209 protein-coding genes, 1 tRNA gene and 7 pseudogenes (2 of these 217 running past the window's edge) are annotated in these 227225 nt (G+C 59.9%); 104 read left to right on the top strand and 113 right to left on the bottom strand.

The window, feature by feature from the left end; genetic code table 11:
- The 3 genes in view from gspL to gspG are tightly spaced (at most 8 nt apart) and all read right to left on the bottom strand, a layout consistent with a single transcriptional unit that may run on beyond the window.
- A protein-coding gene (gspL, locus tag LRO94_RS11435; RefSeq protein ID WP_179179198.1) for a type II secretion system protein GspL crosses the window boundary here: on the bottom strand, nt 1-841 show its 5' portion. 230 nt of this gene lie to the left of the window's left edge; the window shows 841 of its 1071 coding nt (coding positions 1-841); it begins with the start codon at nt 839-841; its stop codon lies off the left edge, out of view.
- Nucleotides 838-1716 (bottom strand): type II secretion system minor pseudopilin GspK, encoded by an 879-nt coding sequence (gene gspK / locus LRO94_RS11430; protein ID WP_179179199.1) that lies wholly within the window; start codon nt 1714-1716, stop codon nt 838-840. The genes gspL and gspK overlap by 4 nt, the downstream gene beginning before the upstream one ends.
- Before the next feature lie 8 nt (nt 1717-1724).
- The gene (gene gspG, locus LRO94_RS11425) at nt 1725-2174 is read right to left on the bottom strand and encodes a type II secretion system major pseudopilin GspG (protein WP_032885405.1); all 450 of its coding nucleotides are present in this window, start codon (nt 2172-2174) and stop codon (nt 1725-1727) included.
- Nucleotides 2175-2322: 148 nt separating this feature from the next.
- Between gspG and gspI the strand changes: the two genes are divergently transcribed.
- Nucleotides 2323-2688 carry a type II secretion system minor pseudopilin GspI gene (gene gspI / locus LRO94_RS11420; RefSeq protein WP_032885406.1) on the top strand — a complete coding sequence of 122 codons (366 nt, stop codon included), beginning with the start codon at nt 2323-2325 and terminating at the stop codon, nt 2686-2688.
- On the opposite strand, the gene LRO94_RS11415 is transcribed toward gspI, so the two are convergent.
- Entirely contained in the window at nt 2675-3106 is a 432-nt protein-coding gene (locus LRO94_RS11415) for a type II secretion system protein N (RefSeq protein WP_032885407.1), read from the bottom strand. The genes gspI and LRO94_RS11415 overlap by 14 nt on opposite strands.
- A 93-nt stretch (nt 3107-3199) precedes the next feature.
- On the opposite strand from LRO94_RS11415, the gene gspH reads away from it, so the two are divergent.
- Both gspH and LRO94_RS11405 read left to right on the top strand, forming a co-directional pair.
- A complete protein-coding gene (gspH, locus tag LRO94_RS11410) occupies nt 3200-3652 on the top strand; it encodes a type II secretion system minor pseudopilin GspH (RefSeq protein ID WP_032885408.1) in 453 nt (150 codons plus the stop codon).
- A complete protein-coding gene (locus LRO94_RS11405) occupies nt 3649-4251 on the top strand; it encodes a type II secretion system protein GspJ (protein ID WP_032885409.1) in 603 nt (200 codons plus the stop codon). The genes gspH and LRO94_RS11405 overlap by 4 nt, the downstream gene beginning before the upstream one ends.
- 1019 nt (nt 4252-5270) lie before the next feature.
- Here the strand turns inward: LRO94_RS11405 and LRO94_RS11400 are convergent.
- Genes LRO94_RS11400 through LRO94_RS11390 form a run of 3 tightly spaced genes read right to left on the bottom strand, consistent with a single transcriptional unit; the run spans nt 5271 to nt 7421 of the window.
- Nucleotides 5271-6197: a FecR family protein gene (locus LRO94_RS11400; RefSeq protein WP_179179200.1), complete on the bottom strand. Its 927-nt coding sequence runs from the start codon at nt 6195-6197 to the stop codon at nt 5271-5273.
- A gap of 37 nt (nt 6198-6234) precedes the next feature.
- Entirely contained in the window at nt 6235-6780 is a 546-nt protein-coding gene (locus LRO94_RS11395) for an RNA polymerase sigma factor (RefSeq protein ID WP_032888437.1), read from the bottom strand.
- Nucleotides 6777-7421 (bottom strand): secretin and TonB N-terminal domain-containing protein, encoded by a 645-nt coding sequence (locus tag LRO94_RS11390; protein ID WP_179179201.1) that lies wholly within the window; start codon nt 7419-7421, stop codon nt 6777-6779. Before LRO94_RS11390 ends, LRO94_RS11395 begins: the two co-directional genes overlap by 4 nt.
- A 217-nt stretch (nt 7422-7638) precedes the next feature.
- Here LRO94_RS11390 and LRO94_RS11385 point away from each other — a divergent pair, with 217 nt between their 5' ends.
- A complete protein-coding gene (locus tag LRO94_RS11385) occupies nt 7639-7950 on the top strand; it encodes a hypothetical protein (protein WP_032888433.1) in 312 nt (103 codons plus the stop codon).
- A 221-nt stretch (nt 7951-8171) separates the two neighbouring features.
- A complete protein-coding gene (gene mntP / locus LRO94_RS11380) occupies nt 8172-8735 on the top strand; it encodes a manganese efflux pump MntP (RefSeq protein ID WP_032888431.1) in 564 nt (187 codons plus the stop codon).
- 137 nt (nt 8736-8872) lie between these two features.
- Here mntP and LRO94_RS11375 read toward each other — a convergent pair whose 3' ends face one another.
- On the bottom strand, nt 8873-9940 hold the full coding sequence (locus tag LRO94_RS11375; protein WP_032888429.1) for an NAD(P)-dependent alcohol dehydrogenase: 1068 nt from the start codon (nt 9938-9940) through the stop codon (nt 8873-8875).
- Between the two features lie 148 nt (nt 9941-10088).
- Here LRO94_RS11375 and LRO94_RS11370 point away from each other — a divergent pair, with 148 nt between their 5' ends.
- Complete coding sequence (locus LRO94_RS11370) at nt 10089-10907, top strand: alpha/beta fold hydrolase (protein WP_032888427.1); 819 nt, start codon at nt 10089-10091, stop codon at nt 10905-10907.
- Nucleotides 10908-10950: 43 nt separating this feature from the next.
- On the opposite strand, the gene LRO94_RS11365 is transcribed toward LRO94_RS11370, so the two are convergent.
- Nucleotides 10951-11337, bottom strand: a complete 387-nt coding sequence (locus LRO94_RS11365) for a DoxX family protein (protein ID WP_095186008.1) — start codon at nt 11335-11337, stop codon at nt 10951-10953.
- Between the two features lie 74 nt (nt 11338-11411).
- The gene (locus LRO94_RS11360) at nt 11412-12287 is read right to left on the bottom strand and encodes a LysR family transcriptional regulator (protein ID WP_032888423.1); all 876 of its coding nucleotides are present in this window, start codon (nt 12285-12287) and stop codon (nt 11412-11414) included.
- Nucleotides 12288-12399: 112 nt separating this feature from the next.
- Between LRO94_RS11360 and LRO94_RS11355 the strand changes: the two genes are divergently transcribed.
- On the top strand, nt 12400-13626 hold the full coding sequence (locus tag LRO94_RS11355; protein WP_179179202.1) for a YbfB/YjiJ family MFS transporter: 1227 nt from the start codon (nt 12400-12402) through the stop codon (nt 13624-13626).
- Nucleotides 13623-14621: an NAD(P)H-quinone oxidoreductase gene (locus LRO94_RS11350; RefSeq protein ID WP_179179203.1), complete on the top strand. Its 999-nt coding sequence runs from the start codon at nt 13623-13625 to the stop codon at nt 14619-14621. The genes LRO94_RS11355 and LRO94_RS11350 overlap by 4 nt, the downstream gene beginning before the upstream one ends.
- A gap of 123 nt (nt 14622-14744) precedes the next feature.
- On the opposite strand, the gene LRO94_RS11345 is transcribed toward LRO94_RS11350, so the two are convergent.
- The 3 genes and pseudogenes from LRO94_RS11345 to LRO94_RS11335 form a co-directional block, all read right to left on the bottom strand.
- The gene (locus LRO94_RS11345) at nt 14745-15869 is read right to left on the bottom strand and encodes an alkene reductase (protein ID WP_179179204.1); all 1125 of its coding nucleotides are present in this window, start codon (nt 15867-15869) and stop codon (nt 14745-14747) included.
- A gap of 77 nt (nt 15870-15946) precedes the next feature.
- Entirely contained in the window at nt 15947-16624 is a 678-nt protein-coding gene (locus LRO94_RS11340; protein ID WP_095186012.1) for a type 1 glutamine amidotransferase domain-containing protein, read from the bottom strand.
- A pseudogene (locus LRO94_RS11335) lies at nt 16621-17248 on the bottom strand (TetR/AcrR family transcriptional regulator). The gene LRO94_RS11340 and the pseudogene LRO94_RS11335 overlap by 4 nt, the downstream one beginning before the upstream one ends.
- 173 nt (nt 17249-17421) lie before the next feature.
- Here LRO94_RS11335 and LRO94_RS11330 point away from each other — a divergent pair.
- Entirely contained in the window at nt 17422-18366 is a 945-nt protein-coding gene (locus tag LRO94_RS11330) for a GlxA family transcriptional regulator (protein WP_032888410.1), read from the top strand.
- On the opposite strand, the gene LRO94_RS11325 is transcribed toward LRO94_RS11330, so the two are convergent.
- Nucleotides 18344-18850, bottom strand: coding sequence for a GNAT family N-acetyltransferase (locus LRO94_RS11325; protein ID WP_032888441.1), 507 nt, complete (start codon nt 18848-18850; stop codon nt 18344-18346). The two genes, LRO94_RS11330 and LRO94_RS11325, sit on opposite strands and share 23 nt — an antisense overlap.
- 178 nt (nt 18851-19028) lie before the next feature.
- Between LRO94_RS11325 and LRO94_RS11320 the strand changes: the two genes are divergently transcribed.
- Nucleotides 19029-19904: an undecaprenyl-diphosphate phosphatase gene (locus tag LRO94_RS11320; RefSeq protein ID WP_122763606.1), complete on the top strand. Its 876-nt coding sequence runs from the start codon at nt 19029-19031 to the stop codon at nt 19902-19904.
- A 677-nt stretch (nt 19905-20581) separates the two neighbouring features.
- Here the strand turns inward: LRO94_RS11320 and LRO94_RS11315 are convergent.
- The 4 genes from LRO94_RS11315 to LRO94_RS11300 are packed head-to-tail and all read right to left on the bottom strand — an operon-like array spanning nt 20582 to nt 24052.
- Nucleotides 20582-21406: a sugar phosphate isomerase/epimerase family protein gene (locus tag LRO94_RS11315; RefSeq protein WP_179179205.1), complete on the bottom strand. Its 825-nt coding sequence runs from the start codon at nt 21404-21406 to the stop codon at nt 20582-20584.
- Between the two features lies 1 nt (nt 21407).
- Entirely contained in the window at nt 21408-22607 is a 1200-nt protein-coding gene (locus LRO94_RS11310; protein WP_179179206.1) for an NAD(P)/FAD-dependent oxidoreductase, read from the bottom strand.
- A gap of 2 nt (nt 22608-22609) precedes the next feature.
- A complete protein-coding gene (locus tag LRO94_RS11305) occupies nt 22610-22930 on the bottom strand; it encodes a MocE family 2Fe-2S type ferredoxin (RefSeq protein ID WP_032888397.1) in 321 nt (106 codons plus the stop codon).
- 27 nt (nt 22931-22957) lie between these two features.
- On the bottom strand, nt 22958-24052 hold the full coding sequence (locus LRO94_RS11300; RefSeq protein ID WP_179179207.1) for a fatty acid desaturase family protein: 1095 nt from the start codon (nt 24050-24052) through the stop codon (nt 22958-22960).
- A 161-nt stretch (nt 24053-24213) separates the two neighbouring features.
- Here LRO94_RS11300 and LRO94_RS11295 point away from each other — a divergent pair, with 161 nt between their 5' ends.
- Nucleotides 24214-25263 (top strand): LacI family DNA-binding transcriptional regulator, encoded by a 1050-nt coding sequence (locus tag LRO94_RS11295; protein ID WP_179179208.1) that lies wholly within the window; start codon nt 24214-24216, stop codon nt 25261-25263.
- 707 nt (nt 25264-25970) lie between these two features.
- Here the strand turns inward: LRO94_RS11295 and LRO94_RS11290 are convergent.
- Entirely contained in the window at nt 25971-27932 is a 1962-nt protein-coding gene (locus LRO94_RS11290; protein ID WP_032888392.1) for a sigma-54 interaction domain-containing protein, read from the bottom strand.
- A 185-nt stretch (nt 27933-28117) separates the two neighbouring features.
- Here LRO94_RS11290 and LRO94_RS11285 point away from each other — a divergent pair, with 185 nt between their 5' ends.
- The 3 genes from LRO94_RS11285 to LRO94_RS11275 are packed head-to-tail and all read left to right on the top strand — an operon-like array spanning nt 28118 to nt 30844.
- The gene (locus LRO94_RS11285; protein ID WP_179179209.1) at nt 28118-29122 is read left to right on the top strand and encodes a Gfo/Idh/MocA family oxidoreductase; all 1005 of its coding nucleotides are present in this window, start codon (nt 28118-28120) and stop codon (nt 29120-29122) included.
- Nucleotides 29119-29898 (top strand): TIM barrel protein, encoded by a 780-nt coding sequence (locus LRO94_RS11280; RefSeq protein ID WP_095186020.1) that lies wholly within the window; start codon nt 29119-29121, stop codon nt 29896-29898. Before LRO94_RS11285 ends, LRO94_RS11280 begins: the two co-directional genes overlap by 4 nt.
- A gap of 19 nt (nt 29899-29917) precedes the next feature.
- Complete coding sequence (locus LRO94_RS11275) at nt 29918-30844, top strand: sugar ABC transporter substrate-binding protein (protein WP_032888387.1); 927 nt, start codon at nt 29918-29920, stop codon at nt 30842-30844.
- A gap of 124 nt (nt 30845-30968) precedes the next feature.
- Here LRO94_RS11275 and yghU read toward each other — a convergent pair whose 3' ends face one another.
- Nucleotides 30969-31802, bottom strand: coding sequence for a glutathione-dependent disulfide-bond oxidoreductase (yghU, locus tag LRO94_RS11270; RefSeq protein WP_179179210.1), 834 nt, complete (start codon nt 31800-31802; stop codon nt 30969-30971).
- 44 nt (nt 31803-31846) lie between these two features.
- Entirely contained in the window at nt 31847-33082 is a 1236-nt protein-coding gene (locus tag LRO94_RS11265) for an MFS transporter (RefSeq protein ID WP_095186022.1), read from the bottom strand.
- A 100-nt stretch (nt 33083-33182) separates the two neighbouring features.
- Between LRO94_RS11265 and LRO94_RS11260 the strand changes: the two genes are divergently transcribed.
- From LRO94_RS11260 to LRO94_RS11250, 3 genes are read left to right on the top strand one after another with little or no spacing between them, the layout of a single operon-like run.
- Complete coding sequence (locus tag LRO94_RS11260) at nt 33183-34145, top strand: AraC family transcriptional regulator (RefSeq protein WP_179180080.1); 963 nt, start codon at nt 33183-33185, stop codon at nt 34143-34145.
- Nucleotides 34142-34648: a G/U mismatch-specific DNA glycosylase gene (gene mug, locus LRO94_RS11255; RefSeq protein WP_099601896.1), complete on the top strand. Its 507-nt coding sequence runs from the start codon at nt 34142-34144 to the stop codon at nt 34646-34648. The genes LRO94_RS11260 and mug overlap by 4 nt, the downstream gene beginning before the upstream one ends.
- A gap of 44 nt (nt 34649-34692) precedes the next feature.
- The gene (locus LRO94_RS11250; RefSeq protein ID WP_095186024.1) at nt 34693-35289 is read left to right on the top strand and encodes a glutathione S-transferase; all 597 of its coding nucleotides are present in this window, start codon (nt 34693-34695) and stop codon (nt 35287-35289) included.
- A gap of 137 nt (nt 35290-35426) precedes the next feature.
- Here the strand turns inward: LRO94_RS11250 and LRO94_RS11245 are convergent, their stop codons facing one another.
- Complete coding sequence (locus LRO94_RS11245) at nt 35427-36194, bottom strand: SDR family NAD(P)-dependent oxidoreductase (protein WP_032888373.1); 768 nt, start codon at nt 36192-36194, stop codon at nt 35427-35429.
- Between the two features lie 137 nt (nt 36195-36331).
- Between LRO94_RS11245 and LRO94_RS11240 the strand changes: the two genes are divergently transcribed.
- Nucleotides 36332-37480, top strand: coding sequence for an aldose epimerase family protein (locus LRO94_RS11240; protein ID WP_179179211.1), 1149 nt, complete (start codon nt 36332-36334; stop codon nt 37478-37480).
- 829 nt (nt 37481-38309) lie between these two features.
- Here the strand turns inward: LRO94_RS11240 and araH are convergent.
- From araH to LRO94_RS11200, 7 genes are read right to left on the bottom strand one after another with little or no spacing between them, the layout of a single operon-like run.
- The gene (araH, locus tag LRO94_RS11230) at nt 38310-39278 is read right to left on the bottom strand and encodes an L-arabinose ABC transporter permease AraH (protein WP_122681215.1); all 969 of its coding nucleotides are present in this window, start codon (nt 39276-39278) and stop codon (nt 38310-38312) included.
- Between the two features lie 9 nt (nt 39279-39287).
- Nucleotides 39288-40790: an L-arabinose ABC transporter ATP-binding protein AraG gene (gene araG, locus LRO94_RS11225; RefSeq protein WP_179179212.1), complete on the bottom strand. Its 1503-nt coding sequence runs from the start codon at nt 40788-40790 to the stop codon at nt 39288-39290.
- On the bottom strand, nt 40787-41773 hold the full coding sequence (locus LRO94_RS11220; protein ID WP_095186531.1) for a substrate-binding domain-containing protein: 987 nt from the start codon (nt 41771-41773) through the stop codon (nt 40787-40789). The genes araG and LRO94_RS11220 overlap by 4 nt, the downstream gene beginning before the upstream one ends.
- 38 nt (nt 41774-41811) lie before the next feature.
- Nucleotides 41812-42675 (bottom strand): SMP-30/gluconolactonase/LRE family protein, encoded by an 864-nt coding sequence (locus LRO94_RS11215; protein WP_122753803.1) that lies wholly within the window; start codon nt 42673-42675, stop codon nt 41812-41814.
- Between the two features lie 16 nt (nt 42676-42691).
- Nucleotides 42692-44272, bottom strand: coding sequence for an aldehyde dehydrogenase (NADP(+)) (locus LRO94_RS11210; protein WP_179179213.1), 1581 nt, complete (start codon nt 44270-44272; stop codon nt 42692-42694).
- A gap of 10 nt (nt 44273-44282) precedes the next feature.
- On the bottom strand, nt 44283-45272 hold the full coding sequence (araD1, locus tag LRO94_RS11205) for an AraD1 family protein (RefSeq protein ID WP_032885422.1): 990 nt from the start codon (nt 45270-45272) through the stop codon (nt 44283-44285).
- Between the two features lie 15 nt (nt 45273-45287).
- Nucleotides 45288-46610, bottom strand: a complete 1323-nt coding sequence (locus LRO94_RS11200) for an MFS transporter (RefSeq protein ID WP_032885423.1) — start codon at nt 46608-46610, stop codon at nt 45288-45290.
- A 191-nt stretch (nt 46611-46801) separates the two neighbouring features.
- Between LRO94_RS11200 and LRO94_RS11195 the strand changes: the two genes are divergently transcribed.
- On the top strand, nt 46802-48538 hold the full coding sequence (locus LRO94_RS11195; protein WP_032885424.1) for an IlvD/Edd family dehydratase: 1737 nt from the start codon (nt 46802-46804) through the stop codon (nt 48536-48538).
- Nucleotides 48539-48586: 48 nt separating this feature from the next.
- On the top strand, nt 48587-49309 hold the full coding sequence (locus LRO94_RS11190) for a FadR/GntR family transcriptional regulator (RefSeq protein WP_032885425.1): 723 nt from the start codon (nt 48587-48589) through the stop codon (nt 49307-49309).
- A 123-nt stretch (nt 49310-49432) separates the two neighbouring features.
- On the opposite strand, the gene LRO94_RS11185 is transcribed toward LRO94_RS11190, so the two are convergent.
- Together LRO94_RS11185 and LRO94_RS11180 are read right to left on the bottom strand one after the other, a co-directional pair.
- Nucleotides 49433-51559, bottom strand: a complete 2127-nt coding sequence (locus LRO94_RS11185; RefSeq protein ID WP_179179214.1) for a TonB-dependent siderophore receptor — start codon at nt 51557-51559, stop codon at nt 49433-49435.
- Nucleotides 51560-51749: 190 nt separating this feature from the next.
- Nucleotides 51750-52841 (bottom strand): NADH:flavin oxidoreductase/NADH oxidase, encoded by a 1092-nt coding sequence (locus LRO94_RS11180; RefSeq protein WP_179179215.1) that lies wholly within the window; start codon nt 52839-52841, stop codon nt 51750-51752.
- A gap of 89 nt (nt 52842-52930) precedes the next feature.
- On the opposite strand from LRO94_RS11180, the gene LRO94_RS11175 reads away from it, so the two are divergent.
- Nucleotides 52931-53230 (top strand): ArsR/SmtB family transcription factor, encoded by a 300-nt coding sequence (locus LRO94_RS11175; RefSeq protein WP_099603348.1) that lies wholly within the window; start codon nt 52931-52933, stop codon nt 53228-53230.
- Nucleotides 53231-53237: 7 nt separating this feature from the next.
- Here the strand turns inward: LRO94_RS11175 and LRO94_RS11170 are convergent, their stop codons facing one another.
- The 3 genes from LRO94_RS11170 to LRO94_RS11160 are packed head-to-tail and all read right to left on the bottom strand — an operon-like array spanning nt 53238 to nt 55602.
- Complete coding sequence (locus LRO94_RS11170; protein ID WP_099603347.1) at nt 53238-53696, bottom strand: metallophosphoesterase family protein; 459 nt, start codon at nt 53694-53696, stop codon at nt 53238-53240.
- The gene (locus LRO94_RS11165; protein ID WP_179179216.1) at nt 53693-54739 is read right to left on the bottom strand and encodes a GGDEF domain-containing protein; all 1047 of its coding nucleotides are present in this window, start codon (nt 54737-54739) and stop codon (nt 53693-53695) included. The genes LRO94_RS11170 and LRO94_RS11165 overlap by 4 nt, the downstream gene beginning before the upstream one ends.
- Nucleotides 54740-54750: 11 nt before the next feature.
- On the bottom strand, nt 54751-55602 hold the full coding sequence (locus tag LRO94_RS11160; RefSeq protein ID WP_233897064.1) for a hypothetical protein: 852 nt from the start codon (nt 55600-55602) through the stop codon (nt 54751-54753).
- A gap of 262 nt (nt 55603-55864) precedes the next feature.
- On the opposite strand from LRO94_RS11160, the gene LRO94_RS11155 reads away from it, so the two are divergent.
- The 5 genes and pseudogenes from LRO94_RS11155 (at nt 55865) to LRO94_RS11140 (ending at nt 63022) form a co-directional block, all read left to right on the top strand.
- On the top strand, nt 55865-56755 hold the full coding sequence (locus LRO94_RS11155) for a bestrophin family protein (RefSeq protein WP_095186438.1): 891 nt from the start codon (nt 55865-55867) through the stop codon (nt 56753-56755).
- 143 nt (nt 56756-56898) lie between these two features.
- A pseudogene (locus tag LRO94_RS28070) lies at nt 56899-57978 on the top strand (HAMP domain-containing protein); the annotation flags it as partial.
- Nucleotides 57979-58326: 348 nt separating this feature from the next.
- Nucleotides 58327-58842 (top strand): annotated as a pseudogene (locus tag LRO94_RS28065) (methyl-accepting chemotaxis protein); the annotation flags it as partial.
- A 450-nt stretch (nt 58843-59292) separates the two neighbouring features.
- On the top strand, nt 59293-61701 hold the full coding sequence (locus tag LRO94_RS11145; protein ID WP_179179218.1) for a glucose/quinate/shikimate family membrane-bound PQQ-dependent dehydrogenase: 2409 nt from the start codon (nt 59293-59295) through the stop codon (nt 61699-61701).
- Between the two features lie 55 nt (nt 61702-61756).
- Nucleotides 61757-63022, top strand: a complete 1266-nt coding sequence (locus LRO94_RS11140; protein WP_179179219.1) for a carbohydrate porin — start codon at nt 61757-61759, stop codon at nt 63020-63022.
- 138 nt (nt 63023-63160) lie between these two features.
- On the opposite strand, the gene LRO94_RS11135 is transcribed toward LRO94_RS11140, so the two are convergent.
- Nucleotides 63161-64357, bottom strand: a complete 1197-nt coding sequence (locus tag LRO94_RS11135) for a XylR family transcriptional regulator (protein ID WP_032885437.1) — start codon at nt 64355-64357, stop codon at nt 63161-63163.
- A 139-nt stretch (nt 64358-64496) separates the two neighbouring features.
- Between LRO94_RS11135 and xylA the strand changes: the two genes are divergently transcribed.
- The 4 genes from xylA to LRO94_RS11115 all read left to right on the top strand — a co-directional run bounded on the left by xylA (nt 64497) and on the right by LRO94_RS11115 (nt 69606).
- Nucleotides 64497-65813, top strand: a complete 1317-nt coding sequence (xylA, locus tag LRO94_RS11130) for a xylose isomerase (protein ID WP_179179220.1) — start codon at nt 64497-64499, stop codon at nt 65811-65813.
- Nucleotides 65814-65914: 101 nt separating this feature from the next.
- Nucleotides 65915-66916, top strand: a complete 1002-nt coding sequence (gene xylF / locus LRO94_RS11125) for a D-xylose ABC transporter substrate-binding protein (protein WP_179179221.1) — start codon at nt 65915-65917, stop codon at nt 66914-66916.
- 5 nt (nt 66917-66921) lie between these two features.
- Nucleotides 66922-68469, top strand: coding sequence for a D-xylose ABC transporter ATP-binding protein (gene xylG, locus LRO94_RS11120; RefSeq protein WP_177326417.1), 1548 nt, complete (start codon nt 66922-66924; stop codon nt 68467-68469).
- Nucleotides 68470-69606 (top strand): sugar ABC transporter permease, encoded by a 1137-nt coding sequence (locus tag LRO94_RS11115; protein ID WP_179179222.1) that lies wholly within the window; start codon nt 68470-68472, stop codon nt 69604-69606.
- A gap of 51 nt (nt 69607-69657) precedes the next feature.
- On the opposite strand, the gene soxR is transcribed toward LRO94_RS11115, so the two are convergent.
- The gene (gene soxR, locus LRO94_RS11110) at nt 69658-70110 is read right to left on the bottom strand and encodes a redox-sensitive transcriptional activator SoxR (protein ID WP_095186433.1); all 453 of its coding nucleotides are present in this window, start codon (nt 70108-70110) and stop codon (nt 69658-69660) included.
- Nucleotides 70111-70198: 88 nt separating this feature from the next.
- Here soxR and LRO94_RS11105 point away from each other — a divergent pair, with 88 nt between their 5' ends.
- On the top strand, nt 70199-71614 hold the full coding sequence (locus tag LRO94_RS11105) for an MFS transporter (protein ID WP_099603340.1): 1416 nt from the start codon (nt 70199-70201) through the stop codon (nt 71612-71614).
- Between the two features lie 1610 nt (nt 71615-73224).
- Here the strand turns inward: LRO94_RS11105 and LRO94_RS11100 are convergent.
- From LRO94_RS11100 to LRO94_RS11090, 3 genes are all read right to left on the bottom strand, one after another.
- A complete protein-coding gene (locus LRO94_RS11100) occupies nt 73225-74475 on the bottom strand; it encodes a glycoside hydrolase family 68 protein (RefSeq protein WP_032885445.1) in 1251 nt (416 codons plus the stop codon).
- A 251-nt stretch (nt 74476-74726) separates the two neighbouring features.
- Nucleotides 74727-75665 (bottom strand): pectate lyase family protein, encoded by a 939-nt coding sequence (locus tag LRO94_RS11095; protein WP_032885448.1) that lies wholly within the window; start codon nt 75663-75665, stop codon nt 74727-74729.
- A gap of 306 nt (nt 75666-75971) precedes the next feature.
- Complete coding sequence (locus LRO94_RS11090; RefSeq protein WP_179179223.1) at nt 75972-77471, bottom strand: CoA-acylating methylmalonate-semialdehyde dehydrogenase; 1500 nt, start codon at nt 77469-77471, stop codon at nt 75972-75974.
- 108 nt (nt 77472-77579) lie between these two features.
- On the opposite strand from LRO94_RS11090, the gene LRO94_RS11085 reads away from it, so the two are divergent.
- The 4 genes from LRO94_RS11085 (at nt 77580) to LRO94_RS11070 (ending at nt 81275) form a co-directional block, all read left to right on the top strand.
- Nucleotides 77580-78518 carry a LysR family transcriptional regulator gene (locus LRO94_RS11085; protein ID WP_032885451.1) on the top strand — a complete coding sequence of 313 codons (939 nt, stop codon included), beginning with the start codon at nt 77580-77582 and terminating at the stop codon, nt 78516-78518.
- Between the two features lie 68 nt (nt 78519-78586).
- Entirely contained in the window at nt 78587-79519 is a 933-nt protein-coding gene (locus tag LRO94_RS11080; protein ID WP_179179224.1) for an ornithine cyclodeaminase family protein, read from the top strand.
- Complete coding sequence (locus tag LRO94_RS11075) at nt 79516-80649, top strand: NAD(P)/FAD-dependent oxidoreductase (RefSeq protein WP_179179225.1); 1134 nt, start codon at nt 79516-79518, stop codon at nt 80647-80649. Before LRO94_RS11080 ends, LRO94_RS11075 begins: the two co-directional genes overlap by 4 nt.
- A complete protein-coding gene (locus LRO94_RS11070) occupies nt 80649-81275 on the top strand; it encodes a helix-turn-helix transcriptional regulator (RefSeq protein ID WP_032885454.1) in 627 nt (208 codons plus the stop codon). The genes LRO94_RS11075 and LRO94_RS11070 overlap by 1 nt, the downstream gene beginning before the upstream one ends.
- Nucleotides 81276-81625: 350 nt before the next feature.
- On the opposite strand, the gene LRO94_RS11065 is transcribed toward LRO94_RS11070, so the two are convergent.
- Nucleotides 81626-82396 (bottom strand): ABC transporter substrate-binding protein, encoded by a 771-nt coding sequence (locus tag LRO94_RS11065; protein WP_179179226.1) that lies wholly within the window; start codon nt 82394-82396, stop codon nt 81626-81628.
- A gap of 266 nt (nt 82397-82662) precedes the next feature.
- Between LRO94_RS11065 and LRO94_RS11060 the strand changes: the two genes are divergently transcribed.
- A complete protein-coding gene (locus tag LRO94_RS11060) occupies nt 82663-84345 on the top strand; it encodes an AMP-binding protein (protein WP_032885456.1) in 1683 nt (560 codons plus the stop codon).
- Nucleotides 84346-84390: 45 nt separating this feature from the next.
- Here LRO94_RS11060 and LRO94_RS11055 read toward each other — a convergent pair whose 3' ends face one another.
- The 3 genes from LRO94_RS11055 to LRO94_RS11045 all read right to left on the bottom strand — a co-directional run bounded on the left by LRO94_RS11055 (nt 84391) and on the right by LRO94_RS11045 (nt 89316).
- The gene (locus LRO94_RS11055; protein WP_032885458.1) at nt 84391-86445 is read right to left on the bottom strand and encodes a TonB-dependent receptor; all 2055 of its coding nucleotides are present in this window, start codon (nt 86443-86445) and stop codon (nt 84391-84393) included.
- Between the two features lie 232 nt (nt 86446-86677).
- Nucleotides 86678-87952, bottom strand: a complete 1275-nt coding sequence (locus LRO94_RS11050) for a glucarate dehydratase family protein (protein ID WP_179179227.1) — start codon at nt 87950-87952, stop codon at nt 86678-86680.
- Nucleotides 87949-89316 (bottom strand): MFS transporter, encoded by a 1368-nt coding sequence (locus LRO94_RS11045; RefSeq protein ID WP_179179228.1) that lies wholly within the window; start codon nt 89314-89316, stop codon nt 87949-87951. Before LRO94_RS11045 ends, LRO94_RS11050 begins: the two co-directional genes overlap by 4 nt.
- Before the next feature lie 106 nt (nt 89317-89422).
- On the opposite strand from LRO94_RS11045, the gene LRO94_RS11040 reads away from it, so the two are divergent.
- The 4 genes from LRO94_RS11040 to LRO94_RS11025 all read left to right on the top strand — a co-directional run bounded on the left by LRO94_RS11040 (nt 89423) and on the right by LRO94_RS11025 (nt 94936).
- Nucleotides 89423-90322, top strand: coding sequence for a LysR family transcriptional regulator (locus tag LRO94_RS11040; RefSeq protein WP_032885460.1), 900 nt, complete (start codon nt 89423-89425; stop codon nt 90320-90322).
- Between the two features lie 561 nt (nt 90323-90883).
- Nucleotides 90884-91342 carry a (2Fe-2S)-binding protein gene (locus tag LRO94_RS11035; RefSeq protein ID WP_032885461.1) on the top strand — a complete coding sequence of 153 codons (459 nt, stop codon included), beginning with the start codon at nt 90884-90886 and terminating at the stop codon, nt 91340-91342.
- Nucleotides 91342-93579 (top strand): xanthine dehydrogenase family protein molybdopterin-binding subunit, encoded by a 2238-nt coding sequence (locus tag LRO94_RS11030; protein WP_179179229.1) that lies wholly within the window; start codon nt 91342-91344, stop codon nt 93577-93579. Before LRO94_RS11035 ends, LRO94_RS11030 begins: the two co-directional genes overlap by 1 nt.
- Nucleotides 93580-93595: 16 nt before the next feature.
- The gene (locus tag LRO94_RS11025; protein ID WP_095186422.1) at nt 93596-94936 is read left to right on the top strand and encodes a cytochrome c; all 1341 of its coding nucleotides are present in this window, start codon (nt 93596-93598) and stop codon (nt 94934-94936) included.
- 21 nt (nt 94937-94957) lie between these two features.
- Here LRO94_RS11025 and LRO94_RS11020 read toward each other — a convergent pair whose 3' ends face one another.
- From LRO94_RS11020 to LRO94_RS10940, 17 genes are all read right to left on the bottom strand, one after another.
- On the bottom strand, nt 94958-95581 hold the full coding sequence (locus tag LRO94_RS11020; RefSeq protein ID WP_032885465.1) for a hypothetical protein: 624 nt from the start codon (nt 95579-95581) through the stop codon (nt 94958-94960).
- Nucleotides 95581-96279 (bottom strand): hypothetical protein, encoded by a 699-nt coding sequence (locus LRO94_RS11015; protein ID WP_032885466.1) that lies wholly within the window; start codon nt 96277-96279, stop codon nt 95581-95583. The genes LRO94_RS11020 and LRO94_RS11015 overlap by 1 nt, the downstream gene beginning before the upstream one ends.
- Before the next feature lie 53 nt (nt 96280-96332).
- Nucleotides 96333-97094, bottom strand: coding sequence for a phosphate ABC transporter ATP-binding protein PstB (gene pstB, locus LRO94_RS11010; RefSeq protein ID WP_050442813.1), 762 nt, complete (start codon nt 97092-97094; stop codon nt 96333-96335).
- Nucleotides 97095-97170: 76 nt separating this feature from the next.
- Nucleotides 97171-98082, bottom strand: a complete 912-nt coding sequence (gene pstA, locus LRO94_RS11005) for a phosphate ABC transporter permease PstA (RefSeq protein ID WP_032885467.1) — start codon at nt 98080-98082, stop codon at nt 97171-97173.
- Entirely contained in the window at nt 98082-99047 is a 966-nt protein-coding gene (gene pstC / locus LRO94_RS11000; protein ID WP_032885468.1) for a phosphate ABC transporter permease subunit PstC, read from the bottom strand. The genes pstA and pstC overlap by 1 nt, the downstream gene beginning before the upstream one ends.
- 74 nt (nt 99048-99121) lie before the next feature.
- Nucleotides 99122-100150, bottom strand: a complete 1029-nt coding sequence (pstS, locus tag LRO94_RS10995; RefSeq protein WP_032885469.1) for a phosphate ABC transporter substrate-binding protein PstS — start codon at nt 100148-100150, stop codon at nt 99122-99124.
- A 128-nt stretch (nt 100151-100278) separates the two neighbouring features.
- Nucleotides 100279-100566, bottom strand: coding sequence for a YdcA family protein (locus LRO94_RS10990; protein ID WP_407692697.1), 288 nt, complete (start codon nt 100564-100566; stop codon nt 100279-100281).
- Between the two features lie 392 nt (nt 100567-100958).
- The gene (locus LRO94_RS10985; RefSeq protein WP_179179230.1) at nt 100959-102758 is read right to left on the bottom strand and encodes a glycosyl hydrolase family 28 protein; all 1800 of its coding nucleotides are present in this window, start codon (nt 102756-102758) and stop codon (nt 100959-100961) included.
- A 38-nt stretch (nt 102759-102796) separates the two neighbouring features.
- Entirely contained in the window at nt 102797-103165 is a 369-nt protein-coding gene (locus LRO94_RS10980; RefSeq protein WP_179179231.1) for a 5-carboxymethyl-2-hydroxymuconate Delta-isomerase, read from the bottom strand.
- 60 nt (nt 103166-103225) lie between these two features.
- On the bottom strand, nt 103226-104137 hold the full coding sequence (kdgD, locus tag LRO94_RS10975; protein WP_032885472.1) for a 5-dehydro-4-deoxyglucarate dehydratase: 912 nt from the start codon (nt 104135-104137) through the stop codon (nt 103226-103228).
- Nucleotides 104138-104326: 189 nt separating this feature from the next.
- Nucleotides 104327-105103: an ABC transporter ATP-binding protein gene (locus LRO94_RS10970; RefSeq protein ID WP_032885473.1), complete on the bottom strand. Its 777-nt coding sequence runs from the start codon at nt 105101-105103 to the stop codon at nt 104327-104329.
- Between the two features lie 11 nt (nt 105104-105114).
- The gene (locus LRO94_RS10965; protein WP_179179232.1) at nt 105115-105954 is read right to left on the bottom strand and encodes an ABC transporter ATP-binding protein; all 840 of its coding nucleotides are present in this window, start codon (nt 105952-105954) and stop codon (nt 105115-105117) included.
- A 15-nt stretch (nt 105955-105969) separates the two neighbouring features.
- Nucleotides 105970-106887, bottom strand: coding sequence for an ABC transporter permease (locus LRO94_RS10960; protein ID WP_122764069.1), 918 nt, complete (start codon nt 106885-106887; stop codon nt 105970-105972).
- A gap of 32 nt (nt 106888-106919) precedes the next feature.
- Complete coding sequence (locus tag LRO94_RS10955) at nt 106920-108524, bottom strand: ABC transporter substrate-binding protein (protein ID WP_122756383.1); 1605 nt, start codon at nt 108522-108524, stop codon at nt 106920-106922.
- A gap of 45 nt (nt 108525-108569) precedes the next feature.
- The gene (locus LRO94_RS10950; RefSeq protein WP_371260689.1) at nt 108570-109583 is read right to left on the bottom strand and encodes an ABC transporter permease; all 1014 of its coding nucleotides are present in this window, start codon (nt 109581-109583) and stop codon (nt 108570-108572) included.
- A gap of 45 nt (nt 109584-109628) precedes the next feature.
- Nucleotides 109629-111239: an ABC transporter substrate-binding protein gene (locus LRO94_RS10945; RefSeq protein ID WP_032885480.1), complete on the bottom strand. Its 1611-nt coding sequence runs from the start codon at nt 111237-111239 to the stop codon at nt 109629-109631.
- A gap of 72 nt (nt 111240-111311) precedes the next feature.
- A complete protein-coding gene (locus LRO94_RS10940) occupies nt 111312-112466 on the bottom strand; it encodes a mandelate racemase family protein (RefSeq protein WP_095186416.1) in 1155 nt (384 codons plus the stop codon).
- Nucleotides 112467-112825: 359 nt separating this feature from the next.
- On the opposite strand from LRO94_RS10940, the gene LRO94_RS10935 reads away from it, so the two are divergent.
- Both LRO94_RS10935 and LRO94_RS10930 read left to right on the top strand, forming a co-directional pair.
- Nucleotides 112826-113551 carry an oligogalacturonate-specific porin KdgM family protein gene (locus LRO94_RS10935; protein WP_032885482.1) on the top strand — a complete coding sequence of 242 codons (726 nt, stop codon included), beginning with the start codon at nt 112826-112828 and terminating at the stop codon, nt 113549-113551.
- Between the two features lie 86 nt (nt 113552-113637).
- A complete protein-coding gene (locus tag LRO94_RS10930; RefSeq protein ID WP_179179233.1) occupies nt 113638-114471 on the top strand; it encodes an NAD-dependent epimerase/dehydratase family protein in 834 nt (277 codons plus the stop codon).
- Here the strand turns inward: LRO94_RS10930 and LRO94_RS10925 are convergent.
- Together LRO94_RS10925 and LRO94_RS10920 are read right to left on the bottom strand one after the other, a co-directional pair.
- Complete coding sequence (locus LRO94_RS10925) at nt 114411-115190, bottom strand: FadR/GntR family transcriptional regulator (RefSeq protein ID WP_032885483.1); 780 nt, start codon at nt 115188-115190, stop codon at nt 114411-114413. The genes LRO94_RS10930 and LRO94_RS10925 overlap by 61 nt on opposite strands.
- 130 nt (nt 115191-115320) lie before the next feature.
- Nucleotides 115321-116106 (bottom strand): SDR family NAD(P)-dependent oxidoreductase, encoded by a 786-nt coding sequence (locus LRO94_RS10920; RefSeq protein ID WP_179179234.1) that lies wholly within the window; start codon nt 116104-116106, stop codon nt 115321-115323.
- Nucleotides 116107-116250: 144 nt separating this feature from the next.
- Here LRO94_RS10920 and LRO94_RS10915 point away from each other — a divergent pair, with 144 nt between their 5' ends.
- From LRO94_RS10915 to LRO94_RS10885, 7 genes are all read left to right on the top strand, one after another.
- On the top strand, nt 116251-116796 hold the full coding sequence (locus LRO94_RS10915; RefSeq protein ID WP_095186414.1) for a TetR/AcrR family transcriptional regulator: 546 nt from the start codon (nt 116251-116253) through the stop codon (nt 116794-116796).
- A 103-nt stretch (nt 116797-116899) separates the two neighbouring features.
- Entirely contained in the window at nt 116900-117763 is an 864-nt protein-coding gene (locus tag LRO94_RS10910) for a sensor domain-containing diguanylate cyclase (protein ID WP_179179235.1), read from the top strand.
- Between the two features lie 819 nt (nt 117764-118582).
- Nucleotides 118583-119221 (top strand): TVP38/TMEM64 family protein, encoded by a 639-nt coding sequence (locus tag LRO94_RS10905; RefSeq protein ID WP_122764082.1) that lies wholly within the window; start codon nt 118583-118585, stop codon nt 119219-119221.
- A 10-nt stretch (nt 119222-119231) separates the two neighbouring features.
- On the top strand, nt 119232-119615 hold the full coding sequence (locus tag LRO94_RS10900) for a nuclear transport factor 2 family protein (protein WP_010656555.1): 384 nt from the start codon (nt 119232-119234) through the stop codon (nt 119613-119615).
- A 56-nt stretch (nt 119616-119671) separates the two neighbouring features.
- The gene (locus tag LRO94_RS10895) at nt 119672-120058 is read left to right on the top strand and encodes a nuclear transport factor 2 family protein (RefSeq protein WP_032885487.1); all 387 of its coding nucleotides are present in this window, start codon (nt 119672-119674) and stop codon (nt 120056-120058) included.
- 44 nt (nt 120059-120102) lie between these two features.
- Nucleotides 120103-120552: an SRPBCC family protein gene (locus tag LRO94_RS10890; protein WP_122764066.1), complete on the top strand. Its 450-nt coding sequence runs from the start codon at nt 120103-120105 to the stop codon at nt 120550-120552.
- A 56-nt stretch (nt 120553-120608) separates the two neighbouring features.
- Nucleotides 120609-121187 (top strand): flavin reductase family protein, encoded by a 579-nt coding sequence (locus tag LRO94_RS10885; protein WP_179179236.1) that lies wholly within the window; start codon nt 120609-120611, stop codon nt 121185-121187.
- Here LRO94_RS10885 and LRO94_RS10880 read toward each other — a convergent pair.
- The 4 genes and pseudogenes from LRO94_RS10880 to LRO94_RS10865 all read right to left on the bottom strand — a co-directional run.
- Nucleotides 121184-121468, bottom strand: a pseudogene (locus tag LRO94_RS10880) (FAD-dependent oxidoreductase); the annotation flags it as partial. The gene LRO94_RS10885 and the pseudogene LRO94_RS10880 overlap by 4 nt on opposite strands.
- Nucleotides 121469-121607: 139 nt before the next feature.
- Nucleotides 121608-122351, bottom strand: a complete 744-nt coding sequence (locus LRO94_RS10875; protein WP_179179237.1) for an SDR family oxidoreductase — start codon at nt 122349-122351, stop codon at nt 121608-121610.
- Between the two features lie 70 nt (nt 122352-122421).
- Nucleotides 122422-123525 carry an alkene reductase gene (locus LRO94_RS10870; RefSeq protein WP_179179238.1) on the bottom strand — a complete coding sequence of 368 codons (1104 nt, stop codon included), beginning with the start codon at nt 123523-123525 and terminating at the stop codon, nt 122422-122424.
- Nucleotides 123526-123576: 51 nt separating this feature from the next.
- Nucleotides 123577-124158: a TetR/AcrR family transcriptional regulator gene (locus tag LRO94_RS10865; protein ID WP_032885493.1), complete on the bottom strand. Its 582-nt coding sequence runs from the start codon at nt 124156-124158 to the stop codon at nt 123577-123579.
- 106 nt (nt 124159-124264) lie between these two features.
- Here LRO94_RS10865 and LRO94_RS10860 point away from each other — a divergent pair, with 106 nt between their 5' ends.
- Complete coding sequence (locus LRO94_RS10860; RefSeq protein WP_179179239.1) at nt 124265-124600, top strand: LysR family transcriptional regulator; 336 nt, start codon at nt 124265-124267, stop codon at nt 124598-124600.
- A 109-nt stretch (nt 124601-124709) separates the two neighbouring features.
- A complete protein-coding gene (locus LRO94_RS10855; RefSeq protein WP_179179240.1) occupies nt 124710-125342 on the top strand; it encodes a TetR/AcrR family transcriptional regulator in 633 nt (210 codons plus the stop codon).
- 33 nt (nt 125343-125375) lie between these two features.
- Here the strand turns inward: LRO94_RS10855 and LRO94_RS10850 are convergent, their stop codons facing one another.
- A complete protein-coding gene (locus tag LRO94_RS10850) occupies nt 125376-126578 on the bottom strand; it encodes a pyridoxal phosphate-dependent aminotransferase (RefSeq protein ID WP_179179241.1) in 1203 nt (400 codons plus the stop codon).
- A gap of 295 nt (nt 126579-126873) precedes the next feature.
- On the opposite strand from LRO94_RS10850, the gene LRO94_RS10845 reads away from it, so the two are divergent.
- Nucleotides 126874-127545: an NAD(P)-binding oxidoreductase gene (locus LRO94_RS10845; protein WP_122764061.1), complete on the top strand. Its 672-nt coding sequence runs from the start codon at nt 126874-126876 to the stop codon at nt 127543-127545.
- Nucleotides 127542-128207, top strand: a complete 666-nt coding sequence (locus tag LRO94_RS10840; RefSeq protein ID WP_179179242.1) for an NAD-dependent epimerase/dehydratase family protein — start codon at nt 127542-127544, stop codon at nt 128205-128207. The genes LRO94_RS10845 and LRO94_RS10840 overlap by 4 nt, the downstream gene beginning before the upstream one ends.
- On the opposite strand, the gene LRO94_RS10835 is transcribed toward LRO94_RS10840, so the two are convergent.
- Nucleotides 128204-128785: a TetR/AcrR family transcriptional regulator gene (locus LRO94_RS10835; RefSeq protein ID WP_032885500.1), complete on the bottom strand. Its 582-nt coding sequence runs from the start codon at nt 128783-128785 to the stop codon at nt 128204-128206. The genes LRO94_RS10840 and LRO94_RS10835 overlap by 4 nt on opposite strands.
- Nucleotides 128786-128939: 154 nt before the next feature.
- Between LRO94_RS10835 and LRO94_RS10830 the strand changes: the two genes are divergently transcribed.
- Entirely contained in the window at nt 128940-129815 is an 876-nt protein-coding gene (locus LRO94_RS10830; protein WP_032885502.1) for a LysR family transcriptional regulator, read from the top strand.
- A 72-nt stretch (nt 129816-129887) separates the two neighbouring features.
- On the opposite strand, the pseudogene LRO94_RS10825 reads toward LRO94_RS10830, so the two are convergent.
- The 4 genes and pseudogenes from LRO94_RS10825 to namA all read right to left on the bottom strand — a co-directional run bounded on the left by LRO94_RS10825 (nt 129888) and on the right by namA (nt 133144).
- A pseudogene (locus LRO94_RS10825) lies at nt 129888-130325 on the bottom strand (nuclear transport factor 2 family protein).
- 232 nt (nt 130326-130557) lie between these two features.
- A complete protein-coding gene (locus tag LRO94_RS10820; RefSeq protein WP_032885505.1) occupies nt 130558-131577 on the bottom strand; it encodes an alpha/beta hydrolase in 1020 nt (339 codons plus the stop codon).
- Nucleotides 131578-131645: 68 nt separating this feature from the next.
- On the bottom strand, nt 131646-132029 hold the full coding sequence (locus tag LRO94_RS10815; RefSeq protein WP_032885506.1) for a nuclear transport factor 2 family protein: 384 nt from the start codon (nt 132027-132029) through the stop codon (nt 131646-131648).
- Nucleotides 132030-132103: 74 nt separating this feature from the next.
- Nucleotides 132104-133144: an NADPH dehydrogenase NamA gene (gene namA / locus LRO94_RS10810; protein ID WP_179179243.1), complete on the bottom strand. Its 1041-nt coding sequence runs from the start codon at nt 133142-133144 to the stop codon at nt 132104-132106.
- Nucleotides 133145-133257: 113 nt separating this feature from the next.
- Here namA and LRO94_RS10805 point away from each other — a divergent pair, with 113 nt between their 5' ends.
- On the top strand, nt 133258-133647 hold the full coding sequence (locus LRO94_RS10805; RefSeq protein WP_032885508.1) for a winged helix-turn-helix transcriptional regulator: 390 nt from the start codon (nt 133258-133260) through the stop codon (nt 133645-133647).
- A 154-nt stretch (nt 133648-133801) separates the two neighbouring features.
- Here the strand turns inward: LRO94_RS10805 and ggt are convergent, their stop codons facing one another.
- The 4 genes from ggt to LRO94_RS10785 form a co-directional block, all read right to left on the bottom strand.
- Complete coding sequence (ggt, locus tag LRO94_RS10800; protein ID WP_233897002.1) at nt 133802-135466, bottom strand: gamma-glutamyltransferase; 1665 nt, start codon at nt 135464-135466, stop codon at nt 133802-133804.
- A gap of 249 nt (nt 135467-135715) precedes the next feature.
- Nucleotides 135716-136975 (bottom strand): cation:dicarboxylate symporter family transporter, encoded by a 1260-nt coding sequence (locus LRO94_RS10795; protein ID WP_032885511.1) that lies wholly within the window; start codon nt 136973-136975, stop codon nt 135716-135718.
- A 112-nt stretch (nt 136976-137087) separates the two neighbouring features.
- Nucleotides 137088-137513 carry a VOC family protein gene (locus tag LRO94_RS10790; protein WP_032885513.1) on the bottom strand — a complete coding sequence of 142 codons (426 nt, stop codon included), beginning with the start codon at nt 137511-137513 and terminating at the stop codon, nt 137088-137090.
- Between the two features lie 466 nt (nt 137514-137979).
- Nucleotides 137980-138396 carry a LysR substrate-binding domain-containing protein gene (locus LRO94_RS10785; RefSeq protein ID WP_233897001.1) on the bottom strand — a complete coding sequence of 139 codons (417 nt, stop codon included), beginning with the start codon at nt 138394-138396 and terminating at the stop codon, nt 137980-137982.
- A 447-nt stretch (nt 138397-138843) separates the two neighbouring features.
- Here LRO94_RS10785 and ltnD point away from each other — a divergent pair, with 447 nt between their 5' ends.
- From ltnD to LRO94_RS10755, 6 genes are all read left to right on the top strand, one after another.
- Nucleotides 138844-139803 (top strand): L-threonate dehydrogenase, encoded by a 960-nt coding sequence (ltnD, locus tag LRO94_RS10780; RefSeq protein WP_256997329.1) that lies wholly within the window; start codon nt 138844-138846, stop codon nt 139801-139803.
- 9 nt (nt 139804-139812) lie between these two features.
- Complete coding sequence (otnK, locus tag LRO94_RS10775) at nt 139813-141105, top strand: 3-oxo-tetronate kinase (RefSeq protein WP_032885516.1); 1293 nt, start codon at nt 139813-139815, stop codon at nt 141103-141105.
- Nucleotides 141102-141740 carry a 3-oxo-tetronate 4-phosphate decarboxylase gene (otnC, locus tag LRO94_RS10770; protein ID WP_032885517.1) on the top strand — a complete coding sequence of 213 codons (639 nt, stop codon included), beginning with the start codon at nt 141102-141104 and terminating at the stop codon, nt 141738-141740. Before otnK ends, otnC begins: the two co-directional genes overlap by 4 nt.
- A gap of 131 nt (nt 141741-141871) precedes the next feature.
- The gene (locus tag LRO94_RS10765; protein WP_032885519.1) at nt 141872-143332 is read left to right on the top strand and encodes a GntT/GntP/DsdX family permease; all 1461 of its coding nucleotides are present in this window, start codon (nt 141872-141874) and stop codon (nt 143330-143332) included.
- 22 nt (nt 143333-143354) lie between these two features.
- The gene (gene otnI, locus LRO94_RS10760) at nt 143355-144137 is read left to right on the top strand and encodes a 2-oxo-tetronate isomerase (protein ID WP_179179245.1); all 783 of its coding nucleotides are present in this window, start codon (nt 143355-143357) and stop codon (nt 144135-144137) included.
- 65 nt (nt 144138-144202) lie between these two features.
- On the top strand, nt 144203-145273 hold the full coding sequence (locus LRO94_RS10755; RefSeq protein WP_233897000.1) for an alpha/beta fold hydrolase: 1071 nt from the start codon (nt 144203-144205) through the stop codon (nt 145271-145273).
- Here LRO94_RS10755 and LRO94_RS10750 read toward each other — a convergent pair.
- Together LRO94_RS10750 and LRO94_RS10745 are read right to left on the bottom strand one after the other, a co-directional pair.
- Nucleotides 145270-146091 (bottom strand): DeoR/GlpR family DNA-binding transcription regulator, encoded by an 822-nt coding sequence (locus tag LRO94_RS10750; RefSeq protein ID WP_179179246.1) that lies wholly within the window; start codon nt 146089-146091, stop codon nt 145270-145272. The genes LRO94_RS10755 and LRO94_RS10750 overlap by 4 nt on opposite strands.
- An 84-nt stretch (nt 146092-146175) precedes the next feature.
- Complete coding sequence (locus tag LRO94_RS10745; RefSeq protein ID WP_099603317.1) at nt 146176-147273, bottom strand: oxidoreductase; 1098 nt, start codon at nt 147271-147273, stop codon at nt 146176-146178.
- A gap of 102 nt (nt 147274-147375) precedes the next feature.
- Between LRO94_RS10745 and LRO94_RS10740 the strand changes: the two genes are divergently transcribed.
- From LRO94_RS10740 to accC, 9 genes are all read left to right on the top strand, one after another.
- Complete coding sequence (locus LRO94_RS10740; protein WP_179179247.1) at nt 147376-148311, top strand: LysR family transcriptional regulator; 936 nt, start codon at nt 147376-147378, stop codon at nt 148309-148311.
- On the top strand, nt 148308-149171 hold the full coding sequence (locus tag LRO94_RS10735; protein WP_032885533.1) for a LysR family transcriptional regulator: 864 nt from the start codon (nt 148308-148310) through the stop codon (nt 149169-149171). The genes LRO94_RS10740 and LRO94_RS10735 overlap by 4 nt, the downstream gene beginning before the upstream one ends.
- A 228-nt stretch (nt 149172-149399) precedes the next feature.
- The gene (locus LRO94_RS10730) at nt 149400-149825 is read left to right on the top strand and encodes a VOC family protein (protein WP_034105550.1); all 426 of its coding nucleotides are present in this window, start codon (nt 149400-149402) and stop codon (nt 149823-149825) included.
- A 160-nt stretch (nt 149826-149985) separates the two neighbouring features.
- Nucleotides 149986-150765 carry a 5-oxoprolinase subunit B family protein gene (locus LRO94_RS10725; protein WP_179179248.1) on the top strand — a complete coding sequence of 260 codons (780 nt, stop codon included), beginning with the start codon at nt 149986-149988 and terminating at the stop codon, nt 150763-150765.
- Nucleotides 150762-151703: a 5-oxoprolinase subunit C family protein gene (locus LRO94_RS10720; protein ID WP_179179249.1), complete on the top strand. Its 942-nt coding sequence runs from the start codon at nt 150762-150764 to the stop codon at nt 151701-151703. The genes LRO94_RS10725 and LRO94_RS10720 overlap by 4 nt, the downstream gene beginning before the upstream one ends.
- Complete coding sequence (locus LRO94_RS10715) at nt 151696-152466, top strand: LamB/YcsF family protein (protein ID WP_179179250.1); 771 nt, start codon at nt 151696-151698, stop codon at nt 152464-152466. Before LRO94_RS10720 ends, LRO94_RS10715 begins: the two co-directional genes overlap by 8 nt.
- Before the next feature lie 240 nt (nt 152467-152706).
- A complete protein-coding gene (locus LRO94_RS10710) occupies nt 152707-154053 on the top strand; it encodes an MFS transporter (protein ID WP_032885542.1) in 1347 nt (448 codons plus the stop codon).
- Nucleotides 154054-154100: 47 nt separating this feature from the next.
- A complete protein-coding gene (gene accB / locus LRO94_RS10705; protein WP_179179251.1) occupies nt 154101-154523 on the top strand; it encodes an acetyl-CoA carboxylase biotin carboxyl carrier protein in 423 nt (140 codons plus the stop codon).
- A 17-nt stretch (nt 154524-154540) separates the two neighbouring features.
- The gene (gene accC, locus LRO94_RS10700) at nt 154541-155905 is read left to right on the top strand and encodes an acetyl-CoA carboxylase biotin carboxylase subunit (protein WP_179179252.1); all 1365 of its coding nucleotides are present in this window, start codon (nt 154541-154543) and stop codon (nt 155903-155905) included.
- 249 nt (nt 155906-156154) lie between these two features.
- Here accC and LRO94_RS10695 read toward each other — a convergent pair.
- The 5 genes from LRO94_RS10695 to LRO94_RS10675 form a co-directional block, all read right to left on the bottom strand.
- A tRNA-Gly gene (locus tag LRO94_RS10695) sits at nt 156155-156230 on the bottom strand.
- 60 nt (nt 156231-156290) lie between these two features.
- Nucleotides 156291-156851: a CDP-diacylglycerol--glycerol-3-phosphate 3-phosphatidyltransferase gene (pgsA, locus tag LRO94_RS10690; RefSeq protein ID WP_032886611.1), complete on the bottom strand. Its 561-nt coding sequence runs from the start codon at nt 156849-156851 to the stop codon at nt 156291-156293.
- Nucleotides 156852-156883: 32 nt separating this feature from the next.
- On the bottom strand, nt 156884-158707 hold the full coding sequence (uvrC, locus tag LRO94_RS10685) for an excinuclease ABC subunit UvrC (RefSeq protein ID WP_032886612.1): 1824 nt from the start codon (nt 158705-158707) through the stop codon (nt 156884-156886).
- A gap of 1 nt (nt 158708) precedes the next feature.
- On the bottom strand, nt 158709-159350 hold the full coding sequence (gene gacA, locus LRO94_RS10680; protein WP_032886613.1) for a response regulator transcription factor GacA: 642 nt from the start codon (nt 159348-159350) through the stop codon (nt 158709-158711).
- A 151-nt stretch (nt 159351-159501) separates the two neighbouring features.
- Nucleotides 159502-159867, bottom strand: a complete 366-nt coding sequence (locus LRO94_RS10675; protein WP_032886614.1) for a helix-turn-helix domain-containing protein — start codon at nt 159865-159867, stop codon at nt 159502-159504.
- Nucleotides 159868-159949: 82 nt separating this feature from the next.
- On the opposite strand from LRO94_RS10675, the gene LRO94_RS10670 reads away from it, so the two are divergent.
- The gene (locus tag LRO94_RS10670; protein WP_032886615.1) at nt 159950-160189 is read left to right on the top strand and encodes a DNA-binding protein; all 240 of its coding nucleotides are present in this window, start codon (nt 159950-159952) and stop codon (nt 160187-160189) included.
- Nucleotides 160190-160224: 35 nt separating this feature from the next.
- Here the strand turns inward: LRO94_RS10670 and LRO94_RS10665 are convergent, their stop codons facing one another.
- The gene (locus LRO94_RS10665) at nt 160225-160650 is read right to left on the bottom strand and encodes a GNAT family N-acetyltransferase (RefSeq protein ID WP_122681482.1); all 426 of its coding nucleotides are present in this window, start codon (nt 160648-160650) and stop codon (nt 160225-160227) included.
- On the bottom strand, nt 160651-161400 hold the full coding sequence (locus tag LRO94_RS10660) for a carbon-nitrogen hydrolase family protein (protein WP_179179253.1): 750 nt from the start codon (nt 161398-161400) through the stop codon (nt 160651-160653).
- A gap of 146 nt (nt 161401-161546) precedes the next feature.
- On the opposite strand from LRO94_RS10660, the gene LRO94_RS27865 reads away from it, so the two are divergent.
- The 3 genes from LRO94_RS27865 (at nt 161547) to dkgB (ending at nt 164078) form a co-directional block, all read left to right on the top strand.
- Nucleotides 161547-161681: a hypothetical protein gene (locus LRO94_RS27865; protein ID WP_256992687.1), complete on the top strand. Its 135-nt coding sequence runs from the start codon at nt 161547-161549 to the stop codon at nt 161679-161681.
- 341 nt (nt 161682-162022) lie between these two features.
- Nucleotides 162023-163087: a 3-deoxy-7-phosphoheptulonate synthase gene (locus tag LRO94_RS10655; protein ID WP_179179254.1), complete on the top strand. Its 1065-nt coding sequence runs from the start codon at nt 162023-162025 to the stop codon at nt 163085-163087.
- Between the two features lie 172 nt (nt 163088-163259).
- Entirely contained in the window at nt 163260-164078 is an 819-nt protein-coding gene (gene dkgB / locus LRO94_RS10650; protein ID WP_179179255.1) for a 2,5-didehydrogluconate reductase DkgB, read from the top strand.
- Here dkgB and LRO94_RS10645 read toward each other — a convergent pair.
- The 8 genes from LRO94_RS10645 to LRO94_RS10610 all read right to left on the bottom strand — a co-directional run bounded on the left by LRO94_RS10645 (nt 164075) and on the right by LRO94_RS10610 (nt 175109).
- Nucleotides 164075-164497 carry an ANTAR domain-containing protein gene (locus LRO94_RS10645; protein WP_122764988.1) on the bottom strand — a complete coding sequence of 141 codons (423 nt, stop codon included), beginning with the start codon at nt 164495-164497 and terminating at the stop codon, nt 164075-164077. The two genes, dkgB and LRO94_RS10645, sit on opposite strands and share 4 nt — an antisense overlap.
- A gap of 134 nt (nt 164498-164631) precedes the next feature.
- A complete protein-coding gene (locus tag LRO94_RS10640) occupies nt 164632-168249 on the bottom strand; it encodes a transporter substrate-binding domain-containing protein (RefSeq protein ID WP_179179256.1) in 3618 nt (1205 codons plus the stop codon).
- Between the two features lies 1 nt (nt 168250).
- Nucleotides 168251-168880: a response regulator transcription factor gene (locus LRO94_RS10635; RefSeq protein ID WP_032886624.1), complete on the bottom strand. Its 630-nt coding sequence runs from the start codon at nt 168878-168880 to the stop codon at nt 168251-168253.
- 281 nt (nt 168881-169161) lie between these two features.
- Nucleotides 169162-169878, bottom strand: coding sequence for an MgtC/SapB family protein (locus LRO94_RS10630; protein WP_032886625.1), 717 nt, complete (start codon nt 169876-169878; stop codon nt 169162-169164).
- Nucleotides 169879-169894: 16 nt separating this feature from the next.
- The gene (gene mgtA / locus LRO94_RS10625) at nt 169895-172600 is read right to left on the bottom strand and encodes a magnesium-translocating P-type ATPase (RefSeq protein ID WP_095186521.1); all 2706 of its coding nucleotides are present in this window, start codon (nt 172598-172600) and stop codon (nt 169895-169897) included.
- A gap of 442 nt (nt 172601-173042) precedes the next feature.
- On the bottom strand, nt 173043-173636 hold the full coding sequence (locus LRO94_RS10620; protein ID WP_233896999.1) for a GNAT family N-acetyltransferase: 594 nt from the start codon (nt 173634-173636) through the stop codon (nt 173043-173045).
- 15 nt (nt 173637-173651) lie between these two features.
- On the bottom strand, nt 173652-173996 hold the full coding sequence (locus LRO94_RS10615; RefSeq protein WP_095186520.1) for an FKBP-type peptidyl-prolyl cis-trans isomerase: 345 nt from the start codon (nt 173994-173996) through the stop codon (nt 173652-173654).
- Nucleotides 173997-174140: 144 nt separating this feature from the next.
- The gene (locus LRO94_RS10610) at nt 174141-175109 is read right to left on the bottom strand and encodes a hypothetical protein (protein WP_032886629.1); all 969 of its coding nucleotides are present in this window, start codon (nt 175107-175109) and stop codon (nt 174141-174143) included.
- A gap of 195 nt (nt 175110-175304) precedes the next feature.
- Between LRO94_RS10610 and LRO94_RS10605 the strand changes: the two genes are divergently transcribed.
- Together LRO94_RS10605 and LRO94_RS10600 are read left to right on the top strand one after the other, a co-directional pair.
- Complete coding sequence (locus LRO94_RS10605) at nt 175305-176801, top strand: PAS domain S-box protein (RefSeq protein WP_179180081.1); 1497 nt, start codon at nt 175305-175307, stop codon at nt 176799-176801.
- A 103-nt stretch (nt 176802-176904) separates the two neighbouring features.
- Nucleotides 176905-177177, top strand: coding sequence for a DUF1652 domain-containing protein (locus LRO94_RS10600; protein WP_032886630.1), 273 nt, complete (start codon nt 176905-176907; stop codon nt 177175-177177).
- Here LRO94_RS10600 and LRO94_RS10595 read toward each other — a convergent pair.
- Together LRO94_RS10595 and LRO94_RS10590 are read right to left on the bottom strand one after the other, a co-directional pair.
- A complete protein-coding gene (locus LRO94_RS10595; protein WP_032886632.1) occupies nt 177140-178333 on the bottom strand; it encodes an MFS transporter in 1194 nt (397 codons plus the stop codon). The two genes, LRO94_RS10600 and LRO94_RS10595, sit on opposite strands and share 38 nt — an antisense overlap.
- Before the next feature lie 76 nt (nt 178334-178409).
- The gene (locus tag LRO94_RS10590) at nt 178410-178718 is read right to left on the bottom strand and encodes an RcnB family protein (protein WP_032886633.1); all 309 of its coding nucleotides are present in this window, start codon (nt 178716-178718) and stop codon (nt 178410-178412) included.
- A gap of 166 nt (nt 178719-178884) precedes the next feature.
- On the opposite strand from LRO94_RS10590, the gene LRO94_RS10585 reads away from it, so the two are divergent.
- Genes LRO94_RS10585 through LRO94_RS10575 form a run of 3 tightly spaced genes read left to right on the top strand, consistent with a single transcriptional unit; the run spans nt 178885 to nt 181920 of the window.
- The gene (locus LRO94_RS10585; protein ID WP_032886635.1) at nt 178885-179442 is read left to right on the top strand and encodes a helix-turn-helix domain-containing protein; all 558 of its coding nucleotides are present in this window, start codon (nt 178885-178887) and stop codon (nt 179440-179442) included.
- Between the two features lie 11 nt (nt 179443-179453).
- Entirely contained in the window at nt 179454-180800 is a 1347-nt protein-coding gene (locus LRO94_RS10580; protein WP_122753696.1) for a glutamine synthetase family protein, read from the top strand.
- 22 nt (nt 180801-180822) lie between these two features.
- Entirely contained in the window at nt 180823-181920 is a 1098-nt protein-coding gene (locus tag LRO94_RS10575) for a DNA alkylation repair protein (RefSeq protein WP_179179257.1), read from the top strand.
- Nucleotides 181921-182056: 136 nt separating this feature from the next.
- On the opposite strand, the gene LRO94_RS10570 is transcribed toward LRO94_RS10575, so the two are convergent.
- Nucleotides 182057-182950, bottom strand: a complete 894-nt coding sequence (locus LRO94_RS10570; RefSeq protein ID WP_032886642.1) for a LysR family transcriptional regulator — start codon at nt 182948-182950, stop codon at nt 182057-182059.
- Nucleotides 182951-183079: 129 nt separating this feature from the next.
- Between LRO94_RS10570 and LRO94_RS10565 the strand changes: the two genes are divergently transcribed.
- The 6 genes from LRO94_RS10565 (at nt 183080) to LRO94_RS10540 (ending at nt 190860) form a co-directional block, all read left to right on the top strand.
- Nucleotides 183080-184726: a GMC family oxidoreductase gene (locus tag LRO94_RS10565; RefSeq protein ID WP_099603175.1), complete on the top strand. Its 1647-nt coding sequence runs from the start codon at nt 183080-183082 to the stop codon at nt 184724-184726.
- Nucleotides 184727-184791: 65 nt separating this feature from the next.
- Nucleotides 184792-186414, top strand: coding sequence for an MFS transporter (locus LRO94_RS10560; RefSeq protein ID WP_032886646.1), 1623 nt, complete (start codon nt 184792-184794; stop codon nt 186412-186414).
- A gap of 226 nt (nt 186415-186640) precedes the next feature.
- Nucleotides 186641-188590, top strand: a complete 1950-nt coding sequence (locus LRO94_RS10555; RefSeq protein ID WP_179179258.1) for a DNA topoisomerase III — start codon at nt 186641-186643, stop codon at nt 188588-188590.
- 130 nt (nt 188591-188720) lie between these two features.
- Nucleotides 188721-189161, top strand: a complete 441-nt coding sequence (locus LRO94_RS10550; RefSeq protein WP_032886648.1) for a CBS domain-containing protein — start codon at nt 188721-188723, stop codon at nt 189159-189161.
- Nucleotides 189162-189170: 9 nt separating this feature from the next.
- Nucleotides 189171-190016 carry an NAD-dependent protein deacetylase gene (locus tag LRO94_RS10545; RefSeq protein ID WP_179179259.1) on the top strand — a complete coding sequence of 282 codons (846 nt, stop codon included), beginning with the start codon at nt 189171-189173 and terminating at the stop codon, nt 190014-190016.
- Nucleotides 190017-190530: 514 nt separating this feature from the next.
- Nucleotides 190531-190860 (top strand): hypothetical protein, encoded by a 330-nt coding sequence (locus LRO94_RS10540; RefSeq protein ID WP_032886651.1) that lies wholly within the window; start codon nt 190531-190533, stop codon nt 190858-190860.
- 61 nt (nt 190861-190921) lie between these two features.
- Here the strand turns inward: LRO94_RS10540 and LRO94_RS10535 are convergent, their stop codons facing one another.
- Nucleotides 190922-191827 carry a LysR family transcriptional regulator gene (locus LRO94_RS10535; protein WP_032886652.1) on the bottom strand — a complete coding sequence of 302 codons (906 nt, stop codon included), beginning with the start codon at nt 191825-191827 and terminating at the stop codon, nt 190922-190924.
- 132 nt (nt 191828-191959) lie between these two features.
- On the opposite strand from LRO94_RS10535, the gene LRO94_RS10530 reads away from it, so the two are divergent.
- From LRO94_RS10530 to LRO94_RS10520, 3 genes are read left to right on the top strand one after another with little or no spacing between them, the layout of a single operon-like run.
- Nucleotides 191960-192658, top strand: coding sequence for a CoA transferase subunit A (locus LRO94_RS10530; RefSeq protein WP_032886653.1), 699 nt, complete (start codon nt 191960-191962; stop codon nt 192656-192658).
- Nucleotides 192659-192694: 36 nt separating this feature from the next.
- Nucleotides 192695-193354, top strand: coding sequence for a CoA transferase subunit B (locus tag LRO94_RS10525; protein WP_032886654.1), 660 nt, complete (start codon nt 192695-192697; stop codon nt 193352-193354).
- 11 nt (nt 193355-193365) lie between these two features.
- Nucleotides 193366-194547: an acetyl-CoA C-acetyltransferase gene (locus tag LRO94_RS10520; RefSeq protein ID WP_095186510.1), complete on the top strand. Its 1182-nt coding sequence runs from the start codon at nt 193366-193368 to the stop codon at nt 194545-194547.
- Nucleotides 194548-194587: 40 nt separating this feature from the next.
- Here LRO94_RS10520 and LRO94_RS10515 read toward each other — a convergent pair whose 3' ends face one another.
- Nucleotides 194588-195010 carry a PaaI family thioesterase gene (locus LRO94_RS10515; RefSeq protein WP_179179260.1) on the bottom strand — a complete coding sequence of 141 codons (423 nt, stop codon included), beginning with the start codon at nt 195008-195010 and terminating at the stop codon, nt 194588-194590.
- Nucleotides 195011-195165: 155 nt separating this feature from the next.
- On the opposite strand from LRO94_RS10515, the gene LRO94_RS10510 reads away from it, so the two are divergent.
- Nucleotides 195166-196005 carry a DUF4349 domain-containing protein gene (locus tag LRO94_RS10510; protein ID WP_179179261.1) on the top strand — a complete coding sequence of 280 codons (840 nt, stop codon included), beginning with the start codon at nt 195166-195168 and terminating at the stop codon, nt 196003-196005.
- On the opposite strand, the gene LRO94_RS10505 is transcribed toward LRO94_RS10510, so the two are convergent.
- Complete coding sequence (locus LRO94_RS10505; RefSeq protein ID WP_095186508.1) at nt 196006-197091, bottom strand: DUF1615 domain-containing protein; 1086 nt, start codon at nt 197089-197091, stop codon at nt 196006-196008.
- Between the two features lie 245 nt (nt 197092-197336).
- Between LRO94_RS10505 and LRO94_RS10500 the strand changes: the two genes are divergently transcribed.
- The 4 genes from LRO94_RS10500 to LRO94_RS10485 all read left to right on the top strand — a co-directional run bounded on the left by LRO94_RS10500 (nt 197337) and on the right by LRO94_RS10485 (nt 204456).
- Nucleotides 197337-202181, top strand: a complete 4845-nt coding sequence (locus tag LRO94_RS10500) for an RHS repeat-associated core domain-containing protein (RefSeq protein ID WP_233896997.1) — start codon at nt 197337-197339, stop codon at nt 202179-202181.
- 3 nt (nt 202182-202184) lie between these two features.
- The gene (locus LRO94_RS10495) at nt 202185-202604 is read left to right on the top strand and encodes a hypothetical protein (RefSeq protein ID WP_179179262.1); all 420 of its coding nucleotides are present in this window, start codon (nt 202185-202187) and stop codon (nt 202602-202604) included.
- A gap of 170 nt (nt 202605-202774) precedes the next feature.
- Nucleotides 202775-203191: a hypothetical protein gene (locus tag LRO94_RS10490; RefSeq protein WP_179179263.1), complete on the top strand. Its 417-nt coding sequence runs from the start codon at nt 202775-202777 to the stop codon at nt 203189-203191.
- Between the two features lie 962 nt (nt 203192-204153).
- A complete protein-coding gene (locus LRO94_RS10485; protein ID WP_179179264.1) occupies nt 204154-204456 on the top strand; it encodes a contact-dependent growth inhibition system immunity protein in 303 nt (100 codons plus the stop codon).
- Nucleotides 204457-204520: 64 nt separating this feature from the next.
- Here the strand turns inward: LRO94_RS10485 and hemB are convergent, their stop codons facing one another.
- The 3 genes from hemB to LRO94_RS10470 all read right to left on the bottom strand — a co-directional run bounded on the left by hemB (nt 204521) and on the right by LRO94_RS10470 (nt 207156).
- On the bottom strand, nt 204521-205495 hold the full coding sequence (gene hemB, locus LRO94_RS10480; protein WP_179179265.1) for a porphobilinogen synthase: 975 nt from the start codon (nt 205493-205495) through the stop codon (nt 204521-204523).
- A 116-nt stretch (nt 205496-205611) separates the two neighbouring features.
- A complete protein-coding gene (locus LRO94_RS10475) occupies nt 205612-206454 on the bottom strand; it encodes a PhzF family phenazine biosynthesis protein (protein WP_179179266.1) in 843 nt (280 codons plus the stop codon).
- Between the two features lie 3 nt (nt 206455-206457).
- A complete protein-coding gene (locus LRO94_RS10470; RefSeq protein ID WP_032886667.1) occupies nt 206458-207156 on the bottom strand; it encodes a glutathione S-transferase N-terminal domain-containing protein in 699 nt (232 codons plus the stop codon).
- A 256-nt stretch (nt 207157-207412) separates the two neighbouring features.
- On the opposite strand from LRO94_RS10470, the gene LRO94_RS10465 reads away from it, so the two are divergent.
- Both LRO94_RS10465 and LRO94_RS10460 read left to right on the top strand, forming a co-directional pair.
- Nucleotides 207413-208114 carry a hypothetical protein gene (locus LRO94_RS10465; protein WP_032886668.1) on the top strand — a complete coding sequence of 234 codons (702 nt, stop codon included), beginning with the start codon at nt 207413-207415 and terminating at the stop codon, nt 208112-208114.
- A 44-nt stretch (nt 208115-208158) separates the two neighbouring features.
- Entirely contained in the window at nt 208159-209214 is a 1056-nt protein-coding gene (locus tag LRO94_RS10460; RefSeq protein ID WP_032886670.1) for a permease, read from the top strand.
- Here LRO94_RS10460 and mnmH read toward each other — a convergent pair.
- From mnmH to LRO94_RS10440, 4 genes are all read right to left on the bottom strand, one after another.
- The gene (gene mnmH / locus LRO94_RS10455; RefSeq protein ID WP_179179267.1) at nt 209204-210337 is read right to left on the bottom strand and encodes a tRNA 2-selenouridine(34) synthase MnmH; all 1134 of its coding nucleotides are present in this window, start codon (nt 210335-210337) and stop codon (nt 209204-209206) included. The two genes, LRO94_RS10460 and mnmH, sit on opposite strands and share 11 nt — an antisense overlap.
- Nucleotides 210337-211371 (bottom strand): selenide, water dikinase SelD, encoded by a 1035-nt coding sequence (gene selD, locus LRO94_RS10450; protein WP_032886671.1) that lies wholly within the window; start codon nt 211369-211371, stop codon nt 210337-210339. Before selD ends, mnmH begins: the two co-directional genes overlap by 1 nt.
- 94 nt (nt 211372-211465) lie before the next feature.
- Nucleotides 211466-212215, bottom strand: coding sequence for a TerC family protein (locus LRO94_RS10445; protein ID WP_032886672.1), 750 nt, complete (start codon nt 212213-212215; stop codon nt 211466-211468).
- A 28-nt stretch (nt 212216-212243) separates the two neighbouring features.
- The gene (locus LRO94_RS10440) at nt 212244-212495 is read right to left on the bottom strand and encodes a hypothetical protein (RefSeq protein WP_032886673.1); all 252 of its coding nucleotides are present in this window, start codon (nt 212493-212495) and stop codon (nt 212244-212246) included.
- Between the two features lie 134 nt (nt 212496-212629).
- On the opposite strand from LRO94_RS10440, the gene nhaR reads away from it, so the two are divergent.
- Complete coding sequence (gene nhaR / locus LRO94_RS10435; RefSeq protein ID WP_032886675.1) at nt 212630-213532, top strand: transcriptional activator NhaR; 903 nt, start codon at nt 212630-212632, stop codon at nt 213530-213532.
- Between the two features lie 4 nt (nt 213533-213536).
- Here nhaR and LRO94_RS10430 read toward each other — a convergent pair whose 3' ends face one another.
- The gene (locus tag LRO94_RS10430) at nt 213537-214694 is read right to left on the bottom strand and encodes an MFS transporter (protein WP_032886677.1); all 1158 of its coding nucleotides are present in this window, start codon (nt 214692-214694) and stop codon (nt 213537-213539) included.
- A 240-nt stretch (nt 214695-214934) separates the two neighbouring features.
- Between LRO94_RS10430 and sstT the strand changes: the two genes are divergently transcribed.
- Nucleotides 214935-216155, top strand: a complete 1221-nt coding sequence (gene sstT / locus LRO94_RS10425) for a serine/threonine transporter SstT (RefSeq protein ID WP_032886678.1) — start codon at nt 214935-214937, stop codon at nt 216153-216155.
- A gap of 63 nt (nt 216156-216218) precedes the next feature.
- On the opposite strand, the gene LRO94_RS10420 is transcribed toward sstT, so the two are convergent.
- Complete coding sequence (locus LRO94_RS10420) at nt 216219-216728, bottom strand: DUF1993 domain-containing protein (RefSeq protein WP_032886679.1); 510 nt, start codon at nt 216726-216728, stop codon at nt 216219-216221.
- Between the two features lie 117 nt (nt 216729-216845).
- Here LRO94_RS10420 and LRO94_RS10415 point away from each other — a divergent pair, with 117 nt between their 5' ends.
- On the top strand, nt 216846-217493 hold the full coding sequence (locus tag LRO94_RS10415) for a YceH family protein (RefSeq protein WP_032886681.1): 648 nt from the start codon (nt 216846-216848) through the stop codon (nt 217491-217493).
- Nucleotides 217494-217767: 274 nt separating this feature from the next.
- Here LRO94_RS10415 and LRO94_RS10410 read toward each other — a convergent pair whose 3' ends face one another.
- Complete coding sequence (locus LRO94_RS10410) at nt 217768-218586, bottom strand: shikimate 5-dehydrogenase (protein WP_099601852.1); 819 nt, start codon at nt 218584-218586, stop codon at nt 217768-217770.
- A 156-nt stretch (nt 218587-218742) separates the two neighbouring features.
- Here LRO94_RS10410 and LRO94_RS10405 point away from each other — a divergent pair, with 156 nt between their 5' ends.
- The 3 genes from LRO94_RS10405 (at nt 218743) to LRO94_RS10395 (ending at nt 219799) form a co-directional block, all read left to right on the top strand.
- Nucleotides 218743-219096 carry a hypothetical protein gene (locus LRO94_RS10405; RefSeq protein ID WP_032886686.1) on the top strand — a complete coding sequence of 118 codons (354 nt, stop codon included), beginning with the start codon at nt 218743-218745 and terminating at the stop codon, nt 219094-219096.
- A gap of 233 nt (nt 219097-219329) precedes the next feature.
- Nucleotides 219330-219524 carry a hypothetical protein gene (locus LRO94_RS10400; protein WP_032886687.1) on the top strand — a complete coding sequence of 65 codons (195 nt, stop codon included), beginning with the start codon at nt 219330-219332 and terminating at the stop codon, nt 219522-219524.
- 92 nt (nt 219525-219616) lie between these two features.
- The gene (locus LRO94_RS10395) at nt 219617-219799 is read left to right on the top strand and encodes a hypothetical protein (protein WP_032886689.1); all 183 of its coding nucleotides are present in this window, start codon (nt 219617-219619) and stop codon (nt 219797-219799) included.
- A 3-nt stretch (nt 219800-219802) separates the two neighbouring features.
- On the opposite strand, the gene LRO94_RS10390 is transcribed toward LRO94_RS10395, so the two are convergent.
- Nucleotides 219803-220870: an AI-2E family transporter gene (locus LRO94_RS10390; protein ID WP_032886690.1), complete on the bottom strand. Its 1068-nt coding sequence runs from the start codon at nt 220868-220870 to the stop codon at nt 219803-219805.
- Between the two features lie 160 nt (nt 220871-221030).
- On the opposite strand from LRO94_RS10390, the gene trhP reads away from it, so the two are divergent.
- Nucleotides 221031-222344, top strand: coding sequence for a prephenate-dependent tRNA uridine(34) hydroxylase TrhP (gene trhP, locus LRO94_RS10385; RefSeq protein WP_122754035.1), 1314 nt, complete (start codon nt 221031-221033; stop codon nt 222342-222344).
- Here trhP and LRO94_RS28060 read toward each other — a convergent pair.
- The 3 genes and pseudogenes from LRO94_RS28060 to LRO94_RS10375 all read right to left on the bottom strand — a co-directional run bounded on the left by LRO94_RS28060 (nt 222341) and on the right by LRO94_RS10375 (nt 225401).
- Complete coding sequence (locus LRO94_RS28060; protein ID WP_401380624.1) at nt 222341-223096, bottom strand: methyl-accepting chemotaxis protein; 756 nt, start codon at nt 223094-223096, stop codon at nt 222341-222343. The genes trhP and LRO94_RS28060 overlap by 4 nt on opposite strands.
- 102 nt (nt 223097-223198) lie before the next feature.
- A pseudogene (locus LRO94_RS28055) lies at nt 223199-224020 on the bottom strand (cache domain-containing protein); the annotation flags it as partial.
- A gap of 61 nt (nt 224021-224081) precedes the next feature.
- Nucleotides 224082-225401, bottom strand: a complete 1320-nt coding sequence (locus LRO94_RS10375; protein ID WP_164558491.1) for a Na+/H+ antiporter family protein — start codon at nt 225399-225401, stop codon at nt 224082-224084.
- Between the two features lie 212 nt (nt 225402-225613).
- Between LRO94_RS10375 and LRO94_RS28050 the strand changes: the two are divergent.
- A pseudogene (locus tag LRO94_RS28050) lies at nt 225614-226930 on the top strand (HAMP domain-containing protein); the annotation flags it as partial.
- 102 nt (nt 226931-227032) lie between these two features.
- Nucleotides 227033-227225 carry the beginning of a methyl-accepting chemotaxis protein gene (locus LRO94_RS28045; RefSeq protein WP_401380621.1) on the top strand. It continues 563 nt past the right edge of the window, so the window shows 193 of its 756 coding nt (coding positions 1-193); it begins with the start codon at nt 227033-227035; its stop codon lies beyond the right edge, outside the window.

The following is a 227225-nucleotide window of genomic DNA, read 5'->3' as shown; positions in this document are numbered from 1 at the left end:
GCAGGCTGGGAAAGCGCTGGCCGGGGTCGGCGGCGGCGCCAGTCTGGCGTGCAGTCAGTTGCTGACGGGCCTGCTGCAACGGGTTGAGCACCACTGGCAATTCAGGAAACGCCTGGCGTACCTGCTGGCTCATCAACGCCTTTAAGCGCTGGCCTTCATCCGCCTGGCGGGCGGCGTACAGGTTGAGGCCGACCGTCCACACGACGGCAGCCAACGCGACACAGCCCAGCGCCCTGCCCCAGCCACCGCTGGACGCTTGGCTGAGACGCGCGTGCAGGCCCCAGCTCGGCACGGCACCGGCCCAACGCTGCGCCGCGTCCACCAGCGGTACATCGAGCGCCTGCAAACCCAGCGGGTGCACCGCTGCTTGTTGCAGGCTGTCACGCGTCAACAAATAGCCTTCATCCAACGCCGCTGCCCCTACCGGCAAGGCATAGGGCGCGGAATACAGGCCGCGCAGTTTGAGTGGCGCCTGCGCCAGGACCTGGCTGAGTCGTTCCAGCCCAGCCTTCGGCACCCAACCAACCTGCACGCGGCCATCGCTTTCGCGCTGGCCGTGAGCCACTTGCATCTGTTCCACTGGGCCGAGGATCAACGCCTGGGCCGCGCAGGCCACGGCGGCATGGGTTTTGGCGGCAGGCAGTGGCGGCAATTCGAGGCTTGTCAGCAGGCTGTCGCAGGGGTGCAGAAAGCAGTCCACCGCGTGGCGGCCCTTGCCCAATTGCGCCAGGCTCTCATGACCTTCAGAGACCACCGTGCCACGCTCCCACCAGGCCCACTTCACCCGGCTGTCCACACTCAATTCAGCCAGCGGCGGCAAGGCAATGCGCAAGCGTTTCATACGCCCACCCGCGACCAGATCACCTGGGGCCGGCGGTTTTCCGGACGGTGCAGCAGCGCATCGAGGGTCACCCGACGTTGCTCCTGCCGCGCCTGGCCTTGCAGGCGAAACCACTCGCTGGTGATGCCGACCTGCACTGAGTCCACCGCCACCTGGGGCAAGTGCAGGCGATTGACGAAATCCCCCCGGTTGATAAACCAATGCCCGCCGTCACGCTCAGCCACCAGCGCCTGGGCCTGGGACAGACTCAGTTGGGGCACCACGGCGCTGAGCACTTCGGCGCGGGCGGTGTTGCCGTTGACCCAAGTCATGTCGGGCAGCACGCTGATATAGGTCTGCATGCGCTGCAACACCGCGGCGTCGAGGCCTTCCACACCGCTCAAGTCATCCAGGCTGCGCAGCATCGGGTACTTGGCGGGCATATCAAGTTGCGCATAGGACGCGATGACCCTCTGGCTGATACGCCGGCTCACCGCCGGGTCAACGCCGATCAGGCGGCACAGCCGTTCAAAACTCTGCAGTTGCTCGGCATCCACCCGCTGGCGATTGACCAGGTTGCGCAGGTTGAACTTGCCCTGCTCGTCTTCAACCCGACCTTCGAATGTGCCGCCCTGAGCCCGGGCCCAAGGTTGGTCAAGGCGGGTCAGCACGTCTTTCTGGCGCGCCTCCCACAGCATCTGTCGGCTGCGCTCAAGACCACCCTGCAGCAGCCACTGGCCCTGCGTGCGCATCTGCTCGGCTTCCAGGCTGCGGGTAAACACGGTCTGGCGCGTGAGCATGGCGCCGGCGATCACCGCGACCACGGCGGCGATCAGCAACGCGCTGATAATCGCCATGCCGCGCTGCTTCGCCACTGGGGGCGAATACTGTTTCATGACGCGCCTTACAACTGCCAGGAGCCAATATCGGCATTCACGCCATCGCCATCCGGCTGGCCATCGGCGCCGAGGGAGAACACATCGACTTCACCATTGGCGCCCGGGTTGAGGTAGTGATACGGGTGGCCCCACGGGTCATTCGGCAATCGGTCAAGGTAGGCGCGCCAAGTGTTGGTCTTGGCATCCGCCGGGCGTTCCACCAGCACTTTCAGGCCCTGGGTCATGTTCGGGTAAGTGCCGTGGTCGAGGCGGTAGAGTTTCAGCGCCTGCATCAAGCCGCCGATGTCCTGCCTGGCCGCCGTGGCCCGCGCCTGGTCCGGCCGGTCGAGCACCTTGGGCACCACCATCGCCGCCAGAATCCCGAGGATGACCACCACCACCATGATCTCGATCAAGGTAAAGCCACGCTGGCCGCGAGGGCCTGGCAATGGGGACGTTAGGCGCGCGATATCCATCTCGACATTCCTTGGGTTGGGTGTATTTCGTGGCGCAGTGTTGCAAGAACATATGTCAGTCGTATTGAAAATCCTCGGGAGGTTCGGTCGCCAATCGGTCAACTCGCGGCGCTAGTCTGCGGGCCTGTTTACGGGCTTTGAGAGCGCCATGTACGGCCATCGCAACGAGCAAGGATTTACCCTGATTGAAGTGCTGGTGGCGCTGGCGATCATTGCCGTGGCCATGGCCGCCGCTGTGCGTGTGGCCGGGTTGATGACCCAGAGCAACGGGCTGCTGCGGGATAAGTCGATGGCGTTGCTGGCGGCCCAAAGTCGCCTAGCAGAGGTGCGCCTGGAGGGCGGCCTGCGCAGCGGCAAGAAGACCTTCGAGTGCGACCAGGGCCGCTTGAAGCTGCGGTGCGAGCAGACCGTCAGCGCCGATGGCCCGCTCTTTCAAATCAGCGTGTTGGTGCTCGACGCCAGCCGTGAAGCGCCGCCCCTGGCGCGGCTCGCCACCCAGGTCATGGCCGAGTGAGGCGCGGCAACGCAGGGGCATCCGGCAACTTATCGAGGTTGACGCGCAGCTTCTCGCCACCGCGCTCAATCTCCACGCCATCGCCTTCGATAGCCGTCAGCCGCACGCCAGGGCTGAGGCGTTCACCCAAAAGAAAACTGCGCGGCGGGCCGTCGTTGAGGCTGAGGATCGCCACCGCACCGCGCGCGCCAGCGAGCACGCCAGTGACCTTGACCTGCAACGCCGTCGGCGCATTGGCAAACCATTGCAGCGCCGGGTTATCGCTGCGCGCCGCCAGAGCCTGCGGGGTGGCCTGGGGCGTGTGGGATTCGGCGGACGTGAGTAGCAGCGGCGTCCACACCACCCCGCCAGCCAAAGCCGCCAGCAACGCGCCGATCTGCACGCCCTGGGCGGGTGAAAAACGCAGGGAAAAAGCCATGAGTGGGACCTCCTGTTTGTCCGTATCTCCAGCGTACAGGCCAATTCGCACGTTTTTATTTCACAACCTCGCCAGTTCAGCAGGTGCCCCACGATGAAACAGCACGGCTTCACTCTGATCGAGCTAATGGTGGTGCTGGTAATCATCGGCATCGCCAGCGCGGCCATCAGCCTGAGCATCAAGCCTGACCCGCTGCACCTGCTGCGCAAAGACGCCGAGCGTCTGAGCCAACTGCTGCAAGTGGCCCAGGCCGAAGCCCGCGCCGACGGCCGCCCGATTACCTGGCGCGCCGATGCCAAGGGGTTTCGCTTCAACCGTCGCCGTGATGACGGGATGGGCATGGAGGCGTTCCAGGGCGATGCCCAATTGCGCCCACGCTTATGGGAGAGCACGCCGATGCAAATCAACATCGAACCCCGGCAAACCCTGGTGCTCGATGCCGAGTGGATCAACCCACCCGTGCGTGTGGTGCTGTCCGACGGGCAACACAGCCTCAGCCTGCAACGCGATGCCGCCGGTTTGATGCGCGTGGTGAGCCAGCCATGAGTTCATCGCAGAAAGGCTTCACCCTGATCGAAGTGATGGTGGCGATCATGTTGATGGCGGTGGTCAGCCTGATCGCCTGGCGCGGCCTCGACAGCGTGACCCGCGCTGATCATCACCTGCAGGCGAGCACGGAACAGACTGAGGCGTTGTTGCGAGTGCTGAACCAGCTGCAGCGGGACATCAGCCTCAGGGCCAGCGTCGAACTGACCGCACCGACAGACGACGCCGATGGACTGGCTGCTGTGACGGTGCGTAGCTCTGACAGCAAGGGGTTTGAGTTGAACGTGATTCGTCGTGCACCGGTCGACGGTGATGGATTGCAACGGGTGCGCTGGTGGCTCAAGGGCGACAACCTGTATCGCGCGGCGGCGCCTGCGCGGGATCGGTTTCCGTTGCCGGCGGCCAAGGATGGCGTGGTGGTGTTGACGGGGGTGAGCGATCTGCAGGTACGGGTGTGGGAGACGGATAAGGGCTGGCGGCAGTTGAGTGGGAATCGGCGGGGGGATCCTTTGGGGTTGGAGGTTAGGTTGGTCAGGCAGACCGCTCAGGGGGTTGAGCGGTATCGGCAGGTTTTGGGGCCTTTGCGGGTGGGGGAGTGATTGGGGGCATATCCGTTATTTGGGTGATGGCCGCTTAGGGTTCCGCCCTTACGGCGGCTCACTTTGGAAAAGCCCCAAAGTAAGCAAAGGGCTCTTGCCCCAACACTCGGCACCTCGCCTAGGCTCGGTGTGCCCGCACTCCGGCTTGAATCCGTGGGCCGCCGCGATGGGCCATCCATGGCCCAGCGCGGCTAACCCGGCGTCCTGCCGGGTTACCCACGGATTCAAGCCTGCGTTCGGCCAGCGTGTTTGACGGGGCGCCTAGGATCAAAATCAAAATCAAAAGCGCAGATCAACAGAACGCTGACTTCGTCAGCGAAAAGGATGTAAGAGCCAGATCAAAAGCACATCAAAAGCACATCAAAAGCAGAGCAAAAGCAGAGCAAAAGCAGAGCAAAAGCAGAGCAAAAGCGGGACAGCAGAACAGCAGAACAGCAGAACAGCAGAACAGCAGAACAGCAGAACAGCAGAACAGCAGAACAGCAGAACAGCAGAACAGCAGAACAGCAGAACAGCAGGCTAGAACCTATCTGTCTGATCTATGGAGATCAAACTGTGGGAGGGGGCTTGCTCCCGATGGCAGTGGGTCAGTCACAACTGCATCAACTGACACACCCTCATCGGGAGCAAGCCCCCTCCCACATTTGGACGGAGTTCGGCTTAAGAACCCGGTCGGCTCTAAGGCCGCCGCGCTCTTGCTTTTGATCTGAAATCGCCCCGTCAACCACGATGGCCGGAATTCGACGTTGATTTGGGGGGTAAACCGGCAGGGATGCCGGTTTAGCCGCCCTGCGCCATGGATGGCGCGTGGCGGCGGCCCCCAAATCAATGTCGGATTACGGGCATGCCGAGCCTAGGCGAGGCACCGAGTGGTGGGGCGAAGGCCTTTTGGTTACTTTTGTGCCTTTACAAAAGTGACCCGCTGTAAGAGCGGAACCACAAGCCGTCGTTACCTAAATAACGGATATGTACACCCTAACGGATACGTACACCCTAACGGATATGTACGCCGACACACCTCAACTCAACAAAACAACCCCCCCAGGCAACTCCGTACACTTAGCCCCATAAGCATCCCGTATCAACAACGCCACGCCCGCCAACTGCTGCAAACTAAACCGAGCCTGCACCCGCCGCTGCCCCAATTCTTTGTTAAGCAACACCAACATCCCCGGCCGATAGCGGTTGATCTCATCCACCACCGTCGCCAACGTCGCGTTGTCAAACACCAGCACCTGCTCACGCCAGGCCACCACCGACTGTGTATCCACGGCGATCACGTCACTGACCCCGGCAGCGCCGTAGCTCATTTGCCGACCACGGCCCAAACTCACGCTGTTGCCGCCCACGTCCACCGACAGCGACCCTTCGATACAGGTGACACACACCCTGTGATCGGTATGGCGCACATTGAACCGCGCCTGCGCCGCACTGACCCAGCCCTCCCCGGCCTGGACCTTGAGCGGCTGCGCAATATGGGCGACGACCTCGACCTCGCCTTCGAGCAATTCAATCCCCTGACCCACCCGGCTGATGCGCGTCTGGGTATTGAGTTCCAGGCTCACGCCGTCACTCAACAGCACTTGGCGCTGCTCGCCGACCTCAGTGCGATAGTCCGCCGTCAGCCCGGAAAACCCGCCCGGCACGCCGACGCGCACCATCACCACCGCCGCCGACGCGGCAATCGCGGCCCCCAGAAATGCGCGACGCCCGAACTGACGCGGCGCAGACGGTTGCTCAAGCGCCGGTGCCAATTGCTGCCACAACCCCTTCGCCTGCTCAAACGCCTGGGCATGCTCCGCGCTCTGGGCGCACCAGGCTTTGAGGGCCTTGGCATCGGCCACGGTGGCGCGGCCCGAGGTCAGCAGGAGCAGCCAGTCGCGGGCTTCATCGTGCAAGGGGCTGGCGGCGGATTGCCGGGCGATGGAGAGGCTAAAAATGTTCAAGCGCGCACATACTCACGGTTTTATCAGGGACTCAACACTAAGACGGTTTTCCGGCGCCGGGACCGAACCGCTGGATCACTTTTCTTTCCAGACGTTTGGCGCAATGACCCAGTGCGGCCTTGATTTCCTTCTCGACCATGCGCGTGGAAATGCCGAAGCGCTGGGAGATTTCCAGGTGCGGCGCCTCTTCCAGGCGGGCGGCGATCAGGATCTTGCGTCGGCGCGAGGGCAGTTCATACAGGGCTTTGACCAGGGACTGGATTTCACGTTGACCGCCCACCACCCGCGACGGGTCCTGGGCTTCGTCGGCGCTTTGCAGCAGTTCTTCCACCTCGCTGCCGGTCAGCAAACGGGCGTCGGCCTCGCGGCGGTCGGCAGCGATGTTCAGGGCCATGCGGTACAGGTAAGCATTCGGTTGCGCCAGGTTCGGCGGCATCTCCATGCGGTCGACTCGCAGGTAGGTTTCGTGCAACACGTCATTGGCCAGGTCCTCGGAGCCCAGACGCTTGCGCAAACGCACCTTGAAATCTTCGTAAGAGGCCAGGAACAAGCTGACCATCGTGCTGTGCCCGGTATTTTTCATCCGCCCGAGGCTCCTTTTACGGCTGTGCATTCCATGCGTGTTCCTGTGGTGTCGGGCATCAAGAGCAAAGTCACCGGTTGACGCAGTGAACTCGGCGCCGGGCGTTCCACCCGTGCAGCGCCTAAGCTGCGGACCAGTGCTTCATCGCGTTGTTCATCGCCGGTGGAGCTGACCAGCCGGCTGTGTTCGATCACGCCGTCGCGGTTGACCCACACCTGCACCAGCGCACGAAAACTGCCGGGCCGAGTCAGGGGCGAACGGCACAGGCTGGTCTCGATGGCCTGCTGCAAGGCCGTGGCGTAGCTGTTATTGATCCGCGCAGTACTGCGGGCCGCCGCACCATGCGCCGGGGGCGGTTGGCTAACCTCGGGCAACTGCAAGGTAAACGCATCGCTGCGTGCATAACGTGCCATCAGGCCGCTCCCTGTCAGCAACATCGCCAGAGCCTCCTGCGCCGTGAAGCGACCGCGCACGGCGAGGGAGCGTCGGCCCTGCGTCAACTCACGGTCCACGAGCACCGCTATCCCCGTCGCGCGGCTATAGGCCTGCAGGGCGTGTTCAAGGTCTTGCGCGGGCAGGTTCAGCAGCAACAGCGGCGACTGCGCTCGCGCAACCCCGCCGCCGGCCAGCAGCAACAGCAAGACCAGGGCGCATACGGCGCGCCTCCAGGCTCCCTGTTCACCCCCTGCGTAGCATCGCTGCACGGCCGACGCGCCCTAGAAAACCGTCATCCTGAGGCCCGTTTATGAACCTGATGTTACGGTGATAGCAAAAAAAACATCACGGTGACGAGAAGCCCGCTGCACTAGACTCTCAAGCCATACCGGCCCACTCCTTCGGGCCTGCCAGGAGGCCATGATGAAGCTGCTCCCGACCCTCGCCAGCCTGTTGCTGTGCGCCGCCCTGCCCTTACTCGCCCACGCCGACAATGCGCCAAGCGGTTGCACCGAGGTCACGGTGGATGGGTACAAGGCGCCGGATTACGGCTGCCTGGGCCAACAAATGGGCAATGACACGAATGCAACCAAGGCGGCGAAGAAAAACCGTGAGGCACAGCATCTTTCTATCGAGCAGCGGCCGCCGAACGCCGTGGGCTTATCCACCCCGGCGGCAACCAGCGTGCGCATGGGCAATACGTTTGGTACGTCGGTCAAGCCGCAACGGCCGTGAGCCTTTTGACGAAATTTTCATCTTTGCCCCCCTATGATCGGCCACCTCGTTGGGGAGTAACCGGCTTCTGACCCCGTTGGAAGCGTTCGTATCAACATATTCGGCAACCTGCCGTGGTGCGAACACCGTTTTTCGGTTGGTGAGACCAGCGACACATCCATGCCTAAAGTCGGGCGCGTGGTTGTGTCGTTGTGTCCTATAGCCCGACTGGAAGCCTCACCGTGAACCCCATTTCCCTGATTCTTCTCGCCCTGGCCATGTCCACGGATGCCTTCGCGGCGGCCATCGGCAAAGGCTCCAGCCTGCACAAACCGCGTTTGACCGAAGCCCTGCGTGCCGGTGTGATTTTTGGTGTGATCGAAGCCATCACCCCGATGATCGGCTGGGCGATCGGCCACGTGGCCACCCGTTGGGTGGAAAGCTGGGACCACTGGATCGCCTTCACCCTGCTGGTCGGTTTGGGCTTGCACATGATCTGGAACGGGCTCAAGGCCGATGACGAAGAAGCCGAGAAACCGACCCAGCACTCGTTCATGATCCTCGCCGTCACGGCGTTTGCCACCAGCATCGATGCGATGGCAGTGGGTGTTGGCCTGGCGTTCGTCGACGTGAATATCCTGGTGGCCTCCGCCGCGATTGGCCTGGCGACCATGACCATGGTGACCATCGGCATGATGCTCGGACGGGTGCTGGGCACCGTGGTGGGTAAGCGTGCCGAGATGGTCGGCGGCGTGGTGTTGATGCTGGTGGGTGCGACGATTCTTTACGAGCATCTCTCGGTCTGACGTGCACACATAACAAATGTGGGAGGTGGCTTGCCACCGATGGCGGTGGGTCAGTCAATGATGCTGTGACTGTACTACCGTTATCGGGGGCAAGCCCCCTCCCACAGGGGTTCTACGGTGGCTTGGAGGTCGAGTTTTCAGGCCGCGTGGCTTTCCTTCTTCAAACTCTCCATATCGATCACGAACCGATACTTCACATCGCCCTTGAGCATCCGCTCATACGCTTCATTGATGCCTTGGATGTCGATCATCTCCACGTCCGAGACAATCCCGTGCTTGGCGCAGAAGTCGAGCATGTCCTGGGTCTCCTGGATCCCACCGATCAGCGAACCAGCCAGGCTGCGGCGCTTGAAAATCAGGTTGAACACGGTCGGCGACGGGTGCGGGCTGTCGGGGGCGCCGACCAGGGTCATGGTGCCGTCGCGCTTGAGCAGGTTAAGGAACGCATCGAGGTTATGCGGCGCGGCGACGGTGTTGAGGATGAAGTCCAGGCTGTTGGCGACCTTGGCCATTTCGTCTGGATTCTTCGACACCACCACATGGTCGGCGCCCAGGCGCAGGCCGTCTTCGCGTTTGTTGGGTGAGGTGGTGAACAGCGTGACCTCAGCGCCCATGGCGTGGGCGATCTTCACCGCCATGTGGCCGAGGCCGCCGAGGCCGACTACACCGACCTTCTTGCCGGGCCCGACCTTCCAGTGATGCAGCGGCGAATACGTGGTGATGCCCGCACACAACAACGGCGCCACGGCGGCCAGGTTGGAATCGTCGTGGGAAATGCGCAGCACGAACTTCTCCTTGACCACGATGCTGTCCGAGTAGCCGCCAAAGGTATTTTCACCGCCGAACACCGGGCCGTTGTAGGTGCCGGTAAAACCGCTCTCGCAGTACTGCTCTTCGCCCTCGGCGCAGGAGGCGCAGTGCTGGCAACTGTCGACCATGCAGCCGACACCGGCCAGGTCGCCGACCTTGAATTTGCTGACATTGGCGCCGACTGCCGTCACACGGCCGACGATTTCATGGCCGGGGACCGACGGGTAAAGGGTGTTGTTCCACTCGTTGCGCGCGGTGTGCAGGTCGGAGTGGCACACGCCGCAATACAGGATGTCGATCTGTACATCGTCCGCCCCTGGCGCGCGGCGCTCGAAGGTAAAGGGCTTGAGGACATCCTTGGCGTTCTGGGCGGCGTAGCTGTAAGTCTTGGCCATTTCGTTCACCTGTGTGATCTGACGGTAGAGGTCAGTGGACCAGCATAGACGCTGAACCGTTCAACCAAGCACACCCATACAAGCCCTTCGTCAGGTTTACGGCAATAGTGAGCTAGAGTCTTCTCGCCCCCTCAATCAGGAGTTTTCCATGAGCACATTCGTTGCCAAAGACGGTACCCAGATCTACTTCAAGGACTGGGGCAGCGGTAAGCCCGTGCTGTTCAGCCACGGCTGGCCGCTGGATGCCGACATGTGGGAATACCAGATGGAATACCTGAGCAGCCGTGGTTACCGCACCATCGCGTTCGACCGCCGTGGCTTTGGCCGTTCGGACCAGCCGTGGACCGGCAACGACTACGACACCTTCGCCGATGACATCGCGCAGTTGATCGAACACCTGGACCTCAAGGAGGTGACCCTGGTGGGCTTCTCCATGGGCGGTGGCGATGTTGCGCGCTACATCGCACGCCACGGCAGTGCCCGGGTAGCCGGCCTGGTGCTGCTGGGTGCAGTGACGCCGATCTTCGGCCAGAAGCCCGATTACCCACAGGGCGTGCCGACCGATGTGTTCGACGGTATCAAGGCCGGTTTGCTGAAAGACCGTGCGCAGTTCATCGCTGATTTCAACACGCCGTTCTTCGGCATCAACAAGGGCCAGACCGTTTCCGAAGGTACGCTGACCCAGACCCTGCAAATCGCGATGCTGGCGTCCCTCAAGTCGACCGTGGATTGCGTCACGGCCTTCTCCGAAACCGACTTCCGCCCGGACATGGCCAAGATCGACGTGCCGACCCTGGTGATCCATGGCGATGGCGACCAGATCGTGCCGTTCGAAACCACCGGTAAAGTGGCCGCCGAGATGATCAAGGGCGCCGAATTGAAGGTCTACAAAGATGCGCCCCACGGGTTTGCCGTGACCCACGCCCAGGCGTTGAACGAAGACTTGCTGGCGTTCCTGAAGCGCTGAAACCGCTCTCCTTATTTAGCCGGGCTCGCCCGGCTTTTTTTATTCAGGCAAAACGCTGACCGAGCACAAAACGCCCCGGCCCGGCGATCAGCACGCTGGTAAAGAGGATCAGCAGCAACCACCCAAACTGCCCTTCAAACAACGTCCACTCTGGATGCACGACCACCATGGCGATCAACAGCACCGCCAGGATGGGCAGGCATGCCAGGCGCACCAGCACGCCGGCAAGGATCAGCAACGGGCACAGCACTTCGGCAAAAATCGCCAGCAGCAGCGTGACGTGTGCGCCGAGGTGAAACGGGTCTTCGATCAGCTTCAGTTGTTCGCTGTAATTGAGCAATTTGGGCAAGCCGTGTACCCACAGCAGGAACAACGCCCCGCTCGCCCGCAGAAACAACAGCCCCAGATCCTGATGTCTTGATTCGTTCATAGGTGTTCCCTGTTGGTTGACACATCGATTGTGTCCACAGAGCGCCCCCCAAGATTGCAAGCCTGTGCTGACCTTTACTCCCCCGTTCCCGCAAACCCCGCGACGATTTCATCGATGACTACCCGCACCCGCGCGGTGTGGCGCAGGTCGGCGTGGGTCACCAGCCACACGTCATAAGGCACCGGCCGCGTGCGCTCGGGCCAAAGGCGAACCAGGCCGTCACGCTCGCCGGTGTACACCGGGATCTCGCCGATACCGAGCCCGGCGGCAATGGAGCGGCGCACCAGCAGGCTGGAACTCAACGCCGCGACAATGCGCCCACGGCCCAAGGGTTCGGACACCAGGGTCAGGTCTTTGTGGGTTTGCAGATAGGGTTGGTAGACCACCAGGTCGTGGCCTTCAAACAGGCTGCCGGGCTCGGGAATCCCGTGGCGATCGACGTAAGCCTGGGAAGCAAACAACCCCAGCGGCCATCGAGCGATGCGACGGGCTATCAGGTCGGGGCTATCGGGACGGGTGTTGCGCACGGCAATGTCGGTTTCACGTTTGGCCAGGCTCAGGAACTGGGTCGATGCGTCCAACTGCACACGCACATCCGGGTGCTGGGCGTGGAGGCGCGCAATCGCAGGGATCATAAAGTCGATGGCCAGGGAATCGGTGGTGCTGACCCGTACGGTGCCGGTCAGGCGGTCATCCAGGCCTTGGATCTGCCGCTCCAGGTCCAGGGCCGAACGCTCCATTTTTTCCACCGAGTGCAACGCGGCTTCGCCCACGGCGGTCAAGGCGTAGCCCTCGGAGGTGCGCAGGAACAGCGTCGCGCTCAAGGACTTTTCCAGGGCGTTGACCCGCCGCCCGACGGTGGCCTGGTCCACCCCCAGCACCCGTGCAGCGCCGCGCAGTGTGGACTCGCGGCATACCGCCAGGAATACCCGTGCGTCATCCCAATTCATGCGTACTCCTTATGCTGCATATCTGCATCACTGTGCCGTGTAATCGCTGCATTATTGCACCGACGTTCCTCGATATGCTGGGCGCCAGAGAAAAATACTCAGGACCGCCACCATGCAAGACACTCAAGCACGCAGCGCCGTCTGGCTGCCCATCTTCGCCGGCCTGTGCGCCAGCCTGGTCAGCATCGGCCTGGCGCGGTTTGCCTACACGCCGTTGATTCCATCGCTGATCCAGGCCCACTGGTTCAGCGCCAATGACGTGGTGTACCTCGGCGCCGCCAACCTGGTGGGTTACCTGGTCGGCGCGCTGATAGGCCGCCCCCTCGCCCAACGCAGCTCCAACAAAAGCGCCCTGCGTCTGATGATGGTGGCGGTGACCCTGGCGTTCTTTGCCTGTGGTTTTCCGTTGTCGGTGACGTGGTTCTTCGGCTGGCGCCTGCTGTCGGGCATTGCCGGTGGCGCGATCATGGTGCTGGTGGCCGCGACCGTGTTGCCCCATGTACCGGCCGCACGCCGAGGCCTGGCCAGTGGCGCGATCTTCCTGGGCATCGGTTTGGGGATTGCCGGTTCGGGCACACTGGTCCCACCGCTGCTGAGCCTGGGTTTGCAGCAGACTTGGTTCGGTCTCGGTCTGTTGGCGGTGGTGCTGACGGCCGCCAGTTGGTTCGCCTGGCCCAACGGCACGCAGCATGAAGCACCGCAACCGGCGGGCAGCACGTTGCCGACCCCTGCTGGCGTGTACCTGCTGTTTGCCCAATACGCCTTTATGGCGGCGGGCCTGGTGCCGGCGATGGTATTTCTGGTGGATTACGTGGCCCGCGGCCTGGGTGCCGGGGCGCATATCGGCGCGATGATCTGGGTGATGTACGGCCTGGGCTCGATTGTGGGGCCCGTCACTTATGGGTTCCTGGCAGACAAGCTCGGCGCACGCTTGAGCATCCGCGTGGTGTTGCTGGTGCAGGCGATTGCCGTTGGTATGTTGCCGTTCGCCGGCTCGTTTACGGCCCTGGCGGTACTGGCGGTCATCCTCGGCTCCTTCCCGCCGGGCATCGTGCCGCTGGCGCTGGCGCGGGTGCACGAACTGATCCCCAATCATCACCAACAGCAGGTCGCCTGGAGCCGTGCCACGGTGTCCTTTGCCACCTTTCAGGCGGTCGCGGGCTTTGCTTACTCAGCCCTGTTCAATGCGAGCGGCGGCCAGCATGTGCTGTTGTTCATGATCGCGGCCGGGGCGATAGTGGTCGCCCTTGCACTGGAACTGGTCATGCTTTTGCTGAACCGCCGGCCGCCCGACGCGGTCCCACCCCATACGCTCATCGCTGCAGGTAACTTCAAATGATGCTCCCTAACGACATGACCCTGATCGAAATCATCACGCCCGGTGGCCCAGAGGTGCTCCAACCGCGCCAGGCGCAAGTGCCCGTGGCCGGTCCCGGCGAGATCCTGATCCGCGTGCACGCCGCCGGGGTGAATCGCCCCGACGCCCTGCAACGTGCGGGCAAATACCCGATGAAGCCCGGCATGAGCCCGATTCCGGGTTTGGAAGTGGCCGGTGAAGTGGTGGCGCTGGGCGACGGCGTGACCGCGTTCAGCCTGGGCGACAAGGTGTGCGCCCTGACCAATGGCGGCGGTTATGCGCAGTTTTGCGCGGTGCCCGCTGGCCAGGCTTTGCCGATCCCCGAGGGCATGGACTGGATTCAAGCCGCCGCCGTACCGGAAACCTTCTTCACTGTGTGGGCCAACCTGTTCGGCCTCGGCGATGCGCACACCGGCCAACGCGTGCTGATCCACGGCGGCACCAGCGGCATCGGTACGACCGCGTTGATGCTGTGCCGCGAATTCGGCATCCAGGCTTTCGCCACCGCCGGCAGCGCCGACAAATGCGCGGCCATTGCGAAGCTGGGCGCCACGCCGATCAATTACCGCGAGCAGGACTTCGCCGACGTCATTGCCCAACAGACTGACGGCCAGGGTGTGGATGTGATCCTAGACATCATGGGAGCCTCGTATCTCAACAACAATCTCAAGGCCCTGGCCATGGACGGCCACTTGGTAATGCTGGGTTTCCTCGGCGGCGCCAAGGCCAACGACGTCGACCTGCTGACCATCCTCGGCAAACGCGCGGTGATTACCGGTTCGCTGTTGCGCGCGCGCAGCAAGGATGAAAAAGCCGCGATTGCCGAACAGTTGCGTGAATACATTTGGCCGGTACTGGAAGCCGGGCGCTGCTTGCCGATCATCGACAAGGTGCACGAATACACCGACGCGGCCCAGGCCCATGCGCGGATGGAAGGTGGGGATCATATTGGCAAGATTGTCTTGCGGGTCGCGTAACCAGCAGGCACTAGATAGCAAATGTGGGAGGGGGCTTGCCCCCGATTGCAGTGGGTCAGTCAATGATGCTGTGACTGTCCCGCCGCCATCGGGGGCTAGCCCCCTCCCACATTGGTTGCATGACTACCCGAGGTACGTGGGGTAGTCGATATACCCTTCCTCACCCCCACCATACATCCCCTCTTCCCGCAGCGGATTCAGCGGCCACCCGTTGAATATCCGCTGCGGCAGATCCGGGTTGGCGATAAACGGCCGACCAAACGCGATCAAATCCGCCAGCCCTGCTTCCACCAGTTTCGCGCCGCGTTCAGCGGTGTAGCGCCCGGCATAGACAATGCGGCCACTGAAGGTGCTGCGCACGGCTTCACGGAAGCTGTCGGGCAAGATGGGCGCGTTGTCCCAGTCGGCTTCGGCGATGGAGACATAAGCAATGCCCGACGCTTGCAGCACTTTGATCGCTTCGATGTAGGTGTGGTGCGGGTCTTCTTCCACCAGGCCGATGTACACACGGTCTTCGTCGGTGCCGCTGAACAACGGTGAAAAACGCACGCCAAGGCGTTCCGGGCCGACCACGGCGCTGACCGCTTCGACGATCTCACGCAGAAAGCGCAGACGGTTTTCCAGTGAGCCACCGTACTCATCGTCGCGGGTGTTGGAATGGGCCGAGATGAACTGGTTGACCAGGTAACCATTGGCCGAATGGATTTCCACCCCGTCGAACCCTGCGTCCAGGGCATTGCGCGCAGCCTGGGCGTAGTGCCCGACCAGTTGCTTGACCTCAGCGGTGCTCAACGCACGCGGCACGGGTGGTTGCACCAGTTCGCCGGTGCCAGGCCCGGTGGCGATAAAAGCTTTGGCTTGCAAGGCCGCCAGCGCAGATGGCGCCACGGGTGCCGCGCCGTCGGGCTGCAAGGCGTTATGGGACACGCGCCCCACATGCCACAGTTGCGCGAAGATCACCCCGCCGTCGGCATGCACCGCGTCCGTGACTTTGCGCCAGCCGTCGATTTGCGCCGGGCTGTAGATGCCCGGCGTCCAGGCATAGCCCTGGCCACGGGGTTCAATCTGCGTGCCTTCGCTGACCATGAATCCGGCGCTGGCACGCTGACGGTAATACTCAGCCATCAGATCGGTGGCGATATCGCCGGGCTGGGCGCTGCGTTGGCGGGTCAGCGGCGGCAGCACGACACGGTTAGTCAGGGTGTGATTGCCCAGTTTTACCGGGGTACTTAAAACGTTGTCAGTCATGGGTTTTTCCAAATTTTGGGCGCACGAAAGCATTGGCGACTCTAAAGAGTCGCCAACGAATCGAGCGGTTGATTAAGTTAAGCGGTGAGTTTCAGCAGGGCCTTGGCGACATCGCTGGAACTGCCGGGGTTCTGCCCGGTGACCAGCAAGCCATCAACGATAACGAAGGATGCCCAGTCGGCGCCCTTCTCATACTTGCCACCCAATTTCTTGAATTCATCTTCAATCAGGAAAGGCACCACCTTTGTCAGGCCTACGGCGTCTTCCTCAGAGTTGGAGAAACCGGTCACGCGACGGCCTTTGATCAACGGGTCACCGTTGACCGCCTTGACGTGACGCAGCGCGCCCGGTGCGTGGCAGACAAAACCAATCGGCTTGCCGGCACGCTCAAAGGATTCGATCAGCGCGATGGACACCGGCGATTCCGCCAAGTCCCACAGCGGGCCGTGGCCGCCTGGGTAAAACACCGTGTCGAAGGCGTCCACGTTGACCGTGTCCAGCTTGACGGTATTGGCCAGCGCCTGCTGCGCCGCCGAGTCGGCCGCGAAGCGATGGGTCTGCTCGGTTTGCGCATCCGGTTCGTCGCTGACCGGGTCCAACGGCGGCTGGCCACCGGCTGGGGATGCCAGTACCACGTCGGCGCCGGCGTCCTTGAACGCGTAATACGGAGCGGCAAACTCTTCGAGCCAGAAGCCGGTCTTGCGGCCGGTGTCGCCAAGCTGGTCGTGAGAGGTCAGTACCATTAATACTTTCATTTTCCAGTGCCTCGATCAGTGAATGTCAGTGTGTTCAGGGTGACCCAACAGCTGTCGGGTCAGCAGCAACGCCTCATCAAACGGCGCAGATGTAAGGGTGATCTTGCTCATGACACTGCTTCCCAGCCACAGCGCATACAGCTGCTGGGCCAAGTCCTGTGGGCGATGTTGAAGCCGCAATGAGCCGTCTTCTACGCCGCGCTGCAGCGCCACGGCGAGTAATGCAATGGTGCGCGAAGTGCCGCGTTGCAGGGCCAAACGCATCGGCTCTGAAAGGTCAGACACCTCCGCACCCAGTTTGACGGCAAGGCATTTGCCCGCTTCGGTGCAGCCGGTCTGATTGTCGATCCAGGCGTCCCAATAGCGCATCAACTTGGCGTGCTGGGATAAACCCGGTTGGTCGAACAGCTGCTGCATGCCGTGCACGTAGTGGTCGAAGTAGGTGTCGAGCAACACAACACCGAAGCCATCTTTAGAGGTGAAGTAGTGATAGAACGACCCCTTGGGCACCTCGGCCGCTTGAAGGATTTCGTTCAGGCCCACCGCAGAAAATCCCTTGCGGCCGACAAGCACTTGCGCCGCATCCAGAATGGTCTGTCGTGTATTTTTGGTTTCGCTGCTCATGCTTGACTCCAACCGATTAGACCAGTCGTCTAGTTCGTTGAGGCAATGTTAGGGGCCGAGTCGAACCCTCACAATGTCAGATACGCAAGGATTCCGGACATCGCCCGAGGCGGGTTGCCGTTTACCCGGCACGCGCCGACAATCCATCCTCCCGCGCCCCTTGGAGAATGACGATGCACAGCGTTGCGCTGATGGTTTACCCGAACTTTCAATCCCTGAGCCTCAGCCTGGGCTCGGTGTTCGAGTGCGCGAACCTGTTGCGGGGCGAGCCCGCCTATGAATTTCACCTGGTGTCAGAGCGTGGCGGCGCGGTGATGACCTCCCAGGGTTTTTCGGTGAACACCTCGCCGATTCGGCCCGAGGGCTATGACACCCTGATCGTCAGCGGCTACCTGGAATTCCGCCTGCCGGAGGCCAACCTGCTGGAGTTGGTCAAGGCCGCTTCGGCGCAATCACGCCGAGTGGCCTCGTTGTGCATGGGCATCTTTGTGCTGGCCGAAGCCGGATTGCTGGAGGGTAAGCGCACCACCACTCATTGGATTCACGCCCCGGCGTTTCGCAAGCGCTACCCGGATATCCATCTGGAGGAAGACAAACTGTTTGTGGTGGACGGCCAAGTGTGGACCGGCGCCGGCATGAGCGCCGGTGTGGACATGGCGTTGGCCATGGTGGAGAACGACCTGGGCAGCGACCTCGCCCGGCGCATTGCACGCAAACTGGTGATCGCCCAGCGCCGCGGCAGTGAGCAGTCGCAATTGTCGGCGTTGCTGGAACTGGACCCCAAGTCCGACCGCGTGCAACTGGCCCTGGCCTACGCCCGCGAGAATCTCACCCATGACCTGTCCGTGGAAGCGCTGGCGGATGTTGCCCGTTTGAGTCCACGCCAGTTCAGCCGGGTGTTCCGCGAAGAAACCGGACAAACCCCGGCCAAGGCCATCGAAGCCCTGCGCGTGGAAGCGGCGCGGGCGATGATGGAAACCAGTCGTCACCCGGTTGAAGTGGTGGCCCGCGAAACCGGCTTCGGTGATCGCGAGCGCATGCGTCAGGCGTTTCTACGGGCGTTCGGGCAACCGCCCCAAGCGATGCAGCAGGCGTTTAATGCAGCGCCGCACGCGTAATCAAATAGCTCACCAACTGCGGCTCATCGTCCAGCTCGATGGTCTGCACCGGGCGCGGCAGGTTGTCCAACACCGCGCGCCAGAACGCCTGGGACACTTCGTCCTGGTCATAAAACCGCACCAACCAATCCGATACGCCGCTGCACAGCACCTGGGTGGCGATGGCGCGGCCGATGCCTTTGCGGCGATAGCGCTTGAGAATAAACAGGTCGGCCAGTTCCAGGGCGTCGATGCCAGGCAACTCACTGCCTTCGATCAGCAGAAAGCCGGCGATATAGCCGTCGACCAGCAACAGGTTGGCGCTCCACTGCGGGTCTTGCCAGTAGCGCGTCAGGTGTTCGTCATGGATATAGAAACGGCCGTCCGCCTCGACATCTTCCTGCTCCCAGTCCGACGACTCATAGGCGTAGTACTGGTAAAGATTGCGGATCAACTCGGATGCTTCAGGGCCGGTCTGGATCAGTTCCACTGTAGTTTCAGGCATTAGGCTCTCGATCAAAAAACGCAGGGCGCCATTGTTCACAAAACCTCGGCGCAGTCCAATAGCGCGGCGAACCTTTCTACTTGCTGAACCGATTGCAAATAGCCGTTGGCCCTGCCGAAGCGCTGAAACATTTCGAATAGACTTTGCCGAAGTCTCCCTTTTCTGAAGGACACGTATTTTGACGAACGTCTGTTCCGCCGGCCTGGATGTGGGCTTTGCGTCCCTGGATTACCTGCAGATTTTTATCCTCGGTGTGATCCAGGGTTTTACCGAACTGCTGCCGGTCTCCTCCACCGCCCATATGCGCGTAGTGCCCGCCCTGCTCGGCTGGCAGGATCCCGGTTCGGCCTTTTCGGCGGCCATGCAGTTGGCCGCACTGGCGGCGGTGGTCAGTTATTTCTGGCGCGATGTGCGCCAGGTGACCACGGGCAGCATCGGGGCGGTGCGCCGGGGCGACTACAACGACCGTTGGTTCAAGCTTGCGGTGGCGATCGTGCTGGCGACGATCCCTATTGGCATCGCCGGCCTGGCGTTGTCGTCGACGTTGAACGCCTGCAACTCGCCATTGCGCGGTTTGATGGTGATCGGCATTTCCTGCCTAGTGATGGCGGTGTTACTGGCGGCGGCCGAGCTGCGTGCCCGGCATACCCGCGAGATGAGCGAGATGCGCCTGCGCGATGCGCTGATCGTCGGTGTGGCACAGATTGGCGCGTTGATTCCTGGGGTGTCGCGTTCCGGCTCTACCCTCACTGCGGCGCTGTTCCTCAACTTCAAACGTGAAGAAGCCGCGCGGTTTTCCTTCCTGCTGGGCCTGCCGGCCATTGCCCTGGCCGGTTTGAAAGAACTGTGGGTGCTGCTGCGCGCCGACCTGCCGGCCCACGCCTGGCCACACCTGTTGTTTGGCCTGGTGGTGGCGAGCGTCTCGGCGTTTTTTGCAATCTGGGGCCTGATGAAGTTTTTGGAGCGGTTCTCCACCTGGCCGTTCGTAATCTACCGGGCGCTGCTGGGGGTGTTCCTGATTGTGGCGGTGAGTACCGGGTTATTGGCCGGGTAAGGCGGTGTGCGCTTAAGGAATGAGCGGGCTTCGGTGGGGAGATTGCTTCTGTGGTGGGGTTGCTTCTGAGATGGGTTGCTTCTGTGGTGAGCTTGCTTCTGTGGTGAGCTTGCTTCTGAGATGAGTTACCTCTGTGGTGAGTTTGCTTCTGAGATGAGTTGCTTCTGCGGTGAGCTTGCTTCTGTGGTGAGCGGGCTTGCCCCGCGCTGGGCTGCGAAGCGGCCCCATTGAGAACACCGCATTTCTTCAGGTAAATCCCGGGGGCAGGTTTTGGGGCCGCTTCGCAGCCCAGCGCGGGGCAAGCCCGCTCACTACAAAGAACATGCCCACTCTCGTAATACAGCCTTCAGACCCGGCTTTGGCAATCGCTCCAAACCTGGCGAATCAACCCCTGCAGCCTCAACGCCTCGGCCCAGTGTGAGCTTGCCTCTGAGATGAGTTGCCTCTGTGGTGAGTTTGCTTCTGAGATGAGTTGCTTCTGCGGTGAGCTTGCTTCTGTGGTGAGCGGGCTTCTGTGGTGAGCGGGCTTGCCCCGCGCTGGGCTGCGAAGCGGCCCCATTGAGAACACCGCGTTTCTTCAGGTAAATCCCGGGGGCAGGTTTTGGGGCTGCTTCGCGGCCCAGCGCGGGGCAAGCCCGCTCACTACGAAGAACATGCCCACGCTCGTACTGCAGTCTTCAGACCCGGCTTTGGCAATCGCTCCAAACCTGGCGAATCATCCTCTGCAGCTTCAACGCCTCGGCCCAGCGATCACTGATTTCACGCCCGTCCGCACCGGTAATCGCATACGGCGGCGGGCCCAGTTCGCAGGTGAACGACAGACTCTGCCCTGTGTCCGGGCGAGCCAGCCAGTCTTCAATACCGTAGCGCCACCAGCCGGTAAACCGTTCGACCCAGGCGTGATGCTGGGGGAACTCCATTGAGACCTGAACCTGCTCGCTGCTCGCCACGCGCCCATGAAAGCCCCAACTGTGACGCAGGATCGTGCGGATCTGTTCATCGTCCTCCACCGCGCCCGGTTCGGGCAATTCGCGTCCGACCACGTAGTGGGACAGGTCGGCCAGCAACTTCAAGTCGGGCATTTGCGCCAGCAGGTCGAGGGTGAACAGCAGGTCGTTGGTCAGGCGATAACGGTGGGTTTCCAGCAGTACCGGGAAATCCACCTGCTCGGCCAGGCGCTGCCAACCTTCGACCAGCCGCGCCGCGTCGGCCTGGGTGCGCGGGCGTACGTCGGCTTGCAGGGTGAGGTGGTGGCAGCCGTAGCGGCTGATCACATCCAGTGCGGCGGCCAGGTCGTCCACCGACTGTGGGAAAAGCTGGCCTTCGATCTGTAAGCCCCGCTCCGTGGCCGCGGCGTGCAGGCGTGTCACCGCGGCGGGCTTCCAGTAGTGATCGGTGATGCCGTCGAAGCCGGCAGCGGCGATTCGATCCAACTGCGCTTCAAGCGGGCCGGGCTCGGTTTGCATGGCCCACAGGGATTGGAACACTAGGAATCGGCGCATATCAGCTCCGCAGCAATTGTTTAAGGGACAGTTCAGGGTCCGCCAGGCTGGACGGGTTGAGCACAGTGCGCGCGGTGATCAGGCGCTCACACAGCTTGATGTCCTTGGCGACGCTGTTGCCGGGCGCCCAGCCGCACGCACCTTGCAACCGCGCGTCAGCATCGAGGTAGAACAGCAACAGGCCGCCGGCTGGCAAGACGCGACTGATCATGTGCGGGGTGATCACGCCCACGGTCTGCAAGCCCCAGTCGTACTGGTCGGACCAGAAGCCGGGGATCGCCTCAAAGGGGACCTCGCGCCCCAGCATATTGAGTGCGGCATGCCGCCCCTGAGCCTCGGCGTTGCGCCAGGTTTCCTGGCGTTGGTACTCGCCGCCGAGGCGAAACTCGCAAACGTCACCTGCCGCGTAGATGCCCGGCGCACTGGTGCGTAAATGCGCGTCAACGCGAATGCCCTGCCCCACCTCCAGCCCCGCCGCCACGGCCAGCTCGATGTTCGGTTGCATGCCGATGCCGACCACCACCAGGTCACACGGCAGCACCTGCCCGTCGACCAGTTGCACGGCATCGCCATGGATGGATTCCAGCGACACGTTCAAGCGCACGTCCACGCCTTGCTGGCGGTGCAGATCCAGCAGCGCCTGGCTGATCACCGGCGGCAACACGCGGCCGGCCAGGCGCGGCCCAGCTTCGAGCACCGTGACTTCGCAGTCCATGCCTCGGGCAGTCGCGGCCACTTCCAGGCCGATAAAGCCGCCGCCGACAATCACCAGTTTCACGCCGGGCTGCAACGCGGATTTCAGTGCCAGCGCTTCATCGTGGGTGCGCAGGTACAGCACGTTGGCCTGTTCCTGGGGCAGACGCCGCGCCCTGCCCCCGGTAGCCAGCAACAGGCCGGCGTAGGACAGCCACTGGCCGTCGGCCAATTGCAGACGCTGTTGAAGCGGGTCCAATTGGCTGACCGGGTTACCCGCGATATGTTCGATGCCCAACTCGGCCAGCCGGGCGCTGTCGCACAGGCTGCATCCCGCCAGGTCCATGCTGCCCTGCAACAACCCCTTGGACAGGGGCGGCCGTTCGTAGGGCAAGTGCGGCTCGTCGCCGATCAGGATCAGGCGTGCGGTATAACCCTCTTCGCGCAGGGTCAGCGCCGCACGGCCACCAGCATGGCCGGCGCCGACGATGATCAAGGGTGCGTTCATGATCACGCCGTGACAGCGAGCAGTACCCGCCCCGCTTCGACCCGCACCGGGTAGGTCTTGAGATTGACGCACACCGGCGCGCCCATGGCCTTGCCGGTGCGGTAATCAAAGCGTCCGTTGTGCTTGGGGCATTCGATGATGTGGTCCATCACCAGGCCATCGGCGAGGTGGATTTTCTCGTGGGTGCACAGGCCTGCTGTGGCGAAAAACTCATTGTCCGCCGAGCGGTAAACCGCGTAGGTGTGCGGCCCGTGATCGAAGCGCAGCACATCTTCTTCGTCTATTTCGCCCACGGCGCAGACGTCGATCCATTGATCGTTCATGGCGTTTTCTCTTGTTATAGATGAGGTTCAGCTGGCGGCGGCTTCGGCATGCATTGGGGCGCGGGCAGTCGGTTCCGCACTCGGGCCAATCGGCCTCTGGATGAAATACGTCGGGTCGCTGCGCTGCTTCAGGATCGTCGGAATGATCTCCCTGTACGCCTCGAGAATAGTGGCGTATGGCGGTGGGCAGTCATTGCGGATTTCCTCGTGCAACTGCGCAAGGGCGTGGTACGGCACCATCGGGTACATGTGGTGTTCGAGGTGGTAGTTCATGTCCATGTAGAGAAAGCGCAGCACGCGGTTCATGTAGATGGTGCGGCAGTTGCTGCGGTGGTCGAGCACGTCTTCGGCCAGGCCCACATGCTGGGTGAGGCCAAACAGGTAGCCGAGCCAGGCGCCGTAGATACTCGGCAGCCCAACCAGCATCAGCGGCAACCAGCTGTGCAGGTACAACGCGGTGCCGATGACCACCGCATAAATGCCGACCCAGATCCGCGCGGCGCGGAACACCTTGGGCCATTCGGACTCGGGGATAAAGTCCGCTTCCTGGGCACTCATCTGGCCGGCCGCATGGCGCGCCACCCCGCTGAAGGTCTTCCAGGCCAGCGGCAAATTGAACAGGCTCAGAAACATCATCAAGAAGCTCGGCGGACGCGGTTCGACAATCTCCGGATCGCGGCCGACCACAATGGTGTCGGTGTGGTGCCGGGCATGACTCCAGCGCCAGACGTGGGGTTCGAAGATGCACATGAAACTCGCGACCTGGTACAGCACGTCGTTCATCCAGCGGGTCTTGAACGCGGTGCCGTGGCCGGTTTCATGCCAGCGCGGGTTGGACGCGGTGCCGTAGAGCACCCCATAGGCGAGGAAAAACGGCACGCAGGCCCAAGTGCCCCAGAACCAGTAGCCGCCGAAGCCGGTGGCGAACAGCGCGCTCACCCAGAGGGCGGTGTCGCGCAAGGCTGGGCCGTCGCGGCGCTGCATCAGTTCTTTCATGCGTTTACGGGAAATCGGCGATTGGTACCAACTGGCCGAGACCAGGCCTTTTTCAGCGGCGCGGGCGGCTTCGGGGCCGGTGAGGCTGTAGTCGCGCCGAGCGCTATGAACGGTGTGTTCGGGCATTGTTATTGTTCTCCGCAAGCGGTGGTTTCAGGTGCTTTGCGAAACCAACGATAGAGCGCAGCTAAATCACCCTCAAGGCCTTGAATCCATTCCCTATCAAGCTATCATCCAGGCCCAGCGGGGCTTGATAGTTTTCTATCAAGACGCTCAAGGGGGCTGTCATGAACAACAATAAACGCCCAACCATCGCCACCGTCGCCGCCCAGGCGGGCCTGAGTGTGGCCACGGTCGACCGGGTATTGAACGCACGCGCGCCGGTTAATCCGCAGACCGCCGAACAGGTGTTCCAGGCCGCCGAAGCCGTGGGCTACTTTGCTGCGCGGCTGATCGGCCAACGCATCCGCGAACGCCGGCCCACTTATCGCTTCGGCATCCTGTTGCTGGGTACAGCCCAGGCGTTCTATGCCAACTTGGCGCAGGCGATTGCCGCTGCCGCCGAGCATCACGGCACCGCCAACCTGACCTGCCAATTCGACTACATCAACGACCGCACACCCAGCGCCATCGTCACGCAGATCGAACAACTCGCCGTGCAGTGTGATGCCCTGGCGGTGGTCAGCTTTGCCCACCCGCTGATCAATGCTTGCCTGGCGCAGATCCGCGAAGCTGGCGTGCCGGTGGTCGCCCTGCTCTCGGATATCCACGAGCACGCCTTGGAACCTTATGTCGGCCAGGACAACCACGTGGTCGGACGCACCATGGGCTGGTTACTCGCCCGCACCTGTGGCGCACGCAAAGGCAGCGTCGGGATTTTATTGGGCGGCCACCGGTTTCTGGGGCATCAGGCACGGGTCGAGGGCCTGCACAGCTACCTGGCCGAACACGCACCTGGGCTCAAGCCACTTGAACCACTGATCAACCTGGACAACTGCGACATCACCGAAGAAGCCACCCTCGATCTGCTCACCCGCCACAGCGACCTGCGCGGCCTGTGCGTGGTGGGCGGCGGCGGCGACGGCATCATCAGCGCCCTGGCACAGTTGCCCAAGCGCCCGGCGTTGTGCTGCATTTTGCAGGAGTCCACGGAGCTGTCTCGCCAGGCGCTGCGCCAGGGGTTGGTTGATGTGGTGATGGACTCGCAGCCACGGCAGACGGCGGTGGCACTGGTGGAGTTGTTGGTGCAATTGCAGAGTGCCGAGGGGTTTGATCCGGTGCGGCATCGGGTGTATATAGCGCCGCAGATTGTGACTTCCGAAAATATGTGTGACTGAAGCGATTGCCCGGAACAGGCCTAGGTCTCTACACACCTTCCAGTGGATGCGGAGTCTATGGTAAACGCGCTGTTGTGGTGAGCGGGCTTGCCCCGCACTGGGCTGCGAAGCGACCCCCATTGAGAACACCGCATTTCTTCAGGTAAATCCCGGTGCAGGTTTTGGGGCTGCTGCGCAGCCCAGCGCGGGGCAAGCCCGCTCACCACAAAGAATGTGCCCGCTCTCGTAATGCCGCCTTCAGACCCGGGTTTGGCAATCGTTCCAAACCTGGCGAATCAACCCCTGCAGCTTCAACGCCTCGGCCCAGCTTGAGCTTGCTTCTGTGGTGAATTTGCCTCTGTGGTGAGCTTGCCTCTGTGGTGAACTTGCCCCCGTGGTGAGCTTGCCTCTGTGGTGAGCTTGCCCCTGTGGTGAACTTGCCTCTGTGCTGAGCTTGCCTCTGTGGTGAGCTTGCCCCCGTGGTGAGCTTGCCTCTGTGGTGAGCTTGCCTCTGTGGTGAGCTTGCCTCTGTGGTGAGCTTGCCTCTGTGGTGAGCGGGCTTGCCCCGCGCTGGGCTGCGAAGCGGCCCCAAAACCTTCACCTCGATTGTTCCTGGCACTCTGCGGTGACCTTAGTGGGGCAAGCCCGCTCACCACAGAGTTAGGTGTCAGCGGTTAAGCGTTGTGTAGCGCAAGTGCAATCGTCGCCCCCCCGCCCACACTTAGTCCTCATATGCCTCGGAAATCCCCGGCGCTCAGCCCGAATCGGCTCATTTTGTTGTATAGCCCACCCCGCGATACGTTCAGCTGTTTCGCGGCCAGGCGGATGTTGCCGCCGGTGCTTTTGAGTGCGGTGACGATGGCGTGCATTTCGTGGCTGCTCAGGTCCTGGGCGGGTTGCGGTTCATAGGTTCGGGCCAACGGGCGAGGCTTGGTTTCCAAGGGCAGATCGGCCGGCTGGATCCACTCGCTCATGGCCAGGTTGGTCGCCCGTTCGATGGCGTTTTCCAACTCCCGCACATTGCCTGGCCAGCCGTGGGCCGAGAGCACCGCCAACGCATCCGGCGAAAAACCCTGCACCGATTTACGCAACGAGCGCGCACAGCGCGTGAGGAAGTGCCGCGCCAGTATCGGGATGTCTTCACGGCGCATGCGCAGCGGCGGCACGGTCAGGTTCAGCACATTGAGGCGGTAGTAGAGGTCTTCGCGGAATGCGCCCTCGGCCACCGCCTGGCTGAGGTTGCGGTGGGTGGCGGCGATGATGCGCACATCCACTGGCCGTGCGCTTTTTGCCCCGACCCGTGCAATTTCACCTTCCTGCAACACCCGCAGCAAGCTGACCTGGGCGTCGAAGGACATGTCGCCGATCTCATCCAGGAAAATAGTGCCGCCATCCGCCAATTCAAACTTGCCCGCCGAGCCGCCACGGGCCGAGCCGGTGAACGCGCCTTCGACATGGCCGAACAGTTCACTCTGCACCAGATCCCGTGGAATCGCGCCGCAGTTGACCGCCACAAACGGGCCATTGCAGCGTTCGCTGGCGTTGTGAATCGCCTGGGCGAACAACTCCTTGCCGGTGCCGCTTTCCCCCAGGATCAGCGTGGTGGCATCACTGCGACTGGCGATGCGCGCCAAGTGCAGCGCGTCCTGGATGGCCCGCGACGTGCCCTGAATGGTGTCGAACGTGTAGCGCGCCTGGCTGCCGACAAGACGCCGAGTAATTTCGCGGATGCGCCGGTTCTCGCGCAGCGACACGATCACCCCGCCCTGTTCAAGCGGACACACCGAGACCAGGCACGCCAGTTGGCTGCGGTCGTGCAGGTGGAAGGTGCAATCAAGGTCGCGCACCGGCTCACCCAACGCGTCGCTTAATTCACTGCGGCCCAGACGCTGGAAGGGGCTGCCCACCAACTCCGGTCCCACCTGGAACAACTGCCGGGCGTAGCGGTTGAGCGCCTTGATGCAGCCGCGCTCGTCCAGCACCACCAGGCCCTCGTTAAGGACTTCGAGTACGGCCTGTTGTTCTTGCAGCAATGCGTGCAGGGCCATCTGCCGTGACACCGCTTCAGCGGCGGCTTGCACGGTGCCCAGGGTATGGAAATGAAACCATCCGGGTTCGGCGGTCAGCGTGAGCATCGCCAAGGTCTGGCCCTGGGCATTCTTGATCGGCGCGGCGGCGCAGTGCATGCGGCGCTGGCGCAGGCCGACAGCGAAGTTTTCTTCGGCCAGCACGTACACGAGGCGGTCTTCGGCAAGGGCGAGGCCGGTGCAGTTGGTGCCCTGTACCGACTCCGACAGGCGACTGCCCACGGGCGTGATGTCCAGTCCGCAGAAATACAGGGTGGTGCCTTCGGCATCGGTGAGGTTGATATGCCCGCGCGGGTTGTAGGCCAGCAGGCCATGCATGACCTGGGCAGCCGCCGCGATCAACACGCGGTGGCTGGCCAGGGTGGCGGCCAGGATGTGAGGGTCGACGAAACGGTACTGGCTGTCGGCAGGATCGATACCTGCCTCGACGCTGCGGCGCCAGGAATCCCAGATCATCTGGCGGACGTCGGCCGGGCGTTCGACCCAATGCTCCTGGCAACCCCGCCACGCCCGCTCCAATGCATCGACCGGGCCGTCATTCAGCGCAGCAGGCCCGAGCGCTGTCAGGTAGTCGAGGTCTTGTACGCTGAACGCCATGCTCATCACGTTTATCCATGTTCATATTTTCGACATGACACTATAGACATGTCATCAAAATGAACACTTTTTGTTTAATTAGTTCGTTTAATCCCTTAACTATCAACACCTTATAAATTGGCACAGCCTTTGCTCCTACCCCTTTGCCCATCAGGACTGTCCTGAGGCCAACAATAAGAAGGGGTCACCACATGAGTACACAGAACATTCGCCTGGGCTTGATCGGCGCTGGTCGCATGGGCAGCTTCCACGGCCTGACTGCCGCGCGACATATCCCCGGTGCCAGCCTCGCCGCCATTGCCGACCCAACCCCAGGCCAAGCCGCACGCCTGGCAGCGGAGCTGGGTGTGGACAAGGTCTACACCGACCCGCAACAGCTGCTTGACGACCCGAACATCGACGGCGTGCTGATCGCCGCCCCTGCCCGCAGCCACGCCGACCTGGTAATCAGCGCCGCCCGTGCCGGCAAAGGGATCTTCTGCGAAAAACCCATGGCCATCACCCTGGATGAGGCCGACCGCGCCATCGCTGCCGCCGCCGATGCCAGCGTGCCCTTGCAGGTCGGCTTCAACCGCCGCTTCGCCAAGAGCTTTCGCACCGCGCACCTCGACGTGCTGGCCGGCCGTATCGGCACCCCACAACTGCTACGCTCGCTGACTCGTGACCCGGCGCTGAACAACCCAGCCAACTCGCCACAATGGGTAATCTTCCTCGAAACCCTGATCCACGACTTCGACACACTGCGCTACCTCAACCCCGGTGCCGAGGCGGTAGCAGTACAGGTGATGGCTGACGCCCTGATCGCACCGGAATTCAAAAGCAGAGGCTTTCTCGACACCGCAGTGGTCACGATCCGCTTCGATAACGGTGCGATTGCCACCGCCGAAGCCAACTTCCAGGCCGTGTATGGCTACGATGTGCGCGGCGAAGTCTTCGGCAGCGCCGGCATGCTGACCATGGGCGGTGTGCAGGAATCCGACCTGGTGCGCTACCTGGCCCAAGGCATTCAGGCCGACACCCAGCGCATGGACACCGACCTGCTGCGCGATGCTTACATTGCCGAACTCAACCACTTCGTCGACTGCCTGCGCACTGGCGCCAAACCCCTGGCCAGCGGCGAAGATGCGCGCGCGGCCCTGGCGATTGCTCGTGCGTGCATCACGTCGTACGAGCAAGGCAAGGCGGTGGCCGTATGATCCCGTTCAAGCTGGCGATCAGCGCTGAGATGGTGTTCCTCGACCTGCCCTTCGTCGAGCGCGTCAAACGCATTCATGCACTGGGCTTCAGCGCCGAAATCTGGGACTGGACCAACAAGGACATCAACGCCCTGGTGGCCACCGGTGCCGATTTCACCTCGATGACTGGCTACATCAGCGGTACCCTCACCGACCCCGATGGCATCCGCCAATTGCTCGACAGCGCCCGGGAATCCTTGGGCATCGCCGAACGCCTGAATTGTCCCAGTCTGAACCTGCACGGTACCGGCCTGGGCGAAGGCGGCCTGCCAGTGCAGCCCGCGAGCCAGACCACCGGCCGCATGTGGCTGAGCGCCTGCAAGACCCTGGAGAAAATTGCACGCCTGGGTGAAGACGCTGGCCGCGTGTTCCTGCTGGAAAACCTCAACACCGAAGTCGACCACCCTGGCGTTCCGTTCGCCCGGGCCGAGGACACGCTGGCGCTGATCGAAGCCGTGGGCAGCCCGCACGTCAAGATGAACCTGGACCTCTACCACGCACAAATCGGCGAAGGAAACCTGATCGAACTGATTCAGCGCGCAGGCAGCGCCATCGGTGAAATCCAGGTAGCCGACGTGCCCGGACGTAAAGAGCCTGGCACGGGAGAAATCCACTACCCGGCCATCGCCAGGGCCTTGCACGACATAGGCTACAGTGGCGTCGTCGGCCTGGAAGGCTGGGCCAGCGGCGACAGCGAGTTAGCCCTGGAACGCTTCCGTCAAGCGTTCACCCTATAACAATAAAAGGACCCCTCTCATGCATCGTTATTCATTGATCGTTGCCACGCTGTTGCTGTTGGTCAGCCCATGGTCCTTCGCCGATTACCGTATTGGCGTGAGCATTGCCAGGGTCGACGATAACTTCATGACCTACGTGCGCAACGGCTTGGACAGTGCCGCCAAACAGCATGGCGTACAGATCCAGTTCGAAGACGCCCAGGGCGACGTGGTGCGCCAGCTCAATCAGGTCGAAGGTTTTCTCAATCAGAAAGTCGACGCGGTCATCGTACTGCCGGTGGACACCTCCGCCACCGCCAACATGACGCGCGCGGCAGTGGCGGCCAAGACACCTCTGGTGTACGTCAACCGCCACCCGGATGAACGCACGCTGCCCAAGGGCGTGGTAACAGTGGCCTCCAACGACATTGAGGCCGGGCAATTGCAGATGCGCTACCTGGCGGAAAAACTCGGCGGCAAGGGCACCGTGGCGATCATCATGGGCGACCTTGCGCAGAACGCCACCCACGACCGTACTGAAGGCGCCAAGCAGGTGCTCAAGGAGTTTCCGGGCATGAAGGTGGTGGAGCAGCAAAGCGCCGAATGGCAACGCAGCAAAAGCATGGACCTAACCAGCAACTGGCTGCTGGCGGGCACGCAGTTCGATGCCATCGTGGCCAACAACGATGAAATGGCGATTGGCGCGGCCATGGCGTTGCAGCAATCGGGCAAGGCCAAGGGCGAAGTGGCGATTGTCGGTATCGACGGTTTGCCGGACGGGCTGGCGGCGGTCAAGCGGGGGATGCTGGCGGCGTCGGTGTTCCAGGACCCCAAGGCCCAGGCGAGCAAGGCCGTGGAGTCGGCAATCAAGATGATCAAGGGTGAGCCGATTGAGTCGGAGGTGTGGGTGCCGTTCGAACTCATCAAACCTGAACAGGTGGCGGTGTTCGAACAGCGCTACAAATAAAATCGAAGATAAGGACATCCAAGTGTGGGAGGGGGCTTGCCCCCGATAGCATTAGGTCAGTTGATACATCCGTGACTGATCCACCGCTATCGGGGGCAAGCCCCCTCCCACACTTGGATCTCAATCAGTCCAGGTCGCTCGCGTCATGCCGCTCGGCCAACTGTTCCTGGGGTTCGCCAGACACCCGATTCACCCGCCGGCCACGCTGCACCGCCGGCCGTGCATCAATCGCATCGGCCCAGCGCTGCACATGCTTGTACTCATGCACCGACAAAAATTCCGCAGCTCCATACAAGCGGCCTTTGACCAACCCGCCGTACCACGGCCAGATCGCAATGTCGGCAATGGTGTATTCATCACCGGCAATGTACTCACTCACCGCCAGGCGCTTATCCAGCACGTCCAGCTGACGCTTGGCCTCCATGGCGAAGCGGTTGATCGGGTATTCCATCTTGCTCGGCGCGTACGCGTAGAAATGCCCGAAGCCACCGCCCAGGTAGGGCGCGCTGCCCATCTGCCAGAACAACCATGACAAACACTCCGCACGGGCCGCAGGCTCGGTGGGGAAGAACGCGCCGAACTTCTCGGCCAGGTATTGCAGGATCGCGCCGGACTCGAACACACGAATCGGCGTGGGGCCGCTGTGGTCCATCAAGGCGGGGATCTTGGAGTTCGGGTTCACGCCGACAAAGCCGCTGCCAAATTGATCGCCGTCGCCGATCTTGATCAGCCAGGCGTCGTATTCCGCACCGCTGTGCCCCAGGGCCAGCAACTCTTCGAGCAGGATAGTGACCTTCTGCCCGTTGGGCGTGGCCAGGGAGTACAGCTGCAACGGGTGCTTGCCGATGGGCAGTTCTTTGTCGTGGGTCGCACCGGCGATGGGCCGGTTGATGCTGGCGAAGGTGCCGCCGCTTTCGGTTTCCCAGGTCCAGACTTTCGGGGGTACATATTCGGTCATGCTTACGGCTCCAGAAGCGTTTGCGATCAGCGAAGCGCTTGAGACTAAACCAAAGACGGGTGGTGCGTCACACTCCCCGCGGCAGCGTGCCGGGGCACCTGCACTCGCAGCGCGATCAACAAGGCCGCCAGCAGCATCAAGCAACCCGCGCCCAGAAACACCCCGTCGATGCCGGTGGCACTGAACATCGCGCCCCCGCCCGCCGCACCCGCCGCGATGGCCGATTGCACCGAAGCGACCACCATGCCACCGGCACTTTCGGCCTGATCCGGCACCGCACGCGCCACCCAGTTCGACCACGCCACCGGCACCCCGCCAAAGGCCATGCCCCACAGCGCCAGGAGCAATGCCTGACCCGGCAGTGACGCGGGCAGCAACACCAGGGCCAACGCAGCGACGCCCACCAGGACCGGCATCAACACCAGGGTTCCCCGCGGGTTGCGCACCAGCAACCAACCGGCCAGCAGCGTACCGACAAAATTCGCCGCGCCAAACCCCAGCAGCATCAACGCCAGCCCTTGGGTGCCGACCCCGGTGGCGCTTTCCAGAAACGGGCGAATGTAGGTAAACAGCGCGAAGTGCCCGGTGTGCACCAGTACGCAGCCGAACATGCCGATGGCAATGCCGGGGCGCAGTAGTACATCAAGCACGGTGCGCAGGCGCGCGGTGCCGCTGGGTGCCAGGCGCGGCAGCGTGAACAGCTGGAAGGCCAGGGTCACCACGCCGACGGCGGCCGCAGCCACAAATGCACTGCGCCAGCCATACAGGTCCCCCAGGTAGCTGCCCAATGGCACCGCGACCACGGTACCTACCGCAATGCCGCTGAAGATGATCGACAAGGCACGTGGCAGCAACGCCGCCGGTACCAGGCGCATCGCAACGGCCGCCGCCATGCTCCAGAAACCGCCGAGGGCAATGCCCAGCAGGATGCGCATCAACAACAGCACCAGGAGGCTGGACGAGAACGCCACCAGCAGGTTGGACGCAATCATCAGCGTGGAGAACCCCAACAGCACCAGGCGCCGGTCAATGCCGCGCGTCAAGCCAGGCACCAGCAAACCGGCGAACAACGCCACCACCGCCGTGACCGTGACCGCTTGCCCGGCCAACGCTTCCGACACGCCCAGGTCCAAGGCCATCGGCGTCAGCAGGCTGGCCGGCAGGTACTCCGCCGTGAGCAGGCCGAACACGCCCATCGCCAGGGAAAACACCGCCATCCAGGCCGGCGTGGTCGGTTCTGCCCTGCCATCGACAGGGGCATGGGACACACAATCATTCATCACAGGACATCCTCAGGCATTTACGTGATGGCCAGTCTAGGTATGCCCATCAGGATGATCTATGATTCAAACCCTTGAGTTCTTGACCGAAACCCCGAATATGCCAGTCGACAACGCATTCAACCTGTCCTCCGAGCTGATCAATGAGCTGCTGCGCAGCATGCGCCTGCGCGGCGTGCAGTACCGGCGCATCCAGGCCGGGCCGGTGTTCGGCATCAGCTTTGCGGCCAAGCCAGGCCATGCGTATTTCCATTTTCTGGCCGCCGGCTGCGCGACTCTGCGCCTGCACGACGGCAGCCTCTTTGAGTTGTCGGCCGGCAATGCGGTGTTTATCGCCCACGGTGGCGCCCATGCGCTGTTATCCAAACCGGATGACCCCGTGCAGGACATCGCCAGCTTCGATGCCGCACCGCTGGGCGATACCGTGTGCGGCGTAAATGCCTCGCCCGATGAGGCCCCCAGCACCCTGCTGTTCAGCGCCTGCATGGAGTTCGAGCTCGACAGCATCCAGGGCCTCGGCAACCTGATGCCGGCCTTGATGCTGATCGACGCCGGCGGCCAGCGTTACCCCGGCTTGATGCCGATCCTGGCGGTGATGGAACGCGAAGTCTCCAGCGCCCGCGTCGGTTATGCCGGCATCCTTGCGCGCCTGGCCGATGTGGTGGCGGCGATGATCGTGCGGGGCTGGGTCGAGTGCGCCTGCGCCAATGCTTCGGGCCTCGCGGCCGCGTTGCGCGACACCCGCCTGGCCGGCGCCCTGCTCGCCCTGCACCAGCAACCAGGACGCGACTGGAGCGTGGCCGAACTGGCGGCGCACTGTCATACCTCACGCTCGGTGTTCGCGGATCGTTTCCAGGCGACCCTGGGGATACCGCCGCTGCGTTACGTGACCGAACTGCGCATGCGCCTCGCCAGCCAGTGGCTGACCCTGGAGCGGCTGCCCATCGAAGAAGTCGCGTACCGCCTCGGCTATACCTCCCAGGCGGCCTTCAGTCGCGCCTACAAACGCATCACCGGGCAACCGCCGGGCGCCAGCCGCCAAGGCTTCAGGAGCTCGGCATGAACGCCGGGCTGGAAGACATCCTCGCCGACCACCTGAACGTGGTGTTCTGCGGCATCAACCCAGGCAAGGGTTCCGCCGCCCTCGGCCTGCACTTCGCCAACCGCAGCAACCGCTTCTGGCGCGCCTTGCATCTGGCCGGGTTCACCCCCCACGAAATCCGCCCCGAACACGGCCGCACGCTGTTGCACTACCACTGCGGCCTGACCACGTTGGTGGAACGCCCCACGGCCAGCGCGGACGAATTGGCACGGCATGAGTTCACCCAGGCCGCGATGGGCTTCGAACAGAAGATCCGCCACTGCGCGCCGCGCTTCGTAGCGTTCCTGGGCAAGCCCGGCTACAGCGCATTGAGCGGCCAGCGCGAGATCGCCTGGGGCTTGCAGCCAACGGTGTTGGGCGGTGCGTCAGTGTGGGTGCTGCCCAACCCCAGCGGACGCAACCTGGCGTTCAGCCTGGAGCAGTTGGTGCAGGCGTATCAACAATTGCGCCGGGCGACCGAGTAACCTTAATCTCTTGAGCCCATCACCCCGAGAGCATTGGAGGCTTCATGAAACTGGTCGGCATGCTGGACTCGCCTTACGTACGCCGCGTGGCAATTTCCCTGGATCTGTACGGAGTGAGTTTTGTGCATGAACCCTTGTCCGTGTTCAGCACCTTCAACGAATTTGCGCAGATCAATCCGGTGGTCAAGGCCCCTACCCTGGTGCTGGACGATGGCACGGTATTGATGGATTCCAGCCTGATCCTGGATTACCTCGAAGCCTTGGCCCCGTCGGACAAAAAGCTGCTGCCCCTGCAACCTGCGGCACTTGCCAAAGACTTGCACGTTCTGGGACTGGCGCTGGCGGCCTGTGAGAAGAGCGTGCAGATCGTCTATGAGCACAACCTGCGCCCGGCCGAGAAGCTGCATGCGCCGTGGCTTGAGCGCGTGACCGGCCAACTGCTCGCGGCTTATGCGTTGCTGGACAAGCAACTGGGCGACAGCGAAGCACTGACCCAGGCGTCGATTACGGCGGCGGTGGCGTGGTCGTTCAGCCAGTTCACAGTGGCGTCGGTGGTCAAGGCGGATGCATTCCCCAACCTGGCCCGGCATACCGAACGACTGGAGCAGCATGCGGCGTTCAAGCGTTACCCCATCGCCTAAGCACCGCAGTTCAAATGTGGGAGGGGGCTTGCCCCCGATAAGGGTGGGTCAGTCATAGAAGTACTGCCTGAACCACCGCTATCGGGGGCAAGCCCCCTCCCACATTGGTCTGTGTTGTCTGAGAGAGGGTGTTCGGCTCAGACCCAACCGCCATCCACAATAAAATTCTGCGCCGAACACATCGCCGAGGCATCCGAGGCGAGAAACAACGCCATATTGGCGATGTGTTCCGGCAGGACGCTGCCGGGCAGGCACTGGCTGCGGGCGATCAGTTCCTTGGCCGCATCGTCCACCCACATCGCCAGTTGCTTCTCGGTCATGACCCACCCCGGCACCAACGTGTTGACGCGGATATGGTGAGGCCCCAACTCCCGCGCCAACCCCCGGGTCATGCCGTGGGCAGCGGCCTTGCTGGCGGCGTACACCGGGTAGCCGGCGGAAGCCATCATCCAGCCGACCGAGCCGAGGTTGATGATCGCGCCGCCGCCGGCAGCTTTCATCATCGGCACCACGGCCTTGGCCGCAAAGAAGGCGTGCTTGAGGTTGACCGAGATCAGCTTGTCGAAGGTGTCCGAGTCGACCTCTTCCAGGGTGTGACGCACGTCGTTGGCGGCGTTGTTCACCAACACGGTGATCGGCCCCAACGAATGCTCGAAACGCTCGATGGCGGCCTTGTAGGCGATTTCATCGGTGATGTCGCAGCACACGAATTCCACCGTATGCCCCTTCGAGCTCAACAACGCGGCCAGCCGATCGCCCTGGCTTTGCGCGCGGTCCACAAAGCCGACCTTGGCGCCTTGCGCGGCAAAGGCCCGCACCATGAACTCACCGATGCCCGAAGCACCACCAGACACCAGCACGGTTTTGCCTTCAAGGTCCGGATAAACAGCCTGCGCAGTACTCATATAACGGTTGCCTCGATCAATTAGTCTTATTTTATTTTACGAAATTGGCGTTAAAGGCTATAAATTCGCTGTCACACCAACAAAATATCGCTATTAGTAGAACTATTCCACTCAAAACAACAAAAGGAAGTTCGACCATGAAGCACCCTCGATACCTGCTGTCTGGCCTGGCGCTGTCCATGATGATCGCCAGCGGCGGCGCCCAGGCGGCCGGCCTGAGCAGCGAGCAAAAACCTTTCGGTAAAACCAACGACGGCACCGCCGTCGAACAATACATTTTGCGCAACAGCCACGGCATGCAAGCCACGGTGATTACCTACGGCGGCGTCTTGCAGTCGCTGAAAGTGCCGGACAAACACGGCAAGGTCGACGATGTAGTGCTGGGCTTTGACGACGTGCAAGGCTATCAGAGCGGTACGGCATTCTTTGGCGCGACCATCGGCCGCTTTGGCAACCGCCTCGCCGGTGGCGCCTTTGAGCTCGACGGCAAGCGCTTCCAGGTGCCGCTCAACGATGGCCCCAACTCGCTGCATGGCGGCGCCCAGGGCTTCGACAAGCAGGTGTGGAAGGCCGAGACGGTCAAGGACAAAGACTCAGTCGGCGTGAAGCTGAGCTACCTGTCCAAGGACGGCGAGATGGGTTTCCCCGGTAATCTGAAAACCGAGGTCACATACCGCCTCAACGACAAGAACGAACTGCACATCGACTACACCGCCACCACCGATAAACCTACGGTGCTCAACCTCACCAATCACAGCTACTTCAACCTCGCCGGTGCAGGCAATGGCGACATTCTCAAGCAAGTCGCGACCTTGCACGCCAGTCATTACACGCCAGTGAATGCCACCCTGATTCCTACCGGCGAACTGGCGCCCGTCAAGGGCACGCCGATGGACTTCCTGAAACCGACGCCGATCGGCCAGCACATCAAGGAGGATCATCCGCAGCTCAAATTTGCCGAGCCAAAACAGGGTGGGTTTGACTTCAACTGGGCGCTGGACACCAAGGGGGACGTGAAGCAACTCGCCGCCGAGGTGCATGACCCAGAGTCAGGCCGGCGTTTGCAGCTCTACACCAGCGAACCGGGCGTGCAGTTCTATACCAGCAACTTCCTTGATGGTTCGGTGAAGGGTAAAGGCGGCAAGACTTACCTGCACTGGAGTGGGTTTACCTTGGAGACCCAGCACTTTCCGGATGCGCCTAACCAACCAAACTTCGCCTCAACTCGCCTGAACCCAGGACAGACCTACACCCAGAACACCGTCTTCAAATTCTCCGCCGATTAAAACTGTGGGAGGGGGCTTGCTCCCGATTGCAGTGTGTCAGCTACATATTCATTACCTGACCCACTGCTATCGGGGGCAAGCCCCCTCCCACATTTGGCCTTCATAGGGTCTGGATCAGTGTTGTTTCATGCGATCGATGACCACCGCCAGTAGCAGGATCAAACCGCAGATCACGTATTGATGAACCCAGGACAAACTTACAGCCAAAACACCGTGTTCAAATTCTCCGCCGATTAAAACTGTGGGAGGGGGCTTGCTCCCGATGGCGGTGTGTCAGCTACATATTCATTACCTGACCCACTGCTATCGGGAGCAAGCCCCCTCCCACATTTGGCCTTTATAGAGTTTGGATCAGCGTTGTTTCATGCGGTCGATGACCACCGCCAACAACAGGATCGAACCGCGGATTACGTATTGATGAACCCAGGACAAACTTACAACCAGAACACCGTGTTCAAATTCTCCGCCGATTAAAACTGTGGGAGGGGGCTTGCTCCCGATGGCGGTGTGTCAGCTACATATTCATTACCTGACCCACTGCTATCGGGAGCAAGCCCCCTCCCACATTTTGGGCTTCACATAGCGAGGGTTTAGCGTTGTTTCATACGGTCGATGACCACCGCCAACAACAGGATCGAACCGCAGATCACGTATTGATGAACCCAGGACAAACTTACAGCCAAAACACCGTATTCAAATTCTCCGCCGATTAAAACTGTGGGAGGGGGCTTGCTCCCGATGGCGGTGTGTCAGCTACATATTCATTACCTGACCCACTGCTATCGGGAGCAAGCCCCCTCCCACAGTTTGAGCTTCACATGGCGAGGGTTCAGCGCTGTTTCATGCGGTCGATGACCACCGCCAGTAGCAGGATCGAACCGCGGATTACGTATTGATAAAACGTGTCGATGTTCTTCAGGTTCATTGCGTTCTCGATGATCGCCAAAATCAGCACCCCGGCGATCACATGGCGGATCATGCCAATCCCACCACTCAACGACACCCCGCCCAGTACACAGGCCGAGATCACCGTCAGCTCAAAACCCTGCCCGATCATCGGCTGGCCCGAGGTCATGCGCGAGGCGAGGATCACCCCGGCCAACGCGCCGATCAGACCGTGCACGGCGAAGATCAGGATCTTGGTGCGGTCAACGTTCACCCCTGCCAGCAACGCCGCTTCCGGGTTGCCGCCGATGGCCATGGTGTTGCGCCCGTAGGTGGTGTAGTTCAGCAGCCAGCCGAAAAACACAAAGCACACGATGGTGATCAAAATAGGCACCGGCACGCCGAACAACTGGCCGTTGCCGAACACAAAGAACTGCTCCTGGGACACGCCAACCGCCTTGCCGTCGGCAAAGATGTAGGCCAGGCCGCGCACGATCTGCATCGTGGCCAAGGTGGTGATCAACGCATTGACCCGCAGCTTGGCGATGACGATGCCGTTGATCAGCCCGACGATCAGGCCCATCAGCAGCGCGGCGCCGATGCCGAGCATGACGCTCTCGGTGTCGCGCATCACAATCGCCGCCACCACGCCGGCGCAGGCGATTACCGAGCCCACCGACAAGTCGAAGTGCCCCGACGCCAGGCAGAACAGCATGGTGCACGCGGCGATGCCCACGGTGGAAATCGCCAGGCCCAGGCCGCGCATGTTCAGCGGTGAGAGGAAGTTGTCGATCAGCAAGGCGCACAGCACAAAGATGCTCACCGCCGCCAACAGCATCGCCCAGTTGTCGAGCAGTGCGCGCAGGTCGAAGGGTTTGCGTGCGGTGGGCAACGCGTTGTTTTGAGTGTTCATGGTCGTCTCTCAGTTCGTCACGCGGCGCGGCAGGGCCAGCTGCAGCAGGTTGGATTCGGTGGCGTTTTCACGGGTTTGTTCACCGCGCAGGGCGCCTTCGCACAGCACCAGGATACGATCGGAAATACCCATGACCTCCATCAAGTCGCTGGACACTACGATCACCGCAATGCCGCTGGCCGCCAGGTTATGGATGATCTGGTAGATCTCCGACTTGGCGCCGATGTCGATGCCCCGCGTCGGTTCATCCAACAGCAAGACCTTCATCGGCATCGACAGCCAGCGACCCAAAATAGCCTTCTGCTGATTGCCGCCGGACAGGTACATGATTTTCTGTTGCGCATCCGGGGTTTTGACTTTCATCGCCTTGATTTGCTGGTCGGCGTTGCTTTTTTCCCAGGGCTCGCGCAGCAACCAGCCGAACGAGGAATGGGCACCACGGGCGCTGATATTGATGTTCTCGGCGACGCTGGAAAGCGGAATGATCCCTTCCTTTTTGCGGTCTTCCGGACACAGCAACACACCGGCGGCGATGGCGTCGCGCGGTGAGCGCAGTTGCAGGTTTTCACCGCACAATTGCAGGCTGCCAGCGCTGCTGCGTTCCAACCCGCTGAGCAAACGAAACAGCTCCGTGCGCCCTGCCCCGACCAACCCGAACAAGCCAAGAATCTCGCCCTTGCGCACGTCGAAACTGATCGGCTCACGCAGGCCAGGCCCCAGCAACCCGTCGACCTTGAGTGCGACCTCGCCATGCTCTCGCGGGCGGTAGTCGTAAATATCCTGAATGTCGCGACCGACCATGCAGGTCACCAACTGGTCGTGGCTGAGCGCACTCATATCATCAAAGGTGCGCACGTAACGCCCGTCTTTGAACACCGTCACGGCATTGCAAATCCGGAACACCTCTTCCATGCGGTGCGAGACGTACAGCACCACCTTGCCCTCATCCCGCAGGCGCGTGATGATCGCCATCAAACGGTCGATCTCCCGCGCCGACAGGCTGCTGGTCGGTTCGTCGAACGCGATCACATGGGCGCCACGGGACAAAGCCTTGGCGATTTCCACCAGTTGGCGCTGGCCCAGGGACAAGCGCCCGAGCTTTTCTTCAGGATCGATTTCATCGGCCAGACCCTTGAGGCACGCCAGGGCCTGCTTGCGCAGCAGGCTCCGGTTGACCACCCCAAAACGCGACGGAAGGTGCCCAAGGAAAAGGTTCTCGGCCACGGTCATTTCCGGCACCAGGTGCAGCTCCTGGTGAATCACCGCGACGCCGCTGGCGATGCTGTCCGCAGCGCATTTGAACGCCATGGTCTGTTCGCCGATCTGCACCGTGCCACTGCTGGGAATGTAGGCGCCGCCGAGGATTTTCAGCAGCGTCGACTTGCCCGCGCCGTTCTCGCCCATCAAAGCATGCACCTGCCCTGGCTGGGCGCTGAAGCTGATGCCGTCCAGCGCCTTGACCCCGGGAAAGGTTTTGCCGATACCCTCAAACCGCAGGGCCGCCGCACTCATTTCCACAGCCCGATCTTGGTCAGTTCTTCCTGGAAGTTGGCGCGGGTGATCAGGGTGACTTCATCCATCGCGGTGTACTTCGGTGGCTCGGTACCTTTGGTGACCCACTCGTACATCATCAGCGCCGTGTTGTAGCCCTCGATATGCGGGCTTGGCAGCATGGAGCCGAAGAAGCCGCTGTCGGCCTTTTTCAGTTCGCCGATGGCGTCGGTGCCATTGATGCCGATGCCAATCACGTTGGCCGCTTTGAAGCCTGCGCTTTCGGTAGCGCGCACGCCGCCGAGCACGGTGTTGTCGTTCATGCCGCCGATGATCAGGTTTTTCGCACCGCTGGGCAGCTTGACCAGCGCCGAGTTGGTGGCGTCCATGCTGCCGGGGACGTCGAGGGTTTTCAGTGCGGCGGTGAGGATGTGGTCTTTCGGAATGCCGGCTTCTTCAAGGGATTTGATCGAGCCGTCGGTGCGTTTTTTACCGGTGTCGAGTTCGTTGAAGGTGTTGATCACCGCGTAGGTGTCCTTCCAGTCCCAGCCACGTTTTTTCGCTTCGGCGGCCATGGCGGCGCCTTGTTTCTGACCGACTTCAAAAGCAGCCATGCCCAGGTACGGCACGTCCTCCATGAAGTTGCCTTTGGCATCGACGAAGCGGTCATCCACGGCCATGACTTTCAAGCCATTGAGCTTGGCCTTGGCCACGATGGCTGGGCCGAGGGACACGTCCGGCGGGCAGATCACAAATCCCTTGGCACCGTTGGCGGCCAGGCTGTCGATGGCGGAAAGGGTTTTCTCACCATCGGGCACGGCGATTTTGATCACGGTGAAACCGTGTTCCTTGCCGGCTTTTTCGGCGAAGGCCCATTCAGTCTGGAACCAGGGTTCTTCGGCTTGTTTAACCAGGAAGCCGATCTTCACTTCTTCGGCGGATGCGAGGCTGCTGAGGCTGCTTAAAGCAACGGCGGCGGCAAGGACGCGTAGGGCTTTTTTCATGAACGACACCTCTTGTTGTTGTTTTTGAGTCTTGGGGTTTAACCGGCAAAGCGATGGCACGGTTTGCCAGGGACATCGACTTCGATAGCCAGCACCGCACCATCCAGAGGGTGATCCAACGGGCTGGCGGCACTGGTGATGTACAGCGTGGTGAGGTTGGGCCCACCGAATACACAACTGGTGGGACGGCTGACGGGCAGTTCGATGATGCGATCCACCTCACCATCAGGCGTCAGGCGCAGCAGGCAACTGCCGTCCCAACGGGCATTCCAGATGTAGCCTTCGGCATCCATCGCCGAGCCATCCGGCCCGCCGCGTGCGTGTGGACCGAACCACACCTGTGCCGGTTCGAGCTGACCGTCGGGCTGGATGACATGCCGATAGAGCGTGCCATCCATGCTGTCGCCAAAATGCACCTGGCTGCCGTCCTCACTCCACAGCAACGTGTTGGGAATGCCCAGGCCGCTCAGCAGAGGCGCGACCTGCCCATCGACATCAATGCGAAACAAGCCACCTGAACGCCGCGTAATCGGCAGGTCTTCGCCCTGCTCACCGATGTTGTTCTGCATGGTGCCCAGCCACAGCCGGCCTTGGGCATCGCAGCGCGCTTCATTGCCACGGTTGCCCGGTTGCGGGTCGGCCACGCACAGCAGGGTCAAGGCTTCGGTGACCAGGTCCAGGCGGTAGACACCGCTGCTCAAGGTCACCAACGCATCGCCGCTTTCACACGGGATAAAGGCCGAGACATGCTCGGGCAACTGCCAGATCTGCAATTGCCCGCCCATCAGGCGCAAGGCCTGTTTGCCGGCGATATTGACCCAATACAGCGCCTGGGTGGGCGCGTCCCAGAATGGGCCTTCGCCCAATTGCGCACGGTGTGCAGTGACGGCCTTACACGACATGAAACCTCCGGATTCCTTACAGCGAATCGCGCGATGGCGTGCCATCGACCAAGCGCTGGATACGCAACGGGTTAGCGTTTTTCAACGCGTCGGGCAGCAGGCTATCAGGGTAGTTCTGGAAGCACACCGGGCGCAGGAAACGGTCGATGGCCAAGGTGCCGACCGACGTGCCACGGGCATCGGACGTGGCCGGGTACGGGCCGCCATGCACCATCGAGTCGCAGACTTCCACGCCGGTCGGGTAGCCGTTGAGCAGGATGCGCCCAACCTTCTGTTCCAGCAGCGGCGTGAGCTCGGCGAACTGTTGAAAATCCGCCGGCTCGCCAATGATCGTGGCCGTCAGTTGACCGTGCAGGCCGTGCAACGCCGCACTGAGTTGGGCTTGATCAGCCACTTCGATAAACACCGTGGTGGGGCCGAAGACTTCTTCTTGCAGCACTTCATCACCATCGAGCAACAGGCGCACGTCGGCCTTGAACAGCTGCGGTTGCGCCTGGTTACCGGCCTGGGTGCTGCCGGCCAAATGCTGAATGCCAGGATGTGACAGGAGTTTTTCCAGGCCCTTGCCATAGCTGCTCAAGGTACCGGCGTTGAGCATGGTTTGCGCCGGTTGTTCGCCGATCAATTGCGCCACCTGTTGGGTGAACGCGGTGAATTCCGGCGATGCAATACCGATCACCAGGCCGGGGTTGGTGCAGAACTGGCCGCAGCCTTGTACGACCGACGCGGTGAGGTCACGGGCGACGGTCTCGGCCCGCGCCTGCAAGGCCTGGGGCAAGACAATCACCGGGTTGATGCTCGACATTTCGGCAAACACCGGGATCGGTTGCGGGCGCGCCGCGGCCATATCGCAGAGGGCACGACCGCCCTTGAGCGAGCCGGTAAAGCCTACCGCCTGGATCGCCGGGTGCTTGACCAGCGCCTCACCGACGCCACCGCCGAAGATCATGTTGAACACGCCAGCCGGCATCTCGGTGGCCTCGGCCGCGCGGATGATTGCATTGGCCACCTGTTCAGCCGTCGCCATGTGGCCGCTGTGGGCTTTGAACACCACCGGGCAACCGGCCGCCAGCGCGGCGGCGGTGTCGCCGCCTGCCGTGGAGAATGCCAGGGGGAAATTGCTCGCACCGAACACCGCCACCGGGCCGAGGCCGATGCGGTATTGACGCAGGTCCGGACGCGGCAGTGGTTGGCGATCCGGCAGGGCTTTGTCGATGCGGGCACCGTAGAAATCACCGCGACGCAACACCGTGGCAAACAGGCGCATCTGCCCGCTGGTACGCCCGCGCTCGCCCTTGATACGGGCGGCAGGCAATGCGGTTTCGCGGCAGACCAACTCAACGAAGTTATCGCTCAGCGCATCCAACTCATCGGCGATCGCATCCAGGAACTGCGCGCGACGTGCGGCGCTCAAGGCCCGGTACGCCGGATAAGCCTGCGCGGCGGCGTGGGCGGCGGCGTCGACTTCCTGCGGCGTGGCCTGGTAGAAATCCTGGGGCAAGGCTTCGCCGGTGGTGGCGTCGACGCTTTGCAGCTTCACACTGCCGTTGGCGCTGCGCTGGCCGCCGATAAAGTTGTGGCCGAGAAACTGGGTCATGTGGGTCTCCTTAAAGGGTGATGACATTGCCGGGTTCGAACGCTGCATCGACGCTGCCGACACTGTTGATCAACGGCGCGCCGAACTCAGCCTGGCTGATCTCGAACACATCCCCCGGTTGGGTACGTATACCGTCGGCGAATGACAAGGTGGCGGTGCCGAAGAAATGAATGTGCACATCGCCCGGCTTGAGGAATTGGCTGTATTTGAAGTGGTGGTATTCGAGGTTTTCCAGGCTGTGGCACATATTGGCCTCGCCACTGAGGAATTCGTTCCGCCAGATTTCCTCGCCGTTACGCAGGATGCGGCTGGTGCCGGCCAGGTGCTGGGGCAATTCGCCGACACGCAGTTCCGGGCCGTAGCTGCAACTGCGCAGCTTGGAATGGGCCAGGTACAGGTAGTTCTTGCGCTCCATCACATGGTCGGAAAACTCGTTGCCCACCGCGAAACCCAGGCGGTAGGGTTTACCGTCGTGGCCGATCACGTAGAGGCCGCCGATCTCCGGTTCTTCACCAGCATCTTCGGCAAACGGTGGCACCGGGAAGGCTTGGCCTGGGCGCACCACAATGCTGCCGTCGCCCTTGTAGAACCACTCCGGCTGCACGCCGGCCTCACCGGCGGCGGGCTTGCCGCCCTCCACGCCCCACTTGAAGATGCGCATGGTGTCGGTCAGGGCGCTGTCGTCACCGCCCTGGTGCATTTTGTCCCGCGCCGAGGCGCTGCCCAAGTGGGTCAGGCCGGTGCCGCTGATCAGCATGTGGGCCGGGTCCGGGTGATCCAGAGGCGGCAGGATTTTTTGTTCGGCCAGCAAGGCGGCGTAGTCGTGGCTGTCGCCCAGGCCGAGACTGTCCACCTGCTGCTGCAACTTGACGCCCGCTTCGATGGCGGCCAGGGCCAGCTCACGCACGCTATGGGCGCTGCGCACTTCACGCAGTTGCTTGCCTTCCACTACGCCAACGCGGCGCTCGCCATTATTGAGTTCGAACTGCACTAAACGCATGAAGGTTCTCCTAGATTAAGTACGTGTGGCGCCACGGGCGCTGGCGGCGAACTGGTCGACGGGCAGCACGTGCTTGCGCTCCAGCAGGCGATAGACCACGCCGGTCAGCACCAGCCCGAACACCATCACACCGGACAGGAAGTACAAGCCCGAGGCCAAGTTGCCGGTGTATTCCTTGAGCGCACCAATCACGAACGGGCCGATATAGCCGCCGAGGTTGCCCACGGAGTTGATCAAGGCAATGCCGGCCGCCGCACTGGCGCCGGCGAAGAAGCGGCCCGGCAAGGTCCAGAACACCGCCGTACAAGAGAACATCGCGAACGCTGCCAGGCACAGCGCGGCCATTTGCAGCACCGGCACACTCAGCCAGGCGCTGAAGAACAGGCCGATCGCACCCAGCACATAGAGCACGGCGAGGTGCCCGTAACGATCATTCAGGCGGTCGGAACTGCGCGGGATAATCAGCAAACCGATGATGCCGAAGATATACGGCACCGCTGATATGAAGCCGGTGGTGAGATCGCTGCCGCCGAACTGCTTGATCAACGTGGGCAGCCACAAGCCCAGGCCGTAGATGCTCAGGGTCACCGGCAGGTAGAACAGCGCCAGCAGCAACACGCGCTTGTCTTTGAGCGCATGCAATGGATTGCCGTGGCGGGTCTGGCCGTAGGCTTGCAGGTCTTTGTTCAGTTCGTCGGTCAACCAGGTTTTTTCGGCGTCGGTCATCCACTTGACCTGCTTGGGACCATCCGGCAGGTAACGCAGCACCGGCCAGGTCAGCAGGATCGCCGGGGTGCCGATCACGATAAACAGCCACTGCCAGCCGTGCAGGCCGAGGATGCCGTCCATACCCAGCAGGCCGCCGGACACGGGGCCGGTGATCATCATCGCGATGGGCTGCGAGAGGATAAACAGCCCAAGGATCTTGCCGCGATGGCGAACCGGGAACCATTGGGTGATGTAGTACAGCACGCCCGGGAAGAACCCGGCTTCGGCCGCACCGAGCAGAAAGCGCATCACATAGAAGCTGTGAGGCCCCTGCACGAACGCCATGCCGATGGTGATGGTGCCCCAGGTGATCATGATGCGGGCGAACCAGCGCCGCGCGCCGAAGCGGTCGAGCATCAGGTTGCTGGGAATCTCGAACAGGAAGTAGCCAATGAAGAACAACCCAGCACCCAGGCCATAAGCCGCATCACCGATGCCGACGTCGGCGCCCATGTGCAACTTGGCAAAGCCCACGGCGGAACGGTCCACGTAGGCGATCAGGTACAGCAAGATCAGGAAGGGAATCAGTTTCAGCGTGATGCGCCGGATTAGCCGCAATTCCTCGCTCATGGGGTCGATCTCCGATTGTTGTTCTTATAGGAATCGGGGATGCCTCTCGCAGAAAATCCGCCAGGGTCATACCTCAGTTAAGCCAGACTATATAGTAGGACTATTTGCAAAACAACTCTTCCAAAGCGAACATTTTGCGCTTATGTTTAGCCGCAGAGAGAACATATAGTCATACAATAAGAGAATCGATCATGTCTGATAAAAAGCCCGGCCTACGCTCTGCCCAGTGGTTTGGTACCGCCGACAAAAACGGCTTCATGTACCGCAGCTGGATGAAGAATCAGGGCATTGCCGACCATCAGTTCCATGGCAAGCCGATCATCGGTATCTGCAATACCTGGTCGGAGCTGACCCCGTGCAACGCGCATTTCCGCCAGATCGCCGAGCACGTCAAACGCGGTGTGATCGAGGCCGGTGGCTTCCCGGTGGAATTCCCGGTGTTCTCCAATGGCGAATCCAACCTGCGCCCCACTGCCATGCTGACGCGCAACCTGGCGAGCATGGACGTGGAGGAAGCCATTCGCGGCAACCCGATTGATGGTGTGGTGCTACTGACCGGCTGCGACAAGACCACCCCGGCCCTGCTGATGGGCGCCGCCAGTTGCGACGTGCCGGCCATCGTGGTCACCGGCGGGCCGATGCTCAACGGCAAGCACAAGGGCCAGGACATCGGCTCGGGCACCGTGGTGTGGCAGCTCAGTGAACAGGTCAAGGCCGGCACCATTACCCTGGACGACTTCCTTGCGGCCGAAGGCGGCATGTCGCGCTCGGCGGGTACCTGCAACACCATGGGCACCGCGTCGACCATGGCCTGCATGGCCGAGGCACTGGGCACTTCCCTGCCCCACAACGCGGCGATTCCGGCAGTGGATGCGCGGCGCTATGTGCTGGCGCACATGTCCGGCATGCGCGCGGTGGAGATGGTGCGCGAAGACTTGAAGCTGTCGAAGATCCTCACCAAGGAGGCGTTTGAAAACGCTATTCGCGTGAACGCGGCCATCGGTGGTTCGACCAACGCGGTGATTCACCTCAAAGCCATCGCCGGGCGCATCGGCGTCGAGTTGGACCTGGACGACTGGACCCGCATGGGTCGTGGCATGCCGACCATCGTCGACTTGCAGCCGTCCGGGCGCTTTCTAATGGAAGAGTTCTACTACGCCGGCGGCCTGCCTGCCGTGTTGCGCCGCCTCGGCGAAGCCAACCTGATCCCGCACCCGAACGCCTTGACCGTGAACGGCAAGTCCCTGGGCGAGAACACCAAGGACTCGCCGATCTACGGCCAGGACGAAGTGATCCGTACCCTGGATAACCCGATCCGCGCCGACGGCGGTATCTGCGTGCTGCGCGGCAACCTCGCCCCGCTCGGCGCAGTGCTCAAGCCGTCAGCCGCCAGCCCGGAGCTGATGCAGCATCGCGGTCGTGCGGTGGTGTTCGAGAATTTCGACATGTACAAGGCGCGCATCAACGATCCGGAGCTGGACGTGGACGCCAACTCGATCCTGGTCATGAAAAACTGCGGGCCCAAGGGTTACCCGGGCATGGCCGAGGTCGGCAACATGGGCTTGCCGGCCAAGCTGCTGGCCCAGGGCGTGACCGATATGGTGCGTATTTCCGATGCGCGCATGAGCGGCACGGCGTACGGCACGGTGGTGTTGCACGTCGCGCCGGAAGCAGCAGCGGGCGGGCCGTTGGCCACGGTGAAGGAAGGCGACTGGATCGAACTGGACTGCGCCAACGGCCGCTTGCACCTGGACATCCCCGATGCAGAGCTGGCGGCGCGCATGGCAGACCTGGCGCCACCGGAAAAACTCATCGTCGGCGGCTACCGCCAGCTGTACATCGACCATGTGTTGCAGGCAGACCAAGGCTGCGACTTTGACTTCCTGGTGGGCTGCCGGGGGGCGGAAGTCCCGCGTCATTCCCACTAATTGGGATGCTATGATGCCGCGTCTTTAAGCCAGAGCCTCCCCGTCGTTATGGATCACCAGCCGCCCAAGCCGCGCAAGAGCATGCATGCCCAGATCGTTCAGGACTTGGGCATGCACATCGTTTCCGGTCGCTTCAAGCCGGAAGAAAGACTGCCCATGGAGGCCACGCTCTGCGAGGAGTACAAGGTCAGCCGCTCGGTGCTGCGCGAGGCGACCCGGGTGCTCAGCGCCAAGGGCCTGGTGTATTCCAAACCACGGGTGGGCGCCGTGGTGCGGCCGCGCTTGAAGTGGCACCTGCTCGACCCGGATGTGTTGTCCTGGCTGATGCAATCCACGCCCCACAGCGAATTCTTCAATACCCTTGCCGGCGTGCGGCGCATCCTCGAACCGGAAATCGCCGCCATGGCCGCCACGACGGCGACCGATGACGACATCGCCACCATCGAAAAAGCCTACCAGGGCATGGAAACCGCGAAGACCCACGAAGACCTGTTGCAGGCCGACCTGGACTTCCACCGCGCCATCGCCGACGCCACGCGCAACGACTTGCTCGCCTATATGTGCAACATGCTGTCGTTGCCGTTGCGCGAGTCGATCAACATCACCAACCGTCGCCCGGACATCCAGGGCCTGAGCCTGCCCCGGCACAAGGCGATTCTCACCGCGATCCAGAACCGCGATGCGCTGGGTGCACGGCATGCCTCACTGGTGCAGTTGGATGACACGCGGGTGGCGTTGGATACGGTGATGAATGTGCTGACGCCGCTGTGATGTAAACGCAATCAAATGTGGGAGGGGGCTTGCCCCCGATGGCGGTGGGTCAGTCACAGCATCATCGACTGGTCTACCGCTATCGGGGGCAAGCCCCCTCCCACATTGAAGCTGTGCAGGCCTTTACAGGGTGTAAGCGATACCGACCTGCACAGTGCGGGGTGCACCTGGGTAGGCGTAGATATTGCCGAATGCGCCCTCTTCATACTCGCGGTTGAACAGGTTCTTTACATCCAGGTTCAGTCGTACCTTGTCATTGACCTTGTAGTAGCCCAGCAGGTCCACAACGGTGTAGGCGTCCATCGAGAACGCCGTATTGGCGGTCTGGCCGGCACGCTGGTCGACATACTTGCCACCCGCGCCCAGGCCCAGGCCTTTGAGGGCGCCGTCCTGGAATTCGTAGACGTTAAGCAGGCTGAAGCTGTTGCGGGGGATGTTCAGCAGGCGCGTGCCGGAGCGAATGGTGTTGTCCTTGGTGACTTCGGCATCCACGTAGGCGTAACCGCCGATCACGCGCCACTCGGGGGTGATATTGCCCGCCACATTCAGGTCGAAACCACGGCTGCGGACTTGGCCAGCGGCGACGCTGAAGGTTGAGTCGATAGGGTCGGTGGTGAGGACGTTTTTCTTCTCGATCTGGTAGATCGCCGCGTCGACGCTCAGTTGACGGTCCAAGGCTTCCCATTTGACGCCCATCTCATAGGACTTGCCCTTTTCCGGCTCAAACCCGCCACCTTGGCGAGCAGCGCCAGTGTTCGGCTTGAACGAACGTGCGGCGTCAGCGTAGACCGCGACGGTATCGGTAAGGTCGTAGATCACGCCCACACGTGGGGTGACGGCGTTATCAGCGGCTTGCCAAGGTTTAACCCCGGTCACATAGCTTTCGTAGTCATGCTCAAAACGCTCAAAACGCGCACCGGCCAATACTTTCAGGCGCTCGGTGAGGGCCACTTGGTCCTGCACAAAGGCTGCGTAGGTCTTGAGGTTTTCTTTATCGTGGGTCGGTGTTCGCGTCAGCGGTGGGCGTGCCTGGCCGTAGACGGGATCAAAGATATCGATCGGGTAAGTGCCCGCGGTGGCGCTGGAACGCTGGATGATCGACTTGTAGTCGTAATCCTCATACTCGATGCCGGTCAGCAAGGTGTGCTCGAAATCACCGGTGGTGAAATGCCCGGTGAGGTTGAGTTGGTAATCCTTGTCGGTCCATTCCAGCTTGCGATAGTTGAAGTTGCGTTGCAGCGTGCGGCCATCGGCGCTCAGGCCGTTGGCTTCAATGGCGTTGCCCTGCAAGGTGCCGTCCAGCCACTGGAAACCGCCGCCCAGGGTCCAGTTTTCGTTGAGCAGGTGTTCGAAGCGCAACTGCGCCATGCTGTTGTCGTTGTGCAATTTGCCGACGTCTTTATCGCCCCAGAAGGTATCGCGCGACGCGTTGCCTTTTTGGGTGGGATAGCGCGTCAGGCCACGGTCCAGCGGGTGGTTGTTACGCATGAAGTCGCCTTCGAAGATCACCTTGGTGTCGTCGGTGGCTTGCCAGGTGATGACAGGCGTCACGCCGTAGCGTTCGGTTTCCACATGGTCCCGGAAGGTGTCGCCGCCCTCGCCCACCACGTTCAGGCGATAAGCGAGGCGACCTTCTTCATCCAACGGGCCGGAGGCATCCAGGGTGCCGCGTTTCATGCCTTGATCATTCAACTGGCTGCCCAGGGTCACGGTACGCTCTGCCAGCGGCTGCTTGGACACCACGTTGAACGTGCCGCCTGGATCGCCACGGCCATACAGCATGGTTGCCGGACCGCGCAGTACTTCGAGGCGTTCGATGGTGTTGGCGTCCGGCATGTTCGGGTAGCCGCGGTTGATCGGGAAACCGTTGCGGTAGAACTCGCCAGTGGTAAAGCCGCGCACGGTGAAGGTGGTCAGGCCCTGGCCGCCGAAGTTGTTGGCGCGGCCGACGCCGCCGGCATAGTCGAGGGCATCCTGCAGGCGGGTGGCGCCAATGTCTTCGACCACATCCTTGGACACCACGCTGATGGACTGCGGTGTTTCATGAATCGACGTGTCGGTGCGCGTGGCGCTGGCTGAGCGTGTGGCGTGGTAGCCCTTGACCGGCCCCTGAGCTGTTTCATAGTCCGCCGTGCCCGTCACAGTGGTCGCTTGCAACTCCAGACTGGTTTGCTCGGTGGGCGCCACTTCTGCCCAGGTAAACGGGGAAAACGCCTGCAACACACAGATGGAAATCAGGGTACGACGCATGGATGTTGGACCTAGTGAATGAGCCAGATGGGACGGCAAACCTGCCAAGAATTCGCGGCGCATGGTATATCAACGCATTCTCGTTTGACATCCATTCTCATTCGTTATTTTTTGCGTATCCGCTTTGTATCAATTCTCAGATAAAAAAAAGCCACTCGATTGAGTGGCTCCATAAACCGCTTGGCTCGCCTCAGCGATAGCGTTCCAACCAATGCGCATACGGCGCTGGCAAGGTCCAGGAGGACTTATCCACGCCCAGCTCTTTGGCGGCAAAGTACGCCCAATGCGGGTCTGCCAGGTGCGCGCGGCCCACTGAGACCAGGTCCAGATGCCCCGCCTGCAACGCGCCTTCTGCCAATTGTGGCGTACCAAAACCCCACGCCGAGGTCACCGGGATACCGGCTTCGCGGCGCACGCGTTCGGCAATCGGGCCCATAAAGGCCGGGCCCCACGGGATGTTGGTGTCGGGGATGGTGAAACCGACGCTGACGCTCAGCAGGTCCAAGCCACCGGCTTTGAAATTACGCGCCAGTTCGATGGATTCGGTGAGGGTTTGCTCGTCACGACCGTCGTATTCGATCACACCGAAACGCGCGGTCAGCGGCAGGTTTTCCGGCCAGACTTCACGCACGGCGGCCAGGGTTTCCAGGAGGAAACGGCTGCGGTTGTCGAAGCTGCCACCGTAGGCATCGGTACGTTGGTTGGAATGCTCGGAGAAAAAGCTTTGGGCCAGGTAACCGTGGGCGAAGTGCAGTTCGATCCACTCGAAACCGGCGTCACGGGCACGACGGGCGGCGTCGACGAAATCCTGTTTAACCCGAGCGATGTCGTCCAGGGTCATGGCGCGCGGCACATTGGGCAGGTTGGCACCGAAGGCGATGGCCGACGGCGCAATGGTTTCCCAACGGCGTGCGTCGGAAGCCGGAATGTGGTCATCCCCTTCCCATGGACGGTTGGCACTGGCTTTACGCCCGGCGTGGGCAATCTGAATGCCGGGCACTGAACCTGCGGCCTTGATCGCCTTGACCATCGGCACGAACGCCTGAGCATGTGCATCGCTCCAGATGCCGGCACAGCCCGGAGTGATGCGGCCTTCAGGCGCAACGGCAGTGGCCTCGACCACTAACAAACCGGCACCGCCACGGGCCATGCCGGCCAGGTGCACGTGGTGCCAGTCGTTGACGATGCCGTCTTCGGCCATGTATTGGCACATTGGCGGGATGGCGATGCGATTGCGCAGGGTTACGTCTTTGAGTTTGAAGGGTTCGAACAGAGCGGACATGGGAACTCCAGCAGCGAGTGAGTGATTCGATAGTTCGATGGTAATCGAACTATGGTATTCGGCGATACCCCCCTGTTATCATCCGATCCATGCGAGCCTTCAAACACCCTACCCCTGAAGATCTGACCCTGGAGCGTCTGTTGTACGCCCTGAGCGACCCGGTGCGCCTGGAAATCGTGCGCTGCCTGGCCGGCGTGCCGGAAGCCACTTGCGGCGAGCTGGACGGCGGGCGCCCCAAGTCCAGCATGTCCCACCACTTCCGCGTACTGCGCGATGCCGGCCTGGTGCACACCCGCAGCGTGGGCACGACCCATATGAATTCGTTGCGCGGCGATGTGCTTGAGGAACGGTTTCCAGGGTTGTTGCAGAGCATCCTGGCGCAAGGATAAACCCCGATCAGTCCAGCAGCGTGATCAGTTGCGACTCGATCGTCAGCGCCTGCACCTCCAGCACCGCCAACGTCACCGGCAACTTGAAGCGCCGCCGCCCTGCACTGCCGGGGTTCACATACAGCGTTGCGCCCCGCCATTCGATCAGGGGCTTGTGCGAATGACCGGTGATCACCAGCCGCACATGCGTATCGAGTCGTGCGGGGACGTCGGCGATGTCATGCACCACCAACGTCCGCCATCCGTCCACATCCAGCATCAGATGGTCGGGCACCTGCCGTGCCCACGGCGCGTCCTGGTCATTGTTGCCGCGCACCACGTGCAGGGGTGCGATCTGCGCCAATTGCTGAAGAATTTCAGGGCTACCGATATCGCCGGCATGGATGATCTGTTCGCATCCCTGCAACGCCGCCACGGCTTCAGGCCGCAGCAGGCCGTGAGTATCGGAAATCACGCCAACTTTCATAGGGCCTCCGGGGTGGACGTCGACCCCTGAAACACCGGCGCGCCATCCAAATACACGCGGTCTTTACCGTTGCCCTTGGCAGCGTAGAGGTTGCGGTCGGCACGCTTGAGGACCGCCGACATTTCGGCCCCGGCCGTAAAGCGCGCCATGCCCGCACTGCAGGTGTAGTCATGGGGCGGCGCGACACTGCTGCGGATCGCTTGCAGCAGGCGCAGCGCGTAATCGGTGGCGAGACCAGGGTCATCGCCCACCAGCAGCACCCCGAATTCTTCGCCGCCAATCCTGCCGAAACTGTGGCTGCCTGGGGTGGATTTAAAGCAAGCGGCCATGGCGCAGAGAATCCTGTCGCCGACGTCATGGCCGAACTGGTCATTCTTCAATTTGAAACTGTCGATATCCAGCATCATGAAGTAGCCGGTATCACCGGCCGCAATCAGTTTGGCGAAGCTCTCCATAAAGGCCCGCCGGTTCAGGATGGAGGTCAAATAATCGGTCTCGGCCAACTCCCGAAACTCACTCTCCACCAGTAACACGGAACGCAGGTTCTTCAGGTAGTAGACATTCAAGATAAATCCGATCGCCACCGACGCGGCGCAAAAGATGAACACGTAGGTGTCGACGCCTGCGTAAAGGCTCAGCTGGATCTGGGGCCACGTCAGTAACCACACCAATGCGGCGCAGAACAGAAAATCCTGAACCACGATAAACAGGATTGCGCTGCTCATTACCAAGGTCACGGCCAGCGGCAAGGCGAACACCTGCAGGTCGGGGCGGGTGTGAACCACATAGGCAAAACCCGCGGACAGCAGCACCATATAACCCACGCCCAGCGCCCGCCACAGCACATACTGAGTCACCACCCGGTGAACCCCATACACCAAGCACAGCCCCATCGTGACCAGCACGACCGGCCAGCCGAACATCCCCCCGCGATCAACCAGCAACACCGCCAGCCAGGCGAAAATCCCGATCAATTCCGCCTGGGCAATTGCGGGCGACAACAGCCTTTGCATCCGTGGCCTGAGCTTCACATTAGCCGGCATCCCGTCACTCCCTATGCATGAGTGGCCGCTTTGGTATCGACATGACTCAGTTGAAGACTGTGCAGGCAGGTCGCAAACGAATACGCCATGAAGCGCCTTACCAACACGATAAAAGGTGGCAGGACTTCAAGCAATGTCTTGGAATGAATCTTGAAATAGCCCCGGTCAGCCCCCTCTTGCACCAAGCGAATAACATGGGTCTTGGACACCGAGAGTTGCTCAGCGATGGAAAGGTAGGACGAAGACCTGAAACTTGCCCCCTGGTTATCCAACGCACACGCATCGTTATAGATCGCCAGCATCAACATATGCCCGGCATCGCGCTTTACCAGCCAATAACAGTCGGGCATCAGCAGGTCGATGGTCACGTTGTGGGAGAGAAGGACCGAAAACCCTTTGAAATAACGTGCCAGATAAGCGCGATCATCCAACCCGTTCATTGAGCCGCAAACCGCGGTTTCCGGGCACATCACGCCCAGCGGCTCGACCACGGACGTGAGCATCAGCCTGATCTCCTCGCAGGCTAGGGGTGACGGGCTGAATACCCGCAGACGGCTGTCATCCGCATGCCTCGACACCGTCATGAACCCCAACGCCCTGAACAGCAGGAAGATCGACTCCAGGCTGTTTCTGGAACAGAACCCGCGCGCCGTACAAAACTCTTTCACCTCGGACAGTAATGGCACCTGCTTGGAGAAATAGGTGCTCAATAACGTAAAGGACACCATCAAGCGACTGAACTTCAGTGCGGTCTTGTAGAAAAATGGTCTTTTTGAATAGGACTCCAGCAAGATCGAATAATGGGTACGAATACACGCTTCAAAATCCACATGGCGCTCAAACGCACGCGCCGACTGTTCCACCGCCAACTTCAACGAACCACTGCACATGAGAAAGAGCCCTGATCAAACAACTTGGATTCACTGATCTCAATTGCAGCACAGATAATGGCGTTTTGCCTTGAGCGCAATCTATCGTGATTAGCGCAGGGGACACCGTCGCTACCAAAATTGTTCCAAAAAGACCCCGGCGACTTAACCGTTTCAGTCACCACAGCGAACCTTCCCCGCAAACCAGCGTCCGAGCTAAGGCACAGTTGCCTACCGCTCGCCACGAGGTTGTCGTTTGAAAGCCGCCATCATCAAAAAGTACCGCCTGATCATCAAGACCATGGGCTATGTGGGCTGGTCGCTGTTCTGGCTGTTGCTGTGGGACGTCGCCGTCACCGTGGACTTCATGCTGTTTCTCACCGCCAAGATCAACTTGCCGCTGATGCCCCTCACTCTGCTGGGCTCGGCACTGATTGTGCTCATCAGCTTTCGCAACAGCAGCGCCTACAACCGCTGGTGGGAGGCGCGCACGCTATGGGGCGCGATGGTCAACAATTCGCGCAGCTTTGCGCGCCAGGTGCTGACGCTACTGGACGACCCCGACGGTGAAGTGAACCCGGTCAAGTCCACCCTGCTGCGCCGCCACGTGGCCTACGTGAATTGCCTGGCCGCCCACCTCAAGGGCGAGCCATGCCCGGATGAAATCCGCGCGTTTATCCCCACTGAGGAATTCGCCCGCAACGGTGCCACCAATAACTTTGCCAACGATATCCTCACCGGCTCGGCGGCCATCCTGGCCCGGGAATACAAAGCCGGGCACCTGGACAGCATTCGCCTGGCCCGGCTGGAATCCACCCTGGTGGACTTGTCCAACGCCCAGGGCGGCATGGAGCGTATCGCCAACACCCCACTGCCCTACCCTTACGTGTATTTCCCGCGGTTGTTTATCTCGCTGTTCTGCCTGATCGTACCGGTGGGCCTTGTGGAGTCCCTGGGCTGGTTCACGCCGCTGGCCTCGACGGTGGTGGGCTTTATGCTGCTGGCCATCGAACGCATCGGCACCGATTTGCAAAGCCCGTTCCGCTCCAGCGAACACCAGATCCAGATGGAAGCCATCTGCGAAACCATCGAAAAAAACCTGCAATCGATGCGCCGCGACGCCCTGGCCGACGCCCAAATCGGCTGATCACGACGCAGACCCTAAAGTGCGTGACTCCTCGGTCGATAAACCGGGGGTACGCATGGGCTACACCTCTTCATAACAACACATGCGACGTTCTGCGCTACCCACTGCCTTGCCAAAACTATAAATACTCCGCAGGTGAAGTCATGAATATCAAGCAGAAGCTGACCTGGGCGTTCGCGGCTATCGCGTGCGTCCCCGTCATCCTGGTCGCCGTGTTGGTAGTGTTGAATCTGCGCGAGGGGGCCCTGGCCAACTTCCTCGACAGCAGCGGCCGCGAAATCCGCCAGATCGACAATGGCATGAAGCAGTTCTTCGACGGCATCAGCCAGAACGTCGAATTTGTGGCCAAGGACCCGCGCGTTGTCGCGGCCAAGGACCTCAAGAGCTACGCCGGCGCCGACGCCGCGCAAATACCCCTTACAACCACCAACAAAGAACTGCTGGATATCTTCGACCAGTTCGCCAAGAGCCATCCGAGCACCGCTTACCTGTCCCTGGGCCTGAGCGACGGCGGTTACGCCAGTTGGCCGGACGACACCAAACTGAACAACTACGACCCACGCGTACGCCCTTGGTACCAAGCGGCCATCGCCGCGCCTGGCGCTACCGTGCGCACCGGCGCCTACTACTGGGCACCGGATGATGTGGTGCTGATCGGCACCGTGCACACCGTCGCCGACGCCAGCGGCAAAATCCTCGGCGTGGTCGGCCTGGACGTATCGCTCAAGCAGCTCACCGAACTGGTGCGCAACATCAAGCTAGGCGACAGCGGCTACCTGATGCTGGTCGAAGCCAATGGCAACGTGCTGGTGGACCCCAGCGACGCCAAGCACAACTTCAAGCCGATGGCAGACCTCGGCCCCAACTACGCCGAACTGTCCAAGCGTGGCGACGGCGTGACCCAAATCGACATCGACGGCGTGGCTTATATGGCTAACGTGGTCAGTTCAAAAGACTTGGGCTGGCGCTTTATCGGGCTGATCAAGCGGGACGAAGTGATGGCGGGTGCGACCAGCCTCACCTGGCTGATCGCCGCGATCGCTGCCGCGTTGGCCTTAGTTTTCGCGATTGTCGGCGCCAGTTTCGCCAGCGTCATTGTCCGCCCGATTCGTGGCGTGGCCGACGGCCTGCAAGAAATCGCCGAAGGTGAAGGCGACCTGACCCGCCAGCTCAAGGTGCAAGGCAAGGACGAAACCGCCAGCCTCGCCGGCTGGTTCAACCAGTTCCTGAGCATGATCGCGCAGTTGGTGCAACGCATCGGTAACGCATCATCCGACCTGCAAACCGCCGCCGCCGACACCAGCGAAGTGGCCAATAACATGAACCAGGCCGCCGGCCGCCAGCGTGAAGCCGTGGAACTGGTCAGCACTGCGTTCAACGAAATGGTCGCCACCGCCAACGAAGTCGCACGCTCCTGCAGCGCCGCGGCCACCAGTGCCGACGAAGGCTATCGCGATGTGCACGCCGGTCAGCAGCACATCGGCGAAGCCACGGGCAGCGTGCTCAAGCTTAGCGAAGACCTGCAGAAATCGACTCAGACCATGCAGTTGCTGGAGCAGGACAGCCAGAACATCAACACCATCCTCGATACCATCCGTTCGATTGCCGAGCAAACCAACCTGCTGGCACTCAACGCGGCAATCGAAGCGGCCCGCGCCGGTGACCAAGGCCGAGGCTTCGCCGTGGTTGCAGACGAAGTCCGCGCCTTGGCGCGTCGCACCGCAGACTCCACCGGCGAAATCGACAGCCTGCTGGGCAACCTCGCCCGCCGCACCCAGGAAGTCACGCAGCAGATGCAAGGCAGCCTGCTGGTGTCCCACACCAGCGTGGAACGCATCCAGCAGGCTCGCGACAGCTTCGACAAGATCCTTGGCTCCGTAGACTCGATCCGCGACCAGAACACCCAGATCGCGACCGCCGCTGAGGAACAGCACCAAGTGGCGGAAGAGATCAACCGGCACATCGCGCAGATCCATGCCGACGCGCAGTTGGTGGAAGGTTTTGCCCATTCGGCACAGACCGGCTCAGGTCGTTTGACGGATATTTCCGGTCAGCTCAAAGGGTTGGTGGGACGCTTCAAGTTTTAGGCATTGTCAGACAGAGGGCGTATGCGGACACACACGTCAGCCGCATCGCCCTCAAGGAAGACGTCAACCCATGCATGGCCAGTGACTTGAGCCACGACGGTAGCGGGATCGGGATGACGAGGGTCATCTGATCCGCTCCGATATGCTCGAAGAGTTCGAGCAAAGCTGCCTGTAAAGACGGTGGTCGAACGCTACGCCCCATCCGCTGAACCGATGGGGCGTTTCGTTGAGGCTCAAAGTGCGCTCATCCTGATACGGCTATCGACACCCCTGAATACGCGCTCCCCGCACCGCTGCCCATCGAGAAAACCCTCCTATCCAACGCGGCATTTGACCGCACTGCATCATCGCAGCAACTGTAATAGTCTATTGCAGGACTCTAATGTACTAACCAGTTACTTATCTTGCTAAAATCGCGTCTTTGCCCTCTCACATTCGAGTCCTTTCGACATGAAACGAGCATCGCGCGCCACTGGCGTCTCTAGATTCTTACTCCTGGGCCTGGGCGTTATCATCGCCCTGCTCGGCATCGCGCTCGCCGTCGGCGGCGCCAAACTGGTTAGCCTGGGAGGTTCCTGGTACTTCCTGATCGGCGGCGTGGCCATGGCGATTGCCGGCCTGTTGATTGCCCGGCGTAACCCGGCGGGTGCGTGGTTGTTTGCCGCGTTCCTGGTGGGCACAGCCATTTGGGCCGTGGCGGATGTGGGCCTGGTGTTCTGGCCGCTGTTCTCGCGGCTATTCATGTTCGCCGCGATTGGCCTGGTGGTCGCGCTGGTGTACCCACTGCTGGTCGGCAAGCCTGCACGCGGTGCCTATGGCGTTGCCGCCGTACTGGCGGTGGGCGTAGTGGTTGCGGCGGGCAATATGTTTGTCGCCCACCCAAGCGTCCCCCCGACCGGTGCCGGCCCAGGCGTCACGCCAGTGGCCCCGGCCGATGCGCAGAAAGATTGGGCGCACTACGGCAACACTGAAGGCGGCAGCCGCTTCGCCGCGCTGGACCAGATCAATCGCGACACCGTCAACAAGCTCAAAGTAGCCTGGACCTACCACACCGGCGACGTGGCGATCAGCGACGGCAACGGTGCCGAAGACCAACTGACCCCGCTGCAGATCGGCAACAAAGTGTTCATCTGCACCCCGCACAACAATCTGATCGCCCTCGACGCCGACACCGGCAAAGAACTGTGGAAGAACGAAGTCAACGCCAAATCGGCGGTCTGGCAGCGTTGCCGCGGCATGGCCTATTTCGACGCCACCGCGCCGATTGCCCAGCCGACCCAGCCCAACAGCTCGCCGATCATTGCCGCCAGCGTTCCAGCCGGTGCGCAGTGCCAGCGCCGTCTGCTGACCAACACCATTGATGCCCGCCTGATTGCGGTAGACGCCGACACCGGCAAATTCTGTGAAGACTTCGGCACCCACGGCCAGGTGGATTTGAAAGCCGGCCTGGGCAATGTGCCGGACAGCTACTACCAGCTCTCCTCGGCCCCGTTGATCGCCGGTACCACCGTGGTGGTCGGTGGTCGCGTGGCGGATAACGTGCAGACCGACATGCCGGGCGGCGTGATCCGTGGTTTTGACGTGATCAGCGGGCAAATGCGTTGGGCCTTCGACCCCGGCAACCCGGAAGACAAACAAGCCCCAACCGGCGACAGCACCTACGTGCGCAGCACGCCGAACAGCTGGGCGCCGATGTCCTACGACCCGCTGATGAACACGATTTTCCTGCCGATGGGCAGCTCATCCACCGACATCTACGGCGTGGAACGCACCCAGCTCAACCATAAATACGGCGCTTCGGTATTGGCGCTGGATGCCTCCAGCGGTGCTGAAAAGTGGGTGTACCAGACCGTCCACAACGACCTGTGGGACTTCGACCTGCCGATGCAGCCAAGCCTGATCGACTTCACCCCGCCGGGCAGCGACAAAGCCGTGCCCGCGGTAGTGATCGGCACCAAGGCCGGCCAGATCTACGTGCTCGACCGCGCCACTGGCAAACCGCTGACTGACGTAAAAGAAGTGCCGGTCAAGGCCGCCAACATCCCCAATGAACCGTACTCGCCAACCCAGCCTAAATCGGTGGGCATGCCGCAGATCGGCGCGCAAACCCTGACTGAATCGGACATGTGGGGCGCCACCCCGTACGACCAGTTGCTGTGCCGCATCGACTTCAAGGGCATGCGCTACGACGGCCTGTACACCGCGCCGGGCACCGATAAATCCCTGAGTTTCCCGGGTTCCCTGGGCGGCATGAACTGGGGCAGCATTTCCACCGACCCGGTGCACGGCTTTATCTTCGTCAACGACATGCGCCTGGGCCTGTGGATCCAGATGGTGCCGTCGCAGAACAAAGCCCAGTCTTCGTCCGGTGGCGAAGCGCTGAACACCGGCATGGGCGCGGTCCCGCTCAAAGGCACGCCGTATGCCGTGAACAAAAACCGCTTCCTGTCGGTGGCCGGCATTCCGTGCCAGGCGCCACCGTTCGGCACCCTCACCGCCATCGATATGAAGACCCAGAAAGTCGCGTGGCAGGTGCCGGTTGGCACCGTTGAAGACACCGGCCCACTGGGCATCCGTATGCACCTGCCGATCAAGATCGGTCTGCCGACCCTCGGCGGCACGCTGTCGACCCAGGGCGGCCTGATCTTTATCGCCGGCACCCAGGATTTCTACCTGCGCGCCTTCAACAGCGGCAACGGTGACGAAGTGTGGAAAGCCCGCCTGCCGGTCGGCAGCCAAGGCGGCCCGATGACTTACGTATCGCCGAAAACCGGCAAGCAGTACGTAGTCGTCACCGCCGGCGGTGCACGCCAATCCACTGACCGTGGCGACTACGTGATCGCCTACGCCCTGCCATAACCTCCCCCAAGCGCGGCGCCCCCCCGGCACCGCGCTTTCTGTCTGGAAGACCCGCATGACACCCACTTCTCATCTCTCTTTTGGGCGCCTGTTGCTCGGCCTGGCCCTGGGCGCCGCCCTGCCCGTCCAAGCCGATGACACCACCCTGACCGGCGACTGGGGCGGCCTGCGCCGTGAACTGGAAGACACCGGTGTGCGCTTCACCGGCGACTACAGCGGCGAAACTGCCTACAACGCCCACGGCGGTCAGCACCGCTCAGCCCGCTACTCGCAAAACCTCAAGCTCGGTGTGCAGTTCGACCTGGGCAAGCTCTACGGTTTCACCAACGGCGACCGCATCCAGGTCACCGTCAATGACCGTCGCGGCAACAGCGCGTCCGAGGACTTGGTGGGCAACCGTCTGCCGATCCAGGAAAACTACGGCGGTCTCTACACCCGCCTCACTGAGCTGAGCTACGAGCGCACGCTCTTCACCCCAGCACTCAACGTCAAACTCGGCTACATGGCCATGGGCAATGACCTCGGCGGCCTGGACAGCGGCATCCTGTGCAACTTCATGAACGCCGGTTTCTGCGGGCATCCGCTGAACATGTCCGGCGGCAGCGGCTGGAGCAACTACCCGAACGCGCGTCTGGGCGCACGGGTGAAATACGACCTCTCGCCGGCCTGGCAAGTGCGGGTGGCGGCGTTCAATGTCGACCCGGAAAGCAACGGCGACTCCAGCCGCGCCTGGAAGTTGAGCCCCAAGCACACCACCGGGACCGTGGTGCCGATTGAGCTGGTGTACAAGCACGCAGGTTCCCTGCCCGGGGAATACAAGGTGGGTTACTACTACGACAGCTCCGATGTGAAACGCATCGGCAGCACTGAAAAAGTCAGCGGTCGCGGCGGTCACTACCTGCTGATCGACCAGGCGGTGTGGGCCTCCGAATCGTCGGCCGGCCGTGTGCTGCACGCCTTCGGCCAATACTCCGCCGCCAGCGAAGCGGCCTCGCCGTTCAGCAAGTGGTATGGCGCAGGCGTAGTGCTCTACAAACCGTTCGAAGGCCGCCCGCGGGACACCCTGTCCCTGGGTTATGGCCGCGCCGTGCCAAACCCGCGCAGCCGCGACGTGCAGGAACTGGCAGCGTTCAACGCCGGGTCCAGCTACCCCAACCTCGACAACGCCGAACAACTGATCGAACTCAGTTACGGCTACCAGGCCACGCCATGGCTGAACCTGCGCCCGGATGTGCAATACATCATCGAGCCAGGCGCGTTTTCGGGTGACAACATCGACAATGCGCTGGTGCTGGGGTTGCAGGTCAAGGCAGTGTTCTAAGCGCCTGAACGCGGTCAAAAAATGTGGGAGGGGGCTTGCTCCCGATGGCGGTGTGTCAGTCAATGAATAGCTTGACTGACAAACCGCCATCGGGAGCAAGCCCCCTCCCACAGTGGGTTCAGCAGTGTATGTAAGGCCTTACTCAGGCACAGATAACGCAAACTCCGCGCCCCGCTGGTACTCCCGGGGCGTACAGCCAAACTCGCGACGAAACACGGTGTGCAGGTACTGCGCCGAGGTGAAGCCGCAGGACGACGCGATGTCGGCAATCGCCAGATCACGGTTTTCCAGGCCTCTGGCGGCAGCCGCGAGTTTGAAGCGCAGGATTTCGTCATGCACGCTGCAATTGCGCACCTTACGAAAGTGCGCTTCCAGGGATGAACGCGACACACCGACATACGCCGCCACTTGAGCAGTCTTGATGCCTTGGCAAGCGTATTGGCGGATAAACAGCAGCGCCTGCATCACGTACGGATTGCCCAAGGGTTGATGAAGGCTGGAGGCCTGGACGTTGATTGCGTCCGGCGGCACGAGGATTTGCGTACCGGTGCAAGGCTTGCCGTGCAACATCTGGTGCAACAGCGCAGCGGCAGTGCGACCCATGGTTTCGGTGCCCTGGATCACCGAACTCAGCGGCACTCGCGTAAGGGTTCGGGTCAGCGGATCGTTGTCGATGCCGATCAGCGCCACTTGTTCCGGCACGGCGATGCCGGCTGTGAGGCAGGCTTGCAGCAATTGCCGGGCACGGGCATCGGTCACGGCAATAATGCCAATGGGCTTTGGCAAGCTGTGCAGCCAGGCGATCTGCTGCTCCACTGCGCTGTCCCACAACGGCGCGCTGGTGCCGAGGCCGCGATACACCTCCACCTGCAAGCCGTCGCGCAGCATCAGGCGGCGAAAGGCTTTTTCGCGCTCCTGGGCCCAGCGGTTGGCCTGCGCTTCGGGCAGGCTGAAGCAGGCAAAGCGCGTCAGCCCTGCCTCGATCAAATGCGCGTAGGCCAACTTCATCAATGCGTAATTATCGGTGGCCACATAGGGGATGCCCTTGGGGTATGCGCGGCCATCTTCATAGGAGCCGCCCACCGCTACCACCGGCAACTGACTGTCGGCCAGTGCCTCGCCAATCAGCGGGTCGTCGAAGTCGGCAATGATGCCGTCGCCCTGAAAACGCTCGATGCCTTTGAGGCGGCATAGAAAGTCCTCTTCCAGGAACAAATCCCAGGACACACGCGTACTGCTCAGGTAATTACCGATGCCGGCGATAATGCCGCGGTCGTAGATTTTGCTGCCGTTGAACAGCAGCGCGATTCGGTGCACGGGCGGTAGGGTTTTCATTGTTTTTGTCCTGGGGCCTGTCGCGACAGACTAGCCCTCGCTGCACAAAATCGCACTACGCCTTGGTGATTTTCATAATCGCCAGCCCCATCGCCGTTGCTAGTATCCAGACACCGCCAAGAACAATAAGGAAAACGCCATGCCGTACTTCCCCGGTGTCGAGAAGGTTCGCTTCGAAGGCCCCAGCAGCGATTCCCCCCTCGCCTTTCGCCATTACGACGCCAACAAGTTGATCCTCGGCAAACCCATGCGCGAGCACCTGCGCATGGCTGCGTGTTACTGGCACACCTTCGTGTGGCCCGGTGCCGATATGTTTGGCATGGGCACCTTCAAGCGCCCGTGGCAGCGCAGCGGCGACCCGATGGAGGTGGCCATCGGCAAGGCGGAGGCGGCCTTTGAGTTTTTCTCCAAACTGGGCATCGACTACTACAGCTTTCACGACACCGACGTGGCGCCCGAAGGCAGCTCGCTCAAGGAGTACCGCGAGCACTTCGCACAGATGGTCGACCATCTGGAGGGTCACCAGGAACAAACCGGGATCAAACTGCTGTGGGGCACCGCGAACTGCTTCAGCAACCCGCGCTTTGCCGCCGGCGCTGCCAGTAACCCGGACCCTGAAGTGTTTGCCTACGCCGCCGCCCAGGTGTTCAGCGCGATGAACGCCACCCTGCGGCTCAAAGGCTCAAACTATGTGCTGTGGGGCGGCCGTGAAGGCTATGAAACCCTGCTCAACACCGACCTCAAGCGCGAGCGCGAACAGCTCGGGCGCTTTATGCGCATGGTGGTGGAACACAAGCACAAGATCGGCTTCAAGGGCGACCTGCTGATCGAGCCCAAGCCCCAGGAGCCGACCAAGCACCAGTACGACTACGACAGCGCCACGGTGTTCGGTTTCCTGCATGAGTACGGTCTAGAACACGAGATCAAGGTGAATATCGAGGCCAACCACGCCACCCTGGCCGGGCACAGCTTCCATCACGAGATCGCCACGGCCGTATCCCTCGGTATCTTCGGCAGCATCGACGCCAACCGTGGCGACCCGCAGAACGGCTGGGACACCGACCAATTCCCTAACAGCGTCGAGGAGATGACCCTCGCCACCTATGAAATCCTCAAGGCTGGCGGGTTCAAGAACGGCGGCTATAACTTTGATTCCAAGGTACGGCGTCAGAGCCTGGATGAGGTGGATCTGTTCCACGGGCATGTGGAGGCCATGGACGTATTGGCGCTGGCCCTGGAGCGTGCGGCGGCCATGGTGCAAAACGACCGATTGCAGCAGTTCAAGGACCAGCGTTATGCCGGTTGGCAACAGCCGCTGGGCCAAGCCGTGCTGGCGGGTGAGTTCAGCCTGGAATCGCTGGCAGAACACGCGTTTGCCCATGAACTGAACCCGCAGGCGGTGAGCGGGCGACAGGAGATGCTGGAGGGGGTAGTCAACCGGTTTATTTATCGGTGACATTTGCGCGACAAATCTGTGCACGGAGCTTCGAAGGACGCTCTACAGTTCTACCCGCATCACGCTGTGTCTTTCCAACAACAATAAAAGGACGCACCAACATGAAGTCATTCAAACGTACCCTGCTCGCCACCGCCATGGCCCTGCTCGCACTGCCGGTGATGGCCGATTCCGCCCACCCGAAAATCGGTTTCTCCATCGACGACCAGCGCCTGGAACGCTGGTCCCGCGACCGCGATTACTTCGTCGCCGCTGCGGAAAAACTCGACGCGAAGGTCTTTGTGCAGTCCGCCGATGCCAACGAGCAGAAGCAGATTTCCCAGATCGAAAACCTGATTTCCCGGGGCGTCGATGTGATCGTTATCGTGCCGTTCAACGCCACGGTGCTGACCAACGCGGTGGCCGAAGCCAAGAAAGCCGGGATCAAGGTGGTGTCCTATGACCGCCTGATTCTCAATGCGGACATCGACGCCTACATCTCCTTTGATAACGAAAAGGTCGGCGAAATGCAGGCCAGCGGTGTGCTGCAAGCGGCGCCCAAGGGCAACTACTTCCTGCTCGGCGGCGCGCCTACCGACAACAACGCCAAGGTGCTGCGCGAAGGCCAGATGAAGGTGCTGCAACCGGCTATCGACAAGGGCGATATCAAGGTAGTCGGCCAGCAGTGGGTCAAGGAGTGGAACCCCACCGAAGCCCTGAGCATCGTCGAAAACGCCCTGACCCGGAACAACAACAAAATCGACGCCATCGTCGCCTCCAACGACGCCACCGCCGGCGGTGCGATCCAGGCCCTGGCCGCGCAGAAACTGGCGGGCAAGGTGCCGATCTCCGGGCAGGACGCCGACCTCGCCGCGATCAAACGCGTGATCGACGGCACCCAGACCATGACCGTGTACAAACCGCTCAAGCTGATTGCCACCGAAGCCGCCAAGCTCTCGGTGCAACTGGCACGTAACGAGAAGCCCACCTACAGCTCGCAGTACGATAACGGCAGCAAGAAAGTCGACACCATCCTGCTCACCCCGACTCCGCTGACCAAGGCCAATATCGATCTGTTGGAGAAGGACGGGTTCTATACCAAAGAGCAGATCGGCGGGCAGTGACCGCCATGGCTGACTATCTGCTGCAAATGAACGGCATCGTCAAAAGCTTTGGCGGTGTCAACGCGCTGAACGGCATCGACATCACTGTGCGGCCGGGGGAATGTGTCGGCCTGTGCGGTGAGAACGGCGCGGGTAAATCCACACTGATGAAGGTGCTGTCGGCGGTCTACCCGTACGGCACCTGGGAGGGTGAAATCCTCTGGGATGGGCAACCGCTCAAGGCTCAGTCCATCAGCGAAACCGAGGCCGCCGGTATCGTGATCATTCACCAGGAACTGACCCTGGTACCCGACCTCTCGGTGGCCGAAAACATCTTTATGGGCCACGAACTGACATTGCCCGGCGGGCGCATGAACTACCCGGCGATGATCCACCGCGCCGAAGCGTTGATGCGTGAACTCAAGGTGCCGGACATGAACGTCGCCTTGCCGGTGTCGCAGTACGGCGGCGGCTACCAGCAACTGGTAGAAATCGCCAAGGCGCTCAATAAAAAAGCGCGCCTGCTGATCCTCGACGAGCCCTCTTCGGCCCTGACCCGCTCGGAAATCGAGGTACTGCTCGACATCATCCGTGACCTCAAAGCCAAGGGTGTGGCCTGCGTGTACATCTCCCACAAGCTCGATGAAGTGGCGGCGGTGTGCGACACCATTGCGGTGATCCGCGACGGCAAACACATCGCGACCACGGCCATGGCCGACATGGACATCCCCCGGATCATCACGCAGATGGTCGGCCGTGAGATGAGCAACCTCTACCCCACCGAGCCCCATGCCATCGGCGAGGTGATTTTCGAGGCGCGCAACGTCACCTGCTATGACGTGGACAACCCCAGGCGCAAGCGTGTCGATGATATTTCCTTCGTGCTCAAGCGCGGCGAGATCCTCGGCATTGCCGGGCTGGTGGGCGCCGGACGCACGGAGTTAGTGTCAGCGCTCTTCGGCGCCTACCCCGGCCGCTACAGCGCCGAGGTGTGGCTCGACGGCCAGGTAATCGACACGCGCACGCCGCTCAAATCGATTCGCGCCGGGCTGTGCATGGTGCCCGAGGATCGCAAGCGCCAAGGCATCATTCCCGACCTGGGCGTGGGTCAGAACATCACCCTGGCGGTCCTCGATACCTATGCGCATATGACCCGCATCGACGCCGAAGCTGAACTGGGCAGCATCGACCAGCAGATCGCACGCATGCACCTCAAGACGGCCAGCCCGTTTTTGCCGATCACCAGCCTGTCCGGCGGCAATCAGCAAAAAGCCGTGCTGGCGAAAATGCTGATGGCCAAGCCCAAAGTGCTGATCCTCGACGAACCCACGCGCGGGGTGGACGTGGGCGCCAAGTATGAGATCTACAAACTGATGGGCGCCCTGGCGGCCGAAGGCGTGTCGATCATTATGGTCTCCTCGGAACTGGCCGAAGTGCTCGGCGTGTCCAACCGCGTGCTGGTGATCGGCGACGGCCAGTTGCGCGGCGATTTCATCAATGAAGGGCTCACCCAGGAACAGGTGCTCGCCGCCGCGCTCAGCCAAAACAACAATAATGATCGGAAGACCGCGTAGATGAATCAGGTCAAACAGCTGTTTACCCGCTACAAAATGCTTGCGCTGGTGATCGCCGTGGCGGTGATCTGGCTGTTTTTCAGTTGGCAGACCGAGGGCGGTTTCCTCACGCCACGCAACCTGTCGAACCTGCTGCGGCAGATGGCAATCACCGGGATTCTGGCGTGCGGCATGGTGCTGGTGATTATTAGCGGCGAGATTGATTTGTCGGTGGGTTCGTTGCTGGGGTTGTTGGGCGGGTTGGCGGCGATCCTGGATGTGATTTATCACATTCCGCTGCTGGCCAATCTCAGCCTGGTGGCGCTGTGTGGGCTGATGATCGGTTTGGCCAACGGTTACATGACGGCCTACCTGCGCATCCCCTCTTTTATCGTTGGCCTGGGCGGCATGCTGGCGTTTCGCGGGATTCTGCTGGGGATCACCGGCGGCACAACCATTGCGCCGGTATCACCGTCGTTGGTGTACGTAGGCCAGGGGTATTTGCCGCATTCGGTGGGGATTGGCCTTGGGGTCTTGCTGTTTGCCCTGACCCTGTTGTTGACCTGGAAACAACGGCGCAACCGCGCGCTGCATGGCTTGGCGCCGCACGCCCTGGTGCGCGACGTGCTGCGCGTGGCGGTGATCGGCGCGGTACTCGCCGGGTTCGTCACCACCCTCAACAGCTACGACGGCATCCCCGTACCAGTGCTGCTGTTGCTGGTGCTGCTCGGCGTGTTCAGCTACGTCACCAGCCAGACCGTGTTCGGCCGCCGCGTGTATGCGGTGGGCAGCAATATGGAAGCCACGCGCCTGTCGGGCATCAACGTGCAGGCGGTGAAACTGTGGATCTTCGGCATCATGGGCGTGATGTGCGCCCTCGCCGGCCTGGTCAACACCGCGCGGCTCGCGGCGGGCTCACCGTCGGCGGGCAATATGGGCGAGTTGGATGCCATCGCTGCGTGCTTTATTGGTGGTACGTCGATGCGCGGCGGCTCGGGCACGGTGTATGGCGCGTTGCTCGGGGCGTTGGTGATTACCAGCCTGGATAACGGCATGTCGATGCTGGACGTGGACAGTTACTGGCAGATGATTGTGAAGGGCAGCATCCTGGTGTTGGCGGTGTGGGTGGATGTGAGTACGCGCACGGGTCGGCGCTGACGCCACCCTCACAAACACCACAAATCCCGTGTGGGAGGGGCGGTGGTCGTCTCACTTTCCGAGCAACACGGCCCCATCCCCCAACTGCCCCAGGCGATCCCCCGGATTGCGCAGCGGGCAATCATCCAGGGACAGGCAACCACAGCCGATACAGCCATCGAGTTGGTCGCGCAGTTGAGTGAGGCTGTTGATGCGCTCACTCAACAGGTCGCGCCAGCGGGTGGAGAGTTGGGTCCAGTCCTTCGCAGTCAACGGCCGTCCTGAAGGCAGTTCGTCCAACGCGTCCTTGATGGTCGCCAACGGAATGCCCGCGCGCTGCGCGACCTTGATCACCGCGATCCGGCGCAGTACGTCACGCTGATAGCGACGCTGATTGCCCGCGCTGCGTTGTGCGTGGATCAACCCCTTGGCTTCGTAGAAATGCACCGTGGCCACGGTCACGCCGCTGCGGCGGGCCAATTCGCCCACGCCGAGGGGGATGCGCACATCGATTTTCGCTTCCATCCAGCTCTTGACCTCATCTAAACATGAGGTTTTATAAAGGGTGTCGGCTTGCCTTGGCAAGCCTTCAGTCCTTTGAATCGGAGCCTACATGGACACACCTCAACCCTCCCCTTCCAACTGGGCCGCGCTGTTGTCCGGTGCCAACGGCGTACGTTCGCTCGCACTGGCAGGCGGCGTGGTGCTGCATGCGATCAACGTGTACATCGCCACCACGATTCTGCCGTCAGTGGTCCAGGACATCGGCGGCATCGACTACTACGCATGGAACACCACGTTATTTGTCGCCGCCTCGATCCTCGGTTCGGCGTTGTCGGCGCGCCTGCTCGGCAGCCTCGGGCCGCGTGCGGCGTACCTGGTCGCCAGCCTGGTGTTTGCCGGCGGGGCCTTGGCCTGTGCGTTTGCGCCGTCCATGCCGGTGATGCTCGTTGGGCGGTTGGTGCAGGGGCTGGGCGGTGGGTTCTTGTTCGCGCTGTCCTACGCGATGATTCGGTTGGTGTTCGATGAAAGCCTGTGGCCGCGCGCGATGGCGTTGGTGTCGGGGATGTGGGGCGTGGCGACGCTGGTCGGGCCAGCGGTGGGCGGGGTGTTTGCCGAGCTGGGCATATGGCGCGCGGCGTTCTGGTCGTTGATTCCGGTGGCCGGGTTATTCGCGGTGCTGGCGGCGGCGGTCCTGCCCAAGCGCAGCACCGATAGCGTTGAGCCGACACCGCTGCCACTCGCCCAACTGGTGCTGCTGACGGCTGCGGTACTGGCGGTGTCGGCCGGCAGCGTCTCGTCCACCCTGCCCCTGAACCTGCTGGGGCTGGCCGTGGCAGCGGTGTTCACCGCGCTGCTGATCGTCACGGAAAGCCGCGCCCACCATCGACTGTTGCCCGCCGGAGCGTTTCGGATCACCACTGCACTCGGCGCGCTGTACGCGACGATGTCATTGCTGGCGGTGGCCGTGACCAGTGGCGAAATCTTCGTGCCGCTGTTTCTTCAAGTCCTGCACCACCAGTCGCCGTTGGTGGCCGGTTATCTGGCGGCACTGATGGCGGCCGGCTGGACGCTGGGGTCAATCGCCAGCGCGGGTGTGACGGGCGGCAACATTCGACGAGCGATCCTGGCCGGGCCGATCCTGGGCGTGGTGGGCATGGTGGCGCTGGCCATCTTGATGCCCGTCGAAAGCAACGGCAGCGGGCAGACGCTCACACCGATCTGCCTGGCGCTTATCCTGATTGGGTTGGGCGTGGGGCTGGCGTGGCCGCACTTGCTGACCCGGGTGTTCCAGGTGGCGCCGGCCGGTGAGCAGGACCTTGCCAGCGCGTCGATTACCACCGTGCAACTGTTCGCTACCGCGTTTGGCGCGGCACTGGCGGGCATGGTCGCGAACGTCGCCGGCCTCACTGAACCCGGCGGTGTCGAAGGCACCGCGAGCGCTGCGGTGTGGCTGTTTGGGGTGTTTGCGCTGGCGCCTGTGGTGGGTGTTCTGATTGCCAGGCGGGTGGTTCGCATGATCGGTTAGTGGCCATTTCTGGAGATTGCCAAGACCACCGTGGATTATGAACGGCTCAAAAATCACTGCTTGAACGGGGTCAAAGGTGGGAGGGGGCTTGCCCCGATAGCGGTGGACCAGTCGACACCTTCTTGACTGAGGCACCGCCATCGGGGGCAAGCCCCCTCCCACATTGGATCTCCATTTGTCAGGACCGGCCGAGTATGTGGCTCATGGTGGTCTTGAGCTTCAGCGCCGCCAATCTTCCAGACACGACACCGGTCAAAGGTGGGAGGGGGCTTGCTCCCGATAGCTGTGGACCAGTCGACACCTTCTTGACTGAGGCACCGCCATCGGGGGCAAGCCCCCTCCCACATTGGATCTCCATTTGTCAGGACCGGCCGAGTATGTGGCTCATGGTGGTCTTGAGCTTCAGCGCCGCCAATCTTCCAGACACGACACCGGTCAAAGGTGGGAGGGGGCTTGCTCCCGATAGCTGTGGACCAGTCGACACCCTCTTGACTGAGGCACCGCCATCGGGGGCAAGCCCCCTCCCACACTGGATCTCCATTTGTCAGGACCGGCCGAGTATGTGGCTCATGGTGGTCTTGAGCTTCAGCGCCGCCAATCTTCCAGACACGACACCGGTCAAAGGTGGGAGGGGGCTTGCTCCCGATAGCTGTGGACCAGTCGACACCTTCTTGACTGAGGCACCGCCATCGGGGGCAAGCCCCCTCCCACATTGGATCTCCATTTGTCAGGACCGGCCGAGTATGTGGCTCATGGTGGTCTTGAGCTTCAGCGCCGCCAATCTTCCAGACACAACACCGGTCAAAGGTGGGAGGGGGCTTGCTCCCGATAGCTGTGGACCAGTCGACACCTTCTTGACTGAGGCACCGCCATCGGGGGCAAGCCCCCTCCCACATTGGATCTCCATTTGTCAGGACCGGCCGAGTATGTGGCTCATGGTGGTCTTGAGCTTCAGCGCCGCCAATCTTCCAGACACAACACCGGTCAAAGGTGGGAGGGGGCTTGCTCCCGATAGCTGTGGACCAGTCGACACCTTCTTGACTGAGGCACCGCCATCGGGGGCAAGCCCCCTCCCACACTGGATCTCCATTTGTCAGGACCGGCCGAGTATGTGGCTCATGGTGGTCTTGAGCTTCAGCGCCGCCAATCTTCCAGACACAACACCAGTCAAAGGTGGGAGGGGGCTTGCTCCCGAGAGCTGTGGACCAGTCGACACCTTCTTGACTGAGGCACCGCCATCGGGGGCAAGCCCCCTCCCACATTGGATCTCCATTTGTCAGGACCGGCCGAGTATGTGGCTCATGGTGGTCTTGAGCTTCAGCGCCGCCAATCTTCCAGACACAACACCAGTCAAAGGTGGGAGGGTTGCCCCCTCCCACACTGGATCTCTGCTTGTCAGGGCCGACTGAGTATATGGCTCATGACAGCCTTGAGCTTGAGCGCCACCAATCTTCCAGGCACAACACCGGTCAACGGTGGGAGGGGGCTTGCCCCCGATAGCGGTGGACCAGTCGCACCTTCTTGACTGAGACACCGCCATCGGGGGCAAGCCCCCTTCCACATTTGGATCGGTTTACACCTGATGAGTCAGGCTGGGTTTTGCACTGCGGTCACTGGCTCAACACCACATCCCGCATCGCCGGAATGTAACCGTAGTCGTATGCCTCCTGCACAAACGAGCGAGCGCCCTTCAACACGATCCTGACCGTCGGTGCCTCGGTGCCGCCGATGCGATAGTCATCGCCGGTTGTGGGCACGCTGTCGATAAACGACGTCACCAGGCCGTTGGGCATCACGCAGTGAGAGTACGTCTGGAACGGCTGCGAAGGCGGGTTGCCAAGTACCAGCCCCGACGCATTCATCAGCGTATAGGGGCCGAACAGATGATCACTGACGAACCCATAGACGCCATCCGGCCCCGTCACGCCATCCGCATAGGTGAACTTGTGGCTGATGGTAAACAGGTAGTACTTGTTGTCCTGGAACACATAGTGCGGCCGTTCGGTCTGGTCGTTCACGCCAACGGCCGTGACCAATGGCGGCAGGATTTCCCACTCGTCACCGTTGAGGTCCTTGGCCACGGCAATGCCGATGCATCCCACCTGATAACGCGCACCACCCACATCTTCATGCCCTGGCGGCACCAGACCTATTTCATTCGGGCCCACTTCGTGAGTCCCGCGCTCGCCGGCCACATTGCCTTCGAACACCATGTACAACTTGCCATCGACGGGATCGATAAAGGGGCTGGGATCGCGAAAGTTCCAGGTCGCATTCTGCGCTTCGGTTTGGTAGTAGGTGCCGTCGGCATCGAACAACGACTTGACCTGATCAAAGCCCTGGAGCGTGACACCGGTGTCCGACGTGACAACCTGGCCCCTGACTTTGGCAATCGTGGCACCCGGCGTGACGCAGGTGTAATACAGGTCGATGTCACCGTTGTTATTCAACAGAATCGGCGTGCCCGCCCATTCACGGGTGGTCGGCGAAACCCCTTCGGCCATGACACGGCCGCCGAAGATCCAGTCTTTGCCGGTGCGAGAATACCAGTAGCAGATCCGCGCATGACCATGGCGGTCTTCCCAATCGCGCTTGATGTCGTAACGGCCATCGGCATTGATGAATTGTGGATCATGGGGGCGACGGTCGGCGGTCAAGGTGAAGATCACCGACCAGCCATTCACCGATACCACCGTGCCATCCAGTTCACGCAATGGCATGGTGTCCCAAATAAAGACCGTGTCACTCATGACAGGAAAGTCAGGACTCACTAACGGCTGTGTCGTCGTCGGGTCATTCTCATTAACTTTCAGCGCATCGGCCCGTGTCCAGCGAGTGGGTGTGTGATTCGCATGTTTCATGATGATGTCCTTTTGCTAACGCTTAAGTGACAAGCGAAGATTAAATAGCACCTGGCAGTCAGCAACTTAATACTGACTGAAAGAGCAAGAGATAGTTGGCCCTGCAAGTGCGCACCAAGGTTTAACATGGGCACTTGTTTATAGCAACATTAAGAATTATTCATATTACAAAGGCCATCACTGTATTTATATCCTTGATATACATACAGTGGCACTTGCAATAAATGACAGCTCAGTAGAAAGCTAGCTACTCAACTACCGAATACCAGCGTCCCAGCCTGGGCGCCGGCATTCTTCTGTGTGAAGTCCTTGGCTTGCGCCGCCGTCTTCAAGGTATAGGCGTAGTTGGAACTTGCCGTCCATTGTGCTTTGGGTGACTTCTGGTTGGTGATCGGCGGCACACTGTTTGTATCAGTGAACGTCCCGGTACCTTTGTCATCCAACATGCCTTTATTTTGGCTGCCTTCGCCAAAATAGTTGCTTTCAGAGAGGATATTGGCGTTCTGTGCGAGGGTAAAACCGAGATGGAAGTTATTGACGTAGTTGTTATACACATGGAAATAACCGTAACGCATCAAGCCAGGCGCGCGTACTTCCATGTTGTCGAAGCGGTTGTGGCACAACGTCAGGCGCGGATAACCGTTGAACTCTGCCTTATTATCATCCGCCGGATGCCCGAAAATCAGCCCGTACTTATGGCTGCCAAAGAAGCAGTTGCTGATGGTGGCATAATCGGCTTTTTCACCGATATACAGCAGCTTGTCTTCACTGCCGTCAGTGGTGGACCAGGTGTGCCCGACAAAAGAGCAATGATCGATCCAGTACTTGCTGCCGTAGTTCAAGTACACCTGAATATCGTCATTGGCTTTAATGCTCGCCGAATGTTTGAAGATAATATTCTGCAGAATAATGTTCTGGGACTGCGCGGTTGCACGCAGGTGAATATTCTCCAAAGTACGGTTCTGGAATGAACCGATCAGGGTCTTGTTGGCACCCATATTGACCTTGGTCAGGCTCGACGCCGAGATATTGCTGTTGATCACCAACACCCGTGGGGTGGTGTCGCCAATGTTGGCCTTGAGTTGATCCAGCGTGGTGATACTGACCACTTGGCCAGACCAGCCGCCGGTGACTTTTGCCGCAAGGGCGAAACCGGTCAGGCCGGTGAGTTTGCTTTCTGGATACGACATGAGTTCCCTCTCTATAGATAAAAACGGCTCGGATTGACGAGCCTGTGCATTAAGTTAATCCGTTAACTTGCACACAGTGTTTGGCGTGGCTGAGGTTGCCAGGGTTTGGTTGGTCAGCGCTTAAACACTGTGTTTATGTACAGTATTCATCATTCGCCTAGCAGTCAACCCTCAAGTGAAAAACAACCAAAAGTGGGAGGGGGCTTGCCCCCGATGGCGGTGTATCAGGCACATATACAGTGACTGTCATTCCGCCATCGGGGGCAAGCCCCCTCCCACATTTGCCCTGCGGTGTTCTTCCAAGCGTTATTTGGACACCGGCATCGCAAACTCCGCGCCTTGCTCGATGCTCTCCGACCAGCGCTGCATAATCGATTTCTGCTTGGTATAGAACCGAACACCCTCAGTGCCGTACGCATGCATGTCGCCAAACAGACTCTTCTTCCACCCCCCAAAACCGTGCCACGCCATCGGCACCGGGATCGGTACGTTGATGCCCACCATGCCCACCTGAATACGCCGCGCAAATTCGCGGGCGATGTTGCCGTCGCGGGTGAAACAGCTGACGCCGTTGCCGAACTCATGGTCGTTGACCAGCTTGATCGCCTCGCCAAAGTCGTTCACCCGCACACACGCCAGGACCGGGCCGAAGATTTCTTCGCGGTAGATGCTCATCTCTTGGGTCACATGGTCGAACAGGGTCGCGCCGAGCCAAAAGCCGTTTTCCAGGCCCGCTTCGGTGGGCACGTAATCACGCCCGTCCAGCAGCAGTTGCGCGCCGGCCTGCACGCCTTGTTCGATGTAGCCGCTGATGCGTTCCAGTGCAGCGCGGGACACAATCGGGCCCATCTCGGCCTTGAGGTCGCGGCCGTCGGTGATGCGCAGTTGCTTGGCGCGCTCGGTCAAGGCAGCGATGACTTTGTCACCGACGTCACCAACCAGCACGGCGACGGAGATCGCCATGCAGCGCTCGCCGGCACTGCCATAAGCCGCGCCCATCAGGGCGTCGACGGTTTTTTCGATGTCCGCATCAGGCATCACCACCATGTGGTTTTTAGCACCGCCCAGCCCCTGCACACGCTTGCCGTTACGCGCGCCGGTTTCGTAGATGTATTGGGCAATCGGTGTGGAGCCGACGAAGCTCACGGCCTTGACGTCCGGGTGTTCGATCAATGCATCCACCGATTCCTTGTCGCCCTGCACCACGTTGAAGACGCCTTTGGGCAGGCCGGCTTCACGCAGCAGCTCGGCCATGAACAACGAGGCGCTCGGATCGGTCGGGCTTGGCTTGAGGATGAAGGTGTTGCCCGCCGCGATGGCGATCGGGTACATCCACATCGGCACCATTACTGGGAAGTTGAACGGCGTGACGCCGGCCACTACGCCCAACGGTTGGCGCAGGGTCCAGTTGTCCATGCCTCGGGAAACTTGGTCAGAGTGTTCGCCTTTGAGCAGGTTGGGTATGCCGCACGCGAATTCCAGAATATCGATACCACGGTCCACTTCGCCTTGGGCGTCGGTGAAGACCTTGCCGTGCTCGGCGACGATGATTCGCGCCAGGTCATCCTTGCGCTCACGCAGCAGGTGCAAATACTGGAACAACACGCGGGCGCGGCGGATGGGCGGGGTATCGGCCCAGCTGTCGAAAGCGGCTTGGGCAGCAGCAACGGCTTCGGATACGGTCTGGTGGCTGGCCAGCGCGACGCGCCCGGTTTTTTCGCCGGTGGCGGGGTTGTAGACGTCCTGATAGCGATCATCGCGGGACACGCGCTGGTCGTTGATGTAGTGCTCGATGGTGGTTGTCATGGCAGTCGATCCAGGTGGGTAGCGTTGGAACACACGATAGGCTTTCGCTTTGTTCCAAACCAGAGCAGAATCCTGAACTTATTGTCCACATACGCGAACAATCCCCCCATGGAAAAATCTGAGATCGAAGGCCTATGGACCCATATCCACTGGCTTTCCATATTGGAAGAGCAAGGCACTTACACGGCTGCCGCTGCGCGCCTGGGCGTGAGCAAGTCTGCGGTCAGCCAGCGTATTGCCGACCTGGAAAAGGCCACCGGCACTCAGTTGGTCACGCGCACCACGCGCAGTGTGCGGCTGACCGATGCGGGGCTGTCGCTGACCCGTGAAGTGCGCAGCGCCTATGCGCAGATCGCCCGCAGCTTCTCGTCAGTGCGTGACTCTGTGGGGGAGATTCGCGGGCTGGTGCGCCTTACCGCGCCGGTGGCATTTGCTCGACAGCAACTGGTGCCGCATCTGTCGGAATTCCTGCAGCGTTACCCGCAAGTGCGCATCCAGCTGGATGTGTCCGATGCGCTGAGTTCCCTGGCAGCCGAAGGTTACGACCTGGCCGTGCGCCACGGTTTCCAGGTGCCGGAAACCCACGTCGCCTGGAAGCTCTGCGACACCGGGTCGGTGCTGGTAGCCACCCAGGATTACCTGCAACGCCACGGAGAGCCCCGCGAACCCGGCGAGCTGTCGGCACACAACTGCCTGTTTTACCCACGGGGCACCGACCAGCCCGCTTGGACCTTCGAACGCGGCAGTAAAAACGTTGAACGCCTGACCGTGCCCATCGCCGGCAGCTTCGCCACCAATAACAGTGAGGCGCTGCGCGACTCCGCTCTCAACCACCTGGGCATCGCCCTGCTCCCGGACTTCAGCGCCCATGCCGCGCTGACCAGCGGCAAGCTGGTGCAGGTGCTCAAGGACTGGACGCTCAAGGGCGCATTTGCCAATGAGATCTACTTGATTCGGCCGTATTCGCCCCATGTGCCGAAGTCGGTGAGTGTGTTGGTGGGTTATCTGAAGGAGAAGCTGTCGGGGGGCTTTCGTTATCTCGGATAAGGTTTGCCTCTTGCTCGACGGAACTAAAAGTCCATAATGGACAAATAAGTTCAACAAAAGAGGCATTCATGTCCAGCACCCCGCATGTGATCAACCAAACCCAGGCCCGCGAACTGCTGGGCCAAGTCGATGTGCTGCAGATCCTACGCGCACTGTTCCGCGATCTGGCGGCCGGGCATGCGGTGCAGCCGCCCCAGCAATGGGTGGAATTCCCCCAGGGCGCCGGTGACTTCATCAACTACCTGGGCGTGCTGGCGCCGGACGGCGTGTATGGCATGAAAACCTCGCCGTATATCGTGCGTGAGCAAGGGCCATTGGTAACCGCCTGGACGCTCTTGATGTCCACGCACACCGGCCAGCCGCTGCTGTTGTGTGATGCTGCAGAACTGACCACCGCACGCACCGCCGCGACCACTGCGTTGGCGGTGGATGCGCTGGCGCCACAGGCGGCTCGGCGACTGGCGATCATCGGCAGCGGCAAGGTGGCCCAGGCTCACCTGCACTACGTGAAAAACCTGCGGGATTGGCAAAGCATCAACTTCTTCTCGCCCAGCCTGACCGCTACTGACTCCACGCTTCAGCGCCTTGACCCACGCGTGAGCATCGCTCCAACCTGCGAAGCCGCCCTGGAAGACGCCGACGTGATCCTACTGTGCACGTCATCCGCCGGCCCGGTGATTGACCCTTCGCGCCTGAGCAAACCGGCGCTGATCACCTCCATCAGCACCAACGCACCGCGCGCTCACGAAGTACCACCCCCATCACTGAACGAAATGGACGTGTTCTGCGACTACCGCCAAACCACGCCAGGCTCGGCGGGCGAGATGCTGATCGCCGCCGAACAACATGGCTGGAACCCAAGCGCAGTCATGGGCGACCTGCCCGAACTGCTCAGCGACCAGGTGCAGCGCCCGTCCTACGACCGTCACGTATTCTTCCGCTCCATCGGCCTGGGCCTGGAAGACATCGCACTGGCCAATGCCCTCTGGAGACTTCTATGAACCACGCAGATTTCATCATCATCGGCGGCGGCATTGCCGGTGCGTCCACGGGTTTCTGGTTGTCGCAACACGGCAAAGTGAGAGTGCTGGAACGTGAATCTCACCCGGCCTATCACTCCACCGGGCGTTCGGCTGCGCTCTACACCGCCGCCTACGGCACTCCGCAGGTGCGGGCGTTGACCCTGGCCAGCCGGGAGTTTTTCGACCACCCGCCGGCAGGGTTCTGCGAGCATCCCTTGCTCACACCGCGCGGCGAGATGACGGTGGACTTCACCGGCGATGCGGCCGAGTTGAACGCGCAGTACCTCAGCGCCAAGGCCACCGTGCCGCAGGTTGAACAGCTGAGTGTCGACGAGGCCTGTGCGAAGTTGCCGATCCTGCGTCGGGAAAAGGTTCACGGTGCGATCTATGATCCCACTGCCAGCGACATCGACACCGACGCCCTGCATCAAGGCTATTTGCGCGGTATTCGTCGCAAGGGCGGCGACGTGCATACCGACAGCCATGTGCTGGGCTTGAGCCGTGACAGCGGTGGTCTTTGGCACGTCACCACCCAACACGAAACCTTCACCGCGCCGATCATTATCAACGCCGCTGGCGCCTGGGCCGACCACATCGGTGGGCTGGCCGGTGCCGCATCCATTGGCCTGCAACCCAAGCGCCGCTCGGCGTTTATCTTCGCCGGCCCCGAAGGCATGGACAGCCATGCGTGGCCAATGCTGGTGGCGCTCGACGAAGCGTTCTACATGAAGCCCGACGCCGGCATGTTCCTCGGCTCACCGGCCAACGCAGACCCGGTCGAGCCTCAGGACATCCAGCCCGAAGAATTGGACATCGCCATGGGCATCTACCAGATCGAAGAAGCCACCACCCTGACCATCCGCCGCCCCACGCGAACCTGGGCCGGACTGCGCAGCTTTGTGCACGATGGTGACTTGCTTTCGGGCTTCGACCCGCGAGTGCCAGGGCTGTTCTGGGTAGCGGCGCAAGGCGGTTACGGCATCCAAACCTCACCGGCCATGGGCCAGGCCAGTGCGGCACTGGTGCGCGGCGCACCGCTGCCGGAGGCACTGACCCGGTTCGGTCTCGACGCTGGTATGCTCTCCCCCGCCCGCCTGGAGCCCCATTGATGAACACCGTCGAACCCGACAACGTCTTGCAGAATTTTCGCGCGATCGCCGATGCCATCGCCACGCTGTTCTTCCCCCACGCCGAAGCGGTGCTGCATGACCTGCGCACGCAAAAAGTCGATTACATCGCCAATAACCTGTCGAAACGCGCGATTGGCGACGACTCGGCGCTGGAGGACATGCTCAGCGATGACGTCAGCGAAGTGAATATCGGCCCCTACGAAAAACTCAACTGGGACGGTCAGAAAATTCGCAGCCTGAGCACCGTACTGCGCGACGCCAACGGTCGGCCCCTGGCGGTGCTGTGCATCAACCTGAATATTTCACTGTTCGAAAATGCCAAGGCGGCATTGGACCTGTTCCTGTCGCCAAGCAAGCTGATCCCACAGCCGGACGCGCTGTTTCGCGATGACTGGCAGGAACGCATCAACACCTTCCTGCATGCCTGGATGCGCGAGCGCCAGTTAAGCCTGAACCTGCTGACCCGCGACCACAAACGCGAACTGGTGCTGGCACTGCATGCCGAAGGCGCGTTCAAGGGCAAGAGCGCCTCGAACTATGTGGCCAACGTTCTGGGTATGGGGCGGGCAACGGTTTACAAGCACCTGAAGGAATTAAAGGGCTGAACCTTCAACCCTGGATGAGTTTTTTGGTGAGCGGGCTTTTTGTCTTGAGCAGGCCTTATGTGGTGAACAGGCTCTTTGTCTTGAGCAGGTCTTATGTGGTGAACAGGATTTTGTAGTGAGCGGGCTTGCCCCGCGCTGGGTGGCGAAGCCGCCCCAAATTCAGACGCCTCAGTTCCAACTGAAGGTATGCACTGTCAGTAATGGGGCGGCTTCGCCACCCAGCGCGGGGCACGCCCGCTCACCACAAAAGCAGAACTGCTCACCACAAAAGCAAGCCCTCTCATTACAACAGCAGGACTGCTCATCAAAAAAGCAAGGCTACTCACCGCAACAGCAGCAGCCCCGCTGCATCAATCACCGTAAATGTCAGTTTTGAAGTACTGCTGCGAAATCTTCTGGTACTCACCACTGGCACGAATGCCGTCGATGGCCGTGTTCAATTCGCTGACCAGCGCCTCGTTGCCCTTGCGCACCGCAATCCCCGCGCCTTCGCCTACGTATTTCGGGTCCTTGAGCTCCGGCCCGACAAAAGCGTAGCCCTTGCCCCGTGGCATTTGCAGGAAGTCATTCAAGGGGATGGTGTCGGCAAAAATCGCATCCAGGCGCCCTGCCGCCAGGTCCATGTAGATCTCTTCGTTATTGCTGTAGCGCTTGACGTTAATGCCCTTGGGCTCAAATACCTCGGTGGCGTAACGGTCGGTGGTGGTTGCACGCTGCACACCGACGGTCTTGCCCTTCAGGCTGGCGTACTGGTCATCCACCACCGCGCCGTCTTTCATCACAAGACGCGATGAGGTGAAGTAGTACTTGTGGGTGAAATCTACTGACTTCTTGCGGTCTTCGTTGATGGTCATGGACGACAGGGCCATGTCGATTTTCTTCACCTTGAGGGAAGGAATCAGACCATCGAACTCACCTTCAACCCACACGCACTTGACCTTCATCTGCGCGCACAGCGCGTTGCCGATGTCGTAGTCGAAGCCGACGATGGTGCCTTCCTGGGTCTTGGAGGCAAACGGCGGGTAGGCCGCCTCGATGCCGATGCGCAGGGTTTTCTCGGCGGCCCATATGTGGCTGGAAGCGATCAAGGCCAGGGCGGTGATAAGCAAGCGTTTCTTCATGGGGGATCTCGCAAGTTGTTGTTGGTTTGGCAAGAGAGAAGAAAAAATCCAGCAAGAGCTTTTGTACTTATAATTCCATACTGGACTTTTATGTATTGATCGTCAATCCAGCCCCTGCACCCATGACTTTTTTGCACAACACACCGGTGTTTTTGAGCGTTCATCTCTGGATTTATGCGTGCCTATACTCGGTTCAGCCTCTCGGTTGAACCGTGGGTCACCGCAGCACAGAAATGTCCCTACAACAATAATCAAGGACACCGACCATGACGCATCCCTTCCTGGCCGCGCGGGATTTTCTGCTCGCCCATCGCACCGATTACGCCACCGCCGTTCGCGACTTCCGCTGGCCGCAGCTGGATGCGTTCAACTGGGCCTTGGACTACTTCGATGCCATGGCCGAGGGCAATGCGGCCAACGCGCTGTGGATCGTCGAAGAAGACGGCAGCGAGCAGCGCTACAGCTTCCAGCAACTGGCAACGCGCTCAAACCAGGTGGCCAACCATCTGCGTGCCCTCGGCGTGCGACGCGGCGACCGAGTGCTGTTGATGCTCGGCAACGACGTGGCGTTGTGGGACACCATGCTCGCCGCATTCAAACTCGGCGCAGTGGTGATCCCGGCCACCGCCCTGCTCAACCCGGATGATCTGCGCGACCGTATCGAGCGTGGCCAGGTTCGCCATCTGGTGGTCGGCGAGGCGCATGTCGGCAAGTTCGACGGCCTGGGCGATGGCTGTAGCCGCATCTGCGTGGGAGCTGCGCCCAGCGGCTGGGTCGCGCACAACGCCGCATTTGAATACCCCGAGCAGTTCGAAGCCGAAGGCCGCACCCTGGCCACCGACCCCATGCTGCTGTACTTCACTTCCGGCACCACCTCCAAACCCAAGATGGTGCTGCACAGCCACCAAAGCTACCCGGTGGGCCACCTGTCGACGATGTACTGGATCGGCCTGCAACCCGGCGACCTGCACCTGAATATCTCGTCTCCAGGCTGGGCCAAGCACGCGTGGAGCTGCCTGTTCGCGCCGTGGAATGCCGGCGCGTGCATCTTCATCCATAACGTCGCGCGGTTCAGCGCGCCGGCCTTGCTGACAGCGCTGGAACAATATCGTGTGACCAGCCTGTGCGCCCCGCCGACCGTGTGGCGCATGCTGATCCAGGAAGACCTGGCCAGTCACAAGGCGCGCCTGAATCTGCGTGAATTGGTGGGTGCGGGCGAACCCCTGAACCCGGAAATCATCGAGCAAATCCAGCAGGCCTGGGGCTTGCCGCTGCGCGATGGTTTCGGCCAATCGGAGACCACCGCCCTGGTCGGTAACACCCCCGGCCAGGTGCTCAAGCCAGGGTCCATGGGCCGTCCACTGCCGGGCTATCGGGTCGTGCTGTTGGACGCCGACGGCCTACCGGGCAACGAAGGGGAAGTCGCGCTGCCGCTGGATGTACGCCCTCTCGGTTTAATGGTGTGCTACGAGGACAGCCCGGAAAAAACCGCCGAAGTGATGCGCGACGGTTACTACCGCACCGGCGATACCGCGCAGATCGACAGCGACGGCTACATCACCTTCGTCGGTCGCGCCGATGACGTGTTCAAGGCCTCCGACTACCGCATCAGCCCGTTCGAACTGGAAAGTGCGCTGATCGAACACCCGGCGGTGATGGAAGTGGCCGTAGTCCCCAGCCCAGACCCACTGCGCCTGGCGGTGCCCAAAGCCTTCCTGATCCTGGCCCACGACGCCCCCGGCAGCGCCGAGCTGGCACGCCACATCCTCGCCTTCGCCCGCGAACACCTCGCCCCGTACAAACGGGTGCGGCGCATCGAATTTGTCAGCGAACTGCCCAAAACCATTTCCGGCAAGATCCGGCGGGTAGAGCTGCGGCAGATGGAGGTGGTGCGTCGCCAAGGGGATGCGCGGGGTGAGCACGAGCATTTCGAGGAGGATTTTTCCTGAACGCAGAACCCGGCGCCGCAGCGCCGGGGCACGCAGGAATGCAGCTTACAGGTCGTAACGCAGCGCCATGCCAAAGGTGCGCGGCGCGCCGGCGTCGATGATTTCGTCATCGCGGTTGTTGGTGACGTAGCGCTTGTCGAAGGCGTTTTTCACGAAGCCCGAGACAGCCACGTTCTTGGTGACTTTGAATTCGCTGCTGAAGTTGGCCAACACGTAGTTGTCGCTCCTGCGCTCGCCGTTGACCTTGCCCGCTGAATCGAACTCGTACGCCGAAGGCGCGCTGCTCTGGTACGTCACGTCGGTGTTGAAGGTCAGGCGCTCGTTGAAGCGATAGATGCCGCCCACTGAAGCCTTGTACTTGGGCGAGTAGTAGAACGCTTCGCCGCTGCGGTCCTGGCCGTTGCCGACGATGAAGTCCTTGTACTTGCCATCGGTGATCGCGCCACCGAGGGTCAGGGTCAGTTGCTCGCTCAGGTCTTTCTCGATGAACACTTCCAGGCCCTTGATATCGCTGCGACCGGCGTTGTACACGTTGATGACATTGCTGTTGGCTTGCCGCACGCTGACCTGCTGGTCTTTCCAGTCGGTGTAATACAGGTTGGCGCGTGCACGCAGGGTGTCTTCGAGAAATGAACCGCGGTACGACAGCTCATAGTTGGTGGTGTATTCCGGGTCATATGCCTCGTGACCGCTGCCGGAACGCACGTTCACGCCACCGCCGCGATAACCTTTCTGCACCATGAAGCCCAGGTACTGGCCGGTGGCGAGTTCGTAGTTGATGCCCAGTTTTGGCAGCACGGCCGCGAACGACTTTTTGACCTTCGCCGCGTCGGACAGGTCGTCCTGCTTGATGTCGGTGTCGTTGGTTTCGTGGTCGTAGCGCAGGCCGGTGACCAGAGTCCAGCGCGGTGCGAAGGTCCAGTCGACTTCACCAAACAGCGCCTTGTTTTCGATGACTGTGTCGCCTTTCACCGTGACCGCCAATACGTCATCGAACAGCAGTCGGTCGTGGAAATTGTTGGAGTTATGGCCGTAATAGGCGCCGACGAAACTTTTCACCGTGTCCGAGCTGTAGTTGAGGCGCAGCTCCTGGCCGAACAGGTTGCCATCCTGCTTGCGTCGGATGACTTCATTGGCGTCGGCAGTCTGGTCGAAGTCCAGGCGGTTGGTGTAGTCGGACCGGGTGTTGGTGGTCAGGCTGGTCAGCGACCATTGGTCATCGAGGCGGTAGTCGACCTTGGCGCTGACGGTGTCTTGGTTGAGGTTGTCGAACGCTTGGGTATCGGAGGACACCTTGTAATAGCGCACCTTGTCCGGGGTGCGGATGACCGAGTTGTCACCCTGGCGGTGCTCGTTGTGGGCGTAGGTCAGCAAGACGTCGAGATCGTCGTTGGGCAGGATCAACAGCTTGCCGCGCGCGTTGCTCGTGCGGTGCGGGTTGGCATCCTTGCCGAGGGCGATGTTGTCGATGTAACCATCGCCATCTTGATAATCCAGGGCGATGCGACCTGCGATCTTGTCATCGACAATGCTGCCGCCACCGGCCACCGCTGCGCCTTTTTCTCCGTAGTTGCCCACGTTGGTTTGCGCCGAGAACGTCGGTTGGAACGTCGGGTTGCGGGTCTGGATTACTACGGCGCCGGCCAGGGAGTTACGCCCCTGGGTGGTGGATTGCGGGCCGAGGAAGACTTCTACCTGTTCCACGTCCCACAAGCCGGTAGGGCTCAGGGTCAGGGTGCGATTGGGTTGCACGGCACCATCGACATACACCGAAACGGCGCCATTGAGGGTCGCGGGGCCCTGGTCGTCGAATCCGGACACCGGTACACCGCGAATGCCCCAGTTTTCGTTACCAGCCTGGCTGTACACACCCGGCGTGCGCGCGAACACATCGACCAGGCTGTGATCGGCCTTGTCCCGCAGTTGTTGTTCGGTCACGACCACAACGCTGGATTGGGTCTGCTCAAGGGAGCGGTTGATTTTCTCGCCACTCACCGTAATCGGCGCGATTTCCATCGTGTTGGGTTCGGCAGCCCAAGCCCCTGAAGCCAGGCAAACCGACCCGACCGCCAACGCAATTGTGTTCTTTTTGAAATTCACGCCCAGCTCCCCTAGCACCCTTCGTTATTGTTTTTTGTGGCGGGCTGAAGGCAGCCAAACGCCAGCGGGGCTGAGTCTAAGGGATAAAAAAACCAAAGTGAATTTAATTGATAAGAAATCTCATTTGAGATAACTACGCATTCACGTATCAGCTTGAATACATAGCGCGGCACGGCGTCCCGCAAAAAAAAGGCCCGGTGGCGCACCACCGGGCAAAACGAAGCGACCAGCTTCAATAACGCGGTTTGACGGTTTTCCACTCCGGTTGATAGCGCTGCATCTGTTTCACGTCGTCGCGCTGGCGGATGCCACAGGTAAGGTATTGATCATGCAGCTTGCCCAATTGGTCATGGTCCAGCTCCAGGCCCAGCCCCGGTGCGCGGGTGATTTTTACGCAGCCGTCGACAATCGGCAGCTTGCCGCCCTTGATCACCTCCTCATCCGGCTCTTGCCACGGGTAATGGGTGTCGCAGGCGTAGTCGAGGTTGGGCACCGACGCGGCCACGTGGGCCATGGCCATCAGGCTGATGCCCAAGTGCGAATTGGAGTGCATCGACACGCCCAGGCCGAAGGTCTGGCACATCTTCGCCAGCGCCTGGGTGTCGCGCAGGCCGCCCCAGTAATGGTGGTCGGCAAGTATGATCTGCACACTGTTAAGCGCCACGCTGCGGCGAAACTCGTCAAAGTCGGTGACCACCATATTGGTCGCCAGGGGCAAGCCGGTGCGTTTGTGCAGCTCGGCCATGCCGTCCAGGCCGGGGGTCGGGTCTTCGTAATATTGCAGGTCATCGCCGAGCAACTCGGCCATGCGGATCGAGGTTTCCAGGGACCAGTTGCCGTTCGGGTCAATGCGCAGCGGCACGCCGGGGAAGGCCCTTTTCAGGGCCTTGATGCATGACACCTCGTGCTCGGGTTGCAGCGCACCGGCCTTGAGCTTGATGCTTTTGAAGCCGTAGGTGTCGATCATGCGCCGGGCCTGGGCGACGATCTGTTCCTCGTTCAGCGCTTCGCCCCAGCTGTCGGGTTTATACGGCGAATCAATGTGCGTGGCGTATTTGAAAAACAGGTACGCGCTGAACGGGATCTGGTCACGGATCGCGCCGCCGAGCAGGTCCACCAATGGCACGTTCAGTGAGTGCGCCTGCAAATCAAGAAACGCCACTTCGAATGCCGAATAGGCATTGCTCACCGCCTTGCTGGCGTGGGAGCCCGGTGCCAGTTCGGCGCCGGCCAGGCTCGCCGGTTTATGGGCGGCGACGGTGGCCTGCACGATGGCGCGCAATTGGTTGAGATTGAAGGGGTCGAGCCCGATCAACTGTGACTGTACCTGCTGCTGGATCGCCAACGCCGGGGCATCGCCGTAGCTCTCGCCCAGGCCGATGTAGCCGGTGTCGCTCTCGATCTCGATGATCGAGCGCAGCGCGAAGGGTTCGTGAATACCACTGGCGTTGAGCAATGGCGGGTCACGGAAGGCAATCGGGGTGACGGTAACGCGGACAATTTTCAAGAGGCGGCTCCCTGTGGACCGGAACGCAAGGCGTGAGGATGAGTGGACGATTTGGACGCAGGCGGCACAGTGCCCCGAGGCGCGGTGCGGGCAAAAAACACCACCACTGCCGCCACCAGCGAGGTGGCCGCCAAGCCATACAGGCCGCCCTCGATGGAGCCGGTGGTCTGCTCCAGCAAGCCGAAAGTGGTGGGCGCAACAAAGCCGCCCAGGTTGCCGACCGAATTGATCAAGGCGATCACCGCCGCGGCGATGCGCGCATCCAGGTAACCCTGGGGAATCGGCCAGAACAACGCCGAGGCAGCCTTAAAGCCAATTGCGGCAAAACAGATGGCGACAAAGGCAAACACCGGCCCGCCGGTGGTGGACATGAACATGCCGAATGCGGCGATCACCAGCATCAGTGACACCCACGCCTGTTGGTGCTTCCACTTGCTGGCCAACGACGCAAAACCGTACATCGCGACGATGGAAATCAACCAGGGAATGGAGTTGAACAGACCAACCTGGAAGTCTCCCAGGTTGCCCATTTTCTTGATCATGCTCGGCAGCCAGAACGTGGCGCCGTAGATGGTCAGGGCGATGGAGAAGTAGATGAAACAGAACAGTGCGATCTGTTTGTCGGCAAGCAATTTGAACATCGACGGCCGCACGCTCTGGCTCGCCTCACGGGCTTGCTGCTCCAGCGCAATAGCAGCGGCCAACGCGTGTTTTTCGTCGTCGCTGAGCCACTTGGCCTGATGGGGATGGGACTGCAACCAGAACCACACGAACCCGCAGAGCACGATGGAGGCAAAGCCTTCGATCAGGAACATCCACTGCCAACCATGCAGGCTCAGGCCGCTGACGTTGAGCAGTGCCCCCGACACCGGCCCGGAGATGACCGAAGCGATCGCCGAGCCACTGAGGAAAATCGCCATCGCCTTGCCACGCTCGGCGGCCGGCAGCCATTGAGTGAAGTAGTAGATGATCCCCGGGAAAAACCCGGCTTCGGCGGCGCCGAGGATAAAGCGCAGGATGTAGAAACTGGTTTCGCCCTGAACAAAGGCCATGGACATCGCCGCCGCGCCCCAGGTGAACATGATGCGCGTCAACCAGGCCCGCGCGCCGTAGCGCTGCAAGAGCAGGTTGGACGGCACTTCGAAGATCGCGTAACCGATGAAAAACAACCCGGCACCCAAACCATAGGCCGCTGCGCCAATGCCCAGGTCGGTCTCCATATGGCTGCGCACAAAGCCGATATTGACCCGGTCGATGTAATTGACGATGAACATCACCACGAACAGCGGCAGTACATGACGCTTGACCTTGGCGGCCGCGCGGGCAAGCACGGTCGGGTCTGGCGGATTCTGGAGGGTTTCCACGGGCAACTCCCATTCATTGTTTTTTTAGGGGCAGAACAATGATGGACGCCGTGAATTGTTCCCGTCTAATCTAACTTGGCATCCGATTGATACCGGGATTAGATCAATGTTCGAGCTGACGCAACTGCGCTGCTTCACCACCGTAGCCACTGAGCTGAATTTCCGCCGCGCTGCGGAACGGCTGAACATGACCCAGCCGCCGCTGAGCCGGCAGATCCAATTGCTCGAACACCACTTGGGCGTAGAGCTGTTTACCCGCACCACTCGCAGCGTCGCGCTCACCGCTGCTGGCCGCGCGTTTTTCATCGAAGCCCAGAACCTGCTGGAGCTTGCCCAGCAAGCGGCCGTGACCGCGCGACGGTTTGCCGAAGGCGATATCGGCACGGTCAATATCAGCTTCGTCGGCAGCGCGGTGTATGAGTTTCTGCCCAAGGTGATCGCCGAGGCGCGTCTCAAGCAGCCTCACGTCAAGATCGACCTGGCCGAGATGAACACCTACCAACAATACGAAGCCCTGCGCGCCCGACGCATCGACCTGGGCATCGTCCGCGCGCCCCTGCTGGAACCGGGCTACGCCACCGAATGCCTGGTGCGCGAGCCCTTCGTGCTGGCGGTGCCGAGCAGCCATCGCCTGGCCAACGCCGAGACGGTCAGCGTGCACGACCTCGACGCCCAACCCTTCCTCATGTACGCCCACGCCGCCTACCCGCCCTTCAACGAACTGCTCACCGGCCTGCTGCGCTCGGCCCGCGTCGCGCCAGATTATGTGCAGTGGCTCGGCTCGTCCCTGACCATCCTCGCGCTGGTCAACGCCGGCATGGGCCTAGCCCTGGTACCTCGTTGCGCCAGCAGCGTAGTGTTCAAGAACGTGGTGTTCCGCGACATCGACCTGGGCGAAGGCGCGCAGAGCGAATTGCACCTGATCTGGCGTGAAAACAACGACAACCCGGCGTTCGCCATGTTGCTGGAAGGGATTCGCAATGCAGTGCGTGAGGGGTGGGCCTGAATAGCGATAGATATGGGGTGCTCTTGCTGTTGGGGTGAATGGATTTGTTGTGGTGAACGGATGTCCCGTGGTTGGTGGATTGTTGTGGTGAACGGATGTCCCGTGGTTGGTGGATTGTTGTGGTGAACGGATGTCCTGTGGTGAGCGGGCTTGCCCCGCGCTGGGCTGCGAAGCGGCCCCCATCAAGAACACCGCATTTCTTCCGGTAAATCTCGGTGGCAGTTTTGGGGCTGCTCCGCAGCCCAGCGCGGGGCAAGCCCGCTCACCACAAAAAGACCGCGCACCACAGAAACCCTAACGACCACAAAAAGACTGTGCATCACAGAAACCTGTTCATGACAGAAAGCCTGATCACCACGCAAAGGCCAGACTCCACCACCGGGCTTCACCGCTGTCAGTCACCCAATCCTGTTGAATCCTTGCCTGATCCTCTGAATATGGCGGCCAGCAGATAGATACCCCTTGCGCGGTGGTCTAGAGTTCGACGATGGGCGACTTCTCGTCGCACCACTCCTATAAGAAATCAGCACCACCAACCGATGATCAGCAGGTGAGCCAGCCATGGAATTACGTATCAACCAAAAGGCCTATCAGGTCGAGGCCGAAGCCGACACGCCATTGCTGTGGGTAATCCGCGACAATCTGGGCATGACCGGTACCAAATACGGCTGCGGCCTGGCCCAATGCGGCGCCTGCTCGGTGCTGGTGGACGGCAATGTAGTGCGTTCGTGCGTCACCCCGGTAGCCGGGGTCGTTGGCCGCGAGATCACCACCATCGAAGCCATCGAAGCCGATGACGTGGGCAAACGTGTCGTGAGTGCCTGGGTCGAGCACCAGGTAGCGCAGTGCGGTTACTGCCAGTCCGGACAAGTGATGGCAGCCACCGCGCTGCTCAAGCACACCCCCGCTCCCACCAAAGAGCAGATCGACGCAGCGATGGTCAACCTGTGCCGCTGCGGTACCTACAACGCCATCCATACCGCCATGTACGACCTGGCCGCCGGGAAGGAGACTGCCTGATGAATATGCCAGGACTCATCCCCGGCCTCTCCCTGGACGAGCCGGTCAACCTGTCCCGCCGACGCTTCCTGGCCAGTACGGCCGTGGGGGCGCTGGTCATCGGTTTCGGCCTGCCGCTCGGCTCGGGCCGGGTGCAGGCTGCCACCGGCGCGACGACAGAACGTGGCACCCAAGTGCCGGCCTTTCTGGAGATTCGCCCGGACGGCACTGTTCGCCTGCTCAGCCCCTTTATGGAAGGCGGTCAGGGCACCCACACCGCCATGGCGCAGATTGTCGGCGAAGAACTCGACGCCGACCCGGCCACGTTCATCGTTGAAGCTGCGCCGCCCGGTGAGGCTTATGTGGTGATGGACAACGGCATGCGCATCACCGGCGGCAGCATGTCGGTGCGCATGAGCTATCCGACCATGCGTCGCCTGGGCGCCCTCGCCCGCGCCATGCTGCTGCAGGCCGGCGCCGAGCAGCTCGGTGTGCCAGTGGCCCAATTGACCACTCAACCCGGCCGCGTGGTTCACGCTGCGTCCGGTCGTTCCCTGGGCTATGGCGAGTTGGCCAGCCGCGCCCTGGACATGCCGGTGCCTGATGCCGCGGGCATTACCCTGCGCGACCCGAGTCAATTCCGCTGGATCGGTAAACCGGTCAAGCGTGTGGACGCCTACGACAAATCCACTGGCAAGGCGCTGTACAGCATCGACCTGAAAGTCGACGACATGCTCCACGCCGCCGTGCAACATGCGCCGCGCCTGGGCATGACCGTGGGCAGCCTGCGTAACCAGGCGCAGGTCGAAGCCATGCCAGGCGTGCACTCGGTGCATCAACTGCCTGGCGCAGTGGCGGTCGTCGCCGAACGCTGGTGGCATGCCAAGCGCGCGGTAGAAGCCATCCAGGTCGACTGGTTGGAAGCGGCCGCTGACGCCAAAGTCCGTGCGATGCCCGCCGACTTTTCCAGCGATGGCTTCCGCGATTTCCTCGCCACCCAGCAAGGCCCGGCCCGTGACGATGAAAACGAAGGCGATGTGGCCGGCGCACTGAAAAACGCCAAGACTCAGATCGAGGCCACCTACCACAACCAGTACGTCAATCACGCCCAGTTGGAGCCGCCTTCAGCCCTGGCGCGTTTCAACCCCGACGGTTCCCTGGACATCTGGCTGCCCAACCAGGCGCCGGACATGTTCCGCGCTGACATCGCAAAGCGCACCGGCCTGGCGCCTGCACAAATCAATCTGCACTCACCGCTACTGGGCGGTTTTTTTGGCCGGCATTTCCTCTATGACTCGGCCAGCCCTTACCCGCAGGCCATTGCGCTGGCCAAGGCGGTGGGCCGTCCGGTCAAGCTGATCTGGAGCCGTGAAGAAGAGTTCCTGCGCGATGTACTGCGCCCGGTTGCGGTGGTCAAGTTCCGCGCCGCGCTGGATGCCGACGGCCTGCCCGTTGCCATCGAAGCCGTCAGCGCCACCGAAGGCCCCAGCGAAGCCATCGCCGGCAAACAGGGCGAAAAACTCGACCCCACGGCCCTCGAAGGCCTGACCGGCAAGAGCTACGCCATCCCCAACAAACGCATCGCGCAGATCTATGTCAAAGGCCCGGCCATGCTCGGCTACTGGCGGTCGGTGGGTAACTCGCTCAATGACTTCTTCTACGAAGCGTTCCTCGATGAACTGGCGGACCAAGGCAAACGCGACCCGTATGAGTTGCGCCTGCATTTGCTGCGGGACAACCCACGGTTGACGACCTTGCTCAAAGCGGTGGCCGAGTTGTCCGGCGGCTGGAAGCGTGGCCCTTACACCGCCGAAGACGGCACACGACGAGCGCGTGGCGTGGCCATGGCCTCGCCGTTCGGTTCTCACGCGGCGGTGATCGCCGAGGTGTCGATTGAACACGGCCAGGTCAAGGTTCACCACATCTGGGAAGCCATCGACCCTGGCAGCATCGTCAACCCGGCGATTGTCGAAGCACAGGTCAACGGCGCGGTAGCCCTGGGCTTATCGCAGACTTTGCTGGAGGAAGCGGTGTACGTGGACGGCAAGCCACGGGCGCGCAATTACGACCTTTACCCGATCCTGCCGCCGTCACGCATGGCGCAGGTGCACGTAAAGATCATCGAGAGTGGTGAAAAGATGGGCGGCATCGGTGAGCCTCCGCTCCCCGCTGTGGCGCCGGCCGTGGTCAACGCGGTGGCGCAATTGACCGGCCAGCGTGTTCGCAGCCTGCCATTAAGCCGACACACCTTCAGCTAACCGAGCGAGACCGCCCATGAACAACCGTCGATTCGCAAGAACCGTAGGCTGGCTCGCGCTGCCCTGCGTCATCGCCGCCGGCCTGATGGCCTGGTATGTCACCCGCCAACCGGCCACACCGTTTGAACCGGCACAGGCCGCCAGTTTCGACCCGGCCCTGGTCAGTCGCGGCGAGTACGTCGCCCGCCTCAGCGACTGCGTGGCCTGCCACAGCCTGCCCGACAAGGCACCGTTCGCCGGTGGACTGGAAATGGCCACGCCGCTGGGTGCAATTCACGCCACCAACATCACCCCGGACCGTACCCACGGGATCGGCACTTACAGCCTCGCCGACTTCGACCGAGCGGTACGCCACGGCGTGGCACCGGGCGGCCGACGGTTGTACCCGGCCATGCCCTACCCGTCGTATGCCAAGCTCAGCGACGACGATATAAAGGCGATGTACGCGTTTTTCATGAAAGGCGTGCAACCGGCCAACCAGCCGAATATCCCCAGCGATATTCCCTGGCCGCTGAATATGCGCTGGCCCATCGCACTGTGGAACGGCCTGTTCGCACCAACGGCCACCTACGCCGCCAACCCCAACCAGGACGCGCTGTGGAATCGCGGCGCCTACATCGTCCAAGGGCCTGGCCACTGCGGCAGTTGTCACACGCCGCGTGGTCTGGCCTTCAACGAAAAGGCCCTGGATGACTCCGGCAAGCCGTTCCTCGCCGGCGCCCTGCTCGATGGCTGGTACGCCCCCAGCTTGCGCCAGGACCCCAACAGCGGTTTGGGCCGCTGGAGCGAGCCTGAGATCGTGCAGTTCCTCAAGACCGGCCGCAACCAGCACGCGGTGGTCTACGGCTCGATGACCGAAGCGTTCAACAACTCCACCCAGTTCATGGCCGACGACGACCTGGCGGCCATCGCCCGCTACCTCAAGTCGCTGCCCGGCGACCCGCAGCGCGACGGTACGCCCTGGCAGTACGTGACCGCCGACGCGCGCCCGGACGCACCCGGCGCCCACACCTACGCAACACGCTGCGCCTCGTGCCACGGCGCTGATGGCAAAGGCCAGCCCGAGTGGATGCCGCCCCTGGCCGGCGCCACCTCGGCGCTGGTCAAGGAGACGGCGTCAGCGATCAACATCACCCTCAATGGCGCACAACGCGTGGTCGCCGCTGGCGTGCCGGATGCGTATCGCATGCCGGCGTTTCGTGAACAGCTGTCTGATCAGGAAATCGCCGACGTGCTGACGTATGTGCGCGGTACTTGGGGTAATCAGGGTGGCGCGGTGGACGCCAAGGCGGTGGGTAAACTGCGTGGGCATACGGACCCTGCGAGCAGCAGTCCGATTATTTTGCATATGCGTTGAGGCGGGCCAACCCTCGGATTTTCAGAGCGCCTCAGGCAGAAAAAACCTGCGCGCGCTCTGTGTTGTTGGTGCGTGCCTGAGGGGTTGCTGACGGGCGAGTTGCGCCTGAACCTGCGCGACGGCCTCCAACACACGCTGCGCCCAGTGCTCGTCCTGAGGGTCCACCACCACCACGCGAAAACCGTGGTCATGGCCTTCACTGCGCACACCTTCGGAGTCATCCACATGCAGGTCGATGTCGAAGGCCGGTGGGAATTTCGACGGTGAATTCGACAGCCCGTGCGCCGTCAGTGCCTGGTTATGCAGCACGCTATTGACCACGCCGTCGACACGGATGCCGTACAGCATCAGCCACCGTCGGATATAGGACGGCGTGCGACCGGACGAGGTATAGACCCAGATGCTGCAGCCCTGTCGACGTAGTTCGCGGGTCAGGGAGCGCGTGCCGATTCGCAGCGGTTCACCCAGCCAACGGTGCACGCAGGCCGGCAGCCGGCTCGGCTCGACGTCGCAGTGGTGGAGCTGGCAGGCCAGGGTGTCGTCTATGTCGAACGAAATGCGGATGCGCGGGCGCTTAAGCAGTTGCATCGGGAGAAGGCGCTGGAGGGCCTGCCCTGCCCTGGCGAACAGGAGAGAACCGCTCATCAATGGCCCCCTTGATAGACGGGCACGGGCTGGTCCTTAAGAAAAAACTTCATCGGATCCGGTGCCTGTTCTTCGAGGAAGGCTGCGTATTTTTTCTTGATCTTGGGCAATTCGTACAACGCCTTGACGCCATGTTTGGCTGAGTTACGGATGACTGATGAGGGGTTGAAGTAGCCTTCGGCGTTCTCCAGCGACAGCACGAACGGCGGCAACCCTGCACGCATCAGCAAATAGCTGACAATCAGCGAGCCGCTGCGGTTGTTGCCTTCGATGAACAACTGCGGCTTGCTGAGGATGCGTACATACACCCCGGCTGCACGCTTCCAGACCGATTCACTGCGGTACGCGCAGTACCAGTTGTACAAGTCCTTGATGCCGCCCTCGACGTTGTTGAAGAAGTGTTCTTCGGTCGCCGCCAGGTGCTGGGCGTATTCCAGTCGGCGGGTCGGGTCGCTGCCACAGAGTACGGTGGCGTTGATCTCCAGCATCAGGTTCAGTTGCTGAAGGTCAAACAGGTCGACGCCCCGCGCCACGTAGTCGTCAATCAGCGCATAGCCTTCAAGCACGTTATGCAGCACTTCGTCAGTCAACGGATCGCGCGGCTCGGTAAAGTCCCGACTGAGCTCGGCAAAGCGCTGCTGTACCTCACGCAGTGCACGTTCAATCGCGGGCAAATCAAGGCGTCGTGTTGCTGGCATTGGCATTCCTATAAACAGGTGAAAATGCGCGAGCGTCCGAGCTCGCGCAGGGTTCAGCTGAACTTACCGGTGATGTAGTCACCGGTCATTTGCTCGCGCGGGTTCTGGAAAATCTGCTCCGTAGGGCCCATCTCAACCAGATAGCCGGTACGCGTGCCTTGGGAAATATCCACCGAGAAAAACGCCGTGGTGTCAGCCACACGAATGGCTTGCTGCATGTTGTGGGTCACCAGGGCAATGGTGTAGTCCTTCTTCAGCTCAACCATCAACTCCTCGACACGGCGCGTGGCAATCGGGTCGAGTGCCGAGCAGGGTTCGTCGAGCAACAGCACTTCTGGCTCGGTGGCGATGGCACGGGCGATACACAGGCGTTGCTGCTGACCACCGGACAGAGACAGGCCGCTGACCTTGAGTTTGTCCTTGACCTCATCCCACAACGCCGCACCTTGCAGGGCGTGTTTGACGCGGTCACCCAGGTCGCCTTTGTAGCGGTTCAGGCGCAGGCCGAAAGCGACGTTGTCGAAGATGCTCATCGAGAACGGGTTCGGCTGCTGGAACACCATGCCGATATAGCGGCGCACGACCACTGGATCCACGCCCTTGCCGTAGACGTCCTGCCCGAGGAAGTGCACGTGGCCCTCAAAGCGGAAACCTTTGACCAGGTCGTTCATGCGGTTGAGGCTACGCAACACGGTACTTTTGCCGCAGCCGGAAGGACCGATGAAGCCAGTGATCTTGTTCTTTTCGATCGGCACATGGCTGTCACGTACGGCCAGGAAGTTGCCGTAGAAGATCTTATCCAGCTTGCAGTCCATGACCACAGGCGCCTGGGTGACAAACGGAGCGGCTATTTGCGCAGTTGAGACGTTCAAGATTCAGATGCTCCCGTTTTCAATACTTTGGCTTGCCGAAAATACGGCTCACGATATTCACGACCAGCACGATCATTACCAGTACCAGCGACGCCGCCCAGGCGAGTTCAAGCTGGTTGTCGAAGGGCATGCCGGAGAAGTTGTAAATCAGCACGGCCAGCGAGGCCGTCGGATTCATCACCGCCAGGCTGCCGTCGTGGTAGATCCAGTAGTTGCTGAACAGTGCGGTAAACAACAGCGGCGCGGTTTCGCCTGCGGCGCGAGCCACGGCAAGCATCACGCCGGTGAGGATTGCCGGCAGGCCGGTGGGCAAGACGATTTTCCAGATCACCTGGGAGCGGGTGCAGCCCATGCCGTAGGCGGCGTCCTTCATGATCTTGGGCACCATGCGCATCGATTCTTCAGCGGTCAGGACCACGATCGGCAGCATCAGTACCGCCAGTGCCACACCACCGGCCGGAGCCGAGTAGGTGCCGGTGGTCATGACCACCAGGGCGTAGGCGAATACACCGGCCAGGATGGAAGGCAGGCCGGTGAGCATCTTCGCGGCAAAACGCGCGGCGTTCGCCAGCTTGCTGTCTGGGCCCAGTTCAGCGAGGAAGATCGCCGCCATGATGCCGACCGGCACGGCGATGGCAGCGGCGATGCCGACCATCACGAAGGTACCGGCCATCGCGTTGCCGAAACCACCGCCAGTCTCGAAACCAGTCGGCGGCAGCTCGGTGAACACTTCAAGGCTCAGGCGCGCGCCGCCGCGCATGATCAGCATGTAGAGCACGGAAATCAGCGGCACGCTGGCCAGTAGCGCGCCTGTCCAGACCAGGGTGGTCAATACCAGGCTGCGCAGGGCGCGGCCTTCAAACCGGCGCTGCAGGCTGGGCATCGCGCCGGCGGGGGACGTCAGGTCGGTTGCAGCAGTGAGATCAGTCATCACTTATTACCCCGTTGGGCGTACATCATGATCATGGAGCCGAAGATGTTGACGATCAGCGTGATCAACATCAGCACCAGTGCGGCGTACATCAGCACCTCGATCTCGTTCGGCCCGGCTTCCGGGAAGTTCAGCGCCAGCAAGGCCGCCAGGGTATTGGCCGGTGCGAACAGCGACAGAGAGATGTTGTTGGCATTGCCCACCAGCATGGCCAGGGCCATGGTTTCACCGAGTGCGCGGCCCAGGCCCAGCACCAGGGAGCCGAAGATGCCGGTAGCAGCGGACGGCACCATCACCTTGAGAATCGCTTCCCAGTGAGTGGTGCCCATACCGTAGGCCGCTTGCTTGGTTTTCATCGGCACGGCGGTGAGGGCGTCCTGGGACACGGCAGCGATGGTCGGCAGAATCATGATCGCCAACACCAGCGCGGCCGGGAGCAGCCCCGGACCGCTCAAGGAGGTGCCGAAAAAAGGGATCCAGCCGAGCTCGGTGTTCAACCAAGCGGTCAAAGGCCGGATCGCCGGAATCACCACGTAAATGCCCCACAGGCCATAAACGACGCTGGGGATGGCCGCGAGCAGTTCGACGATGGTGCGAAACACCGCCGCCAGCTTCGCCGGCAAAAAATCTTGGGTAAGGAAAATCGCCATGCTGACGCCGAAAACACCTGCGATCAGTAACGCGATGAAGGCACTGTAAAGCGTGCCCCAGATGGCCGGCAGAATGCCGTACTTGCCTTGGTTAACGTCCCAGACGCTTCCGAAAATCACGTCAAAACCGTGCTTTTCCATGCCTGGAAGGGCCTTGCGCCCGACTTCAAACACCAGGGCAAACACCAACGCCAGCACCAGAACCACACCTATCCGCGCAAGCGCACGGAAGGTGCGATCAACCAGGAAGTCCTTCGTAGAAGGTGGCTGGCAGGCAGAGTCCGGGTTACCCGGTACGACAAAAGGTGTGTTCATTGGCTAATTCCGGAACAGGGGGGTAACTCTCCCGGCAAGGCTGACAGCACCCGCCGAGAGAGGCCTCACGGGCGTTACTGGATGTTGGCGGATGCTTTGCGAACCTGATCGACTACCGATGGCGGCAGTGGGATATAGCCCATCGAGTCAGCGATTTTCTGGCCTTCGGTCAGGCTGTATTCGACCATTTCACGCATGGCCTTGGCCTTGGCCGGGTTGCCGTTGTCTTTGCGGAAGATCATCCAGGTGTAGGAGGTGATCGGGTAGGACTTGGCACCGTCCGGATCCGGCAGCCAGGCCACCAGGCTTTCCGGCATCTTCACCGCCGCCAGTGCTTCGGCACCGCTTTCGGCGTTAGGGACAACGTACTTGCCGGCCTTGTTTTGCAGCTGGGCAAAGTCAACCTTGGCCAATTTGGCGAAGCCGTATTCGATGTAGCCAATCGCGCCTGGGGTCTGGCGTACGGTGGCGGTCACGCCATCGTTCTTCGGCGATTTGATGAATTTGTCGCTGGAAGGCCAGTTGACGGTGTTGCCTTCACCCAAGTCCTTCTGGAACTGTGGGTTGATGGCCGCCAAGTGCTTGGTGAAGACGGCAGTGGTACCGCTGGAGTCTGCACGCACGACCACGGTGATCGGCATATCCGGCAGTTTCAAGCCAGGGTTGGCAGCGACGATCTGCGGATCGTTCCACTTGGTGATCTTGCCCAGGAAGATGTTGGAGTACACATCGCGTGGCAACTTCAGCTCTTTAGGATTGCCTGGCAGGTTGAACGCCAGCACGATTTCGCCCGCGGTCATCGGCAGCAACTGCACGCCTTCGGCGACCTTGGCAATGTCTTCATCTTTCATGGCCGAGTCACTGGCGGCGAAGTCCACGGTTTTGTTCAGGAAGTCCTGAACACCCGCCCCGCTCCCCTTGGATTGGTAGTCAACCGTGACGCCATCGGTCTTTTTGCTGAAATCCTTGAACCAGGTGAGATAGATCGGCGCTGGGAAACTGGCGCCAGAACCTGTCAGACGGACGTTTTCGGCGGCAAATACCGAGGTGGCACTTAGAGAAACCGCAACGGCGAGTGCAGCAGACTTCATCAGACGTTTCATTCAGGGAAATCCTTGTGATTACGGGCTCCCGGAACTCTGCATCAGCATTGTTACGCTTTTATGAAAATTGAATGGCAAGCCGCTATTTTGTCCCCCTTTTGCGCCACAGCTACGCATTTCGCTGTTGTTTAGTGGCGCCGGTAACTTTTCTGCCCGGAAGGCGTAAGGCAAAACACCCCGCCCCGTGGCCCGGTACAGTACGCACCGCTACCGCAGCTGCAACTCTGCGAGCGACCTTGCAGCGGCTGCACGGCGGGGCCTGCCAGGCGGTTGCCCGTGTAGGCGGTGCAACTTTTTTTAGAGGCGCTTATGGAGCCGTCGTTGCACAGGAATACGTCCCCATCACAACCGGCGATACCTCCTTTACGACCTGAACACGGCGTATTGGCCGCCAGGACGGACAGGCTCGACAGCATCAAAATGAGGCCCAGGACAAACACGCGGATAAGGCCAGGAAACATAAGGAACACTCGAAATAAGTGGCCCAATGATATCAATCTTTGAGCGCAGCCGCTGACGACTAACGCAGCTTTCTCATGCATGCAGCCGAGCTTCGTTCTTCGTCTCCCGCGCGCCAAAGCCTGAGCAAAGCGAGGTCTATCTGATCTACGGAAATCAAAATGTGGGAGGGGGCTTGCCCCCGATGAGTGAGTGTCAGCTAATCATCGGTGACTGACACACTGCCATCGGGGGCAAGCCCCCTCCCACATTTGGACGGAGTTCAGTTTAAGAACCCGGTCGGCGCCAAGGCCGCCGCGCTCTTGCTTTTGATCTGGAGTCGCCCCGTTAACCACGTTGCTACGTACGTTTAGGGCGTCGGCTCCACGTCCTTGAACACCAGTCCCTGGCTACCACTCACCTGCCACGGATTGCCACCACCGGTCTGACTGAACACCACACGCTCGAAGCGTGAATCTTTCAGCCCATCAATACGCGCCTTGGCCGCGCCGCTGAAGCGCACACGCTCGAACACCAACCCCTGATGATAGGCATTATGCGCGGCATCGCCCTTGACCTCGATCGCCGCGCCCTGGGCATTTTCCACGCTGACGTCAGTCACACGGATGTCCCTGAACTGCCCGGCAATCGTGGAGCGCTGATAATCGAGTTTGGCGTTCGGGTCGTTGTAGTCGAGGGTGAAGATGAACGCCTGCTTGACCGTGTTGCGAATCGCCGAATCACGGAAGATAACGTTGCGCGCGCCGCCGCCCATGAAGTTGGTGCTCTTCATACGCAACCCGGCATCAGTGCCGTCGGAGACGTTGTCTTCAGCCAGGATGTTCTGGATCCACGCACCGGTATGACTGCCGGCCACCACCATGCCGTGGCCCTTGCGGAAGTAGTTGTTGAAAATCCACGCGTCTTCCTGGGGCGGCTGGTGCACGGCATTCGCACCGGTGCCGGCGGCGAAGTTGACGCAGTCGTCGCCGGTGTCGAAGAAGTTGTTGAAGACCATCGCGCCCTTGCTGTTGGCAAACTCGATGCCGTCGCCGTTGTTGGCGTCGTAGGTCTTGTGGGTGGTGTTGGCCAGCACCACGTTTTCGGTCTCCAGGTTCATGATGCCGTGGAACGCCGGGTTCACCACGGTGAAGCCGCCGTAGAACACGTTCTTGACGTTACGCAGGGTGATCAGCGAGGAGCGCATTTGCCCATACGCGTCCTTCACATTCATGCCGCGAGCAACGGCTTGCTCCACCTGGGCCTTGGCAAGCAGGCCGTCCTGGGCATAGCGGGTGTTGTCGCTGGGCAGGTAAAACGGCAGTGCCTGGCCACGCTCATCGACGACATCGGCGTTGCGCTTCCAGCCATTGCCGTCGAGGGTTCCCTTACCGACGATGCGGATGTTTTCAAATGACTGATGCTGGCGCGGATCGCGGGGCAACGCGTTGATCAGCGAGGCCGGGCGTACGGTGGTGGAATACGGGTACTGGATGTAACCAGCCAACGGGTAATCTTCGGCGCGCTCTGAGCCGAGCAGGGTCGCCCCTTCGGCGATCTCCAGGGTCATGTTGCTCTTGAGGTAGAGCGCACCGCTTTTGTAGGTACCTTTGGGCAGCAGGACTTTGCAGCCCGGGGTGCAGGCATCAATGGCGCTCTGGATTGCCAGGGTATCGAGTTGATTGCCATCGCCCTTGGCGCCGTACTTTTTCACGTCAAACAGGGCCGCGACCTTGGTGGTGCGTTGCTGCACGGGGGCACTGTCTGCCGACTCCTTGCCGTTGCCATCCACCGAACGCACGGTGAAACGGTAGGCCGTGTCGGGCTTCAGGCCTTGGGCGGTGTAGCTGTGAATGCCGATGCGATGGTGGAAATTGGCCGTGTCCTGGCGGTAGAACTGGTCGATGTAGGGCTTGGCCGGCGACACCTGATCGTTGTTGGCGTTGGCACTGCCCAGCAAGGTGCCGTTGGCGTACACCCGGTAATCCTTGATGCCGGCATGATCAGCGGGTTTTTCCCAGACCAGGATGATGTGCTGGTCGTCATAAGCCAGGGTCGGGACTTGCACTTTCGACGGTGCCTGCAGCGCCCAGGACAGCGGGCTGCAACCCAGGGCGATGAGGGCCAGTGCGCAACGCGCTGAGGATTTTTGCGAGGGTTGATACGGCATGTTGTTCTCCTTGTTTTTGCCGGTATTAACGTTGAGGGCTACATCGGTCGCCCGGACTCTTCGAGGTATTGGCTGCGGTTGATGAAGGTTTCGCGGGGCATTTCGCGCACGTCCATGGACAGTGCTTCGACCTGTGGCAGTAGTTCAACCAGGGCGGCGAGTGTCGCCGAGGCGAGGCTGCGTTGTTGTTCGGCCGTGCGCCCGGCGAACAGATACAGGGCCACGTGCACGAAGTCGTCTTGAGTGCTGCCGCAGCGATAATGGGTGAAGCCGTTGAGGCGCACTTTAATGTCGCCGGGCTTGAACACGCCGAACCCGTCGAGGGCGTCATGCACGGTGGCGAGCAGACGTTGTTCGCCGACGCGTTGGGCCAGGGTCGCGGGGCAGTCGATGATGCAATGGGGCATGGTGGACTCCTTGCAGGCAGACCGGACAGCGGCGCCATCAGGGCGCCGCCAACCAACGTTTTATTGAGCGCCGAGGGACTTGATCAGCACCGCCAGTTGCTCCACTTCATCGGGCAGCAGATCGGTCAGTGGCGCGCGTACCGGGCCGGCGTCGTGGCCAACCAGGCGAGCACCGGCCTTGACGATGCTCACGCCATAGCCTTCACAGCGGTTACGAATCGCCAGGTACGGCAGGAAGAAATCATCGATCAAACGGCCTACGGTGGCGTGGTCGTCGGCGGCCACGGCGCGGTAGAAGTCCATCGCGGTTTTCGGGATGAAGTTGAACACCGCCGAGGAGTACACCGGCACGCCGAGGGCTTTGTAGGCGGCGGCATAGACTTCGGCAGTCGGCAGACCACCGAGGTAGGTCAGGCGGTCGCCCAGGCGACGGCGGATGCTGACCATGGATTCGACTTCACCAATGCCGTCCTTGAAACCAATCAGGTTCGGGCAGCGCTCGGCCAATTGTTCCAGGCTGTCGGCGTTGAGGCGGCACAGGTTGCGGTTGTACACCACCACACCGAAATCCACCGAGTTGCACACCTGCTCAACATGGGCCACCAACCCTTTCTGGCTGGCTTCGGTGAGGTAATGAGGCATCAGCAAGATGCCGGCAGCGCCCAGGCGCTCAGCTTCTTGGGCGTAGGCAATCGCTTGGCGCGTAGGGCCACCGGCACCGGCGAGGATCGGCACCTGGCCTTTGCAGGTGTCCACGGCGGTCTTGATGATCTGCGTGTACTCCTTGGGCTCCAGAGAGAAGAACTCCCCGGTACCCCCTGCCGCGAACAGCGCACTGGCGCCGTAAGGTGCCAGCCATTCCAGGCGGCGTGCGTAGGTGTCGGCGCGGAAGTCGCCAGCGGCATCAAAGTCGGTAACCGGGAAGGAGAGCAAGCCGGAAGACAGGACTGTTTTTAGTTCTTGTGGCGTCATGTTCACAAACCTTTGTTCGAAATTTGGATGGAATACCTTAAGAGGTAAGTCATCGTACAACTACAAAAATAGTAAAGCTACCCTATAAGTGCCTATGTTGAGAAAACTGCCATTTAACCCAATAAAATAGACACCTATCTAAAAAATCACATCAATCGAGAAAAGCCATGTTGTACGATGACCAAGCGTTTATCCCACACGCCGCCGCTCAGACTCCTGACTGAAGTCGCGGCTGGCCTGCACCAGCATGCGCGTGTAATCGTGCGCCGCCTGATCCTGGCTCAGGGCCTGGCAGTCGAGCAATTCCACGATCTTGCCGTGCTGCATCACCGCCACCCGATCGCACAAGTGAGTGACTACACCCAGGTCATGGGTGACCAGTAGGTAGGTGAGTTTCTCGCGCTGGCGCAGGTCCGCCAACAGGTTGAGGATCTCGGCCTGGACCGAGACATCCAGCGCCGAGGTCGGCTCATCCAGCAGCAGTACCCGCGGCTCCAGAATCAAAGCGCGCGCGATCGCCACACGCTGGCGCTGGCCGCCGGAGAGCTGGTGCGGATAGCGAAAGCGAAAACTGTCGTTCAGACCGACCTTGAGCAGGATCTCGTTGATGCGGTCGTCCTTGTCCCCTACCCCATGTATAATCAGCGGCTCGCGCAACGCCGTGTCGATGGTGTGCCGGGGATGCAGGGAGCCGTAGGGGTCCTGGAAGACCATCTGCACTTTGCGAAAATGCTCCTTGGGAATCTTGTGCTGCAGCGGCGCGCCGGCAATGCTCAGCTCGCCGCTCCAATGCCGGTATTGCCCGGCCAGGCAGCGCAGTACGGTGGTCTTGCCCGAGCCGGACTCCCCCACCAGACCGAACGATTCACCGTCGGCGACACTCAGGCTCACATCGTGCAGCACTTGGTTGATGGCAGCGCCTGTGCCGAAGCTCAGGTTCAAGGCGTGCGCTTGGATCATGGGCATGGTCAGGTTCCTTATTGAGTCAGCCAGAGAGGATCGCGCTTGAGCACCGGCAAGTGCACGCGGCGGTTGTCCATGCTCGGCAGCGCGGCCAGCAAGCCACGGGTATAGGGATGTTCGGCGTACTGCAGGTCGCAGGCGGCCAGGGATTCGACGACGCGCCCGGCGTACATCACCAGCACGCGGTCGCAGTAGTTGCGCACCAGGTTGAGGTCGTGACTGACGAAGATCAGCCCCATCTGCTGCTGGTCCACCAACCCTTCCAGCACGTTGAGCACTTGCTGGCGCACCGAGACATCCAGCGCCGAGGTGGGCTCGTCGGCGATGATCACTTCCGGACGGGTGATCACCATCATCGCGATCATGATGCGCTGCCCCATGCCGCCGGAGACCTCATGGGGATACAGGTTATAGACGCGCTGCGGGTCGCGGATATGCACCTGCTCCAGCATTTGCAACACGCGCTCTCGCGCATCGCTGCGGCTGGCCTTGTGGTGGGCCAGGTAGGCTTCGGCGATCTGATCGCCGACCTTGACCACCGGGTTCAGCGAGTACTTGGGGTCTTGCATGATCATCGAGATGCGCTGGCCGCGGATCTTCTGCATGGCTTTTTCACTGGCCGACAACAGGTCGACCTCGCCAAACGCCATGGCCTTGGCGGTGATTTTGGCGCTGGGCGGATGCAGCTTCAGCAGGCTGCGACCCACGGTGGATTTGCCGGAGCCGGACTCACCGACAATCGCGAGTTTTTCCCGGCCTAAGGTAAAGGACACATCGCGCACGGCGTGGGTTTCTTTCTGGCCACTGACGAAGCGCACGTTAAGCCCTTCGACATTCAGTTTGATGGCGGACATCAGGTGTTCCTCCGATTATTCGCTGCGCGGATCAAGGATGTCCCGCAGGCCATCGCCCAACAGGTTGAAGGCCAGGCTGACCAGCATGATCGCTGCCCCTGGAACCGCCACCAGCCACCAGCATTCGAGCATGTAGCGGCGGCCGGTCGAAATCATGGCGCCCCACTCCGGCAGCGGCGCCTGGGCACCCAGGCCGAGAAAGCCCAAAGCGGCAGCGGTGAGGATGATCCCGGCCATGTTCATGGTCAGGCGGATGATCACCGAGGACAGGCACATCGGCACGATATGGCGCAGGATAATCCGCGCCGGCGACGCGCCTTGCAGCTCCACTGCGACGACGAAATCAGCGTTGCGCAGGGACAAGGTTTCGGCCCGCGCCAGCCGCGCAATCGGCGGCCAGGAGGTCAATGCAATCGCCACCACCGCGTGCTCCAGGCCAGGGCCGAGGGCCGCGATAAACGCCAGTGCCAGGACCAGGCTCGGGAAGGAGATGAAGATATCGGTCAGGCGCATGAACACGGTGTCGACCGCACCGCCGAAGTAGCCCGACACGGTGCCGATAAACAGCCCGATAGGCCCTACGATCACTGTGACCAGGGCGATGATGTACAGCGTGATCCGCGAGCCGTAGACCAGCCGGCTGAAAATATCCCGGCCATATTCATCGGTGCCGAACCAATGCGCCGAACCCGGTGCCTGCAACGCGCCGGCGAGGTTCTGCACCACCGGATCATGGGTAGCGATCCACGGTGCAAAGGCCGCGACCACCACCAACAGCAGCGCCACCAGCAGGCCCGCCAGGGTCATAGGGTTACGCAGCAGGTGACGCAGCACCCGCAGGCCACTCTTGCAAAAGGCATCAAAGCTGGAGCCTGGCGAGCGGTCCACCGGGCGCTTCGTCGCCGATTCGATGGAAGACAGATTGGCATTCATAAGCATCTTCTCTGTGTGAATTCTGGAAGCACTCAACGCTGCTTGTAGACACCCAGGTAACGGGTGGCCTCGGCATCGTCACCGGTGAAGCCCTTGACGTCGGCAGCGCTGACCACGGTGTCGGTCATCTGCGAAATCATCAGGATCGGCCCCACTTGCTGGTCGTAGAGGGTTTGCGCCTGGTGATACAGGCTGACCCGCTGCGCCGAATCACGCGTCACGCCGGCCTGGTCGATCAGGCTGTTGATCTGCGGGCTGAAGAACGAAGCGCGCCAGCCCTGGAAGTTCGGTAGGCCGGCGTCGTCGCTGTTGTTGGGGTTGTAGGCAAAGGTGCGCAGGCTGAAATACGGGTGCGGGTAACGCTCGGCGCCCCTGGCCACGATGATCTCGAAATTGCGCGCGCGCATCGCGCCGTACACCTGGTTACCCGTGCCGGTGACGATGCTGGCCTTGATCCCGCCTTCGGCCAGGGTCGCTTGCAGGCGCGCAGCGATATCAATGAACGGCGGTTCCGACAGCGTGCGGATGGTGGTGTTGAACCCCTCGGGGTAACCCGCCTCAGTCAGCAGGGCTTTCGCCTTGGCCACGTCCATGTGATAGCCCGGATCCGGCAGGCGTGCTTCCAGACCCAGTTGCATCGGCTGCTGGTTGAGCGTTCCGTAATACGGCATCACTTGTTGGTCCAGGCCCTTGTAGTCGATCAGGTTGCGCACCGCTTCACGCACCTTGGGCTTGGCGAATTCCGGTTGTTTCATGCTCATGGCGACGTAGTACATGGTGCCGCGCGGCAGCGACTGCACTTGGATCTTGTCCGAGCCGTCGATGGCGCGAATGTCCGGCGCGGCCATGCCGTAAGCCAGGTCGAGGTCACCGCGTTCGAGCATCAGGCGCAGGGACTGGGATTCGGTCATGTGCCGCACCACCACGCGCTTGAGCTTGGCCGCGCCGCCCCAGTAGCCGTCAAAACGGGTCAGTAACAGGGAATCGTTGGCGCTCCATTTGGTCAGCACGAAGGGGCCACTGCCCGCCTCGTTCGTCACCAACCAACCGGCGCCGAGGTCGCCGTTTTTTTCATGGGCCAGGGCGGTCTTGCGGTCCACAACCACAGCGCTCGGGGAGATCGCCAGGGAGTCCACCAGCAGCAGCGGGTCCATGGTCTGCGGCAGGTCGATGACCAGGGTGTGGGCGTCCGTGGCGCGGATCAGCGATTGGATATTCTCAACGCTGTAGCCGTAGGCCTTCCAGGTGGTGGCCAGGCCGAAGTTGAGCTTCATCACGCGGTACAGCGACCACGCCACGTCTTCGGCGGTCAGCGGGTTGCCCGAATGGAATTTCACGTCCTGGCGCAGATGAAACGTTACCTGCTTGCCGTCCTCGCTGATGTCCCAACGTTCGGCCAACTGTGGCAGGTGTTTTTCCGGATTGCCCTGGTCACGTTTGATCAGCGTGTCGTAAAGATTGGCGTTGACGCCGGACGCATCCAGGCCGGGCGCGTTGGCCGGGTCGATGGAAAACAGGTTGACCATGCTCATGCCGACGATCAGTTGATCGGCCGGGGTCTTGGCGTTGGCCAGGGTCATCGGGCCAAGCGCGAGCACAGCGGTCAGCAGGCCAAGGTGCAGTTTCGAAAATGTCATGAAAAATTCCTTCTTCTTATAGTTTTATCGGTACTGCGCGACGCATTAACGGGTGCGCGGATCAAACACCTTGTACAAGGCATCGCTGATCAGGTTGAGCGCGACAAAAATCAAGCCGATCACCAGCACGCAGCCCATCACCGCATTCATGTCGCCAAGCATCAGGCTGCTGGTGAGGTATTGGCCGAACCCCGGCCAGGCGAATACGGTTTCGATCAGCACTGCGCCTTCCAGCAGCGAGCCATAGGCCAGTGCAACGACGGTGAGCAACTGCACGAGGATGTTGCGAAACGCATGCCCCCACACCACTTGGCGACGGGACAAACCCTTGACCCGCGCAGTGATGATGTACTCCTGGGACAACTGCTCAAGCATGAAGCTGCGGGTCATGCGGCTGATGTACGCCACCGAGTTCAGGCCCAAAATCAGCGCCGGCAACACGATATGCCGCAGGGCGCTGGCGAAGGCTTCCCAGTCGCGGGCGAGCGATGTGTCGATCAGCAACAGGCCGGTGACTTCGGGCACCATGCCGTCGTAGGCCAGGTCGATGCGCCCCGCGCCGCCCGCCCAGCCGAGCCAGGCGTAGAACACGAGCAGGCCCATCATGCCTAGCCAGAAAATCGGCGTGGAGTAACCGAACAAGGTGATTACCCGCGCCACATGATCGCCGAGCCGCCCTTGGTTGCTCGCCGCACACACGCCCAGCGGCAAGCCGATCAACACGCCGAACAGAATCGCCAGAGTGGCCAGTTCGATGGTCGCCGGGAACACGCGCAGGATGTCATCCAGCACCGGGTGACCCGTCAGCAACGCGTTGCCGAAATCACCGTGGAGCAGGTCATTGAGGTAAAGGCCGAATTGGGTCCAGATCGGCTTGTCCAGGCCCATCGACCGGTACACCTGGTCGTAGGTGGAGCTGTCGGCATCCGGCCCGACTACCGCCAGCACGGGGTCAAGCGGCATGACCCGGCCGATGATAAAGGTCAGCGCCAACAGGCCGAGCAACGTCACCAACACGGTGCTGGCGCGCCGCAGGGTATTGGAAGCGCGAGCGCCCATGACAGAGGCAGTCATAACAAACATAGTGAGCTCCTGGTAAATCGATCAGCGCTTTTTGTAGACGTCTTTGTAGCGCGTGGTCGCAGCGGTATGGCCCTGGAAGTCGGCCACGTCGGTGTACACCACCACGGTGTCGGTCATCTGCGAGACCGGCAAAATGGCTCCGACCTGTTGATCGACCTGCTCCTGAATCTCGCGGTACTGAGTCAGTTGCTTACCGGCATCCGGCTCGACTTCCGCGCTCTCAATCAACTGGTTCAACTCAGGGCTGTAGAACGACGTGCGCCAGCCCTGGAAGTTGGTGAGCTTGGCTTCATCGCGGTTATCCGGGTTGTACACCAGGGTGCGCAGGCTGGAATGGGGATGACGCTCCGCCCCGCCACCGCCGCGACCGACGATGATGTCGAACGTGCGCTCGCGCATGGCGCCGTAGATCTGGTTACCGGTGCCGGTGATGATGCTGGCTTCGATGCCGGCCTGGGCCAGGGTCGATTGCAGGTTGGAGGCGATGTTGATAAACGGCGGTTCGGCCAGCACGCGGATGGTGGTCTTGAAGCCGTTCGGGTAACCGGCTTCAGCCAGTAAGGCTTTGGCCTGCTCGACGTTGAGCTTGTAGCCCGGGTCCGGCAGGCGCGCGGCCAGGCCCAATGGCAGCGGCCGCTGGTTGATCACGCCGTAATGGGGCATGACCGTCTGGTTGATGCCCTGGTAATCGATCAGCGAGCGCACGGCCTTGCGCACACGGGCGTCGGCGAACATTGGCTGCTTCACACTCAGGGCCACGTAATACAAGGTGCCGCGTTGCAGGGTCTGGGTGCGTACTTTGTCGCTCTTCTGCAGGGCTTCGATGTCCGGCGCGGACATGCCTTTGGCGATATCCAGGTCACCGCGCTCGATCATCAGTCGCAATGACTGCGACTCGGTCATGTTGCGCATCACGATGCGCTTGAGCTTGGCCGGGCCGCCCCAGTAACCGTCGAAGCGCGTCATCAGGATCACGTCGTTGGCACGCCAGTCATTGAGCACGAATGCGCCACTGCCGGCCGCGTGCGTCACCAGCCAGGCGGCGCCCATGTCGCTGCCCTTCTGGTGTTCGAGGACTTTTTTGCGGTCGAGGATGAACGCACTGGGCGAGGTCGCCAGGGTGTTGAGCACCAGCAGCGGGTCGGTCGGCCGTGGCAGTTCGATCACGAAGGTGGTGGGGTCCGTGGCGCGCATGTAGCGCTCGACGTTTTCGGCGGTGAAGCCGTAGGCCTTCCAGGTGGAAGCGAGTGCGAGGTTGAGCTTGAGCACCCGGTGCAGCGACCAGGCAACGTCTTCGGCGCTCAAGTCATTGCCGGACTGGAACTTCACCCCGGTGCGCAGGTTAAAGGTCAGGGTCTTGCGGTCCTCACTGACCTGCCAGCGCTCGGCCAGCGCTGGCACCAGTCGGTCTGGTTGGGCGACGTCCTGCACCAGCAACATGTCATACAGGTTGGCGTTGATTTCCGACACATCCAGACCCGTGGCGGCAGCTGGGTCGAGGGACAACAGGTTGATCATGCTCATGCCGACGATCAGTTGATCGGCCGGCGTTTTGGCAAAGCTTGCCGGTACGGCGGTAACGGCCAGCGCGGCGACGAACACCCGCGCCCACAGCGAAGGGAAAATGCTCATAACAAGAGTGCCTTTTTTATATTTATAGGGCTCTTGATCAGCCCGACGCATGCCGGACTGACCGTGTAAACGTCAGAAGCTTTTAAGCGTATTGGTCTCGATGTAGTTGAAATCGATGTCTTCGCCCAGGCCCGGCAAGTCGGACAGGTGCACAAAACCGTCGTTGTCCATCGGGTCCACCAAGCGATTGAGGTAGGCCGGTACTTCGTCGTAATCCAGGTACGGGTGGAGCAGGCCACGCTCGTACCAGGTGCAGTTCTTGATCGCACCGACCACCGCCAGGTTAGCGGCGCCGTTGCCGTGAATTTCGCAGTCCATGCCAAACGATTCGGCCAGGTGCGCGACCTTCAGGCACGGCGCAATACCACCGACGCCCGCGACACCGGCACGCAAGATATCGCACACATCGTGCTTGACCCAACTGGCGCGGGCGAGGTGTTTGCCGGACAGGGTTTCCGGGCCGAGCACCGGAATATCCAGTTGCCCCGCGAGCCAGGCATAGGACTCGGCTGACTCTTCCATCATCGGTTCTTCAAACCAGGCGAAGTCGAGTTTCTCCAGCTCGCGACCGATGTACAGCGCCTCGGTGCGGCTGTACCAGTGGTAACCGTCGAGCATCAACGCGATGTCCGGGCCCACCGCCTCACGCACAGCAGCGCAAGCCTTGACGTCGATGCGCGGGCTTGGCGCGAAGGACACCGGCGGCATCCAGGTGTGCAGCTTGATTGCCTTGTAGCCACGCTGCACCAGGGTCTCGGCAAAGCGGCCGTAGTCTTCGGGGGTTGCGAGGCCGCCGGGCAGTTCGTCGCCACACATGGTCGAGCCGTAGGCCGGCACCTTGTCGCGGAAACCACCGATCAACTTGTGCACTGGCACGCCGAGTTTGCGTCCTGCCCAATCCCACAGAGCCTGCTCAACCAGGGCCAAGGCGCGGTCGGTCAGTTGGCTGGCGCTGCCACGCTGCCAATGGGCGAGGTCTTGCCAGATCTTTTCGCGATCAAAGGCGTTCTGCCCCACCAGCACTTTGCGCACAAACCCATCCAACACATAAGGGCGGATCAATTCAGGGGCGCCGAATGCAAAACCCTCCTGGCCGTCTTCAGTCTGGATGCGCAGCAAAGCCATCTGCGCCTGGGTGACATCACCGGGGTGAGCATGGCCGGCGCTGTCCACTGCGCGGCGGGTCGGGTAGGAAAATACCTGGACGTTGACTGCTGTGATTCTCATGGACGTCTTAAGCCTTCTTATTGGATTTGAGACAGGAATGTCGTCTGTTGCGACCGATCATAGGTCATCGTACAACACTTGAAAAGACCCAATAACCTGCCCCGTCATCCACTGATTTTCACGTGAAACGCCGTAAAAGCCCTATTTTTAAAGACAACTAAGGAATAACGAAGATTGCTGTAAAGCCCTATTCGCCGGGGACATATGTTTCAAAGTGTTTCAAAACGATCGATGGGCGGTAGACGAGTCATCTTGTCGTACGATAACGTATATCGGCACCTTAGATGAGAGCCACACGCAACAACGTATTGCCGTAGCAACCGTCAAACGACCCTAACAAAAACAAAAAAGAAGACCGTATGAACACCACCCTACGCACGCTCGTTACTGCCCTGACCTTCAGCCTGCCGCTCTACGTCAGCGCTGACTCTGCCAGCATCAACTACCGCCACCAGTTCACCGAGGAAGACAGCGCCCACGCTGATCGAATCAAGCTCAACTACCGTCTGGACAGTGGCCTGGGATTTGAAGCGGAGATGAAATACCGCACAGCCGGGGACCGTGAAGATGTCGCGTACGACAACATGGTCAACAACGGGCATGAGTTCACCGTCAGCTACAACTACAAGCTCAGCCCGCAATCGACGTTGACCCCCGCGTTCCAGATGGACAGCTCGAAGGACTCGACCACCTACAAGCTGGGCCTCAAGTACAACTACAAGATCAACGACGCCTTCTACGCCGCCACGCGCTATCGCCTGGACACCAAGAAGCTGGACCGCGATCAGGTCAACGAGGATTTGCCCGATCACATCAAGGATGACCAGACCACCCATCGTTTCGAGGGCTGGCTCGGCTACACACCGGCCAGTAAGTGGGCGTACGAATATCAGTTCATCTATTTCAAGACTGACTACATCCGCTACGACAACAAGAAGAGCGATTACGAACAGAACCTGATCGTCAAATACAAGCTCACCAAGGAATGGGCCCCGTTCATGGAGATTGGTGATGTGAAGGTCAACTCCACCTCAGAAGACCGTCAGGCGCGGTGGCGCTTGGGCGTTCAATACAACTTCATGTAAAGCCCCCTCCCCGCGACTTGCCTGGCGAACGCGCATCGCTCGCCAGGCAATCGCTTTGCATTCAGCGCTCAATGGAAGACCTGACCATGACCACACAACCCAAACCCTTCACCCGCATTTTGCTCACCGGCGCCGCCGGCGGCCTGGGGCAGATCCTGCGGGAAACCTTGCAGGCCCATGCCCACATCGTGCGCGCCTCGGACATCAGTGCGATGGCGCCCAGCGCGGGTGAACACGACGAAGTGATCCAGTGCAACCTGGCCGACAAGGCTGCCGTGGCGGCGCTGGTCGACGGCGTTGACGCGATCGTGCATTTGGGCGGGATTTCAGTGGAGCGGCCGTTCGAAGAAATTCTCGACGCCAATATTCGCGGCACCTTCCACATTTACGAGGCGGCGCGACAACAGGGCGTCAAACGGGTTGTGTTCGCCAGCTCCAATCACGTCACCGGTTTTTACCCCCAGGACGTTGAACTGGATGTGCACGCACAGCGCCGCCCGAATGGTTACTACGCGCTTTCCAAGGCGTACGGCGAAGACCTGGCGGCGTTCTACTTTCATCGATACGGGATTGAAACCGTGAGCTTGCGCATCGGCTCATCGTTCCCCGAACCGCGCAACCGGCGGATGCTGCACACCTGGCTGAGTTACGCGGACCTCGATCACCTGGTGGCCCGCGCCCTGCTGGCCAAGGATGTGGGGCACAGTGTGGTGTATGGCGTTTCGGACAATAAGGAGCGCTGGTGGAGCAATCGGCACGCCGAGCACCTGGGCTTTGCGCCGCAGGACAGCTCGGAACCCTTTCGCACCAAGGTCGAGCAGCAACCGCAACCGTCGGCGGATGAGCCCGGTGGCCGACTTCAGGGCGGCGCGTTCACCGCAGCGGGGCCGTTCGACAATTCAGCGGCGGCGGCTTCATAGGCCCGGCGCATACGCTCGCGACTGTTGGACAAGTGCAGGCGCATCGCGGCGCGAGCGGCGTCTGCGTCACGGCGCAGGATGGCTTTGTAGATATCCTCGTGCTCGCGGCTCAGGCGCTCCAGGTAAGGTTCCTTGTTGGCGTTGGCCAAGCGTTTTGAGTGCAGGCGCGTACGCGGCAGGATGTTGACCCCCAGGTGCAACATGATGTCGGTGAAGTAGCGATTGCCGGTGGCCAGCGCGATCTGCTGGTGAAACTGGAAGTCCGCCGATACCGCGTAGTCGGCACTCACCGCCCGCGAATTCAGCGCGTCCAGCGAGTCGCGCATCACCTGCAATTGCTGGTCGGTGCGACCCAGGCAGGCCAGACCGGCAGCTTCTACTTCCAGACAGATGCGCAACTCCAGCACTGCCAGCACGTCCTGCAAGGTGACGATGGTGTCAGGGTCAATTCGAAATCCGCTGGGGCTGGGAATATCCTTCACAAACGTGCCGACACCGTGCCGCGTTTCCACCAGGCCAGACGCTTGCAGACGCGAAATGGCCTCGCGCACCACGGTGCGACTCACACCGTGCTCGGCCATCACTTCAGATTCGGTAGGCAGCTTGGTTGCTCGCGGGAGCTCCCCGCTGCAAATGCGCCGGGAAAGCTCGGTGACCAATTCTTCAGCCAGACTGCGGTGCCGGCGGCGAACGGTGGGCTGGACGTTCGGGTTGTCCATCAAGAACAGGTATCTCGGTTGGCGAATGAATGCCCATCATAGCGCATTCAGTTGTACGACAACCTTCCCTTTAGCCCGCCCCGCGTCCCCATAGGCCAAAGCCTGCGCCGTGGACTCAAACACGCACCCGTTACTGTGGGCGATAGCGCTCAGCAGCGCGAGCCTGACGCAGCTCCGACAACAAGCCCTGACGCGCGGACTGAAGACCGTCCCAGCGCGCGGCGTCATGCAGTGGCGGGATGGTCACGAGTTCACGCCGGTCAAAACCGACCAGTGCGGCATCCACCAGTTCACCCACATCCATGACCTCTGGCAGCGTGTTGATGTCGATGCCCGAGCGCTCCCAGATTTCCGTACGGGTGGCTGCCGGCAACACCGCTTGCACATAAACGCCTTTGCCAGAGAGCTCAATGCTCATGCCCTGGGAAAGGAATTGCACGAACGCTTTGGTCGCGCCATACAGCGTCATTCCCAACTCCGGCGCCAGACCAACCACCGAGCCAATATTCACGATTGCCCCCTCGCCGGCCTGCACCAACCTCGGTGCGACTGCGCGGGCGAGTCGCGTCAGCGAGGTGACGTTCAGCGCGATCAGTTGCTCAATGCTCTCGCCCGTCTGCGCCAGGAAGTCTCCCGTCTGGGCCGCGCCGGCGTTGTTGATCAGCACACCGATGCGCGTGTCATCGCGCAGGCGCGCTTCGACCACAGCCAAGTCCGCCTCCTGGGTAAGGTCGGCCTGTAGCACGTCGACATCAACACCGTGCTCCTGGCGCAAGCGCGCCGCCAGCGCTTCCAGCCGCGCCTTGTCGCGGGCGACCAGTATCAGGTTGTGGCCGCGCTGGGCGAAGCGATCGGCATAGGTGGCGCCAATGCCGCTGGACGCGCCGGTAATCAGGATAGAAGAAGCGTTCGTCATGACTGTGCTCTCTGGATTAACGATCATTGAGTGTGGCGGGCTTTATGATGTCGATCATAATCTTATCCGTCAATGGTTTTGATGTTGATTGACATCAATGTATAGTGAGCACCGAAAACAGTCGCCACCAGCGAGGGTAAAGGTATGAGGGTCAGCAAGGCACAAGTGCAGTTAAACCGCGCGCACATCGTCGAAACGGCCTCCAGATTGTTCCGTGAGCGCGGCTATGACGGTGTCGGCGTGGCAGACTTGATGGCAGAAGCCGGGTTCACCCATGGCGGGTTCTACAAGCATTTCGGGTCCAAAGCCGACTTAATGGCTGAAGCCGCCGCAAACGGGTTGTCCCAATCGCTGACCAACAGCGCCGGGCTGGGCGCCGATGAGTTCTTCAATCGCTACATATCCAGAGAGCACCGTGATGCCCCCGGCCAGGGTTGCACGATGTCGGCCCTGTGCGGGGACGCGGCGCGTCAATCGCAAACGGTAAAGGCAACGTTCGCCGAAGGCATCGAAAACGCATTGGCCGCCCTTCAGCAGGACGCTGCCGAGCTGGATAAGGACGCTCGGGAACAGATGATCAACCGATTCGCCCATGCGGTCGGCGCCGTGGTGTTATCCCGGGCCTGTCCCGATGACTCGCCATTGGCGGATGAAATTTTGGATGTGTGCCGCAAGGCAATGACCGTGTGAGATGAAAAGCCGCAGAGGGCACTGAAAATTAGCAGAATTGCTCGCCGCCGCCCTTCATGATCGGGCTATGATCGGCAGATATGAACCGGATACCCGATGCATCATGCCCGTAGACCTGCAAGCTCTCTATCCCAAACTTATCCACCTGATGCTGGATACGGTGTTTGTCGTCGACAGTGAAAACCAGATTGTGTTTGTGAGCGATGCCTGCGAGGCATTGCTCGGCTACCGTGCAGAAGAACTGACCGGCACTCTGATCACCCATTACATGCACCCTGAAGACCTGCCACGCACGCGGGCCTCGATTGTCCGGGTGATGAATGGCAAACCCCATGTCGACTTCCGCAACCGCTATATCCGCAAGGACGGCAGTATCGTGCACATCCTGTGGGCAGCTTTCTGGTCCAAGGAGGTGGGCGCACGGATCGGGGTCGCCAGGGACGTGACAGCCCTTACCAAAGCCGAAGAGGAACTACGCTTCCTCGCCCATCATGACCCACTGACAGCGCTGACCAACCGGTCGTTGTTCAATGATCAACTGAACCAGGCCCTGCACGCCGCACAGACTCACAACAGCACCCTGGCCCTGCTGTTTCTGGATATCAATGACTTCAAGGGCATCAACGATGTGCATGGCCATGCCATGGGAGATCGCGTGCTGTGTGTGATTGCTCGACGGTTGGAACGTTGCGTACGCGAGAGTGACTTGGTGGCACGGATGGGCGGTGATGAATTCACCGTACTGCTGACCGATGTGCCGTCGAAGGACGCTATCGCGGAGAGGGTGGCGCAAATCCTCGCGGTCATGGCCGAGCCGTTGAGCGCTGAATTTGACGGGGTACAAATGCCGTCCTGCAGTGTTGGCGTGGCGTGCTATCCGGCGGACGGAGAGGACGCCGATACGCTGCTTAGCCATGCAGACGGTGATATGTACCGGAAAAAAAGGCAGCGGTTTGCCACTGAGTGACATCGGTAGTTATGGTCGTTGTCGCACGCCCTGGCGTGCCCCCGTCGAGTAAATCAGTCCGCGGGTATCGTTATCCGCGCTTATTGGCTCACCTCACGCGCAGCTTTGACCCACCCATGCGACCTGTCCTGGTGCCCATCAACCGGAAGGACGAATTCGTTGCACTGAGCCTCAACCGGGAAACCAGGGTTTCAAAGTAGAAGCGCATACCCTCTTTGAATGCCTCCAAGCGCACATTCGCCGAGTTGGCGCAGTCGCTCGGCCATTGCAACGCATTGCTCAACAGCGGTGGCTCCATACAAGCGTCGACGCTGGTATGACAGAGACGGGATGAAGCTGCGGGTACTCAGCACGTCGCTAACATTGACCCCACATAAAAAAGACACCGAAGCGTCCACTCCCTAAATCACAGGCAAAAAAAGCCACTCACTTGAGTGGCTTTTTAATGCTTGGAGCGGGAAGCGAGACCTGCACTTTGTGATTTAGCCACTGATTTATAAGTATTTTTTATTACGCCAGTGAAAGAGCACTTGGTGTATCGACTTGTTTTTTGTCGATTTAAAACGCGAACGGACGAGCGGTTAAACCGCACCAGAGCAAGGGTTTTTCTCCTACCTAACCGGGCAATCAGGCTGAATCGGCAGGATCAGTTGCAGCGCAATATTATTGCGCTCACCAACACCGCAAGTAATGTCTTGACACCAACTGTAGTGGTCACTATAGAATGCACGCAATATGTAGCGATCGCTAATTAAATGGCTTTCAGTGATGCGCTGGACGGGAAGCATTCCCACAAACTGAATGAGTCGGATAGGCAACGTGATAGACCTGGCCGTACACAGCGTCGTGCAGTGGACCGAGATTATTCGCTCGCTCGGAGTCGTCGGGACTGCGCTGTATGCCGCGATATTTGTGGTGGGCACTGTCGCCTTCGTACCCGCCTCGATGCTCACGGCGCTCGCAGGTTTTTTGTACGGCCCGATGGGCGGAACGCTGCTCATCTCGCCCGCTGGCTTGCTCTCTGCAGCGGTCGCGTTTGCCTTGGGCAGATCGCTTCTGCGCCCTTGGGTCAAACGACGCCTGGCGAACAGCCCCACATCAGCGGCGGTCGACCACGCAATCGAGTCAGGAGGTTTTCGAATTGTTTTCCTCTTGCGCCTGGCGTCCATCGTGCCGTTCGCTCCGCTGAGCTACGGACTCGGAGCCAGCCGAATCGCCCGTCGAGATTTCCTGCTGGCGACTTGGATCGGCCTGCTTCCTGGAACATTTCTGTATGCGTACCTGGGCTCTCTGGCGGCTGATGTCGCACAGATAATCAGTGGCGAGGTAACGACCCATCGATCGACTCAAATGATGACTTGGACGGGTCTGGTCGTTGCATTGATCGCCTTACTGACCATCGCTGGTTATGCACGCAAAGCGATCAACCAAGCCCTTCTTCCACCCTCTTCAAACTAGGAGTTACACCATGAGCAACCCAACTTACGTCGAAGACTACAACGCCATCGTCACGGTGCTGAACCACTACAACGAAGGTGGCAAGCAGGCCAAAAGCAGCCTCATGAAACCTGCCTTCAGCGAGCAGGCCACCATCTTTGGTGTAGATGGCGAAGGCAAGCTGACCGGAGGCCCGATCCAGGGTCTGTTCGACATCATCGACAGCGCCTTCCGTCCCTCACCGGAAGCCAAAGGCGCCATCGTCAACGTCGATATCGTAGGCACCGCTGCCAGCGCACGTATCGATACCAATGACATCTCCGGCTTCTGCTTCACCGATTTCTTCAACCTGCTGAAGGTTGACGGAAAGTGGACCGTCATCAGCAAGATCTACCACACCCACGTTGCTCCTTAACCCAGCCGTTTGAACCGCGCCCTATTGGCGCCAAAACCATGCGAAGGCGTTTGACCATGAGCAAAAACATCAAAGCTGTACCCACCCAGGACTACAACGCCGTTGTCGCCGTGGCCCAGCAATACGCTGACGGCCTGCGTGCCGGCAGCCCGGAAGTGCTGGAGCAGGCCTTCCACAAGGAAGCAGTGATGTACGGCTTCACCAACGGCAAACTGTTGGGCGGCCCGATCAGCAACCTGTTCGACTTCGTCCGTACCAATGGCACGGCCCCGGATATCAGTACCCGCCTGGACGTGCTGGCGATCACCCCAACCACCGCCGTGGTAAGGGTGGATATGGAAAAGGACGCGATCGGTGCCGACTACAACGATTACCTGACACTGATCAAAATCGACGGCACCTGGAAGGTGATCGCCAAGGTTTATCACCAGTTCGAAGGCTGACCCGAGCGGCCTGAACGCAATGCTGTTTCTTAAGGTGATGAATCATGGCAAAAGTTGAATACAACGCCGTTGTAGACGGCGGCGCCGAGCGCGTTTGGGATGTACTCAAGCGCTTCGGCAAGATCAGCCAGTGGCACCCGGCGATCCCGCAGAGCGTCATCGAAGACGGTCAGCCTGACGGACTGGTTGGCTGCATCCGTCGGCTGACGTTGCAGGACGGCGCCATTCTGCGCGAGCAGTTGTTGTCGGTAGACGCGGTGAATCTGCAGTTCTCCTACCGCTTCGTTGAAGCACCACTGCCCGTCGACAACTACGTGTTGACCGTGCGACTGATTCCGCTGACCGGCGAACAGAAAACCGTGATTCTGTGGTCTGCGACCTTCGACACACGCGAGCCTGATCCCCAGGGGCAATGGACCTCGACCATCGAGTCGCTCATTGTCGGCGGTCATGAAAGCCTCCAGGTATACCTGAACCAAACCGCTACAGCGTGAATGTGCCCTACCCCGCTCCAGCAATGGCTGCGGGGTTTCATTTTTCTGGAGTGACGATGCACGACCACATTGCCGAAGTGCCGCTTGAAAAGGCCTACCGGCTGATCAACCACGGCCCCACCGTGCTGGTATCTGCTCAACACGAGGAGACTCGAAATGTGATGGCCGCGGCATGGGCCTGTGCATTGGATTTCTCACCCCCCAAAGTCACTGTGGTGCTGGACAAGATCGCCCAAACCCGCGAACTCGTAGAGCTTAGCGGCGTGTTTGTGATTCAGGTTCCGACGGTGGCACAGCTGCAATTGACCTGCGATGTCGGCAGCGTCAGCCTCCAGGAAGATCCACAGAAGCTGGCTCATAGCGGCGTCGAGCTGTTCAGTATCAGCGGCCATGACGCGCCATTCGTGGCCGGCTGCTCGGCCTGGCTTGCGTGCAAACTATTGCCCGAACCTCACAACCAGTCGACCTACGACCTGTTTATCGGTGAAGTCGTCGCTGCCTGGGCCGACACTCGGGTATTCAGCGACGGCCATTGGCACTTTGAGCGTGCGCACCCGGACTTTCGTAGCCTGCACTACATCGCAGGCGGCCACTTTTATGCGATCGGAGAAGCGCTAACCCCGTCAGTGATCTAGTGCAGTTTCAACCGAGGCACGGTGCCTGGCCCCAACAAGTGGTTACCCAACATCAGTAATCCCGAGGGTACCAGGCCATAGCGCGCGACTTGGGGCATGCGGTACAGCGATGCATAGAACGCCCGCGCCAACCATCCTTCCAGCGTCACACTGCCCGTGAGTTTACCCATCAGGTAACCCACCGCCGAATAGCGTGACAGCGAGACCAGCAAGCCATAGTCCCTGTAGACATAGGTCGGCAGGGCTTTGCCTTCAAACCGGGCTCGCAGGCTCTTCGCCAGCGCCACCGTCAACAATCAAAATGCGAGTGTTATTGAAGGGACTCATTGCTTTTACTTGGGCGGACAGGACGGATCCTGTAGCGCCCAGGCACACGGCGTTGCGGCGGTGCCTGGGCTGGGTGATTTCAACGCTTATGACTTACCAATCCTGGCGGGTCGGCGAAATGATCAGGTCGTTGACGGTGACGTTTTCAGGCTGATTCAGTGCATACACCACTGCGCGCCCAATATCGTCCGGCGAGATAGCAATTTTATTCAGCTCTTGAGCCGCTTTACGGCCTGCCGGGTCGGTGACTTTATCGGCCCAACCGGTGTTGATCACACCCGGGCTGACCGTGTTGACACGGATGCCGTGCTGCACGCCCAGCTCTTTGCGCATCGACTCAGTCATGGCCTGCACGAAGAACTTAGTGGCGCTGTAGATACCTGCAGCAGGTCCGACCTGGTGACCGGCGACCGAATCCATATTCAGGATCTGACCCGACTTCTGTTTCAGCATGAACGGCAACACCGCTGCGATACCATGCAGGTAGCCTTTGATGTTCACGTTGATCATCTTTTCCCAATCATCGGTGGCCAGGTCGACCCAGTTGGAAAACAGCATCAAGCCTGCGTTGTTGATCAGGATATCCACCGAACCGAAAGAGTCCTGGGCGAATTGCGCGAGCGCTTTCATATCCTCAGGGTTGGTAACGTCGCTGACGCGACCTACCGCGTCCCCGCCCTTGCCTTTCAACTCGCTGACGATGGCGTCCAGGCCTTGCTGGTCCAGGGCTGCTGCGACAATTCGAACGCCTTTCTCGGACAAGGCACGTGCCGATGCAGCACCCAGGCCGGACGATGCGCCAGTGATGATCGCGGTTTTATTCTGCAGATAGTTCATGGACGTTCCTCTCGTTGGTGACTGCCCGTCTGTGCGGGCAGTTTTTAGGGTTATCGCGGATATAAGCGGATCAGTAGTTGCCGACAGGCCAGTCGGTGTAGCCCTTCGCGCCGCCGCCGTAGTACGACTCGCGCGGTGCGATGGTCAGTTCGGCCCCACGACGCAAGCGCTCAACCAGATCCGGGTTGGAGATAAACAGGCGGCCAAACGCTACGGCGTCGATCTTGCCTTCGGCGCGGCGCTCAATAGCCATGTCCAGGTCGTAGTTGTTGTTGCCGATGAAAGGCCCGTTGAACTTTGCGCTCAATGCGTCCATGTCTACGCCTTCCGGCACTTCACGCGAGGTGGCGGTAGCGCCTTCAACGAAGTGCAGGTAAGCCAGGTCGAATGCGTTCAGTTGCTGGATCAGGTAGCCATACATCGCCATGACATTGCTGTCGGGCGGCGTGTTGCCGGCGTCAGGCGTGACCGGCGACAGGCGGATGCCAACCCGGTCGTTGCCCCAGATCTTGACGATTGCTTCGGTCACTTCCAGGGTCAGGCGCGCACGGTTCTCGATGGAGCCGCCGTACTGGTCGGTGCGATGGTTGGTCGAGTCCCGCAGGAACTGGTCCAGCAGGTAGCTGTTGGCCGAATGAACCTCTACACCATCAAAACCAGCGCGCTTGGCATTCTCGGCAGCACGTTTGTACTGCTCGATGATCCCCGGGATCTCATCGGTTTCAAGCGCCCGTGGCATCGACACCGGGACGAAGCCATTGGTGGTGTAGGTGTCGCCTTCAGCCTTGATCGCGGAAGGCGCGACCGGTGAGGCACCGTCAGGTTGCAGTTCGACACTTGAGAACCGCCCCACATGCCACAGTTGGCTGACGATCTTGCCGCCGGCGGCATGCACGGCGTCCGTGACTTTCTTCCAGCCCACAACCTGCTCCTCGCTCCAGATGCCGGGGGTGGCCGCATAACCGCGACCTTGCGCCGAGATGTTGGTGGCCTCGGCGACGATCAAGCCCGCCGTGGCGCGTTGAGCGTAATACTCCGCGTGCAGCTCGTTAGGGATGCCATCTTCGGCATAGCGGCTACGGGTCACGGGCGCCATCAAAATACGGTTGGCGAGTTTCATCGCGCCCAGGTTGATGGGGTTGAATAAGTCGGTACGAGTGGCGTTGTCTGTCATGATGGACCTCAGCTAAATAGACCGGTCGTCTAGTAAATTGATAAAAAATAGCTACGACAAAAGTCGCTTTGCCAGAGTCAGGGACGTTCCAAAGGCGTCATCGCGCTTGCCGATCTTCATCATCAACGAAGCACCGAGCCAAACCTGATAGAGCGATTGCGCAAGCGTCGCGCTTGGCGCTGTCGACGTGATCGAACCATCTACAAGCCCCTGCTCAATACAGCGCTCAAGCTTTGCGTGGATGGCCTGCGTACCTCGGTCGAGCACCAGGCGCATGCCCTCCGAGAGGTCACAGACCTCGGCGCCCAATTTGACCACCAGGCACTTGTCGGTAGGCAAATCAGAACACTGGGTTTTCGCCCAATACTGGAAGTAACTCAGCAGCCTTTGCGCGGCGGGTGCAGAACCCATCAACAGCGTGTCGACTGTTGCGAGGTAGTCGGAAAAATACTGTTCAAGCAATGCCTGACCAAATTCTTCCTTGGATTTGAAGTAATGGTAGAACGAACCTTTAGGCACGCTCGCAGCCGCTACCACCTCAGCCAACCCTACGCTGGTGTAGCCTTTGTGAGTCATCAACGTCCTGGCGACATCCAGGATGTGTTGGCGTGTTTCAGAATGATGCTTTTTCATAAGGCAGCCACTCTATTTAAAACTAGACCGGTCGTCTAGTAGATTTTAGAATAGCATCACGTTCTACGACCAACGGCGAACGAAGACAAATGACAGGGTAAAGCTCATGAACACACCTCCCCCCACGTCAACGTTCAATACCGAGTGCCTTGCGCAATTCAACCTCAATTGCCTAGTGATCTTCGCTGCGCTGTATCAGGAAAAGAGTGTCACCAGGGCGTCCGAGTGCTTGAACATCGGACAGCCCGCGGTCAGCAACAGCCTGTCCAAGCTCAGGCTGATTTTTCAGGATCCACTGTTTTTTCGCCGAAACGCAGAGATGGTGCCCACCGCAGTCGCCGTTGATATTGCGAAGCATGTGATACCGCTATTGAGCGGTATTGGCCACGTGCTTGAGCGATACAACGTACCGGCCCTTGGGCACGCGTCACGGCCGACCTGAAAGCTCAGAGTTACGCTGCGCAACCGAAAATTTCATTTTGTGTATCATTGGGCAGAACTTTCTTCCAGGCATGCTCGTCTGGCGATACGCCCCCAAGGTGCTGCACTCAATGACCAACTCCACCCCAATCTCTGTTCCACGCGCAAAAGGACGCCCGCGCGCGTTTGATCGAGACCAGGCTCTGCTGCAGGCGCTGGCAGTGTTTTGGAGGCGTGGCTACGAGCCGGCTTCTGTGGCGGAATTGTGTTCAGCCATGAGCATCAGCCCTCCCAGCCTGTATGCGGCGTTCGGCAACAAAGCCAAGTTATTTCTCGAAGCGGTTGCCTACTACGAAGCGACGTTCTGGGATGCCACGTGGGAGCGCATGGACACCGAGCCGGACATCGTGCGCGCCATCAGCGAGTTCTTCCACACCTCAGCGTCGATCCTGACCGAACCCCAGGCGCCCTGTGGCTGCATGGTCGTCCTCGCGGCAGTCAATGTCTCCGACGATGCCGGTGAAGTCACCGCGACCCTCAAGGCCTTGCGCCAGGAAGGCCGTGACTACTTACAGCAGCGCTTGGATCGCGCAGTGGAACAAGGTCAGCTCAAACCGGAAACCAACACTCGCCTGCTCGCCGCGGCCTTGAATACATTGCTCGAAGGCATGTCCCTGCAGGCACATGACGCTGCCAGCAGGGAAGATCTGCAAGGCATCGGCGCAACAGCCGTAGCGATGCTGAGCCCTTCCCTGCCAGCTTGACTGGAACCAACTCCGCCAAACCAAATGCTGCATTCAAGCAAGCTGTTCACACGCAGCCTTGATGCGCGCGCATGCCTGCTCCAGCAGCACCGTGGAGGTCGCAAAGGAGATGCGGAAATAACCCTCCAACCCAAACGCACTCCCCGGCACCACCGCCACCTGTGCGGCTTCGAGCAGGTACTGGCAGACATCCACGTCATTAGTCAGCACCACACCTGCAGGCGTTTTGCGCCCGAACAGCCCCGAGCATGAAGGGAAGAGATAAAAAGCGCCCTCCGGACGGCGACACACCAGGCCGGGAGTGGTGTTAAAAGCGTCCAGGCAAAGATCCCTGCGCTGACGAAACACTTCATTGCGCTCAGCCAGAAAATCGATAGGCCCGTCCAGCGCTGCCACGGCAGCCGCCTGGGATATTGCGCAGGGGCTGCTCGTGGTCTGCGATTGAATGGTGGCCATGGCAGCAATTAGAGGTTTAGGACCGCCCGCATAACCAATGCGCCAGCCCGTCATAGAATAGGCCTTTGAAACGCCATTCACGGTCAGCACGCGACCATGTAACGCCGGCACCTGCGAAGCCAGCGTGGAAAACACCCAACCGTCGTAACTCAGGTGCTCGTACATATCATCCGTCAACACGTAGACCTGCGGATGCTCCAACAATACGGCGCCCAACCGATCAAGCTCTGCCGCGCTATAACCCGCCCCCGTCGGGTTGCTCGGCGAATTCAAAATCAGCCACTTGGTACGCGGCGTGATGGCTTGCTGGAGTTGCTCGGCGGTGATCTTGAAATGCTGATGGACCGCGCAGGGGATTTCCACGGGCGTGCCCCCCGCCAGGCGCACCATGTCCGGATAGGACACCCAGTAAGGCGCAGGAATGATGACTTCATCTCCGGGGTTAAGGGTGGCCTGCAGCGCGTTGATCAGCACTTGCTTACCGCCGGTGCCGACGCTGATTTCGTCTGTCGCGTAGGTGATACCGTTTTCACGCTGAAACTTTCGAACGATCGCCGCTTTGAGTTCTGGAGTGCCGTCGACATCGGTGTAGCGGGTCTGGCCTGCATCAATCGCCGCCTTGGCAGCCGCATTGATGTGATCGGGGGTTGGAAAGTCCGGCTCGCCGGTTGACAGGCTGATGATATCGGCCCCATTGCGGCGTAACTCTGCCGCCTTGCGCGTGATTGCCAGCGTTGGCGAGGGTTTAACCGCTTTCAGCAAATTTCCGAGCAATTGCATGGGGCCACTCTTTGAGCTTTTGTTGATAGTGCATCAATGCTAGCGGTCTCCAGCAGACAATTAAAACAATATATATGGATGCGAAAAATAAATTTTATTTGTTTATTCCGGGCTGATTTTTTTGGCCTCTGGCGACGTTTGAACACAAGGCGCGTGCCCGGGGCCAAATCTCCCAGGCGCTTGACAATTTCTGTAGTGACCAATATAGAATAACCTTCAGCGTGCATTCGCCGAGCGCGTTTTCAGGTTCGCTTGAGCGGGAAATTTTTGAAACATCGCCTGATCTGGAGGAACTATGCACTCAGTTTTTATCGTCGGTGGTTCGGGTAAAGTGGCGCGAAGCCTTGCTCGACAACTGGCAGACCGAGGCCATCAACCACATTCGTTATACCGTCATGCGGAACAGGCCGAGGGACTCGAAGCACTCGGCGCCATCCCCGTTGCCGGTAACTTGCTTGACCTCGACACAGAGGCTCTGGCCAAGCTGATGGCGGGGAGTGATACCGTGGTATTCGCCGCGGGTGCCGGCGGCAAAGGCGGAGCGCAGATGACGGATGCCATCGACGGTCACGGCCTTGAGCTGTCCGTAGCCGCGGCTGAGTTGGCGGGCATCCAGCGCTTTATTCTTGTGTCGGCGTTTCCAGAGGCATCGCGTGGCAAATCGGTTTCCGAGACCTTCGAAAACTACATGGTCGTGAAAAAACGCGCCGACGTGCATTTGGCCGCAAGCGATCTAGACTGGGTCATTCTGCGCCCCGGCACCTTGCTGGACTCACCCGGCAGTGGCAAGGTCCACGCTGGCCTGGCTATCCCCTATGGCGACGTGCCGCGTGACGATGTCGCCGCAGCCTTGTTGCAGATCATCGAACAGCCCGGCGTCAGTCGCGTCATCATCGAACTGACCCAAGGCAGCACACCGGTCAACGAGGCTATCCAGCGTTTTGTGCGGGATAGCACTCAAGCATGAACGAACCCACAACATTCAAGCTGCTACTGGTCGGCGCAAGCGGGCTGGTTGGCAGCCATGTATTGGATCTGGCCCTGTCGGATCCGCGCGTCGGCAAGGTCTACGCGCCAACACGCAAGACTTTGGTGGCGCACCCTAAACTCATCGCCACGCCCATCGATTTTGATCACTTGGACGAACAGGCTGATCGCTGGCAAGCAGATGCAGTGATCTGCACGCTGGGTACCACGCTTAAAACAGCCGGCTCCAGAGCAGCCTTCGAGCGAGTTGACCACACCTATCCATTGGCAGTGGCCAGGCTCGCACGCGCGCATGGAACGCCGACCTACGTGCTCAATTCGGCTATCGGCGCAGATGCGGGATCTGCGTTTTTCTATAACCAGGTCAAAGGCCGCTTGGAACAGGATCTGGCGAGGGTGGGGTTTAAATCGCTGACGTATGTGCGGCCGGGTGTCATCGGAGGCAAGCGTGAGGAAGTGCGCCATGCCGAGCGTGCACTGATCCGGATGCTCAAGCTTGCATCGCCGTTGTTACCTGAACGCTGGCGTCTCAACCCCCCGGCGCTGATTGCGCGGGCATTGCTTGAGGCCGCGATCAGTCAGGAGCCTGGCATTCATGTGGTGCCATCGAGCAGCATGACCAAGCCTGCCGATCGGCACTAAGCCAACAAGCGTCGGCTCATATCAAGCGCAGCATCAAAAGGCTCGCGTGTTCTGTTGACCTTGACCAACAGCGAGGCGCCCAACCACATCTGGTAGAGCGCTTCAGCCAATATTGCTGAGTCAACCGACGCACTTATGGAACCATCCGCTTTACCCTGCTCAACACAACGAACCATCCGCTCGATGATCAGGGCAGTCCCCTTCTCAAGTACGCCGCGCATGTTTTCGGACAGATCACACACTTCCGCACCCAATTTGACCACCAGGCATTTTTGATCGGTGTGATCAAACGCCTGTGTCTCGGCCCAATAGCGTAGATAGCTCAGCAGACGTTCGGCGCCGCTGCCCTCACTGGCCAACTGCACATCGACACGCGCGAGGTATTCTTCAAAGTACTCTTCGAGCAACGCTTGGCCGAACTCGTCCTTTGATCGAAAGTAGTGATAGAACGACCCTTTAGGTACACCCGCGGCCGCGAGCAGCTCGGTAAGGCCAACGGCGGTGTAACCTTTCTGGGTCATCAGCGACCTGGCGACATCGATGATGTGCTGGCGCATGTCATGGGCGGGTTTCTTCATAATGCGGCGCATGCTATCAAAAAAAACGATCCAGCGGCAGGCGCCCGGTGGAGCACCTGCCGTTTGTTCACCCGTATCGGAAGCAATTTTACGCAGCGCTTCAGCGACAAAAATATAAATACATTTCGAAGCAAAACATAATTATTATTTGAGCATGATCAAAGAACTGAAAACACTTATCGCTGTGGCAAGAGAAGGCACATTTGCGGCTGCCGGCAGCAAAATCGGCCTCACCCAAGCCGCCGTCAGCGCCCAGATGCAACGCCTTGAGGCGGAGCTAGGGGTACAGCTATTCGACCGTAAGGGACGCTCGGCTCAGCTCAATCGAATGGGTCACCAGGTTTTGGCGCAGGGTCAGGAACTGGTACGCCAATTTAAAGACCTGGGCTCGACATCGGTGGGTCTTCCCGCGAATGTTTTGATCACCATTGGAGCGATTGCCTCAGTTCAGCGCTCCTTCTTGCCAGAAGCCCTGGCTGAATTTCATCAACGATCTGCGCAATGCAGAACGCGAGTGCTCCCCGGCTTGTCGATGGAGTTGGTGAACCAAGTCGATTCAGGCGAAATCGATATGGCCGCGATAATCCGCCCGCCCTTCTCGCTTCACAGTGATCTGCGCTGGACAACCTTGGCGCGAGAACCTTACCGGCTGATCGTCCCCGCCGATATGCCGGGAGACGATTGGGCTGAATTGATATCGAGCCAACCCTTTATCCGCTATGACCGATCATCCTTCGGCGGACGCCAAGTTGATAGGTTTCTGCGACAAACCCATTTTTCATTACACGAAGTCTGCGAACTCGACGAACTGGATGCAATCGTCAAACTGGTTGCAAACGGCGTTGGAGTCGCCTTGGTGCCAGAAACGGCCACCCGTAAAGAATGGCCTGCCGAGGTACGTGCAATCGACCTGAAACAACGTACATTCCATCGCGATATTGGTTTGGTGCACCGTGCACGCCGCAGTCTAACTGAGCCAGTAAAACTACTGGCTCAACTGATTACCGAGCATGCAGTGAAGAAGAATTAGATAAGTGCTGACGAGTACTTCGTGAAACTCATCTTCAATTTCGAACTCAATTTTCAGCGCTGCTTTGACTAGTTAAGGCGCGTCATGGGTTTGGAAAATCTTGCTAACAACCGTCCACTTGCCTTCTACTTTCAGCAACTGGAAGAAGTCGGTGAAAGAGAGGCCGGACATGCCGTTGGCATCGATACGAGCACTCGCGGCATTACCGACGATTTCAATACGAGTAATCGCGGCTTGCGCGTCGGGAGAGGGACGGAAATCCTTGTCAATTCCCTCGAACAAGATTGGAATCGCGCCGCCTTCCAACTTGCCCTCGGCGCTGACGCTTTACATCGTCGCATGTTCATTGAAAGCGGGTTTCATGATACTGCTCTTGGCCTGCTTGCAACCCTCAATATACGCGTTAAGCACCTCTGTAATAGCTTGATAGTCTTCTACATACGTAGCTTTTCTGACTGTTTTACTACTGATAACTTGTGGGCCACCTGGTGCGTTTTCTGCTTGAGCCATCGCGCCAAAGCTCGAAATCAAGGCCACAAAAAACAACTGCTTAATAGATATAAATTTCATTTAGTCGCTCTTCATAAAGGAGTGCAATTATCGAAATATGCTCAACCGCACAAACGCAGCAGACGCTCCGAAAGTCTGCTGTGCGCAGGCAGCCTCGCAATGAGATGAGGATATGTTTTCAATGACGAAGCCCGCAGTTTCAACGTGACCTGCGGATTCTTTGTTTTTGAAATTACTTGCTCAGGTTGATCTTGAGTTCATGAGATGCCTGCGCAATCGCGCTGCGCGGCGTCGGCAGACGGCTGAAGCCGTTCGACAGACCGAAATCGTGAATCATGCCGTTGTAGCGAACCGTCTTCACAGGCACACCCGCCGCGTCGAGCTTGCGGCCGTACGCTTCAGCTTCATCGCGCAGGACATCGAATTCGGCAGTCTGGATCAGCGTCGGCGGCAAGCCCTTCAACTGTTCGGTCGTGGCCTGCAGTGGAGAGGCGTAAATCTGTTTGCGTACCTCGGCGTCGGGTACGTAATTGTCCCAAAACCACGCCATCATGTCCTTCGTCAGGAAATAGCCGTTGGCAAAAGCCTTGTACGACAGCGTGTCAAAGTTGGAGTCTGTCACTGGGCACAGCAACACTTGCGAGCGCAGTGCGGGTTCACCCTTCTCGTTCGCCATCAGGGCAACTACGGCGGCAATGTTCCCGCCAGCACTGTTGCCGGCTACGGCGAGGCGAGTGCCGTCTACCTTGATCTCTTGCCCGTGTTCGGCGACCCATTTTGTCGCGGCATAGGCTTGCTCCGTAGCGACGCCATATGCCGCCTCTGGCGAGAGGCTGTAGTTGACGAAGACCGCCACCGCACCCGAGCCTACCACCAGGTCACGCACCAGTCGTTCGTGGGTCGGGAAGTCGCCCAACACCCAGCCGCCGCCGTGGAAATACATGAACGCGGGCAGAGTCTTCTGTTGGCTACCGACCGGGCGCACGATGGTCAATTTCAGATCGCTGCCGTTCACGCGTAGCGTCTTCTCGCTGACATCAGCTGCCGGCAAGACTACTTGGGGGGCAGCCTGGGCACCCGCCAGCGCCGCACGGGCATCGACCGGCGCCATGGAGTCGAGCGTCGGGACACCTTCAAGCGATTGCAAGAGTTTCGCCGTGTTGTGCTCAACTCCCGGGTACGTGGCGGCGGAGGCAGTACCGGGCGCAAGCGTAACGACCGTAAGAGCGAGAGCAGAGGTAAGGGTTTTCATGACGTTTCCATTTTTATACCTGAGTGCAGGGAAGCCTCAACTTCCGCAGACTCAAGGGCGACAGAGGTTCAAGGCGCGACATGGGTGTGAAAGATCTTGCTGACGACCGTCCACTTGCCTTCAACTTTCAACAGATGGAAAAAGTCGGTAAACGAAATGCCGGACATGTCGTTTGCGTCGATTCGCGCACTCGCCGCCGTACCGAAAATCTCAATGCGGACGATAGCTGCCGGTGCATCAGGAGAGGGACGAAACCCTTCATCGATCCCCTTGAACAGGATAGGAATTGCGCCGCCGGCCAGCTTACCGTCGCCATCGACGCTAAACATGGTCGCTTGCTCATTGAAAGCAGGCTTCATGAGGCTGCTTTTTGCTTGCTTGCAGCCCTCGATGTACTTGTTCAGCACCTCGGTGATGGCTTGGTATTCGTATACGTAAGTAGGTTTACTCATGGTTTCACGCCTGCTTCATTGGATTGGATTGAGAATTAGGACTGTCCAGCCGCCCGCTTATGACGCGGGCTGATTCACGCTTTGGTATCAAGCCATACAGAGCCGTAACGCGTGTAGGCAGCAGGTATCTCAATGATTTCCTTCAAATCATCTGCTGCAGTGCGCACCCAGAACGGATCACGCAGCATTTGCCGCCCGACAAACACCAGGTCAGCTCGGCCGTTTTGCAGGATTTTTTCGGCTTGACGACCACTCTGGATGACACCCACCGCACCCGTCGCAATATGCAGTTCCTTACGCAGCAACTCAGCGGCCGGTACTTGGTAACCGGGATAGGTCTGCACCTTGATCATCTTGATTCCGCCGGAGCTGCAGTCGATCAGGTCGACACCCTGTTCCTTCATCCAGCGACCGTATTCAAGGAATGACTCGGGTGTGTTTCCGCCTTCGGCGTAATCAGAGCTGGAGATACGAACAAACAGAGGACGATTGCCCCAATGGGTTTTGACTTCCTCCAGCACTTCGCGCAGGAAGCGATAGCGACGCTTGGCATCACCGCCATATTCGTCGTCGCGGGTGTTGGCGAGTGGGGAGAGGAACTCACTCAGCAAATAACCATGCGCGGCATGGATCTCAAGTACATCAAAGCCCGCTTCACTGGCACGTCGTGCAGCATCGCCGTAGAGCTTTACCAAACCCGGAATTTCATCAGCCGCGAGTGCGCGAGGCACAGGGCTGGTTTCGGTGAACGGAATAGCCGATGGCGCAATGTGAATAAGATTGGGCAAGTCAGCATTACGTCCTGCATGACCGATCTGAGCACCGGCTTTCGCGCCAAAGCTGTGAAGCAATTCAGTGAGCGCCTTCAAGCCAGCGACATGTGCATCGCTCCAGATACCGAGGTCACCGGCACCAATACGGCCATCGGCGTGAACTGCCAGCGTTTCTGGGAAAATCAATGCCGCCTGGCCCAAGGCGCGGGCACCGTAATGCACTCGATGCCATTCAGTAACGAAGCCGTCATCTGCAGCCATGTGCATGCACATGGGCGACATGACGACGCGGTTTTTCAGTTTCATGCCTTTTATTTCGTGGGGGGAAAGCAACAAGCTCATCCGGATCATTCCGTAGTGGTTGATACGGAATGATGTTAGCGTGCGCACACCATATTCGTAAGTACGCACATTTATGTGCTGTAGGCACATTTTTTATACCAAGGAGATGCCCTGTGAAAAAATGCATTCCCCGGGATGAAGTTGAAGCATTCGCTTGCCCTGTCTCCTTTACGGTCGATGTCATTGGTGGGAAATGGAAATCGCTCATCCTGTTCCACCTGATGTCAGGAACAAAGCGCTTCAACGAGTTGCGCCGACTAATCCCTGATGTGACGCAGCGGATGCTCACCTTGCAACTCAGAGAGCTGGAGACAGATAAGGTTATCCATCGCGAAATCTATCGAGAGGTCCCGCCCAAGGTCGAGTATTCCCTAACAGAATTAGGCAACACGCTTGCCCCACTGATCAGCGCAATGCGGGAGTGGGGAGCGGTGCATGAGAGTGCAATCCTGGCATTCAGGCGGGCTGAGATTGATGCAAATTCAGGTGAATCGCTCGCCTAACTTTAGATTTTTGTCAGGCCGGCGAACGCCCCAGCGCAGGATAAATAACTAGCACTGGGGCGTGGGCTCTGGTGGATCTCGATCCACCTTGATGCGCCTCCTTACCGAGCGCGTCTGGCCAAATGCCCGTAAGCCAGACGAGCGGATTGACCCACTACTTGGCGATGGACGTCACCCCCCTCCCCCTGGGATCAGATACGGGTTCAGGCACGCCGTGTTCCACCCTGATTGCCTGGATATCACCATTGAAGCCCTGGTTTGCGAGGTTATAGCCTGCGCCTTCAACTTCCGTCGCCAGTTGCCCCGAGATCGGTGCATAGGGTTCCCAGAAAATCGTGTTGGCAGGCAGCAACTGGTGGTGAAAACGCATCGCGCCCACCGAATCTTTCAGCCCAAGGTGGAAGTCATACAGGTTACTGACGACCTGGAAGATGGAGGTAAAAATCCGCGAGCCACCGGGTGTACCGATCACCAAGGCGACCTTGCCGTCCTTCAGGAAAATCGTCGGCGTCATCGAAGACAAGGGCCGCTTTCCGGGTTCGATGGCATTAGTGTCGGTGCCCACGACGCCCATCTGATTGGGCACTCCTGCCAGTGCCGAGAAGTCATCCATCTCATCATTGAGCAAAATGCCGGTTTTTTCCGCGACGACGCCGGAGCCGAAAAAGCCATTGAGCGTGTACGTGTTGGAAACGGCATTGCCCCATTTATCGACGATTGAGAAGTGCGTGGTCTGGGGCTTCTCCGGCGATTCAATATTCAGGCCGGCGACGACCTTATTGGTGTCCGAAGGGATCGATAGATTGACCTGAGACGCTCGGCCCGCCAGGTAGTGTTCGTCGATCAATTCATGCACCGGCACCGTGTAAAAATCCGGATCACCCAGGTACTGCGCCCTATCAGCAAATACCCGCTTTTCGATCTCCGCCACTAAATGCATATAGCGCACGGAGTTAAGCGGCACGCCCTGGAAATCCTCGCGGCGCATCTCTTTCATCTTCAACAGTTGCACGAGCGCGACCCCGCCGGAGCTGGGCGGTGGCGCGGTGACAACCTGGAAGCCATTCCAGTTGGCTTGTATTGGGGTACGCCACACGGATTTGTAATCGGCCAGGTCCTGCGCGCTGATCAAGCCGCCATTGGCACTCATATCGGTCACGATCAGCTCTGCGGTTTTACCAGCGTAAAAGCCTTTCGGCCCCTGCGCGGCGATGCGCTTGAGAACCGCCTCAAGTTCAGGTTGCTTGAAGGTAGTGCCTGCCTGCAGCCTGCCGAAATGTTCAGCGAAGTTGGTTTTACCGGCGAAGCGTTTGGCGTTTTCACTTGCAGCAATACTGGCCAGTGCTTCATCGACGACGAAGCCATGGTGTGCGTAGCCAATGGCGGGCTCGATCAGGTCCGCCCATTTGAGTTTGCCAAAGCGCTTGTGAGCCTCCCACATACCCGCGACAGTGCCGGGTACACCTACCGAGCGGTGTCCGATCACACTGCCTTGCGGCTGGTCGGCAGCAATCACTTTTTTACCCGAGCTGTCGACGAACATATGCCGCGTTGCTTTCAGCGGCGCACGCTCGCGGTAATCGAGAAAATAGGGTTTGCCCTTGTAATAGACGGTCATGAAACCGCCGCCGCCGATATTTCCAGCTTCGGGGTAGGTCACCGCCAGGGAAAAGGCAACGGCAACGGCCGCATCCACGGCATTCCCGCCTTTGGCAAAGATTGCGTTGGCGGTGTCCGCAGCAAATTGGTCAGGTACGGCCACGGCAGAATGCGTCAACGCCGTGCGTGGGCTGGCAACCGCCAGTTGGTAAGTTCCCATAAATAGCAACACTATCCATACTGCGACGCAGCGACGCGTCCGATAGAACACTGATTTCTTGCACATAGCCCACCTGTTTTTTTTATAAATAATGGCAGCACAGTGGCAACTAACAGGGCACGATTCTTTATCTGAACCGAGCACCCCGGCGCCTGAAAAGAATGAACACGCAATAACTTCTTATAGGTTTATCAGCCCAAAAAAGAGCCCTCGACGCGATTAACGTGGAAGGCTCTTGTGTGTCGCTGATTAAGCGTTCTGCTCGACCCTTATTGAGCTTTTTCGCTCCAGGGGCGCTTTCTCCCACTTGGCAATGACCAGGGGTGCAATTGCATTACCCAGCACGTTCAAGGTAGTGGTACCGCTGTCGATGATCCGGAAGATCCCGGCAATCAACGCGACCCCCTCCAGCGGCAGCCCGGCAGACGCCAAGGTGGCCGACAGAATGATGATGGCAAACCCAGGCACACCGGCGGCGCCCTTCGACGTCAGCACCATTGTGACCACCAGCAAAATCTGCTGAGTCAACGACAGATCAATGCCATAGAGTTGGGCAATGAAGATTGTCGCCACACCAAGGAAGATCGAAGCACCGTCCAGGTTAAACGCATAACCCACAGGCACTACGAAGCTGACGATGCGCCGAGGCACGCCATAGGCTTCCAGCTTGGTCATCAACTGTGGCATGACCGCCGCAGAGGCTGCGCTGGAGAAGGCCAAAATCAGCTCATCACGGAAGTACTTGATCAACTTGAAGACGTTTTCGCCGATCAGGTAGCAAATGCCTCCGAGCATCAACAGAGCAAAGGTAATCAGCGCCAGGTACACCACGCCGATCAACTTGAGCAACGGCAGCAACGAGGCAAATCCGAAGGTCGCCACCGTGGCGCCGATCATGCCGAATACACCGATCGGTGCGTAGGCCATGACAAACGACACGACTTTGAACATCGCATCGGAGAAGCCCTGCACCACTGCAATAACCGGTGCGCTTTTCTCTTTAGGCAAGGTGTTCAACGCCATACCCAGCAGCACGGCAAAGAACAGCACCGACAGCAACTTCGCTTCCGACATCGCGACAATCACGTTATCGGGCACGATGTTTTGCAGGATGATCAGCGCGCCTTTCGACGGCTCCATATGCACGGCTGCCGCGTTATGGGCGATCCCTGCAATGTCGGTACCCTTACCCGGCTCAAACAGGTTGGCAAAGCACAAGCCAAGCACGATGGCGAGGCTGGTGATTGCAAAGAAGTAGATCAACGACTTTGCGCCCATGCGCCCAAACGATTTGTTATCACCGCCCCCGGCAATGCCGAGGATCATGCAGCAGAAAACAATCGGCACGACGACCATCTTCATCATCTTGATGAAGATGTCTCCGAGTGGTTTAAGGATTTCGGTACTAACCCATACTTGATTTTCCGGATGGGTATTGAAATACCAACCCACGAGCACGCCAAGCAAAAGCCCGGCAACGATTTGCCAAACTAAGGGGATACGTTTCATGTCTAGCCTTTTTGTTGGAATGAAAGGACTGCTTTAGGCAGTAGCTAGATTCATGAGCTTCCAGCTCATTTATGTTTTCCTGGCGCACTCTTTAGCGTGCGCCAGGTTTTTATTATTTAGCGAACAGCTGGCTCATATCCTTGAACGCCTTGAACTCCAGCGCGTTGCCGCACGGGTCGAATAGGAACATGGTGGCTTGCTCGCCGACCTGGCCTTTAAAGCGAATGTAGGGTTCGATCACAAACTTGGTTGCGCGCGCTTTCAAGCGCTCGGCCAGGGCTTCCCATTGTGCCCACTCCAGGATGATGCCGAAGTGCGGAACCGGTACATCGTGGCCGTCTACCGGGTTGCTGTGCACGCTTTCCTGCGACGCAGTTTTAGGGTGCTCATGGATGACCAGTTGATGGCCGTAGAAATCGAAGTCTACCCACTGGTCGCTTGAACGACCTTCGGAAAGACCGAACACCTCACCGTAGAAGTGACGAGTGGCGGCCAAGTCATACACAGGGATTGCGAGATGGAAAGGAGAAAGACTCATCAGGACTCCGATAACAATTTTTATTGGTTTGTGGTGCCGGGCACCGTGGTCGCTGCCCGACGGCTTTTTTGAAGGTGGATTTATGCTAAAGCGCTACCAACCTAAAAAAAATCAATATAAATTTTTCACAAACACAATTTTATTTTGTTAATCGGATGTCTCTTTTTACTGCTGCCAGCCTGCCTGAATCGCACGGGTTATTTGATCGACAAAGACTCTTGTCTTCGTCGGAACCAGCCGCCCCGGCGGCATCACTGCATAGATTCCGCCCACCTCTGCGCCTTCCCATTGCGCGAGTATTTGCACAAGCGTGCCGTCGCGCACCGCCGCGCCAGCCAGCCAGCCAGCCAGCCAGTCAGGCGTCAGAATGATCCCAACGCCCTACACCGCCACCTGTAAAAGCGACTCCGAGCTGTCGGATATCAGCGGGCCCGTCGGCCAAAAAGTTTTTTGCTGGCTGCTATTTTTAAGTACCCAGTCCGGCCAACTGGAGTGGCTGCAGAATCCAAGCTCGCATGCTCGGCCAACGCTTCAAGGGATTGGGGCTGGCCATGGGACGCGATATAGCTGGGAGCGGCGTAAAGGCGGTTACGGAAAGGGGCAATCTGCTTGGCCACCAGCGTGCTGTCGCGCAGCACTCCAACGCGAATCGCGACATCGAAGCTTCCGCCACACCATCCACGTACCTGTCGGCAAACCGCGCATCCACACGTATTTTCGGATGCTGGGCGATAAATGCGGGCAACAGCGGCGCAACCCATCGGCGGCCAAATGTGATGGGCAGTGACACCCTGAGCAAACCCGGGGGCTGGTGGCTTCTTCGGCATCGAACCGAATGCAGATTATCTTTCGTTGAGTCTGGGTAAGGCCGGTATTCGTGCATTGACGACAGGCCTCTTCGAGTCGGCCAAAACCCACAACGTGCATGTGGCCACGGTCACTGTGGCGCGTTCGTCGAACCGGAATCCGAGGAGGCGGTTGGCATTGCAAAGGCGTTCTGGGACCTGCACAACCAGAAAACGTCGAACTGGACCGCAGAAGTCACCTACTCGCGTTAATTCCTGGCGTAGCACCGCACAGCCTTCCAGTGAGCACCGCCAAAAGCCGTGCTCACTTTGCGTTTCAACGCCTGTGTTCTCAACGCTGAAGCCTGGCAGCGCCCGCTGCGATGTTAAATATTGTTAAATCAAAAAATAACTTCACATAATCTGATCATTGGTGGATTATCTATTCAACCCGCATGACACCCTGACAAAAAAACAAAACAGGATGGCAACGATGTTCGACACCTCCCCGAATAAGCTTCCCGCCCCTTACCTGTATCTGGACGATCGCCTGCACCTCTGCGGCGCCCACGTACCCACAGCCTTGCTACGGAGCCTCCATGAATAACAAGAATGTTGGTGTTATCGGCTTAGGCGCGATGGGGCTGGGCATTGCCCGCTCGTTGTTGCGCAGCGGCTTCAACGTGCATGCCTGTGATGTGCGAGAAACCGTCACGCAGCAGTTCGCCAGTGAAGGGGGCGTTGCCTGCAGCTCGCCTGTCCAGATGGCCGCCGCGTGCGATGTGATCATCACCGTCGTGGTCAATGCCGAACAAACCGAGACGGTCCTGTTTGGTGAACATGGCGCCGTCGCCGCCTTGCGCCCTGGCAGCCTGGTGATTGGTTGCGCCACGGTGGCCCCTACCTACGCGGTAGACCTGGGCCAGCGCTTGATCAACGCAGGGTTGCTGTACCTGGATGCACCGATCTCCGGTGGTGCAGCCAAAGCGGCGGCCGGTGAGATGACCATGATGACTTCCGGCCCAGCCGAGGCTTATGCAAAAGCCGATGACGTGCTCACGGGCATGGCCGGCAAGGTCTATCGTCTGGGCGATGCCCATGGCCTGGGCTCAAAGGTAAAGATCATCAACCAACTGCTGGCCGGCGTGCATATCGCCGCTGCCGCAGAAGCCATGGCACTGGGGCTGCGTGAAGGCGTCGAGGCCGATGCACTGTATGAAGTGATCACCCACAGCGCGGGCAATTCCTGGATGTTCGAGAACCGCGTGCCACACATTCTCAAGGCTGATTACACGCCGCTCTCGGCCGTCGATATTTTCGTCAAGGACCTGGGCCTGGTGCTGGATACCGCACGGGCCAGCAAGTTTCCGCTGCCATTGTCAGCCACCGCTCACCAGATGTTCATGCAGGCCTCCAGTGCCGGGTTCGGGCGTGAGGACGATTCGGCGGTGATCAAGATTTTCCCTGGCATTGAGCTCCCGACTGCCAAGACCGAAACCGAATAAGGATTGCCCATGAACCTACCTAGCGCACGCCCGTTGCTGGGCTGCATCGCCGACGACTTCACCGGGGCCACAGACCTGGCCAATATGCTGGTGCGCGGCGGCATGCGTACTGTGCAGAGCATCGGTATCCCCAGCGATGAAGTCGCTGCGACACTGGATGCCGATGCGATCGTGATTGCGCTGAAGTCGCGTACTGTCCCGGCGGCGCAGGCGGTAGCCGACTCCCTGGCCGCCCTTGAATGGCTGCGCGCACAAGGGTGCGAGCAGATTTTCTTCAAGTACTGCTCCACGTTCGACTCGACGGCCGCCGGCAATATCGGCCAGGTCAGCGAGGCCCTGCTCAAGGCGCTGGACAGTGATTTCACCCTGGCCTGCCCGGCGTTTCCGGAAAATGGCCGGACCATTTTCCGCGGTCATTTGTTTGTGCAGGATCAACTGCTCAATGAGTCAGGCATGCAGCACCACCCGCTGACCGCGATGACCGACGCCAACCTGGTCCGCGTACTGCAATCACAAACCACACAAAAGGTTGGCCTGCTGCGCTACGACACCATCGCCCAAGGTGTATCACACGTGCGCGAACGGATTGCAGAGCTGCGCGCCCAAGGCATAGGCATGGCCATCGCGGATGCCCTCAGTGATCAAGACCTGCACACCCTCGGCAGCGCTTGCAGTGATCTGCCGCTGTTAACCGGCGGTTCCGGCCTGGCCTTGGGCCTTCCCGACAACTTCCGCCGGGCCGGCAAACTTCGTGACTTCGATCCAGCCTCCTTACCTACCGTACCCGGTGGCGAGGTGGTGCTGGCAGGGAGCGCGTCGATTGCCACCAACGGCCAAGTCGCCGCGTGGATCGAAGCCGGACGACCGGCGCTGCGCATCGACCCGCTAGCCCTGGCGGCGGGTGAGTCGGTAGTGGCGGATGCCGTGGCGTTTGCCCTGAGCAACCCACACACCGTACTGATCTATGCCACCAGCCCTGCGGATGAACTCAAGGCGGTGCAACAGCAACTGGGCGCCGAGCGCGCAGGCGAATTGGTAGAGAACGCCCTGGGAGAAATTGCCCAAGCCCTACGTCAGGCCGGCGTAAGACGCTTCGTGGTCGCTGGCGGTGAAACCTCTGGCGCCGTAGTCACCGCCCTGGGCGTGCGCCTACTGCAGATTGGCACGCAGATTGACCCTGGTGTTCCCGCGACCCTCAGCAACACTGCCGAACCGCTGGCGCTGGCCCTCAAGTCGGGCAATTTCGGCGGTAGAGACTTTTTCGACAAAGCACTCAAGCAACTGGCAGGAGGTGCGCAATGAGCAACGAAAACGCCTTGCGCGAAGAGATCTGCATCGTAGGTCACAGTCTTTATCAGCGAGGGTACACAGTCGGCAGCGCCGGCAACATCAGCGCGCGCCTGGACGACGGCTGGCTGATCACGCCAACCGATGCGTGTCTGGGCCGCCTTGACCCTGCGTTGATCGCCAAGGTCGACCTTACGGGCAAATGGGTCTCTGGCGACAAACCGTCAAAAACCCTGGCCTTGCATCGCCAGGTTTACGATCGCAACCCTGGCGTCGGTGGTGTGGTGCATACCCATTCCACACATTTGGTGGCCCTGACGCTTGCCGGTGTTTGGCGCCAGGATGACATCCTGCCCCCGCTGACGCCGTACCAGGTGATGAAGGTCGGGCATATCCCGCTGATCAACTATCAACGCCCCGGCGCGCCCGATGTGGCGGACCAGGTCGCGCGCCTCGCCAACAGTGTGCGTGGCGTAATGCTCGAGCGCTTGGGCCCGGTGGTCTGGGAAAGCTCAGTTTCCAAGGCCAGTTACGCCCTCGAAGAACTCGAAGAAACCGCACGCCTGTGGCTGATGAGCAACCCGCGTCCGGCGCCGCTGGATGCTGCAGCGCTGGCCGAGCTTAAAAGCGTTTTCGGCGCGCACTGGTAGGCACCGTTTCCACCCGCAACACCCTTAACAATAAAAACAACAGGACCTTCCAGCATGACCACTATCAAGTTTCGTGTTGATGTTTGCAGCGACAAAAAACCATCCTGCGTTTTCCATGAAGGGCCGCGCTCATGAGCCCGCTTATCCTGATGGCGACCGCAGGCCTAGGCATCGCCTTGCTGCTGTTCCTAGTGCTCAAATACAAATTCCAGCCGTTCGTGGCGCTGATGTTGGTCAGCATTATGGTGGCCTTGGTGGCGGGAGTTAAACCTGCCGATCTGGTCGCCACCATTGAAGGCGGCATGGGCAAGACCCTCGGCCACATTGCGATCATCATTGCCTTGGGCGCGATGATCGGCCGCATCATTGAGTTGTCGGGCGGTGCCGAGGCGCTGGCCAAGACCCTGATTGAACGCTTCGGTAATCGACGCACGCCCCTTGCCTTGACGATTGCCGGTTTCATTATCGGCGTGCCGGTGTTCTTCGAGGTGGGGGTGATCATCCTCATGCCGCTGGCCTACGGTGTGGCTCGTCGCGCTCGCAAGCCGTTGCTGATGTTCGCGTTGCCGATGTGCGCAGCGCTGCTTACGGTGCATGCATTTCTGCCACCGCACCCAGGTGCGGTCGCCGCCGCCAGCCAACTGGGTGCGGACCTGGGCCGGGTGCTGATGTTCGGGCTGCCGCTGACGGCGTTCCTGTGCTACGTCGGCTATCGCGTGGCGGGGCGCATGACGCGCCGCTTCTACCCGATGTCCGATGATATCCGCGCCGAAGTCTACGGCCCGCACGTCACCAACGACGACCTGCGCGCCTGGCAAGACGGCAAAACCCAAGAGGCGCAACAAGGTGCAGAGACCGTCTCGCACATGGGCCTGGAGGAATCTACCAGCAGTATCGTGGCCAAGCTGCCACCCGCCCCTGCGCCGGGTTTCGGCTTGATCGTCAGTTTGATCCTGTTGCCGATCGTGTTGATTTTGCTGGGTACGCTGGCGACGTCACTGCTGCCTGTCGAATCAACCCTGCGCGGCATCATGACCGTGCTCGGTGCGCCCCTGGTGGCGCTGCTGCTCGACACCTTGCTGTGTGCCTGGCTGCTCGGTTCCCGTCGCGGCTGGAGCCGTACCCAGGTCTCCGATGTAATTGGCTCGGCGCTGCCGGGTGTGGCCATGGTGATTTTGATTGCGGGTGCCGGTGGCGTATTCGGCAAGGTACTGGTGGATACCGGCATCGGCGCGGTGGTCTCCGACCTGCTACGTACCACCGGGCTGCCGGTGCTGGCCCTGGGCTTTTTGCTGACCATGTTGCTGCGCGCCGTGCAAGGCTCCACCACCGTGGCGCTGGTAACCACCGCAGGTATCATCAGTCCGTTGATCGCCACGCTTAACCTGACGCCCAACCACATGGCCCTGCTGTGCCTGGCTATGGGCGGTGGCGGGCTGGCAATGTCGCACATCAACGACGCCGGCTACTGGATTTTCACCAAGCTGGCCGGCCTCAACGTGGCAGACGGCCTGCGGACCTGGACGGTGATCACCACCCTCCTCGGCACGCTCGGCTTCCTTATCACCCTGTTGATCTGGCCTTTTGTCTGATCGTTTTTCATCAGGAGTTCACATGCCTCGCTTTGCTGCCAACCTAAGCATGCTTTACCCCGAACACGCTTTTCTGGAGCGCTTCGCAGCGGCTGCGGCCGATGGTTTTGATGCCGTGGAGTATCTGTTCCCCTACGAATACAGCGCCCAGGTACTCAAACAGCACCTGAGCGACAACGGCCTGGGTCAAGCCCTGTTCAACGCGCCGCCCGGCGACTGGGCGGCGGGTGAACGCGGCATCGCCACCCTACCGGGCCGCGAAAGCGAATTTCGCGCTGGCTTCGACCGTGCCCTGGAATACGCCGCCGTGCTAGGCAATACCCGCATCCACGTGATGGCCGGCCTGCTGCCCTCGGAGCAGCACCGTGAGCGCCATCACGCGGTGTACCTCGAGAACCTGGCTTACGCCACCGCCCAAGCACGTCAGGCTGGCGTGACGGTGTTGCTGGAACCGATCAACACTCGCGACATGCCGGGGTTTTTCCTCAACCGACAGGACCAGGCACACGCAATCTGCAAGGAGGTCGGCGCAAGCAATTTGAAGGTGCAGTTTGACTGCTATCACTGCCAGATCGTCGAAGGTGATTTGGCGGTCAAACTGCTTCGCGACATCAATGGCATTGGCCATATTCAGATTGCCGGCGTACCCGACCGACACGAACCGAACCTGGGTGAATTGAACTACCCCTACCTGTTCGAGCTGATTGACGAGTTGGGCTACGACGGCTGGGTCGGTTGCGAATACCGCCCCAAGAGCGATACCTCGGCAGGGCTGCAATGGTTGCGGGACTGGAAAGCGCGCTAAGTGATCAAGCCCCTGCATACCTTGGTGCGCACGGGCTCCTAAAACAAAAACAATAGGAAATACCCATGCACAGATTCAGTCCACGCCCCGCGGTCGGGCTGTTGTTGTCCCTGGCGTTGATCAGTTCCGCCGTCGGCGCCGCGTCGTTACCGGCCGCGACCGAGGGCGATTGGATCGCCACGCAGTTCACCTTTCACACCGGTGAAAAACTCGCCAACCTCAAACTGCACTACATCACCCTCGGCAACCCCAAGAACCCCGCCATTCTCTACCTGCATGGCACCTACCGGCCCGGCAGCGATGTGCTGAGCAAGGATTTTGGCGGCGAACTGTTCGGCCCCGGGCAGCCGCTGGACGCCAGCAAGTACTACATCATCTCCACCGACGGCATCGGCGTGGGCCAGTCCAGCAAACCCTCCGACGGCCTGCGCGCAAAGTTTCCCGAGTACAACTACACCGACCTGGTTCAAGCCCAGTATCGATTGGTTACCGAAGGCCTGGGGATCAAGCACCTGCGGCTGATCATCGGCAACTCCATGGGCGGCATGCAAACCTGGATGTGGGGCCAGACTTGGCCGCAGATGATGGACGCGCTGGTGCCCATGGCGTCCCAACCCACCGAGATGTCATCGCGCAACTGGATGATGCGCCGTTTGCTGGTGGAGTCGATCAAGCAAGACCCGGCCTGGAACAACGGTAACTACAGCGCGCAACCGCCGTCCCTGCGCCTGGCAAACGCGATGTTCAGCGTTGGCACCAGCGGCGGCACCCTCGCCTATCAGGCGGCGGCACCGACCCGAGCGCTGGCCGACAAGTTGGTGGATGAGCGCTTGAATGCCGCGCAAACCGCAGATGCCAATGACTTCATCTACCAATGGCAATCCTCCGCCGACTACAACGCAGCCCTCGGTCTGAACAAGATCCAGGCGCCGGTGCTGGTCATCAACTCGGCGGACGATGAGCGCAACCCTCCGGAAACCGGACGGTTGGAAGCGTCGATGAAAGAGCTCAAGCACGCACGGCTGCTGCTCATCCCCGCCAGTGCCGACACCCGTGGCCATGGCACCACGAGCATGGCGAAGTTTTACAGCAAGGAGCTGGGGCAATTCATGCAAGAGACTGAAAAGGCGCGTTAGGCTGGCTGGGGGTCGGACGGCAACATCAATTCGACCCCTTGCTTGCGAATCCCATCCGCCGCCGCAGGCGCCAATGCGTCATCACTGATGATCACATCGAACTGCTCCAACCCGGCAATTTTGTACATGCTGAACGTGCCGTACTTGGAGCTGCTGGCCACCAGCACCACTTGGGACGCCGATTGCATGGCCACCTGCTTGACCTCCACCTTCAGCGCCGACGGTGTAGTGATGCCGCGTCGCAGGTCCCAGGAGCTGGTCGAGATAAACGCGATATCCGTCACCACCTGACGCAGTGTCGCCACCGCCAGGCCGCCGACACAGGAATGATTGGAATGGTCGAGCTGCCCACCGGTATGAATCACCGTCACGTGGGGTGCATCCATCAACGCCTGAACCACGCCGAAGTCATTGGTCACCACCGTCATGCCACTGAGCAGTTTGATATAGGGCACGATCTCCAGGGTGCTGGTGCCGGCATCCAAATAAATAGTCATGTCCGCCAACAGGAGACGGGCCGCGAGTTTGGCCATCGCTTGCTTCTGCGGCAACTCAACCACGGCCTTGACCTGGTGGCTGGGCTCACTGTGAAGCTGGCTGGCAATGCGCACACCGCCCGTCACCGAATACGCCAGGCCTTCCTGCTCAAGCAACGCGATATCGCGGCGCACCGTCATGTGTGAGCAGTCGAACATCTCCATCAACTGGTGAACACTCAGCACATGCTGTTTGCGCAACTGACGCAAGATCAACTCGCGACGCTGTTCAGGAATCATCGGCGTGCCGCTTTCGGCGGCCACGTCCTTCTGGCTTGGCATTCGGTGCTCCAAAGGCTTGGATCGGGTGGCGGTGATTGGCGTACATAGTAGCGAATCCACCCGCCGATCTGTAACTCACTGCACCTAATTCAGCTCGCTGTCCTTGATGTGGGCAATCGGCGCAAGCAACGACGGATCGAAGGGTTCCGGCGCGCGTCCCTCCAGCAACCGTTGTACAAGGTCCGGATTGGCCAAGGCAGCCTTGCCGACAGCGACAATATCTGCGCCAGCCTGCAGGGTTTGTTCAACGCTGCTCGAGTCCTGCACTCCGCCATTCGCAATCAACGCGACACCAGGCGCATAACGGCGAGCCAGCGTTACCAGGCTTGCCTCGTTACCGCTGAAGGCCGGCTGCCAGGCTTGATGCTCCGTCACATGGATGAAGTCGACCCCAGCGTCAGCCAAGCTGCCGAAGATCGTCTGTGCGTCATGTTCCCCACCCGCCCATTTGTGCTGAAAGTCATTGACCTTGCCCTGGGATATACGCACACCGACCGGCGAGTGCCCGACCACCTTCTTCACCGCTGCAATGACCTCAAGCGTCAGGCTCAAGCGCTGGCGAACATCACCGCCCCATCGATCTTCGCGTTGATTGGAGTAGCCTGTCATGAACTGATCCAGCAAGTAGCCGTTGGCACCATGGATCTCAACGCCGTCAAAGCCCGCGATTCCAACAGCCCGTTTAGCCGCCTGGGCAAACCCCTCAATGGCATCCGCGATAGCTTCATCGCTCATGGCCTGGGGCACTCGATACGCCCCCTCGCCGTAATAGAACTTCATCTGTTCGCCTTTCGGGCGAATGGCCGAAGGGCCAGCAGATTGCTCAACAAAACGGTTCGCCTGGCTCAATGCACCGGCGTGCATGATCTGCGCGATTGCTGCGCTCTCATGGCGATGAATCGCCTCGACTACCTCGCGCCAGGCAAGCGCCTGTTCGCTGTCCGTGATACCGGGCTGGTTCAGGTAGCCCTGGGCATACTGCCGATCGGTGTAGATCCCCTCCGTGATGACCAAGCCAAAACCGCCACGGGCAAAACGCTCGTAGTATCGCGCCATCGCAGGTGTGGCATTGCCGCTCTCGCTCGCACTGACGCGTGTCATGGGAGCAAGCGCCATGCGATTGTTCAGCTTAAGAGCGCCCATATCGAATGGCGTTACAATGCGCGAGTTTAGTGCTGTCATGATTTGCCCTCAATTATTCGCCAGCCACGACGATAAGCCTGGCAATCGCCCATTAGAAGCGCACGCTTGCAATAAGGCGCCTTAACGCAAACGGTTATAACCATGCAGATTCCCGAGATAGAGGTGTTCGCTAACGTCGCCATCAGCAGCAGTTTGTCCGAGGCTGCGCGGCGGCTTGGGCTGTCGGCGATGACCGTCTCACGGCGTCTGGCGGCCCTGGAAAAAGAGCTGGGTGTGCGCCTGGTACACCGCACCACACGCTCCGTCGCACTCACGCCGGAAGGCGAAATGTACCTGCCTTACGCAAAGACCATGCTTGAGGCCAACGAAGCTGCGCAGGCCATGTTGAAAACCAGTGCGGGCAGTGCCAGCGGCACATTGAGGGTCACCGCGCCTAGCGTCTTTGGCCAAACCGTCATCATGCCGCTGCTGCCAGCCCTGCTGGCTGACCACCCAACCCTCAAGGTCGACCTGACGCTATCGGATAGCATCATCGACATCGCCGGGCTCGGCATTGATGTGGCCATTCGCATCGCCACGCTGCGCGACTCGACATTGGTGGCTACCAACCTTGCGCCCAATCCGCGTGTCGTGTGCGCAAGCCCGGCCTACCTGGCGCAATGGGGCACACCGACGGTGCTGGAAGACCTCAATCATCATCGATGCATCGCGTTGCACGGAATGCCCTATTGGCCGTTCACCAAGGGCGAGAACGCCGTGGCCATTCGAGCTCAGGGCGCGTTTTCCGCCAACAGTGTCGAGGCGGTGCGCACTGCAAGCAAACAAGGTCTGGGCCTGGCCATGCTGACCTATTGGGATATCCGCAACGAACTTGCTGAAGGCTCACTCGTAAAGGTGAACCTTGAGGATGTGCTGCCCGAGCAACTGTCGATCACGGCGGTGCTACCGACACGTCAACATGTGCCGCACAGAGTGCGCGTGTTCGTTGAGCACCTGGAAAAAGTACTCAACAATACACACAGCGAACCAGACGACCTTCTGCGCCAACACCCCATCACGAATCCAGGTGCACCATGATCAGAGAGTTGAAGACATTTATATGTGTTACGCAGCGGGGCACGTTCGCAGCGGCTGGCCAGCAGGTTGGGCTGACGCAGTCTGCCGTCAGCGCTCAGATCAAAAGCCTTGAGGACAGCTTGGGCGTCAAATTGTTTGACCGTACCGGACGCTCAGCCACGCTCAATTCAGCAGGCCAACGTGCCATTCCCCTGGCCGAGGAAATCCTGCGGCTTTTCGGTCGAATGGGTGCCGCAGACAGCGGCAATGACTTCCACGGCGCACTGCGAATCGGCGCGATCGGCACGGTTCAGACCGGGATCCTGCCGCAGGCGCTGGTGGCTTTGAAGTCACAGGCGCCTTTCATCGAAACCAACCTTGTGCCGGGTGTGTCGTTGAACCTGCTCAGCCAGGTGGACGCTGGCGAGCTGGACCTGGCCATCATGATCAGACCGCCTTTTTCCCTACCCAAGGATCTGCATGCCGAAGTCATCGCGCGCGAGGCTTTCGTACTGATCACGTCCAAAGATGTAGTGGGCGACGACCCGCTGGCGATTCTGGCGGAACAACCCTTTGTGCGGTATGACCGAGGCTCGTTTGGCGGGCGGCTGGTCACCCAGTTTCTCAAGCAGCAAAAAATCCATGTGCATCAGGCACTGGAGCTGGATGAACTGGATGCCATTGTCAAAATGGTACGCAGTGGGCTCGGCGTTTCGCTGGTACCCAAGGCGGGTCTATGGCTCGAACATGCGGATGATGTCAGGGTGCTGGAGTTGCGCCAGCTCACGTTTTTCAGGGAGATCGTACTGGTCTCAAAGTATCGGCAAAAACATTCACCGCTGTTCAACATCTTCCGGACCTGCGTCCTTGATGCGGTGTGATGTCTTCCGAATTCATATGAGCAATAGAAAATCAACCGCGGCACCGCAAGCTGTTGAGCGTTTGTACGACCTATCGTGGTGCAGCATGAACAACAATGGTGCAAAAGCCTGCGCTACCGATTTACTCATCGAAATAATTCGTGCTCAGGACTCAGAATTTGCGCTTTTCCCCACTGTGTTTCCGGATAAGAATTGATTCAGATCAAAACAAATCAATAGGAAATCACCGTGAGCCTCTCCCCTTTCCATCTGGCAATTCCCGTCTACGATCTGGCCGCCACACGTCACTTCTACGGTGAGGTGTTCGGTCTTTCCGAAGGTCGCTCCAGCGACCAATGGGTAGACTTCGATTTCTACGGCCATCAACTGGTCATCCACGAGCACCCAAAGACAGCGTCGCAGGAGAGCGTCCACAGCAATCCGGTAGACGGCCACGACGTACCGGTTCCGCACTTCGGCATCATCCTGGAGTGGGCGCAATGGGAAGCGCTGGCAGAGCGCTTGAAAGCGCGCGCAACCAAGTTCGTGATCGAACCCTACATCCGCTTCCAGGGCCAAGTCGGCGAGCAGGCCACCATGTTCCTGTTCGACCCATGCGGCAATGCGCTGGAGTTCAAGGCGTTCAAGGATATGAGCCAGCTGTTCGCCAAGTAAGACGTTGTTCAAGCGACCGTCGCCATTAGAGCGACGGCGCACTCTCAAGCCGTGAAGCCTTGCTGTGTTGCGCCGGATACCTGTGAAAGCTCGTGCTTTCTCTGTCTCGCTGCACGCGCGTGGCCGATGCTTAGCCTGCCGCATGAGGATAGAGAACACTATGTCCGACCTCAGTTGCATTTTGGATGAGCCGCCAAGAGCGCCGTTCTCCACCGTGAAATGGCACTTTGAGCCGTGCGGTGATCGCTGCGTAATCCTTATATTTGGCAGCGTATTTTCCATTGACCTCAACCGCCAGGCCGCCTCGGTCGGAAGCCAATTACGCACTCTGGGCGCACACGGTCAACTGCCAGGCGTCACGGATGTTGTCTCTGCGATGGTGACCGTCGGCGTTCATTACTCTCCTGAGTCAATTGCCAGTCTTTTCCCCGGCGTATCGCCTTACGAATCGATCTGCAAACTTGTGACCGAGCGTCTCAAAGACCCGCACAGTGCTGCCGCAACGACAGTCACCCGCCTCGATATTCCCGTGTGCTACGACCCGGAATATGCCCCGGATCTTGAAGACATTGCACAGGCCTGCGGCCTGACCACCAACGAGGTCATCGCCGCTCACTCGGCCGACTGGCTGGATGTGCTGATGGTCGGTTTCGCGCCAGGCCATCCTTACATCGGCATGCACGACAACGCCCTGTCGCTGCCGCGTCGCGCAACACCGCGCACGCTTGTAAAGCAAGGCAGCATCGGCATCGCTAACCGACAAAGTGTGATTTACCCGGCTGATCTCCCCGGCGGCTGGAACCTCATAGGGCGTACACCGCTGCCCATGTTTTCTCCCTTGAGTCAGCCGCCGTGTCTTTTACAGGGCGGCGACCAGATTCGATTTGTACCCATTACCCGCCATGAATTTGATCTGTTGGCTCGGGAGAACACGAAGTGACCATCAAGGTAATCAAACCCGGCATGCTCTCAACCTTCCAGGACACCGGTCGCCATGGGTTCCAGCATTGGGGCGTACCTGTGACCGGCGTGATGGATGAAGATGCGCATGCCCTGTGCAACTTGCTGGTCGGCAACCCTCGCACCTTCAGCACGTTGGAAATGACCCTGCAGGGCCCGACGCTGCATTTTCAGGCCAAAGCCGTGATCGCACTCGCTGGCGCAGACCTTGGCGCCGAGTTGGATGCAATCCCGCTCAAGCCCGGCGTGGCTGCCCTAGTGTCTCCCGGCAGCACCTTGAGTTTCGGCAAACGGCGACAGGGCGCCCGCAGTTACCTCGCGGTAGGGGGCGGCTTTTTGCTGCACCCGCTGATGAACAGCACCAGCACTTACTCCCGGGGCGGGTTCGGCGGGCTGCGCGGCCGCGCACTTCAAGCCGGGGATTTGATCCCCATCTGCTCATCGTTTGCCAACCCGCCACGCCTCAGCCCCCGCTCCCACTTTGGGCTGTACGAAGCGGTTGCCTGCGAACAGATAAGAGTGATCGCCGGACGAGAATGGAAAGACTTTTCCGCCGAGTCCCAAGCGCACTTCTTAAACCATGACTACACCTTGAGCGGTGACTCGGACCGCATGGGCTACCGACTCGATGGCACACCGCTGGCGTTGTCTTCGCCCAAAGAACTGCTATCGGAAAGTGTCACGTTCGGCACCGTCCAGGTGCCCCCTAGCGGCAAGCCGCTGATCTTGATGGCCGACCGACAAACGACTGGCGGATATCCACGTATCGCCCAAGTAGCCAGCGTCGATCTGCCACGGCTCGCACAGTTACTGCCGGGCGATAAGTTGCGATTCTCTCTTATAGATTTGAGCGCCGCCGAAGCCTTGCTGCTCACCCGCGCTCGCACGCTCAAAACGATGGAGGCCTTCAATGCCTGAAATAGATTTCAACAGCGACCTTGGCGAAGGCTTCAGCATTTATCGCGCAGGCGACGATGCAGCGATTCTGCACCACCTTACCTCAGCCAATATCGCCTGCGGGTTTCACGCTGGGGATTCGCGCTCGATGCGCTCAACGGTGGCGCTGGCCGCACAGCTGGGTGTGGCAATCGGCGCCCATCCAGGCTTTGACGACCTGCAAGGTTTCGGTCGCCGGATGATGACGCTGTCCGAGGATGAAGTGTACGAACTCATCGTTTACCAAGTCGGTGCGTTGCTGGGCTTTACCAAAGCGGCCAAGGTCGAACTGCGCCACGTCAAACCCCATGGTGCGCTTTACAACTTCGCCGCGGTGCACCGCCCCACTGCCGATGCGATCTGCCGGGCAGTAAAAGACATTGATCCGAGCCTGATTCTTTTCGGCTTGTCGGGTAGCACCTTGGTCACTGCCGCCCAAGCCTGTGGTTTAACCGTGGCACAGGAAGTGTTTGCCGATCGCAGCTACCAGGAGGACGGCACACTGACGCCCCGCAGCCAGCCTGGCGCAATGATCGAAAACCTCCACGAGGCCATCGATCAAGTCATGAACATGCTGCATTTAGGCGAAGTGCGCACCACCCAAGGGACCTGGGTACCGGTGACGGCACAGACGCTTTGCCTACACGGCGACCAGCCTGGCGCTGCAGCGTTTGCCAGCGCGATCAGGCAAGCCCTGCTCAAAGAAGGCATCACCATTCAAAAACCCGCGCGTGCGCGTACCTGAGTGACACCCACAACGTTTACCCATAATAAAAAGGAAACAGCCATGCCTCGTGAATCAACCCCCTCGTTTTAACTGCCGAGCTTAAAACCTCGTCTGAGAGCTGAATAGTCAATGACGGATGCGTCTGGGCGCCTGCATGCCCGGATGAACTGTGCACTGTCGGTTTTCAGTACGTCACTTTCAAGGCAGGCCCCTCTGCCACTTAACTCTTTTGGCCAATGGCCAGAGTGGAAGGTATTTATGTCTCGTGTTCTCTCTGAAAATACGCACTCGTCGCACCTCGACGTCGAGGCACACGCCACCAGCGGTACAACGCAGTCAGCCGTCATTGCCAAGCGCGCAGCCATGGCCTCGGCCACCGGCACCGCCGTTGAATACTATGAGTTCAGTATCTACGGCTATATGGCGACCATCATCGCACCTCTGTTCTTTCCGGGTGACAACCCTGCCGCTGCACTCCTCGCCACACTGGCGGTGTTCGGCATTGCCTTTGTCATCCGCCCGATCGGCGGCGTGCTGCTCGGTCGCCTTGCCGATCGTATCGGTAGACGTCGAGTGCTGCTCAGCACCGTGATCGGGATGGGCACCGCAACTGCACTCATTGGGGTATTGCCCACCACTGCACAGATCGGACTGGCCGCCCCTATCCTGCTGGTGCTGTTGCGACTGTCCCAAGGTTTCTTCGCCGGTGGCGAAGTGGTAGGCGCCGCGGCGTTTGTAGCGGAATCTTCTCCTAACGGCAGACGCGGGTTCTTCGGTTCATTCACACCGCTGGGGGTTGCCGTGGGTGGCGCAACCGGGGCGATTGTCTGCGGTATCACCACCGGGCTGCTCAGTGCCGAGCAATTGCAGGCATGGGGCTGGCGCATCCCGTTTTTCTTGTCCATCCCGCTGGTTATGTTCTCGTTTTATATGCGGCACAACGTTGAAGAAACGCCGGAATTCAAAGCTTTCCTTGAGAAGGAAAAGCCACCGGTAGCGCCGGTCAAAGAGGTATTCAGCAAAAACCTGCCGGCACTGCTGCGGGTCATCGTATTCGCGTCGGCACAGAATGCGGGTTACTTCATCGGGATGGTGTTCATGAACATCTACCTCACGACCTACCTGCACTTCGACAAATCCAAAGTCTACTGGGTGATTGCAGTGATCAGCCTGTGCATGGCAGCGATGATGCCGTTCTGGGGAGGTTTGTCAGACCGTATCGGTCGTAGGAAGGCGCTGAGTATCGGCTTTCTGGGCTACGCGATTCTGGTGATTCCCATGATGATCCTGATGGACAGCGGCAGCCTCTGGATCGCCGCACTGGCCATGTTCGTCGCGACCCTGCCTATGCCGATCGTTCAATCGGTTGGCTACCCGACTTACGCAGAACAATTCCCGACACGTGTGCGCTACACGGCCATGGCGATCAGCATCAACCTGGGCGCCATCCTGGGCGGCGGCATCACCCCCTACGTGGTCACCTCGATTATCACCAAGACCGGCAATTTACTGGTACCGGGCTATTTCATGGCAGGCGCGGCAGTGTGTGCCTTATTAGCGATTCTCACCTTGCGTGAAACCTCCAAGGGCAACCTCCTTAGATAATTCGACGCCACGTTACGCCCCCAACCCAAGCATAAGGTTGCAGCAGCATGGACATTGAAAAAGTAAAAGAACTGGTCAAGTTGATCGAAGGATCAGGCTTGGTGGAGATTGATTTCAAAGAAGGCAGCAATCGGGTCCGTCTTCGTCGAGACCGTAAACCGGCCGCCGCTCCCCAGGCGGTCGCTCCCTCGCCACTATCCGAGTCGCAGACGGTACAGGTCGAGCCAAAACCCGCCGGCACGTTCATCACGGCGCCGATGGTGGGCGTGTTCTACCGCAAGGCCTCGGCGACTTCGGCAGCGTTTGTTGAGATTGGCCAATCCGTGGCAAAAGGCGATGTGCTGTGCATTGTGGAAGCCATGAAAATGATGAACACGGTGGAGGCAACCTGCAGTGGGGTCATTGAGGCAATCATGGTCGAAGACGGTCAGCCCGTTGAATACGACCAGCCCATGTTCAACATTGTTTGAGCGACGCGGAGGTCAGAATGAGTAAAGTCGCAAAACTGCAAAAAGTAGTCATCGCCAACCGTGGTGAAATTGCTTTGCGTATCGTGCGTGCCTGTAAAGAACTGGACATCAAGACCGTCGCGGTTTACTCGACGGCCGATACCGAATTGATGCACGTGAAACTGGCGGACGAAAGCATCTGCATCGGCCCGCCACTGGCCACGAACTCGTACCTGAAAGTCTCGAACATCATCGCCGCGGCTGAAGTGACCGGCGCTGATGGCATCCACCCGGGCTACGGCTTCCTCGCGGAAAACGCCGATTTCGCCGAACAGGTGGAAAAATCCGGGTTTGCTTTCATTGGCCCGAAAGCCGAAACCATTCGCCTGATGGGCGACAAGGTATCGGCCAAGGACGCCATGATCGCAGCCGGCGTACCAACCGTTCCTGGTTCCGACGGCCCACTGCCTGAAGACGAGGAAACCGCTCTGCGCATTGGTCGCGAAGTCGGTTACCCAGTGATCATCAAGGCCGCCGGTGGCGGTGGTGGTCGCGGCATGCGCGTGGTGCACAAGGAAGAAGACCTGATCGAAGCAGCCAAGCAGACCCGTTCCGAAGCGGGTGCCTGGTTCGGCAACCCGATGGTCTACCTGGAAAAGTACCTGACCAACCCACGTCACGTGGAAGTGCAGGTTCTGTCCGACGGCCAAAGCCACGCTATCCACCTGGGCGACCGCGATTGCTCGCTGCAACGTCGTCACCAGAAGGTCTTGGAAGAAGCGCCGGCACCAGGCCTGGATGAAAAGGCTCGCCAGGAAGTTCTGGCTCGCTGCGTCAAAGCGTGCATCGACATCAACTACCGTGGCGCCGGTACCTTCGAGTTCCTCTACGAAAACGGCCGCTTCTACTTCATCGAGATGAACACTCGTGTGCAGGTAGAGCACCCAGTTTCGGAGATGGTCACCGGTATCGACATCGTCAAGGAGATGCTGAGCATCGCCGCTGGCAACGTGCTGTCCTTCACCCAGGACGACGTGAAGATGCATGGCCACTCCCTGGAGTGCCGCATCAACGCCGAAGACCCGAAAACCTTTATCCCAAGCCCTGGCCTGGTCAAGCATTTCCACGCGCCCGGCGGCAACGGCGTACGTGTGGATTCGCACCTGTACAGCGGCTACAAGGTTCCGTCCAACTACGACTCGCTGATCGGCAAGCTGATCACCTGGGGCGCCACCCGCGACGAGGCCATGGCCCGTATGCGTAACGCCCTGGACGAAATCGTGGTCGACGGCATCAAGACCAACATCCCGCTGCATCGGGACCTGGTTCGTGATGAAGGCTTCTGCGAAGGTGGTGTGAACATTCACTATCTGGAACACAAACTGGCGGATCAGCATGGGTGACGAGCCGTCAAAGTTGCTGAGTTCCTGTTAGAGAGTCAGCACCCAATGCTCCTCCGGTAACCCGAAGAGGCAAGCCAACATACGATTTCCAGGCGCCCCGTAAAAACGCCATAAGACACCACTCAAACGTACGGGATTACTCTGGTTTACAGTGGTTTTGCGCAGAAACGAAAAAAGACGCCGAAGCGTCCATTCCATAAATCACAGGCAAAAAAAAGCCACTCTATTGAGTGGCTTTTTCGTAATGCTTGGAGCGGGAAACGAGACTCGAACTCGCGACCCCGACCTTGGCAAGGTCGTGCTCTACCAACTGAGCTATTCCCGCTTGGTGATGCGCATTCTATAGAATCCTGAGCACCCGTCAACCTCTTGATTCAAAAAAGTTTTATTTCTTTTCAACAGTAGTGCGCAGATGTGGCCAGGCAGCGCGCAGATACTGGAGCATCGACCACAGGGTCAGACCGGCGGCGATAAGCAGCAAGGCGTAGCCCAGCAATACCCAAAAGGAGAAATCCGACGGGTTCGCCAGCAGGATGACCAGCGCGAGCATTTGCGCGGCAGTTTTCCATTTCCCCATGTTGGACACGGCTACGTGGGCGCGGGCGCCAATTTCGGCCATCCATTCGCGCAGAGCCGAGACGACGATCTCACGACCGATGATCACCGCGGCCGGCAGGGTCAGCCACAGATTACCGTGCTCTTGCACCAGCAGGACCAGAGCGACAGCCACCATCAGCTTGTCGGCCACGGGGTCCAGGAACGCGCCAAAAGGCGTGCTCTGCTCCAAGCGGCGGGCCAGGTAGCCGTCAAGCCAGTCGGTGGCAGCCGCAAAGGCGAACACCGAACTGGAGGCCAAGTAGCTCCATTCGTACGGCAGATAGAACAACAAAATGAAAATCGGGATAAGCAAGACGCGTAGAACGGTGATCAGATTAGGGATATTCATCGGCACAACTGGCTACGAGGTGGAAAGGCATTCTATTCGCTGTGCAGATTCGCATAAATCAGCTCAGCGAGCTTTTTACTGATACCGGGTGCTTTGGCTATCTCGTCAATGCTGGCACGGGACAGCTCCTGCAAGCCACCAAAATGTTTAAGCAAGTCGCGACGTCGCGTCGGGCCGACCCCGGCCACCCCTTCCAGAGTTGAGGTTCGCCGGGTTTTGCCACGGCGGGCGCGGTGGCCGGTAATGGCGAAACGGTGAGCTTCGTCGCGAATCTGTTGAATCAAATGCAGCGCGGGCGAATCGCCCTTCAAAGTGAACTCATGGGCGGCATCATTCAAGTACAACGTCTCGAAACCCGCTTTGCGTGTGGCCCCCTTGGCCACGCCGAGCAGGATCAGGTCAGGTACCGCCAGCTCGTTGAGCACGTCGCGGGCCATGGACAGTTGCCCCTTGCCGCCGTCGACCAGAAGGATATCCGGCAACTTGCCCTCCCCGTCCTTCAACTTACTGAAGCGGCGCGTGAGAGCCTGGTGCATGGCGGCGTAGTCATCGCCGGCGGTCACGCCTTCGATGTTGTAGCGCCGGTAGTCGGACTTGATCGGCCCTTCCGGACCAAACACCACACAGGAGGCTACGGTGGCCTCGCCGCTGGAGTGGCTGATGTCGTAGCACTCCAGGCGCTGTGGTGGCTCGTCCAGATTGAGGACTTCGGCCAGGGCGTCGAAACGTGCGGCCACATGCTGCCGGTTGGCCAGGCGCGCACTCAGGGCCTGCTCGGCATTGGTCACCGCCAATTGCTGCCAACGCGCGCGGGTGCCGCGTACGCGGTGGCTGATGTCCAGCTCGCGGCCACGCAGTTCGTGGATCGCCTCGATCAAGGTGGGGAAGTCTTCGTGCACTACGTTGACGATCAGCTCCGACGGCAGGTCGCGCTCAGGGCTGCTCACGTAGTACTGGCCCAGGAAGGCGGCCATGACTTCGGCCACTTCCTCGTCGATACCGGTCTGCGGGAAGAAGTTCTTGCTGCCGAGCACTCGCCCGCCGCGCACACTGATCAGGTGCACACAAGCGCCGCCCGGGTTGACGAAGGCCGCGATCACGTCAACGTCGCCGGTGCCACCTTCCATGCTTTGTTGGTCCTGGACACGGCGCAGCAAGGAGACCTGGTCGCGTAGCTCCGCAGCCCGCTCAAAATCCAGGGTACTCGCCGCCTGCTCCATGGCTGCCGATAGCTCATCGGTGAGCGCATTGCTGCGTCCTTCTAGGAACATCACCGAATGGCGCACATCCTCGGCGTACTCCGACGGCTCCACCAGGCCCACACAAGGCGCTTTGCAGCGTTTGATCTGATATTGCAGGCAAGGCCGCGTGCGATTCTTGTAGAAACTGTCTTCACACTGGCGCACAAAAAAGGTTTTTTGCAGCAGGCTCAAGCTTTCACGAATTGCCCCAGCGCTGGGATAAGGCCCGAAGTACTTGCCCTTCGCCTTCTTCGCCCCGCGGTGAATGCTCAGGCGCGGGAAATTACCGTCCGATAAAAACACATAGGGGTAGGATTTATCGTCACGCAGCAGAATGTTGTAGGGCGGCCGCCATTCCTTGATCAGGGTTTGCTCAAGCAACAGCGCTTCGGTCTCATTGGCGGTGATGGTGGTTTCGACCTGGGCGATGCGCGCTACCAGGGCGGCAGTTTTCGGCGCGAGACCGCTCTTGCGAAAATAGCTCGCCAGACGATTCTTCAGGTTCTTGGCTTTGCCGACGTAAAGCAGGCGGGCCTCGCTGTCGAACATGCGGTACACGCCAGGGCGGCCACTGCAGGTTGAGAGAAAGGCACTCGGATCAAACGGTGTGGTCATGTCAGGCGCTGGCGTCCACCATGCCGTGGCGCACCGCGAGCAGGGTCAATTCAACATCACTGCTGATGGCGAGCTTCTCGAAAATGCGATAGCGGTAGGTATTAACGGTCTTGGGTGAGAGGCACAGTTTGTCGGAAATCGTCTGCACCTTCTGGCAACCGACGATCATCAAGGCGATCTGGATTTCCCGCTCCGACAGTGCATCAAACGGCGAGTCGCTGACAGGCTGGAAGGACTTGATGGCCAACTGCTGAGCAATCTGCGGGCTGATGTAGCGCTGGCCGGCAAACACCAGGCGAATGGCTTGGACCATTTCCGCCAAGCCTGCCCCTTTAGTGAGGTAACCCGCAGCACCAGCCTGCAGCAGACGTGTCGGGAACGGGTCTTCCTCGCACACAGTCACCACCACGACTTTGATGTCCGGATGGCTGCGCAGCAATTTGGTCGTTGCACCAAGACCGCCGATCCCAGGCATCTTGACGTCCATCAACACCACATCGGGTTTCAACTCCCGGGCCTTAATCAGGGATTCCTCCCCCGACTCGGCCTGGCCGACTACTTGCAGGCCATCGATGTCAGCCAGCATTCGTGTAATGCCTGTACGAACGAGATCATGGTCATCGACTACTAGCACCCTAATCAAGCAGACACCTCGCGAAATGGTCTTATAGGTTGCCGAACACCTTAGCAAAAAACCAAGGCGCAGACCTAGTTGCACGCGTCATATATATGGAGTTTGGTTAAGCGACGGCCACCCGCCGGGAGGCGGATGGCTCAATTTGCTGGGCGAAGCGTCAGGAATCCTGGGGGTTTGGCTTGGCTTTTCCATTCATCGACGATGAATGCTCGGCCAAAGTAGAGGTCAGGCGACGGATCGCAGCCTGGTCTTCCTTGAACATTGCGCGGTAATCCCCGAGTACCTTCTCTTCGATGTGGCTCAGGTTTTCCAATTGAATCGGCGTGGCTGCGCCAGTCAAAACGTACAGCACATCCACACCTCTCGCGGCGACGCGAGACAAGTAGTCCGCTTTAGGTGCACGTCCTCCACTTTCGTATTTACCTTGTGCGTTGGCTTCAACGCCTCCGATTTCACCAAATACTTTTTGCGACAGACCAAGTCGCTCCCTTTCTTGCCTCAAACGCAAACCGATTCCACTCATTTGGATGTATGATCCTGTTTGGCACACCCCAAGAGGTGACACTCTCATCCCTTATTTAAACAAACTTGAACGGTTTTGAACTATGCCCGGAATCCGTACCGCAGCACAAGCCAAGGCCTGGCTGGAACACCAAGGCAAGTCAGTTCAAGCGTTCGCTCGAGAACATGGCGTCGATCCGGCAACCACCTATCAAGTGCTCGCTGGGCGCAAAAAGGGACGGCGTGGGGAGGCCCACAAGGTAGCGGTCCTTTTGGGTATGAAAGAAGGGATTATCCTTTCTGAGGCTGATGGCCAAAACGCCGATCAGGAAGTCAACTCCTGAAGCCAGTATGCGCTTATTAGGATTGAACGCATGGTTTAGCTGCAGACACGCTCCATACGCAAGAAGTAGTCTTCTTCTCCCACGATATTGAATCCCATACGCAGATAGAGTTTTTTGGCCGGATTCGTCTTGAACACGGTCAGGCGCAACAGGCCCAGCACCTGCGCCTTGAGCGTCATCTGCGCCAATACCCAACTCCCGGCGCCGATCCCGCGACAGTCTTCGAGCAGATGCAACTCCCGAATGTAGAGCGCCCGGCTATCACGGCTCAGACTGATAAACCCCAAAACGGTGTCGTCCCGGCAAATCAGCCAGTTTTCCCGACCTGCCCACGCGGTGTCGAAGCCATCGTTGGACCACCACAACCCGTACTGAACGTAATAGCGGGCCATGGCTTGTTGGGTCAGCGTTCGTGCAAAGGGCAGGTCCTGGTCGGTCGCAGCGCGCAGGTGAAAGGCCATTTACAGAGCTATCACTTGGCTGGTCCAACGCTCGGCGTGGCGACTCGCGATCAGCAGCGCATTCCCTACCCCGGGCACAACAGCAAGCAAACTGCCATCGGCGGCCCAGATCGCACTGCGACCCGCGCAGGCCCAGCCACCCGAAGGCCCACCATGGTTCGCCATCAACACCAGCAAGCCATATTCAGCGGCGTAGCCTTGGAGCAGCGCACTGTCAGTTGCGTAGCCGCCTTCACTGATCAGCACACCGGCGGCATAGACAGTGGCGCCCACTTGCGCCGCAGCACGCGGATGACTGGCGTGGGAAAAGTCTGCACACACCGCCAGTGAAATCCGGTCAGCCCCAAATTCAACAACAGCACCGCCCTGCCCTGGGACAAACGCGGCTTCTTCGCCGTCATGCAGATGTTGCTTGGTATAGACCGCCAGGGAGCCGTCCGCGCCCAGCACCAGAGCACCGATCAACACACCCGCCTCTGGCGCCAGTCGGATCGGCATACCCACCACCGCCGTCAGTCGCAGCTCCTGCGCCATTTCACGCAAGGGCGCCAGCACCCGATCCTCTGGCGCAATCGCCAGTTCAGCGGCCAGCGACGGCTCATAGCCCGTCAACGACAACTCGGGGAACACCAGCAATTGCACCCCATGCTCCGCTGCGGCACGCATAAATGCCAGATGGCGTTCGATGTTGGCCGGCACATCGCCCGCAATGGAAATGGATTGAGCAGCAGCAAGGCTGAAGGCAGTCATGGTCGCGTCCAAGCAATCGGTATGTGAGTGTGACCAGCATATCGGCACTCACCCCATAGCCGTAAGTACCTCCACACAATAGAAATTACTGATTGAATCTCCCTGCTTGCCTCTAGTAAGCTCCGACCATCATTTGGAGACACACCATGTTGCAACTCACCCACACTCAGGTTTGCACTGCTGCCAGCGCCCAGCGCTCGGTGTCGGCTACCCGTGTGAACGGTTCGAGCGCACTGGTCAGCTTTTATTTTGGGTATTGGTTTAGCCACTGGCGCGCCTGATACCTGAAATCGGCGCCCACTACTCAAGGGGTCGCCTACCAGAGAAATCTAACCCCCGGTCGGCTCCCCGACCGGGGGTTTTGTTTTTCAGGCCTCCATACACTTTTCAACTTGGTCAAGAACACTTAAAGGAATCACGACATGAACTACGCCACCTATTACCGCTACGACACTTGCACTGCATGGCGATTTAGCAAGCTCCGCTCGGGACAGCCTGCCGCCTCCGATCGGTCACCTATTGGTGGCAAGCCAACACACGTAGCCGATACGGCCAATTGTCGAACACCCCAGTAGGCCAAGCGCGCGGGAATAGCCCGCCGCTTGACCAGGAAGCAATGAATATGAACTCCTCCGTCGCCGCTCTACCCGTTGCCGCTCTGACTTGCGCCAATGAAACCCTGACCCAGCGTCTGCCCAGCTCCCTTGAGCTCAAGCACCAACTGCCCCTCAGCCCGTTCCTCACTGAACAGATCCACGCCCATCGCCAAGCCGTGCGCGCCATCCTCAATGGCGAAGATTCCCGCTTGCTGGTGATCGTCGGCCCATGCTCGATCCACGACCCGGAATCGGCCATGGAATACGCCCGCAACCTGAAGAAACTGGCCCTTGAGGTCAGTGACCAGATGTTGCTGGTGATCCGCGCCTACGTCGAAAAACCACGCACGACGATCGGCTGGAAAGGCCTGGCCTACGATCCTCGCCTGGATGGCAGTGATGACATGGCCGCCGGTTTAACCCTGTCACGCGAACTGATGCGCGAGATGCTACGCCTGGGCCTGCCCGTCGCCACTGAACTGCTGCAACCCATGGCCGCCGGCTACTTCGATGACCTGCTCAGCTGGGTGGCGATTGGCGCGCGCACCACGGAATCGCAGATCCACCGCGAAATGGCCAGCGGCCTGGGCATGCCCGTGGGCTTCAAGAACGGCACCGACGGCGGCGTCGCGATTGCCTGTGACGCCATGCGTTCGGCGTCCCATCCGCACCGTCACTTCGGCGTCGATAGCCAGGGCCACCCGGCCATCATTCAGACCTCAGGTAACCCCGATACCCACCTGGTGCTGCGCGGTGGTCACCGTGGGCCGAACTACGATGCTCAGAGCGTGGCAGAGGTGAAGCACGGCCTGACCCAATCCAAGGTCATGCCACGGATCATGGTCGATTGCAGCCACGCTAACAGCGGCAAGGATCCACTGCGTCAGCCGGCCGTCTTCAATGACGTGCTGGAGCAACGCTTGCAGGGTGACACCTCGCTGATCGGCATGATGCTCGAAAGCCATTTGTTCGAAGGCTGCCAGCCGTTGAGCCCTTCGATGAAATACGGTGTGTCAGTGACAGACGGCTGCCTGGCCTGGACCGCCACCGAGCAGTTGTTGCGAGCGGCTGCCGAGCGCCTGCGCGCTTAAGATTGATCGTTCAAGGCGCTGCTACAGTGGGTACAGCGCCTCATGCCCCAGCCCCCACACACTTGCCATTCGTGACATTCAGTCAAGAGTCCTTTTCGGATTCGACTGTGTTTGCGAAGGAACGACGAGGGGATACTTGACTCCATTGCCTACAGCCCTAATGGAGTTACTGATGTCTATCCTCACGCAAAAAGTCCCCGCCTTCGGCCTCGGCACCTTTCGCCTGCAAGGCCAAGTGGTGATCGACTCCGTCAGCACCGGCCTTGAACTGGGCTACCGCGCCATCGACACCGCGCAAATCTATGAGAACGAAGCAGATGTCGGCCAAGCAATCGCCGACAGTGGCATCCCAAGGGATGAGCTGTTTATCACCAGCAAGATCTGGATCGCCAATTTCGCCGAAGGCCAACTGATCCCAAGCCTCAAGGAAAGCCTGCGCAAGCTCAAGACCGATTACCTAGACCTGACCCTGATCCACTGGCCATCGCCGGAAGACCAAGTGCCCGTCGCCGAGTTCATGGGGCAGTTGCTGGAAGCCAAACGCCTGGGACTGACGCGTCAAATCGGTATTTCCAACTTCACCATTGACCTGATGAAGCAGGCCATCGCAGCCGTGGGCGCCGAGCACATCGCTACCAACCAAATCGAACTGCACCCCTACCTGCAAAACCAGCACGTCGTGGATTTTGCCACCGCCGCCGGTATCCAGATCACCTCATACATGACTCTGGCTTACGGCGAAGTGCTCAAAGACCCCGTGATCCAGCAGATCGCGGAGCACCACCAAGCCACCCCGGCACAAGTCGCACTGGCCTGGGCCATGCAGTTGGGGTACGCGGTCATCCCATCGTCAACCAAACACGCCAATCTGGAAAGCAACCTCAAGGCCATGCAGCTGACCTTGAGCCCTGCCGATATGGCGCAGATTGCCGGGCTGGAACGTGGCCACCGCTTGACCAGCCCCAAGGGCATCGCGCCGAAGTGGGACTAAACCCCGGCCACCGCTTTGCGCGATAATTCGCGCAGCCACGGCAACACCCGCAGGCCGACCGTGGCCTCGGGTGGGTCGATAATGTCCATGAAGTGTTCGAGGTTGACGTTGTCCGGCACACCGGGAAGCCGCACCACCACCGCCGATGTTGCGCCGCAGGGTGCCCCCAGATCCAGGTGATCGTAGACCAGTACATGGCGCACCTGGGGCTGGGGCCCGCAGCCATGGGTTATCAAACCCGCGCTGATAATCAGCACGTCAAAGGGTTCGGCTGGGATAGCCGTGAGTATCTGGACTTCTTCGAAGGTTTGTACCGGCACGATCCGGTGGTACCCCAACTGATTGAGCATTTTTTCGATGTACAACCGTTGCAGGTGTTGTTCATCAGCAATCAGGATGGTCAGTGCTTTGTTCGGCATGGCAAACACCTGGGCAGGCAGCGCTCGTCAGTGAGCGCCGCCTATTTTCCAGACATATCCCGAAGACAAAATCAGGCATATTCCCGCTTCGCGTAGGAGTTCTCCCAAATCAACCGAATGACCCTCCTCCTCAGTCAAGCCTGATTGCCATAACGACTCAGGCTGTGCTGCAACTGTTCGATGGCCGCGTCTACGGACTCAACTGCAGCGTCCAACGCCCCCCTATCACGCCGCTCACATGCGCCCTCCAAGGTCTCGCAGCAGGAGGTCAGCACCTCAGCCTTGACCAAGCGCGCGCCTCCTTTGACACGATGAGCCAGGTCGTGAAGCTTGGCGAAAGCGCCTTGCCCTTTCAGCGTCGACAGCAAAGCACGGTCCTCTTCGAGGCTGTCCAGTAAAGGCGTCAGCAGTTCGCTGAGAGCATCGTCATCGCCCTGCGTCAGCGTGAGCAGCGGGCTTAAATCAAACGCTGCTCCGGCGTTATCCGTGGCGACTCCGGCGGTCCGTGATGCCAAGGCCAAGCGCAAGTCTTCAAGACCGGTAGGTTTAAACAGGCAACCGTCCATGCCTGCTTGCCGGCAGCGTTCAGCCTCTTGCGGCAGTGCGTTGGCGGTGAACCCAAGTAACAGGCACGGCGTCAACCCAAGCTGGTGCTCTTGTGCACGAATGTCACGCGCCAACGCGTAACCGTCCTTGAAGGGCATATTGCAATCGGTGATCACGCCATCAAAATGTCCGGCCTGCCACAGTGCAAATCCTTGTGCACCGTCCTCTGCCGAAGTGATGCGATGCCCCAGAAAACTTAGTTGTCGAGCCAGCAACAAGCGGTTGGCTGGGTAATCATCCACCACCAGAATGTTTAACCCACGGGCGGGCGGTATATGCGGGACCGGTGCAGAGACCGGTACGGCGGTGGTCATCGCAAGCGCCAATGTCACGTCCACTCGCGTGCCCTTGCCCAGCACGCTACTCAAATGCAGTTGACCGCCCATCATCTCGCACAGGTTACGGCTGATCACCAACCCCAGACCCGACCCACTTCGCCCTGGCTGCTCATTATTACTGCCTTGGATAAAGGGGTTGAACAAGCGCTGCTGGTCTTCGGCGCTGATGCCAATGCCCGAATCCTCCACCCACAACCGCACGTTCAGTTGGTCACTGTCCAACACAGGTACGCCCTGGGCGCCCAGCGACACTTGACCGGAGGCGGTGAACTTGATCGCATTGCCCAATAAATTGGACACCACCTGCTTGAAGCGCAGCGGGTCGACGATCACGGGTCGATCTATCAACGGGTCAAGTTCCACTCGCAGCAACAGGCCCTTGTCCCTCGCCAACCCCTCAAACACCCGCGCCACGGAGGCCAACAGTTCGTGCAGATTGGCTGGCTCCAGGCTAAGGGAAAGGTGGCCGGATTCGATCCGTGCAATGTCGAGAATATCGCCGATCAACTCCAGCATGCCCCGGGACGCCACCGACGCGACCTCCAGCGCATCCCGGTCAGCCCTGCCCTGTTCGGCATTCTTCAGCGCCAGCTCGATCATGCCGATCACTGCGTTCATGGGAGTGCGGATTTCATGACTCATGGTCGCTAGGAACGTAGTCTTGGCACGATTGGCCGCGTCAGCCTCCTCCTTCGCTTCCTGCAACTGGCGCAACAAGCGCTGGCGCTCGCTGACATCCACCCAGCCCGCAATCATGCCCACGACACTGCCATTGCTATCGCGGTACGGGAGCATCCACTGGTAAATGGTCAGAACGCCACCACCCGGCACCTTGAGCACGCGGTCATGGATCTGCGGCTCACCCAACTCCATCAAACGCAAATAATCGGCATGAAACGAACGGGCCTGGGGCGGGTTACCTATATCGGTTTCCACCACTGTCCTACCGATGACGTCTTCCAACTTGAACCCGAATACATCGAGATAGGCGTTATTGCAGGCCATCAAGCGACCCAGGCGATCACGCACATAAATGGGGTGCGGCGTGCCATCAATCAGCACACTCATAAAACGCATCTGGTCGCTCAAAGCACGTTCGGCCTGGGCGCGTTTGCGAATCAGATTACGCAGGTAGAACACCCAGCCCAGCGTCACCAGCAACAGCAGCGCGGCTAAGCCGAACCCTTGGATAATCATATTGCGGTGACGCATCCAGTAGTTGTCTTCGATGATGATCTCGCTGCGCCAATGGTTGGTCAGCTCATCCATTTCTTCAGGTGAAATGCTCAACAACGCCTTGTCGAGGATCGAGTACAACTCCAGTTCGCTGCGGTTGACTCCAAACGTAATCCGCGCAGGCTCCCTCCCGACCGTACTGGTGATACGCAAACGTTTAAGGTAATGGCGCGCGATCATGTAGCGCGCGCTGATCAGCGAAACCGCCGTCGCATCGACGCTGCCATTGGCCACCCATTCCATTGCCTGCTCAGGGTTCTGCGCGTCGACAAACCCGATATTGGGATAGTCCTTGGCGATTTGTGCGACCAGGCTGTCGCCGCTAACGATTGCCAGGCGCTTGCCGGGCATATCTTCCAGGGTCACCAGTTGCTCGTCGTCGGCACGCACCACCAACACATAGGGGTTGGACAGGTAAGGTCGGGTAAAACGGATCTTTTCGGAGCGCTCGGCACTCGGGGTGACGACCGCCAGCATGTCCACACGACCGGCGCTGGCCTGATCAATTTGCGCGGGCAGCGAACTGCCGCGCTCTACATCGAACTTCAAGCCTGTGCGCAAACTGATGCGCGACAGTACTTCGGCGCTCAACCCTTCGAATTGCCCCTGCCCGTTGAAAAAAGACAGCGGCACAAACTTGTCGAGCACCGCGATTTTCACCCGAGGGTTCTTCTCCAGCCAGCGTTGCTCGCTTTCACTTAAGCGCAGCTGATCCGCCTCCAGAAACCCGCTGCCACCGGCACTCCAACGACGTAGGATTTCCAGCTGCTGGCTGGCCGGAACGTCGGCCAAAGCAGCGTTGATGATGCCCAACAGGCGTGTATTGTCCTTGGCGAATGCGAACCCGAAAGGGTTGACCTCCAGTGCGGAAAAATCCGCCATGCGCACGTTGTTGAGGTGGTTCTTGTTGATCAAATAACGAGTGCTGATAGCGTCCCCCAGGTACACATCGGCCTGGCCGAACGCGACAGCACCTATGGCTTCGAAGGCCGAGGCAAATAAGAGCAACTGTGCATTGGGATAAAACGTCTGAACGGCGTCGGGCTGCATGTAGTGGTAGAGCATCGCCACGCGCTTACCCGAAAGGTCAGCTTTCAGCGCCTGGCTTTCCCCTGCGCGCGTTACCAGCGCAGGTTGGTCATTGGCGTAAGAACGGGACAGTACCAACTCCGAGTCAGCCGCCTCATAGCCATTGGCCGACCCGACAAAATCTACCTCGCCGGCCTTGAGGGCATCGATCACCTCATCGCGGGTGTCGTACCGCTTCACGTCGATCGAGACATTCAGTGCCTGGGCGACCAGTGCCGCATAATCGGCGGTGATGCCCTCCAATTCATCGTTGTTGCTGCTCAGGTCAAAGGGGGCGAAATCAGGGGCCGACACGCCCATCGACAGCGTGCGCCGCTCGCGCAGCCAGCGCCAGTCGGCCTCGTCCAACACTACAGAAGGGTTTGCAAAAGTGGAGTGACCCAGCAGTCTCAGGTCGCGGGGTGCTTCGATGGCCATCGCCGCCCAAGGCAACAGCCCCATCAGCAGGATGGCCGCGTGTTTCGCCAGCCGGGAGGTAATCATTTCAGATCAGATGATTGCGCTGGGCAAACTTGGACAGATGAACCACCGAGGACATGCGCAACTTCTCCTTGAGCCGCGTTTTGTAGGTACTGATGGTCTTATGGCTCAACAGCATGTCCTCGGCGATCTCCTTGTTACCCAGGCCCAGCGCCAGCTTTTGCAAAACCGTCAATTCGCGGTCAGACAGCGCCGCCACCAACTCCTGCTCAGTGGACTGCAAATCGTCGCGACGCACCGAACTGGTGGGCAGGCTGGGGAAGCAACTGTAGCCAGACCTGATCGCCCTGATCGCCTTCTGCAGCTCATCAAGTTCACCTGTCTTGGCGACAAACCCCATCGCACCAGCGCGCATGCAACGAGTCGAAAAGAACACCGCCAGATAAGAGGTCAGCACCAGGATCCTGCAAGGCAGCTCCAGCGCCTTGATCCGGCTGATCACCTCCAACCCACCGAGCTTAGGCATCGCCAGGTCAAGAATGATTAGGTCAGGGCGGGTTTCGCGAGCAATCTGCATGGCGTCAGCGCCGTTACCCGCCTGGTAGATTTTGTCGAAGCCCTCCTGCTTCAGCAGATATTTGACGGTGGCGCGTATAAAAGGGTGGTCATCCACTATTAAAGCTTTGTTGCTCATAAGACTCCCCTGAGAAGATCAGTACGCTTACATATCACGCGAGACCCAACTACCTGTGAAAAGTAACAGTTCCGACAAACGGTGCTGATTACTCCCTACAACAACTCAGGCAGTAAAGGCCCCTCCTTTTGAAAAAAACAGTAAACACGTAAAGCCGCGCCTTGATTCCTGAGCAGGCGCAAGCGCGCAACCTTAACAACCGACTGTTTTTTCCAATGAAGGGATAATCTCGACTAAATGTAGGACTTTTCCTCGGCACAGCAAGGTTGAGTCATCGAACGTTACTCGGTGGTACTCGGGCTCCAGAAGGCCTGTACCACCAGGGTCGACCTGGAAATCCGCACCACCAGGGCGTCCAACTCGTCACCGTCGACCGACGTCACCGCCAGTGTGGCTTCGATTTCCACCTCCTCGGTGCCGAACGGACGCACGTCGACATCACTGGCAGGGTAGTTACAGCGCGCGAGTTCGGATTCCAGCAACGCCAATACCGCGGTTTGCTGGGTACGTCGGGCAATCACATACAGGATGTTGGTGACTTCCGCCGACACCACATCCAGCGGCTGGCGGTTGATGTTATTGACGATTGGCCGCAGCAAGGTATTGGCCGCCAGCACAAACAGCGTGCCCAGCAACGCTTCGAGCACCAGGTCGGCACCGGCACACGCCCCCACGGCCGCCGACGCCCACAGCGTGGCGGCGGTATTGAGGCCACGCACATTGCCTTCTTCGCGCATGATCACGCCGGCACCAAGAAAGCCGATGCCCGACACCACATACGCAACCACTCGCACCGCGCCTTCCGCGCCACCGAGTCGGTTGGCCATGTCGACAAAAATCGCTGCCCCCACCGCCACCAGCACATTGGTGCGCAGGCCCGCCGTGCGCTGCCGGTACTGGCGCTCGAAACCGATCAGGCCACCGAGGATAAACGCGGCGGTGAGGCTGACCAGGGTGTCGATCAGGGAGTTGAGGTTGATGTTGTTGATTGCTTGCATAGGAGAGCTTCCCTATTCATTGCCAGCCAAACTTACGGATGTAGTAGCCCTTCACCGCTTGGGTCAGCGCCATGTACGCCAGCAGGATCACCGGCAAAAACACAAAGTACAGCGAAGGCAGCGCCTGTAATTTGAAGTAGTGCGCCAGCGGGCCCATTGGCAGGAAAATCCCCACGGCCATGATCACGCCCGTCATCACCATCAACGGCATCGCCGCACGGCTTTGCAGGAACGGGATTTTCGGGGTGCGAATCATGTGCACGATCAGCGTCTGGGTCAGCAGCCCCACCACAAACCAGCCCGACTGGAACAGCGTCTGATGGTCTGGTGTGTTGGCATCGAACACGTACCACATGAGTGCGAACGTGGTGATATCAAAGATCGAACTGATAGGCCCGAAAAACAGCATGAAGCGCCCCACATCCCCCGGCTGCCAGCGTTGCGGCTTGGCCAGCATCTCGTCATCGACGTGGTCGAACGGGATCGCAATCTGGGAAATGTCATATAGCAGGTTTTGCACGAGCAGGTGCATCGGCAGCATCGGCAGAAACGGGATAAACGCACTCGCCACCAGCACCGAGAACACGTTGCCGAAGTTGGAGCTGGCGGTCATTTTGATGTACTTGAGCATGTTGGCAAAAGTGCGGCGGCCCTCCAGCACGCCCTCCTCCAGGACCATCAGGCTCTTTTCCAACAGGATGATGTCGGCCGCTTCCTTGGCGATGTCCACCGCGCTGTCCACCGAAATACCGATGTCCGCCGTGCGCAGCGCCGGTGCATCGTTGATGCCGTCGCCCATGAAACCCACCACATGCCCGTTGGCCTTGAGCAGGCGCACGATGCGCTCCTTATGGCTGGGCGTCAGCTTGGCGAACACATTGGTGGTTTCCACGGCCCTGGCCAACTCAGCATCGGTCATGTCTTCGATGTCGTTGCCCATCAACAGACCTTGTTGCTCCAATCCCACTTCGCGGCAGATTTTTGCAGTGACCAGTTCGTTATCACCGGTCAGTACTTTGACCGCAACACCGTGGGCTTTCAGGGCTTTCAGCGCAGGCGCGGTGCTTTCCTTGGGCGGGTCGAGGAAGGCCACATAGCCGATCAATGTCAGGTTGTTCTCATCTGCCAAGCTGTAGGTGTCGCGCCCAGGTTCCATCGGTTGCGCAGCCACGGCCACCACACGCAGGCCTTCTTCATTGAACGCTGCGGTCACTTGGCGAATGCGCGCCAACAGCTCATCGGTGAGTGCTTCGTTGGTGTCGCCGTGGCGCACGCTGTTGCACACCGAGAGGATCTCCTCCACGGCGCCCTTGCAGATCAGCAGGTGCGGCAAGCCTTGCTCGGCGACAACCACCGACATACGGCGGCGGTTGAAGTCGAATGGGATCTCGTCGACCTTATGGAAGGCGGTGCCGACTTTAAGCTCGCGATGCACCTCCACATGTTCCAGCACCGCCACGTCCAGCAGGTTCTTCAGGCCAGTCTGGTAGTAGCTGTTGAGGTAGGCCATTTCCAATACGTCGTCGGATTCTTCACCCCACACATCCACATGGCGCGCCAGGAAAATCTTGTCCTGGGTCAGGGTGCCGGTCTTGTCGGTGCACAGCACGTCCATCGCGCCGAAGTTCTGGATCGCGTCCAGGCGCTTGACGATGACCTTCTTGCGCGACAAAAAAACCGCGCCCTTGGCCAGGGTGGACGTGACGATCATCGGCAGCATTTCCGGGGTCAGACCCACGGCAATCGACAACGCGAACAGCAGCGCCTCGGTCCAGTCACCCTTCGTGAAGCCGTTGATAAACAGCACCAAGGGCGCCATCACAAACATAAAGCGGATCAGCAACCAACTGACTTTGTTCACCCCATGCTGGAACGAAGTGGTAGCGCGATCAGTGGCGGTCACGCGCTGGGCCAGGGCACCGAAGTAGGTGTTATTGCCGGTGGTCAGGATCACCGCCGTCGCCGCACCGGACACCACGTTGGTGCCCATGAACAGGATGTTGTCCAGATCCAGAGGATTGCGGGTATTGGCGTCCTGATGCTGGGCGAACTTCTCCACCGGCATCGACTCACCGGTCATCGCCGCCTGGCTCACAAACAGGTCCTTGGCACTGAGCACGCGGCAATCGGCGGGAATCATGTCGCCGGCCGACAGCACGATCAGGTCGCCGGGCACCAACTGCTTGATCGGCAACTCGACGCGCTTGGCCTCATCACGACGCAGCACCGTGGCGGTGTTGCTGACCATGGCTTTCAAGGCATCGGCGGCCTTGTTCGACTTGGCCTCCTGCCAGAAACGCAGCAGCGTCGAGAGCACCACCATGGAGAAAATCACCGTGGCGGCCTTCATGTCTTCGGTCAGCCAGGAGATCACCGCCAGCAAGGTCAGCAACAGGTTGAAGGGGTTTTTGTAGCAGTGCCACAGATGCACCCACCACGGCAGCGGCTGCTCGTGCTCGACTTCATTGAGGCCGTGTTGCACACGCAGGGCATCGGCTTCCTGCGTGTTCAAGCCCTCGGCATGGCTGCCCAACGTGCCGAGCAATTGCGTCGTGCTGCTGTTGGCCGCGGCCACCAGGGTTTGCGCCAGGGTCGGCGGCACTTCGCGGCTGACGCTGGCGTCGGTGACGGTTTCGAGCATGGCCAGGCGACGGAAGTGCCGGGCGATGTGCCGGGTCCGCAGGAAGCCGGCGAAGAACTCTTTCAACAGAGTGAGGTTCATGGTGTTACTCCTGCGCGAGGAAAAACCGTCGTGCAGGTACTGCCGCTGCGCACCACGCCTGTCAGACAGGCGCAGTCAGCTTGGCCCGCCCGCCGCAAAAGGCAGGCGCGTCCGTAGCATCCTGAGGTCACTCAGGTGCTGGTCAGCGTCGATGAAAGAGGATCGAGACAGGACCAGAACTGGCCGCTGTCGGGATGCCGCTTCTCGCTTTGATGGCGAGACAACGGCATCGGATAAATGCGCGTTACCTTGCCAAGCCTATGCCGGTTACCGAAACCGGCCGACTACTGTCACTCGAACAAGTACCCACTGAGGGTCTCCGCTATTGATGAAAACGCGCGAAGCTTACGCCCCGACTTCAGGAGAGTAAACCGTAGGAAAGTTTCCGCATGATGAATAAGAAGATTCTTCAGGATGGGTTCAGGTAGGCGTTTTCCTGAGCTCACTGAGGATCAAAATGTGGGAGGGCGCGATCCTGGGCAACCAATGCCAGATACCCATCAAGCTGCCCTTCGGCCAGAACCTTGACCTGGATCGACACATGGTTCACCTGGCGGCCCATCCTGATTCCCTCGCGGGTGCGCACCTCGACATAGCCGAGCTTCGGCCAGAAACGCTCGGCCTTGGTATTGCCAACAACCACTGTCAGCCGCAGCCACCGAGCGCCATTTTCGATCGCCCACGCTTGAAGATCCGCATGCACCTGCTGCGCCAGTCCAGTGCCATGAAAACGGGCATCCACCAGCAGCAGACCGATATGCCATACGCCATCTGCGAGCAAATCGGCCGCAATATTCACTACGGCGACCAGTTGCCCGTCCGCACCGCGATAACCCAACCAGTAGATCCGGCTGCAACGCCAGCCCGGCGGAAGCTGGTTCTGCAACGCTTCGTGCGCTTCGGTTGGCCTGGCAGGCTCGCCGTTAACCGCCATGAAGTAATCCGGCGCCCGCTCAAAAAAACGCTGGAGCTCAGCCTCATCGCCGGCCCCCAGTTCAACTATATAAACGTCCTTGATGGTGCAGTTGATATCCATATCGCTCGACTCTTCTCATTCATCCCGCGTCAGTACTTCCAACAACTCGATCTCAAAGCGCAGATTGCTGTTGGGCTTGATATGCGCGCCCATGGAGCGCTCGCCATAAGCCAGATGCGCCGGCACGTACAACGTACGCACACCACCCACCTGCATGCCCATCAAGCCCTGGTCCCAACCTTTGATGACACGACCGGTACCGATCACACACTGGAACGGCTTGCCCCGCTCCCAAGACGAATCGAACACCGTGCCATCTTCCAAGGTGCCTGTGTATTGAGTGGTGATCAGCGCGCCCTTGACGACGGCTTTGCCGGTGCCAGGGCGGGTGTCGGTGATCTGGAGTTCGTTGTTGCTCATGGGGGTTCTCGTTGAAGGCGAAAGGGCCGGGTTTTCCCAGAATCAGCGGGACTTGGCAAGTGCCAACGCCCAAATACCCATCACTCCTGGTGGCAAGCGAGCTTGTTGTGGCGAGCGAGCTTGCTCGCTCGCCACAACATAGCCTTAAGCCAACGGCACGCGACGGTTAGTCAATGCCATGCGCCCTACAAAGAAGCTCAACGCCGCACCCAGCAACAGCATCGCCAGCGTGCTCCAGGCCGCGCGGGACAATTGCTTGGCCGCGACTTCACCTGCTTCACGGGCCTTCTGCTCAGCCTGCTGTTTCAGCTCGTCAACCTTCTGCATGGCTTGCTGATAAGCCTGGGCATAGTTGTCGACGATCTGTGTGGCTTCTTCCTTGCTCTTGCCGGTACGGGCAGCAACGATATTGACCAAGGCTTCTTTGTCAGCCGCGTTAAGCGCTGGCTCACCGGAGGCTTTGACGCGCTCAAACCACTGCTTCAGCGCATCGCCGGCCTGGGCAGGATCGGTCGCTGCGGTAGTCGCTGTCTGTTTGCCATCGGCGGCAGCCTGGTCGGTTTTCTGCTCAACATTGGCCGGGTCCAGCTCAGGCTTGCCGCTTTGCTTGAGCAAGGTGTCCAGTTCGCCCTGCAGGCTTTTCCAGTCCAGCTGGATGCCCTGCTCGTTCAGTTGCTGCTTGACGCTATCGCTGATGCCAGGCGCGGCGGCGGCAATCCCGCTACCGGCAGCAGACAAGCCTTTACCAACCACGTTACCGGCGGTGCCAACCACACTGGCGGCCAAGCCTGCCAACAGCCAGGTGGTAAGCAAGGTGGTGACGGTCCAGGTCAGCACGCCGTGCAGGCCGCCACGATCCGGGGCCGTGCGGCCGGCGACGAAGGCACCCACACCGATGGCAAGTAATGTGGAGACAAACAGCCAGATCCCGGCCCCCGTGCCGAAACCGCTCAGCGGGTTACCGGCTTGCATCGGGTTAACCGCACTGGCACCGATGGCAGTGCCCAACACACTGAGGACCAGGTAGGTCACCAGGGCAATTGCACTACCGGCGAGCACCGAGCTCCAGGACACACGAAACAACGAGCGATTGGTTTCATAGACAGTGGTCATACAGAGGTCCTTCACATGTTGTTGAGGCAAGGCGAAATGCCTTGATGGATGGAGTCTGGCGAAACGACATACGTTCAGTCATGGCCCAAATGCACCAGTGCGCCTGGTGCATTCGCACTCCCCCGTACTCAGTTTCTTTGCACTATCGTGAAGGCAGGATGTCGTACGTCCATGCGCCCCTACACCGGAGAAATCATGACCCAGGATGTACTTGCCAAAGAAACCAACCGCCGCCAACTGCAGCAGATTATCTCCGGGCTCTCCGATGGGATTATCCTCGCGGAAGTCGACCAGACCATCCTGTGGGCCAATGAAGCCGCGCTGACCATGCACGGTGTGGATGACGTGGAGGCACTGGGTGCGAACGCCCAGGCCTACGCCGAGCGTTTTACCCTGCGTTATCGCAATAACCATCCCGTACAGCCGGATAGTTACCCATTGGCCCGCGCGGCGGCAGGCGATGAATTCAGCGACGTGGTGGTGGAAGTCACGCCCATCGCCGAGCCGGACAAAACCTGGGTCCACCGCCTGCGCAGCCTTGTGATCACTGACTCCCACGGCGAGCCGGAGTTACTGGTGTTGATCCTCAGCGACGCCACCGAATGGGCCAGCGCCGAGCAGCGCTTCGAAAAAACCTTCAACGCCAACCCCGCGCCCGCGGTGATTTGCCGCTTGAGCGACCTGCGCTACATCAAGGTCAACCAGGGCTTTTTGGAGATGACCGGCCACAACCGCGACCAGGTCATCGGCAAGTCCGTGTATGAACTGGATGTGCTGGAGCAGGCAGAGCGCAAAGACCTGGCCATCCAGCGCTTGGGCGAAGGCGCGACTATCCCGCAGATGCAGGCCGAACTGAAACTGCCCGAAGGCGGCAGCAAACTGGTGATCGTCGCCGGCCAGCCGCTGGACATGAACGAAGAAGACTGCATGCTGTTTTCGTTCACCGACCTTGAGCCTCGACGCAAGGCCGAAGTGGCCCTGCGCCAAAGTGAAGAACGTTTCGCCAAGTCGTTCCGCCTTACGCCGGTGCCCACGTTGGTGTGTAACGCCGCTAACCGCCAGGTGGTGGACGTCAACGAAGCCTTTATGAACATCACTGGCTATATCAGCGAAGAACTGATCGGTAAGTCCATCGAAGACATCGACTTTATCGACAGCCCCCAGGCAGGCACACAGTTGTTCACCACCCTGGAAAAAGCCGGCAACCTGGATGGCCAGGACCTCAAGGTGCGCAAAAAGGGCAACGAAGTGATCGACTGCGTGGTTTCCGCCGACACCGTGATCATCCAGGACGTGCCCTGCTACCTGCTGGTGCTGATGAACATCACCGAACGCAAGCGCTCGGAACTGGAGTTGGTGGCGGCCATCGAGGAAGTGATGCAGGACGCCTCTTGGTTCAGCCAGACCCTGATCGAAAAGCTGGCTAACGCCAAGAGCGTCAACAGCCCCAACCTGCCTAACGTCAGCTTCACCGACCTCACCGCCCGCGAGCGCGATGTGCTGGGCTTGATCTGTGAAGGACTGGCCGACAAAGAGATCGCCTCACGCCTGAAACTGGCGCCCAACACCGTGCGCAACCACGTGGCCACGGTGTACTCCAAATTGGGGGTGCACAGCCGCAGCGCGGCCATCGTTTGGGCCCGCGAACGCGGGCTGTTCGCGAGTGAACTGCGCCTGAAAAACAAGCCCTGACAGTGCAAATGCACTAGTGCAGCTAGTGCGAATTCAACTTATGGCGGGGCGGCGTAAGCAATAACCTTCAAGGCATCGAACTGGATGCCCTGAAGGAACACGCATGTTTACCCTCGCCCAACTGCGAAATTGCATCGAAGAAGGCCTGTCGCCACTGACCTGCGAGTTCACCCTGTGCCGGGATGCGTCCTTGACCCTCAAGGTCTACGACGCCGATACCGGCCGGGTTGATCTGGTGGTTACCGGGATCAGCACCAACCGGCTGCAGACCCCGATAGAAGTGGAAAAAATGGTGGAAGAACTGCGCTACGAACTGCAGTGCAACACCATGGGCAAGCTCACGCTGAATGACTTCCCTTCAACGACGAACCAATGAAATAGAACACACCGCCGGCCACGATAAACATCCCCAGCATGTAGAACATCGTGTGGGCCGGCAGGTTGGCCAGTACCAGCCCACACAACACCGGCCCCAGGGCTGCGCCGAGGTTGGACAGGTTCTGCGCGCCGTAGTACATGCCCCTCAAATGGTCCGGGGCAATCCGGTCGATAAACATGTATTCGGCCGGGAACACGATAATCTCCCCCACCGTGAACACCGCCATTGCCAGCACCCACCACAGCACGCTGGTGGACAGCGCAAAGCCGATCAGCCCCAACATGAACATGCTCAAGCCGAAGATGAGCCACTGGCTCAAATAACGGTGTGATATGCGCCGGCCGATCACATATTGCAAAGCGATCACCATCACCGCGTTGGTGGTGAGCACGGCGCTGATCACGGTGTAAGTGTGTTGCGCTGTGGTGGTGATCACCAGGTACTGCGACAGGTAGGCCGTGAACTGGCCGAACACGACTGCACTGAGCACACCGCCCATCGTGAAGCACACCAGCCGACGGTCCTGCAGCAATACACGGCCAACGGCAAGAAACGACACTGGCTTTTGCGCCACGTCCACTGTGGTTAGCGTGCGATCGCCCCAGCGCCAATACAGCAGGAAAAACCCCGCCCCCAGCAGCGCCGATAACATAAACGGCAGGCTGATATCCATCTTCGCCACCATCGCACCGAAAAACGGCCCGACCGCGTAGCCAATGTTGGTAAGGGTGTACTTGATGGAAAACACTTCGCTGCGCGCGTCTTCCGGCAGCAGGCTCGCAAAGCCGGCCTTCACCGCAATATCGATGACCGCGTACGCAAGGTTGATCAGGATCAGGCAGCTATAAAACGTCCAGATGTTCTGCGCCACCAGCGTGCCAATAAACCCCAGCACAAACAGCACGCTCATCCAGAGCAATAACCGATAGCTGTTGATGCGGTCGACTAGAAAACCGCCATACACGCTGAGCAGCGAGCCGACGATCAACGAGCTGCCGATCACCAGGCCAACTTGCGTGATGTCGAGGGTGAAATGATGGGTGAGGTAGATCACCAAGTAGGGAAACGTAATCGCCTTGGCCAGCGTCAGCAGCAACGTGGCGCTCAGCAACAGGTTAACGGTGCGGGGGTAGTTTTTTATTGTGGCAAGCATCCTGCTCTCATTCTTTGAAGGTAACGCGACCATTGCGGTCGGCTACCTTAACGCAAGAACAAGGCAAAAAGGAGGGTCACTTCTTGACGGGTGTGATCTCCAGAATGGTGCCGTTGGTGGTCTTGAGCAGTACGTATTTATCGCCCACCCGCGCCCATTGGCTTTCGTCCTCGGGCTGCTTGAGACCGCGCTTTTTCCAGTCGCTCACGGCCGACTCCTTGCGCATCAGAATATCCGGCGCGCGATCGCCTTCTTTCAGGTCACGGGTGTTGATGTTGGAAGGTTGCACAGTTTCCTGAGGCGTATCACCGGCCTGTACCACAAAGCTGGCGGTGGACAGGCTGGCGGCGACCAACAGGCAGGCAGCTAGGGTTTTAGACTTCATGGGTGCTCCTTCAATTAATGACACGTACCCAGGTTCGGACCGCGAGGGTTGGCAATCATTCAGCAAAGAACGCTGCTTAAAGACATCTACCGACGACTTCACCGCCCCCATTGCCTCCATGAAATAAAACCTGTAATTTTTCATGAAATTTCTCGATATAAATTTCATGAACCAGCAAGAAGAACTCGACGCCCTGGCGATCCTGATCCACGACCTGCGCAAGCACAAGAAGCTGACCCTCGCCCAACTCGCGCAAAAGATCGAGCGCTCGGTAGGCTTTCTGTCACAGGTGGAACGCGGCCTGTCACGTCCGACCGTGGCGGACCTCACTGCCATCAGCCACGCCCTCGACGTGCCCACCACGTATTTCTACAGCCAGCCCAAACCCAAGGCCATTGACTGGATCACGCGCCCCAACGAGCGGCGCACGGTGTATTACGCCAATGGCATCACCGACATCCTGGTCTCCCCCAGCATGAACGGCGCGTTTTCGATGCTCGACAGCCTGCTTGCTCCCGGTGCCAACAGTGGTGAGCAGACCATGAGCGACCGCGCCGAGCAGGCCGGTTTTGTGCTGGAGGGTGAATTAACACTGTGGGTCGAAGGCGAGGCCGATTCGGTCACCCTCGGCCCTGGCGACAGCTTCCACCTCGCCAGCTTTGCCCATTGCCGCTACGCCAACTTGACTGACCTGCCCGCCCGCGTGTTGTGGGTTTACAACTAGGAGCTGCACCCGTGAAAAGCCATGCCGCCACGTTACTGGCCGAAGTACGGACCTTTCGCCAGAACCACCCCGACGTGCGCTACGTCGACCTGATCGCCCTGGACATCCCCGGGCATTTCTACGGCAAGCGTTATCCCATAGAAATGCTGGAAAAGGTCGCCTCCGGCAGCCCGCTGAAGTTGCCACAGAACGCGGTGCTGCTGGGCGCTCAGGGCGGGTTGTTCAAGATCGGCGATTACTGCTTCAACGACGGTGACCCAGACGCCAACCGCCGCCTGGTGCCGGGCACGCTCAAGCCGGTGAACTGGGAATCGCAGCCCTTGGGCCAGATGTTGATCACCTCGGACGGTACCGACGCGCCGATCGAGTTCGAACCTCGCGAAGTCTTGGCCAAGGTGTTGGAACGCCTGCACCACAAAGGTATTCACCCGGTGGTGGCCTTCGAGCTGGAGTTCTATCTATTCGACAAGAAACTCGACAACGGCCTGCCGCAATTTGCCCGCGACCCACTGAGCGATGACGCCGACGACCAGCCCAACCTGCATATCGAACGGCTGTCACGCTTCAACGATGTACTCGACGATATGGCCCAGACCGCCAAGGACCAGGGCATCGACATCACGGTGATCACTGCCGAACTCGGCCCCGGCCAGTTCGAGATCAACTTCGGTCACCTCGACGACGGCCTGCGCGCCGCCGACTGGGCCGCCCTGTTCTGTCGCAGCACCCGGGGCGTGGCACTCAAACACGGCTACCGCGCCAGTTTCATGGCCAAGCCCTACCTGCAATTTCCCGGCAGCGGCATGCACGTGCATGTCAGCCTCTACGACGGCGCGGGCAACAACCTGCTGGCGGCGCATCAGCAACAACCGCTGCGCCATGCGGTGGCCGGCTGCCTGGAATTACTGCCCCATTGCATGCCGATCTTCTCGCCCAACCACAACGCTTTCCGCCGCCTGGGCGGCACGGTCAACGCTGCCACCCGCGCCTGCTGGGGGTTTGAAGACCGCGACGCGTGCGTGCGCATCCCTGAGTCTGACCCACGCAACCTGCGCATCGAACATCGCCTGGCCAGCGCCGACGCCAACCCGTATTTGGTGCTGGCGGCGATCCTCGTCGGTTTGGAACATGGCCTGGAAGCCAAACAGGAGCCCATCGCGCCACTGAACGAGGACCGCGCCAGCGGCACCGACTTCCCAGTGGAAATGCTTGATGCCGTGCGCGCCATGCAGCATCAGCCAGTATTGCGCGATAAGCTGGGCGCCGAATTTGTCGACGTGTACTGCGAGAACAAACGCCAGGATCACCTGGCCTTCCAGCAAGAGATCCACGCGCGGGAATACCGCTGGTTTCTCTGACTCAACCGCCATGGAATCACCGATGACCGACCAAAGTGCCCCGGCCCTCAAGGAAATCTTCAACGTCGAACGCCTGCAACACATCGCCACTGAAATGACGGCGGTGTATCCCGCGTTCGACGCCAAAGGTTTCCTCAAACACGCCACCGCCGGGCTGGACGAGTTGTCGGTGATGCAGCGCATGGCACGGGTCAGCGAAAGCCTGCGCGCGGTGATCCCCCTGGATTACCCCAAAAGCCTCAAACTGCTTTACGCCCTGGCGCCACGCCTGAACAGTGGATTTGTCAGCCTGTTTCTACCGCACTACGTGGCAAGTTACGGCCTGGCTGACTTCGAGCGCTCCATGGCGGCGCTCAAGTACTTCACCACCTTTGGCTCGGCCGAGTTCGCGATAAGACACTTCTTGCTGCACGACTTCGAACGCTCCCTGGCAGTGATGCAGGCGTGGTCGCTGGATGACAACGACCACGTACGCCGCCTGGCCAGCGAAGGCTCGCGGCCCCGTTTGCCATGGTCGTTTCGCCTGACCGAAGTGCAGGCCAACCCAGCGTTATGCGCCTCGATCCTCGACAACCTAAAGGCCGATCCGAGCCTCTACGTGCGCAAGTCCGTGGCCAATCACCTCAACGACATCACCAAGGACCATCCGGAATGGGTGCTCAGCCTGATCGAAGGCTGGAATCTGGATAACCCGCACACGGCCTGGATTGCACGTCATGCGCTGCGCAGCCTGATCAAACAGGGCAACCCCCGTGCGCTGACCATCATGGGCGCCGGCGCCAGGGCCGAGGTGAAGCTCCATAACTTGAGCGTGACGCCGGCGGTGATCAATCTGGGCGAGCGGATTAACCTGTCGTTCAGCCTGGAATCCACCGCGGCCACTGCGCAAAAACTGGTGGTGGATTACGCCATCGACTATGTAAAAAGCGCCGGACATAGCGCGAGCAAGGTGTTCAAGCTCAAGGCGTTTACGCTGGGCGCGGGAGAACGACACAGCCTGCGCCGCGAGCAACATATTCGTGAACTGACTACACGCAAGCACTATCCCGGTCGGCATAGGGTGCATGTCATGGTGAATGGAGAAAGGCTCGGCAGCGCTGAATTCGAATTGCGCGATTAACCCGATGTTTAGCCAACACCGCCGATCAATGTGGGAAGGGGCTTGCCCCCGATAGCGGTGTATCAGCCAGGCCATCTGGCGACCGGCCCACCGCTACCGAGAGCAAGCCCACTCCCACAGTTTTGCTTCGGTTTCTTCAGGTCGACTCGCCGAGCAACAGTGGCTGCTCCCGCGCGCACAACTCCACCACGTAATCCCACAACACCCGCAGCCGCACCGACTTGTGCAGCTCCCTGCGCGAGCTGATCCAGTAGCTGCGCTGGATCCCCTCCCCCGGCAGCAACGCGACCAGCTCCGGATCGCCGGCTGCCATGAAGCACGGCAACACCGCAATGCCCAATCCGGAGCGCGCAGCCTGGTGTTGTGCGATCACGCTGGTGCTGTGAAACACCACTTTGGGGTTACGGCAGAAGCTGCTGAGGAATTTCAGCTCCTGGCTGAACAACAGGTCGTCGACGTAATCGATCCAGGAATGGGCAGCGAGGTCTTCGCGTTTTTCGATGGCAGGGTTGCGGTCCAGGTAAGCGCGGCTGGCGTAAAGGGCCAGGCGGTAATCGGTGAGTTTGCGGGTGACCAGTTGGTCGACGCTGGGGCGTTCGAGGTGGATGCTGATTTCCGCTTCGCGATTGAGGATGCTGACAAAGCGCGGCACCGCCACCAGTTCCACTTCCAATCCCGGATAACGTTCAAACAGCCCGCCCATGCGACTGGCGAGAAACATCACGCCCAGGCCTTCAGCCACGCCGAGGCGGATCTTGCCCAGCGGCGCGGCGGAATGCGTGAGTTCGTCTTCGGCCAGCAGCGCAACGTTTTCCATGGCTTCAGCGTGTTTGAGCAGGGCCTCGCCCGAAGGCGTCAGTTCGTAGCCCTGGGCGTGTTGCACGAAAAGCGCGGTGCCGAGGCTTTTTTCGATGGCCTCGATATGCCGGGCCACGGTGGCGTGGGTGGTTTTCAGGCGCTGCGCGGCAGTAAGCAGACGACCACTGCGTTGGAGCTCAAGAAAGAACCGTAGGTCATTCCAGTCGAACATATCGCCTCCATTCAATCAGCCAGGGCAACGCTGTTTAAAAACGCACAGCAGCTGGGTAAAAACTAACATTTTTAAGACGAAAACTAACAACTAGGATGGAACCAATAAGAAAAACAAGCGAGGCCTCAGATGCCCATTGCAGCTGCACAATACGATTACGTGGTAGTAGGTGCCGGCCCCGCAGGCTGCCTGCTGGCCAATCGACTGTCCGCCAACCCTGCCCACCGCGTGCTCCTGCTCGAAGCCGGTGGCCGCGACAATTACCCCTGGATCCACATCCCCGTCGGCTACCTCTTCTGCATCGGCAACCCACGCACCGACTGGTGCTTCAAGACCGAAGCCCAGGAAGGCCTGCAAGGCCGTGCCCTGAGTTACCCGCGCGGCAAGGTGCTGGGCGGCTGCTCATCCATCAACGGCATGATCTACATGCGCGGCCAGGCCCAGGATTACGACGGCTGGGCGGCGCAAGGTAACCCGGGCTGGGCCTGGAAAGATGTGCTGCCACTGTTCAAGCAGAGCGAAAACCACTTTGCCGGTGGCTCGGAATTCCACAGCGACGGCGGTGAATGGCGGGTCGAGCAGCAGCGCCTGTCGTGGCCGATCCTGGATGCATTTCGTGAGGCGGCAGCGCAAAGCGGCATCGCCGCTATCAATGACTTCAACCAGGGCGATAACGAAGGCTGCGGTTACTTCCAGGTCAACCAGAAAGCCGGCGTGCGCTGGAACGCGGCCAAGGCGTTTCTCAAGCCTATCCGCCAACGTCCCAACCTCACCGTGCTGACAGAAGTCGAAGTCGACCGCGTGGTCCTGGAAAACGGTCGCGCTTCGGCGGTGGTCGGGCGTCAAAACGGTCAGCAGATGAGTTGGAAAGCGTGCAAGGAGATCGTGCTGTGCGCCGGTTCCGTGGGCTCGCCAGGCATTCTGCAACGTTCAGGCATCGGCCCATCCAGCGTACTCAAGCCTCTGGGCATTGATGTGCTGCATGAACTGCCTGGCGTTGGCGGCAACTTGCAGGATCACCTGCAACTGCGGCTGATCTACAAGCTGGAAAAAGCCCGCACCCTGAACCAGATCGCCGGCACCGTGTGGGGCAAAATGGGCATGGGACTGCGCTACCTGTACGACCGCAGCGGCCCGCTGTCGATGGCGCCCAGTCAGCTCGGCGCGTTTGCCCGCTCCGGCCCGGAACAAACCTCGGCCAACCTCGAATACCACGTGCAGCCGCTATCCCTGGAGCGCTTCGGCGAGCCGCTTCACGCGTTCCCGGCATTCACCGCCTCGGTGTGTGATCTGCGTCCGCAAAGCCGTGGCCGTATTGATATCCGCTCGGCAAACCCGGCGGATGCGCCGCTGATACAACCCAACTACCTCAGCCATCCGCAAGACTTGCGCGTGGCCGCCGACGCGATTCGCCTGACCCGACGCATCGTCGCTGCCCCCGCCCTGAGCCAGTTCAAGCCGGTGGAGTATCTGCCCGGTGACTCGCTGCAAACCGAGGAGGAACTGCACGAAGCCGCCGCCCGTATCGGCACCACGATTTTCCACCCGGTGGGCACTTGCCGCATGGGCAGCGACAAAGACGCCGTGGTCGATGCGCAACTGCGGGTGCATGGCGTGCCCGGCCTGCGCATCGCCGATGCCTCGATCATGCCGCGCATTACGTCCGGCAATACCTGTTCACCGACGCTGATGATCGCGGAAAAGGCCGCGCAGCTGATCCTTTCGCCGAACACAAGGAGTCTCGCCCCGGAGAAAGAACTGGTTCATGCAATCTGAATAGCGGCGCCAAACCTGGCGCCGACAGTGGAACAACAATAAATAATCACTGTGAGGGCTACCCGATGTCAGAACACGCTCAAACCCTGGGCTCGACGAGAGACGCGAGCGCCAGCAACGACTCCAAAAAGGTCATCTTCGCCTCGTCCCTTGGGACGGTGTTCGAGTGGTATGACTTTTTCCTCTACGGCGCGCTGGCGGCCGTGATCAGCAAGCAGTTCTTTGCCGGGGTCAACGACACCACGGCATTTATCTTTGCCTTGATGGCCTTTGCAGCCGGCTTTGTGGTGCGCCCGTTCGGCGCGCTGGTGTTCGGCCGTCTGGGCGATATGATCGGGCGCAAGTACACGTTTCTGGTGACTATCATCCTGATGGGTGTCGCCACCTTCTGCGTCGGTTTGCTGCCGACCTACGCCAGCATCGGCATTGCGGCGCCGATCATTCTCATCGTGCTGCGCATGCTGCAAGGCCTGGCGTTGGGCGGTGAATACGGCGGCGCGGCGACCTATGTGGCCGAGCATGCACCCGCTGGCAAACGTGGCTTCCATACCAGCTGGATTCAGTCCACCGCTACCCTCGGCCTGCTGCTGTCGCTGCTGGTGGTGCTGGCCTGCCGCTACTTCACCGGCGACCAGTTCGAAGTGTGGGGCTGGCGCATTCCGTTCCTGTTTTCCATCGTACTGCTGGGCATTTCCACATGGATCCGCATGAGCCTCCACGAGTCGCCGGCCTTCCTGAAGATGAAAGAGGAAGGCAAGGCCAGCAAGGCGCCGATCCGCGAGTCCTTCGGCAAATGGGAAAACCTCAAGGTCGTGCTGATTGCGCTGTTCAGCATTAACGGCGGGCAAGCGGTGACCTTCTACGCGGCGCAGTTTTACGTGCTGTTCTTCCTCACCCAATTCCTGAAGATGGACCCGGCATTGGCCAACATGCTGCTGATCATCAGCGTGGTGATCGGCGCGCCGTTCTTTATCTTCTTTGGCTGGCTGTCGGACAAAGTCGGGCGCAAGCCGGTGCTGATGCTCGGCCTGCTGCTGGCTACCTTGCTGTACTTCCCGATCTTCAAGAGCCTGGCGCACTACACCAACCCGGCGATGGACCAGGCCAGTACCCAGGCCCCGATCACCGTACTGGCCGACCCAGCCACCTGTACCTTCCAATTCGACCCCGTGGGCAAGGCAAAATTTGACAGCCCGTGCGACAAGGTCAAGACCTTCCTGGTCAAGCAAGGCCTGCCCTACAGCAGCGCCGCCGCCCCCGCCGGCAGCCCGGTGCAGGTGAGCGTGGGCGACGTGCGTATCGACGGTTTTGACGAAAAAGCCCTGCGTGGCGCGGTAACCTTGGCCGGTTACCCGACTTCGGCGGATGTGGCTCAGGTCAACAAAGTCATGGTAGTGGTACTGATCGTTGCGCTGATCCTGATCGCGGCCATGTGCTACGGCCCGCTGGCTGCCCTGATGGTGGAACTGTTCCCGACGCGTATCCGCTACACCTCGATGTCACTGCCATACCACATCGGTAACGGCTGGTTTGGCGGGTTCCTGCCGACCGTGTCGTTTGCGCTGGTGGTGTACACAGGGGATATTTTCTACGGCTTGTGGTACCCGGTGGTGATTACCGGGGTGAGCCTGATTGTCGGGCTGTTCTTCCTCAAAGAAACGCGGCATGTGGATATCGATAACAACTGATCTACAGAACGGCGACAGTCCCCTGTGGGAGGGGACTTGCTCCCGATAACAGTGGTTCCGTCGCCGTTGCAGTGACTGATAGACCACAATCGGGAGCAACCCTCCTCGCACATTGGCTTCGCAGTGCTCACATAATTTGCTGTATATCCATCCAGATAAAGGTTGATCAAATCCCTTCTTTTGCCCATTCTGCTCCCCATTCATCTGTGTAACGAATGGGCTGACCATGCGGCTGTACCTCTGTGAAAAACCCTCCCAGGCCAAGGACATCGCGGCCGTGCTCGGCGCCAGTCGCCGGGGCGACGGCTGCTGGCTGGGCAATGGGGTCACCGTCACCTGGTGCATCGGCCATCTGCTGGAAACCGCTCCGCCCGATGCCTATGACGCCAAGTACAAGCGCTGGGTACTGGCCGACCTGCCAATCGTCCCGGAAAAATGGAAGATGCTGGTCAAGCCCAAGACCGCCAGCCAGTTCAAGGCGGTCAAGCGCCTGCTGGGGGAAGCGCAGGAGTTGGTGATTGCCACCGACGCCGACCGCGAGGGCGAGATGATCGCCCGGGAGCTGGTGGAACACTGTCGTTATCGCGGGCCGATCCAGCGTTTGTGGCTGTCGGCACTGGATGACGCCTCCATTCGCAAAGCCCTGGCGGCGCTCAAGCCGGGTGCAGAGACGTTCAGCCTGTATCACTCGGCCCTGGGGCGCTCCCGCGCCGACTGGCTGATCGGTATGAACATGAGTCGCCTGTTTACGCTCCTTGGGCGTCAGTCCGGTTATCAAGGTGTGCTGCCGGTGGGTCGGGTGCAAACCCCGACTTTGCGTCTGGTGGTGGACCGCGATCGCAGCATCGCCGATTTCGTCCCCGTGGCTTATTGGGCCATCGATGTGGACTTGCGCCACGAACGCATGACCTTCACCGCCCAATGGCGGGCTGCCGAAGATGCCTGCGACGACCAAGGCCGCTGCCTGAACCCGCAACTTGCCCGAGAAGCCGCCGATGCCATGACCCGCGCCTCCAGCGCACGCCTGGTAAAACTGCGAACCGAACGCATGCGCGAAGTGGCGCCCCTGCCCTTCGACCTGGGCACCTTGCAGGAAATCTGCTCCAAGAAGCTCGGCCTCGGCGCCCAGGAAACCCTGGACATCGCCCAATCCCTCTACGAAACCCACAAAGTCATCACCTACCCGCGCAGTGATTGCGGCTACCTGCCGGTGAGCCAACACAGCGACGCACCAAAGATTCTCGCCGCACTGGGCCGTGCCGATACGGCAGTCAACGAGCTGATGCCCCATATCGACCCCCAACGCCGCTCGCGGGCCTGGAACGACGCCAAGGTCAGCGCTCACCACGGCATCATCCCCACGGGCGCTGGCAAGGACGTCGGGCAACTCACCGGTAAACATCGCGCGGTGTACACGCTGATTCGTGCGCGCTACCTGGCGCAGTTCCTGCCCAACCATGAATACGATCGCACTCAGGCGGATTTCGACTGCGCAGGTTTCGCATTGCGCGCGGTCGGCAAAGTCGTGATAGAGCCAGGCTGGAAGCGCGCCCTGCCCGAAGCGTTGGCGCCGACCAGAGGCCGTGAGACACCTGCGCCACAGGCCTTACCGACGCTGACACAGGGCCAGGACTACGCAGTGGACAAGGTCAACCTCAAGGATTTGTGGACTCAGCCGCCCAAACCCTTTACCGAAGGCGACCTGATCAAGGCAATGAAAAACGTCGCCAAACTGGTGGAAGACCCGCTCCTCAAGCAAAAACTCAAGGACACCACTGGTATCGGCACTGAAGCGACCCGCGCCGGGATTATCCAGGGTTTGCTTGATCGAGGTTACCTGGTGAAGAACGGCAAGGCGCTGTCGGCTACCCCGGCGGCGTTCAGCCTGATCGACGCAGTGCCCCGCGCCATCGCCGACCCCGGCACCACCGCAATCTGGGAACAAGCGCTGGACATGGTGCAAAGCGGCGAAATGAGCCTGGAAGAGTTCGTCGCCAAGCAGGCGGCCTGGATGAGCAAACAAGTGGCGCGATGCAATGGTATGCGCATGACCATCACCGGTCCGGCGAGCCCCGCAGGTCGAGGCACAGCCCCGTGGAAAAAGAAACGCACAAGCGCCCCCCGCAAGACCGCTACCGGACCAAAGCGCGCCAAAAAGCCGACAACTGCGGGGTAAACCGCAAAAAAATCCGGCGAATGACGTTTTTCGACGGGTTTAACGCCGCTTTGGACCTTGCTCCCGCGCAGGCCGTCTAGGATTCTTTAGGGCACCTTGACTACCTGATAACAACACCGGAGTGGCCGCCATGAAAACTGTCGCAGAAGTACTCAAAGCCAAGGATCTTAAAAACCAGGACGTCCACACCATCCAATGGGACCATACCGTGTTTGAAGCGCTGGTGCGGATGTCGGAGAAAAACGTCGGGGCCTTGCCGGTCGTCAAGGAAGGCGTGGTGGTGGGGATCATCAGCGAGCGCGATTACGCACGTAAGCTCATTCTCAAAGGTCTATCGTCGGTAACGACGCGGGTCGATGAAGTTATGAGTTCGCCGGTGATATGCGTCGACCCTCACAAAAAGGTCGATGAGTGCATGAATATCATGACCGACAGTCACCTTCGCCACCTGCCTGTGGTCGAAGAAGGTCAGCTGTTGGGCCTGCTGTCCATCGGCGATCTGGTGAAGGAAGCCATTGCCGACCAGGCAGACCTGATTAAACAGCTGGAGCAGTACATCCGCGGCGAATAGGGAGACCCCATGCTCGACAGCCAGGAACACCAGGAAGACCACCTCGACATCCTGCTCCAGGCCATGGCCGAACGGCGCTTTCTGGTGCTGACCGGTGCAGGGATCAGTACGTCATCGGGAATTCCCGATTACCGCGACAGCGAGGGCGTGCGCCGAGGCAAGGCACCGATGATGTACCAGGAGTTCCTGGCCACGCCACAGGCTCGTCGCCGTTACTGGGCACGCGCGATGTTGGGGTGGCCAAGGGTACGCATTGCCACGCCGAACAAAGCGCACATGGCGCTGGCGACGCTGCAGCAACGCCAGCGCATCAGCGGGCTGATCACGCAAAACGTCGACATGCTGCATGACCAAGCCGGTAGCCACGACGTGATCGAACTGCATGGCAGCCTGCACAGGGTGCTATGCCTGGACTGTCAGCAGCGCAGTGATCGCAACGTCATCCAACGGTTGATGGAAGCCGAGAACCCCTATCTGGCGGGCGTTGATGCCGTTCAAGCGCCGGATGGCGATACCCTCCTCGACCCTGCGTTTGAAGAGCGCTTCCAAGTTCCCCGATGCCCCTATTGCCACGGTCAACGACTCAAGCCGGACGTAGTGTTTTTCGGTGAAAACGTCGCCACGGCAACGGCCGCCGCAGCGATGGCTGCGGTGGAACATGCCGAGGGGTTGCTGGTAGTAGGATCGTCGCTGATGGCCTATTCGGCATTTCGTCTGTGCAAGGCAATGGTCGAGCAAGGCAAACCGGTGATCGCCATCAACCTGGGCAAGACCCGTGGGGATGAGTTGTTGCAGATGAAGGTCCAAGCGTCGTGCGAGGTGCTGCTGCCCTTGCTGGCAGAACGGCTTATCTGAAGTGTGGAACGCTCACCTCTGGAATGCTCGCCACCAAAGCCTTCGGAAATCGAACCAAACCTCCAAAAAGTGACGCCCAAGTCACGTTATCCCGCATTTCCCCGTCCCCACAACGATTTATGTAGTGAATAAAAATAATCACTACATAACCGTTGACGTAACCTTTTTGTCCTTGCATTATCGAGACGTCTCCCGGATCGGGAGCGTTGGTAACAAGCGTTTTGAAAGAGCTCGTCTGACCGCCGAGCTGTTTTTTCCGGATGTGCACTGCCCACAAGGCAGATTGATGAAGCTGACCCACCCCGGAGGGATGGGTACAAGGAGCTCAAACGCTGCTTGTCTTCGTTATGAAACCATTGCGTAGCAGTTCATCAGCAAGACTACATGCATCAGGTTCAAGACCCTGCCCGTACTCGGCAGACCGTCACTGACGCCCGGTTTTCAGAACCGGAGACAACTAAGCAGTTTTAACGGAATTAACTGATAGATCGCCAACTGGTCAAGGGGCTTACACATGAATCTGAACAACCAACCAACTATCGATGAATTGGCTGAGATGTTCGCAGCGCAGAAAGACACACTCGACGACCATATCTTGTGGATTGGCAAATCGGGCGAAGTGCAACTTGACTGCCTGGAGCCCAATACCGAAGAAGCCGAGTTTGACCGCAACAACCGTGAACTGGCAGCGCGCCTGAAGGTGTACCGCCGTGGCCAGGGTTATGTCGGCAAGAAGGCCGCGGCTGATCGCAACTTTATCGAGCAGGTCTTTCATACACTCAATACCGAATGGCAGAACCTTAAAGGCCAATCGCAAGTAAAAGTGATTGATAGATACTGCTGATCACTCAGCATTAAATATTAAAGCCCGCTCGTTAGTTCGAGCGGGCTTTTTAATTACTGCCTTATAACAACGCCGGAAACCGCCCCTTCCCCGCTTCATCCCGAAAAATATCAAACAATACTTGCGCCGCCGCCGACAGCTCATGCCCAGGCTTGGTCAGCACACCAATCGGCCGCTCAATCACCGGGCTGTTTAAGGTGATGCAATGAGCGCCAGCCTCTTCCATCTGCTGGGCACACAACGCAGGCACGGCGCTGACGCCGAGGCCATTGGCAACCATCTTGCCAACCGTTGCCAGTTGATGGCTTTCCAGCGCCACGGGCAGTTTCATCTGCAAGGCGCCCAAGTGCTCTTCCAGCATCACTCGTACCGTGGACGGTCGCTGCAACGTGATGAACGGCTGCTCCAGCAACGTCGCCCAATCGATCTCGGCACATTGCGCCAAAGGCGAATCACCCGGCACCACGGCAATAAAGCGATCCAAGTACAACGGTGTAAATGCCAAAGACGAGCCTTCCGACGGCTCAAATGCGACGCCCAGCTCCACCTGACGGTCGCGAACCATCTCCAGCACTTGCTCATTGATCAAGTCATGCACTGTCACATTCACTTGGGGGTAACGTGCACGGAATATCTTCAGGATCGGCGGCAGCAAATTGCCTGCAAACGATGGCATCGCCGCCACCGTGACCCGACCGCGTTGCAGCGTGAACCGTTGGCGCAGCTCATCTTCGGCATTGTCCCAATCCGCAATCAGCCGGCGCGCCAGGGGCAACAGGGATTCACCTTCCGGGGTCAGTGCAACGTTGCGGGTGTTACGGCTGAACAAACGGCCACCCAATCCTTCTTCCAGGCCCTTGATCGTCAGGCTCAGCGCCGATTGAGAGAGATGCAAGCGCTCGCAGGCGGCGGCAAAACTCAGGCTCTGGGCCACGGCGAGAAACGCCCGCATCTGCTTAACGGTCATGACGCTGCTCCGAGGGGGAATGAACTATGCTGTTTTTTAAATCAATCAACCTTAAAAAACAACTTAACAAATCAATCCGTCAGCGCAACACTCGGTTCACTGGCTGGACCACACACAATAAAAGAGGTGCATATGGCAGGTTTCGATAAACGCGTAGCGTCCTATGAAGAAGCGCTGGCAGGCCTGGAAGACGGCATGACCGTACTCTCCGGCGGTTTTGGCCTGTGCGGCATTCCTGAAAACCTCATCAACGAGATCAAGCGCAAAGGCACCCGCGACCTGACCGTCGTTTCCAACAACTGCGGTGTCGACGGTTTCGGCTTGGGCGTGCTGCTGGAAGAAAAACAGATCAGCAAAGTGATCGCCTCCTACGTGGGTGAAAACGCTCTGTTCGAGAAACAACTGCTCAGCGGCGAAATTGAAGTGGTCCTCACCCCCCAGGGCACCCTCGCAGAGAAAATGCGCGCAGGCGGTGCCGGTATCCCGGCCTTCTTCACCGCCACCGGTGTTGGCACCCCCGTCGCCGAGGGCAAGGAAACCCGCGAATTCAATGGTCGTCCGTACCTAATGGAAGAATCCATCACCGGGGACTTCGCCATCGTCAAAGGCTGGAAAGCCGACCACTTCGGCAACGTCATCTATCGCCACACCGCCCAGAACTTCAACCCGCTGGCCGCCACTGCCGGCAAGATCACCGTGGTCGAAGTCGAGGAAATCGTCGAACCGGGCGAGCTGGACCCGGCGCAGATCCACACCCCTGGCATCTACGTCGACCGGATCATCTGCGGCACGTTCGAGAAGCGCATCGAACAGCGCACCGTGCGCAAATAATCCGCCTCCAGCCCTAAGAATAAGAGGAACACAACCATGGCTCTGACCCGCGAACAAATGGCTCAACGCGTCGCCCGCGAAATGCAGGACGGTTTCTACGTGAACCTCGGCATCGGCATTCCGACCCTGGTGGCCAACTACATTCCCGAAGGCATGGAAGTCATGCTGCAATCGGAAAACGGCCTGCTGGGCATGGGGCCGTTTCCTACCGAAGAAACCATCGATGCCGACATGATCAACGCCGGCAAGCAAACCGTGACCGCGCGTATCGGCGCGTCGATCTTCTCCTCTGCCGAGTCTTTCGCGATGATTCGCGGCGGCCATGTCGACCTCACCGTGCTTGGCGCGTTTGAAGTCGACGTACACGGCAACATCGCCTCGTGGATGATCCCTGGCAAATTGGTCAAAGGCATGGGCGGCGCCATGGACCTGGTGGCAGGCGCGGAAAACATCATCGTGATCATGACTCACGCGTCCAAGGACGGCGAATCCAAGTTGCTCAGCCAGTGCAGCCTGCCGCTGACCGGCGCCAACTGCATCAAGCGTGTCCTGACCGACCTGGCGTACCTGGAAATCGAAAATGGCGCTTTTGTCCTCAAGGAACGCGCACCAGGCGTCAGCGTTGAAGAGATTGTGAGCAAGACCGCCGGTAAACTGATCGTCCCGGACCACGTTCCAGAAATGCACTTCCAGTGAGGACAGATTCCATGCAAGACGTCGTGATTGTTGCTGCCACCCGCACCGCCGTGGGCAGCTTTCAAGGTTCCCTGGCCAGCATCCCGGCGCCGGAACTGGGCGCCGCCGTGATCCGTCGCCTGCTGGAGCAGACCGGCCTGGACCCGGCTCAAGTGGATGAAGTGATCCTTGGCCAGGTACTTACCGCAGGCTCAGGCCAGAACCCGGCGCGCCAGGCGTCGATCCTCGCCGGCCTGCCCCACGCCGTGCCCGCCCTGACCCTGAACAAGGTCTGCGGCTCAGGCCTCAAGGCTCTTCACCTCGGCGCCCAAGCCATCCGTTGCGGCGACGCGGACGTGATCATCGCCGGCGGCATGGAGAACATGAGCCTTGCCCCGTACGTATTGCCCGCGGCACGTACCGGTTTGCGCATGGGCCACGCCAAAATGGTCGACAGCATGATCACCGATGGCCTGTGGGATGCGTTCAACGACTACCACATGGGCATCACCGCCGAAAACCTGGTGGACAAGTACAACATCAGCCGTGAAGCCCAGGACGCGTTCGCTGCCGCATCGCAGCAAAAAGCCAGCGCGGCCATCGAAGCCGGGCGCTTTGCGGACGAAATCACACCGATCCTGATCCCCCAGCGCAAGGGCGACCCCGTGTCCTTCGCCGTGGATGAACAGCCGCGCGCCGGCACCACCGCCGAATCCCTGGCCAAGCTCAAACCAGCGTTCAAGAAAGACGGCAGTGTCACGGCCGGCAACGCCTCAAGCCTCAATGACGGCGCCGCAGCGGTGCTGCTGATGAGTGCCGACAAAGCCAAGGCCCTCGGCCTGCCGGTATTGGCGCGAATTGCCAGCTACGCCAACGCCGGCGTCGACCCGGCGATCATGGGCATCGGCCCGGTCTCGGCCACCCGTCGATGCCTGGATAAAGCTGGCTGGAAACTGAGTGACCTGGACCTGATCGAAGCCAACGAAGCCTTCGCCGCTCAAGCGTTGGCAGTGGGCAAAGAGCTGGAATGGGATGCCGAAAAGGTCAACGTCAACGGCGGCGCCATCGCCATCGGACACCCCATCGGCGCTTCAGGCTGCCGCGTGCTGGTGACCCTGCTGCATGAAATGATCAAGCGCGACGCCAAGAAAGGCCTCGCAACGCTGTGCATCGGTGGCGGCCAAGGCGTAGCCCTCGCCCTCGAACGCGGCTGATAATGCAGGAGGGGGCTTGCCCCCCTCCTGCATCAGATCTTCATTGGGTGTCAGACTGAGGCACCGCAAACACCGCATTCGCCCGCACCACAACCTTCTCCCCCACCTGCAAACTCACCGTCCCAAATGCCATCTGCCGCCCACGCTTGTGATGCTCCAAGCGCACGGTAATCCACTCGCCAACCTGCACCGCCCCCAGGTAATCCACCGTCATGCTCGCAGTAATCAGCGGCAACGGCGGCTCACTGGAAAACGCCATCGCGTAGCCCATGCCGATATCCGCCAGGGTTGCCAAGACCCCGCCATGCACCGTGCCGCGCCCATTGGCGTGGCGATTGTCGGCGCGCAGGCCGACTTCCAGTTGCAATCCCTCCCCCCGGCAATACGCAGGGCCAAGCAGGTCGAGCAATGGGCTGCTACGAGGCAGAGGGGCAAAACCTTCAGGCACGGCGCGAGCAATCATGGCAGTTCTTCCTTGGCATCAGGTTTGACATGTACGCCACGCTCCAAACGGTAGCCATCACCATCAACTGCGCAAATCTTGCGCGATGCTTTGCGTTAATCCGCCAGACCCGCTTTAATCGCCGCCAATTTCCCCGCACACCTCAAGGAACTGCAATGCGCCATCCGGACGGCAACCTTAAATCGCTTCGCGTGCCACTGTTGATCTTGCTGACCGGCCTGGCCCTGGCCGGCTGCTCGCCCAAGGATCACTCTCGCGCCACGGTGATCAACGGTGAACAAGGCAAAGCCGGTGCCCAATTGGCCTATGAGCATGAATTGACCCTGGCCCTGCCCGGCGCCCTGCTCGCGCCACGGATGCAGGCCACCCGTGAGGCGTGTGAAACAGCTAGGTTTGGCGCGTGCAATATCCTGGGTATTACCGAAGACGGTAGCAGTGGCGAGATCATCTTGCGCATCGCACCAACGGGTGTGGAGCCGATAGTCGCCATGGCGGCTGAAGGCGGCACACTTGGCCAGCGCATCACCACCGCCGAAGACCTGGCCGACGCAGTTGCCGATGTAAACCGCCGCCAAGCCCGCCTGCAGGCCCAGCAACAACGTCTCGACGAACTGGCCAAGCGCAAGGACATCACCGTTAGCGACCTGATCGCCTTGAGCAAGGAACAGGCCGGCATTGAAAACGACCTGCAGGAACTTGCCCAGATTGCCGCCGGCCAGCAACGTCGTCTCGACACCAACCGCGTCACCTTGAACTTCCGCTCATCCGATGGCGCGAACCAAGCTTCACGCTTCAGCCGGATGTTCAGCAACCTGGGGACTAATCTGGTAGAGGGCACCGCAGATGCCTTGGAACGCGCCAGCTATGTGCTGCCGTTCGTGATCCTGGCGTTCCCGGTGGTGTGGTTGTGGGTTTGGCTGTGGCGTAAGTTTGTCGTGAGGGGCAGGCGTCCTGTGGCCAGTGAGCGTCCTCTGGCCCCCTCGCCACAAAGGTGATCAGCGCTTCATACAGCGCTGAAACCGCTCATCCACCCGCTTGGCAAACCATGCCGTGGTCAGGTTGCGAGTGATCTTTGGACTCTTGAGCACGATGCCCGGCAGGATCGCCCGAGGCATCGGTTTACCAGCAGCCTTGTCAGCCAACGCAAATACACGCTTGTAAAGGGTGGTGTCCTCGAAATCCAACTGCTCACCCTGCTCCAGTTGGCTGCGGATGCTGGGGTTACGCATGTCCAGCTTGGCGCCCAGGGAGCGCACCGCCAATTCGGTGGTGCCCGGCAGCAGTGATCCATAGCGGATCAAGTCCCCATCCAGCGCCAACTCAGCCCCTGAAGCACGGCTGACCGCTGCCTGAAACGCCGCATTGCGGCTCGCATACCAGCCCGCGTTGAAGTCGGCAAAACGGTACAGCGGCTGGTCGTAATTCACCGGATAACCGAGCAAGTGGGCGATGCCAAAGTACATGCCGCCACGCCGAGTGAAGACCTCCCGACGAATCGTGCCGTCCACCGTGTAGGGATAACCCCGCGCCTGTTTCTGCGCAAAGTCGATGCTGACCTGCATGGGGCCAGCGGTGTGCACAGGGTTGAAGCCACCAAACAACGTATTGCCCAAGGGCACCATGCTGATGAAGTCGTCGAAGATGGCGCTGAGGTCTTTCTCCGTACGTGCCGCACTCAACCGGTCGGCGTAGGACTTTCCGGTGGGCGACTTCAATTGCAGCGCGCTGCGCACCACGAACGCCGGCACATGCACTTTGCCGGCGCGGCGCAGGATTTCGTCCTGGGCGATCTTGCCCATATTGGGTACGGGTGGGTCCACCTGATAAGTGGACTCCTGCTCAGTCACCGCCAGCACAGCGCAAATATTCTCGGTGCTGGGGTAGATCTTTTGGGTGTCGAAAGCGGTGTAGATGTCTTGGGCCCAACCATTGCGATCCGCCACCTTGGCTGGAAGCAGACGCACGATCTGCGCCTTCACCTCGGCCTCGCTGCGCTCCGGTTGCTGCGGACCGCGTGAAGTGGAGCAACCGGCCAGCACCAGCAAGGGGATGAGGCACAGGATCAGGCGGCGTGGGGACATGGGGCTTCCTTGAGGACGATGGGCCAGGCGTTGCGGATATTGACCGGTAAGTCTAACGCGGGTTCGCGTCCCTGCCTGCTGTATGACCGAAGGGGTGTAAACGCCGCGGAAACTTCCCACGCAAGCGCCGGATAAGCGCTACTCCCCGCTGCGGAAAACGCCTGCAAAGTCCCTCGCCTGAATACACAGTGCGAGGGATTGCAGATGGTTTTTTTCGTTAAGGCCCCAACTGATGGGGCTGTCTTTTGATTCCCGTCATTGCCAGCTTTGTCCTGGCACCCATGGATCCCGAGGCGCCGGATGTTGAGCGCGTCTTTGGGGACTTCCGTCATTGCCTGAACACCTTTGATACCTGGGCCGAAAGCTTCTGGAGCGGTTCGGCATTGGAAGTCGAGCAGGTCTTCAAGGTAGGGGACGAGGTGGCGCTGGTCGCGCCGGTTTCTTCCAAAGCCCCGAGCAAAACAGTTGCGATGTGCAGTGCCCAAGGCTCGTTGACCTTGGTGCATATGTTCGAAAGCACGCGCTTCGTGCCTATCGGCAATACGCCGGTGATGCTGCAAGCCATCGCGGCGGACGGCAGCCCGATGGGTCTGCCGCTGTATCGAACCATCGGCCCCAGCGGCATCCTCGAAATCACCGAGTGTGATCGCAACCAGCTCTACCAAATCACCTTCTATCCCAACGTTTCCAAGGATCATGTCAAGGCGCTGTATGCGTCTTATCAGACGGTGATTGCGGGGTTGGAGGGTCGTCTGCGGGATGAGTGGACGGAGACGTTCCAACCCCAATGGCAAGACTTTGCCAACGCCACACCCTTGGAACGCAGCGCGATGCAGGGCGTGGCATTTTCAACCGGGATGGCCAATGCGCTCTACAACCTGTGGGACAACATCACCCAGCTCTATGACCTGCTCGCCGATCTCAAAGCGAATAGCGAGAAGCTGCTGCACTACCTCTCCCAGGCCGAGCTTGATGAGCTGCTGAAACAGGGTGCAGACGCGATTGCCAAGGGCTTGCTGGTGCTGAGCGATGAGCCACTGCTGTTCATCTATGTCTCGGCGATCGTCAGTTGGATACGTCTGCTACCGCCGCCAGACATGTATGAATTACTGGGCGAGATCACCGGTGAAGTGCTGATCAACCTGCTGCTGATGTGGGCGACGGCGGGCACAGGTGTGGCGGTACGCGTGGGTGCGCAGACGCTGAGTTCGATCAAATCCGGCCGCGCGCGGGCATTGTTGGAGTTGCTGGCCAAGCAGCTTGTGGGGCCGAAGCTGGATGCCCATGCCGAGGCGCTCAAGCCGTTGTTGTTGAGCAGTGCGGCGACGCCGATCAAGGCGGTGCCGGTTGCACCGTTGAAGGCTGGGGATCAGTTGATTTCCAACCCGGTGCCGGCGGTTCGTAACAGGACACAGAAGACGGCGTTGGTCAGGCAGGAGCCTGTCGATGATGTGCCTGCTGTATCGACGAATCCGAAGGGCGATGCAGCGGCGTCTTCGGATAAGACGGTAACCAACGGCTGCCCCGTGTCGATGGTTACCGGGGAGGAATTGCTCACGCTCACCGATGGCACGTTGGACGGAGTTTTGCCGTTCGAGTGGACGCGGTTGTATCGCACCAGTGCGGTGGAAGTGGATTGTGGGCTGGGGTTTGGATGGAGTCATTCGCTGGCGCATCGGCTTGTTGTGTCGGGCGATTCCGTGACGTGGACGGACCATGAAAACCGTTCGACCACCCTGCCCTTGCCAACGGTGGCTCGCCCCTCGATCACCAACAGCCTGGCCGAAGCAGCGATCTATTTAGGCGCGTCGCCGGATGAGTTGGTGTTGGCCCAGGCGTCGCGGTTTTATCACTTTCGCGACGGGGCGTTGGTCTCGATCAGTGATGCGTACGACAACCGGCTGCGGATTTCCCGAGACTTTTCAGGGCGCATTGAACGGCTGGATAACGGTGCGGGTTCTTCGCTGTTCTTGCGTTACGAGTCGGACCGCATCATGGCGGTGGACTACCAGGTTCAGCGGGCCAAGGGACATGAGCCTTACGCCTGGATCACGGAGCAGAGTGTTGTTTCCTACGCCTATGACGACATTGGCCGATTGGTTTCGGCGACCAATGCGGTAGGCGAAAGCGAGGTTTACCGCTACGACGATCAGCACGTGATTCTTGAGCGCGGTCTGGCCGGTGGGGCAAGTTTCTTTTGGGCGTGGGAACGGTCCGGCAAAGCGGCGCGATGTGTCCGGCATTGGGCCAGTTTTTCGCAGATGGATACGCGGTATGTCTGGGGGGACGACGGCAGTGTTGTCGTTCACAACGCCGATGATAGCCAGGAAATTTACGTCCACGACGACCGCGCACGGCTGGTGCAGCGCATCGATCCGGACGGTGCTAAGCATTTCAAATCCTACGATGCCCAGGGTCGACTGACGGTCGAGCAGGATCCGCTCGGTGCAGTAACGGCGTATCAGTACGACGATGCCGGACGTTTGGTGGCGCTGTTTCCTGGAGACGATGAGCCAACGTCCTACGAGCATGACAATGGCTTCGTACGGGTTGTAAGGCGTGGCTCAGCGGTCTGGAAGTACGAGCGTAACGACCAGGGCGACGTTACCCGCAGGACCGATCCCGACGGCCATATCACCGACTACAGCTACAACAAATACGGGCAACTGATTGGCGTTTGGCATCCCGATCACAGTTGTCAGCGGTTGGTGTGGAATGAACGCGGCCAACGGGTTGAAGAGCAACTGCCCAATGGTGGGATCAAGCGTTATCGCTACGACGACCTGGGCCGGCAGATTGCCCGCGAGGATGAACATGGCGCGCTGACCCAGTATCAGTGGGATGCAGTCGGTCGATTGGTTCGTATTGTCCTGCCCGGCGGCGCAACGCGGGAATACAGCTACAACCCCTACGGAAAAATCACCGCCGAACGCGATGAATTGGGGCGCATCACCCGTTACGAATACGCCGACGGCCTGCACCTGATCAGCCGTCGCATCAATGCCGATGGCACTCAGGTCAACTATCGCTACGACAACGTCCGTCTACTGCTGACCGAAATTGAAAACGAAGTCGGCGAAACCTACCGGCTGGATTACCACCCCAACGGCCTGATCCAGCAGGAAGTCGGGTTTGATGGGCAACGCACCGCCTACGTCTACGACCTCAACGGCAACCTGCAGGAAAAAACCGAACACGGCGACGACGGCAGTCAGCTCGTCACGCGTTATGAACGCGATTACGCCGGCCGCCTCGTAAGAAAAACGCTACCCGACGGCAGCAAGACCGATTACGCCTACGACCGCCAAGGCAATCTCCTCAGCGTCGACGACGGCCACTGGGCGCTGGCCTACGAGTACGACCAGCAAAACCGCCTCACCGCCGAGCATCAAGGCTGGGGCACCTTGCGTTATGGCTACGACGCCTGCGGCCAACTTCAACACCTGCGCCTGCCGGACAACAACCGCCTCACCTTCAACCACAGCAAAGGCGGCCACCTCGCCACCGTCGAACTCAACGGCAAAACCCTCACCTCGCACCTGTTCAAAGCCGGCCAGGAACACCAACGACAACAAGGCCAACTGCTCAGCCACTACCACTACGACGACCAGCACCGCCTGCACGCCCATGCCGTAACGCAGCAAGAACACCACCTGCTCCAACGCCAATACGACTACGACAGATCCGGCAACCTCACCCGCCTGCTCGACACCCGCAAAGGCGAACACCACTACCACTACGACCCACTAGGCCGCCTCACCCGCGCCGATCACTCCCAAGACCTGCAGGAACGCTTCGGCCACAACCCGGCCGGCAACCTGCTCATGCACGACCGCCCCGGCCCCGACATCGTTGCCGGCAACCGCCTGATGATCCAAGGCGACCGGCATTACGACTACGACGCCTTCGGCAACCTCATCCGCGAACGGCGCGGCCGTGGGCACGCGCTGGTCACCGAATACCGCTACGACTGCCAACACCGGTTGATTGGCATTACCCAGCCTAACGGCCAAACCGCCAGCTACCGCTATGACCCGTTCGGGCGGCGTATCAGCAAAACCGTCGACGGTTTAACCACGGAGTTTTTCTGGCAAGGCGACAAGCTGATTGCCGAGCATCGTGCGGATAGCCACCGCAGCTACATTTACGAACCGGACAGTTTCCGCCCGTTGGCACTGCTGGAAGGCTTGGGTCCTGAGGAAACCAAGCCCTACCACTACCAACTCGACCACCTCGGCACACCGCAGGAACTGACCGATCCAAACGGCGAAATCGTCTGGTCCGCGCACTACCGCGCCTACGGCCAGATCAGCCGCCTCGACAGAGGAAAAATCGACAATCCGCTGCGCTTTCAGGGTCAATACTTTGATCAGGAAAGCGGGCTGCACTACAACCGTCATCGCTACTACAATCCGGATGTTGGTCGTTACCTGACGCCAGATCCGGTGAAGTTGGCGGGGGGGATCAACGCGTACCAGTACGTGCCTAATCCTACGGGGTGGGTGGATCCGCTGGGATTGAGCTCTTGTCCGCAAACAGGTGGATGCAAGCCCACCTTTAAAGAGAAAAACAGTCTTGATTCCGTTGGAGTTGATTCAGGTGAACCATCGACTCCGCAGCCTGAGGTTACCGCAAGACAGGGGCGAATTGAAAAGCTTACCGAGACCAATGCGAAGCGTAGAGTGTTGGAGTACGAAGAAGAATACGACATGCACATGGTCGGTAAACACGGGCCAGAGGTGCAGGCCACCAAAGTAAGTCGACGATCAATAGATGGGAAGGATCCAATAACGGGTAAAGTTCCGAAAAGCAAAATTGGAGTTCCAAGCTCACAATTTAACAGCTGGAAACTCCAACTCCAGGCATGGACGAAAGCAACCTCCAGAGTTGAAAGAGGACTACCGCTTTACACCGGAGTTGACGATAAGAAAAACGATATCGTACGTTTGGAACTGCCAGGGGCAGGACGAGGCTACAGACCTAACAAGAAGGACAAAAATAACCCGAGCTTCAACCCTTCAATGAACGGCGCAGAAATGAAATTTCGTGAAGACGGCACGCCTTTTACACTATTTCCTATTAAGGAGTAACACATGCTATTCCACCCTTCTTCAGACAAAATACCTTTCGACGCCAGCCTATACTATTTTGTGGGGATTTTTGATATTTACGACCAAGAGGAAACCAAGGGAAAAGAACTCGCCCACTACAACCCCAACAACAGTGAAGACAGGGAAACCCTCATACTAAAATATTGCTTGGACCCGTATAACAAGCTCTCTTATCGCCACAAATACAAATTAATGGAAAACTTATCGCTCGCTATAAATACGGAAAACTACAACTTCCACTCATACTTTGAGGACGATCCAGAGCAGTATTCAACAATGGCTTGGGATGAAACACAGATAGATGATCCCCGGGGTTTTTTCTCAGAAATCTACCGCTTAGCCAAAGATGTATGGAAAGAAGACCTGCAAAAGGCAAGCCTTGAAGATCCATCAACCTGGTAACGACACCGCAACTCCCCCTGACAAGCCCCAACCCCTGTGGTGAACTGGCTTGCCCTGCGCTGGGCAAGCCAGTTCACTACAAAGGTTCGCTCATTAAATGAAAGTCGTGCAAGATCAAATTACCGTAATCCTACTCAACCATTTACCGCTCTCCCCCAAGGGATTAAATAATGCTGAAATGCCCATTCACGAGCATTCCTTACACTCCAAATATCGCTCACATATTAGGAGCGCTATCGATATACGATCTTGAGGACACTATTGGAAAAGAATTACGGGAATATGACCCCAACAACAAAACAGACAGAGAAACAATCATAAGCTCCTTTATTCTCAAAGAACTTATATATCTATCATATAGACATCGCTTCATATTGATATCTGCATTAAAAGAGGCACTAGAAAAACCCAACTTTGACTTCGCTAAAGAATTCGAAAGCGATCATGAAGAACATATAACTATGGCCTGGGATGAAACGGAAATAGAAAACCCCCGAGGCTTCTTCGCAGACATCTATCGTCTAGCTAATGAAATCTGGAAAGACGACCTCCAAAAAGCCAGCCTCGAAGACCCATCAACTTGGTAACAACACCGCCACTCCCACTGACAAATCGCAGTCGCTGTGGTGAGCAGGCTTGCCCTGCGCCGGGCTGCGAAGCAGCCCCCTTCAGGCAGATGCGGTGTATCAGGTGGATCGGCGATGTCAGGTTTGAGGTGTATCAACCTCGGAACATCTCGTGAGTCTATGAAGATGAAAAAAATCGGAGAGTGCTATAAAAAAGACAAATTTGAGTATGGAAAAAAAGAGAAGAAACAGCAACCCAGTACCACCTATACGGAACACTGCCATGGAATACCACGCTAAACTTTCTATCCTGCGTAGCCTGCTATTCACCTACAACATCGAAAATCCTGACACTCCGAAAGAGAGATTTTTATCGCATCAAAAAACATAAACAACGACAAATAACTCGCCGACCCACTTGAAAAAAATTTCCAAACCTGAACTCATCAAACACAAAAGAGAGCAAAGAGAGTGACACACCAATACCATTCCGCACTTCTAAAACACGGACAAAAATTTTGAGTCTATATTTTATCTTTCTGCCACTTATTTTAACTATGAAACAACTGACAAAAGGCAATTTATGAAAACCCTTCTACACTGCCTTTGCAGATACAACGCCAAAGTCATAGACAATTTATTAAAAATCATTATAAAACCAATACGTCCACACACAGACTTCAAATAACGCTTATTCACCCAATTACGGAACTTAAGCGTTCACACAATGCAGTTTTTCTTACGAAGATCCAGTAATCAAAGCAGATCGAAAACTTGGGACTGCTTCACAGCACGGCGCTTGGCAAGCCTGCTCACCACAAAGGCTAACTCATCAAATCAAACTCGAAAAACCAAAAAGGTGTAGGCACCAGCCTAAAAAGAGGTTCTCTGACAACCGTTCCTGGGAAAGAAATTTACCTTATCATTCGCAGAGACAAAAAGATGCCAGACGGCTACAGAATCCATACTGGATATCCAAACCCATGAATAAAGATTTCCCCGAACTACAACAATTTCTAGCTGGCTACTTTCATCAAGACTGGGTAGATGAATATAAAAATGCAGATGAAGTGATTGCGAGCTTTATATCTGAATCAGATATAGAAACAATAACCAACGTAAAGCAAGAGCTCAATAAATTAATGTCAATTGAACAGTCCGAACAGGAAATTCAAGATTTTCTTTTTTATGGCATAAGTTGTAACTACTATTATCCTCACGAATGGAAAAATTGGATGTTATGGCTACAACATGTCTATTTAACCTTGAGCGAAGCAAAAAGATAATCAACCGTTATTAGTAGGCATGGCGAGCGACCAATATCGCTCGCCACAGTGTTAAACGCCGCCCTCAGATCCCAGCCAACGCCAAGTCCATCGCAAAGTAAGTAAAGATCAAATCCGCACCCGCGCGCTTGATCGAACCCAACGTCTCACGCACCACCCGATCCTCATCGATCGCGCCCGCCTGGGCACCAAACTTGATCATCGCGTATTCGCCGCTCACCTGGTAAGCCGCCACCGGCAGACGTGAGGCTTCGCGGATGTCGCGGATAATGTCGAGGTAGGCACCGGCCGGTTTGACCATCAGAGCGTCCGCGCCTTCCTGTTCGTCGAGCAGCGATTCGCGCACGGCTTCGCGGCGGTTCATGGGGTTCATCTGGTAGCTCTTTCGGTCGCCTTTGAGGGCGCTGCCGCCGGCTTCGCGGAATGGGCCGTAGAGGGCCGAGGCGAATTTGGTGGAGTAGGCCATGATCGGGATATGGATGAAACCGGCGTCATCCAGCGCGCGGCGGATGGCCTGGACCTGGCCGTCCATGGCGGCCGACGGGGCGATCACGTCGGCGCCGGCGCGGGCGGCGGCTACGGCTTGTTTGCCGAGATTGACCAGGGTCGCGTCATTATCGACATGGGCGCCATGCATCACGCCGCAGTGGCCGTGGTCGGTGTATTCGCAGAAGCAGGTGTCGGACATTATGATCATTTCCGGCACGGCGTCCTTGATGATCGAGGACATGCGCGAGACCAGACCACGTTCTTTCCAGGTATCGCTGCCGTTGGCGTCCAGGTGGTGAGACACGCCAAAGGTCATCACCGACTTGATACCGGCACGGGCATAGCGCTCGATCTCAGCAGCGAGCTTTTTCTCAGGGATGCGCTGCACACCCGGCATGCTGGTGATGGGTACGAAGTCGTCGATTTCTTCTTCAACGAAAATCGGCAGCACCAGGTCGTTGAGGGTGAACTCGGTTTCCTGGAACAAACCACGCAGCTCCGGAGAGCGGCGCAGACGACGTGGGCGGGCTTGGGGGAACTGGCTGGTCATGGTTTTCCTGACATAAAGGCTAAAACTTTGGGGCGAAAGCTTATGCCCCCAGGCCCCGGCAGCACAAATACCAAGGGGCCAACAGTGTATTGCGACGCTCGTAATAATGTATTGATCTAGAGCTGTAGACGCCCTTCGATGCACACCGCAACAGCGCCGCCGATCCAGATTTCATCGCCCTGGCGTTCGACGCTTATACGCCCCGCGCGCCCCATGGCTGTGCCTTGACTGACCACGTAGCGCTCCGGCGCCAGGCCTTCACCCAGCAACCATTGGGCAACGCCTGCATTCAGGCTGCCCGTGGCCGGATCCTCCGGCGCGCCGTCGCCTGCGACAAAGCCACGCACTTCAAATTGGGTATCCACGTCGTCTTGTTCAGGGTTACAGGGGGCAATCACGCCTACGGCCAGCCCCTTCAGCTGTGAATAATCCGGCTGCAACGCCAGGACTTGATCACGATCCGCCAACATCACGGCGAGCCACCCGGCCCCATTGTCAACCCACTGGCTGCGTAGGATGCAGCCCGGCTCCAGGCCCAACCCCAGGCGAATACGCTCCAGCAGGTCTTCCTCCAACGGCCCTGAACGCAGCAACGGCGGCGCGATAAACGCCAGTTCATCACCTTGACGACGGATTCGCACCAGGCCGATTTCACACTCCTGGATAATCTCTTTACCTTTGGGCACCCCGCCCGCCGTCAACCACGCGTGGCAACTGCCCAGCGTCGGATGCCCGGCAAACGGCAGCTCATGCACAGTGGTGAAAATTCTCACTCGGTAGTCAGCACGAGGATCGCGCGGTGTGAGTAAAAACGTGGTTTCACTGAGGTTGGTCCATTTAGCGAAGTCCGCCATCTGTTGATCGCTGAGGCTGTCGGCCCCCAAAACCACCGCCAGCGGGTTGCCCTTGAGCGACACGCGGCTGAACACATCCAGTTGTTTGAAATCGAAAGTCGGCATGCTTCAGCTCGGAATATTTAGGCCACGGATCACTGCCGGGCGGGCAACAAAACCGTCCAGCGCGCGCAGTACGTTAGGGAAGTCGGCGATGCCTACGATATCGCCCGATTCATAAAAGCCGATCAGATTGCGAATCCATGGGAAGGTAGCAATGTCGGCGATGCTGTAGTCATCGCCCATGATCCAGGTGCGACCGAGCAGGCGTTTTTCCAGGACTTCGAGCAGGCGGCGGGATTCGGCGGCGTAGCGGTCGCGGGGTCGCTTGTCTTCGTAGGCCTTGCCGGCGAATTTGTTGAAAAAACCCAACTGGCCGAACATCGGGCCGATGCCGCCCATCTGGAACATCAGCCATTGAATCGTTTCATAGCGTGTCGCAGGATCTTCGGAGAGCAACTGGCTGGTTTTTTCTGCCAGGTAGATCAATATCGCGCCGGATTCAAACAGCGCCAACGGCTGGCCAGCCGGGCCGTCGGGGTCGATGATCGCGGGGATTTTGTTATTGGGGTTCAGGGACAGGAACTCGGGGGACAACTGGTCCTGGGTCTCGAAACTGACCTTGTGCGCCTCGTAAGGCAGGCCCAGTTCTTCGAGCATGATCGAGACTTTTACCCCGTTGGGCGTGGGCAACGAGTACAGTTGCAAGCGCTCGGGGTGCTGGGCAGGCCATTTGCTATTGATTGGGAATGCGGCAAGTGGGTTCATCAGGAAATCCCTGGCTAGGCAGAAAGTCCCCATGATAGACATCTCCCCGGTGTCCTGCATGGGTCATCAATGCGCAACATTAGCGGGCTATTATCCCGCGCAGGCGAACCAATACGCCTGCCGGCACTCATAAGTGCGCTTAAACGGTGAATGGAGGCGCCTCGCTATAACGACACGGGATACCGCAGGACGCCACCGGCGTCATTGGGGCCAGGCTTGTCCGCCTTAACGTGACGCACGAAGACTCGAACCTATAATGAAGATCAAGCCTCTGCGCCTTGTGCAACGACTCAAACACTATTCGTATGTCATGTTGCCGCTGCTGCTGGTCAGCGGCGCCATGGTTGCAGCCCTCGATGCCCGTGAAAGCCGCGCCCAACCGGTGGACGGTGTGCAAACCCTGGTGTTCCTGCGCCACGGCGAAAAGCCCGCCGGCGGACTCGGCCAGCTCAATTGCCAGGGCCTGAACCGCGCGATGAACCTGGCCACCCTGCTGCCGGAAAAATTCGGCAAGGCCAACTTTGTGTTTGCTGCCAACCCGACGCGCAATGTCGAGGAAGGTGAGCTGGACAATTCCTACAGCTACATCCGCCCACTCATGACCATCAGCCCCAGCGCAATCAAGTTGGGCCTGCCGGTGAATATCAAATTCTCGGCGAATGACACCAGCGACCTCGCCGATGAGCTGGTCGAAGACAAATACCACAACGCCACCATCTACACCGCCTGGTCCCACGGTTACCTGCCGGAGTTGATCAATAAGGTGGCGAGTGAAGCGTCCGGCGAAAAACACACAATTACCGACGATTGGTCGGGCAGTGACTACGACACGCTGTATGTACTGACGCTGACCTGGCACAACGGCAAGGCCTCGCTGCTGAGCCGCAACTACAAGCAGGGCTTGAACGACGGCGATGAAACCTGCCCGGAACCGACACAGGTGAGTGCCGATAGCTGACAGCGTATGATGCGTCGCTATTGACTCACCGGCGGATCATCAGCATGTCTAAACTCTCCTCCACCCAGCCCGTACGGGGCTGGTCGTTCTGGTGGAAACCAGCGCTGTTCCTCTTGGTGGCCTGCATAGGCCTCTATTACGTGAAGTGGTCGCCCTACTACTTCAAGGCATTTGTAGCGGCCGACAATCACAGCATCGGCGCCTCGATTCTCAACGATCAACAAAGCTCGCCCCTGGCGGCAGCGCTGGCCTATGCCCAGGTGTATTTCCTGGCGATCTGGAAAGCCGCGGTGCTGGCGGTGATCCTGGGCTCGCTGCTGCAAGTGCTGATCCCCCGTGACTGGCTGCTGCGCCTGTTCGGCCGTGCAGGCCTCGGTTCGACCGTGCGCGGCGGGTTGTTCGCCTTGCCGGGGATGATGTGCAGTTGCTGCGCGGCGCCGGTGGCGGCGGGCATGCGGCGCCAGCAGGTGTCGGTGGGCGCGGCGCTCGCTTTCTGGATTGCTAACCCGGTGCTCAATCCTGCCACCCTGGTGTTCATGGGCTTTGTGCTCGGCTGGGGATTTACCGCGTTGCGGTTGGTGGCGGGAATTGTTCTGGTGGTGGGCGTGTCGCTGGTGGCGCAGCGCATTGCTCGCCCGGACCAGATGCCTGAAGCGGCGTTGGACGCTGTCGCCGACGTCAGCACCATCGAGGCGCAACCTTTCCTGAGCCGCTGGTTGCGCACCTTGTGGCAGCTGTTCTGGAACACAATCCCCATCTACATCCTGGCGGTGCTGATCCTGGGTGCTGCACGGGTATGGCTGTTCCCCCATGTGGACGGCGCCATGGCCAACAGCCTGGTATGGCTGGTGCCGCTGGCGATTGTCGGCACGTTGTTTGTGATTCCTACAGCGGCTGAAATCCCCATCGTACAAACCATGATGGCCCTGGGCATGGGCACCGGCCCGGCCGTGGCCTTGCTGATGACCCTGCCGAGCGTAAGCCTCCCGTCGCTGTTGATGCTGCGTAAGGATTTCGATGCGCGGGTGCTGGTGACGGTGGCCGGGTTGACCATGCTGGTGGGAGTGGTGTGTGGGCTGATCGGGGCGGTCATTCTTTAGTTGTGTTGTTAGGCTGATGGCGGTTGCGCGAGCGAGCCCCACGCTCGCGCAAGTATTCCACCACCGCTGCCTGCTCCCCGGCAAACTCGATCCGTGCACCTTTCTTCTCACGTTGAAACGCGTACATAGGGTCGTAGTACTCACGCAACCCCACGATCCAACCCCGATGCAAGTCCACGCTACCGCTGCGGGCCTGTTCAGCCAGGGCCGCTTGCATCAGCGCGTGCAAACGCTGATAGCGCTCGCCCCCCAGACGCTTGTGGATATTGGCCAGGCTCTGGGTCAGACGCTCGGCAAACCGCTCGAAACCCGCTTCGCCAAACGCTACGGCGAACTGCGCACACAGATCGGTCACGTACTCGCGTAATACCCGCTCTACGCGGTTTTCCAGGCTTTCTTCCAGCCACACCATTGGATACACCTGCATGCCCCGGTGCAGGTTCAGCGGCAAGGCGCAGCTGCCGATCATGCGGCTTTCGTCCTCAAGCACAAACTGTTCGATGCCTCGTGCGCGTTTTTTCAGAACGTCCACTGCCAGGCGGTTTTCGAAGTCGATGTTGGACGGCTGGCCGCTCGCGCGCTTGCCGAAGCTGGAACCACGGTGATTGGCGTGGCCTTCCAGGTCCAGGCCATTGTTCAACTGATTGATGACCTCGGTCTTTCCGCTGCCGGTCAGGCCGCCCAACAGCACGAAATCACACTGTTCGACCGCTTGGTCCACGGTCTCCAACAGAAACGTGCGCATGGCCTTGTAGCCACCGCCGATCCGCGGATAGTCGATACCCGACTCGTCCTTGAGCACCTGTTTCACCAATTGCGAACGCAGGCCGCCACGAAAGCAATACAGGTAACCGTCCGGGTTGGCCTGGGCAAACTCGGTCCAACGTGCCAGGCGCTCTTCAAGCACCTTGCCGCTGACCAACTGGTGCCCAAGGACGATTGCCGCCTGCTGGCCTTGCTGCTTATAGCAAGTGCCGACGCGCTGGCGCTCGTCATCGTTCATCAGCGGCAGGTTGACGACGCCGGGGAACGCGCCCTTGATGAACTCCACCGGCGCGCGGGTATCCATCATCGGCCGGTCGTTGAGGAAAATGTCGCGGTAATCGGTGATGTCAGTTGCCATCAAAACACCTCTACCGCGTTGGTCTGTCGCTCTACCAGTGCGCCGATCGGCTCCAGGCTCAGGCCCAGTTCCTTCGCCACGGCATGGAACTCGGCATCACCTTCGGGGGTGACGGCGATCAACAGCCCGCCACTGGTCTGCGGGTCGCATAGCACGCGCTTGTGCAACTCCTGCACGCGCCCGAGTTTGCTGGCGTAGCTGTCAAAGTTGCGCAAGGTGCCGCCGGGTACGCAACCCTGGTCCAGGTAGTACTCGACCCCGGGCAGGCGTGGGACTTTTTCATATTCGATGCGTGCAGTCAGGCCACTGCCGTCAGCCATTTCCACCAGATGGCCCAACAGGCCGAAACCGGTGACGTCGGTCATGGCTGTCACGCCGGCCAGCTTGCCGAAACGGCTACCGGGCTTGTTGAGGGTGCACATCCAGTCGCGGGCCAGGCCGATGTCAGCCTCGCGCAGCTTGCCCTTCTTTTCGGCAGTGGTGAGGATGCCGATGCCTAAGGGCTTGGTCAGGTACAGCTGGCAGCCAGCAGTGGCGGTGTCGTTGCGCTTCATATGGCGCTTTTGCACGATGCCGGTCACGGCCAGGCCGAAGATCGGCTCCGGCGCGTCGATGGAGTGGCCGCCTGCCAGGGGGATACCGGCGGCGTCGCACACCGAACGGCCACCGCGAATCACTTCTCGGGCAATCTCCGGCGCCAGCACGTTAACCGGCCAGCCGAGAATGGCGATGGCCATCAACGGGTCGCCGCCCATGGCGTAGATGTCGCTAATAGCATTGGTGGCGGCTATGCGGCCGAAGTCGAAGGGATCATCGACAATCGGCATGAAAAAGTCCGTGGTGGAGACCACACCGCGCTCGTCGTCGATGGCATACACCGCCGCATCGTCCCGCGAGGCATTGCCGACCCACAGGTTGGGGTCGAGGTTCTGTGCGCCGCTGCCGGCAAGGATAACTTCCAATACCTGGGGCGAGATCTTGCAACCGCAACCCGCGCCGTGACTGTACTGGGTAAGGCGAATCGGCTGGTTCATGGTGGACCTCAAAGTAACAAGTGGGGGGAGTCTACCAGACAGCAAAAAGCCGGCTGGGCGCTTGCGAGCACAGCCGGCTTTCAGGTTTCAGCGATTACTGGCGGGCAGCGAGCAAACGCTTGTGACGGTTGCGTCGTGCGATGTTCAAGCATTCGATGGCCGCCGAGAAGGCCATGGCTGCGTACACGTAGCCTTTAGGCACATGGGCGCCGAAGCCTTCGGCGATCAGCGTCATGCCGATCATGATCAGGAAGCCCAGGGCCAGCATCACCACGGTCGGGTTGTCGTTGATGAATTTGGCCAACGGCTCAGCCGCCACCAGCATCACGATCACCGAGGTCACCACGGCAATGATCATGATCGGCAAGTGCTCGGTCATGCCCACGGCGGTAATGATGCTGTCGATGGAGAACACCAGGTCGAGCAGCAGGATCTGCCCGATCGCCGCGGCGAAGCCAATGGCCACGGTGTTGCCAACCGACGCTTTCTCTTCAGGCTCCGGGTCCATGCTGTGATGGATCTCGGTGGTGGCCTTCCACACCAGGAACAGACCACCGGCGATCAGGATCATGTCCTTCCACGAAAACGCCTGGCCGAGTACTTCAAACACCGGTGCCGTCAACTGCACGATAAACGCGATAGTGCTCAACAGGCCCAGGCGCAATATCAGCGCCATGCTGATACCGATGCGCCGTGCCTTGGCCCGGTGCTGCTCGGGTAATTTGTTGGTGAGGATCGAAATAAAGATCAGGTTATCGATGCCCAGCACGATTTCCATGACGATCAGGGTGGCCAGTGCAACCCAGGCGGTGGGGCTGGCGGCCAGTTGTAAAAGGTAATCCATAGGTCAGTCCTGAGGTTGTGCCGGGAAATTAAGCTTCTTTACTGTTCGAGTCAGACTCGTTTTCTTCCTGATCGTCCTTTTTTTGCGGACTGATAAGGCCTTGTGTCGCTTCACTCAATGCCTGCTCGGCAGCCTTGTGGGTGTCATCGATGGCTTGCTTGGCCGACTCGGTGGCCTTGCCCAAGACCTGCTGAGCACTTTTCTCGACCTGATCGCAACCGCTGATCATTACCAAGGTAAGCGCAAGCAACGATGCCGCGCCCAGGGAATTGAGCTTCATCATGTATTCCTCGTTAGAACCATTGGGTCCAAATAGTGGCCCCGCGATAGCGAGGCATTCTATGCACGCGAACACTTCAGTAAAATTCGTATTTTTCTAGCATATACTTCGGTTTTTACGAAGTGATGGCTGCCATGCTCAATTACCGACAATTGCACTACTTCTGGGTCGTGGCCAAAACCGGCAGCATTGTGCGCGCCTGTGAGCAATTGAACCTCACGCCCCAGACCATCAGCGGGCAGATCAGCCTGCTGGAACAAACCTTCGGTATCGCCCTGTTTCAACGAGTCGGCCGCCAGTTGGAGCTGACCGAAGCCGGGCGCCAGGCTCTGCCCTATGCCGAGCACATGTTCCAGACCGGCAATGAATTGGAAGCAATGCTGCGCGCGCAACCCGATCAACAGCAGATTGTGTTCCGGGTCGGTGTGGCGGATGTGGTGCCCAAGTCCATCGTCTACCGTCTGATCGCACCGACCATGGAGCTGAGCGAGCCGCTGCGCATCACCTGCCGCGAAGACAAACTCGAACGCCTGTTGGCCGACCTGGCGATCCAGCGCCTGGACCTGGTGATCTCCGACAGCCCGATGCCGTCGCACCTCGACATCAAGGGCTACAGCCAGAAATTGGGGGAGTGTGGCATCAGCTTTTTTGCCACTCAGGCATTGGCCGACCAACATGGCGGCGATTTCCCACAGTGCTTGCACGGCGCGCCGCTATTGATTCCAGGCGCGGAGACGGTGGTGCGCAGCCGCTTGCAACGCTGGTTCGCCGAGCAGCAGATCCAGCCGAAGATCATCGGCGAGTTCGATGACAGCGCCCTAATGCAGGCGTTTGGCCAATCCGGCAGCGGGATTTTTATCGCTCCCAGCGTGATCGCCGAGGAGGTGGTGCGCCAGTACGGCGTGGCGCTGATCGGTCAGACCGATGCGGTCACCGAGTCGTTCTACGCGATCTCGGTGGAACGCAAGGTCAAGCACCCCGGCATCGTGGCGATTACCGAAGGGGCAAGGCGCGAGCTGTTCACCGCCCTGCCCTGAAGACTCAGGCCCCGGACGCGACCGGCTGTTTGGCGGTCATCAGCCACAGCGCCAGCAGGATCGACACCAGGATAAACCCGGACGCCGCAAAGCCCAGACTGCCCAGGCCAAAGGTGTCGATGACGTGCCCGCCGACCAACGCCCCCAAGCCAATCCCCAGGTTGGCCCCGGCAATGTTGAGCGACGCGGCGAACGCCGGCGCATGGGGCGCGGCCTTCATCAGTCGTACATGGCTGACCAGGAACATCGCCGCTTGGGTCACGCCCCACACCGCCATCGCTGCTGCCAGGCCGACGGTGGAGTGAATCGCCGGCACCAATGCCACCATGCCGGCGATCATGAAACCGCAGAACACCATGGACGCGATCAACGGGTGGCGATCCACAGCGCGGCCGCCCAAAGAGTTGCCAATCAGCCCGACAGCACCAAAGCCCATCAGGCACCAGCCCACCAGGGTCCCGTCGAAACCGGCCAGGCGTTCAAGGATGTCCGCCAGGTAGGTATAAGCCGTGAACATGCCGCTGAACACCAGGATCGACAGCAGGATATGCCCCTGCATCAAGGGGTTGCGCAGGATCTTGAACTGCGAGCGCAGTGTCACTTCGTCGTTTTTCGGTTTCGTCACTGGCAAGTAGATAAACAGCAGCAAAGCCTTGGCCAACGCCACCACGGCCAGGATGGCGAACGCGGTACGCCAGCCGAACATATCGGAAATCAGCGTGCCCACCGGGATGCCAAATACCGTGGCGCAGACAATGCCGAAGCCGATCTTTTCAATGGCACGCCCAGCGTATTCCGGGCCGACGATGTCCACCGCCGTTTCGCTGGCCAAGGCCCAGAACACCGGCAAGCCCAGGGCCGGAATCAGACGCGCCACGGCCATTACCCAGATATTCGGCGCCAGCGCGGCCACGGTGTTGGCTGCCGCGAACATGATCAGGATGGTGATAAACAGGCGCTTGCGCGGGAAACGAGCGCAGTACGCCGTTAGGAACGGCCCGAACGCCGCTACGGTAAACGCGAACAGCGTCACCAGCAGCCCTGCCTGGGACACGCTGACATTCAGGTCCCGGGCAATCGACGGCAGCAGACCGACGATGATGAATTCTGTGGTCAGCACGGTAAAGCCGGCGGCCGACAGCAGCAGGATGGGAAACAGCATGAAAACTCCAGAAACAACGACATCAACGACAGCCCGAAGGGCCCGCTGACGGATAGGAAAGTTGAGAGGGGCGAATCTTAACAGAGTATGTCCGGAGTTGAACAAGGCTCGCCGCCGTGGGTGACGGAATGCCGCACTAAACGGGACATGTCCTACAGCATGCTAGACTCGCCGCCTGCTTCCTACAGCGCTTTCGCCTGCAATGCTGCGCCCTACTAAAAAAACTAGAGACAACTGTTTATGACTCCTGCCCCTTCCCTCCTCCAACGGCTGACACGCGTCAGCCTGGTCACGCAAATCGTCATCGGTTTAATCGCCGGCATTCTGCTGGCATTGCTGTTGCCTGAAGCCGCCAGAGCCACCGGATTTATCGGCAAAGTGTTTGTCGCCGCGCTCAAGGCAGTCGCGCCGATATTGGTGTTTGTGCTGGTGATGGCCTCGATAGCCAACCATAAACACGGCCAGGAAACCCATATCAAACCGATTCTGTTCCTGTATTTGCTGGGCACATTCGCCGCCGCCGTGGTGGCGGTGATTGCAAGCATGTGGTTTCCCTCGCCGTTGGTGCTCGTCACCCATGACGCCGCCGTCAGCGCTCCCGGCGGTATCGACGAGGTGCTGCAAAGCCTGCTGCTCAGCGTCGTGGACAACCCGATCAGCGCGCTGATGAACGCCAACTTCATCGGCATCCTGGCCTGGGCGATCGGCATGGGCATCGCCATTCGCCATGCGGGCGAAACCACCCGCACCGTGCTCGACGACCTCTCCAACGGCGTGACCCTGATCGTGCGCGTAGTTATCCGCTTCGCCCCCCTGGGTATTTTCGGCCTGGTCGCCTCGACCCTTGCCACTTCCGGTTTCGGCGCCCTGCTCGGCTACGCGCACCTGCTGCTGGTGTTGATCGGCTGCATGCTGTTCGTGGCCTTGGTGGTCAACCCGGCTATCGTGTTCTGGAAGCTGCGCCGCAACCCCTATCCGCTGGTGTTGATGTGCCTGCGCGAGAGCGGCATCACCGCGTTCTTCACCCGCAGCTCCGCAGCGAACATTCCGGTAAACCTAGCGTTGAGCAAACGCCTGGGCTTGCATGAAGACACCTATTCAGTGTCGATCCCGCTGGGTGCCACCATCAACATGGCCGGCGCCGCGATCACCATCACCGTGCTGACCCTGGCCGCCGTGCATACCCTGGGCATCAATGTCGACCTGCCGACCGCCGTGCTGCTTAGCGTGGTCGCGGCCGTGTGTGCGTGTGGCGCATCAGGCGTGGCCGGGGGTTCGCTGTTGCTGATCCCGCTGGCGTGCAGCCTGTTCGGTATTCCGAGTGAAATCGCCATGCAGGTGGTGGCCGTCGGCTTCATCATCGGTGTGCTGCAGGATTCGGCGGAAACTGCGCTCAACTCCTCCACCGATGTGCTGTTCACCGCCGCTGCGTGCCTGGGCAAGGAAGAGCAACCAGCTTAACGTTCGCGCACAAAAAAACCGGGGCGATTCCAGAGGGAACTGCCCCGGTTTTTTTATGGAAGCTTAGAACGCGCCCATGTAGTCACGCTTGCCCACTTCAACGCCGTTATGGCGCAGCAAGGCGTAAGCGGTGGTGACGTGGAAGAAGAACTGCGGCAGGCCGTAGGTCAGCAGGTAGGACTGGCCGCTGAAGCGCTTCTCTTTCGGGGTGCCTGGGCGGGTGATGATCTCGATACCTTCTTTGCCGTCGACTTGCTCAGGCTTGATGGTGTCGACAAACGCCAGGACCTTGGCGATCAGCGCTTGCAGGTCGGCGAAGGTCACTTCGCTGTCTTCGTATTTAGGCACTTCGATCTCGGCCAGGCGCGCAGAAACGCCTTTGGCGAAGTCGACGGCGATCTGCACCTGGCGCACCAGTGCGAACATGTCCGGGAACAGACGCGCTTGCAACAGAGCGTTGGGTTCGATGTTCTTGGCAGTAGCGTGGGCTTCGGCCTTGTTCAGCACATCGCTGAGGGCGTTAAGCATTTGCTTGAAGACTGGGATGGAGGCGGCGTACAGGGAAATAGTCATGACAGTCTCATCGGTAATGGCAGGGTTGGAACCAGCGGCGATTATAGCCATGCCCGGCGCTTGTCTTTTATTTTTTCAGGATTACGCTAGTGGCCTTCACTGCATAGGGAACGCGCGATGACCGCCGAGCACGACACCGACACCCCTGAGCCGCGCCTGAACAGCACGGAAATCCGCATTCTGGGCTGCCTGATCGAAAAACAGGCAACCAACCCGGAAACCTACCCCCTGACCCTCAACGCCCTGGTGCTGGCCTGCAACCAGAAGACCAGCCGTGAACCAGTGACAAACCTCAGCCAGGGCCAGGTTGGGCAAAGCCTGCGCGTACTGGAAGGCCAAGGCTTCACCCGCCTGGTGATGGGCAGCCGCGCAGACCGTTGGGAACACCGTGTGGACAAGGCACTGGAGCTGGTACCTGCGCAGGTGATCCTGATCGGGCTGCTGTTTTTACGTGGCCCGCAGACCGTCAATGAACTACTGACCCGCAGCGGACGCATGCATGATTTCGAAGATGCCGAGCAGGTGGTGCACCAACTGGAACGCCTGATTGCACGCGGGTTGGCGCTGCTGGTGCCGCGTCAGGCGGGGCAGCGGGAAGATCGGTATACCCATGCGCTTGGGGATCCGGCGGATATCGAGGTAATCATCGCGGCGCGAGGGAATCCTGTGGAGCGCGGGGCTGGAGTGTCTGTGGAGCGTATTGAAGAGCTGGAAGCGCGGATCGCAGCGCTGGAAGAGCGCCTCGCACAGCTGGAACAGGCATAACTCGGTAAAAACTGTGGGAGGGGGCGGTTCAGTTGGAACAGATTTGACTGACACACCGCTATCGGGAGCAAGCCCCCTCCCACAGTTGAGTGGATTTCAGTCCGGCAATGTGTTGATCGTGAATGCGTAAAGTTAAAGCTAAGTAACTGCTCCCCTGAAGATCAACATGTGGGAGGGGGCTTGCTCCCGATGGCGGTGGCTCAGTTGGAACAGCTTGTACTGACTGAGCGCTATCGGGAGCAAGCCCCCTCCCACAGTTGATTACCAGCGATCTTCAGCTCCGGGCAAAAGCCACGGCTTTTTCGAACTGTTCCGGGGTCGGCCGCACGCCCGTGTAGAGCACAAACTGTTCCAGCGCCTGGATTGCAATCACTTCCAGCCCAGTAATGACGCGCTTACCTTGGGCCCGTCCACGCACGATCAACGGCGTTTCGGCGGGAATCGCCACCACGTCGAACACCGTCTCGGCGTTATCAACCGCATCCGCTTCAAACGCCAACGCATCTGCCTCGGCGCCGCCGGTCATGCCAATCGGTGTCACGTTGACCAGCATCTGCGGGCGCAGGTCGCCCAGTTCAGCCAGCCACTCATACCCCAGGCTCTGCGCCAGCGCCTTGCCCGCTGCTTCATTGCGCGCCACGATTACGCCATTGGCATAACCGCCGTCACGCAAGGCGCTGGCCACGGCCTTGGCCATACCGCCGCTGCCGCGCAGGGCGAACGTGGAGTCTTTGGGCACATCGTGCTTTTTCAGCAATTGCTCGATGGCGATGTAATCCGTGTTGTAAGCCTTCAGATGCCCGCCGGTATTGACGATGGTGTTGAGGGAGGCGATGGCTTGAACCGAATCGTCGAGTTCGTCCACCAAGGCAATAGCGGCCTCCTTGAACGGCATCGACACCCCGCAACCGCGAATGCCCAACGCACGGATACCGCCTATCGCTCCCGGTAAATCTTGGCTGCTGAACGCCTTATAGTAGAAATTCAGACCCAACTGTTCGTACAGGTGGTTATGAAAACGCAGGCCAAAATTCCCGGGGCGGGCCGACAATGACATGCACAGCTGGGTGTCCTTGTTGGGGTGCATCTGCATGGATAACTCCTTTGAGTAAGCAAATCGGTACAGACCTTACACAACCTTTACCTAGCGGCCGTGCTGTTTTTCAGAAATACGTTGTCTTAAAAGTATCCCCGCGACATTACTTGAGTCTATTGACTGCAGACCACAAGCGCAGGGGCCAACCGAGGAATGACCATGATTCGTAAACTCCCCAAGATCGCCTTGCTGGTAGGTGCACTCGCTATGGCCGGCCAAGCCTCCGCCCACGGTGGTGGATGGGGTGGCCCGGCCGTCTTGGGTGCACTGGTCGGCGCCGCCGTGGTGGGCTCCGTGGTTGCCAGCCAACCCCGTGAGGTCTATGTGCAGCAGCCGGTGTACGTGCAACCGCAGCCGGTGTATGCCGCGCCGCCACCGGTCTACTACGCACCGCCTCCACCTGTGTATGTGCAGCAAGAGGTGTATTACCGCCCGGCTCCCGTCTATTACGGCCCACCGCGTGGTTATTACGGCCCTCCCCACGGCTACTACCGTCACGGCTGGTAAGCCCTTATCTTCATGTTCGAAACAGGCCTCGCCCAACAAGCGAGGCCTTTTTTGTACACAACGACCGGATTTATCGTGCCAAGGTCGCTCTGAGGACAATGGCCAAGCGACAATCGCGCACTATTCAGTTCGAAAGTCTACTTGCCCGACCGGGGCTCACGCTGTCATGTTTGTGTCACGACACACTCCCACTATCGATGCAGTCCACCCAATAACAACAAGGACGACAGACCATGCCCACACAAAACCCGCACCGCACCGCTGGCCTCTGTACGTCCAGCAAGGTTTACAGCGCCCTCACGGAACTCAAGCACCTGGAAGGCCACCGCACTGCAAAATTCCTGGCGTTGCTGGCGGAAAACCTCGTGCGCAAAGGTCTGCTCAATGAGCAGGAAGTGGTGAGCATGCTCGATCAGGTGGTCGACTGACGTCTCTTGTTGATGTCGACTATTGAGCCAGGTGATTTTTCTTAAGCCGCCAGGCCCCTTAAGGTGACCCCCATAGCGATTGGAGGCCCCTTATGCCAACTGTTCAAATCATGTCTGTCATCGGCAGCGCCGTCCCCGCCCCTCTTCGGGAGCTGGGTTTGCTTGCCTGCTGGTACCTGGTACGCGACGGCGAAACCATCAGCGGACCACTCACGTCCCTGTCCGCCGCCGAAAAACAACTGCAAAACGCCTCGAATTTCCGGCTCCACGCCTGAGACTTATGGCAATGGCAGCTTGACCCGAGGCTTACTTTCGACAAACAGCGCCCAACTGGACATGAACAGCGCCGCCACCAGCGGCCCGATCACAAACCCGTTGAGGCCAAACACCGATAAGCCGCCCAGCGTCGAGATCAGGATCAGGTAGTCCGGCATCCTGGTGTCTTTGCCCACCAGGATCGGGCGCAGCACGTTGTCCACCAGCCCAATCACAAACACGCCAAACAAGCTCAACACGATGCCCTGCCAGATCGAACCGCTCAGCAGGAAGTAGGCGGCCACAGGCCCCCACACAATCCCCGCGCCCACCGCTGGCAGCAACGACAGAAACGCCATCAATACCGCCCAGAGCAACGCACTGGGAATGTCCAGGAACCAGAAAATCAAACCTCCCAGTGCCCCTTGAGTCACGGCCACCAACACGTTGCCCTTGACCGTGGCACGCACCACCCGATTGAACTTCAGCTGCAACCGGCGCTTCTGCGGCTCGGCCAGCGGCACTGCCGTGCGCACTTTGCGCACCAGTTCCGGACCGTCGCGCAGCAGGAAAAACAGCAGATACAGCATGATGAAAAAACTCACCAGGAAATCAAACGTTCCCTGCCCAAAGCTGAACGCCTGGGACGCGAAGAACTGGCTGCCCTGCATCGCGCTCTTGACGATATTCTCACGCAGCCCCTCAAGGTTACCCATGCCAAAGCGGTCCAGCAGGTGCTGGAAGTAAGGCGGCAGGAAGTGCTTGAACTGCTCGATATAACCGGCCACGTCGAGCTTGCCACTCTCGATGTTTTTGTAGAGCGTCGCGCCCTCTTGCACGAGCAAGGCGCTGGTGATGATCACCGGCAGGATCGCGATCACCAGGCACACCATTAAGGTACTTAGGGATGTAAGGTTGCGGTTCCAGCCGAACCGCTGCTGCAGGCGGCGCTGCATGGGGGCAAAGATGATGCCGAGGATCACGGCCCAAAACACCGCACCGTAGAACGGCAGCAATATCCAGATAAAGGCGATGGTCACCAGGACCAGCAGCAGCAACAGGGTTTTGAATTGCAGGTTGGTTTGATTCATGTTCGATCCATGTCAAAAAAGCAGGGCGCGCGTTTGCGTCCCGGTGCTTAGTCCCCCGCAACTCCTGGGAGTGCCATCTTTGTTGAGGTAAGCGTAGACCCAGATCAATAAAGCCTTGCGCCGCTTCAACTACCCTCGCGCCTTTTTGCGACCCAAGCCCATGCCTCCTATCATCGCCCCCGAACTGCTCGCCCCCGCCGGCACCCTGAAAAACATGCGCTACGCCTTCGCCTACGGCGCCGATGCGGTGTACGCCGGCCAGCCACGCTACAGCCTGCGCGTGCGCAACAACGAATTCGACCACGCCAACCTGGCCCTCGGCATTGACGAGGCTCATGCACAAGGCAAGCGCTTCTACGTGGTGGTCAACATCGCGCCGCACAACGCCAAACTCAAAACCTTCCTCAAGGACTTGGCCCCGGTCATCGCCATGGGCCCGGACGCACTGATCATGTCTGACCCTGGCCTGATCATGCTGGTACGTCGGCATTTTCCGATGATGCCGATTCACTTGTCAGTGCAGGCCAATACGGTGAACTGGGCCAGCGTGGAGTTCTGGCAGCAGCAAGGGATTTGCCGAGTGATCCTGTCGCGGGAACTGTCACTGGAAGAGATTGAAGAAATCCGCCAGCAGGTGCCGGCCATGGAGCTGGAGGTGTTTGTACACGGTGCCCTGTGCATGGCCTATTCCGGGCGCTGCCTGCTCTCGGGCTACATGAACAAGCGCGACGCCAATCAAGGCAGTTGCACCAATGCCTGTCGCTGGAAATACCAGGCCACACCGGCGGTGGAGAACGCCACGGGGGATATCGTCCAGGAGTATCAGCCGACCCTCGGGATGGGCGCACCGACTGATCAGGTATTCCTGTTGCAGGAGGCCAACCGTCCCGATGAGCAGATGCCCGCCTTCGAAGACGAACACGGCACCTACATCATGAACGCCAAGGACCTGCGCGCGGTGCAGCACGTAGAACGCCTGACTCACATGGGTGTGCATTCGCTGAAAATCGAAGGCCGCACCAAGTCCCACTTCTACTGCGCACGCACCACCCAGGTGTATCGCCAGGCCATTGATGATGCAGTGGCCGGTCGCGCGTTTGATCGCGGCTTGATGATTAATCTGGAGTCCCTGGCCCAACGCGGCTACACGGAGGGTTTTCTGCGCCGCCATGTGCACGATGAATACCAGAACTACCAGAACGGCAGCTCAGTGTCCGAGCGCCAGCAGTTTGTGGGCGAGTTGACCGGCGAGCGCCGGGGCGACCTGGCCGAGGTCAAGGTTAAAAACCGCTTTGCCGTGGGTAATCACCTGGAGCTGATGACCCCCGCCGGCAATTTCCACTTTGACCTGGCCGACTTGCGCAACGCCAAGGGCGAAGCCATCGAGGTCGCGCCGGGGGACGGACACACAGTGTATGTGCCGCTCCCGGCCCAGATGGACTTGCGCTTCGGCTTGCTGATGCGCGACGTTTAAATCCGGAACTGCCCGACCAATTGCCCCAAACGATGCCCCAGATCCGCCAGGCTGCGAGAGGTCTGGGCGCCCAATTGGGTTTCGTCTGCCACGCTGTCCACCGCCACGGCAATCTGGTGCACGCTGCGGTTGATCTCTTCGGCCACAGCGGTCTGTTCTTCGGCGGCGCTGGCGATTTGTGCGTTCATTGAATTAATGGTGCCGATCAACTGGGCCATGGTGTCCAGGGATGCGCCAGCCTGATTGGCCTGGGCCGAAGTGCCGTCACCGGCATCGCTGGAACGGCGCATCGCGTCCACGGCGGCGACCGTGCCTTTTTGCAGGCGGTCAATCATGCCCTGGATTTCCTGGGTGCTGGTCTGGGTGCGACTGGCGAGGGCACGTACTTCGTCGGCGACCACCGCAAAACCACGGCCGGCCTCCCCTGCCCGCGCGGCTTCAATCGCCGCGTTCAGGGCCAACAGGTTGGTCTGCTCGGCAATCGAACGGATTACGCTCAATACGCTGACAATCGACGCCACATCCTGCTGCAGGCTGTCGAGGGATACGCCGCTGCTGCGGATATCGCTCACCAATGCATGGATCTGCGCGATGCTACCGTCCACCACCCGCTTGGCGGCCTGGCCTTCGGCGTCGGTCTGTTGCGCCGCCACGGAGGCGCCCTGGGCACTGCGCGCCACTTCTTGCGCAGCCGAGGACATCTGGTTGATCGCGGTGGCCACCTGGTCGGTCTCGTGGCGCTGGCGTTCCATGGCCTGCTCCGAGCGCTGGGCCTGGTCGGACACCTGGCTCACCAGCCCGGTCAGTTGCGCGGTCATTTCAGTGATCTGGCGCACCAGGCCGTGGATCTTGTCGACAAACCGGTTAAACGCGCCGGCCAGCTCGCCCAACTCATCCTGACTGGTGATGGCCAGGCGGCGGGTCAAGTCGCCTTCACCGGCCGCGATGTCATCAAGGTTGGCTTTCATCAGGTGCAGCGGACGCAGGATGGTATTGGCCAGCAGCATGCCCACGGCGGCAATCACCAACAGCACCACCGCGGCCACGCCAAGGATGCTCAGCAACACGCCTTCCATGCGCTTTTCTACCTTGGCCTCGACCACTGCCACCTGGGCTTCGATGCCGTCCAGGTTCACCGAGGTACCGATGACCATGTCCCACTTGGGCAGGTATTCGGTGTAGCCGAGCTTGGGCACCAGTTCGGTCTGGCCGGGTTGGGTGGAGCTGTATTGCAGGTAGTGGCTGCCGTCCTTACCGACCTTGACCAAGTCGCGGTTGACGTAGACACCGTTGGGGTCACGGTTGTCCTTGAAACTCTTGCCCACGCCGTCGGGGCTGTTGCCCTTGAACAGGCGAATGGTCTCGGAGTCGTAGCCGAAGAAGTAACCGTCCTTGCCGTAGCGGGTGTTGGACAGCAGCTTGACCACCTCGGCGCGCGCCGCTGTGTCGCCAGGTGCGGCAGCGTCGTAAAGCGGCTTGATGGTGGTCATGGCCACTTCTACATAACTTTGCAGAGTGGCCTTGGCGTCGTTGAGCAGGCGCTGGCGGGTTTCATCCACCTCGTTGCGCGCCTGCCCCTGGAGGATCCATACGGTGGTCAGGCTAATCACCACGGCAAACAGCAGCACCGGCACGATCGCGAGGGACAGTACTTTGGCCTTCAAATTCAGACGCATGGCTTTTCTCTCTTATTAGGCGACTTGAGAGGTTATCGACCAACGTCAATGAATCTGTAGATCAGAGCGTCATCGCCGCAAACCAGCCAAATGCCAGCAACGGGATGTTGTAGTGCAGGAACGTCGGCACCACGGTGTCCCAGATATGGTGATGCTGGCCATCGATATTCAGGCCGGAGGTCGGGCCGAGTGTCGAGTCCGACGCCGGTGAACCGGCGTCGCCCAGCGCACCCGCCGTACCGACGATGCACACGATGGCCATCGGGCTGAAGCCCAACTGCACGCACAGCGGCACAAAAATCGCGGCAAGGATCGGCACCGTGGAAAACGACGAGCCGATGCCCATGGTCACCAACAGGCCCACCAGCAACATCAACAACGCACCGACCCCACGGCTGTGGCCGATGAACGCCGCCGAGGTTTCCACCAGCGAGCGCACGTCGCCGGTGGCCTTGAGCACCTCGGCAAAGCCTGAGGACGCAATCATGATGAAGCCGATCATAGCCATCATCTTCATGCCTTCGGTGAACAGGTCGTCGGTGTCGCGCCAGCGCACAATCCCCGACACCGAGAAGATAAGGAAGCCAGCCAAAGCGCCGATGATCATCGAGTCCAGCCACAGTTGAATGATGAACGCCGAGGCAATCGCCACGCCGGCCACCATCAGGGTCAGCGGGTTGTACTGAACGGCCACCTGCTCGACCCGCTCGATTTTTTCCAGGTCATACACGCGCTTTTTGCGGTAGCTGATAAACACCGCCACCAACAGGCCAACCACCATGCCCAGGGCGGGCAGGCTCATGGCGTGGGTCACGTTGACCTGACTGATGTCCACCCCACTGTTGGCCACATTGGCCAGCAGGATCTGGTTAAGGAAGATGTTGCCGAAGCCCACCGGCAGGAACATGTAGGGGGTGATCAGGCCGAAGGTCATCACGCAGGCAACAAGGCGGCGGTCCAGTTGCAGCTTGGTCAGCACGTACAACAGTGGCGGCACCAGCAGCGGGATAAACGCAATGTGGATCGGCAGGATGTTCTGCGACGCAATCGCCACTGCCCACAGCAGGCCGATCAACAGCCATTTGACGTGGCTGCCGCCGGTGGCTTCCTGGCGGTCGACCAGCAACAGCGCCTTGTCCGCCAGGGCGTGGGCCAGGCCTGACTTGGCAATCGCCACCGCGAAAGCGCCGAGCAATGCGTAGGACAACGCCACGGTCGCACCGCCGCCCAAACCGCCGTTGAAGGCTTTGAGCGTGGCTTCGATGCCCAGGCCACCGGTCAACCCGCCCACCAGGGCGCCGACAATGATGGCGATGACCACATGCACGCGGGACAGGCTGAGCACCAGCATGGTGCCGACCGCGGCGATGACTGCGTTAATCATGGTTACCTCAAGCAGAAACATAAAAAACAGGCATGCCCGCGCCCAGGTGGCCATTGGCTGGCGACCCGCGTGCAGGCTTTAAGGAGGTCTTATTAGAGGGCGCGCACTTTGCAGCAGGTAGGGCTACATGTCAAAAAACGACACCGATTTCAGATTTAAATTGATTGTTTGAATAAAGAAGCCTTCACAGCGGCCGATAAACTGACTCTATGTGCTTTCAGGTTAAGGATGTCCCGATGTCGCTCAGGCAGCTCTCCATTCAATGGAAAATCACCCTGCTCGCCGGTCTTTGCCTGCTAGGGATCGTGACCCTACTGGTGGGTTTGTCGCTGTATCGCATGGCGCAAAGCTCGGAGCAGGTCCAGGCGTCCAGCATGCAGATGCTCAACACCTCCGCCCAGGCACGCATCGAAGCCCAGGGCGAAGCGCAGGCGCTGGGTATTCGTCGCCAGTTCATGGATGCCTACCAATACGGCCACGGTTTTTCCCGTCAGGTCCTGTTCCTGCGCGAACAGGCCGAAAAGCGCTTCCTCGATGCCTTCGACACCCGCGAAGACCTGACCCGCCAGGTCAAGGCCGCGCTGCAGGCCAACCCGGACTTGCTGGGTTTGTCCTTGGTGTTTGAAGCCAACGCGCTGGACGGCAAGGACGAGTTGTTCGCCGATCAGGCGGAGCTGGGCAGTAACAACAAGGGCCGCTTCGCCCTGTACTGGTCTCAGCCGACTCCGGGCACACTCACCTCGATGGCGCTGCCTGAAAGCGACATGGCCGACACCAGCATCGGCCCCAGCGGTGAACCGGCAAACGCCTGGTTCACGTGCCCACGCACCACCCTCAAGCCATGCGTGATCGAACCCTACTTTTATATGATCAACGGCCAGAACGTGCTGATGACTAGCATCGTGTTCCCGCTGATGGTCAACGGCAAAGTCATCGCGTCGCTGTCGGTGGACATCAACCTCAACAGCCTCCAGGCCGTGAGCCAACAGGCCAGCAAAAAACTGTACGACGGCCAGACACAGGTGAGCATCCTCAGCTCCACCGGTTTGCTCGCCGGCTACAGTGCGGATGCCACTCAATTAAGCAAACGCCTGGATCAAGTCGACACCGTCAGCGGCCCTAAAGTGCTCAGTGCATTGGCCAGCGGCCCACAGATCCGCAGCCTGCGCACCGACCTTCAGCTCAAGGTGCTGGCGCCGTTCGCGCCGATCCCCGACGGCAAGCTGTGGGGCGTATTGCTGGATGTGCCGGAAAAAGTCTTGGTCGGCCCAGCCGAAGCACTGAAGGCGCAATTGGATGCCGACAACGCGCGTGGCACGTTGCTGGAACTGGGCCTGGGCCTGCTGGCCGCGGTGATCGGTCTGATCCTGGTATGGCTGATGGCCCGCAGCGTGACGCGACCGATCCTCGGCGTGGCACACATGCTCGAAGACATCGCCAGCGGCGAAGGCGACCTGACACGTCGCCTGGCCTACGACAAGAAGGATGAATTGGGGCAGCTCGCGGGCTGGTTCAACCGTTTCCTCGACAAGCTGCAGCCGATCATTGCCGAAGTGAAACGCTCGGTGCAGGACGCTCGTGGCACCGCCGACCAATCCGCCGCGATTGCCACGCAGACCAGCGCCGGCATGGAACAGCAGTACCGCCAGGTCGACCAGGTGGCTACCGCCTCCCACGAAATGAGTGCTACCGCCCAGGACGTCGCACGCAGCGCGGCCCAGGCCGCGCAAGCCGCACGCGATGCCGACCAGGCCACCCGCGACGGCCTGACCGTGATCGACCAAACCACCACCAACATCGGCCACCTGGCGGCGGATATGA

Origin of the sequence: Pseudomonas sivasensis (assembly GCF_021391435.1) — a bacterium.
GTDB classification, from domain to species: domain Bacteria; phylum Pseudomonadota; class Gammaproteobacteria; order Pseudomonadales; family Pseudomonadaceae; genus Aquipseudomonas; species Aquipseudomonas sivasensis.
Note: the sequence above shows the minus strand (reverse complement) of the source record. Positions and strands in the feature narration are given on the sequence as shown.

Excerpts from the sequence above, each read along its gene's own strand:
- gspK (WP_179179199.1), bottom strand. The coding sequence starts at position 1,716 with ATGAAACAGTATTCGCCCCCAGTGGCGAAGCAGCGCGGCATGGCGATT.
- gspG (WP_032885405.1), bottom strand. The coding sequence starts at position 2,174 with ATGGATATCGCGCGCCTAACGTCCCCATTGCCAGGCCCTCGCGGCCAG.
- gspI (WP_032885406.1), top strand. The coding sequence starts at position 2,323 with ATGTACGGCCATCGCAACGAGCAAGGATTTACCCTGATTGAAGTGCTG.
- LRO94_RS11415 (WP_032885407.1), bottom strand. The coding sequence starts at position 3,106 with ATGGCTTTTTCCCTGCGTTTTTCACCCGCCCAGGGCGTGCAGATCGGC.
- gspH (WP_032885408.1), top strand. The coding sequence starts at position 3,200 with ATGAAACAGCACGGCTTCACTCTGATCGAGCTAATGGTGGTGCTGGTA.
- LRO94_RS11405 (WP_032885409.1), top strand. The coding sequence starts at position 3,649 with ATGAGTTCATCGCAGAAAGGCTTCACCCTGATCGAAGTGATGGTGGCG.
- LRO94_RS11395 (WP_032888437.1), bottom strand. The coding sequence starts at position 6,780 with ATGAAAAATACCGGGCACAGCACGATGGTCAGCTTGTTCCTGGCCTCT.
- LRO94_RS11385 (WP_032888433.1), top strand. The coding sequence starts at position 7,639 with ATGAAGCTGCTCCCGACCCTCGCCAGCCTGTTGCTGTGCGCCGCCCTG.
- LRO94_RS11375 (WP_032888429.1), bottom strand. The coding sequence starts at position 9,940 with ATGGCCAAGACTTACAGCTACGCCGCCCAGAACGCCAAGGATGTCCTC.
- LRO94_RS11370 (WP_032888427.1), top strand. The coding sequence starts at position 10,089 with ATGAGCACATTCGTTGCCAAAGACGGTACCCAGATCTACTTCAAGGAC.
- LRO94_RS11365 (WP_095186008.1), bottom strand. The coding sequence starts at position 11,337 with ATGAACGAATCAAGACATCAGGATCTGGGGCTGTTGTTTCTGCGGGCG.
- LRO94_RS11360 (WP_032888423.1), bottom strand. The coding sequence starts at position 12,287 with ATGAATTGGGATGACGCACGGGTATTCCTGGCGGTATGCCGCGAGTCC.
- LRO94_RS11355 (WP_179179202.1), top strand. The coding sequence starts at position 12,400 with ATGCAAGACACTCAAGCACGCAGCGCCGTCTGGCTGCCCATCTTCGCC.
- LRO94_RS11350 (WP_179179203.1), top strand. The coding sequence starts at position 13,623 with ATGATGCTCCCTAACGACATGACCCTGATCGAAATCATCACGCCCGGT.
- LRO94_RS11345 (WP_179179204.1), bottom strand. The coding sequence starts at position 15,869 with ATGACTGACAACGTTTTAAGTACCCCGGTAAAACTGGGCAATCACACC.
- LRO94_RS11340 (WP_095186012.1), bottom strand. The coding sequence starts at position 16,624 with ATGAAAGTATTAATGGTACTGACCTCTCACGACCAGCTTGGCGACACC.
- LRO94_RS11330 (WP_032888410.1), top strand. The coding sequence starts at position 17,422 with ATGCACAGCGTTGCGCTGATGGTTTACCCGAACTTTCAATCCCTGAGC.
- LRO94_RS11325 (WP_032888441.1), bottom strand. The coding sequence starts at position 18,850 with ATGCCTGAAACTACAGTGGAACTGATCCAGACCGGCCCTGAAGCATCC.
- LRO94_RS11315 (WP_179179205.1), bottom strand. The coding sequence starts at position 21,406 with ATGCGCCGATTCCTAGTGTTCCAATCCCTGTGGGCCATGCAAACCGAG.
- LRO94_RS11310 (WP_179179206.1), bottom strand. The coding sequence starts at position 22,607 with ATGAACGCACCCTTGATCATCGTCGGCGCCGGCCATGCTGGTGGCCGT.
- LRO94_RS11305 (WP_032888397.1), bottom strand. The coding sequence starts at position 22,930 with ATGAACGATCAATGGATCGACGTCTGCGCCGTGGGCGAAATAGACGAA.
- LRO94_RS11300 (WP_179179207.1), bottom strand. The coding sequence starts at position 24,052 with ATGCCCGAACACACCGTTCATAGCGCTCGGCGCGACTACAGCCTCACC.
- LRO94_RS11295 (WP_179179208.1), top strand. The coding sequence starts at position 24,214 with ATGAACAACAATAAACGCCCAACCATCGCCACCGTCGCCGCCCAGGCG.
- LRO94_RS11290 (WP_032888392.1), bottom strand. The coding sequence starts at position 27,932 with ATGAGCATGGCGTTCAGCGTACAAGACCTCGACTACCTGACAGCGCTC.
- LRO94_RS11285 (WP_179179209.1), top strand. The coding sequence starts at position 28,118 with ATGAGTACACAGAACATTCGCCTGGGCTTGATCGGCGCTGGTCGCATG.
- LRO94_RS11280 (WP_095186020.1), top strand. The coding sequence starts at position 29,119 with ATGATCCCGTTCAAGCTGGCGATCAGCGCTGAGATGGTGTTCCTCGAC.
- LRO94_RS11275 (WP_032888387.1), top strand. The coding sequence starts at position 29,918 with ATGCATCGTTATTCATTGATCGTTGCCACGCTGTTGCTGTTGGTCAGC.
- yghU (WP_179179210.1), bottom strand. The coding sequence starts at position 31,802 with ATGACCGAATATGTACCCCCGAAAGTCTGGACCTGGGAAACCGAAAGC.
- LRO94_RS11265 (WP_095186022.1), bottom strand. The coding sequence starts at position 33,082 with ATGAATGATTGTGTGTCCCATGCCCCTGTCGATGGCAGGGCAGAACCG.
- LRO94_RS11260 (WP_179180080.1), top strand. The coding sequence starts at position 33,183 with ATGCCAGTCGACAACGCATTCAACCTGTCCTCCGAGCTGATCAATGAG.
- mug (WP_099601896.1), top strand. The coding sequence starts at position 34,142 with ATGAACGCCGGGCTGGAAGACATCCTCGCCGACCACCTGAACGTGGTG.
- LRO94_RS11250 (WP_095186024.1), top strand. The coding sequence starts at position 34,693 with ATGAAACTGGTCGGCATGCTGGACTCGCCTTACGTACGCCGCGTGGCA.
- LRO94_RS11245 (WP_032888373.1), bottom strand. The coding sequence starts at position 36,194 with ATGAGTACTGCGCAGGCTGTTTATCCGGACCTTGAAGGCAAAACCGTG.
- LRO94_RS11240 (WP_179179211.1), top strand. The coding sequence starts at position 36,332 with ATGAAGCACCCTCGATACCTGCTGTCTGGCCTGGCGCTGTCCATGATG.
- araH (WP_122681215.1), bottom strand. The coding sequence starts at position 39,278 with ATGAACACTCAAAACAACGCGTTGCCCACCGCACGCAAACCCTTCGAC.
- araG (WP_179179212.1), bottom strand. The coding sequence starts at position 40,790 with ATGAGTGCGGCGGCCCTGCGGTTTGAGGGTATCGGCAAAACCTTTCCC.
- LRO94_RS11220 (WP_095186531.1), bottom strand. The coding sequence starts at position 41,773 with ATGAAAAAAGCCCTACGCGTCCTTGCCGCCGCCGTTGCTTTAAGCAGC.
- LRO94_RS11215 (WP_122753803.1), bottom strand. The coding sequence starts at position 42,675 with ATGTCGTGTAAGGCCGTCACTGCACACCGTGCGCAATTGGGCGAAGGC.
- LRO94_RS11210 (WP_179179213.1), bottom strand. The coding sequence starts at position 44,272 with ATGACCCAGTTTCTCGGCCACAACTTTATCGGCGGCCAGCGCAGCGCC.
- araD1 (WP_032885422.1), bottom strand. The coding sequence starts at position 45,272 with ATGCGTTTAGTGCAGTTCGAACTCAATAATGGCGAGCGCCGCGTTGGC.
- LRO94_RS11200 (WP_032885423.1), bottom strand. The coding sequence starts at position 46,610 with ATGAGCGAGGAATTGCGGCTAATCCGGCGCATCACGCTGAAACTGATT.
- LRO94_RS11195 (WP_032885424.1), top strand. The coding sequence starts at position 46,802 with ATGTCTGATAAAAAGCCCGGCCTACGCTCTGCCCAGTGGTTTGGTACC.
- LRO94_RS11190 (WP_032885425.1), top strand. The coding sequence starts at position 48,587 with ATGGATCACCAGCCGCCCAAGCCGCGCAAGAGCATGCATGCCCAGATC.
- LRO94_RS11185 (WP_179179214.1), bottom strand. The coding sequence starts at position 51,559 with ATGCGTCGTACCCTGATTTCCATCTGTGTGTTGCAGGCGTTTTCCCCG.
- LRO94_RS11180 (WP_179179215.1), bottom strand. The coding sequence starts at position 52,841 with ATGTCCGCTCTGTTCGAACCCTTCAAACTCAAAGACGTAACCCTGCGC.
- LRO94_RS11175 (WP_099603348.1), top strand. The coding sequence starts at position 52,931 with ATGCGAGCCTTCAAACACCCTACCCCTGAAGATCTGACCCTGGAGCGT.
- LRO94_RS11170 (WP_099603347.1), bottom strand. The coding sequence starts at position 53,696 with ATGAAAGTTGGCGTGATTTCCGATACTCACGGCCTGCTGCGGCCTGAA.
- LRO94_RS11165 (WP_179179216.1), bottom strand. The coding sequence starts at position 54,739 with ATGCCGGCTAATGTGAAGCTCAGGCCACGGATGCAAAGGCTGTTGTCG.
- LRO94_RS11145 (WP_179179218.1), top strand. The coding sequence starts at position 59,293 with ATGAAACGAGCATCGCGCGCCACTGGCGTCTCTAGATTCTTACTCCTG.
- LRO94_RS11140 (WP_179179219.1), top strand. The coding sequence starts at position 61,757 with ATGACACCCACTTCTCATCTCTCTTTTGGGCGCCTGTTGCTCGGCCTG.
- LRO94_RS11135 (WP_032885437.1), bottom strand. The coding sequence starts at position 64,357 with ATGAAAACCCTACCGCCCGTGCACCGAATCGCGCTGCTGTTCAACGGC.
- xylA (WP_179179220.1), top strand. The coding sequence starts at position 64,497 with ATGCCGTACTTCCCCGGTGTCGAGAAGGTTCGCTTCGAAGGCCCCAGC.
- xylF (WP_179179221.1), top strand. The coding sequence starts at position 65,915 with ATGAAGTCATTCAAACGTACCCTGCTCGCCACCGCCATGGCCCTGCTC.
- xylG (WP_177326417.1), top strand. The coding sequence starts at position 66,922 with ATGGCTGACTATCTGCTGCAAATGAACGGCATCGTCAAAAGCTTTGGC.
- LRO94_RS11115 (WP_179179222.1), top strand. The coding sequence starts at position 68,470 with ATGAATCAGGTCAAACAGCTGTTTACCCGCTACAAAATGCTTGCGCTG.
- soxR (WP_095186433.1), bottom strand. The coding sequence starts at position 70,110 with ATGGAAGCGAAAATCGATGTGCGCATCCCCCTCGGCGTGGGCGAATTG.
- LRO94_RS11105 (WP_099603340.1), top strand. The coding sequence starts at position 70,199 with ATGGACACACCTCAACCCTCCCCTTCCAACTGGGCCGCGCTGTTGTCC.
- LRO94_RS11100 (WP_032885445.1), bottom strand. The coding sequence starts at position 74,475 with ATGAAACATGCGAATCACACACCCACTCGCTGGACACGGGCCGATGCG.
- LRO94_RS11095 (WP_032885448.1), bottom strand. The coding sequence starts at position 75,665 with ATGTCGTATCCAGAAAGCAAACTCACCGGCCTGACCGGTTTCGCCCTT.
- LRO94_RS11090 (WP_179179223.1), bottom strand. The coding sequence starts at position 77,471 with ATGACAACCACCATCGAGCACTACATCAACGACCAGCGCGTGTCCCGC.
- LRO94_RS11085 (WP_032885451.1), top strand. The coding sequence starts at position 77,580 with ATGGAAAAATCTGAGATCGAAGGCCTATGGACCCATATCCACTGGCTT.
- LRO94_RS11080 (WP_179179224.1), top strand. The coding sequence starts at position 78,587 with ATGTCCAGCACCCCGCATGTGATCAACCAAACCCAGGCCCGCGAACTG.
- LRO94_RS11075 (WP_179179225.1), top strand. The coding sequence starts at position 79,516 with ATGAACCACGCAGATTTCATCATCATCGGCGGCGGCATTGCCGGTGCG.
- LRO94_RS11070 (WP_032885454.1), top strand. The coding sequence starts at position 80,649 with ATGAACACCGTCGAACCCGACAACGTCTTGCAGAATTTTCGCGCGATC.
- LRO94_RS11065 (WP_179179226.1), bottom strand. The coding sequence starts at position 82,396 with ATGAAGAAACGCTTGCTTATCACCGCCCTGGCCTTGATCGCTTCCAGC.
- LRO94_RS11060 (WP_032885456.1), top strand. The coding sequence starts at position 82,663 with ATGACGCATCCCTTCCTGGCCGCGCGGGATTTTCTGCTCGCCCATCGC.
- LRO94_RS11040 (WP_032885460.1), top strand. The coding sequence starts at position 89,423 with ATGTTCGAGCTGACGCAACTGCGCTGCTTCACCACCGTAGCCACTGAG.
- LRO94_RS11035 (WP_032885461.1), top strand. The coding sequence starts at position 90,884 with ATGGAATTACGTATCAACCAAAAGGCCTATCAGGTCGAGGCCGAAGCC.
- LRO94_RS11030 (WP_179179229.1), top strand. The coding sequence starts at position 91,342 with ATGAATATGCCAGGACTCATCCCCGGCCTCTCCCTGGACGAGCCGGTC.
- LRO94_RS11025 (WP_095186422.1), top strand. The coding sequence starts at position 93,596 with ATGAACAACCGTCGATTCGCAAGAACCGTAGGCTGGCTCGCGCTGCCC.
- LRO94_RS11020 (WP_032885465.1), bottom strand. The coding sequence starts at position 95,581 with ATGAGCGGTTCTCTCCTGTTCGCCAGGGCAGGGCAGGCCCTCCAGCGC.
- LRO94_RS11015 (WP_032885466.1), bottom strand. The coding sequence starts at position 96,279 with ATGCCAGCAACACGACGCCTTGATTTGCCCGCGATTGAACGTGCACTG.
- pstB (WP_050442813.1), bottom strand. The coding sequence starts at position 97,094 with ATGGACTGCAAGCTGGATAAGATCTTCTACGGCAACTTCCTGGCCGTA.
- pstA (WP_032885467.1), bottom strand. The coding sequence starts at position 98,082 with ATGACTGATCTCACTGCTGCAACCGACCTGACGTCCCCCGCCGGCGCG.
- pstC (WP_032885468.1), bottom strand. The coding sequence starts at position 99,047 with ATGAACACACCTTTTGTCGTACCGGGTAACCCGGACTCTGCCTGCCAG.
- pstS (WP_032885469.1), bottom strand. The coding sequence starts at position 100,150 with ATGAAACGTCTGATGAAGTCTGCTGCACTCGCCGTTGCGGTTTCTCTA.
- LRO94_RS10990 (WP_407692697.1), bottom strand. The coding sequence starts at position 100,566 with ATGCTGTCGAGCCTGTCCGTCCTGGCGGCCAATACGCCGTGTTCAGGT.
- LRO94_RS10985 (WP_179179230.1), bottom strand. The coding sequence starts at position 102,758 with ATGCCGTATCAACCCTCGCAAAAATCCTCAGCGCGTTGCGCACTGGCC.
- LRO94_RS10980 (WP_179179231.1), bottom strand. The coding sequence starts at position 103,165 with ATGCCCCATTGCATCATCGACTGCCCCGCGACCCTGGCCCAACGCGTC.
- kdgD (WP_032885472.1), bottom strand. The coding sequence starts at position 104,137 with ATGACGCCACAAGAACTAAAAACAGTCCTGTCTTCCGGCTTGCTCTCC.
- LRO94_RS10970 (WP_032885473.1), bottom strand. The coding sequence starts at position 105,103 with ATGCCCATGATCCAAGCGCACGCCTTGAACCTGAGCTTCGGCACAGGC.
- LRO94_RS10965 (WP_179179232.1), bottom strand. The coding sequence starts at position 105,954 with ATGTCCGCCATCAAACTGAATGTCGAAGGGCTTAACGTGCGCTTCGTC.
- LRO94_RS10960 (WP_122764069.1), bottom strand. The coding sequence starts at position 106,887 with ATGAATGCCAATCTGTCTTCCATCGAATCGGCGACGAAGCGCCCGGTG.
- LRO94_RS10955 (WP_122756383.1), bottom strand. The coding sequence starts at position 108,524 with ATGACATTTTCGAAACTGCACCTTGGCCTGCTGACCGCTGTGCTCGCG.
- LRO94_RS10950 (WP_371260689.1), bottom strand. The coding sequence starts at position 109,583 with ATGGGCGCTCGCGCTTCCAATACCCTGCGGCGCGCCAGCACCGTGTTG.
- LRO94_RS10945 (WP_032885480.1), bottom strand. The coding sequence starts at position 111,239 with ATGAGCATTTTCCCTTCGCTGTGGGCGCGGGTGTTCGTCGCCGCGCTG.
- LRO94_RS10940 (WP_095186416.1), bottom strand. The coding sequence starts at position 112,466 with ATGAGAATCACAGCAGTCAACGTCCAGGTATTTTCCTACCCGACCCGC.
- LRO94_RS10935 (WP_032885482.1), top strand. The coding sequence starts at position 112,826 with ATGAACACCACCCTACGCACGCTCGTTACTGCCCTGACCTTCAGCCTG.
- LRO94_RS10930 (WP_179179233.1), top strand. The coding sequence starts at position 113,638 with ATGACCACACAACCCAAACCCTTCACCCGCATTTTGCTCACCGGCGCC.
- LRO94_RS10925 (WP_032885483.1), bottom strand. The coding sequence starts at position 115,190 with ATGGACAACCCGAACGTCCAGCCCACCGTTCGCCGCCGGCACCGCAGT.
- LRO94_RS10920 (WP_179179234.1), bottom strand. The coding sequence starts at position 116,106 with ATGACGAACGCTTCTTCTATCCTGATTACCGGCGCGTCCAGCGGCATT.
- LRO94_RS10915 (WP_095186414.1), top strand. The coding sequence starts at position 116,251 with ATGAGGGTCAGCAAGGCACAAGTGCAGTTAAACCGCGCGCACATCGTC.
- LRO94_RS10910 (WP_179179235.1), top strand. The coding sequence starts at position 116,900 with ATGCCCGTAGACCTGCAAGCTCTCTATCCCAAACTTATCCACCTGATG.
- LRO94_RS10900 (WP_010656555.1), top strand. The coding sequence starts at position 119,232 with ATGAGCAACCCAACTTACGTCGAAGACTACAACGCCATCGTCACGGTG.
- LRO94_RS10895 (WP_032885487.1), top strand. The coding sequence starts at position 119,672 with ATGAGCAAAAACATCAAAGCTGTACCCACCCAGGACTACAACGCCGTT.
- LRO94_RS10890 (WP_122764066.1), top strand. The coding sequence starts at position 120,103 with ATGGCAAAAGTTGAATACAACGCCGTTGTAGACGGCGGCGCCGAGCGC.
- LRO94_RS10885 (WP_179179236.1), top strand. The coding sequence starts at position 120,609 with ATGCACGACCACATTGCCGAAGTGCCGCTTGAAAAGGCCTACCGGCTG.
- LRO94_RS10875 (WP_179179237.1), bottom strand. The coding sequence starts at position 122,351 with ATGAACTATCTGCAGAATAAAACCGCGATCATCACTGGCGCATCGTCC.
- LRO94_RS10870 (WP_179179238.1), bottom strand. The coding sequence starts at position 123,525 with ATGACAGACAACGCCACTCGTACCGACTTATTCAACCCCATCAACCTG.
- LRO94_RS10865 (WP_032885493.1), bottom strand. The coding sequence starts at position 124,158 with ATGAAAAAGCATCATTCTGAAACACGCCAACACATCCTGGATGTCGCC.
- LRO94_RS10860 (WP_179179239.1), top strand. The coding sequence starts at position 124,265 with ATGAACACACCTCCCCCCACGTCAACGTTCAATACCGAGTGCCTTGCG.
- LRO94_RS10855 (WP_179179240.1), top strand. The coding sequence starts at position 124,710 with ATGACCAACTCCACCCCAATCTCTGTTCCACGCGCAAAAGGACGCCCG.
- LRO94_RS10850 (WP_179179241.1), bottom strand. The coding sequence starts at position 126,578 with ATGCAATTGCTCGGAAATTTGCTGAAAGCGGTTAAACCCTCGCCAACG.
- LRO94_RS10845 (WP_122764061.1), top strand. The coding sequence starts at position 126,874 with ATGCACTCAGTTTTTATCGTCGGTGGTTCGGGTAAAGTGGCGCGAAGC.
- LRO94_RS10840 (WP_179179242.1), top strand. The coding sequence starts at position 127,542 with ATGAACGAACCCACAACATTCAAGCTGCTACTGGTCGGCGCAAGCGGG.
- LRO94_RS10835 (WP_032885500.1), bottom strand. The coding sequence starts at position 128,785 with ATGAAGAAACCCGCCCATGACATGCGCCAGCACATCATCGATGTCGCC.
- LRO94_RS10830 (WP_032885502.1), top strand. The coding sequence starts at position 128,940 with ATGATCAAAGAACTGAAAACACTTATCGCTGTGGCAAGAGAAGGCACA.
- LRO94_RS10820 (WP_032885505.1), bottom strand. The coding sequence starts at position 131,577 with ATGAAAACCCTTACCTCTGCTCTCGCTCTTACGGTCGTTACGCTTGCG.
- LRO94_RS10815 (WP_032885506.1), bottom strand. The coding sequence starts at position 132,029 with ATGAGTAAACCTACTTACGTATACGAATACCAAGCCATCACCGAGGTG.
- namA (WP_179179243.1), bottom strand. The coding sequence starts at position 133,144 with ATGAGCTTGTTGCTTTCCCCCCACGAAATAAAAGGCATGAAACTGAAA.
- ggt (WP_233897002.1), bottom strand. The coding sequence starts at position 135,466 with ATGGGAACTTACCAACTGGCGGTTGCCAGCCCACGCACGGCGTTGACG.
- LRO94_RS10795 (WP_032885511.1), bottom strand. The coding sequence starts at position 136,975 with ATGAAACGTATCCCCTTAGTTTGGCAAATCGTTGCCGGGCTTTTGCTT.
- LRO94_RS10790 (WP_032885513.1), bottom strand. The coding sequence starts at position 137,513 with ATGAGTCTTTCTCCTTTCCATCTCGCAATCCCTGTGTATGACTTGGCC.
- LRO94_RS10785 (WP_233897001.1), bottom strand. The coding sequence starts at position 138,396 with ATGCACGAATACCGGCCTTACCCAGACTCAACGAAAGATAATCTGCAT.
- otnK (WP_032885516.1), top strand. The coding sequence starts at position 139,813 with ATGAACCTACCTAGCGCACGCCCGTTGCTGGGCTGCATCGCCGACGAC.
- otnC (WP_032885517.1), top strand. The coding sequence starts at position 141,102 with ATGAGCAACGAAAACGCCTTGCGCGAAGAGATCTGCATCGTAGGTCAC.
- LRO94_RS10765 (WP_032885519.1), top strand. The coding sequence starts at position 141,872 with ATGAGCCCGCTTATCCTGATGGCGACCGCAGGCCTAGGCATCGCCTTG.
- otnI (WP_179179245.1), top strand. The coding sequence starts at position 143,355 with ATGCCTCGCTTTGCTGCCAACCTAAGCATGCTTTACCCCGAACACGCT.
- LRO94_RS10755 (WP_233897000.1), top strand. The coding sequence starts at position 144,203 with ATGCACAGATTCAGTCCACGCCCCGCGGTCGGGCTGTTGTTGTCCCTG.
- LRO94_RS10750 (WP_179179246.1), bottom strand. The coding sequence starts at position 146,091 with ATGCCAAGCCAGAAGGACGTGGCCGCCGAAAGCGGCACGCCGATGATT.
- LRO94_RS10745 (WP_099603317.1), bottom strand. The coding sequence starts at position 147,273 with ATGACAGCACTAAACTCGCGCATTGTAACGCCATTCGATATGGGCGCT.
- LRO94_RS10740 (WP_179179247.1), top strand. The coding sequence starts at position 147,376 with ATGCAGATTCCCGAGATAGAGGTGTTCGCTAACGTCGCCATCAGCAGC.
- LRO94_RS10735 (WP_032885533.1), top strand. The coding sequence starts at position 148,308 with ATGATCAGAGAGTTGAAGACATTTATATGTGTTACGCAGCGGGGCACG.
- LRO94_RS10725 (WP_179179248.1), top strand. The coding sequence starts at position 149,986 with ATGTCCGACCTCAGTTGCATTTTGGATGAGCCGCCAAGAGCGCCGTTC.
- LRO94_RS10715 (WP_179179250.1), top strand. The coding sequence starts at position 151,696 with ATGCCTGAAATAGATTTCAACAGCGACCTTGGCGAAGGCTTCAGCATT.
- LRO94_RS10710 (WP_032885542.1), top strand. The coding sequence starts at position 152,707 with ATGTCTCGTGTTCTCTCTGAAAATACGCACTCGTCGCACCTCGACGTC.
- accB (WP_179179251.1), top strand. The coding sequence starts at position 154,101 with ATGGACATTGAAAAAGTAAAAGAACTGGTCAAGTTGATCGAAGGATCA.
- accC (WP_179179252.1), top strand. The coding sequence starts at position 154,541 with ATGAGTAAAGTCGCAAAACTGCAAAAAGTAGTCATCGCCAACCGTGGT.
- pgsA (WP_032886611.1), bottom strand. The coding sequence starts at position 156,851 with ATGAATATCCCTAATCTGATCACCGTTCTACGCGTCTTGCTTATCCCG.
- uvrC (WP_032886612.1), bottom strand. The coding sequence starts at position 158,707 with ATGACCACACCGTTTGATCCGAGTGCCTTTCTCTCAACCTGCAGTGGC.
- LRO94_RS10675 (WP_032886614.1), bottom strand. The coding sequence starts at position 159,867 with ATGAGTGGAATCGGTTTGCGTTTGAGGCAAGAAAGGGAGCGACTTGGT.
- LRO94_RS10670 (WP_032886615.1), top strand. The coding sequence starts at position 159,950 with ATGCCCGGAATCCGTACCGCAGCACAAGCCAAGGCCTGGCTGGAACAC.
- LRO94_RS10665 (WP_122681482.1), bottom strand. The coding sequence starts at position 160,650 with ATGGCCTTTCACCTGCGCGCTGCGACCGACCAGGACCTGCCCTTTGCA.
- LRO94_RS10660 (WP_179179253.1), bottom strand. The coding sequence starts at position 161,400 with ATGACTGCCTTCAGCCTTGCTGCTGCTCAATCCATTTCCATTGCGGGC.
- LRO94_RS27865 (WP_256992687.1), top strand. The coding sequence starts at position 161,547 with ATGTTGCAACTCACCCACACTCAGGTTTGCACTGCTGCCAGCGCCCAG.
- LRO94_RS10655 (WP_179179254.1), top strand. The coding sequence starts at position 162,023 with ATGAACTCCTCCGTCGCCGCTCTACCCGTTGCCGCTCTGACTTGCGCC.
- dkgB (WP_179179255.1), top strand. The coding sequence starts at position 163,260 with ATGTCTATCCTCACGCAAAAAGTCCCCGCCTTCGGCCTCGGCACCTTT.
- LRO94_RS10645 (WP_122764988.1), bottom strand. The coding sequence starts at position 164,497 with ATGCCGAACAAAGCACTGACCATCCTGATTGCTGATGAACAACACCTG.
- LRO94_RS10640 (WP_179179256.1), bottom strand. The coding sequence starts at position 168,249 with ATGATTACCTCCCGGCTGGCGAAACACGCGGCCATCCTGCTGATGGGG.
- LRO94_RS10635 (WP_032886624.1), bottom strand. The coding sequence starts at position 168,880 with ATGAGCAACAAAGCTTTAATAGTGGATGACCACCCTTTTATACGCGCC.
- LRO94_RS10630 (WP_032886625.1), bottom strand. The coding sequence starts at position 169,878 with ATGCAAGCAATCAACAACATCAACCTCAACTCCCTGATCGACACCCTG.
- mgtA (WP_095186521.1), bottom strand. The coding sequence starts at position 172,600 with ATGAACCTCACTCTGTTGAAAGAGTTCTTCGCCGGCTTCCTGCGGACC.
- LRO94_RS10620 (WP_233896999.1), bottom strand. The coding sequence starts at position 173,636 with ATGGATATCAACTGCACCATCAAGGACGTTTATATAGTTGAACTGGGG.
- LRO94_RS10615 (WP_095186520.1), bottom strand. The coding sequence starts at position 173,996 with ATGAGCAACAACGAACTCCAGATCACCGACACCCGCCCTGGCACCGGC.
- LRO94_RS10610 (WP_032886629.1), bottom strand. The coding sequence starts at position 175,109 with ATGACCACTGTCTATGAAACCAATCGCTCGTTGTTTCGTGTGTCCTGG.
- LRO94_RS10605 (WP_179180081.1), top strand. The coding sequence starts at position 175,305 with ATGACCCAGGATGTACTTGCCAAAGAAACCAACCGCCGCCAACTGCAG.
- LRO94_RS10600 (WP_032886630.1), top strand. The coding sequence starts at position 176,905 with ATGTTTACCCTCGCCCAACTGCGAAATTGCATCGAAGAAGGCCTGTCG.
- LRO94_RS10595 (WP_032886632.1), bottom strand. The coding sequence starts at position 178,333 with ATGCTTGCCACAATAAAAAACTACCCCCGCACCGTTAACCTGTTGCTG.
- LRO94_RS10590 (WP_032886633.1), bottom strand. The coding sequence starts at position 178,718 with ATGAAGTCTAAAACCCTAGCTGCCTGCCTGTTGGTCGCCGCCAGCCTG.
- LRO94_RS10585 (WP_032886635.1), top strand. The coding sequence starts at position 178,885 with ATGAACCAGCAAGAAGAACTCGACGCCCTGGCGATCCTGATCCACGAC.
- LRO94_RS10575 (WP_179179257.1), top strand. The coding sequence starts at position 180,823 with ATGACCGACCAAAGTGCCCCGGCCCTCAAGGAAATCTTCAACGTCGAA.
- LRO94_RS10570 (WP_032886642.1), bottom strand. The coding sequence starts at position 182,950 with ATGTTCGACTGGAATGACCTACGGTTCTTTCTTGAGCTCCAACGCAGT.
- LRO94_RS10565 (WP_099603175.1), top strand. The coding sequence starts at position 183,080 with ATGCCCATTGCAGCTGCACAATACGATTACGTGGTAGTAGGTGCCGGC.
- LRO94_RS10560 (WP_032886646.1), top strand. The coding sequence starts at position 184,792 with ATGTCAGAACACGCTCAAACCCTGGGCTCGACGAGAGACGCGAGCGCC.
- LRO94_RS10555 (WP_179179258.1), top strand. The coding sequence starts at position 186,641 with ATGCGGCTGTACCTCTGTGAAAAACCCTCCCAGGCCAAGGACATCGCG.
- LRO94_RS10550 (WP_032886648.1), top strand. The coding sequence starts at position 188,721 with ATGAAAACTGTCGCAGAAGTACTCAAAGCCAAGGATCTTAAAAACCAG.
- LRO94_RS10545 (WP_179179259.1), top strand. The coding sequence starts at position 189,171 with ATGCTCGACAGCCAGGAACACCAGGAAGACCACCTCGACATCCTGCTC.
- LRO94_RS10540 (WP_032886651.1), top strand. The coding sequence starts at position 190,531 with ATGAATCTGAACAACCAACCAACTATCGATGAATTGGCTGAGATGTTC.
- LRO94_RS10535 (WP_032886652.1), bottom strand. The coding sequence starts at position 191,827 with ATGACCGTTAAGCAGATGCGGGCGTTTCTCGCCGTGGCCCAGAGCCTG.
- LRO94_RS10530 (WP_032886653.1), top strand. The coding sequence starts at position 191,960 with ATGGCAGGTTTCGATAAACGCGTAGCGTCCTATGAAGAAGCGCTGGCA.
- LRO94_RS10525 (WP_032886654.1), top strand. The coding sequence starts at position 192,695 with ATGGCTCTGACCCGCGAACAAATGGCTCAACGCGTCGCCCGCGAAATG.
- LRO94_RS10520 (WP_095186510.1), top strand. The coding sequence starts at position 193,366 with ATGCAAGACGTCGTGATTGTTGCTGCCACCCGCACCGCCGTGGGCAGC.
- LRO94_RS10515 (WP_179179260.1), bottom strand. The coding sequence starts at position 195,010 with ATGATTGCTCGCGCCGTGCCTGAAGGTTTTGCCCCTCTGCCTCGTAGC.
- LRO94_RS10510 (WP_179179261.1), top strand. The coding sequence starts at position 195,166 with ATGCGCCATCCGGACGGCAACCTTAAATCGCTTCGCGTGCCACTGTTG.
- LRO94_RS10505 (WP_095186508.1), bottom strand. The coding sequence starts at position 197,091 with ATGTCCCCACGCCGCCTGATCCTGTGCCTCATCCCCTTGCTGGTGCTG.
- LRO94_RS10495 (WP_179179262.1), top strand. The coding sequence starts at position 202,185 with ATGCTATTCCACCCTTCTTCAGACAAAATACCTTTCGACGCCAGCCTA.
- LRO94_RS10490 (WP_179179263.1), top strand. The coding sequence starts at position 202,775 with ATGCTGAAATGCCCATTCACGAGCATTCCTTACACTCCAAATATCGCT.
- LRO94_RS10485 (WP_179179264.1), top strand. The coding sequence starts at position 204,154 with ATGAATAAAGATTTCCCCGAACTACAACAATTTCTAGCTGGCTACTTT.
- hemB (WP_179179265.1), bottom strand. The coding sequence starts at position 205,495 with ATGACCAGCCAGTTCCCCCAAGCCCGCCCACGTCGTCTGCGCCGCTCT.
- LRO94_RS10475 (WP_179179266.1), bottom strand. The coding sequence starts at position 206,454 with ATGCCGACTTTCGATTTCAAACAACTGGATGTGTTCAGCCGCGTGTCG.
- LRO94_RS10470 (WP_032886667.1), bottom strand. The coding sequence starts at position 207,156 with ATGAACCCACTTGCCGCATTCCCAATCAATAGCAAATGGCCTGCCCAG.
- LRO94_RS10465 (WP_032886668.1), top strand. The coding sequence starts at position 207,413 with ATGAAGATCAAGCCTCTGCGCCTTGTGCAACGACTCAAACACTATTCG.
- LRO94_RS10460 (WP_032886670.1), top strand. The coding sequence starts at position 208,159 with ATGTCTAAACTCTCCTCCACCCAGCCCGTACGGGGCTGGTCGTTCTGG.
- mnmH (WP_179179267.1), bottom strand. The coding sequence starts at position 210,337 with ATGGCAACTGACATCACCGATTACCGCGACATTTTCCTCAACGACCGG.
- selD (WP_032886671.1), bottom strand. The coding sequence starts at position 211,371 with ATGAACCAGCCGATTCGCCTTACCCAGTACAGTCACGGCGCGGGTTGC.
- LRO94_RS10445 (WP_032886672.1), bottom strand. The coding sequence starts at position 212,215 with ATGGATTACCTTTTACAACTGGCCGCCAGCCCCACCGCCTGGGTTGCA.
- LRO94_RS10440 (WP_032886673.1), bottom strand. The coding sequence starts at position 212,495 with ATGAAGCTCAATTCCCTGGGCGCGGCATCGTTGCTTGCGCTTACCTTG.
- nhaR (WP_032886675.1), top strand. The coding sequence starts at position 212,630 with ATGCTCAATTACCGACAATTGCACTACTTCTGGGTCGTGGCCAAAACC.
- LRO94_RS10430 (WP_032886677.1), bottom strand. The coding sequence starts at position 214,694 with ATGCTGTTTCCCATCCTGCTGCTGTCGGCCGCCGGCTTTACCGTGCTG.
- sstT (WP_032886678.1), top strand. The coding sequence starts at position 214,935 with ATGACTCCTGCCCCTTCCCTCCTCCAACGGCTGACACGCGTCAGCCTG.
- LRO94_RS10420 (WP_032886679.1), bottom strand. The coding sequence starts at position 216,728 with ATGACTATTTCCCTGTACGCCGCCTCCATCCCAGTCTTCAAGCAAATG.
- LRO94_RS10415 (WP_032886681.1), top strand. The coding sequence starts at position 216,846 with ATGACCGCCGAGCACGACACCGACACCCCTGAGCCGCGCCTGAACAGC.
- LRO94_RS10410 (WP_099601852.1), bottom strand. The coding sequence starts at position 218,586 with ATGCAGATGCACCCCAACAAGGACACCCAGCTGTGCATGTCATTGTCG.
- LRO94_RS10405 (WP_032886686.1), top strand. The coding sequence starts at position 218,743 with ATGACCATGATTCGTAAACTCCCCAAGATCGCCTTGCTGGTAGGTGCA.
- LRO94_RS10400 (WP_032886687.1), top strand. The coding sequence starts at position 219,330 with ATGCCCACACAAAACCCGCACCGCACCGCTGGCCTCTGTACGTCCAGC.
- LRO94_RS10395 (WP_032886689.1), top strand. The coding sequence starts at position 219,617 with ATGCCAACTGTTCAAATCATGTCTGTCATCGGCAGCGCCGTCCCCGCC.
- LRO94_RS10390 (WP_032886690.1), bottom strand. The coding sequence starts at position 220,870 with ATGAATCAAACCAACCTGCAATTCAAAACCCTGTTGCTGCTGCTGGTC.
- trhP (WP_122754035.1), top strand. The coding sequence starts at position 221,031 with ATGCCTCCTATCATCGCCCCCGAACTGCTCGCCCCCGCCGGCACCCTG.
- LRO94_RS28060 (WP_401380624.1), bottom strand. The coding sequence starts at position 223,096 with ATGGAACGCCAGCGCCACGAGACCGACCAGGTGGCCACCGCGATCAAC.